The organism is Caldimonas caldifontis (genome assembly GCF_002930615.1).
Classification (GTDB): domain Bacteria; phylum Pseudomonadota; class Gammaproteobacteria; order Burkholderiales; family Burkholderiaceae_C; genus Caldimonas; species Caldimonas caldifontis.
The window spans coordinates 1-230,686 of the sequence record NZ_PSNX01000010.1; the positions used below are offsets into that span (position 1 = coordinate 1).

The window sequence follows — 230,686 nt, forward strand, 5'->3', positions numbered from 1 at the left end:
TGCGGATTCCCGTGTGAAAGTAGGACATCGTCAGGCTATTAACCCCCAAACCCCCACCCCCGACAAGGCGGTGGGGGTTCGTTTTTGGGGTTCGGAACCTCTTCTGGCCGGGACGTTCAGACAGCGGTGATCTTCTGGAGGCACGTGACGATGTCTTGGTGGCGCTGTGGCTTGGTGGGATTGTTTTTCTTTGGGGCGCTGCCGGCATCCTGGGCCCAGATGCCCGGCACGCTGCCTGCACCGGTGGCCCAGGTCGAAGGCGTGCAGGAGTATCGGCTCGACAATGGCCTGCAGATCCTGCTGGTGCCCGACGCGAGCAAGCCCACGACCACGGTGAACCTCACGGTTCGAGTGGGATCGCGTCACGAATCCTATGGCGAGACGGGGATGGCCCATCTGCTGGAGCATCTGCTTTTCAAAGGCAGTGCCAGGCACCCAGACGCCTGGGCGGAATTCAGCCGCAGGGGCCTTCGAGCCAACGGATCGACGTGGTATGACCGCACCAATTACTTTGCAAGTTTTGCTGCAGACGACGATAACCTGCGTTGGTATCTCGACTGGCTTGCCGATGCGATGGTGAATGCCTCGCTGGAGCGCAGTGCGCTGGACGCCGAGATGACGGTGGTGCGCAATGAGATGGAGATGGGTGAGAACGACGCCGGACGTGTCCTGCTCGAGCGGGGCCTGTCGACCATGTACCTCTGGCACAACTACGGCAACAGCACGATCGGCGCACGCAGCGACGTGGAGAACGTCGACATCGAGGCCCTGAGGCGCTTCTACCGCACGCACTATCGTCCGGACAACGCGACGCTGATCGTTTCGGGTCTGTTTGAGACGCAGAGGGTTCTGGACTGGGTCCAGACCTACTTTGCGCCCCTCCCGCGACCAGGTGCGCCGTTACCGGTGCCCGTCACGCTGGATCCGGTTCAGGACGGCGAACGCGAGGCAGTTCTTCGGCGCCCTGGGGGCGTACCGCTGATCTATGCGATGTACCACGTCCCGCCGGGGCCGCACCCGGACCACGCGGCCTTCCGGGCGCTTGCCCTGATTCTGGGAGACAGCCCGGGGGGGCGCTTGCATCGCGAACTGGTCGAGTCTTCCGTGGCCGCTGCTGCCTTTGCCTTCACCCAGGGGTTGGCTGACCCGGGCTATGCCTTGTTCGGGCTGCAACTGGCTGCCGACGGTGATGTAACGCGGGCGCAAGAGGCGCTTCTGCGTGTGGTCGAGGGGCTGGAGCACGCGCCCATCACTCAGGCGGAGCTCGACCGAGCGAAGGCCCGTTGGCTCAAGCAATGGGAACTGTCCTTTGCCGATGCGCAGCGTGTCGGTGTCGCGCTGTCGGAGTCGATCGCTCAAGGGGACTGGCGCCTGCACTTTCTCACACGAGACCGCATCCGCGATCTGCGTCTTGAAGATGTGCAGCGGGTGGCACAGGCCTACTTGGTCCGAGACAACCGCACGGTGGCCCGCTACGTGCCGGAGGCAACTCCGCGCCGGGCGCCGGAGCCGCAGCGCGTGGATGTGGCGGCCCAGCTGGCGGGCTATGTGGGGGATGTGCGGCAAGGCGTGATCGAGACATTCGAGCCCACGCCCGCCAACATCGACGCGAACACGGTCGTGCACCAGGTGGGTGAGGGGCTGCAGGTGGCCCTGCTGCCGAAACCGACGCGGGGGCAGCTGGTCCATGCGCGGCTGGACTTGCGCTTCGGATCGGTTACGAGCCTGCAGGGCCAGGGCGAGGCTGCCAGCATGGTTGCAGCTTTGCTGGACAAGGGCACCCGGCGCCTGTCACGCCAGGCCCTGTCGGACGAACTCGATCGCTTGCGTGCGGATGTCTCGGTGCAGTCCGTCGCAGGGGGGGTCAGTGTGTCGATGAGGACCTCGCGGGACCAGCTCCCCGGCCTGCTGGCTGTCGTGGCCCAGATGCTGCGAGAACCGGCCCTGGAGGCGGCGGCGTTCGACGAGGTTCGGCGTCAGTGGCTGGCCGGGCTGCAGGAGGCTCTGCGCTCGCCGGAGGACCGCGTGGACAATGCTGTGGAGGGGCGTCTGAGCCCGTACCCACCGGGCGATGTTCGTCATGTGGCGGATCTGGACCGGCAGCGTCAGTCGGTGCAGGCCTTGTCCCTGCAACAGGTCAGGGCCTTCCACAAGCGCTTCTATGGTGCGTCCCATGCTCAGTTTGCTGCTGTGGGAGACATGGATACACAGGCCGTGCTCGACGCCCTGGAACAGCATTTCCGGGGTTGGCGCAGCGCGGAGGTGTACGAGCGCATTCCCCGGCCATTCGCCGAGGTCCTACCGGCGGAACTCAGGTTCACCACCCCGGACCAGCGCAATGCTTATCTGCGTGCCAGCCAGCCCTTGCCCATGTCCGATGCCCATCCCGACTATGCCGCGTTCCTGGTGGCGAACTATCTGCTGGGCCAGAGCGGCAGTTCGCGACTGTGGAGCCGTGTTCGCGAGCGGGAAGGCCTGTCGTACGGCATCCAGTCCTATGTGGAGTGGAATGCCTGGGAACCCAATTCGACCTGGACCGTGTCTGCCATCTTTGCTCCTGAAAACCTGATGCGTGTGCGACAGGCTGTCGAGGAGGAGGTGACAAAGGCCCTGTTGGAGGGCTTCACCGCAGAGGAAGTGGAGGCCGCGCGCAAAGGGCTGCTGGCGCTGCGACGACTGGGGCGGGCCCAGGATGCTCAGCTGGCGGCAGCCTTGTCGGAGAATCTGCGGCTGGGGCGTCGTTTCGAGGTGTCGCAGGCGGTGGACGAACGGATTGCGCGCCTGACCCCGCAGGAGGTGCATGCCGCGCTGCGCAACCATCTGCGCCCGGACCGCTGGGTCTGGGCCGTTGGCGGCGACTTCAAGGAGGCGGTGCGCTGACGTCGCGGAACGGGTTGCGCTCGCGCAGTTCGTCGACGTAGGCGGCGATGCCGCGCCCCTCTCGCTGGAGGAAATGCGCCACTGCGTCCGAAAAGGCAGGGTGGCGCAACCAGTGGGCCGACCATGTCGTGACAGGCAGGAGCCCGCGGGCCATCTTGTGTTCGCCCTGCGCTCCACCTTCGAAGCGCTGGTAGCCCTGATCGATGCACCATTGCAGGGGCTGGTAGTAGCAGGCCTCGAAATGCAGGCAGGGCACAGGCTCCACACATCCCCAGTAGCGACCGTAGGCGATGCGCTGTCCGGGGTCGATACCGACGAGCGAACTCGCGATGCGCTCGGTCCCTCGGTAGGCCAGAAACATCAGCCAGTGCTGCGACAGGTGCTGCGCCATCTCGTCGAAGAAGGCCCGTGTGAGGTAGGGCGTCGAGCGGTGGGCATGGTACGTTGCCACATAGCAGCGGTAGAAGAAGTCCCAGTCGTCAGCGGTGATCTGCGAACCCTGACGAGTCTCGAAGCGGATGCCTGCCTCGGCGACCCTGCGGCGCTCCTGAGCGATCTTCTTGCGCTTTTCGCGCTGAAGCTGCGCCAGAAAATCGCCAAAGCTGCCATATGGGTCGGGGGTGCGGTTGTGCCAGTGGAACTGAACGGTGCGGCGCAGCAGCCACCCCTGCGATTCGGCTGCGGCGCGATCGGCATCGCACAGGAAGAGCAGGTGCGCAGACGAAACCAGGCCTTCGGCAAGCAACTCGCGCAGCCCCTGCAGCAGGGCAAGGCGCGCACCCTCGTCCAGCGCGAGCAGTCGGGGGCCGGGGACGGGCGTGAAGGGAATTGCGCCAGTGAGCTTGGGGTAGTAGGGCAGCCCGTGGCGCTCGTGGGCATCGGCCCAGGCCCAGTCGAAGACATACTCGCCATAGGAGTGTGACTTCAGGTAGAGCGGCAGGGCCCCCTGCAGGCGGTCGCCTTGCCAGGCGGTCAGGAACTGCGGCAGCCAGCCCGTGTCGGCGGTGGCGCTGCCTGACCGGTGCAAGGCCTGGAGGTAGGCGTGCCGAAGGAAGAAGGGCGCACCGCCGTTGGCATCCAGCAGGTGGTCCCAGTCCGCGGAGGCGATCTGTGCGGGGTCGTCATGGACCCGGATGACATAATCGACCGACCTCTTCTCCACTTTCATATGTCAGCCCAAGCCGTGGTCAAGGTTGCCGTTGCGCAGTTCAACCCTTCTGTTGGCGATCTCGCCGGCAACGTATCGCGCATCGAGGCCTGGGCCCGCCGGGCGCACGCCCAGGGGGTGCGCCTGCTGATCACGCCGGAACTGTCGCTGTGTGGCTATCCCCCCGAGGACCTGCTGCTGCGCCCGGCCTTCCTGCAGGCCTGCGAGGAGGCGCTGGCGGCGTGTGCGGCTCGTCTGGCCGACCTGGAGGGTTTGCATGTGGTGGTGGGTCATCCGCGTTCGTGGACAGGATCGGGCGATCTTAGGACCAGGTCGGTGATCGTGCCGCAACGGGTGAATGCAGCCTCGGTGCTGGCGGGGGGAAAGGTGCGGGCCACCTACGCCAAGCGCGAACTGCCGAACTACCAGGTCTTTGACGAACGGCGCTACTTCGTGTCGGGCCGCGAGCTCGGCCAAGGGCCGGTGGTCTTCGAGGTCGACGGCATCCGCTTTGGTCTGAACATCTGTGAGGATGCCTGGTTCGTCGAGCCGGCGCGCAGCGCGCGCGAGGCAGGGGCGCAGGTGCTCGTCGTGCTCAATGCCTCGCCCTACCACCTGGGCAAGGTGGCGGAGCGCGAGGAGCGCATGGCGGAGAGAGCGCGCGAATGCGGGCTGCCGCTCATCTACGCGCATCAGGTGGGTGGTCAGGATGAGGTGGTCTTCGATGGCGCGTCCTTTGCCCTCAATGCGGACGGTGCGGTGACGGCTCGTGCGCCGATGTTCGAGGAACACCTCATGGTGCTGGACGTGTCGCCCCAGCGGGTGCAGGGCGAGCTGCATCCCCTGCCGCCAACGGAGGCCCAGGTCTGGGCGGCCCTCGTCACAGGGGTGCGTGACTACGTGGGCAAGAACGGTTTCCCCGGGGCCATCATCGGCCTGAGCGGGGGGATCGACTCGGCTTTGGTGCTCGCCGTGGCGGTCGATGCGCTGGGGGCAGAGCGGGTGCGCACGGTGATGATGCCGTCGCCCTACACGGCCGACATCTCCTGGCTGGATGCGCGCGACATGGCGCAGCGCCTGGGCGTGCGCTACGACGAGTTCTCGATCACGCCGATGTTCGAGGCTTTCAAGGCGACGTTGGCCGGGGAGTTTGCGGGCCTTCCCGAGGACGCGACCGAGGAGAACATCCAGGCGCGTGTGCGCGGGACGCTGCTGATGGCCCTGTCGAACAAGCACGGCAGCATCGTGCTGACCACCGGCAACAAGAGCGAGATGGCCACCGGCTACTGCACGCTCTATGGCGACATGGCCGGCGGCTTTGCGGTGATCAAGGATGTGGCCAAGACCCTGGTCTATCGGTTGGCGCGCTGGAAGAACGAGCAACCGACACGTCGTGCCGACGGCAGCACCGGCCCTGTGATTCCCGAGCGCATCATCACGAGGCCGCCATCAGCCGAGCTGCGGCCCGACCAGACCGACCAGGACAGCCTGCCCCCCTATGAGGTGCTGGATGCGATCATGCAGCGCTACATGGAGGACGACCAGAGCATCGAGGACATCGTGGCGGCGGGCTACGCGCGGGAAGACGTCGAACGCGTGACGCGGCTGCTGAAGATCAACGAGTACAAACGCCGCCAGGCGCCGGTGGGGATCCGCATCACGCACCGCGCGTTCGGACGCGACTGGCGCTATCCGATCACCTCGAAGTTCCGCGCTTAAACTACCCGCATCGAGATTGACATTCCCACGGAGCCGCACATGAAGCAGATCACTGCCGTCATCAAACCGTTCAAGCTCGAGGAGGTGCGTGAAGCACTTGCCGATGTGGGCGTGACCGGCCTGACCGTCACCGAGGTCAAGGGCTTCGGCCGTCAGAAGGGCCATACCGAGCTCTACCGTGGTGCTGAGTACGTGGTGGACTTCCTGCCCAAGGTGAAGATCGAGGTGGTGGTGAAGGATGAGGACGTGGACCGCTGCATCGAGGCGGTCATCAAGGCGGCCAAGACCGGCAAGATCGGCGACGGCAAGATTTTTGTGACCCCGGTGGAGCAGGTGGTGCGCATCCGCACGGGAGAAACGGACGACGCCGCCATCTGAGGCTGCGGACGGCACGTTCATGCTGCGAGAGGCCCACTTCGGTGGGCTTCTTGCATCTTCACGCGGTCAGATCTTCCGGTAGTCGTCGGGTGCGGTGGCCTGCTGTGCCTGGGTGCGCAAAGCTTCCAGCAGGGCGGCCGGATCGGTGCTCACCTGCAGGACCCCATGCTGCGCGGGGCTGAGGAAGCCCTGCGCCACGGTATGGCCCAGAAAGCCGAGCAGGCCGTCGTAGTAGCCCTGGACATTGAGCAGGCCCACGGGCTTGTCGTGGTAGCCGAGCTGGCGCCAGGTCCAGACCTCGAACAGCTCCTCGAAGGTGCCGATGCCGCCGGGCAGGGCGAGGAAGGCATCGGCACGCTCGGCCATCAGGCGTTTGCGCTCGTGCATGGTCTGCACCACGTGCAATTCTGTGAGGCCGGGGTGGCCCACTTCGCGGTCCATCAGGGTCTGCGGGATCACGCCGACCACCTCGCCCCCCTCGGCCAGGACGGCGTCCGCGACCACCCCCATCAGGCCGACGCGGCCGCCTCCGTAGACAAGCCGCCCACCTTGGCGGGCCAGGCACCGGCCGACCGCGTCTGCAGCCCGTACGTAGGCAGGGTGCTTGCCGTCACGCGAGCCGCAATAGACACACAGCGAAAAAGAGGGCATGAGTCGAACGGTCGAAGGGATCAGGACAGAGGGAGCAGGCGAGCGCAGAGGGCTGCGACCCAGATCCCGCCGCACAGCAGCAGCGAAAGCAGCACGGCCGCACTGGCCAGGTCCTTGGCGCGCTTGGACAGGTCATGCATCTCGAAGGACACGCGGTCGATGGCTGCCTCGATGCCGGAGTTCAGCAGTTCGACGATCAGCACCAGCATGACGGAACCGGCCAGGAGCGCCACCTCGACCCAGCTCCGACCCAGCCAGAACGCGAACGGCACCATCACGACTGCGAGCCAGAACTCCTGACGGAAGGCGCTTTCGCTCTGATACGCCACTCGCAGGCCGTCGATGGAGTAGCGCAGGGCATGGGCTATGCGGGTCAGACCTGTGCGGCCCTTGTGTGGATTGGTCATGGAACGATTGTGCCTGCCCGAGGCGGCGCGTGAATGTCAGTGCTTCGGCTGCGCTGCGGGTGGCACGGTCACCAGGCGCGTGCCGCAGACCGCGTCATGCCAGAACTGCCGGTCGCGGCGCAGGAGGGCAAGGCTGGCATAGCCCACGATCCAGCCCGTCACCGAACCGAACACGGCCCATCCGTTGCCGGCGACACCCAGGACATGGGCCAGCGCGAGGCCCGGTATCACCCAGACCCAGGCGGTCACGAAGCGCAGCAGCGCTCGCCCGCGGCCGGGCAGGCGTCCGTCGCGGCCCTCGAGTCGGATGCGCCACGTCTGCATGGGCAGGGTCTGACCACTGCGTGTCCAGCACCACACGAAGTACCAGGCCAGGATGACGACAATGAACGCGCCCAGCCCCACACGGCCTTGCAAGGCATGGCGCTGTCCCAGCAGGATGCCGTACAGCAGGCCCGCGATCATGACGATCCCGAAGAGCAGGACCGCTTCGTAGGTCAGGCAGGCCAGCCGGCGCCGAAGGGTCGGGGCGGTGGTCAGCGGTGCCGGGGGAGGGGAAGTGACGGTGGAGGACAAGTTCGGGCGTCTTTCACGGCGCCGCCGGCTTGGGTGCACGCGCAGAGGGCATCACGGGGCGCATGGCAGCCGCACCTTGCGGGCCTGCCACCGGCAGCAGCGTCTGAGGGTCGATGAGTCGGGACGAAGTCGCGATTTTCGGCAATCCGGGCTGCTGATGCCAAGTGGGCTGAGCGCGCTGGGTGACGGGGACCGTCGTGACCCCGGGGCGGACCTGCTGGGTCGTGGGAGACGCGGGCACCGACACGGGCTGACGTGCCCCAGGCGAGGCTTTCACGTCGAATCGCTGTGCCTGGGCCGCCAGCGCCTGGCGTTCCTCCGGAGGCAGGGCTTTGTAGGACTCCCAGCGATCCACCCGCTGGGAAGCCGGCAGGTCCTTGGCCGTACCGAAGTTGATGCGCGCCAGTGTGCGCTGCTGGGGAGACAGCGCCACCCATTCGCCCATACGTTCATGCACCCGACGGCGCTCGTCCTCGTTCAGGGAAGGAAAGCGCTGGGCGACTTCCAGCCATTTGCGCTTGCGAGGGCCATCGAGCGTGTCCCAGACCCCCTTGAGGGGGCTGAGGGCTTGCCGTTGGGGGGGGGCGAGCTGGCTCCAGCGAGGTCCCTCCTGGGACGCTGCGGTCAGCCGGGCCGGCTCGGCTCCACCGGCCGGGGGCGGTTGCGCGCACACGCTGCCGGCCAGAACCGGGCCGAGCACCCCGAGGGACGCCAGACGCAGCAGGAGGGGGCGCAAGCACGGCGGACGAACCATCATTCTCGCGGGGTTCTCAGGAACTCTAGGAAGCCGGGGTCGGCATAGGCGGCCGGAGGCAGATCGTCGGCCAGCAGCATGGCGTCGATTTCGGCGGCCAGCTGGATCTGGCGCTCCGTTTCCCAGTGGTCAATGAGCAGCAGGCCGCCCAGCAAGGCCAGCAAGGGCAGCAGCCCTCCCAAGGCAGCCCACCATCTGCGCTCGCCGCCCTGGCCGGCAGGACCACGACCGAGCGCTGCGGCCCCGGAGGCGCTGACGACCCAGTTGGTCGTTGCAGCGGTCACGCGCCTGCGCGCGACCGCCTGCGCCCGCGCAAAACGCAGGCGCTCGGTGATGTCCGGCGGCAATGGGGCGTCGGACAGGTGGGCTGCCAGCAAGAGGCCCACCCGGGCCTCCAGGACCTCGGTTTCAGCAGACTGCAAGGGCGAATGGTTCATGGCGTGATCCCCTTGAGCTTGAGCGCGCGCGCAAGGGCGTGCACGGCTCGGGAACAATGGGTCTTGACGCTGCCCTCAGAGCAGCCCATGAGGGACGCGGTCTCGGCGACATCGAATTCTTCCCAGTAACGCATCAGAAAGGCCTCCCGTTGACGGGGCGGGAGCTTCTGCACCTCGCTGTCGATGATCTGGAGCAGCTGGCTGCGCGACAGGGCTTCTGCAGCACTTTCCGTGCCTTCCGTGCTTTGCAGCGCCTCCAGGGTGTCAAGCAGATCCACGGGCTCTTCGCCGTCATGCCCCTCGAAGTCCGAGAACGACTGCATCACGGCGCCGCGCACCTTCTGCCGCCGGAACCAGTCGGTGGTGGCATTGGACAGGATGCGCTGGAAGAGCAGGGGCAGTTCAGACGCCGGCCGGTCGCCGTACCTTTCCGCCAGACGGATCATGGCGTCCTGCACGATGTCCAGGGCCGCATCCGCATCCCGAACGGCATAGACGACCCGCTTGAAGGCGCGCTTGTCAACGCTCCTGAGGAAGTCGCTGAGTTCTTGTTCTGTCGCCAAGGGAAAGGAGTCGCGTCGTGGGCGTGCGAGAGCGTAACGTCAAATTATCGCATCGCCCTGACATGGGGTGCGCGGGCAATGTCATAATGCTGCCCTGCACAACATTGGGTCTCGACTCGGACGCCCGACCCGGGCGCCTCGTTCATGACCGCGCAGGCTCCACACCCGCCTCACGAGGGCGAGGAGAGGGGCACCGATCGTTTTTCGTCAGAGAAATTCAGAAAGGTTCGACATATGGACATGTCTGCCGCGGAACACAAGCGTGCCGCTGCCACCGATGGCACGCCGCCCCCGCACTCCTCCACGCAAGAGCTCAACGGTTCCGACATCCTGGTGCGCTGCCTCCAGGCCGAGGGCGTCAAGTACATCTGGGGCTACCCGGGTGGCGCGGTGCTCTACATTTACGACGCCCTGTACAAGCAGGAGACCATTCAACACGTGCTGGTGCGCCACGAGCAGGCTGCCGTGCACGCGGCCGACGGATATGCTCGCGCCACCGGCGAGGTGGGCGTGGCGCTCGTCACCTCCGGCCCGGGCGTGACCAATGCCATCACCGGCATCGCCACGGCCTACATGGACTCCATCCCCATGGTGATCATCACCGGACAGGTGCCCACGCCGGCCATCGGCCTGGACGCCTTCCAGGAATGCGACACCGTGGGCATCACCCGGCCCATCGTCAAGCACAACTTCCTCGTGAAGGACGTCAAGGATCTGGCCGTGACGATGAAGAAGGCCTTTCACATCGCTCGCACGGGCCGTCCCGGGCCGGTGGTGGTGGACGTGCCCAAGGACGTGTCGCTCAAGACCACCGAATTCCACTACCCCGACGGCGTGGAAATGCGCTCGTACAACCCGGTGCGCAAGGGCCATGGCGGGCAGATCCGCAAGGCCGTCCAGCTGCTGATGCAGGCCAAGCGGCCCTACATCTACACAGGCGGTGGTGTCATCCTGGGCAATGCCTCGGCCGAGTTGCGCGAGCTGGTCGATCTGCTGGGCTATCCCTGCACCAACACGCTGATGGGCCTGGGCGCCTTCCCGGCCACGGACCCGCGCTTCCTGGGCATGCTGGGCATGCACGGCACCTACGAAGCCAACATGACCATGCAGAACTGCGACGTGCTGCTGGCCGTGGGGGCCCGCTTCGATGACCGCGTGATCGGCAACCCGAAGCATTTCGCGTCGGTGGAGCGCAAGATCATCCACGTCGACATCGACCCGTCGTCCATCTCGAAGCGGGTGAAGGTCGACATCCCCATCGTGGGCGACGTGAAGGACGTGCTGCAGGAGCTCATCGCCCAGATCCGCGAGGCTCAGGCCCGACCCGATGCCCAGGCGCTGTCGGCCTGGTGGGGGCAGATCAACGAGTGGCGCAAGCGCGAGTGCCTGAAATACAAGCACTCGGATGAGGTCATCAAGCCCCAGTACGTGGTCGAGACGCTGTGGGAGATGACCCGCGACCGCGAGACCTACATCACCTCCGACGTGGGCCAGCATCAGATGTGGGCGGCCCAGTTCTATCGCTTCGACGAGCCGCGTCGCTGGATCAACTCCGGTGGCCTGGGCACCATGGGGGTGGGCCTGCCTTACGCCATGGGCATCAAGCTGGCCAAGCCCGAAGCCGACGTGTTCTGCATCACCGGCGAAGGTTCCATCCAGATGTGCATCCAGGAGCTGTCCACCTGCCAGCAGTACCAGACGCCGGTCAAGGTGATCTCGCTCAACAACCGCTACCTGGGCATGGTGCGCCAGTGGCAGCAGCTCGACTACGGCGGCCGCTACTCGCACAGCTACATGGACGCGCTGCCCGATTTCGTCAAGCTCGCCGAGGCCTATGGGCACGTGGGCCTGAAGATCGAGAAGCCGTCCGAAGTGGAGCCGGCGCTGCGCGAGATGATGCGCCTGAAGGATCGCACCGTCTTCCTGGACGTGCGCACCGACCCGACCGAGAACGTCTGGCCCATGGTCCAGGCAGGCAAGGGCATCACGGAGATGCTGCTGGGATCCGAAGATCTGTGACCCGCGCGCGGGCCGGCAAGGGCGTCACGTTGCCGCGTGGCGTCAGGCGCCGGCCGGACGCGGCGAACGGTTTCGGAACGACAATCACCCTCTCGAAGGACGTGGCCAAGGGCCGCCGGTTACCGCCGTCGGCCTGAAGAGCGCGAACAACGACCCATGAAACACATCATTGCAGTCCTGCTGGAGAACGAGGCCGGGGCCCTCTCCCGCGTGGTGGGCCTCTTTTCGGCCCGTGGCTACAACATCGAAAGCCTCACCGTGGCGCCGACGGAAGACCCGTCGCTGTCGCGCATGACGATCGTCACCACCGGCTCCGACGAGGTGATCGAACAGATCACCAAGCACCTGAACCGCCTGATCGAGGTCGTGAAGGTGGTGGACCTCACCGAAGGCAGCTTCACCGAGCGCGAGCTCATGCTGATCAAGGTGCGCGCGGTGGGCAAAGAGCGCGAGGAGATGAAGCGCATGGCGGACATCTTCCGCGGCCGCATCGTCGATGTCACCGAGAAAACCTACACCATTGAACTGACTGGCGACGCGAGCAAGCTCGATGCCTTCATCGAGGCCATCGAACGCACCGCCATCCTCGAAACCGTGCGCACCGGCACCAGCGGCATCGGCCGCGGCGAGCGGATCCTGCGCGTCTGATCCCCGAACCCAACTTATTCCAACCGGACAACCTGGAGAACACCATGAAGGTCTACTACGACAAGGACGCTGACCTGAGCCTGATCAAGGGCAAGAACGTCACCATCGTCGGCTACGGCTCGCAAGGCCATGCCCATGCCCAGAACCTCAACGACAGCGGGGTCAAGGTGACCGTGGGCCTGCGCCGTGGTGGCGCGTCCTGGGCCAAGGCCGAGAAGGCGGGCCTGAAAGTGGCCGAGGTGGCCGACGCCGTGCAGGGCGCCGATGTCGTGATGATCCTGCTGCCCGACGAGCAGATCGCCAGCGTGTACGCCAAGGATGTGGAGCCCAACATCAAGGAAGGCGCCTCGCTGGCCTTCGCCCATGGCTTCAATGTGCACTACGGTCAGGTGGTGCCCCGCGCCGACCTCGACGTGTGGATGGTGGCCCCGAAGGCTCCGGGCCACACCGTGCGCTCGACCTACACCCAGGGCGGCGGTGTTCCCCACCTGATTGCCGTGCACGCGGACAAGAGCGGCAAGGCGCGTGACCTGGCCCTGAGCTATGCCGCAGCCAATGGCGGTGGCAAAGCCGGCATCATCGAGACCAACTTCCGTGAGGAGACCGAGACCGACCTCTTCGGCGAGCAGGCCGTGTTGTGCGGCGGCACCGTCGAGCTGATCAAGGCCGGATTCGAGACCCTGGTGGAAGCTGGCTACGCACCCGAGATGGCTTATTTCGAGTGCCTGCACGAACTCAAGCTCATCGTGGACCTGATCTACGAGGGCGGCATTGCGAACATGAACTACTCGATCTCGAACAACGCCGAGTATGGTGAGTACGTCACCGGCCCGCGCGTGGTGACCGAGCAGACCAAGGAAGCGATGCGCCAGTGCCTGAAGGACATCCAGACGGGCGAGTACGCCAAGAGCTTCATCCTGGAGAACAAGGCCGGTGCCCCGACCCTGTTGTCGCGCCGTCGCATCACGGCCGAGCACCAGATCGAGGTGGTGGGCGAGCAGCTGCGGGCCATGATGCCCTGGATCAAGAAGAACCGCCTGGTCGACCAGTCCAAGAACTGATCCGCGTTGCGCCGCCGCACAGAGCCGCGAGGGCTTCCTCGCGGCTTTTTTGTTGCTCGCCTGTTGTATCCTCCCGCCCATGAACTATCCCCATCCCTTTCTCGCCAAGGAAGGCTGGCCTTTCATCGCCATCGCCTTCTTTGTCGCAGTGTTTGCCTCCTTCTTCCTGCCGGGCTTCCTGGCCTTGCTGTGCTGGCTGGCCCTGGCCTTTGTGGTTCAGTTCTTCCGTGACCCGCCGCGGGCCATCCCGGCCGACGTGGGTGCGGTACTCTCCCCGGCGGACGGGCGTATCGTCAAGGTCGAGAAAGTGCGCGACCCGTATGCCGACCGCGATGCGCTCCTGATCAGCGTGTTCATGAACGTCTTCAATGTGCATTCAAACCGCATCAGCATCGATGGCCGGGTCAGCAAGGTTCAGTACTTCCCGGGCTTGTTCATCAATGCCGACCTGGACAAGGCTTCCACGGAGAACGAGCGCAATGCCGTCGTGATCGAGTCGGGGGCCCACACCGTGACCCTGGTGCAGGTGGCTGGCCTGATCGCACGGCGCATCCTGTGCTACGTGAAGCCCGGCGACGAGGTGGCCAAAGGCCAGCGCTACGGCTTCATCCGCTTTGGCTCCCGCGTGGATGTGTACCTGCCGGTCGAGGCCACGCCGCGCGTGGCCCCCGGCGACAAGGTCTCGGCCACCTCCACCATCCTGGCCGTGCTGCCCCAGCAATGAACGAGACGCCCGACCCTGTCGATATGCCGCATGAGGACGTGGTGCGCCCGCGTCGCAAGGGCATCTACATCCTGCCCAATCTGTTCACGCTGGCCGCGCTGTTCGGGGGCTTCTACGCCATCGTGATGGCGATGAACCAGCGCTTTGAGCTGGCCGCCATCGGCATCTTCTGCGCCATGGTGCTCGACAGCCTGGATGGGCGCGTGGCGCGGATGACGAATACCCAGAGTACCTTCGGTGAGCAGATGGACAGCCTCTCGGACATGGTGTCCTTCGGCGCGGCGCCGGCGCTCATCATGTACGAATGGGCTCTGCAGGGCCTGGGCAAGCTGGGCTGGATCGCGGCCTTCGTGTACTGCGCCGGGGCGGCACTGCGCCTGGCGCGGTTCAACACCAACATCACAGTGGTGGACAAGCGGTTCTTCCAGGGCTTGCCGAGCCCGGCGGCGGCCGCCCTGGTCGTGGGATTCATCTGGGTGATGGATGATCTGGGCTACCGGGGCGCCTCGCGCATCGACTGGCTGACCTGGAGTGCGTTTGCGCTGACCCTCTATGCCGGGCTCACGATGGTCACCAACGTACCCTTCTACAGCTTCAAGGACGTGAGCTTCAGGCGCAGCGTGCCCTTCATCGTGGTGGTGGCCATCGCGCTGGCCTTTGCGCTGATTGCCTACCACCCGCCGGCGGTGCTGTTCGCACTGTTCGTGGTCTATGGTTTTTCGGGTTACGGCGTCTATGCTTTCCGCAAGGCCAAGGGCAAGCCGGTGAGCGTGATCGCCGTGTCCACCGACGAGCCCGACGAGCAGGGCCTGCACCGCTGACGGTGTCGTGGCCTGCGGGCCTTATCGCTTATCGTTTGATCCCCTCCCTGCACGGAGCCGACCATGGCAGACAAGCTGATCATCTTCGACACCACCTTGCGCGATGGCGAGCAGTCTCCCGGCGCGTCGATGACCAAGGACGAGAAGCTGCGCATCGCGCGCCAGCTCGAACGGCTGCGCGTGGATGTCATCGAAGCAGGTTTTGCGGCCTCATCGAACGGTGATTTCGAGGCCGTGAAGGCGATTGCCGACACGATCAAGGGCTCGACGGTGTGTTCACTGGCCCGCGCGAACGATCGTGACATCGGCCGTGCTGCCGAAGCCCTGAAGGGCGCGGCTTCGTCGCGCATCCACACCTTCATTGCGACCAGCCCGTTGCACATGGAGAAGAAGCTGCGCATGACACCCGAACAGGTGTTCGAGCAGGCCAAGCTGGCGGTGAAGTTCGCCCGCAATCTGTGCGGCGATGTGGAGTTCTCGCCCGAGGACGGCTACCGCTCCGAGCTCGATTTCCTGTGCCGTGTGCTGGAGGCCGTGATCGACGAAGGGGCGACCACGATCAACATTCCCGACACCGTGGGCTATGCCGTGCCGGAGCTGTACGGCAACTTCATCAAGACGCTGCGCGAGCGGATACCCAATTCCGACAAGGCGGTCTGGTCGGTGCATTGCCACAACGACCTGGGCATGGCAGTCGCCAATTCCCTGGCCGGCGTGCAGATCGGTGGCGCACGGCAGGTGGAGTGCACCATCAACGGGTTGGGCGAGCGTGCAGGCAACTGCTCGCTGGAAGAAGTGGTGATGGCCGTGCGCACCCGGCGCGACTACTTTGGCCTGGAACTGGGCATCGACACCAGCCAGATCGTGCCGGCCTCGCGCCTGGTGTCGCAGACCACGGGCTTCGTGGTGCAGCCCAACAAGGCGGTGGTGGGCGCCAATGCCTTTGCGCACGCCTCCGGCATCCACCAGGACGGCGTGCTCAAGGCGCGTGACACCTACGAGATCATGCGTGCGGAGGATGTGGGCTGGTCGGCCAACAAGATCGTGCTCGGCAAGCTGTCAGGCCGCAATGCCTTCAAGCAGCGCCTGCAGGAGCTGGGCATCGAGCTGGACTCGGAGGCCGAGGTCAATGCCGCCTTTGCGAAGTTCAAGGATCTGGCGGATCGCAAGAGCGAGATCTTCGACGAAGACATCATCGCGCTGGTCGGTGATGAGAGCGTCACCAGCGAGCAGGAGCACTATCGGCTGCTGGCGCTCTCGCAACGTTCGGAAATGGGCGAACGCCCGCACGCGCGCGTCGCGTTTGCGGCCGGCGGCCAGGAATTCCACGGCGAAAGCGACGGCAACGGCCCGGTGGATGCCAGCCTCAAGGCCATCGAAGCCCATGTGCAAAGTGGTGCCGAAATGCTGCTCTATTCGGTCAATGCCATCACCTCGGGAAGCACAGAATCGCAGGGTGAAGTGACGATCCGTCTGCAGCATGGCGGGCGGGTGGTCAACGGCGTGGGGGCGGATCCGGACATCGTGGTGGCTTCGGCCAAGGCCTATCTGGCCGCCCTGAACAAATTGCACAGCAAGGGCGAGCGGGTCGCGGCTCAGGGGTGAAACCGTCACAAAGTTGCACTTTCAGGGCTCACTTGAGAAATAGTGCGTAAGTTTTTGATCTTGCGTATGTTTTTCTGATCTCCTACACTCGCCGTCAAGCGACTGCGGGAGTAGGGCAGTGACAAGAGCGGTTTTCTGGAGCTTAGGGCGAGGTTTGGCGCTGGCGCTGGCCCTCGCCTGGGGGGCGGCCACCATGGCGCCTGCGGTGGCGCAGGACGGTGCCAAGCGCAGTGCCCAGGCATCCAACAAGCGACCCGCGGCCGACAAACCGGTGCGCAAGTCCGCCCAGCCAGCGCCGGTCAAACGCAGCGCGGCGACATCGCCTTCTCGCCCTCAGGCCCGTTCGCAGGCCGCGGCCTCACCTCGCAAACAGTCGGCCACCGTTCAGCGTGCGGTGGCGGCTGCACCGGCGCGTGTGTCCTACGGCCAGGCGTTCGGCCTGCACGCGGTCGAGGACCCGCTGGACCTGAAATCCAGTGTCGCTCTGGTGCTCGACCAGGAAACCGAAGAAGTCCTCTTCGCCAAGAACTCCCAGGCGGTGCTGCCCATTGCGTCGCTGACCAAGCTCATGACCGCGCTGGTGGTCATCGAGGCCGATCAGCCGCTGCAGGAGATGCTCACGATCACCCGCGAGGACATCGACACCGAGAAGGGCAGCAGTTCCCGCCTGGCGGTGGGGACGCGGCTGAGCCGCGAGGAAATGCTGCATCTGGCGCTGATGTCGTCCGAGAACCGGGCGGCCAATGCCCTGGGGCGTCACTACCCGGGCGGTTTGCGGCCTTTTGTGGCGGCGATGAACCGCAAGGCTCGCGAACTGGGCATGAACGACACGCGCTTCGTCGAGCCAACCGGCCTGTCCAGCCGCAACCAGTCCTCGGCGCGCGATCTGGCGGTGCTGGTCAAGGCCACGTATGGCGTGCCGCTCATCCGTGAGTTGTCGACCTCCCATGAGTACCAGGTCGTGGTGGGGAAACGCCAGCTGCAGTACCGCAACACGAACGGTCTGGTGTTCAATCCCAACTGGGAGATTGGCCTTCAGAAGACGGGCTACATCTCGGAAGCCGGGCGGTGTCTGGTGATGCAGGCGGAACTGGCCGGCCGCAAGCTGATCATGGTCTTCCTGGATTCAGCGGGCCGCTTCTCGCGCCTGGGTGATGCCGAGCGGGTGCGCAGCTGGCTGCTCGATCACGGCCTGGCCAGCCCGCTTCCCGCGGAAGATGACGTGGACGTGCCTCGCGTGACGTCCTGAGCCTGCACTGCCACCGGGGGCTTCAGCCCCGGTAGCCGAGCGCGGAGGAAATCTGCGCCGCGGTGGCTTGCAGCCGCTCCAGCCAGGCTTCCTCCAGCCGATCGGCCGGTGCCGAGATCGACAGTCCGGCAACCAGCTTGCCCTGGTCGTCGCGGATGCCGGCCGCCATGCAGCGCACGCCCAGTTCGAGTTCCTCGTTGTCGCGTGCGCAGCCGTATTGACGCACTCTTGCCAGCTCACGCTCCAGAGTCCCCAGGTCGGTGATGCTGTTGCGCGTATGGCCGGCCAGGCCGGTCCGGGTGGCGTAGGCGCGCACGCGCTGGGCATCATCCTGTGCGAGGAACAGCTTACCAACCGAGGTGAGGTGCAACGGGGCCCGTCCTCCGACCGCGCGCACGACCTGCATGCCGGAGCGTTCACTGTAGGTCCGCTCGATGTAGACGATCTCGTCGCCCTGGCGAACGGACAGGTTGACCGGCTGGTGCGTGAGCTTGTGCAATTCGCGCATCGGGCCCAGGGCGGCATCGCGCACATCGAGCCGGGCTTTGACCAGGTTACCCAGTTCGAGGAGGCGCATCCCCAGCCGGTAGCTGCCGGCCTCCGGACGATCGACGAATCGGCCAACGGCCAGATCGTTGAGGATGCGGTGGGCGGTGGAGGGGTGCAACCCTGTCTGCGCGCTGATTTCCTTGAGCGACACAGGATCCTGGTGGGAGGCCAGCACATCGAGCAGCGAGAACATGCGCTCGAGGACCTGGATGGTGGGGGCGTGTCCTTCGGACTTCTTCATGCGCTTGATTTTCACCCGAAACGGGGTGTTTTTGCATGGCGAAATCAGCGCTGCGAGGCGAGCCGGCGCCTCAGTCGCTGGGCTGCTGCCACGCCGGAGCGCACGGCGCCTTCCAGCGTGGCCGGGTAGGGGCCGGCGATGTAGTCGCCGGCCGCTTCGAGCGCAGGCGCCACGGAAGCCGCGGGCCGACGCAGGGCGGGTTCGCACAGGAAGGTGGCGCGGCGCTCGACAATGGTGCGCACCAGGCGCAGTGGCGGGCGCAGGAAGCGCGAGAGTTCGGTCTCGGCCTGCGCCATGACGGCCTCGGCGGTGGCCTCCAGACCCCGGGTGACCCAGGAGGACGCACCACTGACCACGAAAGCCAGCAGACCCGTGGGGCCACCCAGCAGCCCGCGGTCAAAGACGTACTGAGCCGGCGCCATGTCGGTGCTGCGCAGGGCGAGCATGGGCAGGGGCAGGCGCGCGCCTGGCGCATGGGCGTAGACCGTCACGATGGGCTCGAAACGCAGGGCTTGCGCGCACTCGGCCCACTCCGGTGCATGGGCATGGGCGAGTCGCGCGGCCTCGGTGGGGGAGCAAGCCAGGATGACGGCATCATGGGCCTGGCCATTCACCGACCAGCGCCCATCGGGCAGCGCCTGCAGGTCAGAGACCCTCGAGCCACGACGCACCGTGGCGCCCGCGTGCTCCAGCCAGTCCGCGGCGGTCTCGGGGAAGAGGCGGCCCAGGTCGGTGCGGGGCAGCAACAGGTCGCTGCTGCCGGGGCCGGCGCTCAAGGTGTCGTGCAGGACGCGAAGAAAAACCTCTGCGCTGGCCTGGGTGGTGGGGGTGTTCAGGGCTGCCACGCACAAGGGGTCGATGAGCTCGTGACGCACTCGCTGTGGCAGGCCGGCACACAGCTGTGCCACGGTGAGCATCGGGTCGCACCGGAAGCGGCGCCATGCCCAGCCGGTGGCCGCCGAGAGCAGGGCGGCACGCTCGCGCAGGCCCCAGCCGGGGTAGCCGACGATGGCCTTGATCAGGGCCGGAACGGGGTGCCCTGCCTGCAGTTGCAGCCCCGTTCCATCGGCGTAGGCGAGCTGCAGCGGCAGGCGCAGAAGGTCGAGGGTGGTGCGCACACCCACCTGGCGCATCAGCCGCAGGCATTCCGTGTAGGCACCGATGAGGATGTGCTGGCCGTTGTCCAGGGCCACGCCTTCGATGTCCACCCGGCGCGCCCGCCCCCCGAGCTGGGTTGCCATCTCGAAGAGGGTGACCTCGAAGCCTTCATCGACGGCCTGGACCGCGGCAGCGCAGCCGGCCCAGCCCCCGCCGACGACCGCGAGTGTGCGCGGCATGGTCACCAGCCCCGCCAGTGGGTGCGCCAAGCGATCCACAGCTTGCGCAACGGGGTGAGCGCGATGCGCTGATGCAGGACCTGGAAGCCCGTGGACTCGACTTCGCGCAGGAGCGTGCGGTAGATGTTGGCCATCATGAGCCCAGGCTTTTGCGCGACGCGGTCCGCCTGCGGGAGGCTGGCCAGCGCCTCGTCATAGCAACGGTGCGCACGTTCGGCCTGGAATCGCATGAGGGCGGTGAAGCGCTCGCTGTAGACGCGATTCAGGATTTCATGAGCCTTGACGTCGAACTGCTGCAGCTCGTTGATGGGCAGGTAGATGCGGCCACGACGTGCGTCGTCACCCACGTCCCGGATGATGTTGGTGAGCTGCATGGCCAGGCCGAGCTGGTGTGCGTAGCGGATCGTGGCGGGGTCGGTCCGGCCGAAGATGCCGCTGGCCACCTCGCCCACCACGCCGGCCACCAGATGGCAATAGCGCTGCAGGGCGGGGTAGTCGAGGTAGCGAGTCTGGTCCAGGTCCATCTGGCAGCCATCGATCACGGCCTGGAGATGCTCGGCGCGGATGTCGAAGGCCGCTGCGTGCGGCACGAGCGCCTGCAAGGCTGGATGGCTGGGCTGGCCAGCGAATGCGGCGGCCACTTCCTTGCGCCACCAGGCCAGCTTCGCCTGGGCCACGCTCGGATCCGTCACTTCGTCCACAACATCGTCCACCTCCCGGCAAAAGGCGTAGAAGGCGGTGATGGCCGCCCGGCGGTCGGGCGGGAGAAAGAGGAAGGCGTAGTAGAAGCTCGACCCGCTGGCCGCGGCCTTGTCCTGAACGTATTGTTGTGGGGTCATGGGCTGGTGTCACATGCGCGCAGCGTGCCACAGCAACGCCGGGGCATCGAGCCGGCGCAGCACGGGGCGGGCGTGCAGGGTCGCATAGTCAAGGCGGCGGATTTTCTCAAGGATGCGAAGTCCTCCTTGCACGACCAGCCGCAACTCCCAGCCGAATCGACCGCGCACGCGGTGCACCAGCGGTGCACCTTCGAGCATCAGGGCTTGCGACCACTCGACCATCTCTTGCATGAGGGCCTGGGTATCGGGAGTTTCGTGGCGGGCCAGCAGCGACGCCGGGGGAACACGATGGCGGGCGCAGTCCTCGAGCGGGATGTAGAGGCGCCCGCGGGTGGTGTCAATGCTCAGGTCCTGCCAGAAGTTGATGAGTTGCAGGGCGGAGCAGATGGCATCGGACTGACGCAGCGAAGTCTCATCGGCCACGCCAAGCAGATGCAGGAGCAACCGTCCGATCGGGTTGGCCGAGCGTCGGCAGTAGTCGAGCAGTTCGGCGCGATCAACGTAACGGTGCTTTTCCACATCCTGTTCGAAGGCGCTCAACAGGTCCTCAAGCAGGGGCACCGGCCAGTGGTGGCGGGCGAGGGCCTCGCCCAGGGGCCCGAAGACATGAGGCCAACGTGCCGACGCAGGCTGCCCGGCCACCGTGGCCGCCAGGTCGCGCCGGTAGTCGGCCAGGTCGGCCAGGCGTTGCTGCGGGCTGCGGCGGCCCTCGTCGGCCAGGTCGTCGGCCGTCCGGGCATACCAGTACAGGGCCGCCACGGCGGGGCGCAATGCCGCGGGGCACAGCCACGACGCGACAGGGAAGTTCTCATAGTGGTCCACGCTCACGGCCGGGATTGTCCACGCTCTTGGGCGGTGAGGGGCCGACGTCGCGGGATCTTGACATCGCACAAATCAGTCTCTAGAGTACTGACCGGTCAGTCAGTATTGGCTGGCGCTCAACACGCGGCCGCAATGCGCTCGGTGCCCTGCGCGACGGCCTTCGATTCCCTGCACCAGAGCTTCCCGATGTCCACGCCTCCTCTACGAACTTCCATCGCGCTCGTTGCAGTCCTGGCGCTGCTGGCGGCCTGTTCCAAGTCGCCCTCACCGCAGGAGCCGGTCCGCGCCGTGCGCACGCTCACCCTGGCACCGCAGCCCGCAGCTGCACAGCAGGAGTACGCTGCCGAGGTGCGGGCCCGCACCGAATCGCGGCTGGGGTTCCGCGTTGCGGGCAAGATGGTCCAGCGACGGGTGAACCTGGGTGACACGGTGCGAGCCGGTCAGGTGCTGGCCGTGCTGGATGCTCAGGACCTGCGGCTGGGCGAGCAGGCGGCGCACGCCGCCGTGTCGGCTGCTCAGGCCAACCTCGACCAGGCCGAGGCGGACTTCAAGCGGTTTACCGAGCTGCGGGCCCAGGGCTTCATCAGTTCGGCCGAACTGGAGCGTCGCGAGACGGCCTTGAAGGCCGCCCGGGCGCAATGGGCCCAGGCCCGAGCGCAGGCGAACGTGCAGGGCAACCAAGCGGCCTATGCCAGCCTGGTGGCGGATGTGGCTGGTGTCATCACCGGCATCGACGCCGAACCCGGGATGGTGCTCGGTGCGGGGACGCCGGTGCTGCGTCTGGCGCATGACGGCCCTCGCGATGCGGTGTTTGCCGTGCCCGAGGATCGGCGCGAAGTCATGCGAACCCTGGCAGCCTCGGCAACGCCGGTGCGGGTGCGCCTGTGGGGACAGGAGGGGGCCAGCATCGAGGCCCGCATTCGAGAGGTGGCTGCTGCGGCTGACCCGGTCACGCGCACCTACGCCGTCAAGGCCGATCTGGGCGGCGCCGCGGCACCCCTCGGACGCACGGCCACGGTGATCATCGAGCTGCCCGCACAGACGGGTGTGGCAAGGCTGCCGCTCTCGGCGCTGCGCGAGCATCAAGGTCAGACCCAGGTGTGGGTGCTCGATCCCGACAGCATGACGGTGAACCTGCGCCCCGTGGAGGTGGTCGGGGCGCAAGGCAATGAGGTGGTCATCGGTAGCGGCCTGGCGCCGGGTCAGACGGTCGTGACGGCCGGGGTGCACGTCCTCAACCCGGGGCAGCGCGTCAGGATCTACAACGAGGGTCAGCCCCCCACCGCTTCGAACCCTGCGTCCGGCGCATTGGCTGCGACATCGCCTTCCACTCCCTGAGCCCCGCGAGGTCTTCCGTGAGTTCACTTCCTCTGCCGGCCTCGGGTGAGCGCCGCTTCAACATCTCGCGCTGGGCGCTCGAGCATTCCGCGCTGACACGCTACCTGCTGGTGGTGCTGATGGTTCTGGGCTTTGCGGCCTACTTTCAGCTCGGGCAGGACGAAGATCCGCCGTTCGCCTTCCGGGCCATGGTGGTGCGGGCCTACTGGCCCGGGGCCACGGCACAGCAGATCGCCGATCAGGTCACCGACAAGATCGAGCGCACGCTGCAGGAGGTGCCGTATGCGGACATCATCCGCAGCTACTCCAAGCCGGGCGAGACGCTCATCATCTTCCAGGTGGCCGACTCTTCACCGCCCGAGCAGCTGCAGGAGATCTGGTATCAGACGCGCAAGAAGGTCAACGACATGCGCGGCAGCCTGCCGCAGGGCGTCATCGGCCCCGTCTTCAACGACGAATTCGGGGACGTGTACGGCGCGATCTACGCCTTGTCATCCGACGGCTTCAGCCCGCGCGAACTGAAGGAGCACGCCGATCGCGTGCGGCAGCAGTTGTTGCGCGTGCCAGATGTGGCCAAGGTCGAGATCTTTGGTGCGCAGGACGAGAAGATCTACATCGAGATCTCGCAGGCCCGACTGGCACAGCTGGGTCTGGACTTCAGCCAGGTCATTGCCCAGCTCGGTCAGCAAAACGCGATCGAATCGGCCGGGGTCGTGCATCTGCCGACCGATCAGGTGCAGCTGCGCGTGGGTGGGCAGTTCAACTCCGAGGAGGAACTGCGCGCCTTCCCCATCCGGGCGGCCGGCAACACACTGCGACTGGGCGACATTGCGCAGGTGCGCCGCGGTTATGTCGATCCGCCGCAGGTCAAGGTGCGCCACCAGGGGCAGGAGGTGCTGGCCCTGGGCGTCTCGATGGCCAAGGGCGGTGACATCATTCGCCTCGGGAAGGAATTGCGAACTGCCGTGGAGCAGATCCGTGCCGAGCTGCCGGTGGGCATCGAGATGACCCAGTTCCAGGATCAGTCCACGGTGGTGTCTCGATCGGTCAATGAATTCATCAAGGTGCTGATCGAGGCCGTCGTGATCGTGCTCGCGGTGAGCTTCATCAGCCTGGGGTTGCACACCCGGCCGCTGCGTCTGGACTGGCGCCCCGGCATGGTGGTGGGCATCACCATCCCGCTCGTGCTGGCCATCACCTTCGTGACCATGTTCTATTGGGGCGTGGGCCTGCACAAGATCTCGCTGGGTTCGCTCATCATCGCGCTGGGTCTGCTGGTGGACGACGCCATCATCGCGGTCGAGATGATGGTGCGCAAGCTGGAAGAAGGCTACGACAAGCTGCGTGCGGCCACGGCGGCCTATGAAATCACCGCCATGCCCATGCTCACCGGCACGCTGATCACCGCTGTGGGCTTCCTGCCCATTGGCATGGCGAAGTCAGCGGTCGGCGAGTACACCTTCGCCATCTTCGCCGTCACGGCCGCGGCGCTGGTGATCTCGTGGGTTGTCTCGGTGTACTTCGTGCCGTATCTCGGCACCGTGCTCCTCAGGACGCGCCCCCATGCCGGCGACCAGCCTCACGAACTCTTCGACACGCCTTTCTACAACCGCTTCCGGCGCGTGGTCGACTGGTGTGTGCGTCATCGCTGGATCACCATCGGTCTGACCGGCCTGTCCCTGGTGCTCGGTGTCGTGGGCATGGGCCGGGTGCAGCAGCAGTTCTTTCCGGACTCGAACCGTCTTGAGGTGCTGGTCGATCTCTGGCTTCCCGAGGGTGCCTCGTATGCGGCCACCGAGGATGTGGCGCGACGTGTCGAGGCGCGGTTGATGAAGGAGGAGGGCGTGGCCAGCGTCAGTACCTGGGTGGGCAGCGGGGTGCCGCGTTTCGCTCTGGTGCTCGACCAGATCTTCCCTCAGTCGAATGTCAGCCAGATGATCGTGATGCCCAGGGACATCACCTCACGTGAGGCGCTGCGCCGCCGGCTCCCGGCCCTGCTGGCCGAGGAGTTCCCCGAAGTGCGGGGCCGCGTCAAGCTGCTTCCCAACGGCCCCCCGGTGCCCTACCCGGTGCAGTTTCGGGTCATTGGCTCCGAGCCGGCCCAGGTTCGTCGCATTGCCGACGAGGTCAAAGCCGTCATGCTGGCCAATCCCAACCTGCGCGGCGTGAACGACAACTGGAACGAGTCCGTGAAGGTGCTGCGCCTGGACATCGACCAGACGCGCGCCCGCGCCCTGGGCGTGACCAGCCAGGCCATCGCCCAGGCCCTGCGCACGGCACAGACGGGCAACACCATCGGACAGTACCGCGACGGCGACAAGCTCATCGACATCGTTCTGCGCACACCGGCCGAAGAACGCTCGGCGCTGACCGATCTGCAGAACGCCTATGTGCCCACCGCCAGCGGCCGCAGCATCCCGCTCACCCAGGTGGCCCGGCCCGAGTTCGTCTGGGAGCCCGGCGTGCTGTGGCGCGAGGGCCGCGACTACGCCGTGACCGTGCAGGGGGATGTCGTGGAGGGGCTCCAACCGGCCACGGTGAGCTTTCAGATCAACCCCGAGCTCGACAGGATCCGCGCACAGCTTCCGGTCGGCTATCGCATCGACATGGCCGGAACGGTGGAGGAGAGCAGCAAGGGCACGGGCTCGATCGCTGCCGGCGTGCCCGCCATGCTCTTCATCACCTTCACGCTGCTGATGCTGCAACTGCACAGCTTCAGCCGCGCGGTGCTGGTCTTCCTGACGGCGCCGCTGGGCATCGCCGGGGTGGCCGCCGCGCTGCTGATCCTCGACCGACCGTTCGGCTTCGTGGCCCTGCTGGGGGTGATCGCGCTCATGGGCATGATCATGCGCAACTCGGTCATCCTGATCGACCAGATCGAGCAGGATCGCGCCCGGGGCGTGCCCGACTGGCAGGCGGTGGTGGAGGCAGCGGTGCGCCGGCTGCGGCCCATCCTGCTCACGGCCGCAGCCGCGGTGCTTGCGATGATTCCGCTGTCGCGCAGCATCTTCTGGGGTCCGATGGCTGTGGCCATCATGGGCGGCCTCATCGTGGCCACCGTGCTGACCCTGCTGGCTTTGCCGGCGATGTACGCCGCCTGGTTCAGGGTGAAAGAGCCCGGGGCGGTGGCGCCGGGTTAAAATCCCTGGTTTCCTGGAACACCCATAGGAACACCTGAAGGGGAGCAGGCCGCTCCCCTTTTGATTTGCGCGGGTGGCGAAATTGGTAGACGCACCAGGTTTAGGTCCTGACGCCAGCGATGGTGTGGGGGTTCGAGTCCCCCCCCGCGCACCACATTCAAACGAGAGAGATCACCATGGCCGTGACTGTTGAAACCCTCGACAAACTGGAACGCAAGATCACGCTGACGCTGTCGGCCGACGTCATCAAGAACGAGGTCGAATCCCGCCTCAAGCGCCTGGCTCGCACCGTGAAGGCCGATGGCTTCCGTCCCGGCAAGGTGCCCATGAGCATCGTCGCCCAGCGTTACGGTTTTTCCGTCCAGTACGAGGTGATGAACGACAAGGTCGGCGAAGCCTTCGCCAAGGCAGCCAACGAAGCCCAGCTGAAGGTGGCCGGAGCCCCGCGCATCACCGAAAAGGAAGGCGCTCCCGAGGGCGAACTGGCGTTCGACGCCACCTTCGAGGTTTACCCGGACGTCAAGATCGGCGATTTGGCAGGCACCGAAGTGGAGCGTGTTTCCACCGAAGTCACCGAGGCGGCCATTGACAAGACCGTCGACATCCTGCGCAAGCAGCGTCGCACGTTCCATCAGCGACCCGCCGCCGAGGCAGCCGCCGACGGTGACCGCGTCACCATCGACTTCGAGGGCAAGATCGATGGCGTCCCCTTCGAGGGTGGCAAGGCCGAAGGCTTCCAGTTCCTGCTCGGCGAGGGCCGCATGCTCGAAGCCTTCGAGAAGGCCGTGCGTGGCATGAAGGCCGGAGAGTCCAAGACCTTCCCGCTGAAGTTCCCCGACGACTACCACGGCAAGGACGTGGCCGGTAAGGAGGCCGACTTCCTGGTGACCCTGAAGAAGGTGGAGGCACAGCAACTGCCCGAGGTGAACGACGATTTCGCCAAGTCACTGGGCATTGCCGACGGCTCGGTGGACGCCTTGCGCGCCGACATCAAGAAGAACCTCGAGCGCGAGGTCAAGTTCCGCGTGCTGGCCCGCAACAAGGGCGCTGTGATGGACGCCCTGCTCAAGGTGGCGGAGCTCGATGTGCCCAAGTCTCTGGTGCAAGGCGAAGTCGAGCGCATGACCGAAGCGGCCCGCGCTGACCTCAAGGCCCGTGGCGTCAAGGATGCGGACAAGGCGCCGATCCCGGCCGAGATGTTCCAGCCCCAGGCCGAGCGCCGTGTTCGTCTGGGTCTGGTGGTGGCCGAGCTGGTCAAGACGAATGACCTCAAGGCCCAGCCCGACCAGATCAAGGCCCACATCGAAGAAATGGCCCAGAGCTACGAGAAACCCGAGGAGGTGGTGCGCTGGTACTACAGTGACATGCAACGCTTGGCCGAGGTCGAGGCGGTGGTGCTGGAGAACAACGTCACCGACTTCGTGCTGGCCCGCGCCAAGGTGGTGGACAAGGCCCTGCCGTTCGATGAACTGATGGGCGCCTGAGCTCGTCTGGTGCCTGCCACTCTCGGGGCGCTTCGCCGGTGGTGGCGGGCGCCCCGTTTCATTGTCCGGCCGCCCTCCGGCGAGGGCTTGGCCAAGCGGCCATAATCACCGTTGCATTGCAACGTCGTCTGCCTATCCTCCGCTTCGCAAGGATCGCCTTCATGAGCTCCCTGGACATCCAGAACCTGGGCATGGTGCCCATCGTCATCGAACAATCCGGCCGCGGCGAGCGCGCCTACGACATCTACAGCCGCCTGCTGCGCGAGCGGGTGGTCTTCCTCGTGGGGCCGGTGAACGACCAGACCGCCAACCTGGTGGTCGCCCAGCTGCTGTTCCTGGAGAGCGAAAACCCCGACAAGGACATCTCGCTCTACATCAACTCCCCGGGGGGCAGTGTGAGCGCGGGCATGTCCATCTTCGACACCATGCAGTTCATCAAGCCTGACGTGTCGACCCTGTGCATGGGCATGGCCGCCAGCATGGGAGCCTTCCTTCTGGCGGCGGGCGCCAAGGGCAAGCGCTTCGCGCTGCCCAATTCCAAGATCATGATCCACCAGCCTCTGGGGGGCGCCCAGGGACAGGCCACCGACATCGAGATCCATGCGCGCGAGATCCTCAAGACCCGCGAGCAACTCAACCGCATCCTGGCCGAGCGCACGGGTCAGAGCCTGGAGAAGATCCAGGCCGACACCGAGCGCGACTACTTCATGAGTGCCCCGGACGCCCAGGCCTACGGCCTGATCGACCGGGTGCTCGAGCGGCGCGAACAGAGCTGAACGCCGGGTGGGCCGCCCGTGGCGGTCGGTCTGAAAAACAGGACAGCAAACGGGGCCTTTCTACCCTCCCGGGCCCCGTTTTCTTTTGACTTATCATCCCAACGAAGCACCCCCAGTCGAGTCCCGAACCATGCCCGAGAAAAAAGGCTCTTCCAGCGAGAAAGTCTTGTACTGCTCCTTCTGCGGCAAGAGCCAGCACGAGGTGAAGAAGCTCATTGCCGGGCCGTCGGTCTTCATCTGCGACGAGTGCATCGACCTGTGCAACGACATCATTCGTGACGAAGTGCCGGCCGAGACCCCGGAAAACCGGTCCTCGCGCTCGGACCTGCCCACCCCGTCGGAAATCAAGGCCAGCCTGGACCAGTACGTGATCGGCCAGGACGCTGCCAAGCGCACGCTGTCGGTGGCCGTGTACAACCACTACAAGCGCCTGAAGCACATGGGTGCCCACGCCGGCAAGAAGGACGAGGTCGAGCTGGCCAAGAGCAACATCCTGCTCATCGGCCCGACCGGCTCGGGCAAGACCCTGCTGGCCCAGACCCTGGCGCGCCTGCTCAACGTCCCGTTCGTGATCGCCGATGCCACGACCCTGACCGAAGCCGGCTACGTGGGCGAGGACGTCGAGAACATCATTCAGAAGCTGCTGCAGAACTGCAACTACGAAGTCGAGCGCGCCCAGCGAGGCATCGTCTACATCGACGAGATCGACAAGATCTCGCGCAAGGCGGACAACCCCTCCATCACCCGAGACGTGTCGGGCGAGGGGGTCCAGCAGGCCCTGCTCAAGCTCATCGAAGGCACGATGGCCTCGGTGCCGCCCCAGGGTGGGCGCAAGCACCCGAACCAGGACTTCCTGCAGATCGACACGACCAACATCCTGTTCATCTGCGGCGGTGCCTTCGATGGCTTGGAAAAGGTGATCCAGAACCGCTCGGAGAAGTCTGGCATCGGGTTTGGCGCCAGCGTGAGGAGCAAGACCGAGCGCAAGCTGTCGGAGGTCTTCCGTGATGTCGAGCCCGAGGATCTCATCAAGTTCGGCCTGATTCCCGAACTGGTGGGCCGTCTGCCGGTGGTGGCCACTCTGGGTGAGCTCACCGAGGACGCCCTGGTGCAGATCCTGACCGAGCCCAAGAATGCGCTGGTGAAGCAGTACCAGAAGCTGTTCTCCATGGATGGCGTCGAGCTGGAAATCCGGCCATCCGCGCTCAACTCCATTGCTCGCAAGGCGCTGGCTCGCAAGACCGGCGCCCGAGGCCTGCGCTCCATCATGGAGCAGGCCCTGATCGACACGATGTTCGACCTGCCCGCCCTGGACGGCGTGGCCAAGGTGGTGGTGGATGAGCACACCATCGAGGAAGGTTCCAAGCCCCTGCTGGTCTATCGAGAGCAGGCCAAGGCGAGCGCCTGAAGGAGCGGGACCCACCCGACGGGTCCCGGTCTTGCAATTGAACTCTCGAGCCCCACATCCGGCTTGAGAAAGAGAGGTCTGAGATGTCTGGACATCCCGTTTTGCCCGCCGATCCCATCGAGCTGCCCCTGCTGCCGTTGCGTGACGTCGTGGTCTTCCCCCACATGGTCATCCCGCTGTTCGTGGGCCGGCCCAAGTCCATCAAGGCACTGGAATCGGCCATGGAGGCGGGCCGCCAGATCATGCTGGTGGCCCAGAAAGCCGCCGGCAAGGATGAGCCGCGCGCCGACGACATGTTCGAGGTGGGGTGTGTGTCGAGCATCCTGCAGATGCTCAAATTGCCGGACGGCACCGTGAAGGTGCTGGTCGAAGGTCTGCAACGCGCCACCACCGACAAGATCGACGACAGTGGCGAGCACTTCGTCGCCGTGGTGCGGCCGGTGCCCCCGGAGGCCGACTCCTCTCCCGAGATCGAGGCCCTGCGCCGCGCTGTGACCCAGCAGTTCGACCAGTACGTCAAGCTCAACAAGAAGATCCCGCCCGAGATCCTCACATCCATCGCAGGCATCGATGACGCCGGTCGTCTGGCCGACACCATCGCCGCCCACCTGCCGCTCAAGCTCGAGAACAAGCAGTCGGTGCTCGACCTGTTCTCGGTGTCCAGGCGCCTGGAGCGTCTGCTCGAGCAGCTCGAGCACGAAGTCGACATCCTGCAGGTGGAAAAGCGCATCCGCGGCCGCGTCAAGCGCCAGATGGAGAAAAGCCAGCGCGAGTACTACCTGAACGAGCAGGTCAAGGCCATCCAGAAGGAACTGGGCGAAGGCGAGGAGGGTGCTGACCTCGAAGAACTCGAGAAGAAGATCGCTGCCGCCCGCATGAGCAAGGAAGCCCGCAAGAAGGCCGAGGGCGAGCTCAAGAAACTCAAGCTGATGTCGCCCATGTCGGCCGAAGCGACCGTGGTGCGCAACTACATCGACACCCTGGTCAACCTGCCCTGGAGCAAGAAGAGCAAGGTCAAGCACGACCTCGTACATGCCGAGGAGGTCCTCAACGAAGATCACTACGGCCTGGAGAAGGTCAAGGAACGCATCCTCGAATACCTCGCAGTGCAGCAGCGGGTGGACAAGGTCAAGGCCCCCATCCTGTGCCTGGTGGGGCCTCCGGGCGTGGGCAAGACCTCGCTGGGCCAGTCGGTGGCGCGCGCCACGGGCCGCAAGTTCGTGCGCATGGCCCTGGGGGGCGTGCGTGACGAGGCCGAGATCCGTGGGCACCGGCGTACCTACATCGGCTCCATGCCGGGCAAGGTGCTGCAGAGTCTGAGCAAGGTCGGTGTGCGCAACCCGCTGTTTCTGCTCGATGAGATCGACAAGCTGGGCATGGACTTCCGCGGCGATCCGTCCTCGGCGCTGCTGGAGGTGCTCGACCCCGAGCAGAACCACACCTTCAGCGACCACTATGTCGAGGTCGATTTCGACCTGTCCGACGTGATGTTCGTGGCCACCTCGAACTCGCTGAACATCCCGCCGGCCTTGCTCGACCGGATGGAAGTGATCCGCCTGTCGGGGTATACCGAAGACGAGAAGGTCAACATCGCCCAACGTTATCTGCTACCCAAGCAGTGCAAGAACAACGGCGTGAAGGAAGAAGAGCTCGAGGTGACCGAATCGGCCATCCGAGGCATCATCCGCTACTACACCCGTGAGGCCGGCGTTCGCTCGCTCGAACGCGAGATCTCCAAGATCTGCCGCAAGGTGGTCAAGGGCCAGGCCCTGAAGAAGTACGACGGCAAGGTCGTCGTCACTGAGGACAACCTCAACGAATTCCTCGGTGTGCGCAAGTTCCAGTATGGCCGTGCCGAGCAGGAAAATCAGGTCGGACAGGTCGTGGGCTTGGCCTGGACCGAAGTCGGCGGCGACCTGCTCACCATCGAGGCGGCGGTGATGCCGGGCAAGGGCAACATCATCCGCACCGGCCAGCTGGGCGACGTGATGAAGGAGTCCGTCGAGGCGGCGCGTTCGGTGGTGCGCTCGCGTGCGCGGCGCCTGGGCATCAAGGATGAGATGTTCGACAAGCGCGACATCCACATCCACGTGCCCGATGGCGCCACGCCCAAGGATGGCCCGAGCGCTGGCATCGCGATGACCACGGCCATGGTGTCCGCGCTGACGGGCATCCCGGTGCGTGCCGACGTTGCCATGACGGGCGAGATCACCTTGCGCGGCGAAGTGACGGCCATTGGTGGCTTGAAGGAGAAGTTGCTGGCAGCTCACCGTGGTGGCATCAAGACGGTGCTGATTCCCGAGGAGAACGTCAAGGACCTGCAGGAGATCCCCGAGAACGTGAAGGATCAGCTCGAAATCGTGCCCGTGAAATGGATCGACAAGGTGCTCGAGACGGCGCTGGTGTCCAAGCCTGAGGCCCTCCCCGAAGAGGAGGCGGTGAAGGTCGAGACGGCGAAGGAAGCGCCAGCCGCTGGCAGTTCCGACGTGCTCACCCACTGAGGACGCCGATCTGTCAGCATCTGCCAAAGAGGGCTTGCACTACAGAAAAAATCTGGCATATAATGCGAGCTTCCGCGAAACGCTGAATGTTCTGAAAAACAGGCGGCGAATCAAGGAGCAATGCGGGAGTAGCTCAGTTGGTAGAGCGCAACCTTGCCAAGGTTGAGGTCGCGAGTTCGAGACTCGTCTCCCGCTCCAGATGCTGAAAGGGAAGCTTCTCAGATCTCCTCGATCCAGGCAGCTTCCCTTTTTCATTGGTAGCATTCGTTGCCGATGATCTGGCCCGGCGCAAGCCGCCGGACCCACCCCACAAGGCGGGGTAGCAAAGTGGTTATGCAGCGGCCTGCAAAGCCGTCCACGCCGGTTCGATTCCGGCCTCCGCCTCCATCCTCTTCCTTCTCTCTTCCTCTGTCGGCTCGGCCGCGCTGAGCTCGCCTCGCGCCCCCGCGCTTGAGGGTTCCGACGCAATTTGTAGCGTCTTGCGCCGCTGCCCTTCAGTATCCTGCGCGTCTCTGTGGAACAACCCCTGACCCTGCGCATGGACGCCTCCTTGCTCGCCCCCCTGTCTGAGACCCATCCTTGTGGCGACGATCTTTCGTTTTCTGGGCACTTCGACGCCATCCGGGAGATGCGACGTGAGGATGATCCCAGCCTCGATCAGGGGGCCTGGGTCACCACCTTGAAGGTGGCCGACTGGCCGGGCGTCGAGGCGCTGTGCGCGCAGTTGCTGCGCGAGCGCAGCAAGGATCTCAGGCTGGCGATGTGGTGGACCGAGGCGGCCGCCATGCAGCGCGGCTATGCCGGCTTGGCGGACGGGCTGGCGCTGTGTGCGTCGATGTGTGAGTTGCACTGGGAACACCTTCACCCCTTGCCTGAAGACGGTGATGCGTCCCAGCGCATCGGCAACCTGGCGTGGTTGCTCAACCGGGTGGTGGCGCTGTCGGCATCCTTGCCAATCAATGCGGCCCGTCACACGCTGCGAGACTTGGCCGCAGCGCGCCAGCTTCAGCAGCAGATGGAGCGGCGCCCCGAAGAGGCATCCCAAGCGGCCGAGGGGCGTCTGACGCTGGAGCAGGTGCAGCGCGCAGTGCGCGAGACGCCCGCAGAGCAACTTCTGGGTGCGGTGTCGTCGATACGTCGCTGTCTGGAGCAACTCGAGGTGCTGCAGCGGATCTGCGACGCCCAGCTGGGCGACGAAGGCCCCAGCTTTGCGGCTGCCCGCGAGGCTTTGGACGCCGCGGCAGACGACATGACGCGTCTGTGCCGCAGCGTGGGGCTCCACGGCGAGACCGCTGAGCAGGAGAAGGTCGAGGAGGCTGTTGCGACGGCTGCCCCGCCCAAGGCTGCGGCGCCTGCTGCGCATGGGCTGCACAGCCGGGAGCAGGCCCTGCAGCAGTTGCGCGAGGTGGCGGCGTTCTTCCGACGGACCGAACCTCACAGTCCCGTCGCTTACCTGGCCGACAAGGCTGCGCGTTGGGGCAACATGCCGCTGCATCAGTGGCTGCAGACGGTGCTGAAAGACCCCGGCGCCCTGGCGCATGTGGATGAGCTGCTTGGCGTGGAACGGGAGCACCCCGGCAGCTGAGCGGCTGGCCGGGGTCCGGAGGAGGGACGCGCCTCGAGAGGGCCGTCCTCTGGTGTCAACGGCGCGGCGGGATCAGCACACGGTCGATCACGTGCACGACGCCGTTCGTGGCGCTCACGTCGGCCTGGACCACCATGGCCTCCTCGACGGTCACGTAGGTGCCCGCCTTGGACAGGTTCAGTTCGGCGCCTTGCACCGTCTTGGCCTTGCCGGTCTTGACATCGGCGGCCATCACCTTGCCCGGCACGACGTGGTAGCGCAGCACGGCGGCCAGTTGATCCTTGTCCTTGGCCAGAGCGTCGAGCGTCGCCTTGGGCAAGGCCTGGAAGGCTTCGTTGGTCGGCGCAAACACGGTGAAGGGGCCCGGGCCGCGCAGGGTGTCGGCGAGGCCGGCGTCGTTGATCAGCTTGTTCAGGGTGGACAGCTGCGGCGTGGCTGCTGCAGTGTCGGCGATGGTTTTGGGCGCCGGCGAGGTGGCGCAGCCCGTGATCACCGCCAGGGACAGGGCGCTGGCGGCCAGCAACCAGGTACGTTTTTTCATGGAATCTCCTAAGAGGTTGTGTGCCCAGCCCCTGTGGGGCCGACAGCGCCGGGGAGCTTAGGCCGGCTTTGTGACGGTCCCGTGACCTTTCGGTGACAGTGGGCTGCGTGTGCGAAGCGGGTGAGGCTTGTGACATGCATGTCACGGTGATGTCACAAAGCCCGCCTACAGTGCGGCGCATTCCCGAGGCTGCGGTCTCCCTTCAAACCCTTGCTGAAAGGTGCTTTCATGAAGTTCTCCCTGTTCCGATCTGCCCTGGCCGTGACGGCCCTGGTGAGCGTGGCCACCGTGGCGCATGCCCAGGACGTGACCGGCGCGGGCGCCACCTTCCCGGCGCCGATCTACGCGAAGTGGGCCGACGCCTACAACAAGGCCACCGGCGCACGCATCAACTACCAGTCGGTCGGTTCGGGGGCTGGTATCCGGCAGATCACGGCCAAGACGGTGGACTTCGGCGCTTCGGACATGCCGCTCAAGGACGAAGACCTTGCGAAGAACGGCATGATCCAGTTCCCCACCGTGATCGGTGGCGTGGTGCCGGTGGTGAACATCCGTGGTATCCAGCCGGGCCAGATCCGCATGACGGGCCAGGTTCTGGGCGATATTTACCTGGGCAAGATCACCCGCTGGAATGATCCGGCGCTCACCTCGCTGAACCCGGGGGTGCCGCTGCCTGACACCCAGATCGCCGTGGTGCGCCGTGCTGACGGTTCGGGCACCACCTTCATCTTCACCAACTACCTCTCGAAAGTGAATGAAGAGTGGAAGACCCGCGTGGGTGAAGGCACGGCCGTGAACTGGCCGACGGGTGCCGGTGGCAAAGGCAATGAAGGTGTGTCGGCTTTCGTGCAGCGTCTGCCCAACTCGATTGGCTACGTCGAATATGCCTACGCCAAGCAGAACAAGATGTCGCATGTCCTGATGCGCAACAAGGATGGCGTGTACGTGGCGCCGGACGAGGCCAACTTCAAGGCGGCGGCTGCTGGAGCCCAGTGGGACAAGAGCTTCTACCAGATTCTGACGGAGCAGCCCGGCAAGGACACATGGCCCATCACCGGTGCCACCTTCATCCTGATGCACAAAGTGCAGGACAAGCCTCAGCAGGCGGTCAATGCTCTGAAGTTCTTCGACTGGGCCTACAGAAACGGCGATGCCATGGCCTCGGAGCTCGAGTACGTGGCGCTGCCCGAGTCGGTCAAGAACCTGGTGCGCAAGCAGTGGGCCGCCGAGCTGAAGGACGCCTCCGGCAAGGCCGTGTTCGCCAACTGAGCTGATGCAACTCCACGGCGCCGGGGCCCGATGCCGGCGGCGTCGTGAAGATCGACGTTTCGACGGGGGCCAGTGGGCCCCCTTTGCGCGAGAGCCGGAGGACCCGTGGCCGCTACACTTCCCGCTTCCCCCTACGATCAGACCAAGAAGATGGACAAGACCCATCCCGCGGGCGAACCTCCGCCGGTGCGACGCACCTCTCCCTGGGTGGACAAGGTGTTTTCCGTCCTGACGCACGGCGCGGCGATCACCACCCTCGGTCTGCTGGCCGGCATCATCGTCTCGCTCATCATCGGTGCCGCGCCGGCGATCGAAAAGTACGGCATCAGCTTCCTCTGGCGCAGCGAGTGGGACCCGGTCGAGGAGAACTTCGGCGGCCTGGTGATGATCTACGGCACGCTGATGACCTCCTTCATCGCGCTGGTCATCGCTGTGCCGGTGAGCTTCGGCATCGCGCTGTTCCTGACCGAGCTGTCGCCGAAGTGGCTGAAGCGCCCCCTGGGCACGGCCATCGAATTGCTGGCGGCGGTGCCTTCCATCGTTTACGGCATGTGGGGCCTGCTGGTCTTTGGCCCCATCCTGGCTACCTACGTGCAGCAGCCCTTGCAGGGGGCCTTTGGTGACGTGCCCTATCTGGGGGCGCTGTTCTCCGGTCCGCCGGTGGGCATCGGCATCCTGTCGGCCGGGATCATCCTGGCCATCATGATCATTCCGTTCATTGCGGCAGTGATGCGCGATGTGTTCGAGGTCACCCCGGCGCTGCTGAAGGAATCGGCCTATGGCCTGGGATCGACGACCTGGGAGGTGGTCTGGAAGGTGGTGCTGCCTTACACCAAGACGGGTGTGATCGGCGGCATCATGCTCGGCCTCGGGCGGGCGCTGGGCGAGACCATGGCGGTCACCTTCGTGATCGGCAACTTCAACCAGCTCAGCTCGCTGTCTCTGTTCGAGGCAGCCAACAGCATCACCTCGGCCCTGGCCAACGAGTTTGCGGAGGCCTCCGAGGGCCTGCACCAGGCCTCGCTCATCTACCTGGGTCTGGTGCTGTTCTTCATCACCTTCGTCGTGCTGGCGCTGTCGAAAGTCCTGCTGATGCAGCTGAAGAAGGGTGAAGGAGTGCGTTCATGAGTCTGGCAAGCTTCGATGCCGGCCGTCTGGCCATGCACCGCCGGCGCAAGATGGTCAACGCCATCGCGCTGACGCTGTCACTCGCCGCGATGGCCTTCGGCCTGGTCTGGCTGATCTGGATCCTGTTCGAGACCGTCCGGCTGGGCATCGGCGGCCTGGCGCTGTCGGTGTTCACTGAGATGACGCCGCCGCCGCTCGCGCAGACCGGGGGGCTGGCCAATGCCATCTTCGGCTCCATCGTCATGGTGTCCCTGGCCACGGCCCTGGGCACGCCCGTCGGCGTGCTGGCGGGCATCTATCTGGCCGAGTACGGCCAGCGCGGCTGGCTGGGAGCCGTCACCCGGTTCATCAACGACATCCTGCTCTCGGCGCCATCGATCGTCATCGGCCTGTTCATCTATGCGGTGGTGGTGGCCCAGGTGAAGTCGTTCTCGGCGATCGCGGGCATCCTGGCGCTGGCGCTGATCGTGATCCCCGTGGTGATCCGCACCACCGAGAACATGCTTGTGCTGATCCCCAACTCGCTGCGTGAAGCGGCGTATGCCCTGGGTACGCCGAAGTGGAAGGTCATCATGAGCGTCACGCTCAAGGCCTCCCGTGCGGGCGTGATCACGGGGGTGCTGCTCGCGCTGGCCCGCATCGCAGGCGAGACGGCGCCGCTGCTCTTCACCGCACTGTCGAACCAGTTCTGGACGTCGGACCTCACGCAGCCGATGGCGAGCCTGCCCGTGACGATCTTCAAGTTTGCGATGAGCCCCTACGAGAACTGGCAGAAGCTGGCGTGGACGGGCGTCTTCCTCATCACGCTGGGTGTGCTTGCGCTGAACATCCTGGCGCGCGTGCTCTTCCGCAACAAACACTGAAACCGAGAGGCTCCCCATGGACGCGAAAGTCGATGTGCCCGTGACCGAGAAGATCAAGCTCTCGGTGCGCAACCTGAACTTTTATTACGGCAAGTTCCATGCGCTGAAGAACATCAACCTCGAGATTCCCGAGAAGAAGGTGACGGCGTTCATCGGGCCCTCGGGCTGCGGCAAGTCCACTTTGCTGCGCACCTTCAATCGCATGTTCGAGCTCTATCCCGAACAGCGTGCGGAAGGGCAGATCCTGCTGGACGGGGAGGACATCCTGAAGTCCAAGCTGGACGTCTCGCTGATCCGGGCCAAGATCGGCATGGTGTTCCAGAAACCCACGCCTTTTCCGATGTCGATCTACGACAACATTGCCTTTGGCGTGCGTTTGTTCGAGAACCTGCCCCGGGTGGAGATGGATGAACGCGTGGAGTGGGCGCTCAAGAAGGCCGCGCTGTGGAATGAAGTCAAGGACAAACTGGAGCAAAGCGGTTCGGGCCTGTCCGGTGGCCAGCAGCAGCGTCTATGCATCGCCCGTGGGATCGCCATCAAGCCGGAGGTGTTGCTGCTTGACGAGCCCTGCTCGGCGCTGGACCCTATCTCCACCGGCAAGATCGAGGAGCTCATCCATGAGCTCAAGAATGACTACACGGTGATGATCGTGACCCACAACATGCAGCAGGCAGCCCGCTGCTCAGACTACACCGCCTACATGTACCTGGGCGATCTCATCGAATTCGGGGCCACTTCGGAGATCTTCATGAAGCCGAAGCAGAAGGACACCGAGGACTACATCACCGGCCGCTTCGGCTGAGCCGAACCCGACGGAGCACACCATGACTGAAAAGCATCTGTCCACCCAGTTTGACGCCGAACTTTCGGGCATCTCGACCCGGGTCCTGGAGATGGGCGGCCTGGTGGAGTCGCAGGTGGCCCAGGCCGTGTATGCCTTGGCCAACTTCAGTGGTGACACGGCCACCCAGGTTTTGTCCCTGGAGGAGCGAGTGAACCAGATGGAAGTGGAGATCGATCGTGATCTGTCCACGATCATCGCCCGACGCCAGCCCACGGCACGCGACTTGCGGCTGCTGATCGCCATCTCGAAGACCATCGGCAACCTGGAGCGTGTGGGTGACGAGGCCGCCCGCATTGCCCGCACCGTGCAGCGCCTGATCAACACGGGCGTGTTCAGCCGCCTGCGCCTGCCGGTGAGTGACGTGTCCTTCGAAGCGTCTCTGGCCACGGCTCAGTTGCGCAAGACGCTCGATGCATTCGCGCGCCTGGATGTGAACCAGGCCCTGGAAGTCATCAAGCAGGACAACCAGATCGACCAGGAATTCGATGGCCTGATGCGCAAGCTCATCACCTACATGATGGAAGACCCGCGCACCATCTCGGCGAGCATCGACCTGGTGTTCGTGGCCAAGGCCATCGAGCGGGTCGGCGACCACGCCAAGAACCTGGCCGAGCAGATCATCTACATCGTCAAGGGCACGGACGTGCGCCACGTGCCGATGGAAAGTGTCGAATCGGCCGTGCGCTGAAGAAGGGGAGGGTCCATGAGTCGAGTGCTGGTGGTCGAGGACGAGAGTGCGATCGCGGAGCTGATCTCGCTGAACCTGCGTCACGCGGGCTATGAGGTGACGGTGGCGGTCGATTCCACCCAGGCCGTCGCCGAGGTGGACCGTGTGCTCCCCGACCTGATCCTGCTGGACTGGATGCTGCCGGGCCACAGCGGCCTGAGCTTGGCCAAGCGCTGGCGCGGTGAGGCGAGGACCAAGGACGTCCCCATCATCATGCTGACCGCCCGAGGGGACGAGCCCGACCGGGTGGCGGGCCTGGATGCTGGCGCCGATGACTACCTGACCAAGCCGTTTTCCACCAATGAGCTGATGGCGCGTATCCGCGCCGTGCTGCGTCGCAAGGCCCCCGAGGCGCTGGACAGTGCGGTGGAAGTGGGCGGATTGCGCCTCGATCCAGGCACGCGGCGTGTGTCAAAGGGGCAGCAGGAGGTGAAGGTGGGTCCAACGGAGTTCCGCCTGCTGCACTTCTTCATGACGCACCCCGAGCGCGTGCACAGTCGGGCCCAGCTGCTCGACCGTGTCTGGGGCGACCACGTCTTCATCGAGGAGCGCACGGTGGATGTCCATGTGAAGCGGCTGCGCGAGGCGCTGGCACCGGTGCAGTGCTCCCAGATGATCGAGACCGTCCGCGGGGCGGGGTATCGGCTGACGCAGACGCAGCCCACCACGGCGTGACGCGCCCATTTTCATGAACTGGCTATTTCCCCGGGCACTGGCCGGCGTGGCGCTGGTGATGTCCGGTGCCCTGCTGGGCTATCTGGCAGGGCTGACCGTCGATTCTCCGGCGGCGCTCGGCTTGCTTGGGGCGGCCCTGGCCGCGGCCCTGCTGATCCTGCTGGACACCCTGCGCGGCCATCGACTGCTCGCGTGGCTGAGGGGCGCGCAGCACACACCTGCGCCTCGCGACGCAGGGTTGTGGGGGGAGGTGGGCTATCGGGTCGAACGCTCCTTGCGTCTGCGAGAACAACAGGCCTCACAGGAGAAGATGAGGCTGACGCAGTTCCTGTCGGCCATCGAGGCCTCTCCCAATGGCGTGATGATGCTCGACCCCGAGGACCATATCGAATGGTGCAACCGGGTGGCGGCCGAGCACTTCGGGCTCGATCCGCAGCGTGACCTTCATCAGCGGGTGACCAACCTGGTGCGGGCGCCCGCCTTCGTGAGCTACCTCCAGGCGGGTCAGTTTGCCGCGCCGGTGACATTTGCGGGGGCACGCGGTGGCGTGACGCTGTCGGTCAATGTGCGTGAGTATGGCGAAGGCATGCGCCTGGTGCTCTCTCAGGACATCACCGAGCGCGAGCGGTCCGACCTCATGCGACGCGACTTCGTGGCCAATGTCTCGCACGAGATCCGCACACCGCTGACCGTGCTGGCCGGTTTCATCGAAACCCTGACCAACCTGCCCCTGACCGAGGTCGAGCGCAAGCGGGTGCTCATGCTGATGGCGCAGCAGACCGAGCGCATGCAGACCCTGGTCAGCGACCTGCTGACGCTGGCGCGCCTGGAGGGGGGGCCGCGTCCACCCACCGACGTGTGGTGCGACGTGTCGAAGCTGATGTTGCAGATGGAACAGGATGCGCAGACCCTGTCCAAGGGCCGGCATGAGATCGTCTTCCAGATGGAGCGACCCGCGCGTCTGGCGGGTGTGGAAAGCGAGTACTTCAGCGCACTGAGCAACCTGGTGAGCAACGCCATCCGCTACACGCCCGAAGGGGGGCGCATCGATGTGTGCTGGCGCGTGCGGCCCGATGGGAGCGGCGAGTTCCTGGTGAAGGACACCGGCATCGGGATCGAGAAGGAACATCTGCCTCGCCTGCCCGAGCGCTTCTACCGCGTGGACGGCAGCCGGTCGCGCGAGACGGGGGGCACGGGCCTCGGTCTGTCAATCGTGAAGCATGTGATGCAGCGCCACGGTGGCGAGCTCGATGTCCAGAGTGAACCGGGCAAAGGGTCTCAGTTCAGGCTGGTGCTGCCGGCTCTGCGCGTGAGCCCGGGGGAGCTGGGCGGCAGCCGTGCGGCCACTCCCACCCCCGAGGCACCGGTCACGCCGGGCTGAGCGTACGCCCCACGCGGCGATACATCAGGGCCAGCAAGCTGGCCACCAGCGCCAGCGCAGCCAGGTTGGCGGCCCAGAAGCCCCGCGCCCCCTGCAGGGCCTCGGGCACACCGCCCGTGACGTTGAAGCCCAGGAGCCAGCCTCCCGCCAGGCCGATGCCCCACAGCGACACGACATAGGCCAGGGCTGGTGCCAGGGCGATGCGGAAGGAGCGCAGCGCGAAGGCCGTGGTGATCTGGCTCGCATCGAAGATCTGGTACACGGCAATGAAAAGGAAGAGCTGCAGCGCCACGGCGCGCACGGCCGGATCGGGGCTGTAGAAGCCGACGATGGCGCTGCGCAGCAGCCACAGCACGAGACCCAGGGCAACGGACAGGCCGGCCGCCAGGCGGATGCCGTGCCAGCCGGCCTGGAACGCCTCTCGCGGATGCCCGGCCCCACGCAACTGCGCCACCCGTGCACCGGTGGCCACGGCGATCGACAGCGGCAGCATGTAGGCCACCGAGGCCAGGTTGGCCACCACCTGGTGACCGGCCAGCGCCGTGGTGCCGAAATGTGAAATGAACACCGCCATCAGCGCGAAGGCCGTCACCTCCACGAAGTAGCTGGCTCCGGCGGGCAGTCCCAGGCGCAGCAGCTCCTTCTGGTCGGCCCAGCGGGGGGCGGTCCATCCGCTCCACAGGGCGAAAGGGCGGTAAAGCGGATGCCGCGCGAGCAGGGCCCCACCCACGGCCAGCTGCAAGGCCAGCACGATTACCGTGGCCACGGCACATCCCGGGGCGCCAAACGCTGGCAGCCCGGCGCCGCCAAAGACGAACCAGGCGTTCAGCGGCACCTTCAGCGCCAGTCCGCCGAGTTGCAGTACTGTCACGAGCAGGGGCCGCGAAATGCCCTGGTTGAGGCCGCTGTAGCAGCGAAACAGCAGCGCCAGCGGCAAGCCCCATCCCAGCCAGTGCAGGTAGTCGCGGGTGCGCTGGGCCACCTCCGGGGCCACGTCGGTCAGGGCCAGCAGGGGCCCCGGGAAGAACAGCAGTGCCATCCCAGGCAGCGACAGGAAGGCCGCCAGCCAGACCCCTTGCTGGAAGACCTGGCCGACCTCGGCGGGGGCATTGCTGCCGCGGTGGTGACCGACCAGGGGAATGAGGGCCTGGACCACACCGGTCAGGCCGATGAAGACGCAGATATAGATGGCCGCACCGATCGACAGCGCGGCCAGATCCTCGGGGGAGGCTCGGCCTGCCATCAGCGTATCGACCACGCCGAAACCGATGGTGGCGAGCTGGCCCAGCAGGATGGAGCCCGCGTCGCGGGCGATGGACCGCCAATGGGCCATCAGCGCGCCTCGGTGGCAGACGTTGCCGGGTCACGCCGGAAGACGTAGGTCTGTTCCTGGCGGTCGGTGGGGCGACGCTCGGCGGCGATCTGAACCCAGCCTTGCGGGGGCTGAGGTGGCGTGTTGCGGGTCCCGATCAGCAGCAGATGGTCGCACGAGGGCTTGCCGGGGTCGCCCAGCCCTTGATGCAGCGTGAAGCCCCCCAAGGCCTCCAGGGCGGCCAACTGGTGGCGGGGCAGACCGCTGGCCCGCACGCAAGCGCCGGCGGGCAGATGCTGGGCGAGCCGTTCCACCAGGGGGCGGTCACTGCGGGCGTAGTTCAGCAGGGGCAGCCACAGCGTGAGCATCAGCAGCCAGATCAGTGTCACTCCCCCCGCAGGGAGCACCAGACTGCGCCAAAGCGCCTCGCGATGGCGACCGGTGCGCCAGCGCACCAGCCAGCCCCAGGCCAGGGTGGCCGCCAGGCCAAGACCGAATGCCAGCCAAGAGAACTGGGCCTCGAAACCTGGCGCCAGTTTGGCGATGTTCGCGGCTGGTTTGGCCGGCAGGCCGGTGTGCATCGCCGCGTACATCACCCACACGAAGAGCGCGATGGCGGTGAAGAAGCACACCGAGAACCAGTCGATGGCCGACGCCATGGGGCGGCGCAGGGTGGGCAGGGCGAAGGCCGACAGCACGGCCAGGGCGGGCAGCCCCAGCAGCAACGCGCGGTCGGAGCCGTTCATCGCCACGCAGCCGACCACCGCGATGCCTGCTGCGGCCAGGGGCCAGGCGATGTGGCGGTGCAGCAGGTGATGGCGCCAGCGCCACAGGGTCCAGCCGGCCAGCAGCCAGGCGGGCCACGTGAACCACAGCAGCAGGCGCGCCACCTGGGCAGGCGAGGGCCAGTCCAGCACATGCCAGCGCCAGGTGCCCAGGGCGGTGGCCAGCAGGACTGCCAGCACGGCGGAGGCGAGGATCCAGGGCGCAAACGCCCGCGTGCTGTCGTAGTGGGACCGCAGGCAGACGACCCCCCCTGCCATGCCCAGGGCGAGGGCGATGCTGGCAGCGCCGCTGCCGGCCATCAGCGGCAGGGCGGCGAGCATGGCCACGCGCGGCTGCCAGCCCCGATAGGTGCTGGCAGAGACGGCATACAGGGCCAGGCTGGCACCGGCGAGTTGCACCAGTTCGGGAGTGATCTCGTGGCCCAGTTGCAGCAGGCCCAGGCAGGCCAGCAGGGCGAGCACGGCACCGTCGGCCACGGCGCGTGCATAGTCCACCGGATGGGCCTCACCGCCAAACGCAAACGCCACCGGCTGGGCCGCCTCAGTGCGCGCGAGGTGATAGCAGCTGTACCAGGTGAGAGCCAGTGAGGCCGCCAGCAGCAGCGCAAAGGGCACCCGCGCGGCCAGCTCCGGGCCCAACCAGCCGCCCAGCGCCTGGATGAAGAGTGCACCGAGCCAATAAGGTAGCAAGCCACCGTCCGAGGGCACTCCGGCGATGAGAGGGTGCCACCAGTCACCCCCACGGGCCAGCCCGTGCATGTAGCCATAGGCCGTGACGTCTGCATTGCGCCAGGGGTCGCGACCGAAGTGACCCGGCAGCACATAGGCTGCGCACAGCAGCAGCAGGGCCACGCGTGGCAGTCGCCGCGCCGCGCGCTGGGTGACGATGGCAGGGGTGGGGTGGTTCAAGGGGCGAACGGGGGCACACGTGACTCGGGCGCCATCATGCAGGAATTCGAGGCGGCCGGGGTGGAATGTCGGTGTCGTCTGGAAACAAACAAGGCAGCCGGTTGCCCAGGCTGCCTTGTCGGGAGATGCTCGGCGCGGGCAAGATGCCACGCCGGGGGGGGTTACTTCTTGAGGCCGACGCGCGCAAACTTGTTGCGGAACTTCTCGACGCGGCCACCCAGCGAGTCCACGCTCTTTTGCGTGCCGGTGTAGAAGGGGTGCGTCTCGCTGGTGGTTTCCAGCTTGAACAGCGGCAGTTCGCGGCCGTCGTCCATCTTGATGGTTTCCTTGGTCGGAGCGCACGAGCGCGTCACGAACTGGAAGCCGTTGGACAGGTCCACGAAGCACACTTCGCGGTAGTTGGGGTGAATGCCTTCTTTCATGCCGGATCCTCTCGTCGCAGGTGGGCCGGGAGCCACGCCGAACCCCTCGGCGCACTTTCCGGAATGCGGAAAACCTGCAATTATAGCCTTAATCAGCCGCCTCGACGCATCATGTCGAAGAAGTCGTGATTGTTCTTGGTGGACTTCATCTTGTCGAGGATGAACTCCATCGCCTCGATCTCGTCCATCGGGTAGAGCAGCTTGCGCAGGATCCAGGTCTTCTGAAGGATCTCGGGCTTGAGCAGCAGCTCTTCGCGGCGGGTGCCCGACTTGTTCAGCAGGATGGACGGATAGACGCGCTTTTCGGCCATGCGGCGATCCAGATGGATTTCGCAGTTGCCGGTGCCCTTGAACTCTTCGTAGATCACTTCGTCCATGCGGCTGCCGGTGTCGATGAGCGCCGTGCCGATGATGGTGAGCGAGCCGCCTTCCTCGATGTTGCGGGCTGCGCCGAAGAAGCGCTTGGGCCGTTGCAGGGCGTTGGCATCCACGCCGCCGGTGAGCACCTTGCCGGACGAGGGCAGGACGTTGTTGTAGGCGCGCGCCAGACGGGTGATGGAGTCCAGCAGGATCACCACGTCCTTCTTCAGCTCGACCAGGCGTTTGGCCCGCTCGATGACCATCTCGGCCACCTGCACGTGGCGGGCGGCGGGCTCGTCGAAGGTGGAGCTGATGACCTCGCCGCGCACGGTGCGCTGCATCTCGGTCACTTCCTCGGGGCGCTCGTCCACGAGCAGCACGATGAGATAGACGTCGGGATGGTTGGCCACGATGGCATGGGCCAGGTGCTGCATCATCACCGTTTTGCCGCTCTTGGGCGGGGCCACCAGCAGGGCACGTTGGCCTTTGCCGATGGGGGCGATGAGGTCGATGATGCGGCTGGTGATGTTTTCGTCCGACTTGATCTCCCGCTCGAGCTTGAACTGCTCTTTCGGGAAGAGCGGCGTCAAGTTCTCGAACATGATCTTGTGCTTGTTCTCCTCGGGGGTGAGGCCGTTGACACGGTCCACCTTCACCAGAGCGAAATAGCGTTCACCGTCCTTGGGCGTGCGCACCTCGCCCTCGATCATGTCGCCGGTGTGCAGGTTGAAGCGACGGATCTGGCTGGGCGAGAGGTAGATGTCGTCCGTGCTGGCCAGGTAGCTGGTCTCGGGCGAGCGCAGGAAGCCGAAGCCGTCGGGCAGCACCTCCAGCACGCCATCGCCGAAGACCTGCTCGCCCTGCTTGGCGCGCTTCTTCATGATCGCGAACATCAGCTCCTGCTTGCGCATGCGGCCGGTGTTCTCGATCTCCAGCGACTCGGCCATCTTGATGAGCTCCGAGACGTGCAGGACTTTGAGTTCTGAAAGATGCATGGGTGGGAACCCTGGTCGGTGTGGTGTCGAAACTGGGAGAGAGCCTGGAACCCGTCGAGGCGGCGACGCATGCCGGCCTGGCATGCGAACCTGTCAGCCGGGACCGGGCGTGTCATCCGCCGCAGCGGCGAACGCGGTGTCAGGGAAGGATGGTGAGCCGAAACTGGGCGCCGTCGATCGGGCGCAGCGGCGTGTTCAGCGACCTATTGCCCGTTGGACTGCGGCGGGCTTGTGGCTCCGGCCGCAACCAACATTTGCGCTGATTATAGATGCCCGTCGACGAAGGCCGTCAACTGGGCTTTGGACAGGGCGCCGACCTTGGTGCCGGCGAGCTGGCCGCCCTTGAAGATCATCAGCGTGGGGATGCCACGGATGCCGAACTTGGCGGGCACCTCGCGGTTCTCGTCCACGTTCATCTTGGCGATCTGCAGCCGGCCGTCGTAGTCCTTGGCCACCTCGTCCAGGATGGGGGCGATCATCTTGCACGGACCACACCACTCGGCCCAGTAGTCCACCAGCACAGGCTTGTCGGCCTGCAGCACGTCGGCGTCGAAGGACGCGTCCGAGATGTGTTTGATCAGCTCGCTGCTCATTGCTTGTTCCTCATAGGTGTCGGGCCCGCAGCTCGACAAGGCACAATGATTTTGACACAAAGCCCGCCGGCCCTTGCCCGGGCAGGGAGTCCGCTTCTTGCCGGGCTGCCCCGGGGCCGGCCCGACGGACGCATGAATCCGAATCCGACCCTCGCCACAGAGCGCCGCCACCTGCCGCACCAACCCGATCCCTGGGGGGCGGTTGCCGCAGAGCTTCAGGCCTTCGCACAGCGTGCGGAGGTGACGCCACGAGACCTCTGGGTCATTCTGCCGTTCGCGCAGCACTTGCCGCTGGCACGCGAGGCCTGGTCTCGTCAGGTGGGTGTGGGTTGGATGCCACGTTTTGAGACCACCGACACCCTGACCGCCGCGCTCCAGCCGCGCGAGCCGAGTGCTGCGCAGGCGCCGACGGGGGACCCCGTGGTGGACCGGCTCATGGCCGCGCTGCTGCTGTCGCGCCAGAGCTGGGCGCAGAGCGTTCGGCGCCAGGATCCGGCGGTCTTTCAGCATTGGGTTCGCCTGCTGGTGGAGACGACCCATCAGCTCATGGACGCGGCGTCGGGCCATGCACCCGCTCGGCGCGAGCACTGGTGGGCCGAGGTCCAGGCCCGCCTCGGCGCCCGCGCCGGGGCCCTGGTGGCCGCAGGTGACGTGGAAGGCGCGTTGTCCCATGTGGCCTGCGCCTGGGCGCAGCTGCGGCAGGCGGCCCCGACCGACGCGCTGTTTGCGGCCCGCCCGGCGGCCTGGGCCGTTGTGCAGGCGGGGGGTGCCGATCCGGTCATGGAGGCCGTGGTGGCGCAGAGCAAGAGACCGGCCTTGTGGCTGGACCTGGATCCTGTGCTCGCGTTCCCGCTGGCCCCGTCGGGCGCCTTGCCCTCGCTCACGGTCTGCCAGGACGCCGAGGATGAGGCCCAGGTTGCGGCGGCCCGGGTGATCCGCCACGTGGCCGATGGTGAGGTGCCGGTGGCGCTGGTCGCCCAGGACCGGGGACTGGTGCGGCGCATCCGGGCCTTGCTCGACCGGGAGCGTGTGCGCGTGCATGACGAGACCGGCTGGAAGCTGTCGACCACGCGGGCGGGTGCTTGCGTGATGGGTTTGCTGCGGCTCGGTGGCGCACGCGCGGCCACGGAAGATCTGCTGGACTGGCTCAAGGGTGGTTTTGTCGATGTCCCGCAGGCCGCGCAGGCGCTGCCACTTTTCGAAGCGACCTTGCGGCGCGCCCAGGTGGCCTGGGTTGGGGAGGGGTGGGCGCCGCCACCGTCGTGGCCGGCCCCGGTCGGGGCGCTGTGGGCGTTCTGGCGAGACACCAGCCAGCCACTTTCCAGGCTTTCTCGTGGCAGCCTTGCACAGTGGCAGCAAGCCCTGCGTGAGTCTCTGCAGCGATGCGGGGCCTGGGCGCGATTGCAGCAAGACCCCGCAGGCCTGCAACTGCTGCAGGCGTTGCGCCTGGACGGCCCGGGGGCCCTGGGGCCCTACGCCGAGCAGTCGTCCGCGGTGGACTTCGACCGCGCCGACCATCTGGCCTGGGTGGACGAGGTGCTCGAATCGTCCTCCTTCCGGCCTGCCGCGATGGAGCCGGTGGAGGTGGTGATCGCGCCGCTGTCACGCTGCATGCTGCGCCCTTTTGCCGCGGTGGTCCTGCCGGGCTGTGACCACAGCCACCTGGGGGCACCGGCGCGCGTGGGCGGCTGCCTGAGCGAGGCCGAGCGGCGAGACCTGGGGTTGCCCACCCGAGACCAAGCCTGGCAAGAGGAGCGCCTTGCGCTGGCCCATGTGCTCACCCATCCGCGGCTGAGTCTTTCATGGCGGCGCAGCCACCAGGGCCAGCCGTTGCAGATGTCGGCGCTGCTGGAGCCGCTGCAGCTGGCCTTGCGGCGTGCGGGGCGCTCGTGGACGCCGGCGATCCAGGCACGTTGGCCGGACATGGTAGACCACCAGCCGGTCGGGCCCACGGCGCCGTCGGCGCCTGACCTGCTGCCCGAGCGCCTGAGCGCCACCGGTTATGAAGCCCTGCGGGCCTGTCCTTACCGTTTCTTCGCCTTGCGCATGCTGGGCCTGGAGGAGGTGGAGACGCTGGACGACGAGCCGGACCGCCGCGATCAGGGGACGTGGTTGCATGCCGTGCTGCACGCCTTCCACCAGGATCGCAAGCGGGGCGGTCGGGATGTGCAGGGCGATGTACAGCGGCTGCTTGCCATCGGGCGCGAACGGCGCGAGGCGCAGGGCCTCGACGAAGCCGCTTTCCTGACCGAATGGCTGCAGTTCGAACGCCTCGCGCCCGCGTACGTCAGGTGGTTGCATGAGCAGGAGGCCGAGGGGTGGGGCTTCGACAGGGGCGAATGGCCCGTGGCGGTGCCGGGCCCCGCGGAGGTGGAGTTGCGCGGTGTGCTCGACCGTGTGGATCGCGGGGAGCACGGCGCCGCAGCCGGTCAGGTGCGGCTGATCGACTACAAGACCTCGTCGGCTGACAGCCTGAAGTCTCGCGTGCGCCTGGGGCGGGGACTGGAGGACACGCAGCTGGCTTTCTATGCGGCCTTGTGGGAAGGCTCGCCGGAGGCGGCCCGTGCCGGGGGCGAGCACCTGCAGGCCGGCTACCTGGCGCTGGAGGTGCCGGTTCAGTGGATCGAGCACAAGGCCGTGAGTGACAGCGCTGCAGCCTTGCGCAAGGGCCTGGCCGAGGACTTGCGTCGCCTGGGCGAAGGCGCGGGGCTGCCGCCCCTGGGAGAAGGACCGGCCTGCGCGCATTGCGCGGCCGATGGACTGTGTCGCAAGGACCACTGGGCGGAGCCGCCCAGGGAAGGTGAGGTATGAGGATCAGTGGCCCAGGGCCCCAGGCGGCCTACCGGATCGACGGGCGGCTGGTCGGGCGCGACGAGTTCTATGCGCAGGCCTGTGATCCTCGTCGCAGCGTGGTGGTGGAGGCTTGCGCCGGCGCTGGCAAGACCTGGATGCTGGTGTCGCGCATCCTGAGGGCTCTGCTGGACGGGGTCCCGGCACGCGAGATCCTGGCCATCACCTTCACGAAGAAGGCGGCTGCCGAGATGCGTGGGCGTCTGATGGAATGGCTGGGCGATCTGGCGCTGGCCGATGAGGGGGCAAGGGTGCAGGCCCTGGTGGACCGGGGCCTGAGCCCCGAGGACGCGCGGGCGCGGGCGGGGGACCTGGCGGGTCTGTATGAACGCCTGCTGGCATCGGGCGAGCAGGTGGAGGTGCGGACCTTCCATGCGTGGTTTGCCCAGCTCATGCGGGCGGCCCCGCTGCAATGGCTGGAACGACTGGGGCTGGCCCCCGAAGCACAGTTGCTCGAAGACACGTCCGAACTGCAGGGGCCTGCCTGGCGCGAGTGGCTCGACAGGGTGCATGCCGATCCTGCATTGCGAGAGGACCTCGCAGCCCTGATGCGTGAGCACTCGGGCAGTCGGGTGCGCGAGTGGTTGCTGGGGCTGATCGACAAGCGTGTCGAGTTCGCCCTTGCCGATGCGGCAGGCAGCCTCGCCGCCAGCGTGCCGTCCGCCGCGCAATGGCGTCCCGCCTTCGCCGGCCTGGATCATCCGGCGCAGCGACTGCGGCACCCGGCCGTGACCGACACCCTGCGTGCCGTGGCGCGGTCGCTGGGGGCGCAGGACAAGGGCACCGCGCGCAAGGCCGCGCAAGCCCTCGAGGAAGCACTGTCGCTTGAGGACGATGCTGCCGCCCTGGCGGCCGCCCGTTCGGCCCTGCTCACCACCAATGGCAGTGTGCGCAAGCACCTCGAGGCCCCTGGCCTGGAGGAAGCCGCAGCCTGGCTGGACGAGATTCAGCAGGGCATGGCCCAGGAGACGGCGCACAGGGAGCATCAGCGTCTGACGCGGCTGGGCAGGGTGTTGCTGGAGGTCTACGAAGCCATCAAGCGCCGTCGCGGGCTGGCCGACATGGCTGATCTGGAGCGCTGCGCACTGGCACTGCTCGGCAACGACAGCCTGGCCGCCTGGATGCAGGAGCGGCTGGACGCGCGCGTGAGCCAGGTGCTGATCGATGAGTTCCAGGACACCAATCCGCTGCAGTGGCAGGCCTTGTCGCACTGGTTGTCGTCCTATGCCGGCGCCAGTGGCGGTGCGAGCGGACAGCGTCCACCCGGCGTGTTCATCGTGGGCGATCCCAAGCAGAGCATCTATCGCTTCCGCCGGGCCGAACCCCGAGTGTTCGAAGCTGCCAAGGACCTGGTGGTGCGAGGCCTGGGAGGCTCGGTCCTGGCATGCGACCACACCCGGCGCAATGCCGCCGGGGTGATCGACGCGGTGAATGCGGTCTTCCTGGCAGCACAGGCCGAAGCGGCCTATTCGGGTTTTCGGGCCCATACCACCGAACGCCACGATGATGTCGTGCGAGGCGGAATATGGGCCCTGCCGCGCGTCGAACGGCCTGAACGCGGGGCCCGGGAAGCTGGTGAGCCCGGCTGGCGCGACAGCCTGTCGCAGCCTCGCCACGAGGCGCAGGAGCCGTGGCGTGCCCAGGAGGCGCGCCTGGTGGCCGATGCGATCGTCCAACTGGTGCGTGGGGACGGCGTGGCGCCGGCGGACATCCAGGTGCTGGCGCGGCGGCGAGCGCCGCTGGCGGGGGTGGCCCAGGCGCTGCGGGAAAGGCACATCCCCTGCGCCAGTCCGGAAGACCATGCCCTGCTGGATGCGCTCGAGGTGCGCGACCTCGTGGCCCTGCTCGATGCGCTGGTCTCGCCGGGGCATGCCCTTTCATTGGCCCAGGCCTTGCGCTCGCCGATCTTCGATGCGACCGACGAAGACCTCGTGGGGTTGGCCCAGCGGGCGCGGGAACTGGGCAGCTGGTGGGCCGCCCTCACTCATGAGGGCCCAGGAGGGTGGCCGAGCGAGCCGCTGCGTCGGGCAGCGCGTCTGTTGCCGGCCTGGGCCGAGGCGGCTCGCCATCTCCCCCCGCATGATCTGCTCGATCGCATCTACGCCGACGGAGACGTGCTGGCGCGGTACGCACGCCGTGTGCCACCCGAGCTGCGTGAATCGGTGCGTCTGCACCTGGAGGCGCTGCTGGCGTGGTCGCTGGAGCTGGACGGTGGGCGCTATGCCTCCCCCCACCAGTTCGTGCATGCGCTGCGGCGGCGGTCCCCTCGCGTGTCTCTGGGCAGCGTGCCGGACGCAGTGCAACTGCTGACGGTCCACGCCGCCAAAGGGCTGGAGGCGCGTGTGGTCTTCGTGATCGACACTGACCCGGATCGGCGCAGCAGCGCCGACCGCCATGACAGTGCCACCGTGCTGGTGGACTGGGTCGCCGACGAGGCACATCCGCGCTGCTTTGCTTTCGTGGCGTCAGAGCGGAACGTGGCACCCAGCCTGGAGGCAGCGATGGCCATCGAACGTGCCGAACGGGCGCGCGAGGCGATGAACGGCCTGTACGTTGCGATGACGCGCGCCCGCGAACGCCTGATCGTGAGTGCGAGCGCGCCGCACAACGGCCAGAACGGGCCGAGCTGGTGGTCCCGCCTTTCGGCGGTGAGTGAAGCCTGGGTGCAGCGCCAGGAGGCGTCCCCGGCTGCACAGGCCGCGCCCGGTGCGGTCGAGGTCTGGCGCCTGCCGAGCCTTCAGCGGCCCGCCGTTTCGCCTGGTCCTGTCCTTGCCCCCGAACGTGGGGCGGGGGCTCGTCTGGGGGAGGTGGTGCATCGCTGCCTCGAATGGCTGGCGGGCCCGGAAGGGCCGGCCTTCGAGCGCATCGACGAGCTGGCACGCGCGGCGGCTGAAGCGCACAGCGCAGACGACGCGATGGCACGGGCGGCCGCCCAGATCGTGCGACGCATGGCGAGCGATCCGACGATCGGCGCCTTGCTGGGGGCCGAACCCGTGGCCTGGGCTGGTAACGAGGTGCCGGTCGTCACCGACGGCCGGCCGGGGCGCATCGACCGGCTGGTGCTGCAGCACACCGCCGATGGCGAGCAGTGGTGGGTGCTCGACTACAAGATCGAGACCCATCCCGACACCGACCCCGCCCTGGTGGCCCAGCTGGAACGCTATCGCCACGCCATCCGCCGCGCCGATCCGCAGCGTCTGGTGAGGGCCGCCTTCATCACCGGGGACGGACGACTGATCGAAGTGATCGACAGCGCGAAATAAGCCCGCTTCGACAGGCCCTGTTCGGCGGTTTCGAAGCTTGTCTTGGGTGTCCAATGGCGGAACATCCGTTTCCCGCGTGCCGGCATGCCGTCTCCTGCTCCCCTCCGTCCGCCGGCCCGTACCCTGGGCCGCTACGAACTGCGTCAACTGCTGGGTCAAGGGGGGCAAAGCGCCGTCTGGCGAGCCTTCGATCCGCGGCTGGACCGGGAGGTTGCGCTCAAGCTTCACCGTGCGCAGGCGTCCGATGGCGAGGCACTCACACAGTGGCTGCACGAGGCACGTGCCGTTGCCAGGCTGAGCCATCCGAACATCGTGCCGCTTTTCGAGGCGGATGTGCATGACCAGCACCCCTACCTCGTCTTCGAACTGGTGGAAGGTCCCACGCTCTCGCAACGCCTGCGCGAGCAGGGGGCTCTGGCCCCGGCCGAGGCGGTACGTGTGCTGCTGGGCGTGCTCGACGGGGTCGTCCACGCCCACCAGTCAGGCGTCATCCATCGGGACCTCAAGCCCTCCAACATCCTCATCGATGCGGCAGGACGCGCGCGCGTGATGGACTTCGGCATTGCGGTCAACCAGCGACACGGCATGGCCGACGCGGCCCTGGTCGGGACACCTGGCTACATGGCGCCAGAACTCACCCAGGGTCGCCCGGCCACCGTGCAGGCCGATGTCTTTGCCGCGGGGCTGGTGCTGTACGAAATGCTCGCAGGTCGGCCTGCGGTGCGCGAGAGCGACCCCTACAAGGCCTTGCACCGTCTGGCCCACGAGGATGTGAGCCTGCCGGCCGAGCTGCCCCACCCGGTGGATGATGGCCTGCGTGCCGTGGTGCACCGCGCGACCGCGCGCGACACGGCAGTGCGGTATGCAAACGCCGCCGAGATGGCCAAGGCCCTGCAGGCCTGGCTCGCGCCGCAGGCCGAGGGCAGCGAGGCCAGCCGCAACAGCACGCTCGAGTTCCTGTTGCGCCGCATGCGCCACAAGACCGACTTCCCGGCGCTCACCGACGCGGTCGGGCGCATCCAGCGCATCGCAGCCTCCGAGCACGAGAGCCTGAACAGCCTGGCCAATGAAATCCTGAAGGACGTGGCGCTCACCAACAAGCTCCTGCGCATCGTCAACTCGGCGCACTTCCGAACGGCGGGTGGCGGCACGATCAGCACCGTCTCGCGCGCGGCTGCGCTGGTGGGCTTCGCGGGAATCCGCAATCTGGCACTGTCCCTGGTGGTGCTGGAGCACATGCAGGACAAGGCCCAGGCCGGCAGCCTGCGGGAGGAGTTCCTGCGCTCACTGATGGCCGGCAACGTGGCCCGTGAGCTGGCCGCTGGCGCACGGGATGCCGAAGAGGCGTTCATTTCGGCGTTGTTCCAGAACCTGGGCCGCACGCTGGCCCAGTTCTACTTTCCCGAGGAGGCCGCTCAGGTGCGTCAGCTCATGCAGCCCGATGGCTCCGATGCCTTGACGGAGGAACAGGCTGCCGTCAGGATCCTGGGCATCCGCTACGAGGAGCTGGGCGTGGGGGTGGCCAGGCATTGGGGGCTGCCCGAGGCCCTTCAGCGCAGCATGCGCAAGCTGCCGACCGAAGGGCCCCTGAAGAAGCCGGAGGGCCCCCTGGACCGCGTGCGCATGGTGGCCTGCGCCGCCAACGAGCTGGCCGATGCCGTGCTGCACCACCCCCGCGCCCGGCACGAGGAGGCGCTCAAGGCGGTGGCCGCGCGCTATGCTGCGCCGCTGGGCCTGGCCGACAAGGATTTCCTCGGGGCCGTGCAGCGCTCGCGTGAACGGATGGCCGAGCTCGTGCCGGCGATGGACATCCAGGTGACACCCGGCAGCCGCAGCGAGCGGCTGATGAAGACGCAGGCCGCCACCCAGGCGGCACCCTCCGACGCCCTGAGCGCTCACGACCTGGACACCGTGGTGCTGGCCCGCGAGGGTGGGGCCACGACAACGGCGACGGCGCCGCCCGAGCAGGCTGCGCAGGGGCTGGCCGCCGGCATCCAGGACATCAGCAATGCTCTGGTGGAGGGCTTCAAGCTCAATGAAGTGCTGCGCATGGTTCTGGAGTCGATGTACCGCTCGCTGGGATTCCAACGCGTACTGTTCTGCCTGCGCGATCCTCGCAGCGGCGCGATGACGGGCCGCTTCGGTCTGGGCGCCGATGCGCAGCAGGTGGCCGGGCTGTTCCGCATCGACCTCGCACCCTCGGCGACTGATCTGTTTGCGCTGGTCTGCAAGAAGGGCGCCGACACGCTGATCTCGGATGCGACCGTGCCCAACATCGCCGAGCGGCTGCCCGGGTGGTACCGGCGTGAGGTGGGCGCCCCGACCTTTCTGCTGCTGCCCATGAGCCTGCGCAATGCTCCCCTGGGGCTCATCTATGCGGACCGGGCGGCAGCAGGCGAGATTGCCATCGGCGAGCGGGAACTGTCGCTGCTGCGCACCCTGCGCAATCAGGCCGTGATGGCATTCAAGCAGGCCACCCCCTGAGCTTGGCGCTTGTCCGGCAAGGCCGTTCGAGGAGAAGGCGGGCAAACACCTGTCAGTTCGCTGTGGCCATCCACCGTTGCGCGTGATGAAATCGAGGGGCCCATCCCAAGACGGCAGGCCGTGGTAGCCACGCCCTGTCCGTGAACTTTCGCACATCTTGTCCCGCCTGCCATCGTGAGTTCCGCTGAAGACGCCACCAGCACCGCGACGCTCGGGCGCTATCGGTTGATGCGCCTGATGACGAGCGACCTTGACACGGCCTGGTGGCAGGCCCGCGAGGTCAGCAGTGAGCGCGAATGGCTGCTGCAGGTCTGGCAGCAGCCACCGATCCCGGCCCTCACGCCGGTGACCTGGCGCGAGGCCACCCAGGCCTTGCGGGCGCTGCACCACCCCAACATCCTTCAGGCCGTGGAGGCCGTGATCGAAGACGGTCGCGCCGTCCTGGTGTGCGCGCCGCTCTCGGGTGTGGTTCTGTCCCAATGGCTGGCCGATCACGAATCCATGCCGGTGCGGCAAGCCGTGCTCGTGGCCATTGGCATGCTCGACGCCTTGGCCCACCTCCACGAAAGCGGTCTCGTCCACGGCCACATCCGACCCGATGCCCTGTGGCTCGACATCACCGGCCGGTCCCTGCTGGGCGGCTTCGAACCTGCAGGCCGAACAGTGGATCTGCAGCGACTGGCCACGGCGAGGGGGGTGTATGTGGCCCCCGAGGTGGCGGCCGGTCTGCGGGCGGATGCGCGCAGCGACGTGCACGGGGTGGGACTGGTGCTCTATGAGCTGATCACCGGTCGCCCGGCCGTGTCGGACCCCCAGCCGCGGCGCGCCCTGGAACGACTGCAGACCGAGGAAATCCAGGTGCCTGCGCCGCTGCTGCGCGGCCCGGGTGAGGAGGGCCTGCGCAGCCTGCTGCTGCGAACCTTGTCGCGCGATCCGCTGCAGCGGCCAGCCAGTGCTCAGGCGCTGCGGCAGGCCCTGCAGGACTGGCTGACGCCCGCGCTGCTCGACGGCAGCGGCGACACGCTGGCACAACGCACGCTCAACACCCTGCTGGCGAGGCTGGCGTCGCATGGCGATCTGCCGGTGCAGGCCGAGGCCGTAAGACGCGTGCGCCGGCTGGCGGCGGCTGACCGTGTCAATCTCGACGAGATCGCACGCGCGGTGCTCGACGACGTGGCCCTGACACACAAGCTGCTGCGCATGACCAATGCCGCCTATTTCAGCTCGGTGGGAGGCGGGAGCATCACCACCGTCTCGCGCAGCATTGCACTGCTGGGTTTCGAGGCCATCCGGGACCTGGCCGGGACCTTGCCGCAACTCGAAGACCTGCGCGACAGCACCCAGCGCGAGGCGCTGGCCGACGAGTATGCGCGTTGCCGCGTGGCCGGCCGAACGGCCGCCCGCCTGTGCCCCACCCAGGCAGAGGAGGAGGAGAGCTACATCGCGGCACTGATGCAGAACCTCGGCCGCGTGCTGGTGCAGCATCACCTCCCTGATGAAGCCGCGCAGGTGCGTCAGCTCGCCCGCAGCAAGGGGCAGAGCGAGGATCAGGCCGCGCGCGCGATGCTGGGGCTTTCCTTCGAGGACCTGGGAGTGGCCGTTGGCCGCACGTGGGGCCTGCCCGATGAACTGCTGCGCGTGATGCGTCCGCCGGCGGCGGGCACCCCGGTCCGGGCACCCGAACGTCGCGGGGATTGGTTCCGCCTGCTGGGGGGAGTGGGCAACGTCGTGGCTGCCACGCGCACCCGCGATGCAGGTCGCGACCTGGCGCCACAGCAGGCACAGGCCATCGAGCATTACGCGGCTGCGCTGGGCCTGCAGGCCCAGCAGGTCTGGGAGGCTGCCGGGGCCACACCGCCACCCGCTGCAGCAGGACGGGGCTCGGACGGTGTGGCGCCCCCGGGCTCCAAGCCGGGTCCTATCCCTGCGGCGGCGCCGTCCCCGGTTCACCCTCTGTCCCAAGCCATTCTTGATCTGCGGACGGCCTTGATCCGGCAGGAAGGCCGAGAGGCCTGCCTCGACATCGCCGGCGAAGCGGTGTTGAACCATCTGGGTTGCCGCCATGTCGCGCTGTTGGTTCTTGAGCCTGCCAGTGGCCTCTTCCTCGCCCGTCAGGTGTGGGGCGACGACGGGCAGACGCTGCGTGCGCACTTCCGCTTTCCGGGCAACGACCCGGCCGACGCTTTCAGCGCCCTGTGCGCCAAGGGCGCGGATGCACTGATCCGTGATGCGACCGTGCCGGGTCTGGCAGCCAAGCTGCCGGCGTGGTTCCGCACCCACGTGGCAGCCCCGGCCTTCATGCTCCTGCCCATCAGCGACGGGCAGCGCACGGCGGCCGCACTCTATGCCGACCATGCGCAACCCGACGGCTTCCGGCTCTCCGACCGTGACCTGTCGCTGCTGCGCAGCCTGCGCGATGAACTGCGCAAACTCTTCACCACGCCCGAGCGCCGCAAGGCTTGAACACTCCCGCGGGGGAGACCTGTCCCGTACACTCGCCCCCCGGAGCCCCGGTGGCGAAACTGGTAGACGCAGCGGACTTAAAATCCGCCGCCGCCGAAACGCGGCGTGCCGGTTCGATTCCGGCCCGGGGCACCACATCGGCATTCCACCGTCACGCTCCTGAGCCGGGGCTCTGGCATCATGCCCGCCACAGAGCACAAGGAGACTCCATGGTGGCCGTGTTCCCCCAGCAAGCCCTGAACGAGGGCGTGCGCAAGCGCGAGGTGTTCGGGTGGGCGATGTACGACTTCGCCAACTCGGGCTACACCACGGTCGTCCTCACGGCCGTCTTCAACGCCTACTTCGTGGGCGTGGTGGCCGACGGTGCCGAATGGGCCACGCTGGCCTGGACGGCCTCGCTGTCGGCCTCCTGCCTGCTGGTGATGCTCACGATGCCCACGATCGGCGCCTATGCCGACCTGCGTGCGGCGAAGAAGCGGCTGCTGGCCTTCACCACGGCGGGTTGTGTGATCACCACGCTGGCCCTCGCACTGGTAAGCCGCGGTGACGTGGCGCTGGCGGTGGTGGCCATCATCCTGTCGAACAGCTTCTACGCCTATGGCGAATCCCTGATCGCCTCCTTCCTCCCTGAACTCGCCAAGCAGGATGCGCTGGGCCGCGTCTCGGGCTGGGGCTGGAGCTTCGGCTACTTCGGCGGCATGCTTTCGCTGGGCCTGAGCCTGGCCTATGTGCTGTGGGCGCAGGGACAGGGCCTGCCGGCCACGCATTTCGTGCCGGTGACGATGGTGATCACCGCGGTGGTCTATGGCGGCGCTGCGCTCGTCACCTTCGCGCTGCTGAAGGAGCGAGCGGTGCCACAACCGCAGGCCCTGCAGGAGGGCGGGCTGAAGGCCTCCATCCAGCGCCTCCTGGAGACCTGGCACCGTGCGCGTCAGTACCGCGACTTCACCTGGTTGCTGGCGTGCACCACCAGCTACCAGGCCGGCATCGCCGTGGTGATCGCGCTCGCGGCGGTCTACGCCGAGCAGGTGCTGGGCTTTGCGCAGCAGCAGACCATGGCACTCGTCTTCCTTGTCAACATCGCCTCGGCCGTGGGGGCCTTCGGCTTTGGCTACCTGCAGGACCGGATGGGCCACAAGGGCTCGCTGGCCCTCACACTGGTGGGCTGGATTGCGATGGTGGTGCTCGCCTACCTGGCCACCTCGGCCCCGCTGTTCTGGGTGGCTGCCGTGATCGCCGGCCTGTGCATGGGCTCCAGCCAGTCGGCCGGGCGCGCGCTGGCCGGCCTCTTTGCACCCCCGAAGCACCTGGCCGAGTTCTTCGGCTTGTGGACCTTCGCGGTGCGGCTGGCCGCCATCGTCGGCCCCATCACCTATGGCCTCGTCACCTGGTGGACGGCGGGCAACCATCGTCTGGCCATCGTCTCGACCGGGTTGTTCTTCGTCATGGGGCTGTTGCTGCTCAAACCCGTGAACATCGAACGCGGTCGCGCTGCGGCGCGCGGGGGCTGACCGGCGTGGCTCAGACGGGCAGGCGGGCCACGTGCCAGTCGAGGGCGGGCAGATGCCGCTGTGCGAACTGCTGGAGCGTGCGGGTGTCGCCGCTGGTGTAGGCCTGTACGGGCAGGCACCCGGACTCGTCGGCCAGAGCGTTGGGATCCGACAGCACACGGGCCGTCTGTGCGGCCACGGCTTGCGCCGTGTCGATGAGGTGCACTGCAGGCCCCAGTGCCTCCTGGATCAGCGGCGCCACCCAGGGATAGTGCGTGCAGCCCAGCACCACGGTGTCCACCGCCTGCGCCCGCAGGGGCGCCGTGTAGCGAGCCACCAGCGCACGCACGGCGGGAGCCTCGGGATCGCCGCTTTCGATGGCCTGGGCGAGGCCGGGGCAGGGCACGCACACCACCTCGGCCTCGCCTTTCCAGCGGGACAACAGCGCTTCAAAGCGCGGGCTGCGCAGCGTGGCCTCGGTGGCCATCACGCCCACCCGGGCCCGGGCACTGTGCTGCAAGGCGGGCTTGAGGCCGGGTTCCATGCCCACGAACGACAGATCGCGATGCCGTGCCCGCAGGGCGTCGATGGCCACGGCGGTGGCGGTGTTGCAGGCCAGGACCACCACGCGGGCGCCCTGGTCACGCAGGAAGCGGGTGATGCGGTCGCTGCGGTCCAGGACATGCGTCGCGCTGCGTTCGCCATAGGGCGCATGGCCGCTGTCGGCCGCGTAAAGCCAGCGCACGCCCGCAAGCGTGCTCGACAGCACGCGCAGCACCGACAGGCCGCCGAGGCCGGAGTCGAACACACCGACGCAATGGCGCTCCCCGTCACGCGGGATGAATGGAGCCAGGGAGGCGGTACGGGGCGTCATAGGGCGAGTGCAGTCTAACGCCGCGGGTTCTGGAGACCCATCTCTAGGTGCGGGCACTGGACGGCCCCCCGGGGGCATCCGCTAGAATGCAAAAAATCGAACGACCGTTCTATTTTGCGCGCGACAAAAGCTCAGGGTTAACCCGAATCGGCTTGTCGCCCGGACAACACGCCGGCTGTGCACCGCAACATAGAATGGGATGTTACGTTTACGTCAATCCAAAGGAGAGCGTCGCATGAAGGCACTGGTCGCAGTCAAGCGCGTCGTGGACTACAACGTCAAGGTACGTGTGAAGTCCGACGGCACGGGGGTGGACATCGCCAACGTCAAGATGAGCATGAACCCCTTCGACGAGATTGCGGTGGAAGAGGCCACCCGTCTGAAGGAGAAGGGGGTGGTCAGCGAGATCGTGGCCGTCTCCTGCGGGGTGGCGCAGTGCCAGGAGACCCTGCGCACGGCCATGGCCATCGGGGCCGACCGTGCGATCCTGGTCGAGACCGATGCCGAGTTGCAACCCCTGGCCGTGGCCAAGCTGCTCAAGGCGGTGGTGGACAAGGAGCAACCCCAGCTCATCATCCTGGGCAAGCAGGCCATCGACGATGACTGCAACCAGACCGGCCAGATGCTGGCCGCGCTGCTGGACCGCCCCCAGGGCACCTTCGCCAGCAAGGTCGAGGTGGCCGACGGCGTGGCCGTGGTTACCCGCGAGGTGGACGGCGGCCTGGAGACCGTCAAGCTGCAGCTGCCGGCCATCGTCACCACCGACCTGCGCCTGAACGAGCCGCGCTACGTCACCCTGCCCAACATCATGAAGGCCAAGAAGAAGCCCCTGGACGTGCTCAAGCCGGCCGACCTGGGGGTGGATGTGGCCCCGCGCCTGAAGACGCTCAAGGTGGCCGAGCCCCCGAAGCGCGGCGCCGGCGTCAAGGTGCCCGACGTGGCCACCCTGGTCAGCAAGCTCAAGAACGAAGCCAAGGTCATCTGAGGAGCCCCGTCATGTCCATTCTCGTCATTGCAGAACACGACCACGGCAGCCTCAAGGGCGCCACCCATCACACCGTGACCGCCGCGCTCGCCTGCGGCGGTGAGGTGCACGTCCTGGTGGCTGGCCACAACGCCGGCGAGGCTGCCAAACAGGCTGCCCAGATTCCCGGCGTGGCCAAGGTGCTGCACGCTGACTCTGCCGCGCTGGCCGAGCAACTGGCCGAAAACGTCGCTGCGCAGGTGCTGGCCGTGGCTGGCAGCTACAGCCACATCCTCTTCCCCGCCACCGCCCACGGCAAGAACACGGCCCCGCGCGTGGCCGCGAAGCTCGACGTGGCGCAGATCTCCGACATCACCAAGGTGGTGAGTGCCGACACCTTCGAGCGCCCGATCTACGCCGGCAATGCGATTGCCACCGTGCAGAGCGCGGACAAGGTGAAGGTCATCACCGTGCGTACCACCGGCTTTGATGCTGCGGCCACCAGCGGCGGCAGTGCGGCTGTGGAGAGCATCGCAGCTGTCGATGACGCCGGCAGCTCCAGCTTCGTGGGCCGCGAGGTCACCAAGAGCGACCGGCCTGAGCTCACCGCTGCCAAGATCATCGTCTCGGGCGGTCGGGCGCTGGGCTCCAGCGACAAGTTCAACGAAGTGCTCACCCCGCTGGCCGACAAGCTCGGCGCGGCGCTGGGGGCCAGCCGTGCGGCGGTCGATGCGGGCTATGCGCCCAACGACTGGCAGGTGGGCCAGACGGGCAAGATCGTGGCGCCGCAGCTCTACATTGCCGCGGGCATCAGCGGGGCGATCCAGCACCTGGCGGGCATGAAGGACTCCAAGGTGATCGTGGCGATCAACAAGGACCCCGAAGCCCCGATCTTCTCGGTGGCCGACTACGGCCTGGAGGCCGACCTCTTCGAGGCCGTGCCGGAGCTGGTCAAGAGCCTGTGAGCCCCATGGGCCGTGCGCGCCAGACGCGCCGGCCCCAGCGACCCGTGCGCCCGATGCACAGGCCACGGGTCTTTTTTCCGCCCGACGTCAAAGTTGTCCGTTGAGTGACAAGCGAGGAGTTGCCGTGAGTTACCAAGCCCCTGTGAAAGACATGCTGTTCTGCATGAAGGAGCTGGCCGGTCTGGCCGACGTGGCCCGGTTGCCGGGGTTCGAGGAGGCCGGCGAGGAAACCGCCCAGGCGGTCCTCGAGGAGTGTGCCAAGCTCAACGAGGGGGTCGTGGCCCCGCTCAACGTCGAAGGCGACCGCAACCCCAGCTTCTGGAAGGACGGTCAGGTCACCACGACGCCCGGCTTCAAGGAAGCCTTCCGCCAGTTCGCCGAGGGCGGCTGGCAAGGCCTGCAGCACCCCACCGACTTTGGCGGCCAGGGCCTGCCCAAGACCATCGGTGCGGCCTGCATCGAGATGATCAACAGCGCGAACCTGAGCTTCGCCCTGTGTCCGCTGCTCACCGACGGCGCCATCGAGGCTTTGCTCACTGCGGGCACGCCTGAGCAGCAGCAGACCTACATCCCCAGGATGATCTCGGGCGAGTGGACCGGCACGATGAACCTCACCGAACCCCAGGCGGGCTCAGACCTGGCCTTGGTGCGCACGCGTGCCGAGCCCCAACCTGACGGGAGCTACAGGATCTTCGGCACCAAGATCTTCATCACCTACGGCGAGCACGACATGGCCGAGAACATCGTCCACCTCGTGCTGGCACGCGTCAACGGCGCACCCGAGGGTGTCAAGGGCATCTCGCTCTTCATCGTGCCCAAGTTCATGGTCAAGCCCGACGGCTCGCTGGGGGACCGCAATGACGTGCATTGCGTGAGCATCGAGCACAAGCTGGGCATCAAGGCCAGCCCGACGGCAGTGCTGCAGTTCGGCGACCATGGCGGCGCCGTGGGCTACCTGGTGGGCCAGGAGAACCGCGGCCTGGAGTACATGTTCATCATGATGAATGCGGCCCGCTATGCCGTGGGCATCCAGGGCATTGCCGTGGCCGAGCGCGCCTACCAGCAGGCCGTGGCTTACGCGAAGGAGCGCATTCAGTCGCGTCCGGTCGATGGTTCGATGCCGGGCCGCGCTCCCATCATTCACCACCCCGACGTGCGCCGCATGCTGATGACCATGCGCGCCTACACCGAGGGCTGCCGGGCGATGGCCATCACGGCGGCGGCGGCCTATGACGCCGCTCACGCGCACCCCGACGCCGAGGTGCGCAAGCAGAACCAGGCCTTCTACGAGTTCATGGTGCCGCTGGTCAAGGGCTACAGCACCGAGATGAGCCTGGAGGTGACCAGCCTGGGCGTGCAGGTGCACGGCGGCATGGGCTTCATCGAAGAGACCGGGGCGGCCCAGCACTACCGTGACTCGAAGATCCTCACCATCTACGAAGGAACCACGGCGATCCAGGCCAACGACCTGGTGGGCCGCAAGACGGCGCGGGACGGCGGGCAGACGGCCAAGGCCATCGCGGGTCAGATCGAGGCCACGGAGGCGGCACTGGCCCGCCGCGACAGCGTGGCGGCGCGGGCCATGCTCAAGCGCCTGAAGGCCGCTCGCGAGGCCTTCGTGCAGGTGGTCGACTTCATGGTCGGCCAGGCCAAGGGCAACCCCAACGCGGCCTTTGCCGGCAGCGTGCCCTACCTGATGCTCGCCGGTAACCTGATCGCCGGCTGGCAGCTTGCCCGCGCGTTGCTGGTGGCCGAGGACAAGCTGGCCGCTGGCGAGGACACGGCGTTCATGCAGGCCAAGATCGCCACCGCCCGCTTCTATGCCGAGCACATCCTGGCCAAGGTGCCGGGCCAACGCGACGCCATCGTCGAAGGTGCCGACAGCGTGACCGCCCTGGCGCCCGACGCCTTCTGAAGACCGCCCACGGTACGGCGCCCTGTCGCCCACGCGACGGCGCCACCCGGGCTCGGACGGCACACTGACCGTTCGCTCCCTTCCCGCTGTGCCACGAGGAGACCTCCGTGCCTTTGCCCACCGTGCTGCAAAACCTGTCGTTGCCCGTCATCGGCTCGCCACTGTTCATCATCAGCAACCCCAAGCTCGTGATCGAGCAGTGCAAGGCGGGCGTCATCGGTTCCATGCCGGCGCTCAATGCGCGTCCGGCCTCGCAGCTCGACGAATGGCTGGCCGAGATCACCGAGACGCTGGCCGCCCACAACCGCCAGAACCCCGACCGCCCCGCCGCGCCGTTCGCGATCAACCAGATCGTGCACAAGAGCAACGACCGGCTTGAACACGACATGGCCTTGTGCGCCAAGTACAAGGTGCCGGTGGTCATCACCTCGCTGGGCGCGCGCACCGACGTCAACGACGCCGTGCACAGCTGGGGCGGTGTGGTGCTGCACGACATCATCAACAACACCTTTGCGCACAAAGCCATCGACAAGGGCGCCGACGGCCTGATCGCCGTGGCTGCGGGTGCGGGCGGGCATGCCGGCACCACCAGCCCCTTCGCGCTGGTGCAGGAAATCCGCGAATGGTTTGACGGCCCTCTGGCCTTGTCGGGCTCGATCGCCAACGGCCGGGCCATTCTGGCGGCCCGTGCAATGGGGGCCGACTTCGCCTACATCGGCTCGGCCTTCATCGCCACCGACGAAGCGCGGGCCGTGGACGACTACAAGCGCATGATCACCGAGAGCACCAGCCAGGACATCGTGTATTCGAATCTCTTCACTGGCGTGCACGGCAACTACCTGCGCGGCTCCATTGTGAAAGCCGGACTCGACCCTGAAGCCTTGCCGGAAAGCGACCCCAGCAAGATGAACTTCGGCGGCGGCGAAGGTGCCAAGAAGGCCTGGAAGGACATCTGGGGCGCAGGCCAGGGCGTGGGCGCGGTGAAGGAAGTCGTGCCGGCCCGTGTGCTCATCGAGCGCCTGCGCAGCGAGTACCTCGCTGCCAAGGCACAGTTGTGTCAGGCATGAATCTCGCACCCCAGGGGCGATGCTGAATATGCACCGGTCGCCCCCTATTGCAGGGCAGCGGATGCCGGATATACTGTATAAATACACAGTATTCTGGCAATCCCGTGGCAGCGCCCCCCTCTCAACCCATCGCCTTCAAGGGTCGTGGAACAGGCTGGCGGATGGCCCACCGCTTCAACTCCACCGAGCGCGACTGGGTCGATGACGGGTGGGGCGATGCGGCCGACCCCGCCGGTGCCGAGACCCTGCCTCCTCGCACCGAGGTGAGGGAAGAGTGCGTGCGCTCGCTGCTCAGCCCGAACGACTCCCCCGACATCCCCTTCGAGTGGTCGATCAACCCGTACCGGGGCTGCGAGCATGGCTGCATCTACTGCTACGCCCGGCCGACGCACAGCTACCTGAACCTCTCGCCCGGGCTGGACTTCGAGACCAAGCTGGTGGCCAAGGTGAATGCCGCCGAGGTGCTCGTGCGCGAACTGGCTCGGCCTGGGCACCGGGTCAGCCCGATCAACATCGGCTCGGCCACGGATGCCTACCAGCCCATCGAGCGCCGGTTGGGTCTGACCCGCTCCGTGCTGGAGGTGCTGCATCGTTGCCGGCATCCCTACACCATCGTCACCAAGTCCTCGGGCGTCGAACGCGATCTTGACCTGATCGCCGCCGATGCCGCCGAGCGGCGCGCGATGGTCTTCGTGAGCGTGACGACGATGGATGCGGCCTTGTCTCGCCGCCTCGAACCACGCGCAGCGGCACCACACCGGCGGCTTCAGACGGTGCGCACCCTGGCCGAGGCCGGCGTCCCGGTGGGGGTGAACGTGGCACCCATCATCCCTTTTCTGAACGAGCCCGAGATCGAGCGCCTGATCGAGGCGGCGGCCGAAGCCGGGGCGACCTCCATTCACTACACCGTGCTGCGGCTGCCCTGGGAGGTGAACCCGCTGTTCCAGCAGTGGCTGGAACAGCACGTGCCCGAGCGGGCCAGGCGCATCATGGCCCGGGTGCGCGATCTGCGTGGCGGTGCGGACTACCGGTCGGCGTTCGGCCAGCGCATGAAGGGGGAGGGCTTGTGGGCCGAGCTCATCGCACAGCGTGTGGACAAGGCCTGCGCCCGGGCGGGGGTGTCGCGCCGTGCGCCGCCCTTGGATGCGGCCGCTTTCCGCCCCCCGGGCGACGAGCGCCAGGCGGAGTTGTTCTGAAGCAGCAACTCAGAACCGGATCTTGAGGTTCAGGCCCAGAGCCCACAGGCCGCGGCGAGGGTCGGTGGCGAGTTCGCGTTCGCGGAAATGGCCCACGGAGATTTCTCCAAGCAGCCAGACGTCGTGCAGGGGCTGTTCCCAGCTCAGCCGCAAGCCGTACTCTTCGATGTTGACACCACCCCCTTCGCGACCGCGAAAAATGGCTTCCGTGGACAGCAGCCGCTGGTCGCCAAAGAAGCGGTACAAGCCGAGGTTGCTTGACCACTCGAAGCGTTTGCTGCGCTGTGTGATGGTGGCAGCATTGAGCCAGCGACCGACCAGTGTGGGACTGAAGTCGTGGTCATACGAGAGGACCGTGGTGGACCCGAAGCGGTCGTCGCGGGTCAGGAACACCGTTTCCCGGAAGTCCAGGGTGTCCGCCGGTCCGAATCGCCATGCATGCTGATAGCGCACTTGCGCGTAGGGTTTGGGGCCTCCGCGCAGGCCGACGCGAAAATCGAAACCCCCTGTGCCCTGGACGCCCAAGCCTGCGAAGAACGCATCGTCACGCCGGTCCCGGCGTTGCAGATGCTGCTCGCGCGACAGTGCGTTGGGTTGGTCCGTGACCACCTCGCGAGGATTGTCCCGGCCGATGAAGAGCTGGGCTCCCAGGCGCTCGATGTTGGGCAGGCGGAAGCTGGCATTGAATCGAGCGCCCAGGTCGGGTGACTTGCGTTCGCGCAGCAGCAGGCGCAGATCGAAGCGGCCGTTTCGAACGGCGCCGCCTTCCTCGAACGGGCGATCACCGAACCAGCTGTCCACGCCCCGTGCCAGCCACTCGGCCGTGGCTCTGAGCGACTCGCGTGTTGTGACGGCCGCGTCCACGAGGGGTGTTTGCGCCACGGCAGGCTCCTCGTCCTCAGGAGCGGCGATTCCAGCGGGGATCAGGGCGACCAGGAACCCGGCGGCCAGCAGGCGCCGCATTGTCGGAGCAGCACAGCGGTGAGTGAAGCACGCGAGTCGTGGCATGGCGGCTCTGGCAGGGGAGCCGCCTGACTATAGGCCATGGTGCTCGGCGAGGGTGCAAGTGAATGTCAGCGTCGGACCACGCGGATCTTGCCCACCATGCCCGCCTCGAAATGGCCCGGCAGCAGGCAGGCGAACTCGAACTCGCCCACTCGATTGAAGTGCCAGATCATCTCGGCCGTCTTGCCCGGCGCCACATGGGCCATGTAAGGCTCGTCATGCTCCATGTCCGGGAACTTCTTCATCAGTTCGGCGTGCTCTTCGAGTTCCTTGCGGGTGCCCAGTACGAACTCATGCATCACCTGGCCGCTGTTGTGGTGGATGAAGCGGATGGTCTCGCCTTGCCGCACCTCGATCTCGCTCGGGGTGAAACGCATGTTGTCGGTCATCTTCACCTCGATCGTGCGTTTCACGGCCCTGGCCTCGCCGGCAATGCCCCAGGGCTTCTGCTCCATCACCACGGGGCCACTGTGGCCGCCGTGATGGCGATCGCCGTGAGCGATGGTCGCGGCAGGAGCCAGCAGCAGGCCTGCGAGGGTGAAGGCGAGGGCAGATTTCGTCATCGGTGGGCTCCTTGAAAAGTCCGTGCGTCAGTGGGCGTGGCCCTTGCCCTGCGGCTTCACGGCGCGGGCGGGGGGCGTCTCGGGCGAAGGCGGGCTGGCGCGCACGGCACTGGGCGGCGCGCCTGTCCACTCGTAGGCCACGGTGCCCGGCGGATGCCTGAAGGGACCGGGGTCGCTGTAGTCGCCGGGTTTCTGATCGCGACGCACCTTGAACACCGTGAACATGCCACCCATCTCCAGCGAGCCGTACTGTCCCTGGCCGGTCATCATCGGCGCGGTGTTGTCGGGCAGGGGCATCTCCATCTCGCCCATGTCGGCCATGCCACGCTCGCCCATGAGCATGTAGTCGGGCACCACCTTCTGGATCTTGCCCACCAGGCCGCGGTGGTCCACACCGATCATCGTGGGCACGTCATGCCCCATCGCGTTCATGGTGTGATGGCTCTTGTGGCAGTGCATGGCCCAGTCGCCTTCCTCGTCGGCGATCAGTTCGATCTGACGCATCTGGCCCACGGCGATGTCGGTGGTGACCTCGTACCAGCGCGTGCCCGGCGGCGTGGGGCCGCCGTCGGTGCCGGTCACCTGGAACTCGTGGCCGTGCAGGTGGATGGGATGGTTGGTCATCGTGAGGTTGCCCACGCGGATGCGCACGCGATCGTTCAGGCGGACGTTGAGCGTGTCGATGGCCGGGAACACACGGCTGTTGAAGCACCAGATGTTGAAGTCGAGCATCGTGTTGATGCGCGGTGTCTTGCTGCCCGGCTCCACGTCGAAGGCGTTGAGCAGGAAGCAGAAGTCGCGGTCGACCTCGCTGATGTGCGGATGTTTCGCGCGTGGGTGGGTGACCCAGAAGCCCATCATGCCCATGGCCATCTGCACCATCTCGTCGGCATGCGGGTGGTACATGAAGGTGCCCGGGCGGCGAGCCTCGAATTCATAGACGAAGGTCTTGCCCACCGGGATGGGGGGCTGGTTCAGCCCGGTCACGCCATCCATGCCGTTGGGCAGTCGCTGGCCATGCCAGTGGATGCTGGTGTGTTCGGGCAGCCGGTTGGTCACGAAGATGCGCACCTTGTCGCCCTCGACCACCTCGATGGTGGGGCCCGGGCTCTGGCCGTTGTAGCCCCACATGTTCACGTGAAAGCCGGGCGACACCTCGCGCACCACGGGTTCTGCGACGAGGTGGAATTCCTTGACGCCGTTGTTCATGCGCCAGGGCAAGGTCCAGCCGTTGAGCGTGACCACCGGGTTGTAGGGGCGGCCGTTCGGAGGCGTCAGCGGCGGGGCGGTCTGGGCAGAGGACTGGAGGACCGGTTCAGGCAGGGTGGCCAGTGCCGAGCGCGCCACGGCCAGCCCGGCCACCGCGCCTGCAGCGCCTGCAAAGAAGCGGCGTCGGGAAGAGGAAGCTTGCATGATGTCGTCGGAAAGGGGGTCAGTGGGCGGGGGCAGCACTGGCGGCGGCACCGCCGCCGCCCAGAGACACGAAGCTCGCAGGTTCGCCGCCCTGAAGCACCCATTGAAGATCGGCCTCGGCGAGCCAGAAGTCGCGCTGGGCATTCACGGTTTCGGCCGCGGCCGCGAAGCGCTGACGGGTTTCCGACAGCACGTCCCAGACGCTCTTGAGCATGCCGTTGTAGCGCAGCACGGCCTCCTCGGCCATCAGCTCGCGCGTCTTGAGGATCTCGTCGCGGTAGCCCGCGGCCAGGACATGACTCGCTCGATACGCTTCGTAGGCCATGCGGGTGCGCGGGGCCGCGCGCATCGCCTCCGCTCGCTGCAGCTGCGCACGCAGGCGCTGCAGGTGGGCGTCCACCGCGTCGGGGCCGATCAGTGCGTCAGGCAGGGCCGGCAGGCTGTCGGGCAGGGCCACGTGGTCGTGCCGGCCGGTGAGGCCCAGCACGCGGATCAGCTCCCGTTCGGCCAGGGCCTGGGCGTATTCCGCCCTTTGCAAGGCCATGCGCGCCTCGCTGAGGGCCAGCGAGGCCGGTGCTCCCTGCAGACGACTCCAGTTGCCCACCTGCACCATGCGCCGGCCCAGTTCGTGTGCCGTTTCGGCGGCGATGAGGCTCTCGCGATGGAAGCCGACGCCCTGGCGCGCCGCGACAGCCTGGATCCATGCCTGGCGCGCTTCGCGGGCCACCGCCAGCAATTCGCCGAGGCCTTGCACCCGCCGGTGCATCGACGGGTCCACCATCATCCAACGACCCTGGGCGACCGCCTCGGTCAGCGCGGGCCCCAGCTGGGCCTGCACCCCGGCCAGCGAAAGGTGAGCCGTCCAGGCCCGGCGCACCGCGTCGGCAGCGGTCTGCAAGGACAGGGACGCCGCTGGCGCTGGCGGTTCGGGCGTTTCCTTCAGGTTGGCCTGCTCCCAGCGCAGCACGTCGATGTGCCCACGCTGGAACTGCCCGACGGTGTCGTTGGCCTCGCGCCAGTCGAGTGGGGGGGCGTCCTCTGCGCCCAATGCGGGTGCTGCGACGCCCGCCAGCCCACTCCAGAGGGCAGCGGCGAGAAACGGTCGTTTGAGGTAGAGCATGCCTGCCATGATGTGCGTCAAGGGAAGGGCCGCATTCTTCGCCGAGTCCCCCCACGGGAAGCTGTCGGCAAGATGACAAATCTGTCAGGTATGGCGCAGCCCTCGGCAGGGCAGGCACACTTGCGGGTGTTCCACTGACCAGCGGCCGTGAAGATCCTGATCGTCGAAGATGAGCCCAAGACGGGTGACTACCTGCGCCAGGGCCTGCGTGAGGCAGGTTTCGCCGTGGACCTTGCCACCGACGGGGCCGATGGTCTGCACCTGGCCACGACCACCGACCCTGATCTGGTCATCCTGGACGTGATGCTTCCACGCATGGATGGCTGGGCCGTGCTGCGCGAACTGCGCTCGCAGGGCTGGGAGCGGCCCGTGCTCTTCCTGACGGCCCGGGACCAGGTCGAGGAGCGCGTACGGGGTCTTGAGCTGGGCGCAGACGACTACCTCGTCAAGCCGTTCTCCTTCGCCGAATTGCTGGCCCGCGTGCGCACCATCCTGCGACGGGGCCGTTCCGGCCTGGAGGCCACGACGCTGCGCGTGGCCGACCTCGAACTCGACTTGCTGCGACGCCGCGTCACCCGCAGCGGGCGCCGCATCGATCTCACGGCCAAGGAGTTCGGCCTGCTGGAGCTGCTGATGCGGCGCAGCGGGGAGGTGCTGCCACGTTCGCTGATCGCCTCGCAGGTGTGGGACATGAATTTCGACAGCGATACCAACGTGATCGAGGTGGCCGTGCGGCGCCTGCGTGCCAAGGTGGACGAAGGCTTCGAGCCGCGGCTCATCCACACCGTGCGTGGCATGGGCTACGTCCTTGAGGTGCCCGAGGCGGTCGCATGAGGCGTCGCCTCACGCTGACCGCCCGCCTGACGCTGCTCTACACGCTGGTGTCGCTGGCGGTGCTGCTGGGCCTGGGGCTCTTCGTGCTCAGGGTCACGAACGCGCATTTCGTGGAACTCGATGAAGAGCTGCTGCGTGACAAGTCGCGCCTGATCGCGCAGCTGGTCGCCGACAGTCGCTCGACGGACGAGCTGGCCCGCCACCTGGACCACCTGCTCTCCAGCCACGAGGGCTTGCACGCCGAACTCCATGCCGGCGACCGCACCGTGTACGACCGGGATGCGCTGGGGCTGGCGCAGGCGGTGCAGCGGCTGGAGGGGGCGGTGCCGCTCGTCGAGTGGACCCAGGCCGGGCGCACCTTCCGGGCCCTGGTGGTCCCGCTGGAGGCGCCGGCTGCACTCGGCGGCTCACAGCCCCTCGTCCTCACGCTGGCGCTGGACATCCACCACCACCAGCACTTCATGCAGGCACTGACCCGTTCGCTGGCGGTCTACCTGGGGGTGGCCGCGCTGGCGAGCGGGTTGCTGGGCTGGTGGTCGGCGCGCCGCGGGCTGGCACCCTTGCGTGAGATGAAGGCGCGTGCCCAGCGCGTGACCGCGCGCCAGCTCGACCAGCGCATGCCGGTGCAGGACGTGCCGGTGGAACTGGCCGACCTCGCCCTGGGGCTGAATACCATGCTCGATCGCTTGCAGCAGGACTTCGAGCGCCTGTCGCAGTTCTCAGGCGACCTGGCCCATGAGTTGCGCACGCCCATCAGCAACCTGCTCACGCAGACCCAGGTTTCGCTCGCACAGCAACGCGATGCCGCGGTCTACCGCGAGGTGCTGGCTTCGAACGCCGAAGAACTCCAGCGCCTGGCGCGCATGGTCTCGGACATGCTCTTCCTGGCCAAGGCGGATCATGGTCTGGCATTGCCGAGGCCGGAGCGCATCGTCCTGTCTGACGAGGTGCGGGCTCTGTTCGATTTCTATGAGGCGCTGGCTGAGGAGAAGGGGCTGCGCCTCGCGCTGGAGGGGCAGGCCGAGGTGGTGGGCGACCGGCTGATGGTGCGCCGCGCGGTGAGCAACCTCCTGTCCAATGCTCTGCGCCATGCGACACCGGGCACGGCGGTGCGCGTGACGCTGGGTGGGGCAGGGGAGGAGACCGTGCTGAGCGTGCACAACGAGGGGCCGTGTATCGACCCGCGTGACCTGCCTCGCCTCTTCGACCGCTTCTATCGGGTGGACAAGTCGCGCACCCACGCCGACACCGAGGGCACGGGCCTGGGCCTGGCGATCACTCAGGCGATCATGCGGGCCCATGCAGGCCGGGCGGTGGCCCACTCGCGGGACGGCCAGACCACGCTGTCGCTGCATTTCCCCTGAGGGCTGGCCCCGGGGACACCGATCACTTGAACAGGTCTCTCACGCGGTCGGTCCAGCTTTTGGCATTGGGCGAGTGGCGTTCGCCCCCCTTCTTGAGCGACTCGTCGAGTTCCTTCACCAGCTTGCGCTGGTGCTCGGTGAGCTTGACCGGCGTCTCGATCTGGATGTGGCAGTACAGGTCGCCCGGGTAGGCCGAGCGCACGCCCTTGATGCCCTTGCCGCGCAGGCGGAAGGTCTTGCCGTGCTGTGTGCCCTCGGGCAGTTCGATCTCGGCACGGCCTGACAGCGTGGGCACCTCGATGGCGCCGCCCAGGATGGCCGTGGTCATGCCCACCGGCACCGTGCAGTGCAGGTCGTCGCCATCACGCTCGAAGATGTCGTGCTTCTTGATGCGGATCTCGATGTAGAGATCACCGGCCGGCCCGCCATTGGTGCCCGGCTCGCCGTTGCCGGCCGAGCGGATGCGCATGCCTTCATCGATGCCGGCGGGGATCTTCACCTCCAGCGTCTTCGACTTCTTGAGCTTGCCCTGGCCGCCGCAGGTGGTGCAGGGCTCGGGGATCACCTTGCCCGTGCCGTGACAGTGGGGGCAGGTCTGCTGGATGCTGAAGAAACCCTGGCGCAGGTGGACCGTGCCCGAGCCCTGGCACGTGCCGCAGGTCTTCGCGCTGGTGCCGGGCTTGGCGCCGGTGCCGTGGCAGGTGTCGCACTCCTCCCAACTGGGAATGCGGATCTGCGCCTCCTTGCCATGCGCGGCCTCTTCGAGAGAGATTTCCATGGCGTAGGACAGGTCGCTGCCGCGATAGACCTGTGGGCCGCCGCCGCGACGGCCCCCGCCGGCCGCACCGAAGATGTCGCCGAAGATGTCGCCGAAGGCCTCGGCAAAACCGCCGAAACCCTCGGGGCCGGCGCCGCGAAAGCCGGCACCGCCCATGTTGGGGTCCACCCCGGCGTGGCCGTACTGGTCATAGGCGGCCCGCTTCTTGGGGTCGGAGAGCATCTCGTAGGCCTCCTTGGCCTCCTTGAAATGTTCCTCGGCCTCTTTGGCTTTCTCACCCTGGTTGCGGTCCGGGTGGTATTTCATGGCCAGCTTGCGATAGGCCTTCTTGATCTCGTCGTCCGACGCGTTCTTTGCGACGCCGAGGACGTCGTAGTAGTCACGCTTTGCCATGTTCTAGGTCACCTTCCAAAACGCAAATCCCCCGTGCGCAGTGTGGGCTGCCCACGGGGGTGGCTCACGGTCGTGGGCAAGCGTCGATTACTTCTTGTCCTTCACTTCGGTGAACTCGGCGTCCACCACGTTGTCGTCGGCCGGCTTGGTCGAAGCCTGGGCACCCGGCTTCGGGTCGGCCTGTGCTGCGCCGGCGGCCGCCTGGGCAGCCTGCATCTCGGCATAGACCTTCTCACCCAGCTTCTGGCTGGCGGTCATCAGCGCTTCGCTCTTGGCCTCGATGGCTGCCTTGTCCTCACCCTTGAGGGCTTCCTCGGCGTCCTTGATCGCAGCCTCGATGGCTTCCTTCTCCGACGCTTCGAGCTTCTCACCATGCTCGGCGAGCGATTTCTTCACGCTGTGCACCAGTGCATCGGCCTGGTTGCGGGCCTGCACGAGCTCCAGCTTGCGCTTGTCCTCGGCCGCGTTGAGCTCGGCATCCTTCACCATCTTCTGAATCTCTTCCTCGGTCAGACCCGAGTTCGCCTTGATGGTGATCTTGTTCTCCTTGCCGGTGGCCTTATCCTTCGCGCCCACGTGCAGGATGCCATTGGCGTCGATGTCGAAGGTCACTTCGATCTGGGGCACGCCGCGCGGGGCGGGAGGGATGCCTTCGAGATTGAACTCACCCAGCAGCTTGTTGCCGGAGGCCATCTCGCGCTCGCCCTGGAAAACCTTGATCGTCACGGCAGGCTGGTTGTCGTCAGCGGTGGAGAAGACCTGCGAGAACTTGGTCGGGATGGTCGTGTTCTTGCTGATCATCTTCGTCATGACGCCGCCCAGGGTCTCGATGCCCAGCGACAGCGGGGTCACGTCGAGCAGCAGCACGTCCTTGCGCTCACCGCCGAGCACCTGGCCCTGGATGGCCGCGCCCACGGCCACGGCCTCGTCGGGGTTCACGTCCTTGCGCGGATCCTTGCCGAAGAACTCCTTGACCTTCTCCTGCACCTTGGGCATGCGGGTCATGCCGCCCACCAGGATCACGTCGTCGATCTCGCCCACCTTCACGCCCGCATCCTTGATGGCCGTGCGGCAGGGTTCGATGGTGCGCTCGATCAGTTCTTCCACCAAGGCTTCGAGCTTGGCACGCGTGAGCTTGATGTTCAGGTGCTTCGGGCCCGAGGCATCGGCGGTGATGTAAGGCAGGTTGATGTCGGTCTGCGAGCTGTTCGACAGCTCGATCTTGGCCTTTTCGGCGGCTTCCTTCAGCCGCTGCAGGGCCAGCACGTCCTTGCTCAGGTCAACGCCTTGCTCCTTCTTGAACTCGGCGATGATGTAGTCGATGATGCGCTGGTCGAAGTCTTCGCCGCCCAGGAAGGTGTCGCCGTTGGTGGAGAGCACCTCGAACTGCTTCTCGCCGTCCACATCAGCGATCTCGATGATGGAAATGTCGAAGGTGCCGCCGCCCAGGTCATAGACGGCGATCTTGCGGTCGCCCTTGGCGGTCTTGTCCAGGCCGAAGGCCAGTGCGGCCGCAGTCGGCTCGTTGATGATGCGCTTGACTTCCAGGCCGGCAATGCGGCCGGCGTCCTTCGTGGCCTGGCGCTGGCTGTCGTTGAAGTAGGCCGGCACGGTGATCACGGCCTCGGTGACGGGTTCACCCAGGTAATCCTCGGCGGTCTTCTTCATCTTGCGCAGCACCTCGGCGCTGACCTGCGGCGGAGCGAGCTTCTTGCCGCGCACCTCCACCCAGGCATCGCCATTGTCAGCCTGCACAATCGAGTAGGGCATCAGGTCGATGTCCTTCTGAACTTCCTTCTCGGTGAACTTGCGGCCAATCAGGCGCTTCACCGCGTACAGCGTGTTCTTCGGGTTGGTGACGGCCTGGCGCTTGGCCGAGGCGCCGACCAGCACCTCGCCGTCTTCCTGATAGGCGATGATGGACGGCGTGGTGCGCGCACCCTCGCTGTTCTCGATGACCTTGGCGGTATTGCCTTCCATGATGGCCACGCACGAGTTGGTGGTGCCCAGGTCGATGCCGATGATCTTGCCCATGTTCAATGCTCCTGAATGCTGAAATCCGGTTGTCTGTTACTTGTGGATAAGTGCTCTGTATTTCAAGGGTGGAGGGTCCAGCCTCACTGAGGAGCCGAGACGGTCACCAGGGCCGGGCGCAGCACTCGGTCGGCGATCACGTAGCCCTTCTGCAGCACAGCCACGATGGTGTTGGGCTCTTGCTCTGCCGGCACCACGCTGATGGCCTGATGGTGGTGGGGATCAAACTTGTCACCGGCGGCCGGATTCACCTCCACCACCTTGTTCCGCTCCAGGGCCTGCGCCAGCTGGCGCAGCGTGGCGTGCACGCCTTCGCGCATCTGTTCCGGCGTGGCGTTTTCCACCGCCAGGGCGGCCTCCAGGCTGTCCTTGACGGGCAGCAGGCTGTCGGCGAAGCCCTCGATGGCGAACTTGCGTGTCTTGGCGATTTCCTCCTCGGCCCGACGGCGGGTGTTCTCCACCTCGGCCTTGGCCCTCAGATAGGCGTCGGAGACCTCGGCGTGCTTGGCTTCCAGTTCGGCCAGCTTCTGTTCGACGGCCACCAGTTCGGCGGGCTCAGCGGCCAGTTCGGCGGGCGCTGGTTGAGTCTGCTCAGGGTTCTGTGCTTCTGCCATGACGTCATGTTCCCAAAGAATGCCGGCCACTTGGGGATGCATCCTGGGGTTTCAAGAGGATGGAAGGCCCAATGGGCCACGGGGGTGTGAATTGTGAGGCAAATCACGGATGAGCTGACCCCGGAATCTGGGGGACTGTCTCAATATCGGGCACACTGCGGGGTGTTGCAAGCGGCTGCAGCCCCGGTGAGGAGTGGGGCTGTGGCGGTCCACAAGAACATCGAAGCACCCCCAGGGTGAAGTCCGGCCCGCCTTTGGAACCCAAGCCCGTCATCGATCCGAGCGATCCACCAGCTGCGCTCACCGGCCCCCGTCGCGCTGACCTGGCGCTGCGCACGGCCCTGGTCCTCGTCACGCCGGTGGTGCGCTGGCTTTTGCGGCGCGGCGTTCAGTATGGGGCGCTGGCCACGGCGCTCAAGCGCGTGTTCGTGAAGGTCGCCGCCGAAGAATTGGAGCGCACCGGGCGCCGCACCACCGATTCGGCCGTGAGTGTGCTCAGCGGCGTGCACCGCAAGGACGTGCGGGCCTTCTACCAGCTGGGCCGCGCCCTTCAGCGCGACAAGAGCCTCTCACCGGCGTCCCTGGTCTTCACCCGCTGGGCGACCGATGCCCAGTGGCGCGACCCCATCAGCGGCCAGCCGCTGCGGCTGCCGCGGCTGGGCCCGGCCCCGTCTTTCGAGGCCCTGGCCCGCGAGGTCTCGACCGATGTGCACCCGCGCACCCTGCTGGACGAGTTGCTCCGTCTGGAGCTGGTTCGGCTCGTGGACGACGAGGTGCAGCTGGCGGCCGACAGTTTCGTCCCTTCGGCCGACGAAGCGGCGATGGCCGAGCTGTTTGCCGCCAACGGCGCAGACCACCTCTCGGCGGCCGTGCACAACCTCACCACATCCGGGCCCAAGATGCTCGAGCAGAGCGTTTTTGCCACCGGTCTGTCGCGGGCGTCGGCCGAGGAGCTGGGAGTGCTGGCGCGCCGGCTCTGGGCCGAGGCCTTTGCCCGCATGGCGGAGGAGGCGAGCCGCCGTCACCAGGCCGACCAGCCCGCCTTCCCGGCATACCGCATGCGCTTTGGCATTTACTACTACACCGAGCCCATGAGCCCGGAACGTCGGGAACCCCCGGGTTCCACGGAGAGGTCGGAGTGAATCGTTCGTTCAGGCTTTCTTGGCTGGGAGTTCTGCTGCCTGCATTGGGCGCAGCGCTGGCCAGCTGTGGTGGCGATGGGGTGGGGTCGGGCGGAACCGGCGCGCCGGTGAGTGTGAGCTCGGCCACTGTGAACGGCTTTGGCAGCGTCGTGGCCGACGGATCCGTGTATGGCACCGATGGGGCCACGGTGCGTGAGGAGACCCGGCCCGGCGTGTTCAGTGACACCGTGCTCGAGCTGGGGCAGGGGCTCACCTTGCGCTACCAGGGGCCCGAGGGTGCCGAGCAGGCGATCCGCGTGGATGTGGAACCCGCGCTGGTGGGGGCGGTGTCCGCAACCCCGTCTGCAGGGACCTTCGCGGTGCGCTCGCAGACGGTGCGGATCAACACGGATCCCGATCAGGGCCCGGTGACGTTCTTCGAAGGATTCCATGGGCTGAGCGGGCTGTCGGCCGGAGAGCAGGTGCGTGTGTACGGGGTCTTGCGCAGGAACGGCAGCAGCCAGGAGATCCGGGCCAGCCGGATCGAGAAGCTGCCGGCGGTGCCGGCGGCAGACCGGGTGGTGGGGGTGGTCAGCGCGCTCGACACCACAGGCGGGGCCCTGCGCTTTTCGTTGGGCAGCCTCCTGGTCGATGCCACGCAGGCGACCGTGCTGGATGGCCCGGTGGCCAACGGCCTTCGTGTGGCGGTGTGGTTCTCGCCAGGCACCGACCAGGTGCAAGGCGTGCGGGTGCTGCGCCTCAACGAGCCGGGCAGCATCTCGACCCCCGGGCGTATCGGCGGTGTGGTGGGCCAGTTGGACGAGTCCGCCCAGACTTTCGAGCTGGCGGGTGTGTTGGTGCGCTATGCCGGGGCACAGGTCACTCCGCAGGGGCCGCAGTTCCAGCTCGGTGATGGCGTCTTCGTACGGGTGCGCGGCAGCCACCTTCAGGATGGGAGCTTCCTCGCCACGCGGGTGCAGGTGCGCAAGCGGGCCGACCCCGGCTTCGTGGAGGTGGAGCTGACCGGCCCGGTGGAAGATTGGAGCTCGCTGGGCCGCTTCCAGGTGCGTGGGACTCCGGTCAATGCCCAGGGTGCCGGCTTCCGCGGGAACTGCGGGCATCCCTCAAACCCGGCCCTGACCGTGGGGCAGCGGGTGCGCATCGAGGGGGGGGTGCAGACCGGCGCCCAGGGCTCCTACGTTCAGGCGGCGATCGTGCACTGCCTGAACACGCCCTGACGGGTACGGCAACTCAGCCGAGGTCGTCCAGCGAGGCGCTCCAGCGCCGCCAGTCGGCCAGTTGCCGGCGGTCGCGCTTGGTCGGGCGTCCCTGCTCGATGGCCTGGGCGGGGTCGGCCAGATAGCGGCGGTTGCGCGCCGCCTCTTCGCGCGCCCGAATGCTCTCAACGGTCTCTTCGTAAAGCTGCTGGGCCACGGGGGCCGGGCCGCGTACGTCGCTCAGGCCGCGGACCACCACCACGCGCGTGATGCCCGACTGCTGGATGCTCAGTCGGTCCCCGATGCGCACGTCGCGGGCCGGCTTGGCTGGCTGCTCATTGACCTTCACCCGCCCTTTGTCCACCTCGTCGGTGGCCAGGCTGCGCGTCTTGAAGAAGCGCGCGGCCCACAGCCATTTGTCCAGGCGCACGGTGTCCATGGGATGTCAGTTCGTGGCGCCAAGCGCCCGCGCCCGCTCGCGCTGCCGCTCCAGGGCCCCCACGTCCGGCGTCTCCCGCGTGGGCCATCCCGCCAGATGCTGCTCGGACAAGGCGCTCAGTGCGGCAATCCACTCATGCTGATCGTTCAGGCAGGGGATGTAGTGGAAGTCCTTGCCGCCTGCTCCCAGGAAGGCTTGCCTGCCCTCCATGGCGATCTCCTCCAGGGTTTCGATGCAGTCGCTCACGAAGCCGGGGCAGGCCACGTCCACGCGCTCCACGCCCGATCGACCCAGCTCGATCAGCGTGGGCTCGGTGTAGGGCTGCAGCCAGGGAGCCTTGCCAAACCGGCTCTGGAAGGTGATCACCCACTGGTCCGGGCGCAGTCCCAGGCGGTCGGCCAGCAGCCGGGCGGTCTTGTGGCATTCGCAGTGGTAGGGGTCACCGAGCGTCAGGGTGCGCTGGGGCACGCCATGGAAGCTCAACAGCAGGCGGTCCGGTCGGCCGTGGTCCATCCAGTACTGGCTGATGCGGCGAGCCAGCGCATCGATGTACATCGGGTGGTCGTGATAGTGGTTCACGAAGCGCAGTTCGGGCAGTGTGCGGACCCGGCGGGCCCAGTCACCCACGGCATCGATCACACTGGCAGTGGTGGTCCCGGAGTACTGCGGATAGAGCGGCAGCACCAGCACGCGGGTGGCGCCGGCCGCCTTCAGCGCGTCGAGTTGCGCGGCGACCGACGGCTGACCGTAACGCATCGCGGCTGCCACCTTCACCCGGTGCCCCCGTTCACCCAGATAGCCCTGAAGCAGCTTGGCCTGCTTGTCGGTCCACACCCGCAGCGGGGATCCCTCAGCGGTCCAGATGCTGGCGTACTTGGCCGCCGACTTGGCAGGGCGCACACGCAGGATGATGCCGTGCAGGATGATCTTCCACAGCCAGCGAGGGATCTCCACCACACGGGGATCACTGAGGAACTGGGCCAGATAGCGGCGCAGGGCGGGCGCCGTCGGTGCGTCCGGCGTGCCAAGGTTGCACAGCAGCACGCCGGTGAGGGGGGGCTGTCCGTGGCGGTAGGCGGGTTCTTGGGCAAAGCTCATGCGGGTGGCGGGCTCCTTCGGGCCCGATTATTCCCGACGGCCGATGGCCCCGCGCGGTGGGGGGCTCAGGCGCGGGCCGTCGGCCGCGGGGCCACACGCTGCACGTCGGCCAGGACCTTGTCCAGCGAGATCGGTTTGGTCCAGTAGCCCACGAAGCCGGCCGCGCGTGCACGCTCGATGTCGTCAGGCATCGCATCTGCCGAACACATGAAGGCCGGCGTATCCTGCAGGCCGTGCAGGTGGCGCAGGTCCTGGAGAACCTCGAATCCGCTCTTGCCGGGCAAGTGTGCATCAAGCACGAGGATGTCGGGACGCCAGCCCTGCACGAGGGACAGGGCCTGGGGCCCGTCTTCTGCCACGCGCAGCTCGACGTGGGCACACAGCTTCATGGCCTCCTCGAAGAGCAAGGCGTTGATGGGGTTGTCCTCGACGTAGAGCATGCGCACCAGGCCCGCTTCCCGGGGCAGGCTCGGCGGCTCGGTCCGTGGGGGCTGCCCTGGCAACGGGGGCGCGGTGAGTGGGGTGTCGGCCCGCGGCAGTTCCACGCTGACGGTGGTGCCCACGCCGGGGGTGCTGCTGACGGTGATGCTGCCACCCATTTCCTCGATGAAGCGTTTGGCGATCAGCAAGCCCAGGCCCGTGCCTTCGACGGACGACGTCTCACGCCCCAGGCGCTCGAAGGGCTGGAACAGGCGCTCGAGCTGATGCGGCTCGAGCCCGGCGCCGGTATCTTCGATGTCCAGGCGCAGGTGCCGCCCTGTGGCCACGCCACAGCGAAGCACGACGCGACCCGGCGACCGGTTGTACTTGATGGCGTTGGAGACGAGGTTGATGAGCACCTGTCGTGTGCGCTGGACATCGGCCAGGATGTTCCAGTGGCCGTCGATGCGGTTGTCGATGTGGACCTGCGCTTGCCGGGCCAGGGGGGCGAGCAGCTCCAGGGCTTCACCGACCACGGTGCCCAGATGGAGCGTTTCAGGCGAGAAGGCGAGCTGGCCGGCCTCCACGCGTTGCAGGTCCAGCACATCGTTGATGAGCGCGAGCAGATGGCGGCCCGCCTGCAGCATGTGGGCCGCATAGTCCTGCACCTGAGCGGGGTTGGCACTGTTGGCACTCATCCCCAGCAATTGCGCGAAGCCGATCATGGCGTTCAGCGGGGTGCGGATCTCGTGGCTCATGCGCGAGAGGAACTCGGTCTTGGCCTGGCTGGCCAGTTCCGCTGCCTGCTTGTCGCGCAAGGCCTGCTCGGCCTGCTTCAGCCGGGTGATGTCTGAGTAGGTCCCCACCAGGCGAAGGGCGCGACCATCCGGTGAGCGGCTCATGGCCTTGCCACGTTCGAACACCCACAGGTAGTGGCCGTCGCGGTGACGCATGCGGTGCTCGGACTGGTAGTCCTCGGTGTGTCCCTTCAAATGCGCAATCAGCGCACGCCGCACGCGCGGCAGGTCATCGGGGTGGATGCGTTGCACCCACTCCCGGGGGTGATTGCTCAGCGCATCGTCTCCGTGACCGAGGTTGGCCCGCCAGCTGTGCGAGTAGTACACCTCGTTGCTGCGAACATCCCAATCCCACACACCGTCTCCGCTGCCTTCGAGCGCAAACTTCCATCGTTGCTCACTCTGGGCCAGCGCCTGCTCGGCCTGGCGCTGGCGGGTGATGTCCCGGAAGGTGATCACGGCTGACATGGACGCCTCTTCGGGGGCCAGCCGCAGGGGCTGGGCGCTCACGCCCAGCCAGCGCGCCTCTCCTTGTGCTGTCCTGAGGGCGTAGACCTGTTCAGGCACGGGCTCACCCGCCTCCAGGGCCCGGTGGACGGGATGGGCAGCGCTTGGCAACGGGCTCAGGTCTTCGCGCAGCAGGTCCAGGCCCGGACGCATCATGAGCTGATCCATGGGCAGGTCGAGAATGCGGCAGGCCGCCGGGTTGACGGCCACCACCACACGCTCGCGGGTGAGCACCATCAGCCCATCGCTGATGGCCAGGGTCACCGAGCGGTAGAGCGCTTCGCTCAGGCGCAACCTTTCGGCGGCAATGCTGCGCTCGGTGATGTCCATGCCCACGCGAACGGTCCCGCCGCTTGCGATGGCTTCTTCGGTCAGCATGATCCGGCGGTCGCGGTAGCGCAGCTCCCGGGGGGCAGCGCCGCGGGCTGGGGCCGTCGTGAGCCAATCGAGGAAGCTGTCCTCCTGGCCCGCAGCATCCGGGTAGTCGCCGGCCTGCAATCCCAGGCGCACGGCGTCCCGCCAGTTCGCACCATGGGGGTCGGTCAGATGCCGTCCCGGACCCTCGCGCCAGCTTCGGTTGGCATGCACGATGCGGTCGCTGGCATCGGTGATGACGATGATCGCGCCGACGCTGTCAATGGCGTCCTGCAGCAATCCTTGAGCTTGGCGGGCCTGTTGCTGAATGCGAAGTTCCTCGGTCACCACCCGGGTGGCACCGCGGTAGCCTCGAAAGGCGCCGGCAGAGTCGAAGACCGGGGTACCCGACACCGAGACCGCGAGCCGTCCCCGCGGCGTCTCGCGCTCCATCACCAGGTGGCTGAACGGCTCCCGCGCTTCCCGGGCCCGCACGTAGGTGGCGTGACTGCCGGCGTGCTCCGGATCACTGCTGGGTGCGAACAGGTCGCGCGCGCGCAGGCCGATTTCGTCGCTGGGTCGCAGCCCGGTGTGCTTTTCGATGCCGGCGGACACCCAGGTGATGCAACCGTTGTGGTCGCTTTCCCAGAGCCAGTCGCTGCCGGCCAGGCTGGCTGTGCGCACCCGGGCCTCCTGCAGCCGCGAGCGCTGCTCCCGGAGGCGGGACTGGAGCATGTCTTCGAGCATCCGCCCGAGTCGCAGCAGACCGTCACGGCCAGCATCGGTCAACGGGCGCGGCTGCAGGTCATACACGCACAGCGTGGCGACCACTTCCCCTTCGACACGCAGCGGCAGGCTGGCAAAGAAGCGCAGCCGGTAAGCGTCCACGACAAAAGGATGGTCGGCATAGCGCGGGTCCAAGGTCAGATCCTCGACCACGCTCAGACCCTCGATGTGCAAGGTGTGGTTGCACAAGGCCAGGTACCGGGGCACTTCCTGGATCGAGGCCCCGACGATCGCTTTGTACCAGTGCCGGTCCCGGTCCATGAAGCCCAGCAGTGCCAGGGGGCAGTCCGTGACACCGGCCGCCAGCTGCACGGCCGCATCGAAACTCGGCTCGGCAGCCGTGTCCATGATGCGCAACTCGTGCAGGCGCTCCAGGCGGCGGTTCTCGTCGGGGGCAGGGCGGGACATGGTGTCCGGAACAGCGGGGCGGTGAGGGGTAGGCAATGAGTCCGCTGCGCACTATAGGGGAAGGTGTGTGGCATTCCGCAGGGTGGGCCCTCGGGATTGTCCGAGGTTTGCGGCAGAAGTTGACGAATGCGCTACCGTGTCGGTCTTGTCCTGCTTCCACGCCAATCCCGTGACCCCTGTGGCCCTGACGCTCGACCTCGACGACACCCTGTGGCCGATCTGGCCGGCCATCGAGCGGGCTGAGGTGCACTTGCATGGCTGGCTGGCGCAGCGCGCGCCGGCCACCGCGGCCCGTTTCGACACTGCCGGCCTGCGAGCGCTGCGCGACGAGGTGGCGCGCACCCACCCCCACTGGGCCCACGACCTCAGCGCCGTGCGCCTGGAGAGCCTGCGGCGCGCGCTGGCCGCCGCGGGCGACGATGTCCGGCTGGCCGAGCCGGCCTTCGAGACCTTCCTGCAGTGGCGGCACCGGGTAGACCTCTATGAAGACGTGGTGCCGGCGCTCGAGCGCCTGGCCTCGCGCTTCCCGCTGGTGGCCCTGACGAACGGCAATGCCGATCTGCGCGCCATCGGGCTGGCGCCCTGGTTTCGCAGCGTGGTGAGTGCACGGGGGTTCGGGCGAGGCAAGCCGCATGCCGACATCTTCATGGAGGCCTGCCGTCAGGCGCAGGCGCCGCCGGCGCAGGTGCTGCACGTGGGCGATGACCTCCTGCTGGACGTGGAGGCGGCGCTGGCGGCTGGCCTGCAGGCGGCCTGGGTGGCGCGTCCGGACATCCACGCGGATGTGGACCGTGCACCGCCGGGGACCCACCATGTGGTGAGGAGCCTGGGCGAACTGGCGGACCGGCTGGGCGTCTGAGCAACCGACGCCGGCGCCGCTCAAGGGGTGGCGTAGCTGAAGATCTCGAAGTGCAGGCAGGCGGCCCGAGGGTCATCGGGCGGGGCGCCCAGGCCGATCACGCCGCGGCCGTGCAGCATGCAGCGACCACGGCGCAGCACGACCGTCTCGGGCTCGTTGGCAAAGCGCACGAAGCTGCCGTTGCTGCTCTGGTCGTCGAGGTGGAAGTTGCCGCCGTGCCATTCGATGCGCGCATGCAGGCGCGAGACGCGGGTGTCATCGATGCACAGTGTCGATTCGGGACTGCGGCCCAGCACGACGGGGGTCTGCTGTGGGGTGAAGGTCTGGTGGGTGCCGCCCACGGTCAGCCGGAGGCATTCGGCCGACGGTGTGTCGGTGAAGTCCGAGAACAGGGTCGAGACCGGGGCGTCGTCGGCCCAGGTTTCCAGCATGAAGACCTTGCACGGCTCCGCGCGGCCGCGCAGGTGCAGTCGGTCAAGGCAACGGAAGCGCTGGCGATCGAGCCGGCTGAGTTGGGCATGCACGGCGTCGGTGATCAGCACCTCGTTGTCGCCGGCATGCTCCAGCAGCCGGGCGGCGACGTTGACGGCGTCTCCGAAGCAATCGCTGTCCACCTCGATGATTTCGCCATGGGCCAGGGCCACGCGCAGCTTGAGAGAGGCAGCACCGGTTTCGGCGTCTGCCATGATGCGGGCGATGGCGTCCTGCATCTCGCAGGCAGCGCGCGCACTGCGAACCGGTTTGTCGAAGATGGCCATGAGGCCGTCGCCCAGCGTCTTGACGACGGCGCCGTGCTGGGAGCGCACCACCTGGGTGAGAACCCCGACGGTGCGGGTGATGATCTCGGCGGCCTGGGTGTTGCCCAGGGATTCGTAGAGCGACGTGCTGCCGCGCAGGTCGGCAAACAGGACGGTTCGCTCGCGGGATGAGGCCATCTGCACAGTGTGAAAAAACTCACGCGCAGTGTAGCCGCAGCCTGAGGGCAGCCGACATGAAAACGGCTCGGGACTGACCCCGAGCCGTTGCTTTCATGCCAAAACCTTTCACATCGCAAACTTTTGCACCGGCCCGGTGCAGGTGGTGCGATGTTTCAGAGGTTGTCGAGGTAGGTCCTGAGTTTGTCCGAGCGGCTGGGGTGCTTGAGCTTGCGGATGGCCTTGGCCTCGATCTGGCGGATGCGCTCGCGCGTCACGTCAAACTGCTTGCCCACCTCCTCCAGGGTGTGGTCGGTGCTCATCTCGATGCCGAAGCGCATGCGCAGCACCTTGGCCTCGCGGGGGGTGAGGCTGTCGAGGATGTCCTTGACCACGTCGCGCAGGCCGGCCTGCATGGCCGCATCCACCGGGGCGGTGTTGTTGGTGTCCTCGATGAAGTCGCCCAGGTGGGAGTCGTCGTCGTCGCCGATGGGGGTTTCCATCGAGATAGGCTCCTTGGCGATCTTCATGATCTTGCGGATCTTGTCCTCGGGCATCTCCATCTTCTCGGCCAGCGTCGGCGCATCGGGTTCGAAACCGAACTCCTGCAGGTGCTGGCGCGAGATGCGGTTCATCTTGTTGATCGTCTCGATCATGTGCACCGGGATGCGGATGGTGCGGGCCTGGTCGGCGATCGAGCGCGTGATGGCCTGACGGATCCACCAGGTGGCGTAGGTCGAGAACTTGTAGCCGCGACGGTATTCGAACTTGTCCACCGCCTTCATCAGGCCGATGTTGCCTTCCTGGATGAGGTCAAGGAACTGCAGGCCTCGGTTGGTGTACTTCTTCGCGATGGAAATCACCAGGCGCAGGTTGGCCTCGATCATCTCGCGCTTGGCTTCGCGGGAGGCGGCTTCGCCTTCGTTCATGCGCTTGTTGATCTCCTTGAGATCTTCCAGCGGAACGACGGCGCGGGCCTGGATGTCGATGAGCTTTTGCTGCAGTTCCTGGATGGCCGGCAGGTTGCGCACGAGCACGCTGCTGTAGGGTTTGCCGGCCGCGGCTTCCTTCTCGGCCCACTTGAGGTTGAGCACGTTGGCGGGGAAGACCTTGATGAAGTGCTCCTGCGGCATGCCGCACTTGTCCACGGCGATCTTGCGGATCTCACGCTCATAGCGGCGCACGTCGTCCACCTGCGAGCGCAGGATGTCGCACAGCTTCTCGATGGTCTTGACCGTGAAGCGGATGGTCATCAACTCGTCGGAAATCGCCTGCTGGGCCTTGTTGTAGGAGGCCGACTTGTACCCGTCTTTCTCATAGGCGCGGCGCATCTTGTCGAAATCGGCGCGCAGCCGGGCGAATTTCTCCAGCGCAGCGGACTTGAGCTCCTCGAGCTTCTTGGTCAGCGCCTTGGAGCCGCCGTTGCCGTCGTCGTCGTCTTCCTCGTCGAATTCATCAAAGTCTTCCTCGGCGACGTAGTCGTCGGCCTCATCGTCCGAGACAAAGCCGTCCACCACCTCGGAGATCTGCATCTCGCCGGCGGCGATCTTCTCGCCCAGCGAGAGGATCTCGGCAATGGTCGTGGGCGAGGCCGAGATGGCCAGCATCATGGCCTGCAGTCCACCTTCGATGCGCTTGGCGATCTCGATCTCGCCCTCACGGGTGAGCAGTTCGACCGTGCCCATTTCGCGCATGTACATGCGCACCGGGTCGGTGGTGCGGCCGAATTCGCTGTCCACGGTGGACAGGGCAGCCTCTGCCTCCTCCTCGGCTTCTTCTTCGGTCGCGGTGGTGGTCGTGCCTCCGGCGATCAGCAGGGTGGCAGCATCGGGGGCTTGCTCATAGACGGCAATGCCCATGTCGTTGAGCATGGACACGATGGCGTCCATGATCTCGGCCTCCACCAGCTTTTCGGGCAGGTGATCGTTGATCTCCGCGTGGGTCAGGAACCCCCGCGTCTTGCCCATCTTGATGAGGGTCTTGAGCTCGGTGCGACGCTTGTTGACCTCTTCTTCGGTCAGCATGGTCTCGTCCAGCCCGAACTCACGCATCAGCGCGCGCTCCTTGGCGCGGCTGACCTTCATGCGCAGCGGCTTGGCCTTGGGCTTGTCGTCTTCCTCGCCGGCGGCTTCGACCTCGGGCTCCACTTCACCTTCGAGGTCGGCATCGATGTCGGAGAAATCCTCATCGGCATCCAGGGCCGGGCGCCCCTTCTTGGCCGATGCGGTCTCCGCCTTCGGCTTGCGTCCACGCTTGCCCTTGGGAGCGGCATCGACCTCGGCGGCGGCGGCCTTGGACGTACGGGTGCCGGCGGTCTTGGTCGCAGCCTTGGACGCGGCGGCCTTCGCCGGCGCCTCCTTCACGGCAGCGGCTGCCTTGGAAGCTTTCTTCTTCTCGGCGGGTTCAGCGGCTGCGGCCTTGGTGGCGGCCTTGGGGCTGGCACTCTTCTTGGCGGTCATGCGTTTCCTCGAATGGTCTGGGACGAAGGGTTCCGGTCCATGCATGCGTCTGAGCCCCCCGCGCAGCAGGCAGGAACAGTCATTTCAGATGCACGAACGAAACATGTCGGCGCTGCAATGCGGCACATGCGGCCGGCAGTCGCCGACTCAAGGGGCAAGCTCGCGTGAACCTGGATGAATTGCAGCCCTTGCGGGAAAGGGGTGGCCGTTGTGCGTAACCCGTGTCGCGGGTGGCCGGGGTCCGGAGGTGCTGCTGTCACTCTTGCCGCTTCAGTAACCTTTCATTATCGCTTACAGAGCGCCTTCCGTCAAACCTCACCCCGGCTGCGCCAGCGCCCGCAGCCGCTGGATGCGCTCATTGACTTCGCGCAGCCGATGCAGCGCCAGGGGGTCGGCGCCGACGTGGCGGGCCAGTTGATGCGATTCGCGCGTCAATCGCTCGATCCAGAGCTGGTCGATGGAGCGGCGCAGGTCATCGAAACGGACCACGTCGGCGACGGCCAACCCGCTGATCGCGCGCCGCGCCGCCTCGAGCAGCGGGTGGTCGGCCAGGGCGCTTTCCAGCGCCGGCCAGGGCGCCGGGCCATGCTCGGCCAGGAAGCGTTCCATCCACGCGCACAGCTCCCCATGCGGGGGCGGGAGTTCGTGCAGGAACTGGTGGTCTTCGGCCGACAGGCGGTCCCACCATTCGCTGTGCTGCAGCAGCAGCCGCAGCGCGTTGTCGGCGGGGCCGGGCGGTGGTGTGCGGGGGCCGGCAGGGCGGGGCGGTTCGTCGCGCCCCCGCCATCCTCTTCGCCGCGGGGCATCGCCGGCGTGGCTGCGCGGGCCTTTGCCCGTCGCCGGGGGGCGTCCTTGCCAGAGGTCGAGCAGGTCGGGCGCGTTCAGGCCGCCAGCCTGGGCGAGGTCGGCGAGGATCTGCTGCTTGAGCACGCCGTCGGGCAGCTGGTTCCACAGCGGCTTGGCCGCCGCCAGCAGGTGGGCCCGACCTTCGGCCGTGCTGAGATCCAGGCCTTGGCGGGCGGTATCGAGCAACTGGCGCGACAGGGGCACCGCATCGGCCACGCACAGCGCGAAGGCGTCGCGACCATGTTCGCGGATGTAGGAATCCGGGTCGTGCTCGGGCGGCAGGAACAGGAACTTGATCGTGCGGGTGTCGCTGGCGTGCGGCAGGGCCGCTTCGAGGGCCCGCACGGCCGCGCGGCGGCCGGCGGCATCGCCGTCGAAGCTGAAGACGAGGGTGTCGGTGAAGCGCAGCAGCTTGTGCACGTGTTCGGCGGTGCAGGCGGTGCCCAGGGTGGCCACGGCATTGGGGAAGCCCAGCTGCGCGAGCGCCACCACGTCCATGTAGCCCTCGACCACCAGGGCGTAGCCGAGCTGGCGCAGGGCCTGGCGAGCTTCGTACAGGCCGTAGAGTTCGCGGCCCTTCACGAAGACCGGGGTCTCCGGGGAATTCAGGTACTTGGGCTCGCCCTGGTCGATCACACGCCCGCCGAAGCCGATGACCTCGCCGCGCACGTTGCGGATGGGGAACATCACCCGGTCGCGGAAGCGGTCATAGCGCCGGGCGTCTTCGCCGTCATCCTGGACGATGACGAGGCCGGCTTCGGCCAGCAGGGGGTCGTCGTAGTGAGGAAAGGCGCTGGCCAGGCTGCGCCAGCCTTCGGGGGCATAGCCCAGCGCGAACCGTGCCGCGATGTCGCCGGTGAGCCCGCGGCGCTTGAGGTAGTCGATGGCGCGCGGGCTGGCCTTGAGCTGCTTGCGGTAGTGTGCAGCGGCGCGCTCCAGCACCTCGGTCAGGGTGCCCTGGCGCTCGCGCTGCTGCTGCGCCTGCGCCCGTTCCTCGGGCGTGCTGTCGTCCTCGGGCACGGCCAGGCCCACCTGCTGGGCGAGGTCGCGCACGGCGTCGATGAAGCCCAGCCCCCCGTGCTCCATGAGGAAGTCGATGGCGTTGCCATGCACGCCGCAGCCAAAGCAGTGATAGGTCTGGCGTGAGGGGCTGACGATGAAACTCGGTGTTTTCTCGCCGTGGAAGGGGCACAGACCCTTGAAGTTGATGCCGGCCTTCTTGAGTTGGACGTAACGGCCCACGATCTCGACGATGTCGATGCGGGCGAGCAGGTCCTGTTTGAAGCCGGGTGGGATCACGTGCGGAGTCTAACCCCGGGGCCTGTCACGCTGGATCCTGGGGCTCGGCTTCGTCGATGGAGCGACTGAATGTAGTCGAAATACTTTTGATGTAGTACAGAGGTCAGGCCGCGGATACAGGCGCGACTCGGCATGATTTTTCTGCGGGTCAATCCTAGTTTGTAAGAGATTGGTAACAACTAGACTCCGGTCCACGGGTGCGTGATCCATGGAGGAGTGATGCAGAAAAGTCGACGTGATGTAGTCAAACTACTTTCCGCGGTGGCCGGCGTGCCGGTCCTGAGCTGGCACACACGGGCGGGTGCGTGGACCGCCGGGCAGCTGACGGTCTGGGTGAATGCCGACAAGGGGCACGAAGGCTTGCGCCGGGTGGCCGAGGCCTATGCCCAGCGCAGCGGCCGCAAGGTGGTGGTGCAGCACTTCGAGCAGGCGGTCGATCGCTTCGAGGCGGTCATGAAGGAGGGAGGGCAGGGCGGACCGGACATCTGGATCTGGCCCCACGACCGCATCGGCGACTGGATCCAGCGCGGCTGGATCGCGCCGGTGCAGCCGAGCGAACCTGTGCGCAGCGACATCGTGCAGGTGGCCTGGGATGGCTTCACGCAAGGCGGCAAGATCTGGGGCTACCCGCTGTCGGTGGAGGCGGTGGCCCTGGTCTACAACAAGGCGCTGGTGGCCCAGCCGCCGGCCAGTTTCGAGGAGGTGCTCGCCCTGCACGAGAAGCTCAAGCCCAAGGGCATCCGCGCCCTGGGCTGGGAGACGGGCAGTCCGTACTTCACCTGGCCGCTGATGGCCGCCGGCGGGGCCTATGTCTTCCAGCGGCGCATCGACGGCAGCTACGAGCCGCGGGACACCGGCATCAACCATCCCGGCGCGGTGCGGGCGGGCCAGTACCTCCAGCAGCTGATGGCCGCCGGCGTGATTCCCCAGGGCGGCTTGAGCTATTCGGAGGCCGAGGCCGACATGCAGGACGGCCAGCAGGCCATGTGGATCACGGGCCCGTGGGCGTGGGAAGGGCTGAAGTCGAACGGCATCGACTTCGGCGTCGCGCCGCTGCCCACGCTGGGGGGGCGTCCGGCGCGACCCTTCGTGGGTGTGCTCGGTGCCATGGTGGTGGAGGGCTCGCCGCACCGGGCCCAGGCGATCGACTTCATCGAGAACCACCTGCTCAAGCCCGAGAGTCTGCAGCGCATCAACGCCGACAAGCCGCTGGGCGTGCCCGCGTCGCGTCGCATGTTCTGGAGCCAGTATGCCGATGCGCGCGTGCGCGCCTCCATGGAGGCCATCTACGCGGGGCGTCCGATGCCCAGCAACAGCGAGATGACCTGGTTCTGGCAGCACCTGTCCGCTGCGCTGCGTGAGATCAACAGCGGCACCCGTGGGCCACGTGAGGCGCTGGATGCGGCTGCGGCTCAGATCCGTGCGCTGGCGTCGCAAGGGCGGCCGGTGGCAAGCCGCTGAGCCGGTCAATCGCCGCGAACCGCCCCCTCGCGGCGCGGGTCGGCGCCACCCAGCCAGCCGCGCGGGTGGCGTTGCAGCGCCTGGGCTCCGCTGGTCATGGGGGCCTCTCGAACGGTGTGCCCGCGCTGCCGCAGGGTCTCGAGGGTCGCACTCGGAAAACGATCCTCTTCCAGCAGCAGGGGTCCGCCGGTGGTGCCGAAGTTGGGCAGGTCGAGCGCCTGCTGGGCATCCAGCCCCCAGGCCAGGGTGCCCAGCAGGGCCTTGGCCGTGTAGTGGATGATGAGTGCCCCGCCCGGCGAGCCGACGTTGAGCACGAGTTCGCCGCTGTTGCGATCGAAGACCAGCGTGGGACTCATGGACGAGCGGGGGCGCTTGCCGGGCTCGACGCGGTTGGCCACGGGGCGTCCTTCGGCATCGGTGGGCACGAAGGCGAAGTCGGTGAGCTGGTTGTTGAGCAGGAAGCCGCCGGGCAGGCCAGTGCCGCCGTCGACGAGCTGCCGCGCACCGAAGGCATCCTCGATCGTCGTGGTCAGGGCCACCGCACGGCCTTCGCGGTCGATGACCGAGAGGTGCGAGGTTCCGTGCTCGGGCGCGTCGGGTTGCGGCGCCCAGGCGCTGGGCTGGCCATCCGGGCGGCCGGGCAGGGCCCGCTCCATGGCCCGCTCGCCGATGAGCCGGGCACGCTCGGCCAGGTAGGCGGGTGCCAGCAGGCTGCGCCAGGTGCCCGCGGGCGGCGCCGCGAAGTCGGGGTCGGCCACGTACTGGGCGCGGTCGGCAAAGGCCAGCCGGGAGGCTTCGGTGTAGGTGTGCAGGAAGGCCGGGGTGGGTCGCCCCGCGAGCAGGGGCGAACCCGTGGGCGCGGCGTGTTCGAGCAGGCCGAGGATCTGAGCCACGGCCAGGTGCCCGGAGGACGGTGGCGGGAAGCCGCACAGGCGCCAGGTGCGCCACTCGCTGCACAAGGCGTCGCGGCGGCGGGGCTGGTAGGCTGCCAGATCGGCCTCGCTCAGGCGCCCGGGCCGCGCGGGGTGGCTGCGCACCTTGGCCACGATGCTGCTGGCGATCGGCCCGCGATAGAAGGCCTTTGCACCGTCGCGGGCCAGTGTGCGCAGGACGGCCGCCAGGGCCGGGTTGCGCAGACGGTGTCCGACCGGATGCGGTTCGCCGTTGGGGTGATAGAAGTAGGCAGCCGCAGCCGGGTCGAGGCGCAGGTACGCGTCGGCCTTCAGCAGCGCATGCAGCCGGGGGCTGACCGGGAAGCCGTCTTCGGCCAGGGCGATGGCGGGTTCGAACAGGCGCGCCCAGGGCAGCCGGCCGTGGGCGCGGTGGGTGGCTTCGAGCAGGCGCATCACGCCGGGCGTGCCCACCGACAGGCCACCCACCACGGCGTCGCGAAACGGCAGCGGCCGGCCCTGGGCGTCGAGGAAGAGCCGTTCGTCGGCAGCAGCCGGCGCGGTTTCGCGGCCGTCCCAGGCATCGAGCCGTCGGCCATCCCAATGCAGGAGGAAGGCGCCCCCGCCGATGCCGCTGGACTGCGGCTCGACGAGCGTGAGCACGAGTTGCGCGGCGATGGCCGCATCCACCGCGGTGCCGCCCTCGCGCAGCATGCGCCAGCCGGCGTCGGTGGCCAGCGGGTGGGCGGTGGCGATGGCCTGGCGGCGGGCCAGGACGGCCTCGCGCGCGGTCGTGCCGGTGGCGGCCTCGGGCTGGTCGGGGCGCGCGATGTCCGGCGCCGGCGGGCCTGCGCAGCCCAGCAGCAAGGCCGGTAGCAAGGCCAGGAGGGCGGCAAGACCGGCTCGGCGCATGGCGGGGCTCAGCGCGGCGCCAGTCGGATGGCGCCGTCCAGGCGGATCACCTCGCCGTTGAGCATCTCGTTGGTGACGATCTGGTGCACCAGCTTGGCATAGTCCTCGGGCGTGCCCAGGCGGCTGGGGAAGGGCACGCTCGCGGCCAGCGCTTCCTGCACCTCCTTGGGCATGCCGAAGAGCATGGGGGTGCCGAAGATGCCGGGGGCGATGGTCATGTTGCGGATGCCATTGCGCGACAGGTCGCGGGCGATGGGCAGGGTCATGCCGACCACGCCCCCCTTGGAGGCGGCGTAGGCCGCCTGGCCGATCTGGCCGTCGTAGGCCGCCACCGACGCGGTGGAGATCATCACGCCACGCTCGCCGGTGGGCTCCGGGTCGTTTCGGCACATGGCTTCGGCCGCCAGGCGGATCATGTTGAAGCTGCCGATCAGGTTGACCGTGATGGTCTTGGTGAAGACGGCCAGCGGGTGCGCACCTTCCTTGCCGACAGTCTTGACTGCCGGGGCGATGCCTGCGCAGTTCACGAGACCCATCAGCTTGCCGAGCGACACGGCCTGGGCGACCACCGCCTTGCCGTCGTCTTCGCTGGCAACGTCGCACTTCACGAACACGCCGCCGATGTCCTTGGCCACGGCCGCACCCTTGTCGGCCTGGAGGTCGGCGATGACCACCTTGCCGCCCTCGCGCGCCAGCATGCGGGCCGTGCCTTCGCCCAGGCCGGATGCGCCGCCGGTGACGATGAAGACCTTGCCTTGGATGTCCATATGTGTGCTCCTTGCGTCCCGTGAAGGGATGTGACGTTGACGTAAACGTCAATTGTGACCCAAGCCCCGGATAAACCCGATCAGGGTTGTCCCGGCGGCTCACTTGCTTGACGTTCAAATACTTGAGATCTAAATTAATTGCATCCCAACCACGGAGTTCGTGGGCATGAAGATCGTGTGCATCGGGGGCGGCCCGGCTGGCCTGTACTTCGCGTTGCTGATGAAGCGCGCCGATCCGTCCCACGACATCACCGTGGTCGAGCGCAACCGCCCCTACGACACCTTCGGCTGGGGCGTGGTGTTCTCCGACCAGACCCTGGGCCATCTGCAGCGGGCCGACCCGGAGACGGCCGGGCAGATCCTCGACGCCTTCAACCACTGGGACGACATCGACGTTCACATCCGCGGTCGAACGATCCGCTCGGGCGGCCACGGCTTCTGCGGCATCGGGCGCAAGCGCCTGCTCAACATCCTGCAGGCGCGCTGTGAGGCCCTGGGCGTGAAGCTGGTGTTCGAGACGGAGGTCGGCAGCGATGAGGACTTCCCCGACGCCGATCTCATCATCGCCAGCGACGGCCTGAACAGCCGCATCCGCAGCAAGTACGCCGCAACCTTCCAGCCCGACGTGGACACGCGCCGCTGCCGCTTCGTGTGGCTGGGCACGCACAAACTCTTCGAGGCCTTCACCTTCGCCTTCGAGGAGACCGAGCACGGGTGGTTCCAGGCCCATGCCTACCGCTATGACACCGACACCTCCACCTTCATCGTCGAGACGCCCGAGGAGGTGTGGCTCAAGGCGGGCCTGGACACGATGGACAAGGAGGCGTCCATCGCCTTTTGCGAGCGGCTCTTCGCCAGATATCTCGACGGCCACAAGCTGATGTCCAACGCCGCCCACCTGCGCGGGTCGGCCCAGTGGATCAAGTTTCCCCGCGTGGTGTGCAGGACCTGGGTGCACCACAACGGGCGTGCCCCGGTGGTCCTGATGGGCGATGCGGCCCACACGGCCCACTTTTCGATCGGCTCGGGCACCAAGCTGGCGCTGGAAGACGCGATCGAACTGTCACGCTGCCTGCAGCGCCGCCCCGGCGACCTCGCCGGCGCGCTGAAGGACTACGAAGCCGTGCGCAGCGTCGAGGTGCTGCGCATCCAGAACGCGGCGCGCAACTCGACCGAATGGTTCGAGAACGTCTCGCGCTACGTGCACCTGCCGCCCGAGCAGTTCGCCTACTCGCTGCTCACGCGCAGCCAGCGCATCAGCCACGAGAACCTGCGCCTGCGCGACAAGACCTATGTCGAGCACTTCGAGGACTGGCTGGCCGCCGGCGCCGGCGTGCGGCGCGAGCCTCACCAAGCGCCGGTGCCGCCGATGTTCACGCCCTTCACGGTGCGCGGCGTGACGCTGAAGAACCGCGTCGTCGTCTCGCCCATGGCGCAGTACTCTGCCACCGACGGCGTGCCGGGCGACTACCATCTGGTGCACCTGGGCGCCCGCGCCATGGGCGGCGCCGGCCTGGTGTTCGCCGAGATGACCTGCGTCTCGCCCGAGGCCCGCATCACGCCGGGATGCCCGGGCCTGTGGAACGACATCCAGCGCGAGGCCTGGAAGCGCATCGTCGACTATGTGCACACGCACACCGATGCCAGGATCGGGATGCAGCTGGGCCACGCCGGCGCCAAGGGCTCGACCAACGCGCCGTGGCAGGACGACGGGGCCGACCGGCCGCTGCGTCAGGGCAACTGGCGGCTCATCTCGGCCTCTGCCGTGCCCTACCTCGACGATGGCGCGGTGCCGCGGGCGATGACGCGGGCCGACATGGACCGTGTGCGCGATGACTTCGTCGCTGCGGCCCGACGCGCGGCCGACGCGGGCTTCGACTGGCTGGAGCTGCATTGCGCCCACGGCTACTTGCTGTCGAGTTTCCTGTCCCCACTGACCAACCTGCGCACCGACGACTATGGCGGTGCGCTCTCGAACCGCCTGCGCTATCCGCTCGAGGTGTTTGCCGCCGTGCGCGAGGTCTGGCCCCAGGACCGCCCGATGTCGGTGCGCATTTCGGCACATGACTGGGTGGAAGGCGGTCTCACACCCGACGATGCCGTGCTCATCGGCCGCGCCTTCAAGGCCGCGGGGGCCGACCTGATCGACTGTTCCTCGGGGCAGGTGAGTCCGCATCAGAAGCCTGTGTACGGCCGCATGTACCAGACCCCCTTCGCCGACCGCGTGCGCAACGAAGCGGGCATCGCCACCATCGCCGTGGGGGCGATCACCGACGCCGACCAGGTCAACAGCATCATCGCCGCCGGCCGCGCCGACCTGTGCGCCATCGCACGCCCGCACCTGGCCAACCCGTCATGGACGCTGATGGAGGCGGCCAGGCTCGGTTATGCCGACGTCGCCTGGCCGGTGCAGTACCTCTCGGCCAAGAGCCAGCTCGAGCGCAACCTCGAACGCGAGCGGGCGGCGTCGGGCGGGCTGGCCGCTGCCGAGCAGGCCAACCGCGCGCTGGGGGTGTGAGGATGGCGTTGTCACGTCATGCCGTTGTCACCGGGGCCGGCCGCGGCATCGGTGCCGCCATCGCTCGCGCGTTGGCGCGGCAGGGGCATCGGGTCACGCTGATGGGGCGCACCGCACCGGCGCTGGAGTCCTTGCAGGCGGACCTCCCCGGCGAAGGGCATGGCGTGGCGTTGCTGGATGTGACGGATGCGTCCTCAGTGGCCCAGGCCTTTGCGCGGGCCCGCGAAGCGCTGGGCCCGGTTTCGATCCTTGTCAACAACGCGGGCCAGGCCGAGAGCGCCCCGTTTGCGAAGACGGACGCCGCGCTGTGGCAACGCATGCTGGCCGTCAACCTCACGGGCACTTACCTGTGCACCCAGGCGGCGCTGCCCGACCTGCTGGGCGCAGGCTGGGGGCGCATCGTCAACGTGGCCAGCACGGCCGGCCTGCGCGGCTATGCCTACGTCACGGCCTACACCGCGGCCAAGCACGGTGTGGTGGGCCTGACGCGCGCCCTGGCGCTGGAGCTGGCGAAGAAGGGCGTCACGGTGAATGCGGTGTGCCCGGGCTACACCGAGACCGACCTGCTGCGCCAGAGCATCGAGGGCATCGTGGCCAAGACCGGCCGCAGCGAGGCCCAGGCGCGCGCCGAGCTGGCCGCGGGCAATCCCCAGGGGCGGCTCGTGCAGCCCGAGGAGGTCGCCGATGCGGTGGCCTGGCTGTGCCGCGAGGAAGCCGCAGCGATCACCGGTCAGGCGATCTCGGTCAGCGGCGGGGAGGTCATGTGAAGCGCGCAGCCTTCATGCCCGGCCTGGACGAACACAGCATCGGCCTGGAAGCGCGCGCGTCGTCCGAGGACCACATGGCGCTCAAGCTCTGGCTGCGCCTGCTGGCCTGCAGCACGCAGATCGAGACGGAGATCCGCAAGCGCCTGCGTGCGCGCTTTGGCATCACGCTGTCACGCTTCGACTACCTGGCCCAGCTGCACCGGCACCCGGAGGGGCTGCGCATGAACGCCCTGTCGCGCTACCTGATGGTGACCGGCGGCAGCATCACCGGCCTCACCGACGAGCTGGAAAAGGAAGGCCTGGTGTCGCGTGAACCGTCGCCCGACGACCGCCGGGCCTTCCTGCTGCGGCTCACGGCCGAAGGCCGCCGGGTGTTTGAACGCATCGCGGCTGAGCACGAGGCCTGGGTCATCGAATTCTTCTCCGACCTGCGCGTGGCCGAGCGCAAGACGCTGTACGAACTGCTCGGCCAGTTGCGCGTGCACATGGCGCAGCGCCAGGCCGAACCCACCTCTCCGTCCCCTTCCAGCGAGGCTGCATGAGCACTTCCACCCCTCCCTCTGGCCTGGACCCCGCCCTGGCCGCCGGCAACCGGCGTGCACTCGCCGGATACGCCGCCCGCCACTTCCTGTGGCACTGCGAGGGCGGCGTGGCCCACATCACCCTGAGCCGCCCCGCGCGCAAGAACCCGCTCACTTTCGACTCCTACGCCGAGCTGCGCGACCTTTTTCGCGCGCTGCAGCACGCGGTGGACGTGAAGGCCGTGGTGCTGTCGGGCGCGGGCGGCAACTTCTGCTCGGGCGGCGACGTGCACGAGATCATCGGCCCGCTGGTGCAGCTCAAGGCCCCCGAGCTGCTGATGTTCACACGCATGACCGGCGACCTGGTCAAGGCCATGCGTGCCTGCCCACAACCCATCGTCGCCGCGATCGATGGCGTGTGCGCGGGGGCGGGTGCCATCCTGGCGATGGCCAGCGACCTGCGCCTGGGCACCGCGCGTGCGAAAACAGCCTTCCTCTTCAACCGTGTGGGCCTGGCCGGCTGCGACATGGGGGCCTGCGCGATGCTGCCGCGCATCATCGGCCAGGGGCGGGCGAGCGAGCTGCTCTACACCGGCCGATCGATGGGAGGCGAGGAGGGCCTGCAATGGGGCTTCTTCAATCGCCTGTGTGCTCCCGAGGCCGTGGTGGACGAGGCCCTGCAGCTGGCCCGCGAGATCGCCGCTGGCCCGAGCTTCGCCAACGGCATCACCAAGACCATGCTGCACCAGGAATGGAACATGGGCGTGGACCAGGCCATCGAGGCCGAGGCCCAGGCCCAGGCGATCTGCATGCTCACCGAAGACTTCCGCCGCGCCTACGAGGCTTTCGTGGCGAAGCAGCGTCCAGTGTTCCAGGGGAACTGAGATGGCCGACACTGCCTTCCTCGACTGGCCCTTCTTCGAGCCGCGTCACCGGGACCTCGCCCATGGGCTCGAGGCCTGGGCACGCGAGCATGTGCCCCAGGCCCATGGTCATGATGTCGATGCCGAGTGCCGCGCCCTGGTGCGTGCGCTGGGGCAGGGCGGTTGGCTGCGCCATGCGGTGGCTGGCACCGCCCATGGGGGGGTGGCCGAGGCCATCGACACCCGTGCGATCTGCCTGATGCGCGAGACCCTGGCGCGCCACTCCGGGCTCGCCGACTTCGCGTTTGCGATGCAGGGCCTGGGCTCAGGCGCCATCAGCCTGGGGGGCAGCGCCGAGCAGCGTGCCGCCTGGCTGCCGCGCGTGGCACGGGGGGAAGCGATCGCGGCCTTTGCCTTGTCCGAACCCGAGGCGGGGTCGGATGTGGCGGCGATGGCCTGCGCCGCGCGAGAGGACGGGGGCGACTATGTCCTTGACGGCGAAAAGACCTGGATCTCGAACGGCGGGATTGCCGACGTTTACGTGGTGTTTGCGCGCACGGGCGAGGCCCCCGGGGCACGGGGCATTTCGGCCTTCATCGTCGAGGCGGGCACGCCGGGTTTCGAGATTGCCGAGCGCATCGAGGTGATCGCCCCCCATCCGCTGGCGCGCCTGCGCTTCGCGGGCTGCCGCGTGCCGGCCGCTCATCGCATCGGTCCGGCTGGCGAGGGCTTCAAGCTGGCCATGCGCACACTCGACGTCTTCCGCACCTCGGTGGCGGCAGCGGCCCTGGGCTTCGCCCGCCGTGCCCTGGACGAAGCCCTGCTGCGGGCCACCACACGCCGGATGTTTGGTCAGCACCTGGCCGACTTCCAGCTCACCCAGGCCAAGCTGGCCCAGATGGCCACCACGGTGGACAGCGCGGCCTTGCTCACCTACCGCGCCGCCTGGCAGCGCGACCAGGGCCGCAACGTCACCCGCGAGGCGGCCATGGCCAAGCTGTGCGCGACCGAGGGGGCCCAGCAGGTCATCGATGCGGCCGTGCAGATCTTCGGCGGTCTGGGCGTGGTGAGCGACATGCCGGTCGAGCGCCTGTACCGCGAGATCCGTGCGCTGCGCATCTACGAAGGGGCCACCGAGGTGCAGCAACTCATCATCGCCCGGGAACTGCTCAAGGACGTGAAGGAAAGGGGGCAGCCATGACGACGAGATCCGCACACGTGGACAGCTTCGCCCGAGACCGCCTGCCGCCGCCGGAGCTTCTGCCCGAGTTCCTTTTCGAACGGCCCGAGCTGCAGTTCCCGGATCGCCTGAACTGCGCGAGCGAACTGCTCGATCGCTGGGTGACGCAAGGGCAGGGGGGACGTCTGTGCCTGCAGGCCCCGGGCGGCTTGCGCTGGACCTATGCCGAGCTTCAGGACAAGGCCAACCGCATCGCCCATGTGCTGGTGAAGGACATGGGCCTGGTGCCGGGCAACCGCGTGCTGCTGCGCGCGCCCAACAACCCCATGATGGCCGCCTGCTGGTTCGCGGTGATGAAGGCAGGGGGCATTGCCGTGGCCACCATGCCGCTGCTGCGGGCCAAGGAACTGGGCCAGATCATCGACAAGGCCCAGGTCACCCATGCGCTGTGCGACGCGAGGCTTCGGGATGAACTCGCCGCGGCAGCCACCCAGCACCCGGTGCTGGGGCAGATCGTCTGTTTCAACGACGACAGCCCCGAGGGCCTCGAAGGCCGGATGGATCGTCACTCCGGCCGGTTCGACAATGTCGACACCGCCGCCGACGACACCTGCCTGATCGCCTTCACCTCCGGCACCACCGGGGTGCCCAAGGGCACGATGCACTTCCATCGTGACGTCATGGCCATCTGCGCCTGCTGGCCGCCGCATGTGCTCAAGGCCAGCCCGGACGACATCTTCATCGGCAGCCCGCCGCTGGCCTTCACCTTCGGCCTGGGCGGCCTGCTGCTCTTCCCGATGAGCATCGGGGCGTCCACCGTGCTGCTGGAAAAGGCTGGCCCGCCGATGCTGCTGGAGGCCATTCCGCAGTTCGGCGCGACCGTGCTGTTCACGGCACCCACCTCCTACCGTGCGATGGCGGTGCAGGCTGGTGAGCGCCGCATCGCTGCCGCCCAGGGGGGCAGCTTGCGCAAATGCGTCTCGGCCGGAGAGGCCCTGCCGGCGGCCACGCGGGCGCTGTGGAAGGAGCACACCGGCATCGAGATGATCGACGGCATCGGCGCCACCGAGATGCTGCACATCTTCATCTCGGCCGACGAGGCCCACGCCCGGCCTGGAGCGACCGGCACCGTGGTGCCGGGTTACCGCGCCTGCGTGCTCGATGAGGACGGCCGCCCGGTGCCGCCGGGGACGGTCGGTCGCCTGGCGGTGAAAGGGCCGACCGGCTGCCGCTACCTGGCCGACGATCGTCAGCGCCAGTACGTACGGCAGGGATGGAACCTCACCGGTGACGCCTATGTGCTGGATGAGGATGGCTACTTCCACTACCAGTCCCGCACCGACGATCTGATCGTCTCGGCGGGCTACAACATTGCGGCCGTGGAGGTGGAGGATTGCCTGCTGCAGCACCCGGCCGTGGCCGAGTGTGCGGTGATCGGTGTGCCGGACGAGGAGCGTGGCCAGATCGTGAAGGCCTTCGTGGTGCTGCGCGAGGGCCATGGGCCGGGAGACACCATGGTGCGCGAGCTCCAGGACTTCGCCAAACGCACCGTGGCGCCGTACAAATACCCGCGGGCGATCGAGTTTCGCGAGCAGTTGCCTCGCACCGAAACCGGCAAGCTGCAGCGCTTCAAGCTGCGCTCGGTGTGAACCCGCTCACAGCCCCTGGCATTCCTCGTGCATGCTTCGCCCCCAGACCGATCGACCACCCTTTCTGAAGGAGAGACTGATGCGCCTGTCCCAACGCTCCGTGTTCGCCGCCGCCCTGGTGGCCAGCGCCTTGACCTTGCCGGCCGTGGCGGCCGACAAGGTCAAGGTGGGTTTCCTCAGCACGCTCTCCGGTCCCGGCGCCGGCCTGGGCGTGGACATCCGTGACGGCTTCAACCTCGCGCTCAAGCACACCGGCGGCAAGCTGGGGGGCCTGCCGGCCGAGGTCATCATTGCCGACGACCAGCAAAGCCCGGACGCGGCCAAGCAGACCACCGAGCGTCTGCTCAAGCGCGACCGGGTGGACTTCATGACCGGAGTGGTCTTCTCCAACGTGATGCTGGCCGTGGGCCAACCCATCTTCGAGAGCCAGACCTACTACATCAGCGCCAACGCCGGCCCCTCGCAGTACGCCGGCGAGCAGTGCAACCCGTATTTCTTCAACGTGGCCTGGCAGAACGACAACCTGCACGAAGCCGTGGGCAAGACCGTGGCCGACAAGGGCTTCAAGCGCATCGCCCTGCTGGCGCCGAACTACCCGGCCGGCAAGGATGCGCTGACGGGCTTCAAGCGTTTCTACCAGGGCGGCGAGATCGTCTCGGAGATCTACACCCGCCTGGGCCAGCTCGACTACGCCCCCGAACTCGCGCAGGTGCGCGCGGCCAAGCCCGATGCGATGTACATCTTCCTGCCCGGCGGCATGGGCATCAACTTCATCAAGCAGTACGTGGCCTCGGGCATGTCCAAGGACACCACGCTCTTCGGTCCGGGCTTCTCGGCCGACGAGGACGTCATCCGCGCCGTGGGCGACGCCATGCTGGGCATGTTCAACACCTCGCAGTGGGCACACGACCTCGACAACCCGCAGAACAAACGCTTCGTGGCCGATTTCCAGAAGGAGTACGGTCGTCTGCCGTCGCTCTATGCCTCCCAGGGCTACGACGCCGCCATGCTGATCGACGCCGCGGTGCGCGACGTGAAGGGCAAGATCGAGGACAAGGCCGCGTTGGGCAAGGCCTTGAGGGCCGCCAACTTCAAGTCGGTGCGCGGCGCCTTCAAGTTCAACACCAACCAGTACCCCATCCAGGACTACTACCTGCGCATCGTGCACAAGGATTCGCAGGGCCGTGTGACCAACCGCACCCTGGGCACGGTGTTCAAGAACCATGCCGATGCCTATGTCGGCGCCTGCAAGATGAAGTGATCGCAAAGGCGCGACCGTGACCCTGACGCTCATCCTCGAGCAGGCCCTCAACGGCCTGCAGTTCGGACTCATGCTCTTCCTGCTGGCGGCCGGCCTCACGCTGGTCTTTGGCATCATGGACATGATCAACCTGGCCCATGGCTCGCTCTACATGGTGGGGGCCTACCTCACCGCAGCGGTGGCGCAGGCGTCGGGGTCCTTCGCGGCGGGGCTGGCCGCCGGCATCGTCGGCACGGCCCTCTTCGGCATGGCGCTGGAGTTCACCATCCTGCGCCGGCTCTACCAGCGCGACCACCTTTCGCAGGTGCTGGGCACCTTCGGCATCCTGCTCATGTGCAACGAGGGTGTGCGCATGATCTGGGGGCCGCAGCCCATCCTGCTCAACCCGCCGTCCGCACTGGCCGGCCCGGTGGAGTTGTGGGAGGGCTTCTACTATCCCGCCTACCGGCTGCTCATCATCGCCGTGGGGCTGCTCGTGGCGCTGGGGCTCTTCCTGCTCATCACCCGCACGCGGGTGGGCATGCAGGTGCGCGCCGGTGCGTCCAATCGCGAGATGGCCCTGGCCATGGGTTCGGACGTGCGCAAGCTCTTCACGGCGGTCTTCGGTGTGGGTGCGGCCCTGTGCGCCGTGGCCGGTGGCCTGCTCGGTCCGCTGGTGGCCGTGCAGGTGGGCATGGGCGAGAACATCCTGATCCTGGCCTTCGTGGTCATCGTGATCGGCGGCATCGGCTCGGTGCGCGGTGCCCTGATGGGCTCGCTGCTGGTGGGTGTGGTCGACACCGTCGGCCGCACCTTCGTCCCGGTGGCCCTGGGCGGGCTGCTGGGCCCGGCGGTCGCCTCCGGTGTCGGGCCGGCGCTCGCCTCCATCCTGATCTACGTCCTGATGGCCGTGGTGCTGTTCTGGAAGCCCGAGGGGCTGTTCCCGGCGCGAGGCTGAACACCCCATGAGCGAACCGATGCAAAGCACCACCACCACCCCGCTCGCGGCTGCCACCGTGCAGCCGCCCGCATCCTCGACACCGCCATCCGGCCTGCTCGACCACCCCCTGCACTTGCGCTGGGCCTTGCCGCTGCTGGCGCTGCTCATCGCCTTCCCGCTGGTGGCCCAGGCCCTGGACGAGGCCTTCTACATCAGCCTGGGCAGCCGCATCCTCATCCTCGCTCTGGCGGCGACCAGCCTCAACCTCATCCTGGGTTTCGGCGGCATGGTGAGCTTCGGGCACGCGGCTTTCGTCGGCATCGGCGCCTACACGGTGGGCATTGCCATGGCCCACGGAGTGGTGTCCGGCTGGGTCACGTGGCCCCTGGCCGTGGCGATGGGCGGGCTCTTTGCTCTGGGCATCGGTGCGATCAGTCTGCGCACACGCGGCGTCTACTTCATCATGATCACGCTGGCCTTCGCCCAGATGCTGTTCTACGTGATGATCTCGCTGCGCGACTACGGCGGCGAGGACGGCCTGCCACTGCCCCAGCGGTCCTCGCTGGGCCTGGGCCTGAACCTGCGCGACGATGTGCACTTCTATTACGTGGTGCTGCTGCTCTTCGTGGCCTGCTTCCTCTTCATCTGGCGCGTGCTCAATGCCCGTTTCGGCCATGTGCTGCAGGCCCAGCGCGAGAACGAGACGCGCATGGCCGCCATCGGCTTTCCGGTGTATCGCTACAAGCTGCTGGCCTTTGGCCTGGCCGGTGCCATCGCCGGCCTGTCAGGGGCGCTGATGGCCAACCAGAGCGGCATCGTGAGCCCGGCGCTCATGAGCTGGCAGCAGTCCGGGGCGCTGATGATCATGGTCATCCTCGGGGGCGTGGGGCACCTGTACGGCGGCTTCATCGGCGCAGTGGTGTTCCTGATGCTCGAGGAGATCGCGCTCGGCTACACCATTCACTGGCAGTTCGGCGTGGGTGCGGTGCTGCTGGCGGTCGTGCTGGTGGCGCCGCGCGGCCTGATGGGCCTGTTGGGAGACCTGACGGCGCGGAGGCGCTCATGAACCCGGCACCCCTGCTGCGGCTTCACGGCGTGGTCAAGCGCTTCGGCGGCCTGACGGCCACCGACCATGCCACGTTTGATGTCCTGACCGGCGAGGTTCACGCCCTGATCGGGCCCAATGGGGCGGGGAAGACCACGCTGATCCACCAGATCTCGGGCGCGCTGGCGCCGGACGCCGGCCGCATTGAATTCGATGGCCGTGACGTGACCGGCTTGCCGATGCACGCGCGCGTGCTGGGCGGGCTGGCGCGCTCCTACCAGATCACCAGCATCTTCCGCCGCCTGAGCGTGCTCGACAACCTGGCGCTGGCCGTGCAGGCGCGCAGCGGCAGCAGCCTGCGCCTGTGGGCGCGCGCGCGCGAGGAGAGGGCACGCTATGAGCAGGCGGCCGCCGTGGCCCAGCGCGTGGGCCTGGGGGCAAGGCTCGGTGCGCTGGCCGGTGCCCTGGCGCATGGGGAGCAGCGCCAGCTGGAAGTGGGGCTCGCGCTGGCCACGCAGCCGAAGCTGCTGCTGCTCGACGAACCCATGGCCGGCATGGGGCCCGAGGAGTCCGAACAGATGGTGCACCTGCTGCAGTCCCTGCGCGGCGAACTGACCCTGCTGCTGGTGGAGCACGACATGGATGCGGTCTTCCGTCTGGCCGACCGCATTTCCACCCTGGTGTCGGGGCGGATCATCGCCAGTGGCTCACCCCAGACCATCCGCGAACACCCGGAAGTGAAGCGGGCCTACCTGGGCGACGAGATGGAGGAGGTGAGCGCATGACGGCCTTGCTGGAAGTGCGTGGGCTGGAGACGGCCTATGGCAGCAGCCAGGTGCTCTTCGGCATCGACCTGGACATCCGCGCCGCAGAGGTGGCCACCCTGCTGGGCCGCAACGGCATGGGCAAGACGACCACCGTGCGATCCGTCCTCGGCCTGACCCGTCCGCGCGGCGGGGAGGTGCGCTTCCTGGGTGAGCGCATCGACGGCCGCGACCCTGACCGCATCGCCCGCATGGGCCTGGCCGTGGTGCCCGAGGGCCGCCAGATCTTCCCCAACCTCTCGGTGCAGGAGAACCTGCTGGCGTTTGCCGGCAACCGCAGTGCGTCGAGCGACCCCTGGACGCTGGAACGCGTCTACGAGCTTTTCCCTCGCCTGAAGGAGCGTGCGGCCAACATGGGCAACCAGCTCTCGGGTGGCGAGCAGCAGATGCTGGCCATCGGCCGTGCACTGATGACCAACCCGCGGCTGCTGGTGCTCGACGAGGCGACCGAGGGCCTCGCTCCCCTGATCCGTGAGGAGATCTGGCGTTGCCTGAATGCCTTGCGCGGTCAGGGCCAGACCATCCTGGTCATCGACAAGTACGTGCAGCGCCTGGTGCGCCTGGCCGACCGCCACACCATCATCGAACGGGGGCGCGTGGTCTGGCAGGGCGATTCGGCCCAACTGGGCGCCGACCCGTCGTTGTGGCACCGCTACATCGGGGTGTGAGGGTCGCCGCCATGTCGCAGGTTGCCGAGCGCCACGCCTTCGAGCGCCCACAGTCCATCCGCTTCTCGCACTGCGATCCCGCCGGCCTCGTCTTCTTTCCCCATTACCTCGTGATGTTCAACCAGCTCGTCGAGGACTGGTTCACCGAGGGCCTGGGCCTGCCTTACGCCGAGATCCTGGGCCCGCGTCGCGTCGGACTGCCCACGGTGAGCCTGGCCTGTGACTTCACGGCTCCAAGCCGCATGGGCGAGGTGGTCACCCTCGGCCTGTCGCTGGAACGCATCGGCGGGGCTTCGATCGGCCTGCGCCTGGGTGTGCGTTGCGGTGACGAAGCCCGGGTGAAGGCTCGCCAGGTGCTGGTCACCACCTCGCTGGACACCCATCGCGCCCTGCCCATCCCCGAGGACATGCGGCGCGCCTTGCTCGACTTCGGGCAGACACAACACGGAGACACAGCATGAAGATCCTGCAACCCCCCGGCTGGCCGCGCCCCAAGGGGTATTCGAACGGCGTGGCCGTGCGCGGCGAAATGGTGTTCGTGGCCGGCATGATCGGCTGGGACGCCGAGGGCCGCTTTCCGGCCGATGACATGGCCGGGCAGGCCCGTCAGGCGCTGGCCAACATCGTCGCCGTGCTGGACGAGGCCGGTGCGAGGCCCGAACACATCGTGCGCATGACCTGGTACGTGACGAACAAGCGCGAATACCTGGCGCAGCAGCGGGAAATCGGCCAAGCCTTCAAGGAGCTGATCGGCAGCTACAACGCTGCGATGACAGCCATCGAGGTCTCGGCCCTCATCGAGGACCGTGCCAAGGTCGAGATCGAGGTGACGGCCGTGATTCCCACAGCCTGAGCCTTCCTCAGGCCAGGGCCGCGAGGGCGCGCGCGGTGATGTCCTCGACCGAGCCGATGCCGGCGATCTTGCGGTACTTCGGGGCCTGGGGGTCGCCAGTGGCAGCCCATTGGGAGTAGTAATCGACCAGCGGACGTGTCTGGTTCTGGTAGACCTCCAGGCGCTTGCGCACGGTCTCTTCCTTGTCGTCGTCACGCTGGATGAGGTCCTCGCCGGTCACATCGTCCTTGCCGGCCACCTTGGGCGGGTTGTACTTCACGTGGTAGGTGCGGCCCGAGGCCACGTGCACACGCCGCCCGCTCATGCGCTCGATGATGGCCTCGTCGGGCACATCAATCTCAAGCACGTAATCGAGCTTCACACCGGCAGCCTTCATCGCGTCAGCCTGGGGGATGGTGCGGGGGAAACCGTCGAAAAGGAAGCCCTTGGCGCAGTCGGGCTGCGCGATGCGCTCCTTGACCAGGCCGATGATGATGTCGTCGCTGACCAGGCCGCCCGCATCCATGACCTTCTTGGCCTCGAGGCCCAGCGGGGTGCCGGCTTTCACAGCCGCACGCAGCATGTCGCCGGTGGAAATCTGTGGAATGCCGAACTTCTGGCAGATGAAAGCGGCTTGCGTGCCTTTGCCTGCGCCGGGCGCGCCCAAGAGTATCAATCGCATGGGGGTCCTCTGAAAATGCCGTGCCGGGCGCGAGACACCCGGCACCAATTGCGGGCGAGGATATCACGCGGTACCCTGCGTGAACCTGACGCAGATGACAGGGGTTTCCCCCGTCAGGAAACGGCTTTGGTCAGCGTGCCAGCAGGGCCCGCACGCGCTCCAGGTCTTCCGGCGTGTCGACGCCTGGGCCGGGGGCGGTGTCGCTGACATGCACGGCGATGCGTTCACCGTGCCAGAGCACGCGCAGCTGCTCCAACGATTCGATCTGCTCCAGGGGGCTCGCGGGCAGCGAGGGAAAGCGCCGCAGGAAGCCGGCGTGATAGCCATAGATGCCGATGTGTCGCAGCGGCGCGGGCTGGCTGAGCGTGTGCACGCCTTGCGCATAGCCATCGCGCCACCACGGCAGGGGAGCCCGCGAGAAATACAGGGCCCGCCCTGCGGCATCACACACGAGCTTCACCACGTTGGGGTTCAGGAACTCGGTTGGCGATCTCATCTCGTGGGCGGCCGTGCTCATCACGCAGTCCTCTCGCACGAGCAAGGCGGCAGCGGTCGCGTCGATCAGGGCAGGGTCGATCAGGGGCTCATCCCCCTGCACGTTCACCACCACATCGTGCCCGTCCAGGCCGAGCGTCTCGCAGGCCTCGGCCAGTCGGTCACTGCCGGTGGGGTGGTCGCTGCGGGTGAGCAGGGCCTCGACGCCATGCGCGTCGCAGGCGCGGACAATCTCGGGGTGGTCGGCCGCCACCACCACCCGATGGGCCTCGCTGGCCTGGGCGCGGCGGGCCACCCTTACCACCATCGGCAGGCCGGCGATGTCGGCCAGCGGCTTGTTCGGCAGGCGGGTGGAGGCGAGCCGCGCAGGAATCAGCACCGTGAAGCTCACGCGGCCTCCGTGCCACTCGGGCTGGGGGCGGGCGCATCGAGCGAGCGAGCCTCGCCTTCCAGCATGACCGGGATGCCGTCCCGGATGGGGTAGGCAAGCCGGTCGGCCTTGCAGATCAGTTCACGCGCATCGCGGTCGTGCTCCAGCGGGCCTTTGCACACCGGGCAGACCAGCAGTTCCATCAGTCGGGTATCCATCAATGGCTTTCCTGCGCCGGCCGGGCGGCGCGAGCGGCCCGCAGCAGACGCTGCACGGCCAGGTGATATTCGGGGTCGGGCTCAAAGTCTAGCGTGACCACATGCAGCCGAGGGTCCTGGGCGAGACGATCGCCTGGACGCAGCTTGACGGCATCCTTTTCGGTCAGCAACACCCATGGCGCCGGATGGCCCGCCCAGGGGGCTTCGGTGTAGCGGTGGTGGTCATCCAGTGCGCAGGGATCGACTTGCAGGCCGTGGGCGCGGAGCATGCCGAAGAAGCGCGCCGGATGGGCGATGCCGGCCACCGCAAGCACCGGCTCGCCCGCCAGGTGGCCCGCCAGATCGTCGAGGCCTTGCCCGTCGCGGGACCCTGACCACCACGCCTGCAGCGGCACGGCTTGGCCGAGCTGTCGCCGCGCCAGCACCCCGCGTCGCGCGGTGGATGGCATCGGCGCGTTGTAGAGCACCAGATCGGCGTGCCGGTCCGGCCGGTCACGCAAAGGCCCCGCCGGCAGCCACCAGCCGTTGCCGATGCCCCGTTCGTCGAACACCAGCACCTCGATGTCACGCGCAAGCCGGGCATGCTGCAGGCCGTCATCGCACACGATCACCGTGGTCTCGGGGTGTTGCCTCAGGAGGTGCCAGCCGGCGGCCACGCGGTCGCGGCCCACCACCACCGGAGCGCCGGTGCGCAGGTGCATGAGCAGCGGCTCGTCACCCACCGCCGCCGCTTCACTGTCGGCATGGACGTCTCGCACGCCGTCGTCGCGTCGCCCATAGCCGCGCGAGACGAGGCCGGGTCGTTCGCCGGCCGCCTGCAGTGCGCGAACGGTGGCGATGGCGGTCGGGGTCTTGCCGGCACCGCCGGCAATGATGTTGCCGATCACGATGACCGGCCGGGGCAGGTGGTGCACCCGGCGCAGGCCCAGGGCAAACATGGTCTGGTGGGCGCGTGCGAGGGTGGCGTAAAGCAACGACAGCGGGGTCAAGGCCCAGGCGAGCGGGCCGCGGGCCATCCAGGCCGCCTGCACCTGTGCAGCCAGGCGTTGGGCGGCACTCATCGGCCTGAGCACCGGTTCAACGGCCGCGCACGGGCTCGCTCAGCCGGGTCGCGAAGGTGAGCTGGTTCAGCCCGGCGCGGCGGGACGCGTCCATGACGTTGACCACGCTCTGGTGGGCGGCATTGGCATCGGCCGAGATCACCACCACCGCCTCGGTCCCGCCTGCGGCAGACCGCAGCTCGGCCGCCAGGAGGTCGACGGCACGGCCGTCGATCGGGCGGCGGTTGATCGCATAGTTGCCTTCGGCCGAGATCGAGACGATGACCTCCTTGGGGTGATCGCGCGGGGCTTCCGCATCGGCCACCGGCAGGTTCACCTGCAGCTCGGCGAACTTGGAGTAGGTGGTGGTGAGCATCAGGAAGATGAGGATCACCAGCAGCACGTCGATGAAAGGGATGAGCGCGATCTCCGGCTCTTCCGTGCGGCGATGGCTGAAGTTCATCTTCTTCACGCGCGGCCTCGCATCAGCGTTGGGCGGTGAAGCGCATCAGGTGCGGCACCATGCGCTCGGCAGCCTGTTCGAAGTCGAGCAGGTACTCGTCCACCCGGCCCCGGAAGTAGCGATAGAACATCAGCGAGGGGATGGCGATGATCAGGGCGAAGGCCGTGTTGTACAAGGCGATCGAAATGCCGTGCGCCAGCTGCTGCGGATTGCCTCCGGTGCTGCCTCCTTGTGACGCGAAGATCTCGATCATGCCGATCACGGTGCCCAGCAAGCCCAGCAGCGGTGCTGCGGCAGCAATGGTGCCCAGGGTGTTGAGATAGCGCTCCATCCGGTGTGCGGCCGCCCGACCGGCCGTCTCGAAGGCGATGCGCAGGTTGGACTCGCTGATCCGCGGCTCCTGGATCACGCTGCGCAAGCCGGCTGCCAGCACCTGCCCCAGGAGCGAGTTGGCAGCCAGCTTGTTGACCACGTCAGGCGCCGGGAGGCTGGCGCGCGTCACCGACAGGACCTCGTCCAGCAGCTTCGGCGGCGCGATGCGGGCCACGCGCAGGCTGGAAAAGCGTTCGATGATCAAGGCCAGGGCGACAATGGAACACGCGATGAGCGGCCAGATCGGCCAGCCGGCGGCTTGTATGATCGAAAACAACGAGCATCCTCCTCGAAGAAGCTGGGGCCTGGGGCCCGACGGGGGGTGATTATGAACCCAAGCCTCGACCTGACCCACCTGGCTGCGGCAAGGTGCTGCGCATTCACGACGCTGCCTGCCCAAGGCTCCAGGCATCCACCATTCCTGTGGATAACTTTGTGGGAAACCCGGGCACGTCGCTCGGGAGGGCGCGAAAATGCTGGGGTCTGGACAGATTGCCACATCGATGGGCACTGAAAAAACAATGAAAATCAACCACTTGCAACGATATGACAAGGCTATGACGGTGATATCACCCCGCAAGGCCTTGTCTGGCGCGGCTGTGGAGTTTTAACCACGCATCAGACTTGGGATTCCAGCGCATGCCTTTCGTTGCTGCCAGCCCCGAGGCCGCGGGCGCCGGGCCTCGCGGCCCCTGGCGCGTGGCGGCTCTGCTGCGTGCCGTGGCCGACCAGCTCCAGGCCCGCTTCGGGGCCGTCTCCGTGCAGGGAGAACTGTCCAGCTTCACGAGGGCCCCCAGCGGGCACTGCTACTTCGCCCTGAAGGACGATGCGTCGGCCGAGCTGGCGCTGATCCGGGGGGCGATGTTCCGTCGCGCGGCGGCCTTGCTCGACTTTGAGCCCCGCGAAGGCCAGCTCGTCGAGATCCGCGGGCGGCTGGCCGTCTACGACGCGCGCGGCGATCTGCAACTCGTCGCCGAGGCCATGCGGCCAGCCGGGCAGGGTGCCCTGTATGAGCAGTTCCTGAGACTCAAAGCGCGCCTGGAGGCCGAGGGCCTGTTCGACCCCGCGCGAAAGAAGCCCCTGCCGCGTCATGTCTTCCGGGTGGGCCTGATCACCTCGCTCCAGGCGGCGGCTTTGCACGATGTGCTGACGGCCCTGAAGCGGCGGGCGCCGCATCTGGCGGTGGTGATCTACCCGGCGGCTGTGCAGGGCGAGGCCGCACCGCGCGAGCTGGTGCAGGCCCTGGCCCTGGCTGGGCAGCGGCGCGAGGTCGAGGCGCTCATCCTGTGCCGCGGCGGCGGCTCGCTGGAAGACCTGTGGGCCTTCAACGACGAGGCGCTGGCGCGCGCGATCGCTGCGAGCCCGCTGCCGGTGATCAGCGCCGTGGGTCACGAGACCGACTTCACCATCGCCGACTTCGTGGCCGATCTGCGCGCGCCCACGCCCACCGCGGCGGCCGAGCTGGTCACGCCGGCGCGCGACGACAGCCTGGCGGTGCTGGCCTCGCTGGCGCATCGCTTGCGCGCGGCGCAGGCGCGTCGGCTCGACGCCGCGGCGCAGCGGCTGGACCAGGCCGCGCTACGCCTGGCACGGCCGGCACAGGTGCTCGCGCAGCGCCGGCGCCAGCTGGCGCTGCTGGGGCAGCGGCTGGCCTGGGCGCCCAGCCAGCAGGTGCGCGCCGCGCGTGATCGCCAGACGGTCCTCGCGCATCGCCTGATGCGCGCCACCCAGGTGCACTGCCAGCGCGCCGATCAGCAGCTTTCGGCCTGGCAAGCGCGACTGGTGGCGCTGGACCCGCACCGCGTCTTGCAACGGGGATACGCCTATCTCACCGACGCACATGGTCAGGCGCTGCTGTCGGCTGCCGAGGTCCAGGTGGGCGACACCGTGCAAGCCGTGATGGCCGATGGGACGCTGGTGACCGAGGTGCTGGAACGCAAGGACTGACCCTGGCCCCGACACGGTCCGTACAGGTGTCACGGCAAGGCCTTTTCTGAGTGCCTACAATCGAAGCCAACCGTTCTCCGACAACGCTTCTCACAAACAGAGGAAAGGACCACACGATGGAACACACCCTGCCGGCGCTGCCCTACGCGATCGACGCCCTGGCCCCGCACATCAGCAAGGAAACGCTGGAGTTCCACCATGGCAAGCACCATAACGCCTACGTGGTGAACCTGAACAATCTGATCAAGGGCACCGAGTTCGAAGCCATGTCGCTCGAGGACATCATCAGGAAGTCCAGCGGTGGCGTGTTCAACAATGCGGCACAGGTCTGGAACCACACCTTCTTCTGGCACAGCATGAAGCCCCAGGGTGGCGGCGAGCCCAAGGGCAAGCTGGCCGAGGCGATCAACGCCAAGTGGGGCAGCTTCGCAGCCTTCAAGGAAGCCTTCACGAAATCGGCCGTGGGCAATTTCGGCTCCGGCTGGACCTGGCTGGTGAAGAAGCCCGACGGCAGCGTGGACATCGTCAACACCAGCAATGCCGGCACGCCGCTGACCACCGCCGACAAGGCGCTGCTCACCATCGACGTGTGGGAGCATGCCTATTACATCGACTTCCGCAACCTGCGCCCGAAGTTCGTCGAGACCTTCCTCGGCTCGCTGGCCAACTGGGACTTCGCCGAAGCCAACTTCGCCTGATCCATCACGGGCAAGCCGCAATGCAAGCCGGCCTGCGGGCCGGCTTGTGCCTTTGGGCAAGGCACAATCACGGCACCCCGTAGCGCGCCTTCGTGGCGCAAGCTTGCCTTATGAGAATCCTGCTCGTCGAAGACGATCCGGCCCTGTCCCTGGGCGTGGCGCGTGCGCTTCAGCGCGAGGGCTGGCATGTGGACACGCTCAGCGATGGCGCGGCCGCCTGCGCCGAGGGCCTGATCGACCAGTACGACCTGGCCGTGCTCGACCTCGGCCTGCCGCGGCGCGATGGGATGGATGTGCTGCGCACCTGGCGCGGTCGCGGTGCGCACCTGCCGGTGCTCATCCTCAGCGCGCGCGACGAGCTGTCCGACCGGCTCCAGGGGCTGGATGGTGGCGCGGACGACTACCTCGTCAAACCCTTCGACGTGCCCGAGCTCGTGGCCCGCATCCGTGCGCTGCAGCGCCGCGCCGCAGGCCGTGTGGACGACCGCCTGGTGCTGGGCGATCTGGAGCTGGACGTGCGCCACCGCGAACTGCGTCATCGTGGACAGCGCGTGCACCTCAGCCCGCGCGAGCAGGCCCTCACCGAACTGCTGATGGCGCGCGCCGGCCGTGTCGTTCCCAAGGAGCACATCGTCTCCACGCTCTCCAGCTGGGAAACCGACTTCAGCGAAAACTCGGTGGAGGTCTACATCCACCGCCTGCGCAAGCGCTTTGCCGACCTGGGCGTGGTGATCCGCACGGTGCGCGGCTTCGGCTATCTCATGGAAGCCGCCTCCACCGGTTCGCAGGACGCCGATTGAGGGTCTCGGTGCGCACGGCCAACCCCAGCCTGCGCCGTCAATTGCTGGGCCCGCTGATGTGGGTCTGGGTGGCGGTGGCGCTCATCGCTGCCTGGGGCGCCTATCGGCTCGCCCAGTTCGCCGGCGACACCGCCTACGACCAGACCTTGCAGGACGAGACCGGAGCCATCGCAACCCAGGTGTACTGGACCGATCGGGGCCCGCTCCTCGAGCTGAGCATCCAGGCGCAGCAGCTGCTGGCCCGCGACAGTGAGGACCGCAATGCCTTCATGGTGATCGACACCATGGGCCAGATCCTGGCAGGCACGGCCAACCTGCCCATGCCCGAGGATTACAAGGCGAGCTTCGAGGCGCCCCAGCTCTTCGACGCCACCTATCTGGGCGAGCCGGTGCGCGGCGCCATCTACTCGATCCGCTCACCGATGCTCGACCAGGAGGTCTCCATCGTGGTGGTCGAGACCCGCCGCCGCCGCCAGGAGCTCGAACGCGAGATCCAGTTGGCGGTGCTGCTGCCCACGGTGGCGCTGGGCCTGCTCACGTTTGCGTTGCTGCACTGGGGCATCCGGCGTGGCGTGGCCCCGCTGCGGCGGGTGGCCACGGCGGTGGAGGCTCGCGACCCCCAGGATCTTCAGCCCTTGCCGCTGGAAGGCGTGCCGGCCGAAGCCGTGCCCCTCATCGAGCGCATCAACATGCTGCTCGCCAACGTGGAGCGCGCCGTGGCGCTGCAGCGCCGCTTCGTGGCCGATGCAGCCCATCAGCTGCGCACGCCGGTGGCTGGTGTGCGCGTGCTGGCTCAGGAATTGCAGCAGGAACTGAAGGATTCCGGCGGAGAGGTCACGCCCGGGCTGCTGCGCGAACTCGTGTCCAGCAGCGAACGCATGGGCCGGCTGGTGTCCCAGCTGCTCAACCTGGCGCGCTCAGAAGCGGCCCTTCGTGGGATGGGTGCCGAATTGCAGCCCGTGGACATCGTGCCCATCGTGCGCGAAGCTGCCGAGCCGCTGGCGCTGCGGGCCAGCCGCCTGGGGCGGCATGTGGCCCTGCACGCCCCGATGCAGCCCTGCCGGGCCCGTGCCCACCCGGTGTGGCTGGGCGAGGCGGTGGCCAATCTGCTGGACAACGCGCTGCGTCACGGCGGCCCGGAGATACACCTCACCGTGGAGCCTGTCGAGGGCGGGGTGAGGATCGAGGTCCGGGACAATGGCGAGGGCATTCCCGCCGATCAGCGTGCCCTGGTCTTCGAGCCCTTCTGGCGGGGTGAGCGGGCCGACACACGCAGCACTGACGGGGCCGGCCTGGGCTTGGCGATCGTCAAAGAGGTGGTGCAGGGCATGGGCGGTCGCATCGCGTTGCGCAGCCGCCCCGACTGCGACGGCACCTCGTTCGAGGTGTGGCTGCCGGCCTGAACCCGGTCGTCCTCAGCGCAAGGAGGCGATGGGGCCGCCCTGGATGTGCATTCCAGGCTTGATGCCCCGCTTGGCAAACCAGCCCTGGTTCATCTCGAGGGCCAGGCGCACCGGCTCGTCGGAGCAATGCGAGTTCAGCGTCTGGGGCTGCATGTCCGCGATGTTGACGATGCGGCCATCGTCCGCCAGGAAGGCGATGGACAGCGGGATGAGGGTGTTCTTCATCCAGAAGCACTGCGTGCCCGCTGTCTCGAAGACGAACAGCATGCCTTCATGAGCGGCCATCTCCTTGCGATGCATCAAGCCCACCGCCCGTTGCTCAGGTGTGCGCGCCACCTCGGCCGAGATCGCATGGAAACCGGCACGCAGGGTCACGGCCGGAAGCTTCTGGGCTGACTCCTGCGCCTGTGCCAGACCGACGAGTGCGATCAGGCCCGCAAGGCACAGGACGAGCCACGACCCGACGCGCGCGGGGGAGGAGGGCAGGGTTGGCAACTTGATCTGGATCATGATGAAATGAGCAGGACGGCAGTAGATTCTCGTCGTCCGCGCGGCCGGTGTCGACCTGCGGGCTTTTTTCCGACCCGAGATGTCCAGCACAGCCCCCCCTGATCGCCCACCGCCTGCCGTGTGCGCCTCCTCCGACGACGAGGCGGTGGCCTGGGATGATCCGCAGGAGCTGGCACGTTTCACCCAGCTGGTGCCCTCGGAAGACGCGCGCGTCTCGACGGCGCATTCGGTGCTCGTCATCGAGGGGATGCACTGCGCCGCCTGCTCGGTGAACATCGAACAGGCCCTGATGCGCGTCCCCGGCGTGCTGGAAGCCGACGTCAACCCCGCTTCCCGCCGCGCCAGGATCCTGTGGGATCCGGATCGCGTCAGGGCCTCCCGTATCGCCCAGGCCGTGGCCGAGGCGGGCTACCGTGCCTACCCAGCGCTATCGGTGCAAGCCGAGGCCGACCGCCGGCGTGAGCAGCGCCTGGCCTTGTGGCGACTTTTCGTGGCCGGCTTCTGCATGATGCAGGTGATGATGTACGCCGTGCCGACCTATGGCGTGTCGCCGAGCGGCAGCGAGGACATGAGCAGCGACATCTGGCGGCTGCTGCAATGGGCAAGCTGGCTGCTCAGCATCCCCGTGCTCCTGTTCTCGGCCGGGCCCTTCCTGCAAGGCGCCTGGCGTGACCTGCGGGCACGGCGCATCGGCATGGATGTGCCGGTGGCCCTGGGTATCGTGGTGACCTTCATTGCGAGCACGGGCGCCACCTTCGATCCCGGCGGACTCTTTGGTGAGGAGGTCTATTTCGATTCGCTCACGATGTTCGTCTTCTTCCTTCTGGGCGGACGCTATCTCGTGCTGCGGTCCCACGGTGCCACGGCCGGGGCGCTGGAATCGCTCATGCAGCGACTGCCCGAGACGGTGGAGCGCGAGACACCCCAGGGCACGCTGGAGACGCTGCCGGTGTCGCGCCTGCAGGTGGGTGACCGCGTACGGGTGCGTGCGGGGCAGGCCTTCCCTGCCGACGGTCGCATCGAGGCGGGCACCGTGTGGGTGGATGAGGCCCTGTTGACCGGCGAGTCCACGCCGGTGGAGCGAGGCCCTGGCCAGTGCGTGGTGGCGGGCAGCTTCAATCTGTCCGCGCCGACCTGGGTGCGCGTGGAACGGGTGGGCCAGGACACGCGCTATGCCCAGATCGTCGAACTCATGCAGCGGGCCGCGACCGACCGTCCCCCCTTTGTCCAGGCGGTGGATCGCATTGCGGCGCCATTCCTGTGGGCCGTGCTGGCGGCCGCGGCCCTGTGTGCCCTGGCCTGGGTCTTCATCGATCCGAGCCGCAGCGTCTGGGTGGCGGTGGCCGTGCTCATCGTGACCTGTCCCTGTGCATTGTCGCTGGCGACGCCTTCGGCACTCCTCAGTGCGGCCGGATACCTGGCCCGGCGTGGGGTGCTGGTCCAGCGGCTGCAGGCGCTGGAGGCCCTGGCACGGGCCCGGGTCTTCGTGTTCGACAAGACGGGCACGCTCACCGAAGACCGGCTTGCGCTGCAGCGGTGCGAGCCTCTTTCGACCGAGTTGTCCGCCGAGCAGGCGCTGGGCCGTGCCGCGACGCTCGCGCAAGCCTCCCTCCACCCGGTATCCCGGGCGCTGGTGGAGGCCTTCGGCTCCAGTGAGCGGCTGACCGAGCTGTCTGATGTCAAGGAACTCGCCGGATCGGGCCTGGAGGGGGTCGATGCGCAAGGCCGCTGCTGGCGCCTGGGCACCCTCGGCCATGTGCTGGGCCCAGGCGGTCAGGTGGCCCATGAGGCGACGGACGGGCTCCCGTCCGGCCCCCAGGCCTGGCTGGGCGTCAATGGCCACGTGGTCGCCCGTTTCGAACTGACCGAGCAGGTCCGCCCGGACGCGCGTGCCGCGATCGCGGCCTTGCGCGCCGAGGGGCTGGAGACGATCCTTCTGTCCGGCGATCGCCCGGAAGCCGCCGAGGCCTTGGCCCGCGCGCTGGGCATGGATCGCTGGTACGGCGGGGCGGGCCCGGAGGACAAGCTGACGGTGGTGCGCGCTGCGCAGGGCCGAGGCCTCCAGGTGGCCATGGTGGGTGACGGCGTGAACGATGGGCCCGTCCTCGCGCAAGCGGACGTTTCGCTGGCCATGGGGCAGGGCGCCGCACTGGCCCGTGCGCAGGCCGACTTCACCCTGATGAGCGGCCGGCTGGGCGACGTGGTGGAGGCCTGGTCGCTGGCCCGCCGCACGGTTGGCATCATCCGTCAGAACCTGGCCTGGGCGGCAGCCTACAACGCGACCGGCATCCCCCTGGCGGCCATCGGCTGGATGCCTCCGTGGCTGGCGGGCCTGGGGATGGCGGCCAGTTCGGTCCTCGTCATTGCCAATGCCTGGCGGCTGACACGCCCGCAAGGAGCGGTCGGCCGCGCCGTGCCCCCCGGTGTGGCGCCGGCTGCATCCCTGGGGCCCTGAGGGAGCACCATGGACATCCTTTTCCTTCTCGTCCCGCTGTCGGTCGTGCTGGTGCTGGCCATTCTTGGCCTGTTCGCCTGGGCATTGCACAGCGGACAGTTCGACAACGTGGAGCGCGAGGGCGAGCGCATCCTCTGGGATGACGCCCCCCCTGCCACGAAGGTGGTTGATGCCGATCAAGCTGCTGCAACGACCCGTCCGGAACAATAACCCTACTGACTTCTAGGAGAGAGGCCTCATGTCTTCGTCATCCACGTTCGCCGCGGCCCGTGCGGTGAACTACAACGACACGGTGGTGCGGCAGTTTTCGATTGCCGCCGTCGTGTGGGGCGTGGTCGGGATGCTGGTAGGGGTGTGGATCGCTGCCCAGCTGGCCTGGCCCGAACTGAATTTCGGCATCCCCTGGCTGAGCTACGGCCGTCTGCGGCCGCTGCACACCAATGCCGTGATCTTCGCCTTCGGTGGCTGCGCGCTCTTTGCGACGAGCTACTACGTGGTGCAGCGCACCTGCCAGGTCCGGCTCATCTCCGACAAGCTGGCCGCCTTCACCTTCTGGGGCTGGCAGGCCGTGATCGTCGCCGCGGCCGTTTCGCTCCCCCTGGGCTACACCAGCGGCAAGGAATACGCCGAGCTCGAGTGGCCCATCGACATCCTGATCACCCTGGTCTGGGTGGCGTACGCGGTGGTGTTCTTCGGCACGGTCGGCATCCGCAAGGTGCGCCACATCTATGTGGCGAACTGGTTCTTCGGCGCCTTCATCCTGGCCGTTGCGCTGCTGCATCTGGTCAACAGCGCCGCCATGCCGGTGAGCTTCATGAAGAGCTACTCGGCCTACTCGGGTGTGCAGGATGCCATGGTGCAGTGGTGGTATGGCCACAATGCGGTCGGCTTTTTCCTGACGGCCGGCTTCCTGGGGATGATGTACTACTTCATCCCGAAGCAGGCCGAGCGCCCGGTGTACAGCTATCGCCTGTCCATCGTGCACTTCTGGGCCCTGATCTTCACCTACATGTGGGCGGGCCCCCACCACCTGCACTACACCGCGCTGCCCGACTGGGCGCAAAGCGTGGGCATGCTGTTCTCGCTCATCCTGCTCGCACCCAGCTGGGGCGGCATGATCAACGGCATCATGACCCTCTCGGGTGCCTGGCACAAGCTGCGTGACGACCCCATCCTGAAGTTCCTGATCGTGTCCCTGTCGTTCTATGGCATGAGCACCTTCGAGGGTCCGATGATGTCGATCAAGACCGTCAACGCCCTGAGCCACTACACCGACTGGACGGTCGGCCACGTGCACTCCGGCGCCCTGGGCTGGGTGGGCCTGATCACGATGGGCTCGCTGTACTACCTGGTGCCGCGCCTGTTCGGGCAGAAGCAGATGTACAGCGTGCGGGCCATCGAGCTCCACTTCTGGATCGCCACCATCGGCATCGTGCTCTACATCGCCGCCATGTGGATCGCCGGCGTGATGCAGGGCCTGATGTGGCGCGCCATCAACACCGACGGCACGCTCACCTACAGCTTCGTCGAAAGCGTGAAGGCCACCTACCCCTTCTACGTCATTCGCCTGCTCGGCGGCCTGCTCTACCTCGGCGGCATGTGCCTGATGGCCTGGAACGTGGCGAAGACGGCGCTCAATGGTCGTCCGACCGACGTCGCCATCCCGGCGATGAAGCCCGCGGCGGCCTGAGGCCTGGACCGAAGAGAACGAGGAATCATCATGGCTGACCACAACAAGAAGCCCGGCTTCTTCACCCACGAGAAGATCGAGACCAACAACTTCCTGATGATCGTGCTGATCATCCTGGTGGTGTCGGTCGGCGGTCTGGTCGAAATCGTGCCGTTGTTCTTCCAGCGGTCCACGACCCAGGCCGTCGAGGGCCTGAAGCCCTACACCCCGCTGCAACTGGTGGGCCGCGACGTCTACATCCGCGAGGGCTGCTACAACTGCCACTCGCAGATGGTGCGCCCGTTCCGCGCCGAGACGCTGCGCTACGGCCCTTACTCCACGGCCGGTGAGTTCGTCTACGACCATCCCTTCCAGTGGGGCAGCAAGCGCACGGGGCCCGATCTGCACCGCGTGGGTGGGCGCTACAGCGACGAATGGCACCGCATCCACCTGATCAACCCGCGCGACCTGGTGCCCGAGTCGAACATGCCGGCCTACCCCTGGCTGGACAAGACGGCGCTCGACCCCCAGGACGCCATGCCCCGCATGCGTGCCCTGCGCCGTCTGGGGGTGCCCTACAGCGACGAGGAGATTGCCAAGTCACCCGACGAACTCAAGGGCAAGACCGAGATGGATGCCGTGATCGCCTACCTGCAGGTGCTGGGCACGGCCAACAAGTAAGGAGCACGCCATGAACATCGATGTGACCGACCTGCGCATCATCGTCACGGTGGTGTCGCTGCTGATCTTCCTCGGCATCTGCGGCTGGGCCTATGCCCGTCGCAACCGGGAGCGCTTCGACGAAGCCGCCCAGCTGCCCTTCCAATCCGAATAGCCCAGAGCCGGGGACCCAACATGAGTGATTTCTTCAACGACGGCTGGTCGATCTTCATCGCCGTCACCACCATCGTCAGCATCGCTGCGTGCCTGCTGCTGCTGCTGGTGGCGGCCCGCCGCAAGGTCATGGCCAACGACAACACCACGGGCCACGTCTGGGACGAGGACCTGAAGGAACTGAACAATCCGCTGCCACGCTGGTGGATGGGTCTGTTCGTCATCACCATCGTGTTTTCTGCGGTCTACCTGACCTTCTACCCGGGGTTGGGCAGCTACCAGGGCAAGTGGGGCTGGTCGCAGGCTGGCCAGTACGAAAATGAAATGGCGAAGGCCCAGGCCCAGCTCGAGCCTTTGTATGCGCAGTTCACGGCCAAGACTGCCGAAGAGCTGGTGGGCGATGCCCAGGCGATGGGGATCGGTGAACGCCTGTATGTGAACTGGTGCGCGCAGTGCCACGGATCGGACGCGCGCGGCAGCCGGGGCTTCCCGAACCTCACCGACGGCGACTGGCTCTGGGGCGGGTCGCACGACGCCATCAAGACGACGATCGCCGAAGGCCGCACGGGTGTGATGCCCCCCATGGGCGAGGCCGTGGGCGGTGGTGAGAACGTCCGCAATGTGGCCCACTACGTCATGAGCCTTTCGGGCAGCCCGCATGACCCGATCGCCGCCCAGCTGGGACGGGCCAAGTTCGGTGTGTGCGCCGCCTGCCACGGTGCCGACGGCAAGGGCAACACGACCATGGGGGCCCCCAACCTGACCGACCGCATCTGGCTGCATGGCTGGGGTGAGCAGGCCATCGTGAGCATCATCAACAACGGCAAGACGAACGTGATGCCTGCGCATGCCGACAAGCTCACCGAGCCGCAGATCCATGTGCTGGCGGCCTATGTGTGGGGGCTGTCGCGCAACACGACGGCACAGTCCCGCTGACCCTCTCATCCACGGCTTCCCACCTTGAGCAGCACCGAGCCACGGGTCATTCCCATCCAGCCCGCTTCCGAGGACGACGGCGACGCGGCCGTCCAGATGGTCTCGCTGTACCAGAAGCAGCAGAAGATCTACGCGCGCGCCGTCCATGGGTGGTTCGCTGCCTGGCGATGGGCCCTGGTGTGGGCCACCCAGCTGGTCTTCTATGGGCTGCCCTGGCTGGAATGGAACGAGCGCCAGGCGGTGCTGTTTGATCTGGCCGCCCGGCGCTTCTACATCTTCGGCCTTGTCCTGTACCCGCAGGACTTCATCTATCTGACGGCGCTGCTCATCATCAGCGCCTATGCGCTCTTCCTGTTCACCGCCGTGGGTGGGCGCCTGTGGTGTGGCTATTAGTGGGTCGAGCGCAAGATCGAGGGAGACCGCGCGGCCCGCATGAAGCTCGACCAGGGGCCCTGGACCTTCGAGAAGCTCTGGCGCAAGGCAGCCAAGCAGTCGGTCTGGATCGCCATCGGGCTGTGGACAGGCTTCACCTTCGTGGGTTACTTCACCCCCATCAAGGAACTGGGGGCTTCCGTTCTCACGCTCGGGCTGGGGCCCTGGGAATGGTTCTGGGTGCTCTTCTACGGCTTCGCTACCTATGGCAACGCCGGCTACATGCGCGAGCAGGTGTGCAAATACATGTGCCCCTACGCGCGCTTCCAGAGCGCGATGTTCGACCGGGATACCATGATCATCACCTACGATGAATCCCGAGGCGAACCGCGAGGCTCACGCTCACGTAAGGCGGATCCTGCCCAACTCGGTCTGGGTCACTGCATCGATTGCACCTTGTGTGTCCAGGTCTGTCCGACGGGCATCGACATCCGCAAGGGTCTCCAGTACGAGTGCATCGGCTGCGCCGCCTGCATCGATGTGTGCAACGGCGTCATGGACAAGATGAACTACCCCCGGGGTCTCATCCGCTACTCCACCGAAAACGGCATGGCCCAGGGGTGGAACCGTGGTCAGATGTTCAGGCGCGTGCTGCGGCCCCGGGTGCTCATCTACACGCTGATCCTGGGGCTCATCAGCGCGGCCTTCCTGGTCAGTCTGATGCTGCGCAGCCCCTTCAAGGTGGATGTCATTCGCGACCGCGGCGCGTTGGCGCGCATCGTTGAGGATGGGCGCATCGAGAATGTCTATCGACTGCAGATCATGAACACCCTGGAGCAGCCACAGCGCTATGAGGTGAGCGTCTCGGGGCTGGAGGGGCTGACCATTGCGTCCGACCCGGTGATCGAGGTGGACAGTGCTGCGGCGCGTTGGCTGCCTGTGCGGGTGCAGTTGCCGCCGGAGGTGGCCGAGCCGTTGCGCGGCCAGTCCAGCCCGATCGAGTTCCGCATCGACCGGCAGCCGCTCGGCGACGAGCCCGTGCGCAGTGTCCACGAGAAATCCACCTTCCTGGTGCCGCGTTGAACGGCCCTCATGAGGAGACCACGATGAGCAGCATCGCATCCGCCCCCCCGCGCGTCAGCCGGCCGGCATTGCCCTGGTGGCGAGAACCCATGATGTGGCTGGTGGTGGGGGGGCCCTTGCTGGTGATCCTGGCCTGCGCGGTGACCATCACGCTGGCCATCAAGCACCCCGATCCGGTGCTTGCCGGCGGGGATGCGTCCGCTTCGGCCATTTCGCAGGGGGAGGGAGGGTTGACCCGCATGCCAGCCCACCAGGCGCGCAACCACACCGCCACGCCGGCGACAGACCTGCCGCGCGACGACACCAAGTGAGCGAGCCCGTGAAGAAGCTCCCCTGGATGGCCATCCTGTGGCCAGCCTTCCTGATGGCCGGTGTGGTGGAGATGGTGGTGTTCGCCATGGTGGACCCGCAGGACCTGCACTGGGTCGGCGGAGCGCCGGTCACCCTGTCCGATTCGGCGATCTATTCGCTCGCCTTCTTTTTCTTCTGGGCTGCGTTCGTTGCAGCCGGCATCATGATGGCCGCGCTGATCCGCCCGCCTGCGACGGATCAGCCGTGAAGATGCATTGAGCGCCTCAGCAGGAGGCGCTGTTGACCAGACGCTGCAGGCCTTCCTGATCGAGGATGCGGATCTGGCGCTGCTTGACCTCCAGCAGGCCATCGTCCTGGAACTTCGAGAACGTGCGGCTCACGGTCTCCAGCTTGAGTCCGAGGTAGCTGCCGATCTCCTCGCGCGTCATGCGCAGGATCAGCGAGGACGGTGAAAAGCCCCGGGCCTGCAGACGCTGCGTCAGGTTGAGCAGGAAGGCGGCGAGCCGTTCCTCGGCGCGCATGCTGCCCAGCAGCAGCATCACGCCATGATCGCGCACGATCTCGCGGCTCATGATCTTGTGGAAAGAACTCTGCAACTCCGTGAACTCGCGTGACAGGTTCTCGAGCTGGGAATAGTGGATGACGCAGACCTGGGAATCCTCCAAGGCCACCGCGTCACAGGTGTGACGGTCCTGGCTGATGGCATCCAACCCCAGCAGTTCGCCCGCCATCTGGAAGCCCGTCACCTGGTCCCGGCCGTCTTCGGACGACACGCGGGTCTTGAAGAAACCGGTCCGCACGGCGTACAGAGAATGGAAGGGGTCTCCTGCGTGAAACAGCGCTTCGCCGCGCTTGACCGTGCGACGGGACGCGACCAGTTCGTCGAGCCGCTCCAGGTTGGGCTTGGATAACCCCACCGGCAGGCACAGCTCCCGCAGGTTGCAGCTCGAACAGGCGACCTTGAGGGTGTCGAGTTTGATCATGCGCGCAGTCCTCTCCTTGACTTCGATTATGGACCGGGTTGCGCCGGCTGGCACAGCCTTTGGTGCGGTGGCCATCGAGCCAGCCCAGTCCCCGGCTTCACAAAGGTCTTGTGCAGGATTGAGCGACATGTTTGATGCTCCTCAGTGAACGCGTCCCATTGTTCAGCAGCGGCCGCGGAGGGCTCTTGAGGCAGATCAAGTCGGTCCTTCCTGGGTCTGGCACATTGCCCACCATGATGGTCGACACCTCCCTGCCCATAGCCCCCGATGTCCTGCGCCGCTTCGACGTGCCAGGGCCCCGGTACACCTCCTACCCGACGGCCGATCGCTTTGTGGAGGCTTTCGGACCGGCACAGCTCGTGCAGGCGCTGGAGCAGCGTGCTGGCGGTGCGGGAGCCGTGGGAGGCCGCGCTGCGCCGCTGTCGCTGTATGTGCACGTTCCGTTCTGTGAATCGGTGTGCTACTACTGCGCCTGCAACAAGATCATCACCCGCCATCATGAACGAGCCACCGAGTACCTGGACGCGCTGGAGCGGGAGGTCGAGCTCTACATCGGCGTCCTGGGCCGCGAGCAGCCGGTGAGCCAGCTCCACCTGGGCGGTGGCACCCCCACCTTCCTCAGTGACGGGGAACTTGCGCGCCTCGTGGGCTCACTGCGCCGGGCCTTCCGGCTGGTGCCAGGCGGTGAATACAGCATCGAGGTCGATCCGAGAACGGTATCCGCCGAACGGCTGTCCTTCCTGGCGGGCCTGGGGTTCAATCGCATCAGCCTGGGCGTGCAGGATTTCGATCCCGAGGTCCAGAAGGCCGTCCATCGCATCCAGTCCTTCGAGAGCGTGGCGGGCCTGATCGAGCAGGCCCGCAGGCTCGGAATCGAGTCCGTGAACGCCGATCTCATCTACGGCCTCCCGCGCCAGACACCTGGATCTTTCGCTCGCACCCTCGACCTCATCAGCCAGCTTCGGCCTGATCGCATCGCGTTGTACGGCTACGCCCACCTGCCTACCCGCTTCAAGCCTCAGCGACGCATCCATGCCGACGAACTGCCCAGTGGCGCAGACAAGCTGGCGATGCTTTCGGGGGCCATCGCGCGCTTCGCATCGGCCGGCTACGACTACATCGGGATGGACCACTTCGCGCTGCACACCGACGCCCTGGCCGTGGCCAAGCGCCAGGGTCGCCTGCATCGCAACTTCCAGGGTTACAGCACGCAGCCCGACTCCGACCTGATCGCGCTGGGGGTGTCTGCCATCGGTCGCATCGGCAGCACCTACAGCCAGAATGCGAAGACGCTGCCCGAGTACTACGATGCCTTGCGCCAGGGCCAGTTTCCGGTGGTGCGCGGCCTGGCCCTGAGTCGCGACGATCTGGTGCGGCGGGCCGTGATCATGGCGCTGATGTGCCAGGGCCATGTGAGCTTCGAATCCATCGAGCTGTCCTACCTCATCGACTTCCGCCACTACTTTGCGGCAGAACTGGGCCTGCTTCAGGACATGGCGGCGCAGGGCTTGGTGCGTATCGAAACGGATGGACTCACGGTGTCGCCCGCAGGATGGTATGTGGTGCGTGGCATTGCGATGGTCTTTGACAAGTACCTTCAGGCTGAGCGCAACCGCGAGAGGTTTTCGCGCATCATCTGAGCATGATCACCGCAGTCCTGCTCAGCGCCGCGCTGATGGGGCTGGCTGGCAGCGTGCATTGCATGGCGATGTGCGGCGCAGCCACGCTGGCCATCGGCCGTGATGGTCCCAGCTTGTGGGCCTTCCAGGCCGGCCGGCTGGCCGGCTACGCGACCGCCGGGGCCTTGGCCGCGGGAGCCGTTCAGGCCCTGCAGTGGGGGGCGCAGCAAGTGACGGTGCTGCAACCCTTCTGGGCCATGGTCCACGTGGCGGTGATCGTGCTCGGACTGGCGCTGGTCTGGCTCGGGCGTCAGCCTCGATGGCTGGACGCGCTCGCACATCAGGTCTGGCAGCGCCTGCGCCATGCCAGCCTGGGCTGGCCCCAGGTGCCGGGTCGCTTCGCGGCAGCGGGTGCCGGCCTGTTGTGGACCTTCCTGCCGTGCGGTCTGCTGTACTCGGCTCTGATGGTGGCCGCCCTGGGGTCCACGCCTTGGGATGGGGCGTTGGCGATGGCGGTCTTCGCCGCCAGTTCAGCCGTGGGCCTGCAAGTCATGCCGTGGGTCTGGCGGCGGTTGAAAGGGCAGGGCGCGGCAGTGCGGGGCGCCTGGGCCGTGCGTGCCGCGGGGGCCGTCCTGGCCGCCACGTCCGGCTGGGCGCTCTGGCACGGCCTGTGGGCCCAGTTCGGGGCACCGGTATGCCGATGAGACTGTGCGAAAGACGCGCGTCGAAGGCCTGGGGCGCTGCTTTAGAATCAACGGTCTAGAACAATTCCTCTAACCCCGAGTTTCCATTCGGTTTTGCGCGGAGCTTGCGACATGTACCAGCACATCAAGGTGCCCGAGGGTGGGCAGAAGATCACCGTCAACAAGGACTTCTCGCTCAATGTGCCCGACAACCCCATCATTCCCTACATCGAAGGGGATGGCACCGGATTCGACATCACGCCTGTGATGATCAAGGTGGTCGATGCCGCGGTGGCGAAGTCCTACGGTGGCAAGCGCAAGATCCACTGGATGGAAATCTATGCCGGTGAGAAGTCCACCAAGGTCTATGGTCCTGACGTGTGGCTGCCCGAAGAAACCCTGCAGGTGCTCAAGGATTACGTGGTGTCCATCAAGGGCCCGCTGACCACCCCGGTGGGCGGTGGCATCCGCTCGCTCAACGTGGCCCTGCGCCAGGAACTCGACCTCTACGTCTGCCTGCGCCCGGTGCGCTACTTCAAGGGCGTGCCCTCGCCGGTCAAGGAGCCTGAAAAGACGGACATGGTCATCTTCCGCGAGAACTCGGAAGACATTTACGCTGGCATCGAGTTCGAAGCCCAGAGCGACAAGGCCAAGAAGCTCATCAAGTTCCTGCAGGACGAGTTCGGTGTCAAGAAGATCCGCTTTCCCGAGACCTCCGGCATCGGTGTGAAGCCTGTGTCTCGCGAAGGCACGGAGCGCCTGGTGCGCAAGGCCATCCAGTACGCCATCGACAATGACAAACCCTCGGTGACGTTGGTTCACAAGGGCAACATCATGAAGTTCACCGAGGGCGGCTTCCGCGACTGGGGTTACGCCCTGGCGCAGAAGGAGTTCGGTGCCGAACTGATCGACGGCGGGCCGTGGTGCAAGTTCAAGAACCCGAAGACGGGCAAGGACATCGTCATCAAGGACGCCATCGCCGACGCCTTCTTGCAGCAAATCCTGCTCCGTCCGGCCGAGTACTCCGTGATTGCCACCCTCAATCTGAACGGCGACTACATTTCCGATGCGCTCGCAGCCCAGGTGGGCGGCATCGGCATTGCGCCGGGTGCCAACCTGTCTGACTCGGTGGCCATGTTCGAAGCCACTCACGGTACGGCGCCCAAGTACGCTGGCAAGGATTACGTCAACCCGGGTTCCGAGATCCTCTCGGCTGAAATGATGCTGCGCCACATGGGCTGGACTGAAGCAGCCGACCTCATCATCAGTTCGATGGAAAAGGCCATCCTGAGCAAAAAAGTCACCTACGACTTTGCCCGCCTGCTCGATGGTGCCACCCAGGTGAGCTGCTCCGGCTTTGGCCAGGTCATGATCGACCACATGTGATCCAGCCCGTCGCTCAGGCCTGAGCTCGCGGCCCCCGACCCGCATGCGCGGGGCGGGGGCCGCGTCCATTTTGTCTCACCAGATTCCGCCTGGGAGGCGGCATGTGGGGCGCGGGGCGCGCCGAGGGCAAACCAGCGGGCCGACCCGCCAGCACCGGTCAGTCGGCGTGGGAGACGCCTCGTGGGGAACCGTGGGCCGAGGCATCCTGCCCGGCGCGCGAGGCCAGCGAGGTGAGGCCCGGCATCAGGTTGTGGTGCGATTCCAGAGGCTGGATGTTCTGGGCCAGCATCCCCTTGGGGCCCTGCACCAGGTCGAATGCCACCCGGGCGCCTTGCTTGAGGGTGCGAAAACCCTCCATCTGAATGGCGGAAAAGTGGGCAAAAACGTCCGCGCCGCCACCTTCAGGCTCGATGAACCCGAAACCCTTGGCGTCGTTGAACCACTTGACGATACCGGTCCCCATGGACTCCCCCTCGATTTGGTACTTATGTCAGGGAATTGTCAGATTGCCGTTCCGGCCTTGTCAAGAACCAGGGGGGACGGGTTTGTCTCGAAATGTGAGCAAGGCCCACAGAGCGCGCGCGGCGGGGACGGTGGAATCGGCTAGAGGCCAACAGGGTGGCGCCGACTCGATAGAATGAATCCATGCCCGAAAACGCATCGAATCCCCCCCCGTCGCAGCCGCCCGGTGGCCCGTTGGCACCGGACGATGGCCAGGGTTCGGTTGTCGCGGAGCGCCAGGCGTCCAGGGTCGAGCCGCCTCGCATGTACCAGGTGGTCATGCTCAATGACGACTTCACCCCGATGGAGTTTGTCGTGATGGTGTTGCAGGAATTCTTTCACCGCGACCTGGAAACGGCCACGCACATCATGCTCAAGATCCACCACGAGGGTCGGGGGGTGTGCGGGGTTTACACCAAGGATGTGGCCGCAACAAAAGTGGAAATGGTCCTTGCCGCCGCGCGCCGCGCGGGGCATCCTTTGCAGTGCATTATGGAGGCCACATGATTGCCCAGGAACTTGAAGTCAGCCTGCACATGGCGTTCGTCGAGGCGCGCCAGCAGCGCCACGAGTTCATCACGGTGGAGCACCTCCTGCTGGCCCTGCTCGACAACCCTTCGGCTGCCGAGGTGCTGCGTGCCTGCTCCGCCAACATCGATGATCTGCGCAAGAGCCTGACGCATTTCATCAAGGAGAACACGCCCACCGTGGGCGGCACCGACGAGGTGGACACGCAGCCCACGCTGGGTTTCCAGCGCGTGATCCAGCGTGCGATCATGCATGTGCAGTCCACCGGCAGCGGCAAGAAGGAAGTGACCGGTGCCAATGTGTTGGTGGCCATCTTTGGCGAAAAGGATTCCCACGCGGTCTATTACCTGCACCAGCAGGGGGTGACGCGCCTGGACGTGGTGAACTACATCGCCCACGGCATCAAGAAGTCCGACCCGCCCGAGCCGGCCAAGCCCAGCGAGGGCCAGGCGGGCAGCGGCGAGGGTGAGAAGGAGGAGGGCGAGGGCAAGGGCTCTCCCCTGGAGCAGTTCACCCAGAACCTGAACCAGCTGGCCCGTGACGGCAAGATCGACCCGCTGATCGGCCGCGAACATGAGGTCGAGCGCGTCATCCAGGTGCTGTGCCGTCGCCGCAAGAACAATCCGCTGCTGGTGGGCGAGGCCGGTGTGGGCAAGACGGCCATTGCCGAAGGCCTGGCCTGGCGCATCACCGAAGGTGATGTGCCCGAGGTGCTGTCCGATTCCACCGTGTACGCGCTGGACATGGGGGCACTCCTGGCAGGCACCAAGTACCGCGGTGACTTCGAGCAACGACTCAAGGGGGTGCTCAAGGCGCTGAAGGACCAACCCAACGCGGTGCTCTTCATCGACGAAATCCACACCCTGATCGGTGCCGGCGCGGCTTCGGGGGGCACGCTGGATGCCAGCAACCTGCTCAAGCCCGCGCTCAGCTCGGGGGGGCTGAAGTGCATCGGCGCCACCACCTTCAGCGAGTACCGCGGCATCTTCGAGAAGGACGCGGCCCTGTCGCGGCGCTTCCAGAAGATCGACGTGGTCGAGCCCTCGGTCGAGCAGACCATCGAGATCCTCAAGGGCCTGAAGTCTCGCTTCGAGGAGCACCACAGCGTGAAGTACGCGCTGGGGGCGCTGCAGGCAGCGGCCGAGCTCTCGGCCAAGTTCATCAACGACCGGCATCTGCCTGACAAGGCCATCGATGTCATCGATGAGGCGGGGGCAGCCCAGCGCATCCTGCCCAAGAGCAAGCAGAAGAAGACCATCACGCGCGCCGAGGTCGAAGAGATCGTGGCCAAGATCGCCCGGATTCCGCCGGCCAGCGTGAGCAACGACGACCGCTCCAAGCTTAAGAACCTGGATCGTGACCTCAAGAGCGTGGTCTTCGGCCAGGACGCGGCCATCGACGCGCTGGCGGCGGCCATCAAGATGGCCCGCTCAGGTCTGGGCAAGCCCGACAAGCCCATCGGCTCCTTCCTGTTCAGCGGGCCCACCGGCGTGGGCAAGACCGAGGTGGCCAAGCAGCTGGCCTACATCCTGGGCATCGAGCTGATCCGCTTCGACATGTCGGAGTACATGGAGCGTCATGCGGTGAGCCGCCTCATCGGCGCACCGCCGGGCTATGTGGGCTTCGACCAGGGCGGCCTGCTGACCGAGGCGGTCACCAAGAAGCCGCATGCCGTGCTGCTGCTCGACGAGATCGAGAAGGCCCACCCGGACGTCTTCAACGTGCTGTTGCAGGTCATGGACCACGGCACGCTGACCGACAACAACGGACGCAAGGCCGACTTCCGCAACGTCATCATCATCATGACGACCAACGCGGGGGCCGAGACCATGAACAAGGCCGTGATCGGCTTCACCAACACCCGCGAGGCGGGTGACGAGATGGCCGACATCAAGCGCCTGTTCACGCCGGAGTTCCGCAACCGCCTGGACGCGATCGTCAGCTTCCGGGCGCTGGACGAGGAGATCATCCTGCGGGTGGTCGACAAGTTCCTGCTCCAGCTCGAAAGCCAGCTGGCCGAGAAGAAGGTCGAGGTCACCTTCACCGATGCCTTGCGCAAGCACCTGGCCAAGAAGGGCTTCGATCCGCTCATGGGCGCACGGCCGATGCAACGTCTCATCCAGGACACCATCCGTCGCGCCCTGGCCGACGAGCTGCTGTTCGGCCGGCTGGTGGATGGCGGCCGGCTGGTGGTGGATCTCGACGACAAGGGGGAGGTCGTGCTGGACATCCAGCCGAACCGCAAGAGCGACAAGCCCAAGGCCGAGCCTGCCACGGCCTGAGCGGCCCCCGGAACCCGCCACCAACAACTACAGCACCAACGGGCCCTTCGGGGCCCGTTGGCTCGTTCAGCCCCCGCGGGTGGCGGGATCCTGGCGGAAGTAGCCGGCGAACAGGGTGTACAGCGTGGGGTGGTGCTGCCTGAAGGCAGCGGGCGCCACGAAGAAGGCCTCGGCTGCCACGGGGAAGAACTCCTCCAGACCCTGAGCACCATAGGGATCGAGAAAGGTGTCGAGCCCCTCGTCCACGTCGCGGCAGAAGCTGTCGTAGGCCGCTTGCAGGGTGGCCATCCAGGTCTCGGCGGCGGCCCGGTCGGGCAGGGGCGGCAGCCCGTCGGCTGCGCCGTTGGCCATGTCGAGTTTGTGCACGAACTCGTGGATCACCACGTTGTAGCCCAACTCGGCCAGGTCACCCGCGTCGGCCACGTCGGCCCAGGACAGCATCACCGGACCTCCTTCCATGGCTTCGCCGGCAAGCACTTCATCGTAGTGGTGAACCACACCGTCTTCGTCGGTGACCACCCGGCGGGCCACCACCTCGGCCGGGTGGACCACGATACCGACGAAGTCGTCATAGGCCTGCAGACCCAGGTGCAGGATGGGCAGGCAGGCCTGGGCAGCGATGGCCACGGCCATCTCGTCGGTGACCACCAGGCCGTTGGCCCCCGTGAACTCCTTCCGGTCGAGAAAGAGGGTGGCCAGGCGCCGCAGGGCCTCGCGATCTTCGGTGCGATGCTGGGCGAGGAAGGGGTGGCGGGCGAGCGTGAGTTCCCACAAGGCGTCCGGGATCGCCCGGCGCGAAAGGGCCCGCGCTTCGCGGCGCTGCTGCCAGCGTTGCCACCAGCTGGGCATGGTTCTCAGGAACCCTCGGGCGGGCTTGCGGGCACACGCCGCAGTCCCTCGGTACTGAGCCGGATCACCTCGCCTCGAGTGACCGGGCCGGGGGTGTCGAAATCCCAGTCCGACAGCACATGGCGCTGCGCCCCCTGGGGCAGCGCATGATCGGCCGGGCGGTGGGTGTGGCCGTGGATCAACACAGGGCTGTTGGCCGTGGCGAGCCAGGTCAGCACGGCCTGGGTGTCGAGGTCGCCATAGCCTTCGACACCCTGCTCGCGCTTGCGTGCCTCGCTGGCGGCCCGCATGCGCGCGGCCAGCTCGCGCCGTTGGGCGAGCGGCTGGGCCAGGAAGGCCTGCTGCCAGGCCGGGTCGCGCACCTGACGGCGAAAGGCCTGGTAGTCGGTGTCGTCGAGGCACAGGGCGTCGCCATGGCTGAGCAGCCATCGTTGCCCGAACGCCACCAGCACGGTGGGGTCGGCCAGGGCCTGGACGCCACAGCGTGCGAGGAAGTCCGGGCCGACCAGGAAATCGCGGTTGCCAGCCATGAAGTACAGCGTCTTGCTGCGGGCGGCCTCGCGCAGGATGGCCTCGCACCGGGCTTCGAAGCTGCCAGGTTCGGCAGCATCGTCACCGATCCAGACCTCGAAGACGTCGCCCAGCAGGATCAGGGCCTGCGCAGGGCTGGACGTCAGGTGCTGCGCCCAGGCCGCCGTGGTGCGGGGCAGCCCGGCCTGCAGGTGCAGGTCGGACAGCAGGTCGATGGCGGTCCAGCGCGACGGGGCGTGGAGTTCCGGCACCACCTGTGGCAGCGAGGCAGCGTGCGGCGCGACGGTGTCCGTCAAGCGCTCAGACCTCGACGGCCTTCTCGATCACGACGTCGTCCAGCGGTACGTCGTCATGGAAGCCACGGCGTCCGGTCTTGACGCCCTTGATCTTGTCGACCACTTCGGTGCCTGCCACCACCTTGCCGAAGACGGCATAGCCCCAGCCCTGGGGGGTCTGGGACTTGAAGTTCAGGAAGTCGTTGTTGGCCACGTTGATGAAGAACTGCGCCGTGGCCGAATGCGGGTCGGACGTGCGGGCCATTGCCAACGTGTAGGTGTCGTTCTTCAGGCCGTTGCTCGCTTCGTTCTGGATGGGGGCGTCGGTGGGTTTCTGCTTCATGCCGGCCTCGAAGCCGCCGCCCTGGATCATGAAGCCATTGATGACGCGGTGAAACACCGTGCCGTCGTAATGACCCTTGCGCACGTAATTCAGGAAGTTTTCGGCAGACAGCGGGGCCTTCTCGGCATCGAGCTCGATGCGGATGACACCGTGGTTGGTGTGCAGTTCAACAGCCATGATTCATTTCTCCACAGTGGCTTGACGGATGATCACCGGTTCGACCGGGACGTTCTGGTGGGGGCCCTTGCTGGTGGTGCGCACGGCCTTGATCTTGTCGACCACGTCCATGCCCGAAACCACGCGCCCGAAGACCGCATAGCCCTGACGGTCGGGTGCGTTGGGGGCGTCGAGGAAGGTATTGTCCTTGAGGTTGATGAAGAACTGGGCGGTGGCCGAGTTCGGGTCCATGGTGCGCGCCATCGCGATGGTGCCGCGCTGATTGCTCAGACCGTTGCGGGCCTCCAGGGGGATCGGTGCCTGCGTGGGCTTCTGGTTCATGTCGGGGGTGAAGCCACCACCCTGGATCATGAAGCCGTCGATGACGCGATGGAAGATGGTGCCGTCGTAGTGCTTGGCGTTCACATAGGCCAGGAAGTTCTCGACCGTCCGGGGCGCCTTGGCCGCGTCCAGCTGGACGACGATGTCTCCCTGCGTGGTGGACAGTCGCACGGTCTGCGACCAGGCGGGCGTGCTCAAGGCGGCGGCCAGCCCCAGGGTGGCGATCCAGGCGAAACGGCGTTGCGTCATCTTGCGAGGCTCCTGTGCATTTGGAAGATGTGCATTGTCGCGCGAGGCTGGAGGCACGTCACGGCTCTGCGTGCAAACCTCGGCGGTCAGCGGGGGCGGGGCGAGAAGAGTTCGCGCACCAGGGCCAGCTTCGCCGGCAGACCTGCATGCCCGGGCTGCTGCTCGAGCGCACGGGCGTAGGACTGGGCCGCCAGCTTGGCGTAGACATCGCCCAGGTTCTCGTGCGTCACGGGATTGAGCGGCTGCAGCCGCAGGGCCATCTCCAGCGCTTGCCGTGCCTTGTCGTACTGGTCCTGGCGGGAATAGACCACCGCGAGGTTGTTGAAGACCTCGGGAAGGTCGGGGCGCTCGGCCACCAGTTGCAGGAACTGCGCCTCGGCTTCGCTCAGCTTGTTCTGTTCCGTCAGCACCACCCCGCGCAGGAACCGCCACTGCAAGTCCTGTGGGCTGGCCTTGAGGCCCCGATCGACCGTCGCCAGGGCATCCGCCGTGCGACCCTCGCGCAGCAACTGCTGAACCGTGGCCGGGTCGTTGGCCCAGGCGGCGTCCAGCGGCAGGGCCAGCAGACAGACCAAGGCCCACCGATGAAGCCAGCGGGGACGGCGGAGGCGGGGGCCGGGGGCGCTCATGCAGCAGCGGTCTCGGGACGGGCAGGGCTATACTCGTTCGATTCTATCGTGGTGCCCCGCCCGTGCGGACCGCTGGGCGCCCGGCCCGACTTCACGGCATCCATGACGCTTTCCATCTACAACACGCTCACGCGCCGGCAGGAGCCCTTCTCTCCCATCGATCCTGGCCATGTCCGCATGTATGTGTGCGGCATGACCATCTACGACTACTGCCATGTCGGCCATGCGCGCATGATGATGGCCTTCGACGTGGTGCAGCGCTGGCTCAAGGTGCTGGGCTACCGCGTCACGTATGTGCGCAACATCACCGACATCGACGACAAGATCATCAAACGGGCCGTGGAGCGGGGCATCACCATCGGCGAGCTGACTCGCGAGATGACCGCTGCGATGCACGAGGACATCGGCCAGCTCGGCATCGAGCCGCCCACCCACGAGCCGCGTGCCACTGACTACGTGCACGAGATGATCGACCTGATCGGCCGCCTGGAGGCCAAAGGCCTGGCCTATCGCGCCCCCGGCGGCGACGTGAACTTTGCGGTCAGGCGCTTTCCGGGCTATGGCAAGCTCTCGGGCAAGTCGCTGGATCAGCTGCGCGCGGGCGAGCGCGTGGCGGTGGCCGATGGCAAGGAGGACCCCCTGGACTTCGTGCTGTGGAAGTCGGCCAAGGACGCCGAGCCAGAGGAAGCGAAGTGGGACGCCCCTTTCGGCAAGGGCCGCCCCGGCTGGCACATCGAATGCTCAGCCATGAGCTGCGCTTTGCTGGGCGAGCACTTCGACATCCACGGCGGGGGCATGGACCTGCAGTTCCCCCATCACGAGAACGAGATTGCCCAGAGTGAGGGTGCCACGGGCCGCACCTTCGTCAATGTGTGGATGCACAACGGCTTTCTCAACGTCGACAATGAGAAGATGTCGAAGTCGCTGGGCAACTTCTTCACGATCCGGGACGTGCTCAAGCGCTTCGATGGCGAAACGGTGCGTTTCTTCATGCTGCGCACCCATTACCGCAGCCCCTTCAACTTCAGCGACGCCAACCTGGAGGACGCACGCCACGCATTGCGTCGGCTCTACACCGCGCTGGACAGCGTGGCGCCGGCAGACGTGACCGTCGACTGGAACGAGCCTCACGCGGCGCGCTTCCGTGCGGCGATGAACGACGACTTCAACACCCCGGAGGCTGTGGCCGTGCTCTTCGACCTGGCCAGCGAGACCAACCGTACCGGCTCGGCGCAGGTGGCGGGGCTGCTCAAGGCCCTGGGCGGCACGCTTGGCATGTTGCAGGGATCCCCCAGGGCCTACCTGCAGGGTGGGGCCGGGCTGGACGAGGCCGCCATCCAGGCGCAGATCGAAGCGCGTGCGGCGGCCAAGAAGGCGAAGAACTTCGCCGAGGCGGACCGCATCCGCGATGCGCTGGCGGCCCAGGGCATCGTGCTGAAGGACACGCCGCAAGGCACCACCTGGGTGAAGGCCTGAACGCCATGGCTCGTGTGGTCACGCCCGATTACTGGGACGACGCCTGCAAGTACCTCAGCAAGCGCGACCGGGTGATGCGCAAGCTCATCCCGCAGTTCGGCGAGGCGCGGCTGCAGAGCCGGGGGGACGCGTTCACCACGCTGGCACGTTCCATCGTGGGTCAGCAGATTTCGGTGAAGGCCGCTCAGGCGGTGTGGGATCGCTTCGCGGCGCTCACCGACGGGCCACCGACCCGCATCGCGCCGGCCGCCGTGCTGGCCCTGGGGGTGGACGACCTGCGGGGGGCCGGCCTGTCGGCCCGCAAGGTGGAGTACCTGCGCGACCTGGCCACCCATTTCGACGAGGGCGCGGTGCATGTGCGCCAGTGGGCCAGCATGGACGACGAGGCGATCATCGAGGAACTGGTGGCCATCCGCGGCATCGGCCGCTGGACGGCCGAGATGTTCCTGATCTTCCACCTCATGCGACCCAACGTCATGCCTTATGACGACCTGGGCCTGCTCAAGGGCATCAGCCAGAACTATTTCAGCGGCGAGCCCGTGTCGCGCGCCGAGGCCCGTGAGGTGGGCGACGCCTGGGCCCCGTTCCGCTCGGTGGCGACATGGTACATTTGGCGCAGCCTGGACCCACTGCCCGTGGAGTACTAGGATTCGTTCGTTTCGCGCACATCAAGAACCACAGCGAGACGCTTCGTCCAACGTCGGGATCACCGGGATGAGCAAACGACATTTCCTCGAGTTCGAGCAACCCATTGCCGAACTCGAATCCAAAATCGATGAGCTGCGTTACGTGCAAAGCGAATCGGCGGTGGACATCTCCGAAGAGATCGACCGCCTGAGCAAGAAGAGCCTGCAACTCACGAAAGACATCTACGCCAGCCTCACGCCCTGGCAGGTCACGCAGATTGCGCGACACCCCCAGCGCCCCTACACGCTGGACTACGTGAACGAAATCTTCACCGAGTTCCAGGAACTCCACGGCGACCGCCACTTCGCGGACGATCAGTCCATCGTCGGGGGGTTGGCTCGTTTCAACGGCCAGCCCTGCATGGTCATCGGTCATCAGAAGGGCCGTGACACGAAGGAGCGTGCGCTGCGCAACTTCGGAATGTCGCGCCCGGAGGGTTACCGCAAGGCGCTGCGTCTGATGAAGCTGGCCGAAAAGTTCGGCTTGCCGGTTTTCACTTTCGTCGATACACCTGGCGCCTATCCCGGCATCGGTGCTGAGGAGCGAGGCCAGTCGGAAGCGATTGGCCGCAATATCTTCGAGATGGCCCAGCTCGAAGTGCCCATCATCGCCACCATCATCGGCGAGGGGGGGTCGGGCGGGGCCCTGGCCATCAGCGTGGGCGACCAGGTGCTGATGCTTCAGTACTCCGTGTACTCGGTCATCTCGCCTGAGGGTTGCGCCTCCATTCTCTGGAAGACGGCTGACCGTGCTGCCGATGCGGCCGAAGCCCTGGGCATCACGGCGCATCGCCTCAAGGCTCTGGGTCTGGTGGACAAGATCGTCAGCGAGCCCGTGGGAGGGGCTCATCGCGATACCAAACAGATGGCGGCTTACCTCAAACGGGCGCTCAACGATGCCCTGCGTCAGGTCAGCGATCTCAAGCCGAAGGAGCTGCTGAACCGCCGCTACGAGCGGCTGCAGAGCTACGGCCGCTTCACCGACACCAAAGCGCACTGATGAAACCTGCGGCTGCCGCGCCTGGCGTGGTGGCGGTCGCCTACAGCGGGGGCCGTGATTCCACGGCCCTTTTGTTTGCCACCTTGCGGGTGGCCCACGCGTTGGGCCTGCGGGTGGTGGCGCTGCACATCCACCATGGGCTCCAGGCGAAGGCTGACGACTGGCTGAGGCATTGCCGGAAGCAGTGTGATGCATGGAAACGCCAAGGCTGGCCGGTGACTCTGGCCTGGACTCGCCTGCACCTCCATCTCACCGCTGGTGACAGTGTGGAGGCGGTGGCCCGCCGCGCGCGCTACCAGGCCCTGCGCCGCCTGGCCCTGGAACACGGTGCCCACACCGTGCTGCTCGGGCACCATCGCACCGATCAGGCTGAGACGTTTTTGCTGCAAGCCTTGCGCGGAGGTGGTGTGGCAGGCCTGGCGGGCATGCCTGTGACGGCGACTCGCGAGGGAGTGGCGTGGCTGCGGCCCTGGCGTAACCGACCGCGCAGTGACATCGAAGCCTACGTGGTTCAGCACGGGCTCGCCTACGTCGACGACGAGAGCAACGCTGACGATCGCTTTGCCCGCAACCTGCTTCGCCAGCAGGTCTGGCCCGCATTGGTGGGGGCCTTCCCCCAGGCAGAAGCGGCCTTGGCCGACGCGGCCGCTTGGGCGGGTGAAGCCTCGGCCTGCCTGGAAGCGTTGGCCACGCTCGATCTGGCTTCTCTTGACGATGGGCTGGGCCTGGATGTGCAGGCCTGTCGGCGTCTGGGCACGGCCAGAGGCCGTAATGCCTTGCGCGTGTGGATCCGCCGGATGAGCGGCCATCGTCCATCGGCCAGCCTCCTGGAGCGACTCTGGCAGGAATCAGCCGGCGTATCCGCACGGCGCTGGGATTGGGCCAAGGGAGAACTGCGCTTGTATCGTGGTCGCCTGTCTTGGGTGGGGCGGGTCGTTGCGGCCGCCTCTGAGGCGCGTGCCCTGCCGGCAACCCACCTGAGCCTGAAGGGGGGTGGCATCGTGGCCGTTCCGGGTTGGGGGGGCGCACTGAGGGTCGAGCGCGTGCGAGAGGGCGGTGTGGCCTGGGAGCGTCTTAGACGCGTTGAGCTGCGTGGGCGTCAGGGCGGGGAGCAGTTCCAATCCGGCCACGGACGTCCGCCGCGTGCGCTGAAAAAGCAGTTCCAGGCTGCGGCGGTGCCAGCCTGGCAACGACAGGGCCCGCTCGTCTATGACGCGGCCGGACATCTTCTCTTCGTGCCCGGACTGGGCATGGACGCGCGTGCCTGGGCCACACCCGGTCGTCCCCAGTGGCGCCTGCTCTGGGAGCCGCTCGCCTGACGCCTGTATCGGCCACAGTGAGTCCACGGGCTCTCGTCGCAGGAGGGTGCTTGGCAGTGATGCGGGTCAACCCGGATGCGCAGCCGCTACAATGTGAGGTTTGTTTGCGACCGCGGCGCAACACCCTGCCGATCACCCCTTCCGCGCACGACTTCCATGGCACTCATCGTTCACAAATACGGCGGCACGTCGATGGGCTCGACCGAGCGCATCCGCAACGTCGCCAAGCGCGTCGCCAAATGGCACCGTGCCGGCCACCAGATGGTGGTCGTGCCTTCTGCCATGAGCGGCGAAACCAATCGTCTGCTGGGCCTGGCCAAGGAACTGGCACCGTCCAGCCACACCACCGCCTACGCCCGCGAACTCGACATGATCGCCGCCACCGGCGAGCAGGTCTCCGTGGGTCTGCTGGCCATCGCGTTGCAGGCTGAGGGCCTGGAGGCCATCAGCTACACCGGCTGGCAGGTGCCGGTGCGCACCGACTCCTCCTACACCAAGGCGCGCATCGAGAGCATCGACGACCAGCGCGTGCGCGCCGACCTCGACGCCGGCAAGGTGGTGATCATCACCGGCTTCCAGGGCATTGACGGTCTGGGACACATCACCACGCTGGGCCGGGGCGGCTCGGACACCTCGGCCGTGGCCATCGCCGCGGCGATGAAGGCGGCCGAATGCCTGATCTATACCGACGTGGATGGCGTCTACACCACCGACCCGCGCATCGTGCCCGAGGCACGTCGCCTGCACACCATCAGCTTCGAGGAAATGCTCGAGATGGCCAGCCTGGGCTCGAAGGTGCTGCAGATCCGTTCGGTCGAGTTCGCCGGCAAGTACCGCGTGCCGCTGCGCGTGCTGTCGAGCTTCACCCCCTGGGACATCCCCCTCGACGAGGAAGCCAAGTCGGGCACGCTGATCACCTTTGAGGAAGACGAGAACATGGAACAAGCCGTTGTGTCGGGCATTGCCTTCAACCGCGACGAGGCCAAGATCACCGTGATGGGCGTGCCGGACAAGCCGGGCATCGCTTACCAGATCCTCGGTGCCGTCGCCGACGCCAACATCGATGTGGATGTGATCCTGCAGAACGTCTCGCACGACGGGAAGACCGATTTCTCCTTCACGGTGCATCGCAATGACTACGCCAAGACCATCGACCTGCTGAAGGAAAAGGTCGTGCCCCATCTGGGCGCCAATGAGGTGGTGGGTGACGCGAAGATCTGCAAGGTGTCCATCGTGGGCATCGGCATGCGCTCGCACGCCGGCGTGGCCAGCCGCATGTTCCGTGTGCTCTCGGAAGAGGGCATCAACATCCAGATGATCACCACCAGCGAGATCAAGACCAGCGTGGTGATCGACGAGAAGTACATGGAGCTGGCCGTGCGCGCGCTGCACAAGGCCTTCGACCTGGACCAGGACGCCGCCTGAGTGGAAAAGCCCGTGCGAAGGGGGGCATTCATGGTTAGAATGCGGCCCTTCGCAGATTTCCGGTTGGAGACGTGACCGAGAGGCCGAAGGTGCTCCCCTGCTAAGGGAGTATGTGGGCAAAACCTGCATCGAGGGTTCGAATCCCTCCGTCTCCGCCAACGAACAAGCCACCCCTCGGGGTGGCTTTTTCGTTGGGCCTCTCGGTGGGCTCAGTACAGCTTGCGCTCGGCCACCGGCGGCGGGCTCCATTGGTAGAGCCAGGTTTCCGTGAGCGGCTGACCGGCGTTTTCCAGGTAGAGGCGGATGGTGATGGGCTCGGTGTCTTCGGGGGGCACGAGGTCGAACATCGCGCGATAGCCCCGGATGGAGTGCAATGGACGGGCCGAGACGATCTCGACGCGCCCGCGGCTGGGGGTGATGACGGCCTTGACGTTGGCGTCGCGTCCCAGCAGCGAGAGGTCGCCGCCGGCAAAGTCCACGGCAAAGCGCCAGGAGAAGTACTTGCGCGGCTGGCCGATCACGCCACCCAGGCCGGTCCGCGTGGCCACGCAGTGCGCGAGCCTGGGTTTGGCCGGCGGGTGGGCCCCCCAGTGCAACCGATAGCTGTAGAGGAGTTCCTCGCCCGCCTGCGGTTTGCGCTCGGGGTTCCAGAAGGCGACGATGTTGTCGAAGGTTTCGTCGACGGTGGGAATCTCGACCAGTTGCACCGAGCCCTTGCCCCAGTCGCCCTTGGGTTCCACCCACAGGCTGGGGCGGCGCTCGTAGAACACGCCGTCGTCCTGGTAGTTTTCGAAGTCCCGGTCGCGTTGGAGCAGGCCAAAGCCTCGTGGCTGCTGGTCCTGAAAGGCATTGAAGGCGAGCTTCACCGGGTTGGTGAGCGGACGCCAGATCCATTCGCCGTTGCCCGTCCACAGGGCCAGGCCATCGCTGTCGTGGATTTCCGGGCGCCAGTCGTAGCCCATGCGGCGATCGTTCTCGCCCACCTGGTACATGCTGGTCAGGGGAGCGACGCCCAGTCGCTCAATGGTCTTGCGTGGGTAGAGGCTTGCGTCGATGTCCATCACCAGCGTGTCGCCCGGGGTGATGAGGAAGCGGTAGGCGCCGGCGACGCTGGGCGAGTCGAGCAAGGCATGAACGACCACGGTGCTCGATTGCGGGTCAGGGCGTTCCAGCCAGAATGCAGTGAAGTCGGGGAACTCTTCCGGGTAGGGCATGGCCGTGTCGATGGCCAGGCCTCTGGCAGACAGTCCGTACTGCCACTCACCGCCGACCGCCCGGAAGTAGCTCGCACCGAGGAAGGCGCAGATGTCGCGCTCGAGGTCGGTATGGAAGTTGAGACGAAAGCCGGCGAAGCCGAGGTCGTCGGGCAGCGCTGTACGGGCCAGCCCGCTCTTGCTGTGATCGAACATCGCAGGCCGGTAGGCGATCTCGCGAGCCTGTCCGTTGACCACCTCGTGGATACGCACCGGCGACTTGAAGAACAGGCCGAGGTGGAAGAACTGGGCCTGGAAGCGCAGACGCTCGTTGCGCCACAGGGCCTGGTCCGGCCGGAAACGGATGGATTGATACTGATCCCAGTCCAAGGCCTCGACCGCGGGGGGGAGCTGGCGCGAGGGGGCTTGGTACGGTCGCTCGGACAGCCAGCGGGCGTGACCCTTGAGCCAGGCGTGATCGAAAGCCTGGGCTTCACCGCGCCGGGCTGTGACGCTGAGGGCCGCGGGGGCGGCCAGCCAGGGAAGAAGGCCGAGAATCTGGACCAGTTGACGTCGCTGCATGCAGTGTGGAGTGGTTGAAAGCCGGGACAGGCGCAGTGTGAGGCCGGGAAGGGGTCAGGGACGTCAGGCCGCGCAGCGCTCGCACTGTAGGACAATTCCGACACCTGCATAGTGTGAAGAAGTGCACATTGCAAGCGCCATCATGCCCCGGGTTGAGGGGTTGTAGGGTCAAGTGATGTGCTTTCCCATGCGATACAGCAGCATGGCGCACGGAGTCCGGCCCCCGATGCGTGATCAACCGCCCTTGGTGGCCCGCTGCCGGTGTCCCGGGCCCAGCGTGCAGGAGCATGTTCCATGACCAGTGTATTTGCCGTGTTGGATGACCAGGAAGACGCCAGCGGCGCCTTTCACCTCCCTGTATTCGGGCTCTACGCGGATATGGAATTGGGGCAGGGCTCGGTCTGCCTGCCCGATGATTTCCTGGGCCTGGAGGCCGCAATGCAGGCGGCCATCCTCCAGGACTGGCAACGTGCGCTGGAAGCCGCGCGCCGCCGGGCGCTCATGAAGATGTTCGCGGATATCAGCGCCACCATGCCGGGCGAGTCCCTGCAGGTGCGCTGGCACCGGATGCGTCAGGAATGCTCTCGCCTGGGCGTGGAGTGCCCGGCCGAGCTGCCGGTGCCGCTGTCCGTCTCGTGACGGCGGGCCTTCCCAGTGAGGTGCAAATGAGACAGTTCGGGTTATGACGGCAGGGTGAGTCTTGGCAGACGTCAATCTCACGAGGTGAAACGATACACTCGGCGACGTGGTGGTGATCAAAATGGCTGACGCCCTGGGCGTCCAGATCGACCGTGACCTTGCAGAGCGGGTTGCCGATGAGCAACTGCGCATGGTCTGGATGCATGCGTCCGTCGGAACTCTGATCGCCACCGCCTTTGCAGTGTTCATGGCCCTGCACATGCCGGCCAGCGTGCCACCGCTGCTGGTGCAGACCTGGCTGGTGATGAAACTGCTGGTGGCCATCCCGCGCATCGTCCAGTCTCAGATCTACAAGCGGCAGGGCTATCCGGGGGGGGCGGCGTGGCGTAGCAGCACGTACTGGCTGCTGGGGCTCGACGGCGCAGTCTGGGGGCTGGCGGGGGCCTGGCTGATGCAGGCCGACAACCAGCTCGCCTCGCTGATTGCCGCGAGCCTGGCGTGCATGGCCGCAGTGGCCACTTTCGGCCTGCAGGTGCGGGTGCTTGCCACGGCGGCTTATGTCGTGCCCATGCTCGGCCCCACGGCACTGTCTCTGCTGTGGCGTGGCGACGAGTTCGGTTTCCTGGGGGGGGTGGGTCTGATCCTCATGCTGGGCTTGCTGCTGGCCACCGCCTTCCGTTCCGAAAAACGACTGGCCGAGGTGTTCCTGCTGCGGCTTCATGCCAGTCGCATCGCCCAGGAGAAGGTTGAGGCGCTGGAACTCGCCAAGCGCGAAAGCTCGGTCAAGAGCCAGTTCCTGGCGACGATGAGTCATGAACTGCGCACACCGCTGCACGGCATTCTGGGCCTGGCCCGTCTGATCCATGTCGATGCGAAGGATCCGGCCATGCAGCGGCGTGTCGAGCTCATCGAGAGTTCCGGCACCCACCTGCTGTCCTTGATCAACGATCTTCTCGACATTGCGCGCATCGAGTCGGGGCAGCTGAAGATCCAGCGATCTGTCTTCGACCTTGCGGCCGAGCTGGAGCGGGTGGCCGGCGTGTATGCCGTGCGCTCGGAGGACAAGGGGCTGGTCTTCACCACCGATCTTCGCCTGCCGCGACCGTGCTGGGTGGAAGGTGATCCGGCGCGCACGCGCCAGGTGCTGCACAACCTGCTGGGCAATGCCGTCAAGTTCACGCAGAAAGGCTGGATCGGCCTGTCCGCCCACCGCGAGCCGGGTGACGATCACGTGGTCTTTGAGGTTCGAGACACGGGGGTCGGGATCCCACATGCCGATCAGGCCCACATCTTCGAGGCCTTCCGACAGGCAGCCTCCGGACCGTCGCGCCCGCTGGAGGGGACGGGCCTGGGGCTGACCATCGCCCGCGAGATTGCCCATGCGCTGGGGGGCGACATCAGTTGCCAGAGCACGGTGGGGGTGGGGTCGCTGTTCCGCTTCACAGCCCGCCTGCCCGAGGCGGAGGCCCCGGATGTTCAGACGGCGGTGTCGTCCGGCGTTTCGTCCGCGGTGCATGCCGCGGTGGCTTCGCAACTCAGGGCAGACGTGGGATATCGTCAGCCGCATGTGCTGCTGGTAGAGGACAACGATCTCAATGCGCTCGTCGCATCGGCCTTCCTGGAGCGGTGCGGTCTGGAGGTGGAGCACGTGCACGACGGGCGGGAGGCCGTTCGTCATGCCCTGCGCGAGGTGGGGCGGCCGGACCTCATTCTGATGGATTGCCTGATGCCGACCCTGGACAGCTTTGAGGCCACCCGGGAGATCCGTCACCAGGAGCAGGCCCTGGGGCTGGCCCGGGTGCCCGTCATTGCGCTCACCGCCACGGCCACCGAGGAAGACCGGCGGCGCTGCATGTCGGCAGGGATGGATGATTTCCTGGCCAAACCCTTCAGTGATGCCGATCTGATGGCGCTGATGAGCGTGTGGCTGCGCCCGGGCGCGACCGTCTCGGGGTCCTCGACCTCCAGCGGCGGCACCGGTTCGCCGCAACCACTAGGCGGCAAGGGCTTCCTGCCGACCTGATGCCATTGCGGCGAAGGCTGGCTCGAAGAGCCGGATGTCCGGATGGACGGTGCCGACCATGAACGCGTACAACGGATGATTGGCCTCATGCCAGCGACGCTCGGCCGCCCGCACGTCGAAGCTGAGCACCCAATGATCGATGTGGCCCGCGTAGGTCAGCGGGACGGGTGCCCCGTCGTCGCGAAGGTTGTCGAACCCCAAGCGACGGTACTGGCGGACCAAGGCGGGGCTGCGGGCGCCGATCACCATCCAGCGCACCTGGTTGGCGATGCAATAGAGGTAGCTGGCCTTCATCAGCGCGAGCTTGATCAGCGGGTCGCAACGCCCGGGTGCTACTGCGAGGCGGGTGATCTCGGCCCTTGCATCGGAGCGCATGGATTCAGGGATCTCGACGCTGCTTTCGATGAGCAAGGGGCCATCGCTGTTGATCTGCACACGGGCGGTGCCAACCGGTTGCCCGGTCTGCTTGTCCCAGCACACGAAAACGGCGGTGGCCGGTGACACGTCCAGGGCGTCTGGCTGCATGAGGGCTGTGCCCCATTCGGGAACGTGGTGACCGTAAGAGGCAGATCGAACCTGGCATGCGGCCAGCAGGTCTTCCCTGGAGTGGGCGATCCGGACGGTGAAGCTCAAGGAGGCTGTGGGCATGGCGGCAGGGCAGCTGAGTTGATCAAGGATTCCAACCCGTGATGGACAGCGGATTGGAGCGACCTATGTAACTTACCCTGTTTGCGCGGGTTCGGGGATGCCGGATGCCCGAAATGTGCAGTCCATGTGTGTCTGTCGATCGACAGTTTGCGCGCCACGCTCGTCCGTCCGCCTGCCACCCGAGACAAAAAAGCCGGCCCTTTGGCCGGCTTGGAGAAAGGACATCGTGAGTTGGAACTCAGATGGCGAAATCGCTGAGTTGTTTGCCGCCAGCCAGCGCCGCCTCGACCCACTTGGGCTGTCGGCCTCGTCCGGTCCAGGTGTCGCCGGTGGCCGGGTTGCGATACTTCGGGGCCACCTTGCTGCCTTTCGTCGAACCCGATCTGCCCGGTGCCGATTTGCCAGCGAGATCGGCCACGGTGATGCCGTATTGGGTCATCAGTGCTTTGATCTGGGCAATTGCATCGGCAAGTTCCTGTTTGCGCGCATTTTCGATCTTGCGCTCCAGTTCGGCTTTTTGGGCGAGAAGTTCCTGGTACGTGGACATGCAATGGACCTTGGAGGGTGACGACGTGGCCTGAATATAGCCCGATTCAAACCCAGAGGGAAGTCTCAGGGTTATGTGACGATTTTTCGAGGTGTTACCGGCGTCGATGAGCAGCAAAGCATGGAGACAAAAGAAAAGCCCGCCATCGCAGGGCTGGCGGGCCTGGGTTCGGAGAGGGTGGGTTTACTTGTAGCCCACGCGGTCCAGCATCTGCTGAACCCTGGCGGTGTTCGCGCCGACCGTGGCGATGGGCACCAGTTCGGTCTTGAACTCACCGAGGGCGTCCAGGGCCGGATTGCCCGCCTTCACGCCGGCCACGGCAGGATATTCATTGTTGCCATTCGCGAAGTAGATCTGGGCCTGATCGCTGGCCAGGTATTCGAGGAAGAGTCGCGCGGCATCGCGGTTCTTGGCATGTCGAGCCATGGCGCCTCCGGCCACGTTGATGTGGGTTCCCCAAGTCTGTTGGTTGGGAAACACGACGCCCACCTTGCGCACGACCTCCTGATCCTCGGGACGGGTGGAGCGCATCAGTCGGGCGAAATAGTAGCTGTTGCTGATGGCGACGCCACATTCGCCGCTGGCCACGGCCCGGATCTGATCCGTGTCGCCGCCTTTTGGCTCCCGTGCCATATTGGACACCACGGCTTTGGCCCATGCTTCCGTCTTTTCCGGCCCCAGATGCTCCATCAGAGATCCGAAAAGCGACAGGTTATAGGGATGTGAACCGGAACGGGTGCAGACCTTGCCTTTCAGCGCTGGGTCGGCAAGCTTTTCATAGGTGTCCACCGCGTCAGCGGAGACCGTTGCCTTGTTGTAGACGATGACGCGGGCGCGTGTGGAAAAACCGAACCACGAAGAGCCCTGTCCGTTGTCAGCCCCGCGCAGTTTGGCCGGGATGCGTTGCTCCAGCACCGGGGATTTGACCGGAGAGAACAGCCCGTCGGCCTCGGCGCGCCAGAGTCGTGCGGCATCGACCAGCAACACCACGTCGGCCGGGCTGGCCGCTCCCTCGCTCTTCAGTCGCGCCAGGATGCCGGCGTCGTCGGCCTCGACCCGGTTGATGCGGATACCGGTGGCCTGCGTGAAATTGCTGTAGAGCGCCTCATCGGTCTGATAGTGGCGGGCGGAATAGAGGTTGAGCACTTTGGCGTCCTGGGCCAGAACCGGGAAGCTCAGGGCGGCCACGAGGGCGCAGGCGGGAAGAGAGAGACGTCGGATGGTCATGGGTTCTCCTTGGGAACGGAGACCATTCTAGACAAAAACACGAATGATTCTCAAACAGATTTGAATTCTGTTGATCTGGATCCAGGGGCATCCGTCATCGATCGGTGCGGCGAGGTGTGGAATTGGTCCTTGTCGCAGCGTTCGGACGTCCCCAAGATGCGCGCATGCAAAACGATGCTCAGTCTTCGTCACCTCGTCCCATGGCCTTGCTGGTGGCCTGTGAGGGGATCGAGCGACACTACCTGCGAGGGCGCCTGAGCTTGCGGGGGGTCGATTGTGCGGACGTCGATGAAGGGGCCGAGGCCATCGAGTACTGCGCCGACCGTCCCGTGAGCCTGGTGGTGGTGGATGCGGATCACCTTGGCCCCGAGGCCATGCGTCTGCTTCGCCAGCTTCGCATGCCCCACGCCTGTCGCGCGGCACCGCAGGTGGCGTTGATGGGCCGGCTCTCAGGCGGACCCCGCTGGCGGGCGGCCTGGGCCAAGGCCCAGGTGCTGGCCAAGCCGTTGGATCCTCGGTCGCTGGATGCCTGGATCGTCCGCAGCCTGGGGCCCGCGCTGAGTGCGCCGCCCCCGCGGGTGCTGTTCGAGGCGACCGCGGCTCGCTGAGCGCCAGCTCAGGCGGAGGGAGGCACGTAGCCGGCGGGCTGATCGGCGCCTTCGCCGAAGAAGTAGCGCTCCATCTGGCGGGCGAGGTACTGACGGGCGCGCGCGTCGGCCAGGTTCAGGCGGTTCTCGTTCACGAGCATGGTTTGATGCTTGAGCCAGCCGGCCCAGGCTTCCTTGCTGACGTTGTCGTAAATGCGCTTGCCCAGTTCGCCCGGGTAGGGAGCGAAATCGAGGCCCTCGGCCTCCTTCTTGAGATGAACGCAATGAACGGTGCGGGCCATGGGGTTGCCTTGTCTCTTCGGGTGAATGTCGGGTGTGATTGTCGCGCGCTGGCCGGACCCGTCGGGTCGATGACCCGACGGACCTTGCGCGTTTTCAGCGCAGGCGCTTGACCAGAACCTTGGAGCGGCGGTCCCAGTTGTACTTGCGCTTGCGGGCCTCGGGCAGCCAGTCGGGGTCGACCTCGCTGAAGCCGCGCTTGATGAACCAGTGCATCGTACGGGTGGTGAGCACGAAAAGGGTGTCCAGGCCCATGGCCCGGGCACGCTGTTCGATGCGCTTGAGGATGCGTTCGCCATCACCCTGGCTTTGCACCTGGGGCGAGACGGTGAGCGCCGCCATCTCGGCCGTGTGGGCCTCGGGGTAGGGGTAGAGCGCCGCGCAGCCGAAGATCACGCCGTCGTGCTCGATCACGGTGTAGTGGCCGATGTCGCGCTCGATCTCGGTGCGGTCGCGCTTGACCAGGGTGCCGTCTTTCTCGAAGGGTTCGATGAGCTGCAGGATGCCGCCAATGTCGTCCACGGTGGCTTCGCGCAGGCTTTCGAGTTTTTCGTCCACCACCATGGTGCCGATCCCGTCGTGGGTGTAGACCTCCAGCAGCACGGCGCCATCGACGGCGAAGGGCAGGATGTGCGAGCGTTCCACACCGCCCAGGCAGGCCTTCACGCAATGCTGCAGGTAGAAGGCCGTGTCGGTGGGCTGTGCGGGACTCGGCAGCTGGGCCAGCAGGCGCTGGGCATCGGCGAGGGCGAGTTCGGTATCGATGGCACTGTCCGGGTCGTTCTGGTCCTCGCGGATACCCGGCACTTCCGTCATGAAGATCAGTTTGTCGGCCTGCAGGGCCACCGCCGTGCTCGTGGCCACGTCTTCCATCGTGAGGTTGAAGGCCTCGCCGGTGGGAGAGAAACCGAAGGGCGAAAGAAGCACCAGCGCGCCGGTTTCAAGGGCACGCTGGATGGCCCCGGCGTCCACGCGGCGCACCACGCCGCTGTGCATGAAGTCGATGCCGTCGACAATGCCCACCGGGCGGGCCGTGAGGAAGTTGCCCGACATCACCCGCACCGTGGCATTGGCCATGGGTGTGTTCGGCAGGCCCTGCGAGAAGGCGGCCTCGATCTCGAAGCGCAGCTGGCCGGCCGCCTCCTGCGCGCAGTCCAGGGCCACCGGGTCGGTGATGCGGATGCCGTGCGAGAAGCGCGACTCGTGCCCCTTCGCGCGCAACTGTTCGTTCACCTGGGGACGAAAGCCGTGCACCAGCACGAGCTTGATGCCCATGGCCTGCAGGATGGCCAGATCCTGCGCAAAGGCATTGAGCTTGCCTGCCGCGATGGCCTCGCCGGCCAGGCCTACCACGAAGGTCTTGCCCTTGTAGGCATGGATGTAGGGCGCCACCGAGCGGAACCACGGGACGAAGGTGTGGGGAAAGACAAGGCTCATCGAGGTCGGTCTGGGCGGGTTCTGCGCACGCGGTGTGCAGCGCTTTGAAATAATGACGGATTTTGCACGAGCTGATGACATCCGGCCCACCGCCGCGCCGCGAGGCACCGGCCCATCCGATCCCGTCGATCACCTTCCCCGATTCGCTGCCGGTTTCTGCTCGGCGCGAGGAGATCCAGCGTGCACTCGATGCGCACCAGGTGGTCATCGTCTGTGGCGAAACCGGCTCGGGCAAGACCACCCAGTTGCCCAAGATCGCGCTGGCCCTGGGAAGGGGGCGGGGGGCGGGCGGGGCAGGGTTGATCGGCCACACCCAACCCCGGCGCATCGCGGCCTCCAGTGTGGCCAGGCGCATCGCCCAGGAGCTGAACTCTCCATTGGGCGAGGTGGTGGGCTACAAGGTGCGCTTTCAGGACCGGCTCTCTGCGGGCGCCTCGGTCAAACTGATGACCGACGGCATCCTGCTGGCCGAGACCCAGACCGACCCGTTGCTCAAGGCCTACGACACGCTGATCATCGACGAGGCCCACGAGCGCAGCCTCAACATCGACTTCCTGCTGGGCTACCTGCGCCAGATCCTGCCGCGCCGGCCCGACCTGAAGATCATCGTGACCTCGGCCACGATCGATGCCGAGCGCTTCGCCCAGCACTTCGCCAGCCGCCACGGGCCGGCGCCGGTGATCCAGGTGTCGGGGCGGCTGTACCCGGTGGAGCAGCGCTGGCGGCCCTTTGAAGAGAGCCGCGACTTTGACCTGAACGACGCCATTGCCGACGCAGTGGACGAACTCTGGCGCGAAGGCTCGGGCGACATCCTGGTCTTCCTGCCCGGCGAGCGCGAGATCCGCGAAGCCGCGGATCATCTGCGCAAGCACCTGTCGCACCATCCCGCGCACCGGCAGGCCGAGATCCTGCCGCTTTTTGCGCGTCTGTCACAGGCCGAGCAGGACCGGGTGTTCGAGGCCGGGGGCGGCCGGCGCATCGTGCTGGCCACCAACGTGGCCGAGACCTCGCTGACGGTGCCGGGCATCCGCTACGTGGTGGACACCGGGCTGGCGCGCGTGAAGCGCTACAGCTATCGCAACAAGGTGGAGCAGTTGCAGGTGGAGCCGGTGAGCCAGGCCGCAGCCAACCAGCGTGCCGGGCGCTGCGGTCGCGTGGCCAATGGCGTGTGCATCCGCCTGTATGACGAAAAAGACTTTGCCGGCCGGCCGCGCTTCACCGACCCGGAGATCCTGCGCTCTTCGCTGGCCGGGGTGATCCTGCGGATGAAGGCCCTGGGCCTGGGGCAGGTCGAGGACTTCCCTTTCCTGGAGCCGCCGCCGCGCAAGGCGATTGCCGACGGCTATGCCTTGCTGGGCGAGCTCAACGCGGTGGACGAGGCCAACGAGCTCACACCCATCGGAAAGGAACTGTCGAAGCTGCCACTGGACCCGCGGGTGGGCCGCATGATCCTGGAAGCGCGAGAGCGCCAGTCGCTCAGCGAGGTTCTGGTGATCGCCTCGGCGCTGAGCGTGCAGGACGTGCGCGACCGCCCGCTGGAACATCAGCAGGCGGCCGACGAGAAGCACCGGAAGTTCGACGACGAGAAGTCGGAGTTCATGGGCTACCTGAAGCTCTGGAAATGGATCGAGGAAGGTCGGGGCCACGCCGGGCCCGGTACCGCCTCGCACAAACTGAGCAACCGCCAGCAGGAGCAGCGCTTGCGCGACAACTTCGTCAACCCGCGCCGCGTGCGCGAGTGGCGCGACGTTCACAGCCAGCTGCACACCGTGGTGGCCGAGCACGGCTGGAAGCTCAACACCAGCCCCGCCACCTACGAACAGATCCACCTGGCCATGCTGGCCGGCCTGCTGGGCAACGTGGGCTGCAAGAGCGACGACGAGGACTGGTACCTCGGTGCGCGCGGCATCAAGTTCTGGCGTCACCCGGGTGCTCACCTGAGCAAGAAGCCCGGTCGCTGGCTGGTGGCGGCCGAACTGGTCGAGACCACCCGGCTCTTCGGGCGCGGGCTGGCAGCCATCGAGCCGCAGTGGATCCCCTGGATCGCCGGCCATCTGCTCAAAATTCAGTGGCTGGACCCACACTGGGAAAAGAAGGCGGCCGAGGTGGTGGCCCTGGAGCGGGCCACGCTCTACGGCATCGTGGTCTACAACAACCGGCGGGTGAACTTCGGCAAGCTCGACCCGGGGGTTGCTCGTGAGATCTTCATCCGCGAGGCGCTGGTGGGCGGGGAATGGGAGACGAAGCTGCCCTTCCTCGCGCACAACCGCAAGCTCATCCGCCAGGTGGAAGAGCTGGAACACAAGTCGCGCCGGCAGGACGTGCTGGTCGATGACGAGCTGATCTACGCCTTCTACGACCAGCAGCTTCCACCCGATGTCTACAGCGGCTTCACCTTCGAGCGCTGGTACCGGCAGGAAAGCCAGCGGCAGCCCAAGCTGCTGATGCTCACCAAGGAAGAGCTGATGCGCCACGAAGCGGCGGGCATCACGACCTCTGCCTTCCCCAGGACACTGAGGCTGGGCGGTGTGGACTGTGCCGCCACCTACCTGCACGAACCCGGCGACGCCCGGGACGGCGTGACGGTGACCGTGCCGATCTATGCCCTGAACCAGGTCAGCGAAGAGCGTTGCGAATGGCTGGTGCCGGGCATGCTGAAGGACAAGGTCCTGGCCCTGCTGAAGAGCCTGCACCAGAAGCCGCGCGCGAGGCTGGTGCCGCTGCCCGAGTTTGCGCAGGCCTTCATCGACGCGCAGGAGTTCGCGCAGGGTTCGCTGCTGGAGGCCTTGCTCAAGGCCGTGCGCGACAAGACCCAGCTCGACGTCAAGCGCGGCGACTTCAAGCTGGAGATGCTTTCACCCCATCTCTTCATGAACTTCCGCGTGGTGGACGAGCATGGCCGCCAGCTGGGCCTGGGCCGCAACCTGGCGAGCCTGAAGGCCGAGCTTGGTGCTCAGGCGCGCGGGGCCTTCCAGGCCCTGGCGGCCCTGAAGCTCGCCGAGGCACCTGTTGCCGCAGCGACACCACCCACACCCACCGTGTCGGGCAAGGACAAGCCGGCGGCAGCAGGGGCGCCCTCTGTGGCGTCATCGGCCCGCCACACCGCCTGGACCTTCGGTGAGCTGCCCGAGCTGATGGAAGTTCAACGCGGCGCGCAGAGCCTGATCGGTTTTCCGGCGCTGATCGACAAGGGGTCGCATGTCGAGATCGAGGTCTTCGACGAACCCGAGGTGGCCGCAGCGAAGCACCGCGCCGGCCTGCGCCGACTGGTGGCGCTGCAGATCAAGGAGCCCCTGAAGTACCTGGAGAAGAACATCCCGGACCTTCAGAAGATGGCGGTCGCCTACATGAGCCTGGGCACGGCCGACGAGCTGCGCGACCAGATCATCGAGGTGGCGCTGGACCGCGCCTTCCTGCAGGAGCCTCTGCCGCAGGACGAGCGTGCGTTCAAGGCCCGCATCGAGGAGGGGCGCACGCGGCTGAACCTGATTGCGCAGGAGGTGGCGCGCCTGGCGGGCACGATCCTGACCGAATACCAGGCGGCCGCGCGCAAGCTCAAGGACAGCAAGCCTCCCAAGGACGTGGCGGATGACATCGCGGCGCAACTGCAGCGGCTGATGCCCAAGCGCTTCATCGCCTCGACCCCGTATGCGCAACTCCAGCACTTCGCGCGCTACCTCAAAGCCATCGTGATGCGGCTGGACAAGCTCAGGAGCGACCCGTCGCGCGATGCGGCAAGGCTGGCGGAGCTGCGGCCTCTCGAGCAACGCTACCAGCGCCGTCTGGCTGAATTGAAGGGGCAGGGCGACACCCGGCTGGAGGAGTTCCGCTGGTTGCTTGAGGAATTGCGAGTGAGCCTCTTTGCACAGGAGCTGCGCACGCCGCAGCCGGTGTCAGTGAAGCGCCTGGAGAAGACCTGGGCGCAGGTGGTGAGCTGACCTGATTGGGTGGCGCCTCAGGGCGTGCGCGGTTTCACCGCCCCGCAGTCGGCGGCCTGCCAGGTCGAGCGGCTTTCGGTCTGGAATTCATGCAAGGCCTGGGCGCCTCCCTTCAGGCCCAGGGTCTCGGCCCCTGCGACGCGGCCTTTGCCGCGCAGGACCATGTGCGTGGCGCGATCGCCTGAGAGGGTCCACTGGCCCTGCAGGTCGCCGCTGAAACCATCGGGGTTGGTGCACTGCCCGGTGAAACTCAGGCGCGAGCCGCCGGCCATCACGGGCTGGAAGCGGCAGCCCGGCATGCTCTCTTCCAGACGGGCGAGCAGCGCCTGGGGGCGCGTGATCAGGGCCACCTCGTCCGGTGTCAGGCATTCCGGCCGGGTCTTCTGCTGGGCGCGCTGGCGCAGCGCTTGCTCGACCAGCGCGCGTTGTTCGGGGGGCAGCTTCTGCAAGCCCTCCACCTGGGCCAGCATCACCGCCTCGGCCACGTCCTTGCCGTCCACCAGCGTGATCGACTCCGACATCCACAGGCCCGGCCGCGGTTGGGGGGACAAGGCCTGAGAGGCCGACGCCAGCGGCATCAGGCCCAGCAGGGCGGCAAGAGGGAGGACGGCGAGTCGGCTGGCGGGCATCTTCTGGGGCTCCGGAGGCGGATGAGGGAACGCACGCGGAAGTATAGGAAGAGGGAAGAGGCCCCCGGATGGGTGGACCGTCGTCCGGCTGAGCGAACGCTCTGCAACAATGGACGCAAGAAGCTACAGGGGGACAGGATGACGGGACGAGGGCGCATCGTCGTGGCGGTGGTGGCCGGCCTGCTGGCGCTGGCCGGTGCTGGCATGGCCTGGTGGTATGTCGCTGGGCGTGACACCGGAGCCTCCGCAGGCGGCGGGTCGGGAGACCCGGACACGGCCTTTGCCGCGCTGGAATGCAAGCCGCGCCTGCTGGACGATCGGCTGGCGCTGGCCGTGGTGTTCTCCCAGCCCCTGGATGGTGCGCAGAACCTCGGCGAACGCCTGCGCGTCACCGACCTGGGCCCGCAGGGCGCCGCCGCGTCGGCCGCTGCACCCCAGGACGGGGCCATCGTGCGGGGCAGCTGGACGCTGGGCGAGAACCCCCGCATCGCCTACTTCCCCTACGTCCAGCCGCAGCGGCGCTTCCGCATCGAGGTGTCGGCTGAGCTGCAGTCGGTCGATGGCAAGCCGCTGGGGCAGGCGCATCAATGCGAGGTCACGAGCGAGGCCATGCCGCCGTCGTGGTACTTCGCCAGCCGCGGGGTGGTGCTGCCGGCGCGCCAGAACGGTGGCCTGCCCATCGTCACGGTGAACCAGCCCGAAGTCGACGTGCAGTTCCTCAAGGTGGACGAGGCCGAGCTGCCGCGCTTCTTCGAGCGGGTGCTGGGCACCCGCCGCGACGAGGACGAGTACGACTATGGCAGAAGCGGCACCCTGCAGGGTCGCGTCAGTGCCTGGGAGCTCGACCGCCTGCGCGAAAGCACGCGCAGTGTCTACCTGGGGCGCTTCCGCACGGACGACGCGCCCAACCGCCGGCATGTGAGCTTCCTCCCGGTCGAGTCGATCCCCCAGTTGCAGGACCCCGGCGTGTACATCGCGGTGATGGGTCAGCCCGGACGCTTCGGCGAGGACTACCAGGTCACCTACTTCTACGTCAGCGACATCGGCCTGCATGCGCGGCGCTACACCGGGCGCATGGAGGTCTTCGCGACATCCCTGCGCACGGGATCGGCCCTGGGCGGCATCGAGGTGGAGATCCTCGACACCCATGCCCGCCGGGTGGCGCAGGCCACGGCCGACCGAGAGGGGCGGGCGTCGTTTCCCAACCTGCCAGAGGCGGCCCGCCTGGTGGTGGCACGCCAGGGAGGCGAACTCAGTGTGGTGGCCCTGCAGGCCCCGGGGCTGGACCTGTCGGAATTCGACGTGGGCGGCCATCTGGCGCGGCCGGCCAAGTTGTTCGCCTATGCGGGGCGCGACCTCTACCGCCCGGGCGAGCGCTTCACGCTCTCGGTGCTGGCTCGTGACCCGGATGGCCGGCTGCTTCCCCCTGCGCCGCTGCAGGCTGTCCTCAAGCGGCCCGACGGGCGCACCGTGCAGACCATGACCTGGCGTCCTGACGATGGTCGGCCCGGCTACTTCCAGCACGAGCTGAGCCTGCCGGCCGACGCGCCCACGGGCCGCTGGCTGCTGGAGCTGCGCACCGATCCGTCATCGCGGCAGCCCGACACCGCCTGGGGCTTCCAGGTGGAGGAGTTCCTGCCCGAGCGCATGAAGCTGGACCTGCGCAACGCCTCGACCACGCTGATGCGCGACCAGCCCTTCACCGTGGACGTCCAGGGCGACTACCTCTTCGGTGCGCCGGCGGCCGGCAATCGCCTGCTGGTGGCCAGCAGCATCGAGCGAGCGCGCCTGGCCTTGCCCCAGGCCTGGCCCGGCTTCGTGTTCGGCGACACCGACGATGACCGCGTGCGCAAGCGCGAGGAGCTGCCGGAGGTGGCCCTCGACGAGCGCGGTCGTGCCCAGGTGAGTCTGCCGGTCTCCGTCGATGCCGCGCAGTCCCCGCTGCGGGTGAGGGGCAGTTTCAGCCTGCTCGAATCGGGCGGCCGCCCGGTGGTGCGCTCCATCGAGCGTACGGTGTGGCCGGCGGCCCAGCTGCTGGCCGTGCGTCCGCTGTTCGACCGCGACGTGGCGCCCGAAGGCGGCCGCGCCGGCTTCGAGCTGATCCGTGTGGACGCGCAAGGGGTATTCGTGCCGCTGCCGCAGGCGGCCTTGCGGCTGGTGCGCGAGGATCGCCAGTACCACTGGCGCTTCGACGACCAGCGCGGCTGGCATTCTGGCTACACCACCAGCGACGAACTGGTCGACACCCGCAGCGTGGCGCTGACCGAACGCACGACGGTGGACCTGCCTGTGCGCTGGGGCCGCTACCGTCTGGAGGTGGACGACCCGCAGACCGGCCTCACGCTGCGCTACCGCTTCTATGCGGGCTGGAACGCGCAGGATGCCGAAACCCTGGGCAACCGGCCCGACCGTGTGTTGCTCAAGCTGGCGCAGGCCCCGTTGCGCGCCGGGCAGACAGCCGAGCTGCACATCACCCCACCGCACGACGGCACGGCCCTGGTGACGGTGGAGGGGGACCGGCTGCTGTGGAGCCGGCGCATCGAGGTCACCACCCAGGGCGCGGTGGTGCAGATCCCCATCGAGGAGGGCTGGGCCCGCCACGACCTCTATGCCACCGTGACGGCCTTCCGGCCCGGCAGCCAGGGCGACCGTGTCACGCCGGCCCGGGCGGTGGGCCTGATCCACCTGCCGCTGGCCCGCGACGACCGTGCGGTGAAGGTGTCGATCACGGCACCGGCCAAGGTCGAACCCGAAAAGCGCATGCTCGTGAAGGTGCGCGCCGAAGGCCTGCAGGGCGCACGTGGCATCGTCACGGTCTCGGCCGTGGACGTGGGCATCCTCAACATCACGCGCTATGCCAGCCCGGCGCCGCTGGACTTCTTCTTCGGCAAGCACCGCTACACGCCCGAGATGCTCGACCTCTACGGCAAGCTGATCGAGAAGATGGACGGGACCGCCGCGCGCCTGGCCTACGGCGGCGACAGCAGCGTGCGTGACACGCAGAGCCTGCCGCGCAAGGTGAAGCTGGTGGACCTCTTCAGCGGGCCGGTGGCCCTGGATGAACGTGGCCAGGCCGAGATCCCGCTCGACGTTCCCGACTTCAACGGCACGCTGCGGCTGATGGCGGTGGTGTCGGCAGCCGAGCGCTTCGGCAGCACCGAGGCCGAGACGGTCTCGGCTGCCCCCGTGGTGGCGGAGCTGTCCACCCCGCGCTTCATCTCGCCGGGCGATGCGGCCACGCTGGCCCTGGACGTGACCAACCTCAGTGGCGCTGCCCAGACCGTGACGGTGAAGCTGGTGGCCGATGCGCCGGTGCGCATCGTCGATGGTGGCGAGCGCACCCTGCAACTCAACCACCAGCAGCGCCAGACGGTGCGGTTCGCGGCGGAGGCCACGGACGCCTACGGCCTGGGCCGGTTGCGCCTGGAAGTGCGCACCGCCAGCGGTGTGCGCATCGAGCGCGAGTCCTTCCTGCAGGTGCAGCCGCCGGTGGCGCTGGAGCGCGAGGTGCGGCGCGTGCGCCTGGAACCCGGGCAGAGTCTGGCCCTGGACCCGGCCTGGGTGGCCCGCTACTTCCCTGGCTCGGCCACGGTGGGCCTGTCGGTGTCCAACCGGCCGCCGCTCAACATCAGCCGCCTGGTCGAAGGCCTGCTGGCTTATCCCTACGGCTGCCTGGAACAGACCACCTCCAGTGCCTACCCCCACGTCTTCATCGACGAGGCCGGCGCCAAGGCGGTGGGCCTGGCGCCGCGCACCCGCGAAGAACGTGCACGGGCCATCGACGTGGCACTGGGCCGCATTGCCGGGCTGCAACGTGCCAACGGCGGCTACACCTTGTGGGGTGACGGGCCTTACGAGACCTGGCTCACGGCCTATGTGCAGGGCTTCCTGCAGGACGCGCGGGCCGAAGGCTTCGAGGTGCCGGAGTCGCTCTACCGCGATGGACAGGCCTGGCTGCTGCAGCAGCTTCAGCAGGCGCCCAACCGCTTCCCCACCTTGCCGGCGTCGGCCAAACCCGACGCGCAGGGGCGCTACGACGCGCGCGAGTACCAGCTCCTGCGCGACAGCCACCAGCGCTTTGCCGAACTGGCCCACGTGGCCTATGTGCTGGCGCGCGACCAACGCGCGCCGCTGGCCACGCTGCGCTACCTGCACGATCAGGTGCGCGACCGCGCCCGTTCACCGCTGCCCCTGGTGCATCTGAGCATCGCGCTGCGGCTGATGGGCGATGAGGCGCGCGCCGACGTGGCCCTGAACGACGCCCTGCAAAGACCTTACGGCATCCACCGTGGGGCTGGCGGCTACGAGTGGCTGGGCGACTATGGCTCCGAGCTGCGCGACCTGGCGATGTCCTATGCCTTGCTGGCCCGCCATGCGGTGGCCCACCCGCGGCGCGAGAACCTCGTCTTTGATCTCGCCCGGCTGCTGCCCGTGCGCTCCTACCTGTCCACACAGGAGCGCCTGGCGCTGTTCCTGGCCGCGCGGGCCGCCGGTGGGGCAGACGCTAGCGAATGGCGCGCCGAGCTGCGCCAGGGCGAGGCCGTGCAGACGCTCAGTTCGCGCAGCACCGAGCAGCGCAGCCTGGAGGCGCGCCGTCTTGCGCAGGGGGTGTCCCTCACCAATCGCCACAGCGATGCCTTGTTCATCGAGGTCGAGACCGAGGGCTACCCTCGGCAGGCGCCCGCACCGAAGTCCGACGTGATCGAGCTGCAGCGCCAGTGGTTCGACCTCAAGGGCCAGCCCCTGGCGGACGGCCAGCCGCTGCGCGTGGGCGACATGCTCATCGCCCGCGTGCAGGTGCGTGCCCGCCAACGCATCGAGGACGGCCTGGTGGTCGATCGCATCCCCGCCGGCTTCGAGGTGGAGAACCTGAACCTCTCGCAGGGCACGCAGGCGCAGGAGCTGACGGTGGGAGGTGTCAACGTGGCCCAGGCCATGGCCGACGCGCGCATCAAGCACCGCGAATTCCGCGATGACCGCTATGTGGCGGCGGCGCGCCTGGACGGCAACCTGCTCAATGTCTTCTACCTGCTGCGCGTGGTCAGCCCCGGACGCTACGTCGTGCCCGCGCCCTTTGCGGAAGACATGTACCGGCCGGAACTGCGCGGCATGGGCACGGCCCCACCGCCGGTGAACATCGTCGATCCGCATCGCTGAGGACCGGCATGTCGTCCCCCGGTGCAGCTTCCTCCCGGTGCTGGCGGCGCCTGCGCTGGGGGGTGGCTGCGCTGCTCGCACTGGGGCTGGGGCTCGACCAATGGTTCCCGCCGCCCATCCCGGCGCCGCAACCCGGTACGGTGGTGCTGGCACGCGACGGCACGCCACTGCGCACCTACCCGGACCGCGACGGTCTGTGGCGTCAGCCGGTGGGCGTGGACGAGGTGTCACCGCTGTACCTGCAGGCCCTGCTCGGCTATGAAGACCGCTGGTTCTTCTGGCACCCGGGTGTGAACCCCTGGGCCTTGCTGCGCGCAGCCTGGCAGTGGGCGACGACCGGGCAGGTGGTCTCTGGAGGCTCCACGCTCACGATGCAGGTGGCGCGCCTGATCGACCCGCCTGCGGGCGGCAGCCGCAGCGTGGGGGCGAAAGCCCGACAGATCGTGCGCGCCGTGCAACTCGAACTGCGCCTGAGCAAGCGCGAGATCCTCACGCTCTACCTGCACCATGCGCCCATGGGCGGCATCGTCGAAGGGGTGGAGATGGCCAGCCGGCTCTACCTGGGCAAGTCCAGCCACCACCTGAGCCACGCCGAGGCGGCCCTGCTGGCGGCCTTGCCCCAGGCGCCCTCGCGTCTGCGGCCCGACCGTGCACCGCAGGCGGCCCAGGCCGCGCGGGACAAGGTGCTGGCACGCCTGGCCGGGCAGGGGGTGTGGTCGCTGGACGTGGTGGCCGATGCCCGCCTGGAGCGGGTGGCGGTGCTGCCCTTGCGGGCACAGTGGATCGCCCCGCTGGCGGCCGAACGTCTGCGCCAGCAGGCCCGGCGCGTGGCAGGCGCCCCCGAGGTGGCCTCAACGCTCGACGTCGAACTGCAAGCCACCGTCGAGCGCCTGCTGCTCGACCGCAGCACCGGCCTGCCGCCCAAGGTGTCGATGGCCGTGCTCGTGATGCACAACGACACGCTGGAGGTGCTGGCCTATGCCGGCTCGGCCGACTTCAGCGACGCCGAGCGCGCAGCGCATGTGGACATGGTGCGTGGCGTGCGTTCGCCCGGCTCCACCCTCAAGCCCTTCCTCTACGCCCTGGCCCTGGACGAAGGTCTGGTGCATTCGGAAAGCCTGCTGGTGGATGCGCCCCAGTCCTTCGGCGGCTACGCGCCCGGCAACTTCCAGGCGGCCTTCAGTGGGCCGGTGAGCGTGTCCGAAGCCCTGCAGCGCTCGCTCAACGTGCCGGCCGTCGACCTGCTCGACCGGCTTGGCCCCGCCCATTTCGCCTCGGTGCTGCGCGCGGGCGGCCTGCAACTGCGCCTGCCGCGGGGGGCCGACCCCAACCTCAGCCTCATCCTGGGCGGTGCCGGCACCACGCTGGAAGAGCTGGTGGGTGCCTACCGCGCCCTGGCCCGCTCGGGGCTGAGTGGCCGGCCACGCCTGCAACCCGACGCCCCCATGGTCCAGGCCCGCCTGATGAGTGAAGGCGCGGCCTTCATCGTGCGCGACATCCTGGAAGCTGGTGGCCACCCGGACCGCCCGGGCATCGAAGCTCAGCGCGGCCTGGCCTGGAAGACCGGCACGAGCTTCGGCTTCCGCGACGCCTGGGCCGTGGGTGTCACCGACACGCACACCGTGGGTGTGTGGGTGGGCCGGCCCGATGGCACGCCCAACCCGGGCTTCTTCGGCGCCAACGTGGCCGCGCCGCTGCTGCACGATCTGGTCGCCGCGTTGGGCACTGCGCCGCCTGTGCCGCGCCAGCCACCTCCCGGTGTCGCGCGTGTCACCGTCTGCTGGCCGCTGGGCCTGCGGGCCGAATCGACCGACCCGGCCCACTGCCTGCAGCGCCGCACGGGCTGGATGCTGGACGGTGCCGCCCCGCCGACCTTGCCCGACCGGGGCCGCAGCAGCGGCCTGCTGCGGGCCGGTGGCTGTCTGGATGCCTCGGGTGGTCGAGGCACGGTCCGGGCCCTCTGGCCTGTGGCCCTGGCACCTTGGGTGGTCCAGACCGACTGCGAGGCCCCGGGCACCGCCCTGCGCATCCAGGGGCTGGAGCCTGGCGCCGTGCTGCGGCCGTCGCCCGGTCAGTCCGTCGTGCGGGTCGAACTCTCGGCCCAGGGTGTGGCGGGTTCGAGCGACCCCTTGCACTGGCTCCTGAACGGCGTGCATCACCGCCGCACGGCCGCTGGCACGCCCTGGACGCTGGAATTGCGCCACAACGGCCGCCATCGCATCACGGTGATGGATGCCCTCGGACGCCACCATCACGTCGATGTGGCGGTGTCCGGACTACAATGTGCCACTTCGGGGTGTAGCGCAGCCTGGTAGCGCAACTGCTTTGGGAGCAGTGGGTCGCACGTTCGAATCGTGTCACCCCGACCATCTTTCCCTTGCCTCAATTTTCGGCAATCCAGCCCCAGGCCCGATGGATACGACGTCTGGCGGCACCGTCCCCGGCGTGTGCACAGAGCTATCCACAGGATCTGTGGACGGCGCAGGGCTTCAGTGGGCGAAACGCGCCAGCGCGTCGCCGGTGACGCGACAGATGCGCCAGTCGGGCATCACGGTGGCCCCCATGGCTTCGTAGAAGCGGATCGCGGGTTCGTTCCAGTCGAGCACGCTCCACTCGAAGCGCCCGCAGCCTCGTTCCACGGCCAGGCGGCCCAGATGCTGCAGCAGCGCCTTGCCGATGCCATGGCCGCGGTATTCCGGCAGCACGAAGAGGTCTTCCAGATAAAGCCCGGGCTGGCACAGGAAGGTCGAGAAGTTGGTGAAGAAGAGGGCGAAGCCCGCCGTGCGCACCGAGCCAGCTTCGTCCACCTCGGCCACCACGGCCTCGGCTGCTGGGCGGGGCCCAAAGAGCTGCGCCTGGAGTTTCTCGGGCGTGATACGCAACAGGTGCGTGAGCTTCTCGTACTCGGCCAGCGCGATGATCAGGCGGACGATGTCGTCCACGTCGCGAGGCTCGGCGGGGCGCAAGATGGCCATGGCATTGGCGTGCAGTTGGCCTGCCCGGAGGGACTCGAACCCCCGACCTGCTGCTTAGAAGGCAGCTGCTCTATCCAGTTGAGCTACGGGCAGAAAAGAAGGATTCTACGTGCCCGGTGTTCTGTCTCAGTGGTCGTACACGGTGTCGAAGGAGCGGAAGCCCTTGACCTCGATCGGGTTGCCCGACGGGTCGCGGAAGAACATGGTCCATTGCTCGCCGGGTTCGCCCTCGAAGCGCACCTGGGGTTCCAGCACGAAGGAGGTGCCTGCGGCACGCAGGCGTTCGGCAAGGGCCTGCCAGTCGGGCAGCTCCAGCACCACTCCGAGGTGGGGCATGGGCACGAGATGTTGGCCGACGTGGCCGGTGTTGGTGGTGGCGAAGGGCTCGCCCAGGTGCAGCGAGATCTGATGGCCGAAGAAGTCGAAGTCAACCCAGGTGTCGGTGGAGCGGCCTTCGCGGCAGCCCAGCACGCCGCCGTAGAAGCGGCGCGCGGCGTCGAGGTCGTGCACGTGGTAGGCGAGATGGAAGAGGCTGCGCATGGTGTGTGGCCGATGAAGTTGAGGAAGGATGGCTCAGGGCCGTCCCAGGAAGAAGTAGGCCGCCCGGCGTCCGCCATCGGCATGCCCATAGGCGAGATAGACCGGACCCAGGGGCGAGTCGAAGGCAAAGTAGATCGAGCCGCCTCGTCGCAACGAGGTACGGCTGGATCCGAACGCTGATTCTCCGATGCGGCCCGCTTCCAGCGAAATGCCGAGGTAGGCCCCGTCGAAAAGATCGGCCTGGGCGAGGCGGTAGTTGTAGTTGATGCGCGCGTAGCCGACCTCGGTGCCCGTGAGCTCCCCGGTCTGGTAGCCCGAAAGGCGCTGGAAGCCGCCGAGGCTGAACAGTTCGTAGTCGGGTAGCGCGGTGTCGCCCAGCGCGCGGCCCGCAAAGCCCGACAGCAGGACCGTGTGGGCGCCCAGGGTGAGCGGCTTGGTGGCGGAGGCGTAGGCCTTGGTGTATCGGTCCTTGGCTCCCAGCCGGGGGTGGGAGGCGTAGATCGAAAGGTCGACGGCATAGCCTTCACGTGGGAAGCGCGAATTGTCGAGCGTGTCCAGGCCAAGCTGCAGTCGGGCGGCCCCCATCTGCGCCTTGGGTAGATCGGTGACGCCAGCGAGCACATTGGTGTCTTCGCTCAGGCGCAGGCGGCCGCGGAACAATCCCAGTCGCAGCTCGCCCGCGGTCCCCAGCGTGAGGCCGACATCACCACCCACACCACTGAGCGTGCGGCGCAGGCGCACGAGACGCTGCTGGCCGTCGCTGGAGAAGATGTCGAGTGGGTCACGCTGCAGTAGCGCGTGGCCAGAGACGAAAAATGTCTGCCGGGTGTCGAGCGGCTGGTACCACTCGGTGCGCACGAGGTCGTTGCGGCCTACCTGGACGTCAGTGCGCCATTCGGCGCCCAGGGCATTCAGCCACGTCGATCGATGCGTACCGAGCAAGTTGAAGTAGGCGTTGCCTTTGAAGTCCGACGACAGTGCCAGACCAAACCGCAGGTAGTTGGGCCCCCAAGGCTTTTCCGCGACCTCGGTGACCAGCACGTTGCGGCCATCCTCTTCGATGAGCGCGTAGTTCACACTCTCGAAGTCGCCGCGCGCGAAGATGCGCTTCATGTCTGCGTCGAGCCGGCGGCTGTCGAAGGCATCGCCTTCTTGCGTGAGCATGCTCGCTCGCACCACGTCAGGATTGACCTTGTCGGTGCCGCTGACGCGGATTTCGTCGATCCGGGTGGCCATGCGCCGTTCACCCTGGAATCGGGCGATCATCAGCGATTCATAGACTGGCGGCGGCAAGCTCAGACGGGACAAGGCCTCGCGTGCGGCGCGCGCTGCCTCCTCGCCCCGCTGCGCCGCCTCTGAAAGCCGGTCGAAGTTGGCCGAGCTGATGTTGCCCAGGTCCGGCGTGATGAGAATGTCCCTGTCTTTCAGTTCGGACAGCGACTGTCGGACATTGGCCTGCGTGAGGATGCCGATCACCTGCTCGGTGACCGACAGAATGGACGAGATCTCCTCCCGCTTCAGCAGGGGGGTGCCCACGTTCACGGCGATCACCACGTCGGCCCCGAGCTGGCGCGCCAGGTCGACGGGCAGGTTGCGGGTGAGCCCGCCATCGACGAGCAAGCGGCCATCGATCTCGACCGGCGTCACGGCACCGGGCACAGCCATGCTGGCACGCACGGCCTGGGTCAGACTGCCTTCGGACAGCACCACCATCTCGCCGGTGGCCAGATCGGTGGCCACGGCCCGGAAGGGCACGGGCAGACGGTCGAACTCGGTGTGCGCCTGGCGCCGCGTGAGCCGGCGCAGCACGGCTTCGAGCGAGACGCCCGCAACGGCCCCCTTGGGCAGGGCCAGGCCGTCAGCCCGCACACCGACCTCAGGACCGATGAAGTTGGTGCCATCGTCCACCTTGTGCCGATAGGGCTCGTCCGCCCGACGGGAGTCGCGGAAGAGGGCGCCGGTGCTCAGGCCCTTCATCTCTTCCTCGATGGCCGGCAAGGGCAGGCCGCTGGCGTAGGCCGCTCCCACGATCGATCCCGCGCTCGTGCCGACAATCACGTCCACGGGCACCCGAAGCTCTTCCAGCACGCGCAGGACCCCGATGTGGGCACCGCCTCGGGCGCCACCGCCGGAGAGCACGAGCCCGATGCGCGCTCGCGCATTGTCGGCAGCAGGGCTCTCGGCCAGCTGTGCCCAACCCGCCCAGGGCCACAGCAACGCGGCGGCCGCCAGCCAGGCGGCCGGACGCAGGACGGGGCGCATCAGTGGCGTCGGTACTGTTCCGAGCCGAACAGCACCTCGCGGGCCTTGTCGTCGGTGATGGGCTTGCGGCGGTCGGCCAGCACTTCTACGCCGCGCTGCACGGCCGGGCGGGCCGCGATTTCGTCGAACCATCCCTTGAGGTGCGGGTAGTCGTTCCAGTCGATGCCCTGGTTCTTCCAGGACCGCAGCCAGGGGAAGATGGCCATGTCGGCGATGCCGTACTCCGGGCCGCCGATGTAGCGGCTGTTGGCCAGGCGCTTGTCCATCACGCCGTAGAGACGTCGGGCCTCGTTGGTGTAACGGTCGATCGCGTAGTCGATCTTCTGAGGTGCGTAGATGCGGAAGTGGTGCGCCTGACCCAGCATCGGGCCCACGCCGCCCATCTGGAACATCAGCCACTGCAGCACCTCGTACTTGCCGCGGGTGTCGGCCGGCAGGAAGCGTCCGGTCTTGCCGGCCAGATAAAGCAGGATGGCGCCCGACTCGAACAGCGAGATCGGTTGGCCGTCCGGGCCGTCGGGATCGATGATCGCGGGGATCTTGTTGTTGGGGCTGATGGCCAGGAAGTCGGGCTGGAACTGGTCGCCGGCGCCGATGTCCACCGGCACCACCTTGTAAGGCAGCCCGCATTCCTCCAGCATGATGTGGACCTTGTGGCCATTGGGTGTGGCCCAGGAATGCACCTCGATCATGGACAGACCTCCGTCGGCTGGGATTGCGGGGATATTGCGTGATTGCGTGCCGCCAATCTAGCCGATCCTCAGCGCCTGTGCCGTCCTGCCCATGAAAAACGCCCGCGCGCAGGCGGGCGTCCCATCAGCGCGAGGGGCATCAGGCAGCGTGGCGCCCCAGTTCCCACTTCGCGATGGCGTTGCGGTGCACCTCGTCCGGGCCGTCAGCGAAGCGCAGCGTGCGGGCGTGGGCATAGAAGTTGGCCAAGGGGAAGTCCTGGCACATGCCGGCCCCGCCGTGCACCTGCATGGCCCAGTCGATCACCTGGCAGGCCATGCTGGGCGCCACCACCTTGATCATCGCGATCTCCAGCTTGGCGGTCTTGTTGCCCGCCACGTCCATCATCCACGCAGCCTTCATCGTCAGCAGGCGGGCCTGCTCGATCATGCAGCGGGCCTCGGCGATGCGCTCCTGGGTGACCGTCTGCTGGGCGATGGTCTTGCCGAAGGCCACGCGCGAGGAGGCGCGCTTGCACATCAGTTCCAACGAGCGCTCGGCCAGGCCGATCAGGCGCATGCAGTGGTGGATGCGGCCGGGGCCCAGGCGACCCTGGGCAATCTCGAAGCCGCGGCCTTCGCCCAGCAGGATGTTGCTGGCCGGCACGCGAACGTTCTCGAACAGCACCTCCATGTGGCCGTGCGGGGCGTCGTCGTAGCCCATCACGTGCAGGGGGCGCAGCACCTTGACGCCCGGGGTGTCGGCGGGCACGAGGATCATCGACTGCTGGCTGTGCTTGGGCGCGGTCGGATCGGTTTTGCCCATGAAGATGTAGATCTTGCAGCGCGGATCGCCGGCCCCCGACGTCCACCACTTGCGGCCATTGATGATGTAGTCGTCGCCCTGGCGCTCGATGCGCGACTCGATGTTGGTGGCATCCGACGAGGCCACGGCTGGCTCGGTCATCGCAAAGGCGCTGCGGATCTTGCCGTCGAGCAGGGGTTCGAGCCACTGCTTCTTGTGCTCGGCCGTGCCGTAGCGCACGATGGTTTCCATGTTGCCGGTGTCGGGCGCCGAGCAGTTGAAGACCTCGCTCGACCAGGGCACCCGGCCCATGATCTCGGCCAGCGGCGCGTATTCCTGGTTCAGCAGACCGGCGCCGTATTCGCTTTCCGGCAGGAAGAGGTTCCACAGCCCGGCAGCACGTGCCTTCACCTTCAGGTCCTCGATCACCTGCAGGGGCTTCCAGCGGTTGCCGGCGGCCGTGTTGGCGGCCTGCTCCTCGTCGTAGCGGGCCTCAGCCGGATAGATGTGCTCGGCCATGAAGGCCTGCAGCTTGTCCTGCAGTGCCCGCGTCCTGGGGGTGTATTCGAAGTCCATGGTGTCTCCGTCGGGTGTGGGTGGGAAGGGCTGGTCAGCTGCGCGTGGCGAAGCGCCAGCCCATTTCGGCCAGAGGTCGTGCGCCGGCACCGGCCTGTCGGGCCTGCGCGCTGGAAGCCGTGCCGTCCTCCACCCGCTTGGCGATGCCCTGCAGGATGCCGGCGATACGGAACAGGTTGTAGGCGAGGTAGAAGTTCCAGTCCGCCATCACCGCGTCGGGGTCGGCGCGGCCGGTGCGCTCGCAGTAGCGGCGCACATACTCGCGTTCATTGGGGATGCCCAGCGAGGCCAGGTCCAGCCCGCCGATGCCACGGAAGGCCCCTGGCGGGATGTGCCAGGACATGCAGTGGTAGCTGAAGTCGGCCAGGGGGTGGCCGATGGTGGACAGCTCCCAGTCGAGCACCGCCAGCACGCGTGGCTCGCTGGGGTGGAAGATGAGGTTGTCCAACCGGTAGTCGCCGTGCACGATGGAGACCTGCGACTCGTCGCGTGCGCTGTCGGGGATGTGGGCCGGCAGCCATTCGATGAGCCGGTCCATCGCCTCGATGGGCTGCGTGATGGAGGCCTGGTACTGCTTGGTCCAGCGCGCGATCTGGCGCTCGAAGTAGTTGCCGGGCTTGCCGTAGTCGGCCAGCCCGCGTTCGCGGAAGTCCACGCTGTGCAGCGCGGCGATCACACGGTTCATCTCGTCGTAGATGGCGCCTCGCTCGGCGGGGTTCAACGAGGGAAGCGACTGCTCCCACAGCACGCGGCCTTCCACGTACTCCATGATGTAGAAGGCGCGGCCGATGACCGATTCGTCATCGCACAGCACATGCATCCGGGCCACCGGCACGGCGGTGCCGTGCAGGGCTTTCATGACGGTGAACTCACGTTCGATGGCATGGGCAGAGGGCAGCAGCCGGGCCACCGGGCCCGGCTTGGCGCGCATCACATAACTGCACGAGGGGGTGGTGAGCTTGTACGTGGGGTTGGACTGGCCTCCCTTGAACTGCTCGACCGACAGCGGGCCTTCGAAGCCGGGCAGATGCTGGCGCAGATAGGCTTCGAGCGCCGCGGTGTCGAAGCGGTGCTGTTCGGCAACGGGGCGGGTTCCGGTCTGGGCTTCCATCAGGCGTTCCTGTTGTAGGTCAACGTGAGCCGGGCGCCTGCCGAAGCGCAGCCCGCTAGTGTTCGGCAATGGCCATCAGCTTGTCGCGCGAGAGCACGATCAGCCGCGTAGGCTCGATGCGCACAGCCCCTTCGCGCTCCAGGGCCTTGAGTTCCTGGTTGACCCGCTGGCGCGAGGCGCCCAGCAGCTGGGCCAGGTCTTCCTGTGCCAGCTGCAGGCCGATGCGGATTTCCTGTTCGCCCTGCGGCACGCCGTAGGTGCGTGCCAGCAGCAGCAGCTGCTTGGCCAGGCGTGCGGCCAGGGGCAGGGTGTTGAGGTCTTCCACCACATTGAACATCAGGCGCAGCCTGCGGCAGTTCAGGCGCAGCAGGGCCTCGTAGAGCTCGGTATGCTGCGCGAGCAGCTCCTTGAAGTCGGGCTTGCGCACGACCAGCAACGTGGTGTCGCCATGCGCATGCGCATCGTGCGTGCGTGGCAGGCCATCGAAGAGAGCGATGTCGCCGAACCACACGCCCGGCTCCACGTAGGTGAGCGTGACTTGCTTGCCCGACAGCGACACCGAACTCACGCGCACGGCTCCCTTGGCCACACCGATCCATTCGCTGGCAGGCTCGCCGCGTGAGGACATCAGCGCGCCGTCGCTGAGACGACGCACCGAGGCGCGTGACAGGATGGCTTGGCGCAGCGCAGGAGAAAGCTTGGAAAACCAAGGGCCGGACTCGATGGTGTTGCGTTCGGCGATTGTAAGAATGGGGGTCTGCATGTTTTGTCGCTGACGTGACAGAACGGCTGTCGGGGCTCCACGTATTGTCCACCCACATGTCAACCAGGAGACAGATGATGCAGCAATCTCTCTCGATCGACGAGATCCCTTCACTGAAAGGACGTGTGAGCGAAGACGAATGGCGCACCCGTGTCGATCTGGCCGCCGCCTACCGGCTGGTGGCGCTGTTCGGCTGGGACGATCTCGTCTTCACGCACATCACCGCACGTGTGCCGGGCACCGAAGACCAGTTCCTGATCAACCCTTATGGCCTGATGTTCGAGGAGATCACGGCCTCGAGTCTGGTGCGCATCGATCTGGCGGGCAAGAAGCTGGACGACACGCCTTTCGAGATCAACCCGGCGGGTTTCACCATCCACAGTGCCATCCACGCGGTTCGCCACGACGCGCATTGCGTGCTGCACACCCACACGCTCAATGGCATTGCCGTCTCGGCACAGAAGCATGGCGTGCTGCCGCTGTCCCAGCAGTCGATCTTCGTGCTGGGCAGTCTGGGCTATCACGACTATGAAGGGGTGGCGCTGCGCGACGACGAGAAGCCGCGCCTCGTGCGCGACCTGGGCGACAAGACTTACCTGATGCTGCGCAACCATGGTCTGTTGACCGTGGGGCCGACGGTGGCCGACGCCTTCCTGGCCATGTACCTCTTCGAGACCGTGTGCAACATCCAGGTCCGCGCGCTCGCCGGCGGGTCGGAACTCATCACGGTGGACCCTGCCATCATCGAAACCTCGGGCCACCAGGCCCGGCAGGTGACGCGAGGGCAGGGCGCCGGGGCGCTGACCTGGCCCGGCTTGTTGCGACGCCTGGACCGGCGCAGCCCTGGCTACGCTCGCTGATCACGCACCGGGACCGAGCCGCAGGTACTGCGAGAGGAGCTTTTCCATCGTCGTGTGACGCTCGTGCTCGTGCAGCCACTGGGTGGGCGCCAGGTTCACGGCGCGCACGACGAGGTCGTCCGTGCCCACGTCGATGATGTTGATGCAAGCAGGTGCCTGTTCGAAGCGGCCCAGGTAGCAGCGCTGCCCGGCCAGGGCGTAGGACAGCAGGCCGCGATTGACGGCACCGTGCAGCACCAGCAGAGCCTGGTCCCACGCAGGGTCGGCCAGCACTGACTGGAAAGCCGGCAGGATGCGGTCGAGCATCTCGCCGATCGACTCACCCCCCAGGAAGCGCGCGGACTCGTCCACCACACCCTGGAAGGCGCCGAGGAAGGCCTCACGGAGGTGGTCGCGCGGCAGGTCGGCCAGACGTCCGGGGCGGATCTCCTGCAGCGCCTCGTTCACTTCCAGCGGCTGACGCTGGCCCGCGGTGGCCAGCACACGCTCGGCGGTCTCCACCGTGCGTGGCAGGCCGCTCACCCACACCCGGTCAAAGCGCACACCCGCCTGACGGAATACGGCGCCGGCCGCATCCGCCTGCGCCCGCCCGGTGGCATTGAGCGGCACCGTGTCCGGGTGAACCGGGGTGCCGTCCGGCAGGAAGTAGTCCACGGAGCCATGACGCATCAGGTACAGGCGCCGACGGCGGGGCAAGGTGAGTGTCATGGCCGGCCCCCTGGCGAGGCCGCTTCAGCGAAAGCGGGCGGGGCGCTTCTCGAGGAAGGCAGCGATGCCTTCTCGGGCATTGGGGTGGTGCAGGTTGTCGACAAAGCTGTCTCGTTCGGCGTCGAGTTGCTGGGGCAGGGTGCGTGCCGGCCAGTGATTCAGCAACTCCTTCGAGCTGGCCAGGGCGTTGGGCGCCAGTTCGGACAGGCGCGCAGCCATGGCCAGAGCTTCGGCCAGGGCGCGACCCTTGTCTGTCACTCTGTTGACAAGGCCGAACTGGTGCAACCGCTCGGCCGAGATCGGTTCGCTCAGCCAGAGCAGTTCGGTGGCCAGTGGGCGCGGCAGCATCTGCATGAGTTGCCAGCTTGCGCCTCCGTCGGGGCTGAGGGCGATGCGGCTGTAGGCCAGCGTGAAGCGTGCGTCGCGGCCGGCGACCAGCAGGTCGCAGGCCAGGGCCAGCGAACACCCGCCCCCGGCCGCCACGGTCTCGACGGCGGCGATCACGGGCTTGGGGAAAGTGCGGATCGCCTCGATCCAGCGGTGAAAGCGCTCCAGCCGCGACGTCTGCACCTCGGGCCCGAGCTGGGCGTTGCGCTGCAACTGCTGCAGGTTGCCGCCCGCGCAGAAGGCGTCCCCTGCACCGGTGATCACGACGGCGCGGATCTCGTCGGACGACTCGGCCACGTTCAGTGCTTCCACGCCCGCGGCCATGATCTCCTCGGACAAGGCATTGCGCGTCTCGGGTGCGCTCAAGGTGAGCACCAGGGTGCGGTCGATGCGTTCGGTCAGGAGTTCACTGGACATGGCTGCTCATCGGGCCTGAGGACTGAAGCGATTGTGCATGACCCCGCCACACATCAGCGGAACCACGCACGGGAACATGAGGGCCTTCATGCTAGAGTCATTTCACCTGCGTGACACGCACCGCATGAAGAGCCTCCGCCCCTCCCGCCGAAAAAGTCTTTTGACGCCCTGGTTGTCCCTGGCCCTGTGTGGAGTCAGCGGGGGGGCATGGGGCCTCGGCTTCGGAGGAGCCAGCAGCCAGGCCACCCTGGGTCAGCCCCTGGACTTTGCTGTCCAGGTTCGGGTGGAGCCTGGTGAGCGGGGGGAGGCCGAGTGTGTCAGCGCCGAGGTGAGCTTCGGTGATGCGCGGCTGGGCCGAAGTCAGGTTCGTGCGCAATGGGATCCTCCGTCGCCGGGGCTGGAGCAGACCCTGAGGGTGCGTACCGCGGGTCCGGTGAGCGAACCCATCATCACCATCGATGTGACAGTGGGCTGCAAGTCCCGCCTGCAGCGGCAGTTCATTGCGCTGGCTGACCCTCCAAGCCTGGTGATGCCAGCTCCGCCGCCAGCTGCACAGGCGCCGGCGCCTGCCGTGGCCGCCTCACCGGCCGCGCGTCCAGCAGACCAAAGCAGCGCTCCTCCCTCCCGAACGGACAGGGGCAAGGCGGTGCGCTCCCCGACCCCCAGCGCGACCGACGCGGCGGCGCCAGCGCGTCGGCGGACGTCGCCCAGGACTGCCGACGCCCCTTCACGCCCGGCCGCCGAGCAACCGCGCCTGCGGCTCGATCCGCTCGACGCAGAACTCTTCAGCGCACCGTCGCTGCGCATCGCCGGCAGCCTGGGCAGCACAGAGCCGGCTTCCCCCGAACAGCAGCAGGCCGCCGCTGCCCTGTGGAAAGCCCTGAACACCACGCCGGAGCAGGCCGCACGCGACAGCGAACGGATGCGCCAGCTGGAAGAAAGCCTGGCCGCGCTGCGTCAGGAGTCGGCAGCCACGCGCCAGGCCCTGGAAGCATTGCAGGCCAACCTGCGCGAGGCACAACAGCAGCGCTACGCCAATCCGCTGGTGTATGTGCTGCTGGCGCTGTGCCTGGTGCTGGCGACCGCCCTGGTGTGGGTTGCGCGGCAGCGAGCCAGCGCATCGGGAACGTGGTGGCGCGCGTCGGCCGTGGGCAGCCTCCCGGTGGATCTGGCCTCGGCGCCCGCGCCCCATGAGCCGTCCAGGAAGGTCGACACAGCGCCCCCGCAGGTGGCGGAACCCCCACCGGCGGCCGTCCCTGAAGCGGCACCGGCAGCCCCAGTGGGGGCGCCGTCTGTCAAGCCGCCGTCGTCCCCGGTGGCCCCTGCGCAAAAGGCATCGGCGGCTTCGGGGCCAGCGGTCGGCACCCTGGCCGAGGCCGCAGATGCGCCTGAGAAGGTTGCAGTCGAGGAATTGATCGACCTGGAGCAGCAGGCCGAGTTCTTCATGGCCTTGGGTCAGGATGAATCGGCCATCGAGCTGCTGCAGGGGCACGTCAGGGAACATCGCGACCCGAGCCCTCTGCCCTTCCTGAAGCTGCTCGACATCCACAAACGCCGCGGGGATCGCGAGGCATACGACGATGTGCGCCGGCAGTTCAATCAGCGCTTCAATGCCTATGCGCCGTCATGGGAGGAGGATTTGTCCGAGGGACGGTCTCTGGAAGACTACCCCACGGTGATCTCCCGGCTGCAGCGCCTATGGGATTCTCCGGTGCGTTCCCTGGAAGTCCTGCAGGGTTCACTGCTGAGGGGCGATGGCGACGCCAAGGCCTTCGATCTGCCGGCCTATCGGGAATTGCTGGTGCTCTACGGCATTGCGCGTGACCGGGTTCAGCTCGACTCGACCGGTGCGGAGGTCGATCTGCTGCTTCCGCTGGACGAGCCCGAAGACCCCTACGCGACCCGGCTGGAGCCCACGCTGGGAGTGCAGGGCGCTTCCTCCTTCGAGGCGCCCTCGGTGCCTGAAGAGGACAAAGTCGATGTGCACCTCGACCTGGGCCCCGGTGGACCCGACCGTGACCTGTCGCCTGCCCCCAAGCCGTCCGATGCGGTGCCCAGCAACCTGATCGAGTTCACGCCGGACGAACCTGTGCACGGTCTGGAGCCCGGCAAGGACCGGCAGGCCTGAAGCCCCTCAGAGGCGAGACAGTCTTTCCAGCGCAAGACCGAGCGTCTCGTCGCGCTTGGCAAAGCAAAAGCGTGCAAGACGGCGGTCGGTGCCGTCGCTGTAGAAGACCGACAGCGGAATGGCGGCCACGCCCACGTCGGTGGTCAGCCAGCGACAGAAGTCCACCTCTCCCAGCGGGCTGATGGCGCTGTAGTCCACGCACTGGAAGTAGCTGCCCTGGCTGGGGAGCAGGCGAAAGCGCGTGCCCGACAGGCCGGCGCGGAAGAGGTCGCGCTTGCGCTGGTAGAACGCCGGCAGTTCCAGGTAGGGCGCCGGGTCAGCCATGTAGGCCGCCAGGGCGTGCTGCATGGGCGTGTTCACGGTGAACACGTTGAACTGGTGCACCTTGCGGAACTCGGCCATCAGAGCGGCCGGTGCAGCCACATAGCCCACCTTCCAGCCGGTGACGTGATAGGTCTTGCCGAAGCTCGAGACGATGAAGCTGCGCTCGGCAAGGTCTGCGTGCCGCGCCACACTCTCGTGTTGCTGCCCATCGAAGATCATGTGTTCGTAGACCTCGTCGCTGATCACCACGATGTTGGTCGGCCGCAGCAGGTCAGCCAGCGCGCGCATGTCGTCGGCAGTCCAGACCGTGGCGCTGGGGTTGTGCGGGGTGTTCAGGATGAGGGCGCGCGTTCTCGGCGTGATCGCCTGCGCAATGCGTGCAAAGTCAGGGCGGAAGTCGCCTGCCTCGGCGCTTCGCCCCAGCGGCACGAACACCGCCTTGCCGCCGGCCAGCTCGATGTTGGGTTCATAGCTGTCGTAGCACGGTTCGAGCACGATCACTTCGTCGCCAGGGTGCACCACGGCCAGGATGGCCGTGAGGATGGCCTGGGTGGCACCGGCGGTGACCGTGATCTCGCGACCCGGGTCGTAGCGACGGCCGTACAGTGCCTCGATCTTGGCGGCAATGGCCTCGCGCAGGGCAGGCACTCCGGCCATGGGCGGGTACTGGTTGTGGCCGGCACGCAGGGCTGCGTTCACCGCGTCGAGCAGGCGGGGGTCGCAGTCGAAGTCGGGGAACCCCTGACCCAGGTTGACGGCGTCATGGTCCTGCGCCAGGGCCGACATCACGGTGAAGATGGTGGTGCCCACCTTGGGCAGGCGGGTGGTGAGTTGGGGGACAGCGTTCATGGGCAGGCTCAGAGGTCGTAGGAGCTGGACTCGCCGCCCATGGCCCGCATGATGAGGTTGCGGTTCAGGCGTTCCGAGGTCAGCTCGGCAAAGGCATAGACGAAACTGCGCAGGTAGGCGCCCCGCTTGAAGGCGATGCGCGCCAGGTTCTGGCCGAACAGATGACCGGCGGGCCGCCACACCAGGTCGCCTGCGGGCGCAGCAAAGGTCGGGTCGTCTCGCACGGCCATCTCGGCCACGATGCCCACACCCAGGCCCAGGCGCACATAGGTCTTGATCACGTCGGAGTCGATGGCCTCCAGCACGATGTTGGGCTTGAGCTTGCGCAGTGCAAAGGCCTGGTCGATCTTGGTGCGACCGGTGAACGAGGGGTGGTAGGAGATGAGCGGCTCGCCAGCCAGGTCGTCCAGCGACAGCCGTTCGACGCTGGCCAGGCGATGCTGGGCCGGCAGCACCACCACGTGCGACCACTCGTAGCACGGCAGGGTCACCAGGTCCTCGAAGCCCGCCAGCGACTCGGTGGCCAGACCCACCTCGGCGGTTTCCTGCAGCAGCATCTGGGCCACCTGCTCCGGCGTGCCCTGGTGCAGACTGACACTCACCTTGGGAAATCGCTTGCGCAGCTGTGCGACCGGTGCCGGCAGCACGTAGCGTGCCTGCGTGTGGGTGGTGGCGATCGACAGGGTGCCGGTGTCCTGCTTCGAGAACTCTTCGCCGATGCGCTTGAGGTTGCCCACCTCACGCATGATGACCTCGATGGACTTGAGGACTTCCTGGCCGGGCTCCGTCACCCGTTTCAGACGTTTGCCATGCCGCGCGAAGATGTCGACGCCCAGCTCTTCCTCCAGCTCGAGAATGGCCTTGGACACACCCGGTTGCGAGGTGTAGAGCGCCTTTGCGGTTTCCGTGAGGTTCAGGTTGCGCCGCACGGCTTCCTGGACAAAGCGGAACTGGTGCAGGTTCATATTTCAAGACCATCTGAAGATGTCTTGAATTATGTCACTGAAGAATGAAACCGGCTTAGCCGGTGCGCCCCATGCGCGCCACCACCGCCGCCATGGCCGCGATCACTTCCGGATCCTCGCCGATGGCTGGCTGCAGGGTCCAGCGCACATCCGGGTGCTGCTTCTCCAGCGCTTGCATGAGGTGCGGCAGGTCCTTGCGGACGTGGCCGCCGGCGCCCAGGAACAGGGGCACGACCTGGACCTCGGCACATCCTTGGGCGGCCAACTGCTGCGCAGCCTCGGGAAGAGACGGGGGCATGAACTCGAGGAAGGCCAGCGCCACCCGGGTGTCCGGGCGCAACTGCTCCACATGGGTGCGAACCGCCTGGAAAGGCTGAGCCCAGGCCGGGTCGCGAGCGCCATGGGCGAAGAGGATGATGCCGTGGGGACGCAACATGAGCCTCAGCGGTGGCGCACCAGCCAGTTGAAGGCCAGCAGCGACAGCAGGAAATACACGGCACTGGGGGTGGCCGCCGCGACCCACGGGGTCCAGTCCTGCAACAGCCCGATGTGGGTGAAGACGTTGTTCAGCAACACGAAGCTGATCCCGAGCATGATGCCACCGAAGACCTTCAGGCTGATGCCCCCTGAACGGCTGTGCAGGTAGGCGAAGGGCAGGGCGAGCATGACCATCACCAGGCAGGCGAAGGGGTAGAGCACCTTCTTCCAGAACTGGATTTCGTAGCGTTGGGCAGCCTGCTCATTGTCAGACAGGTGCGTCATGTAGCGAAAGAGGTCGAGCGCGGACATCTCGCTGGGGGGACGCACGGCGGCCACCACCACGTTGCGGGTGAGCGTGCTGCGCCATTCAAAGCGGTCCAGCTGCTCTTCAATCACCTCCAGGTCGCCTCCTTTGGCCTGAGGCCGCCAATGGCTGCGTTGCACGCTGCTAAGCTGCCACAGGCCATCGTCGCCCACCACCGCGGAGTCTGCTTGCAGCTGACCGATGAGCCGGGCGTCGGCATCGAATTCGTAGAGCCGGACGTTGCGCAGGCGACCGTCCGGCCCGGCTGCAGTCACTTGGACGGAATAGCTGCGTTCGCCCTCGGGGGTGATTTGACGGTCTTTCAGCCAGGTGCCTGCCTGCCCATAGACGGTACCGCCTCGCGCAGCGGTCCGCACGGCATGCGCTTCGCGGTCGAAAGCCGGGGAGAGGTAGTCGCCCAGGACGAAGGTGGCAGCAGCAAACGCAAGGCCCAGGCCGAGCAACAGCGTGAGTGCGCGCTGCGGCCCCAGGCCGCTGACGCGCAGGATCGTGAATTCCGACGATTGGGCCATGCGTGCCAGGGCGTAGATGGTGCCGATCAGCACGGCAATGGGCATGAGCACGTACAGATGGCCCGGCAGCAGCAGCAGGCAATAGAGCAGGGCCTGGTGCAGTTGGTACCCTCCTCGGCCCACACGCTCAAGCTCATCGACCACGTCGATGAAGAAGAACAGGGCCAGAAAAGCGATGGCCACGAAGGCAATCGCACCCAGCACGTCGGTGTAAAGCAGGCGGCGGACCGTCTTCATGGAGCAGTTCGGGGTCGGGCCGGACGCGGCCAGGGCAGCCAGCCGGCCCAGCCGCGCTCTCGCCAGCGAAGCAGCGCCAAGGCCAGCAAGGCGGTGCCACCATGGATCAGGAGCAGTGCGGCCACCGGCGTGAGGCGACCGGTGCCCACCCAGGCCTGGGACAGGTTCAGCAGGTTGTAGTACACGATGAATGCCAGCAGCGCAGCCATCAGGTTCCAGCTCGTACCCCGCCGCGGCGAGGTGGCTGACAGGGCCACCCCGAGGAGCAGCAGATTGAAGGCCGTCAGGGGCAGCCCAACCCGCCAGGTGAGCTCTCCGAGGTGACGGGGTTGCGGATCCAGCAGCAGCGACAGGCTGGACAGGGCTCGCGCAGGCGGGGTGACCTCCTGGGTGCGCACCTTTTCATCGATCAGCAGCCGGTAGCTGTCGAACTGCGCAATACGTCGTTCGCCCGTGCGCTGGTTGTGGTCGGCCTGCTGGCCGGCCTCCAGCACGAGGTAGCGGTCCTCGCCCTCCACCTCGATCCTGCCGATGCTGGCCGTCGTCACGGACTCACGCTCGTCGTTGCGCGTAAGAACAAAGACATTGCGGCCCACGCGACCCTCATCGGTGTTGCGCTCGATGAAGAACACGCGACGACCGTCACTCGAACTCTGGAACTGGCCAGGCGTCACGCGGGAGAGGTCGGAGCGCTGCTCATACAGCGTGCGCAAGTCCCGGATGCTCTGGTTCGCCCAGGGCCATACCAACAAGGCGAGCACCGCGATCACGGCCAGCACGGGGGCGCCCAGGCGCAGCACCGGCTTGACGAAGCGGCTGAGCGGCACGCCGCTGGCGAACCAGACGGCCATTTCACTGTCGCGGTACATGCGCGAGAGTGTGCTCACCGTGGCCACGAACAGGGACAGTGCCAGGACAGTGGGCAGGTAGCCCAGCACGGTGTAGCCCATCAGCAGCACCACATGCTGAGGGGACACCGCACCGCTGGCCGCCTGGCCCAGGGTACGGATGAGCATCATGGTGAGCACGATGGTCAGCAGCACCACGAGGGTGGCGCCGAAGCTGCGGCCCAGCTCTTTGCGAACGGAGGAATCGAATAACATCGAAGCACTGAATGAACGGCGACATTATGGACTTTCGAGCGCTTTCTTCCGCGGCCACCCTGTGGGCCGAAACCCCTTGCGATGCCCTGGTGATCATCCTCAACGCCAACATGGCCGACCAAGGGCTGCCTCCTGCCCTTGCTGGGCTGCTGGACGACGCCATCAAGGCGGGTGATCTGGCGCTGAAGGCGGGGCGTGTGCTGTATGCGCACCGTCCGGCGGGCGTTCGGGCGCCGCGCCTGGTCTGGTCGGTGGCGGCCAACGATTCGGCCAAGAGCCTGCGCGCGGCGGCTCAGGGGGCCTTCCAGGCGCTCAAGTCCGGTGGGGCCCGCCACGTCGTCGTGGCGCGTTGCGGGGCCAAGGGCTTGGAGTCGGCGCATGCCCAGGCGCTGGTGGGCGCGGTGCAAGACGCCGCCTATGTGTACCGGCACACCAAGCCCAGCGCTCCGCCCGCGCCGGCCCTTGCCCGGGTCAGCGTGCTGGTGGACAAGGCAGAGCTCAAGGGAGTGCAGCAGGCCCTCATCCAGGCGTCGGCCATTGCCGAGGGCGTTGCCTTGGCTCGCGAGTGCGCCAATCGGCCGGGCAACCATTGCACCCCCACCCATCTGGCCCAGGAAGCCCGCAAGCTGGCGCGCGAGCACGGGCTCAAGGTCGAGGTCCTCGACCGCAAGGCCGTGGAAAAGCTGGGCATGGGGGCTTTCCTCGCCGTCGCCCAAGGCTCGGAACAGCCCCTGCGCTTCATCGTGCTGCGCTACGAGGGGGGCCGCAAGGGCGAGGCGCCGCACGTCCTGGTGGGCAAAGGCATCACCTTCGACACCGGGGGCATCTCCATCAAGCCGGCGGGTGAGATGGACGAAATGAAGTTCGACATGGGCGGCGCCGCCAGCGTGCTGGGCACCCTGCGGGCCGTTGCCCAGCTGAAGCCGCGCCTCAACGTCGTCGGGGTGATCCCCGCATGCGAGAACATGCCTGACGGTCGTGCGGTCAAGCCGGGGGACGTGGTGACCAGTCTGTCGGGCCAGACCATCGAGATCCTCAACACCGATGCGGAAGGCCGTCTCATCCTGTGTGATGCGTTGACCTATGTCGAACGCTTCAAGCCGGCATCGGTCATCGACATTGCCACCCTCACCGGTGCCTGCGTGATCGCGCTGGGTCATCATCACACCGGATTGTTCACGGCCGATGATGAAATGGCCCAGGCCTTGCTTGCCAGCGGGCAGGAATCGCTCGACCCGTGCTGGCGCATGCCGTTGGACGACGAGTACGAGGAGGCGCTCAAGAGCAACTTCGCCGACATGGGCAATGTGGGCGGCCGAGCAGGAGGGGCCATCACGGCCGCCATGTTCCTGCGCAAGTTCACGGGCAAGTACCGCTGGGCGCACCTCGACATCGCTGGCACCGCCTGGAAGAGTGGCGCTGCCAAGGGGGCCACGGGCCGCCCCGTGGGCCTGCTCACGCGCTACCTGCTGCGCCAGGCCGATTGAGTCAGGGTGAGGCCGTGACGGCCATTGCATTCCACTTCAACATACCCGACAAGCTGGGCTATGCCTGCCGGCTGCTGCGCAAGGCGGTGCGGCAAGGTGTGCCGGTGGGGGTGGTGGGGGGCGAGCGCCAGCTCGCTGAACTCGATCGGGCCCTGTGGAGCTTCGACCCTGTCGATTTCGTGCCGCACGCCAGCATCGCGGACGGATCGCCCCGGGTGCCTTCGCGGGTGGCAACGCGCACGCGCCTGTGGCTGGCCCGGCGTGCCCACGACTTGCCGCACCGATCGGTGCTGGTGAACATCGGGGTGGAGGTGCCCGATGGTCATGAGGCCTTCGAGCGCCTCATTGAACTGGTTGCCAGTGACGAGGACGACCGCCTTGCAGGGCGGCAGCGCTGGAAGCACTACCAGGGTGCGGGCCACCCGATCGAGCGCCACGAGGTCGGGCTCTCCGGCTGAGGCCTCTTGCTTTGAGCTGGCCCGCCACTTGCTTCAAGCGTGACGGCCACGCAACATCAATCAGGGGCAACGCCATGGAGTTTTTCACGCGGATTGATATACAGTTTGCGATTCAAGCTCCGGGGCGGCCTGGCCGCGCCCTCAACCCAGTTCGCTGAATCTCTTTCAAGGACATCTATGAAGAAGCTGACACTCCTGGCATCCGCGGTCGCTCTGGCCGGTTTGGCCGCATGTGGAAAAAAGGAAGAGGCACCCGCTGCCGCGGCGCCTGCTGCGGCGCCTGCGGTCAGTGAGGAAGTTGTTCGCCTCGGGCACGTGGGTCCCACCAGCGGTGCCATCGCCCACCTGGGCAAGGACAACGAGATGGGTGCACGTCTGGCGGTTGACGAACTCAACGCCCAGGGGCTGGTCATCGGTGGCAAGAAGATCCGCTTCGAACTGCTGGCCGAAGACGATGCTGCCGATCCGAAGCAAGGCACCGCGGCTGCTCAGAAGCTGGTGGACTCCGGCGTCAAGGGTGTGATCGGTCACCTGAACTCCGGCACGACCATCCCGGCCTCGAAGATCTACAACGACGCGGGCATCCCGCAGATCTCTCCCTCGGCTACCAACCCCCGCTACACCCGTCAGGGCTTCAACACCGCCTTCCGTGTGGTGGCTGACGACGTTCACCTGGGTGGCACGCTGGGCCGCTATGCCGTGGAAACCCTGAAAGGCAAGGCGATCGCCGTGATCGACGATCGCACCGCCTATGGTCAAGGCGTGGCGGACGAGTTCGAGAAGGCCGTCAAGGCTGCCGGTGGTAACGTCGTGGCGCGCGAGTTCACGCATGACAAGGCCACCGACTTCACCGCCATCTTGACCACGGTGAAGGGCAAGAACCCCGACGTGGTGTTCTACGGTGGCATGGATGCCGTGGCCGGCCCGATGCTGCGCCAGATGAAGTCCCTGGGCATCAATGCCAAGTTCATGGGCGGCGATGGCATCTGCACGGGCGAACTGCCCAAGCTGGCTGCCGGCAGCATGGCGGACGATCAGGTCTACTGTGCCGAGGCGGGTGGCGTCGAAGGCGAGCAGAAGGCGGGCATGGACGCCTTCAAGGACAAGTTCAAGCAGAAGTTCAACATCGACGTGCAGCTGTACGCTCCGTACGTGTATGACGCGACCCTGACCCTGGTGGAAGCCATGAAGAAGGCCGACTCCGTCGATCCCGCCAAGTACCTGCCTGAACTGGCCAAGATCGAATACAAGGGCGTGACCGGTACGATCGCCTTCGACGAGAAGGGCGACATCAAGAACGGTGCCCTGACCCTGTTCACCTACAAGGGTGGCCAGCGCGAGCAACTCGCCGTGATCCGCTGATCATCGGGGTCCTTGGCCCCATGAAAAAAGGCGTCCTTCGGGACGCCTTTTTCTTTGCCCGGCCTTCGCGGCCGGGGAGTCCGCTCAGATCTTGGCGGTGCTGATGTAGCTGTCGTAGCGCCACTCCGAGAAGCGGCTCCACAGGATCTGGTCGCGCTGGAAGGCGCGCATGTCCTGGTGGATCTTCTTGAACTCGGCCGACTTGGCCTCGTGCTCGGCAAACACCTCCATGGCCGTCCTGAAGCCCGCGTCCATCACGGCCTTCGGGAAGGCCACGAGCTTGGTTCCGGAGGCGACCAGTCGCTTGAGCGCTGCCGGGTTCTCGGCATCGTACTTGGCGGTCATGTCACGCGCAGCCACGGCGCCAGCGGCACGGACGATGGCCTTGTTCTCGGCTGACAGGGCGTCAAAGGCCTTCTTGTTGATGAAGAAGGCGAGTTCGGCGCCACCCTCCCACCACCCTGGGTAATAGTAGAAGGGGGCCACCTTGTTGAAGCCCAGCTTCTCGTCGTCGTAGGGGCCGACGAACTCGGTGGCATCGAGTGTGCCCTTTTCGAGCGCCTGGTAGACCTCGCCGGCCGGCATGTTCTGGGCCACCACACCCAGCTTGGCCATCGACTCGCCGAACAGGCCGCCACCCATGCGCATCTTCAGACCTTTCAGGTCGGCGACGGTCTTGATTTCCTTGCGATACCAGCCACCCATCTGAGTGCCGGTATTGCCTGCGCTCATCGAGACGATGTTGAACTTGGCATAGAACTCGTCCATCAGCTTGCGGCCGTTGCCATGCTCCATCCATGCGTCCATGTGACGCGCGGTCAGTCCGAAAGGCACGGCGCAACCGAAAGCGAAGATCGAATCCTTGCCAGTGAAGTAGTAGGGCGCCGTCTGCGCCATTTCGATGGTGCTGTTCTGGAGCGCGTCGACCACGCCGAAGGCGGGCACGAGCTCGCCGGCAGCATGCAGCGACACTTCGAAACGACCACCAGACAGGGCCTTGACCGTCTCGGCAAACTTCTCTGCCGACCCGAAGATGGTGGGCAGGGACTTGGGAAAGCTCGAAGCCAGGCGCCAGCGAACGGCGGTTTGAGCATGAACGGCCGGGGCAACACCCGCGGCCAGGACACCGGCGATGCCGGCGTTTGCAATCAGGGAACGGCGATCCAACTTCACGAAAACTACTCCTCGGTACTCTGAAAGAAAACGGTGCAGCATCGCCACCAAGGCGGGCCGCACCTGTAACCGAGTATGCCAGTCGGGTGCCAGGACGACCGGGCGCCGCCGAATACCGGTGTACGGCAGTGCGGTTCCGGAAAAGCAAAACCCCGCAGAGCGAGGCTACATGCGGGGTTCTGGCGGAGAGGGCGGGATTCGAACCCGCGGTGGGCTATTAACCCACACACGCTTTCCAGGCGTGCGACTTAAACCACTCATCCACCTCTCCAGGGTGTTTGTGGGGCCCACCGGCCGAAGCGCGAGATTGTAGCAAGTTTGGCGATGCTTGCGAACACGGTCGAGCGAAGTGGGCCGGCCGATCAGCGGCCGGAGGGGGTGGCCCCCTTCATCAGCGTCATCGCGGTGCCGATCAGCGCAGAGACCTCGGTCATGTTGCCGGGCACGATCATGGTGTTGTTCTTCTGCGCCAGCTGGGCATAGGCTTCCACGGCCTTCTCGGCCACCTTGAGGTTGACGGCCTCAGTGCCGCCAGGCTGCTGGATCGCCGAGGCGATCTTGCGAATGGCTTCAGCGGTGGCGTCGGCCACGGCGACGATGGCAGCCGCCTGACCCTGTGCGATGTTGATTTCGGCCTGGCGTTCGCCTTCCGACTTGTTGATGAAGGCCTGGCGCTCGCCCTCGGCAATGTTGATCTGCTCCTGCTTGCGACCTTCCGAAGCGGCGATGAGGGCGCGCTTCTCGCGCTCGGCCGTGATCTGAGCCTGCATGGCGCGCAGGATCTCGTTGGGTGGTGTCAGGTCCTTGATCTCGTAGCGCAGCACCTTCACGCCCCAGTTCAGCGCGGCTTCGTCCAGCGCATTGACGACCGCAACGTTGATCGCCTCGCGCTCCTCAAAGGTTTTGTCCAGCTCCATCTTGCCGATCACCGAGCGCAGCGTGGTCTGGGCAAGCTGGGTGATGGCAATGATGTAGTTGGACGAGCCGTAGCTGGCCCGCATGGGGTCGGTGACCTGAAAGTACAGGATGCCATCCACCGCCAGTTGAGTGTTGTCTTTCGTGATGCAGACCTGGCTGGGCACATCCAGGGGAATTTCCTTCAGCGAGTGCTTGTAGGCCACACGGTCGATGAAGGGTACCAGGATGTTCAGACCCGGGTTGAGCACCGCATGGAAGCGGCCCAGGCGTTCAACCACCCAGGCGTTCTGCTGGGGAACGACCTTGAGCGAGCGAATGATGAACACCAGCACGATGGCGGCGATGACGAGGGCGACGATCTGAAAGTCCATGGGTCCTCCTGAGGTGAAAGCGGCTCAGCGGTCGATCAGCAGGCGGGTGCCTTCGACGGCCTTGATGACGAACGCGCCAGGTTCGGGCGTGTCCGAGCCCGCATAGCGAGCGGTCCAGGTGGCGCCGCGGTAGTGCACGCGGGCGGTGCGGTCGGCCTGCCACTGTTCCACCGTGACACGTTCGCCGACGTCGAGCTGGTTGAGGTCGGCCCGACCTCGGCTGGACAAGGCGGCGGCCTTGCCCCGTCGCCAGCGCCATCCGGCCACGGCGCCGCCTCCGACCAGTGCGGCGGCCACCAGTTGTCCGGCCAGCCCGGCACCTGCATGCGCCGCCAAGGCGCCTGCCGACAGGCCCAGGGCAAGCATCAACAGGTAGAAGGTGCCCGAGAGCAGTTCGGCGATCACGGCCAGGCCGGCCAGGATCCACCACCAGGTTGAAGCTTCGAAATCCATCGGTACGGGACTCCTTGGTGTCAATGGACCGACGGCAGTGTACGTTCAGTGCGGCCCGGATGGCCGAAGGCCTTATCTTCCAGGTGTGGCGCGTGCGGAACAGGACGGACCCGTCATCGCCTCAGGGTGCCTGAAGCCCTACACTTCGCGGTTTCCGTTCTGACTTGAGCCCAGGGGGCCGCCATGCTGCGCTTTCACTTTCCCGTCGTGATCATTGATGAGGATTTTCGCTCCGAGAATGCCTCGGGCCTGGGCATCCGCGCTCTGGCCGGTGCCATTGAGAAAGAGGGCTTCGAGGTCCTGGGGGTGACGAGCTACGGTGATCTGTCGCAGTTCGCCCAGCAACAAAGTCGTGCCAGCGCCTTCATTCTGTCGATCGATGATGAGGAGTTCGGCACGGGCTCCAGCGAGGAGGTGGACGTGGCGCTCAAGGGCCTGCGAGCCTTCGTCAGCGAGATTCGCTTCAAGAACGCCGAGATTCCGATCTACCTCTACGGCGAGACACGCACCTCCCAGCACATTCCGAACGACGTGCTGAAGGAACTGCACGGCTTCATCCACATGTTCGAGGACACCCCGGAGTTCGTGGCACGCCACATCATCCGCGAGGCCAAGAGCTACCTCGATTCGCTGGCGCCGCCGTTCTTCCGCGCGCTGGTGGGCTACGCCCAGGACGGCTCCTATTCCTGGCACTGCCCGGGGCACTCCGGCGGCGTGGCCTTCCTGAAGAGCCCCATCGGTCAGATGTTCCACCAGTTCTTCGGCGAGAACATGCTGCGTGCCGACGTGTGCAACGCCGTGGAAGAGCTGGGGCAGCTGCTGGATCACACCGGCCCGGTGGCGGCATCGGAGCGCAATGCGGCGCGCATCTTCAACGCTGACCATTGCTTCTTTGTCACGAATGGCACCTCCACGTCCAACAAGATGGTGTGGCACCACACGGTGGCCCCGGGGGACGTGGTGGTGGTGGACCGCAACTGCCACAAGTCCATCCTGCACGCGATCACGATGACCGGCGCTGTGCCGGTGTTCCTGACGCCCACGCGCAACCACTACGGCATCATCGGCCCCATCCCGCAGAGCGAGTTCACCCGCGAGGCCATCCAGAAGAAGATCGCCGCCAACCCCTTGCTCAAGGGCGTGGACCCGAAGAAGGTGAAGCCGCGCGTGCTCACGATCACGCAGAGCACCTACGACGGCGTGCTCTACAACACCGAGAGCATCAAGTCGATGCTCGATGGCTACATCGACACGCTGCATTTCGATGAGGCCTGGCTGCCGCACGCGGCTTTCCACGACTTCTACGCCGGCATGCACGCCATGGGCAAGGGGCGGGTGAAGACCAAGGAGTCGCTGGTGTTTGCCACGCAGTCCACGCACAAGCTGCTGGCCGGTCTGAGCCAGGCCTCACAAATCCTCGTGCAGGACTCGCAGACCCGCAAGCTGGATCGGGCCCTGTTCAACGAAGCCTACCTGATGCACAGCTCCACCTCGCCGCAGTACGCGATCATTGCGTCGTGCGACGTGGCGGCGGCCATGATGGAGCCGCCCGGCGGCACGGCCCTCGTGGCCGAGAGCATCCTGGAAGCGCTCGACTTCCGCCGTGCGATGCGCAAGGTGGAGAAGGAGTTCGGCAAGGACTGGTGGTTCAAGGTCTGGGGACCCGACAAGCTGGTCGATTCGGGCATCGGTGAGCGCGAGGACTGGCTCATCAAGGGGTCGGCCAAGTGGCACGGCTTCGGCAAGCTCGCCGAAGGCTTCAACATGCTCGACCCGATCAAGTCGACCATCGTCACCCCGGGCCTGGACCTCAATGGCAAGTTCGCAAAGACCGGTATCCCGGCCTCGATCGTCACCAAGTACCTGGCCGAACACGGCGTGGTGGTCGAGAAGACCGGGCTCTACTCTTTCTTCATCATGTTCACCATCGGCATCACCAAGGGCCGCTGGAACACGATGCTGACGGCCCTGCAGCAGTTCAAGGACGACTACGACAAGAACCAGCCGATGTGGCGCATCCTGCCGGAGTTCTGTGCACAGCACCCGCGCTACGAGCGCATGGGCCTGCGGGACCTCTGCCAGGGCATTCACGAGATGTACGCCCGCAACGACATCGCGCGCCTGACCACCGAGATGTATCTGTCCGACTTGCACCCGGCGATGAAGCCCAGCGACGCCTACGCCCGCATCGCCCACCGCGAGACCGAGCGGGTCGAGATCGACAAGCTGGAAGGGCGGATCACGACCTCGCTGCTGACGCCCTACCCCCCGGGGATCCCGCTGCTGATCCCGGGTGAGCGCTTCAACCGCAAGATCTGCGACTACTTGCGCTTCACGCGCGAGTTCAATGCGGCCTTCCCCGGCTTCGACACCGACGTGCACGGCCTGGTGGAAGAGGAGGATGCGACCGGAACGCGCCGCTACTACGTGGATTGCGTGCGCTGACGGCGGGGCCGTCAGAGCACGTGGGAGATCAGCATGCCCGGCGGATGGTCGCCGGGCGTCTCGCCCGGTTGCGCTGAACGAGGCACGCTGCTGCCGGCCTCACGGCGCATCGCCACGCCCACGGCCATCATGTCGACCACCAGCAGGTGCAGGATGCGCGAGATCATCGCCAGGAAGGTGGCACTGTCCTCGTTGTGATCCACCGGGATGCACACGGTGGCCTTCTTGGCCAGCGGTGACTTGCTGGCCGTGATGGCCAGCACCGCAGCGCCTCGGTCACGCGCCAGTGTGGCGGCACGCACCAGCTCCGGTGGCTGACCCGAACTGGAGATGAAGACGGCGACGTCCTGGGGGCCGAGCAACTCGGCGGCCATCGACTGCATCGAGGCATCGGTGTGGGCCACGGAAGGGATGCGGAAGCGGAAGAGCTTGTGCTGGGCGTCGAGCGCCACCACCGTGGAGTTGCCCATCGCGTAGAACTCGACGCGCTTGGCTTCGCGCAGCAGTTCGATGGCCTCGTCCACCGCCTCGACGTTGAGCGACTCGCGGAACTGCACGATGGCAGAGATCGTGTTGTCCAGCACCTTGGCGCATAGGTCGGGGGTGGCGTCCTGCCGGCGCACCTGCGTCCGCTGCACGGGAATGTTGCCGGTCAGGCCGGAGGCGAGCTTGAGCTTGAAGTCGGCCAGCCCCTGGAAGCCCAGTGAGCGGCAGAAGCGGATCACCGTGGGCTGACTCACCTCGGCCATCTGGGCGATCACGGCAATGGCATCGTTCAGCACCGTGCGCGGGTTGTCGAGCACGAAATCAGCCACCCGTCGCTCGGCCGGCGTGAGGCTGGGGCGGGCGGCCCGCACACGCTCCATCAGCGGATTGCCCCCTTCGTGGGCCGGCACATGCTCGGCCAGCAGCGAGGACACGCCATGGAAGGCCGGGTTCTCTGCCGTGAGGACATAGGTGGGGATGCGCGCCACGTAGCCGGAGAAGCGGCCCTTGGCCTCGAAGCGTTCCCGGAAGCCCGAGCGCAGGAAGAACTCGCCCAGACGCGGCACGATGCCGCCACCGATGTACAGGCCGCCAGTGGCCCCGAGCGTGAGCGCCAGGTTGGACGCCACGGTGCCGAGCATGTTGCAGAAGGTCTCGACGGCTTCCACGCACCAGGGGCAGAGGTTCTGGATGGCGCGTTGGACGATGTCGGTGGTGCTCAGGCGGGCGGGCAGGTCGGTGCGCCCGTCAGTCAGCGCCTGGTAGATGATCTCGATGCCGGGGCCCGACACCAGCCGTTCGGCGGATACGTGGGTGAGCGACTTCCAGGCGTACTGGAGCACCTTGAGCTCACGCTCGTCGGCCGGCGAAAAGCTGACGTGGCCCCCTTCGGTGGCGAGCGTGGCCCAGCGGTCGCCCACAGGGACGAGGCCCGAGACACCCAGGCCGGTACCCGGCCCCAGCAGGCCGATCACCCCATTGGCCTGGGGTTCGCCGCCACCGACCTGTTCACGCCCTTGTTCACCCACCCGGGGCAGCGACATTGCCAGTGCGGTGAAGTTGTTCACCACCAGCAGGGTGGACAGGCCCAGCAGGCGCTGGGCCCCGGCAATGGAGAAGGCCCAGTCGCGATTGGTCATGCGCACCCAGTCGCCTTCGATGGGATTGGCGATGGCCACGGCCGCATGGCGAGGCTTCGTCCCCGGCGGCAGGCTGTCCAGATAGGCCTGGACGACCTCCACGAAACCCGGGTAGTCGGCGCAGGGGAGCACCGTCACGTAGTCGAATCGCCCAGGCTGATGCTCCAGGCAGAAGCGTGCGTAGGTCGCCCCGATGTCGGCGAGCAGGCGGGGGTCGGGATAGGGCGGCGTGAATCCTGGCACGTTAGCGCTCCCCACGGACCCGAGCATGGGGGTGGTCAGGACGGAGGCGGCGGCGTCTGGGGTGGGCAGGGGCATGGGCTGATCTCTCCATGCGCACTGTACCCAAGATTGCCCGCCACCGATCGGCAGGGGCGGCGCCAAGACCCTGGAGCTGCATGCCTGGCCTTTCAGCGCGAGACAGCCGGTGCACGCTCGAGCAGCACGACCCGTCCTGCCTCGAGGCGCACCTGACCCGAAGCCACGCTGACGAGCTGGCCGGTGTAGGCATCGCGCAATCGTTCGCCCTCCTTGAAGACCGAGCCGACAGGGATCGTTGCCGGACCCGGCGTGGGCAGTGCCACCACCACGCGGTCGCCACTGGGCGCGTCGATGCGGCTGAACACATAGGGCGAGGCCTGCAGTTGCTCGTGCACGCCGCGAGCCAGTGCAACATGGCGAGCGCGGAACGTGCCCAGCCTGCGCCAGTGACTCAGAAGGTCCTGGTCGATGCTGTCCCAGTTCATGAACGAACGGGTGGACTGCTGGGGATCGCTGCGCGGGCGGTGGCCTTCGGGACGGCCGGTTTCGTCGCCATAGAAGATCTGGACTCCACCGGGCACCAGCATCAGGGCTGTGCCGGCTTCATACAGGCGCTTGCGGCTGAAGAGCTCCGTGTCGTGCGAGGAGATGTAGGCGAGATTGTTGAAATCCGGCCGGCCCGCATAGACGCGCGCGTACTGGGCGAAGATCGGTTCGGGCTCGTTGAATCGCCGCCCCTGCTGCTGGAAGTTGAAATCGATCATCGCGTCGAAGCCGGCATCGTGCAGCGCGGTACGCTGCGGCCCATGTCCCCAGTACTCGCCCACCATCCAGAAGGGCTCGTCGTCGATCTTCTGCTGGGGGTTCTTCGCCTTCCATTCGGCCAAGGCCTTGGTGGCCTCGCGCTTGAGTTCGGCCCACGCTTCGGGTTCGACGTGCTTGACGGTGTCGGCGCGGAAGCCGTCGATGCCGTACTCGCGGACCCAGTCAGTCAGCCACTTGATGAGATAGCCACGCACGGTGGTGTCCGGCAGGTCGACAGCCCGGGTGCCCGGCTTGTTGCGCAGGAAGGTCGGCAGCTTGACGGCCTGCTGGCTCTCGGTCCGGAAGTCGGGCAGGTAGGCCAGCTGCATGGTGCGGTCATCACGTCCGCCGTCGATGTAGCCCGGAAGACCGGCGCGGACCCAGTCGCGCCCCCACCATTCGCCGAAGGCAAAGTTGTTGTAGTCGATGTAGCTGTGGTAGTTGCGCAAGGTGGCGTTCTCGTGCCCCGGCCACAGCACCTTGGGGACAAGCTCGGAGGCGGTGCGGATGTCGAGGTAGCCGGGATGGTTCATCACCACGTCGAAAAGCACGCGGATGCCCTGCGCGTGAGCCGTGCGCACCATCTCGCGCAGTTCATCGGGCGTACCCATGTTCTGGTCGAGCACGGTGTAGTCGAGCGCGTAGTAGCCGTGGTAGGCGTAGTGCTTGAACTCCTTGTCGCCGCCGACCACCCATCCGCGGATCTGCTCGTACGGGGCGGTGATCCACAGGGCGTTGACACCGAGCGACTTGAAGTAGCCCTCCTTGAGTTTGACCGTCAATCCCTTGAGATCACCGCCCTGGAAGGTGCCCACGTCGTCACGCGCGTTGGCTTCGCGCTGGCGGCCGTAGCTGTTGTCGTTGCCCGGGTTGCCGTTGAAGAAGCGATCGGTGATGACGAAGTAGACGATCGGGTTGTCGGCGAACCGGCCCGGCACGCTGTCCGGGATGGCCGTGCTGGCCTGCATGGCCGGCGTAGCGGTGGCCTGGGGCTTCGTCGACGGAGTAGAGGTGCCGCAGGCGGCCATCAGAGGCGCGAGCAGCAGAGCCAGGTGGTGGGGCTTCATGGCACGAGAGAGACGAAAGGGTGGGCACCGCTCCACGCCAAGGCGCGGAGCGGGTCGATCGCGAGCGCGAGCGGAAGACCTCAGCTCACTTGCAGGGCTTGGCTTCGCGGGCCTTCTTCGCATCAGCCAGGGAGGTATAGATCGCGCGGTCGCCGTTGTTCACCCAGATCTGCTTGTGCGCGTTGCCATCGAAAGCCATGTCGCGGCCACCTTGGTCCTTGGTGTCGCCCTTGTGGATGATGTAGTTGACACGACCTTTGACGTAGTCGTCGAGCTTGGTGTGCCAGTACACGCCAAAGTCGTCCTGGCCCGTGGGCATCATGGGCTTTTGCCATTCGATGCCTGGCAGAGGAATGCCGCCGTCCTTCCAAAGGTGCACCCCCCAACCGTCGTAGTTGTTGTCGCAGCGGTTGTAGTGAATGGACACGAAGCCCGCCGGAGGAGCGGAGCTCTGAGCGATGGCGCTACCCAGGGTGAGCGCGGTCAGCGCGGCGGCGGCCGCCTTGGCGAAGATGTGTGCAGGCGTCATGGCGATGTCTCCTTGCGGTGGTTGAAGGGCGGTTGGGGAAGAGGGTGCAATCTCAGCCCTTGATGCCGCCGGCCGTCAGGCCGGAGACCATCCATTTCTGGGCGAGGATGAAGACGACAGTGATGGGCAGGCCCGACAGGATGGCCGCTGCCGCAAAGTCGCCCCAAAGGTAGCGTTGTTCGTACAGAAAAAGTTTGGAGCCGACGGCCAGGGTGAGTTGGTCCTGCCCCTGCAGCAGCACGGAGGCCACCGGGTACTCGATGATGGCGTGGATGAACGCAAGCAGGAAGACCACCAGCAGGATGGGGACCGCCATCGGCAGCAACACGAGGCGAAAGGCTTGCCAGGGCGAGGCCCCATCGACCTTGGCCGCTTCCTCGATCTCACCGGGGATGGTGTCGAAGTAGCCTTTGATGGTCCAGGTGAACAGTCCGATGCCTCCCGCGTAGGCCAGCAGCAGCGAGGCATGACTATTGATCCCGAAGAAGGGAAACACGTTGCCGATGCGATCGAAGATGGCATAGATGGCCACCAGGGCCAGCACGGCCGGGAACATCTGGATCAGCAGTAGGGCCGACAGGGCCTGCGACTTGCCGCGGAACTTCATGCGTGAGAAGGCATAGGCGGCGGTGGTGGACAGCAGCAAGGTGATGATCCCCGACAGGGTGGCCACCTTCACCGAGTTCCACAGCCAGCGCAGCACGGGGAAGGGCGGTTCGACCATCCGCCCATCCGGCCCCTCATAGGACATCCCGAGCGCCAGCTTCCAGTGCTCGAGGCTGATCTGATCGGGAATGAGGCTGCCCGCGGCAAAATTTCCAGGCCGCAGTGAGATCGACAGGATCATCAGGAACGGGAAGATGATCACGGCGATCAGGCAGATCAGAAATGCGTGGGCTGCGAGCACACGCCAGCGATGGGATTTGTCGAGAACGATGGCCATGGTGGTTGCTCCGGGGCCTCAGCGGGCTTCGTCCTTGGTGATGCGCGTGGCGCGCAGGTTGATCCATGACAGCAGCGCCACCATCGCGAAGATGACGGTGGAGATGGCAGCCGCCAAGCCGAAGTTCTGCCCCGAGTCCTCGAAGGCGATGCGGTAGGTGTAGGACACCAGGATGTCCGTGGTGCCTGCCGGAATCTGGGTGTCCAGGAAATCAGGGCGCCCGCCGGTGAGGAGGTTGATCAGGACGAAGTTGTTGAAGTTGAAAGCGAAGGACGCGATCATCAGCGGGGCCAGCGGCTTGATGACCAGCGGCAGCGTGATGCGGAAGAAGTTCGTCAGCGGCCCGGCACCGGCCACCGCCGAGGCCTCGTAAAGATCGGACGGGATGGCCTTGAGCAGGCCCATGCACAGCACCATCATGTAGGGGTAACCCAGCCAGGTGTTCACGATCAGCAGCATGGTCTTGGCCAGGAAGGGGTCCGAGAACCAGGCGGGCTTGATGCCGAAGAGGCCGTTCAGGATCAGGTTGATCTCGCCGAAGTTGTTGTTGAACAGGCCTTTGAACACGAGGATCGAGATGAACCCGGGCACCGCATAGGGCAGGAAGAGCAGCGTCTGATAGACGCCGCGGAAGCGCAGGGCCTCCCAGCTCAGGAGCACGGCCAGGACCATGCCGACCGACGTGGCGAAGAGTACCGTCAGCGCGGCGAACACCACCGTCCAGAGGAAGATGCGCACGAAGGGTTCACGGAAGGCTTCATCGGTGAAGATGCGCTTGAAGTGCGCGGCGCCGATCCCGACCTGGAAACCTGGAGCCATGTTTTCGCCTGCCTCGTTCTGGTAGAACCCCAGCTCGAAGTTCGGGCGCAGCACCGAGCCATCCTGCCTGTTGGTCAGGCTCCCGTCGGGATTGAGCGCGTAGAGCTTCTGGACCGGCGCAAACTGACGCAGGCCGCTCATGCGCACCAGACCACCATCAGGCATGGTCACCGTGAGCGCACGCAAGCGAGGTTGCAAGCGGATGAGCTCCCGCAGTTCCACGGGTGCCAAGCCGTCCGGGTCCTGGCGCGCGGCTTGGGTGACCACCGGCTCGGGCGTCGGGTCCTCCAGATCGAGCTCAGGGCTGAGGAAGAGTTCACCCGTCTCAGCGTCCTCGAAGCGGCCTACGAAGATGTTGCCGTCGCTCAGCAAGGCAAAGTTGTAGCTGCGGCCCTCGGCCTGGTAGGTCTCATCCAGGAAGTAGCTGGTCGCGCGCTCGAAGGTGAGCAGGTTGCGTGAGCTGTAGTTGGTGAAGCCGATGGCCACCGTGTACAGCATCGGGAAGACCACGAAGATCACCACGGCGGCGATGCCGGGGAACAGGTACCGATAGGCGTAGAGCCTTTGGGAGGAATAGACCCAGGCCGCCAGGGCCGTCACCGTCAGCACGGTGCCGGCCAGCAGGGTTTCACCGGCCGCATGGATGAGGGTGACGAGGTAGAGCGCCCCCAAGGCCAGGACGATGCCAATGGCCGGGGGAGCCCAACGCTGCAGGACGGAAATCTGAGTCATAGAAAGTTCGGATGCGGCCCTTGCGGGCCGCGGGACAGATCACTTGGCGCTGATGCGCTTGGCCGCTGCGTCCAGGGCCTCCTTGGGGGTCTGGCGGCCCTCGGTCATGTTCTGCAGGGCAGACGCCATGGATGACCAGAAGCGGCCCATCTCCGGGATGTTGGGCATGGGTGCGCCATCCTGAGCGCTGGCCATGGTGGCCTGGATGTGGGGGTCGCTCTTGAGCTGGTTGAAGAACGCCTTCGATGCGGGCGTACCCAGCGGCACATCGTCGTTGATGGCCTTCAATCCGGCCACGCTGAGCATGTGGTTCTCGATGAACTCCACGGCAATGTCCCGGTTGGGTGAGGACTTGTTCACCATCGCCCCCATCACGCCCACGAAGGGGGCCGCCTTCTTGCCCGCCACGGTGGGGATCTTGGCGACACCGAAGTTGATCTTGGACTTCTTCAGGTTGTCCCAGGCCCAGGGGCCGTTGATCATCATCGCAACCTTGCCCTGGTTCACGGCGGCCTCCATGTCGGCGTAGCCGGCGCCCTTGGGCATCACGCCGTCTTTGATCATCGTGGCGATCAGTTCAGCCCCTTTGAGGGCACCAGCGTTGTTCACGCCCGTGTCGTTCGGGTCATAGGTGCCGTCAGCCTTCTGCTTGAAGGCATAGCCGCCGTTGGCTGCCAGCAGGGGCCAGGTGAAGTAGGTGTTGTTGTAGTCCCAGAGGATGGCCTTCTTGCCTTGGGCGCTGAGCTTCTTGTCCAGTGCAATCACCTCTTCGAAACTCTTGGGCGGGGTGGGCACCAGGTCCTTGTTGTAGATGAGGGCCACCGCTTCGATCGAGATCGGGTAGCCCCAGGTGCGACCCCCGATGTTGAAGGCCTTCCAGGCCAACGGGTCGATGTCGTCGACGATCTTCTTCGACGGGGTCACCGGCTGCAGCAGGCCACCCTGGATCCACTCGCCCACGCGGTCGTGCGCCCAGATCCAGATGTCGGGGCCCTTGCCGGCCGCCGCAGCCTGCTGGAACTTGCCCGGGGCATCTTCCGGATGCTCCACGGTCACCTTCACGCCGGTCTTCTTCTCGAATTCGTCACCGACCTTCTGCAGGCCGTTGTAGCCCTTGTCGCCGTTGATCCAGATCAGCAGCTTGCCGGGTTCGACGGCATAGGCCGATCCAGCGAAGCCGGCCGACAGGGCCAGCGTGGCGGCCGCAGCCACCAGCTTGATGCGTTGACGTTGAATGTTCATGGCTTGCTCCTTTGGTTTGGGCCTGGTCGGGCGCTTGGGTATGTCCGATGACACGGTTGGGGAAAGGTGGAAAACGGAGCCGTTCAGCGCGGGCGAGGCAGCGCCCGGCCTTCGGCATCAAAGACATGGCATCGCTGTGGCGGTAGGCCCAGGCGGGCGGTGTCACCAGCGGCCAGCGGGTTGTCAGGCGAAGCCCGGACGATCACCGGCGCCTGTGCGCCAGGGACGTCGATGTAGAGATAAGTGACATCTCCCAGATGCTCGGCAGCATGGACGGTGCCACGCAGTTCATTGTCTGGAGACGCGGACTGCGAGTCGATGTGTTCAGGGCGCACGCCCAGGGTGACAGCGGCACCGCCGGGCAATGCCGTGGCGTCCACGTCGGCCCGCAGAAGACGACCATCGGCCAGCCGCAGAAGCGCCTCTGTGCTTGCGGCGGATTCGAGCGTGGCGGAGATGAAGTTCATCTTCGGCGACCCGATGAACCCGGCCACGAACAGGTTGGCCGGGTGGTGGTAGAGCTCCATCGGTGTGCCCACCTGCTCGATGCGACCGGCATGGAACACCACGATGCGGTTGGCCAGGGTCATGGCCTCGACCTGGTCGTGGGTCACATAAACCATCGTGGTCTTGAGCTCGCGGTGCAGCCGGGCCAGTTCCACGCGCATCTGGACACGCAGCGCGGCATCCAGGTTGGACAGCGGCTCGTCGAACAGGAAGACGCCAGGCTTGCGCACGATGGCGCGACCGATCGCTACACGCTGACGTTGCCCCCCCGAGAGCGCCTTGGGCTTGCGCTCCAGCAGATGCTCGATCTGCAGGATCTGCGCCGCGCGCTGCACGGCGGCTGTCTGCTCATCCTTCTTCATGCCAGCCAGACGCAGGCCGAAAGCCATGTTCTCGGCCACCGTCATGTGTGGATACAGCGCATAGCTCTGGAAGACCATCGCGATGCCACGCTTGGCCGGTGGGACCTCGTTGACGAGCTGTCCGCCGATGTAGAGCTCGCCGCTGGTGATGTCCTCCAGGCCGGCGATGCAGCGCAGCATGGTGGACTTGCCGCACCCGGAAGGGCCGACGAAGACGATGAATTCGCCGTCATGGATGTCGAGATCGATGCCGTGCAGCGTCTCGATCTCGCCGTAGGACTTGCGCAGTGCCTTGAGTTGAAGATGGGCCATGGGTCGGTTCGGTGTCAGGCTCGGAACATCACGCCATCTTGCCGAAATAGGCACCGTAGGCGGGCAGGGTGAAACGCTGAGCCTCGCGCCGGGCCCCCTCGAAGCCATGCCCGTCGACGGCAATGGTCTGCGGGGCGTGCGGCAGTTCCAGGCTCACGGCGTCCTGGCCCAGGTTGAAGAGGGCGAGCAGGGTATCGCCGTGCCCGGCATTGGCCGGCGTGCGGATCAGGGCCAGCACGGGCTCGGGCGCATCCAGGAAGCGGATGTCTCCATCGACGAGGCAACGCTGGGTTTTCCTCCACGCGATGAAGCGGCGCAAGGCATTGAGCGGCGAACCGGGGTCGGCCTCGTTGACATCCACGGCTCTGGCCCGATGCTCCGGCGGGACGGGTAGCCAGGGTTCGACGTCCCGGCCAGCACTGAAGCCCCCATGCGGCTGGGTGCTGGACCACGGCATGGGCGTGCGGCAGCCGTCGCGCCCCTTGAACTCGGGCCAGAAGTTGATGCCGTAGGGGTCCTGCAGCTTCTCGAAGGGGATGTCGGCTTCGGTCAGCGCCAGTTCGTCCCCCTGCCACCAGCACACACTGCCGCGCAGGCTCATCAGCATCGCACCGGCCACCTTGATGTAGTCGGGCGTGGCGTTCGGCCCCCCCCAACGGGTCATCACGCGGGCGACGTCGTGGTTGCCGAAGGACCAGCAGGCCCAGCCGTCCTTCATCTGGGCTTCGAGTTCTTCCACCTGCTGGCGGATGTAGGCGGCACTTCGTTCGGCGGTCAGCAGGTTGAAGCTGTAGGCCATGTGCAGCTTGTCACCGTCGGCCGTGTAGGCGGCCATGGTCTTGAGAGAGTCGTCGTCGCCGATCTCGCCCACGCTGGCGGCACCGTATTCGTTCAGCAGCGCGCGGATGCGCTGGAGATAGGGCAGGTTTTCCGGCTGGGTCTTGTCGTACAGGTGGCGCTGCATCCCATAGGGATTGGTTTCCATCACCGTCTTGGTGTCGCGGTTCGCGGCCGGCGGGTTGTCGCGCAGCTGGCGGTCGTGGAAATGGAAGATGCAGGCATCGAAGCGGAAACCATCCACACCCCGCTCCAGCCAGAAGCGGATGTCATCCAGCACCTGCTGCTGCACCTCGGGGTTGTGGAAGTTCAGATCCGGCTGGCTGGTCAGGAAGTTGTGCAGGTAGAACTGGCGCCGGCGCGAGTCCCACTGCCAGGCCGAGCCGCCGAAGACGCTCAGCCAGTTGTTGGGCGGCGTGCCGTCTGGCTTGGGGTCGGCCCAGACATACCAGTCAGCCTTCGGGTTGTCGCGGCTGGAGCGGCTTTCGACGAACCAGGGGTGCTGATCGGAGGTGTGGGACAGCACCTGGTCGATCATCACCTTGAGGTTGAGCTCATGCGCCCGGGCGACCAGGCGGTCGAAATCGGCCAGGTTGCCGAACATCGGATCGACGTCGCGGTAGTCGGCGATGTCGTAGCCGAAGTCCTTCATCGGCGAGCGAAAGAACGGTGAGATCCAGATGGCATCGACCCCGAGACTGGCCACATAGGGCAGGCGCTCGATGATGCCGGGCAGATCGCCGATGCCGTCGCCGTTGCTGTCGGCGAAGCTGCGCGGATAGATCTGGTAGATGATGCCGCCGCGCCACCAGGGGGCGGTCGAAAGATCAGAAAAGCTCACGCTGAACGGTTCCGTGTGTGCGTTGGTTGTCCTGTGCAAGGCCATGGGCACGCCACCAGTGCGTTGGCCATGCCCATGGCCTTGCAGGCGGCCTTGCGGCCGCCGCGGGGTTTACCACCAGGTCTCGACCTGGAGGCCGTAGGTCATGCCGCTGGTCTTGCTGCCGAAGACACCATTCGTCCCGGCATCGCCGTTGGCGGCGTTCCAGTTCGCATAGGTGGCAAACGCGCGCACGACGGGGCGGGCCCAGAAGCCACCGGACAGCGAGAACTGGGGCGCCACCGTGAGCTTGGTCAGCTTGGGCTTGTCACCGCCATCGGTCTTGCCCTGGTCATGGCCCAGTTCCACCGCGAGGCTGAAGTTGTCGGTGAAGTTGTACTGGGGACGGATGCCGAAGCTCGCCCAGGTGTTCTTGCCACTGCCGAAGTCGGCGTAGCCGTAGCTGGCCGTGGCCATGCCCGAGAAGCCGGTACCCGGGAAGTTGAAATAGATCTGGTCGTGCAGCCGCAGGGAATCGCCGCTGGCTTCGTTGCCGCCGGCGTAGGTGGGCAGCCATTCAAAACCGGCGCCCAGCTTCTTGCCATAGACCAGCGCCAGCTTGTTGAAGCCGCCCAGGAAGCCGCCTTGGGTGTGTTGCAGGAAAACCTGATAGCCGTTGCCCGTGTCGGCCGTGCCGGCGGTGCTGCCTTTCAGGAACACCAGTTCGCCTTCAAACGTGCCACCGGGATTGACAGCAATGTCATGGAAGCGCATGGAGTAGCGCTTGCCCACGACGTCCGCCTCAGGATGGGCATTTCCGCCGTTCTGGTGGTAGGCGAAGCTCAGCTTCATGGGGCCGGCCTTGATGTCTTCGATGCCGCCGCCGGGACCGGAGTTGTTCCAGTAGAAGTAGTCGTTGATGTGGATGTCGTGGCGGTTGTAGTACCGCTTGCCCACCCACAGCTTCGCCTCCTCGAAGGCACCGTCCGGGAAGAAGCCGCCGATCTGCACGTAGTTCTGGCGGCTGGCAATGTCGAAGTTTTCGTCGCTGATGCTTTCGTAGTCCTGGGAGTTCTTCTCCTGCAGGGCCAGCATCAGGTTGTACTTGCCCCAGGCGCCATCGGCCTTGCCGAAGGGCACCATCACGGCGGCTTCACCGTAGCTGTCACACTCGTTGCCCAGACGGTACTTGGCGCGGATCGGCCAGGCGCCGCTGAAGCACTGCAGGTTGCCGCCCTCGCTGGTGGTGCCCACCTGGGTCCGCACGTAGCCGTGGAACTCGATGCCCTGGGCGAATGTGGCCGGGGCCGCGAACGCCCCCGCCACGGCTGCGGCGGCTGCCAGCAGCTTGAACTTGTGTTGCATGGTTGAACTCCTCATCGTTGGTTGCTTGGGTGAGTCATGCTGCTGGCGGCCAGGGGCCGCTTCACAGCGGTTGGGGAAAAGCGGGGTGAGCGATCGAACGAAAAAGGGGCGGCGCCCGGCAGGGCGCCGCGAACTCGCTCGCTCAGGAAACGGGGTGCCCCGGCCAGGCCTCGCGCAGCGGGCACGATGTTGCTCTGGTCGATAAGACACTGTAGGTTCACTACAAATCTCAATGTAGTTTGGTAACAGGCGCAACTCTAGTAATGAAACTACTTGGAATGAACAAGGGATAACCCTTGCTTGCTCAAATCTGGAGGGGATTGCAACTCCGTGTCACAGCGATGGCGGGATCGGCGGTCTGGATCGATGGATGGACAACTTGGCGCGACTCGCCTAGCATTGTGTGTAGTTTGCCTACATGTTGGGCGACAGACGAACAAGCATCGATAAGGACTGTGACTGTGGACGACACCTACCCCCGCCTTGTCGGGGACATCGGAGGTACGAACGCGCGGTTGGCCTGGGTGAAGGGGGCGGGTTGCGCGCCTGAGGGCGTGCGCACCTATGCCTGCGCCCACTACCCCTCGCTCGCCGACGTGATTCGTGCTTACCTGAATGAGCAGGGGCACCGATCGCCACCCTGGGCGGCGATCGGGATTGCCAACCCGGTCGTTGGCGACTGGGTTCAGATGACCAACCATCATTGGGCCTTCTCGATCGAAGGCATGCGTCACAGCCTGGGGCTGAAGCGTTTGCTGGTGCTGAACGATTTCACGGCGCTCGCTATGTCATTGCCGTCTCTGGGGGGCGCGGACATCCGCCAGGTGGGGCCTGGGCATGCCGTCGCCAAAGCCCCTCGCGCCTTGCTTGGTGCAGGAACGGGTCTGGGCGTGTCGGGCTTGCTCTCGTCGGACAGTGGGCGCCTTGTGCCGGTGAATGGCGAAGGCGGGCATGTGACCCTGGCCGCAACCAATGACCGGGAGGCCGAATTGCTGGCTTGGCTGCGTCGACGGTTTGGGCATGTGTCTGCAGAGAGGGCGCTCTCGGGGCCTGGTCTGGTCAACTTGCATGACGCGCTGCGCGAGATCGATGGACTGGCTCCTTCCGGGCACACTCCCGCCGAGGTGACCGAGGCGGCCCTCAGCGGCCGGGAGGCCCGGGCCGAGGAGGCTCTGAATCTTTTCTGCAGCTTCCTGGGGAATGTGGCGGGCAATCTGGCGCTGACCCTCGGGGCACGCGGCGGGGTTTACATCGGAGGGGGCATCGTGCCTCGGCTGGGTGACTGGTTCGATCGCTCCCCCTTCCGAGCTCGCTTCGAGGACAAGGGCCGTTTCAGGGCCTACCTGAGCGACATTCCGACCCTGGTGGTGCAGGCGCCGTACCCGGCGCTGCTGGGTGCTGCACGCGCCCTGGACGAGCTGATCTGACGAAGGAGACACATCATGCAGGCAAGAATCACAACGACCCCGACGTTTCGTGTCGGGGCGTTCGCGCGCAGGGTCGCGGTGGCATTCCTTTGTCTGGGTGTCATGGGCATGCCCTCGCTGGCGTGGTCTGGTGGGGATGCCTCGCCTCGGCAACGCGAGTGGCGCATCCAGGAGCTCTCATGGGTGAAGCTGGTCCCGGCCGAGGCGGCCGCAGAGAAGGGAAATGCGCACCCAGTGTCGGCGTCTGCCGAAGCGGTGCGTCGCGCCCTGGGCAGCGTGAGCACGGTGTTTCGCGGGCGCACTGAAACGCTGTTCAGCAATGACGAGCTCGACGATCTGGTCGGTCCGATCGTGGCGGCGCTGGCCGCGGCAGCGCCGGGCAATGATGTGGAGATGCTCAGCACGACCAGGCGTCATGGCAATTTCATGAGCACACCCTACGGCGTGACTGCCAGACTGTTCGTGACCGACGCGGGTCTGAACATGATCGTTCACGATGCCCGCCTGGATTTCTACCATGCCTACCGGGCCACCAAGGTGCTGCCCGCGTTCCAGTACGGCTCGCGGCGTGCTGCGGGGGGCGTGGCCCTGAGCTCGACCCAGGGGCAGGCGGTTCGCCCGGACTGGCTGGTCTTTCCGCTCCAGGCCTCCGTGCCGGCTGTGACCGTCCCAGCCGGGGCTGGCGCAGCGCCCGCTGCGGCGGCAACCCTGCCGACACCGGCGAGCGTGGTGCCGGCGCGTCGCGATGATCGGTTCTACGAGGAGCAGGAACAGCGCTTGCGTGGGTTGCAGCGACTGCGCGACCAGAACCTGATCACTGAAGAGGAATTCCAGCGCAAGCGGCGCGAGATTCTGCAGCTTCTGTAGCGGGCAAGGGGCCTTGGGGCCCCTCTCTCGCTTGCGGGCTGCGTCGCGTCAGCTGTCCAGGGAGCCGGGCGGGACACCGCCCATCACCTGGCTGAAGCCGGCATCGACGTACGTGATTTCGGCGGTGACGCCTGCGGCAAGGTCGGACAGGAGGAAGGCCGCCACGTTGCCCACGTCTTCGATGGTGACGTTGCGCCGCAGCGGTGCGTTCGATTCGACGATGTCCAGGATCTTGCTGAAGCCCTTGATGCCCGAGGCCGCCAAGGTCTTGATCGGCCCGGCAGAGATGCCGTTGACGCGGATGCCTTTGGCACCCAGGTGGGTGGCCAGGTAACGCACACTGGCTTCGAGCGACGCCTTGGCCAAGCCCATGGTGTTGTAGCTGGGGACGGCGCGTACGGCGCCCAGGTAGCTCAGGGTCAGCAAGGCGGCGTTCGGGCTGAGTCGAGGCAGGGCTGCCTTGGCCATGGCCGGAAAGCTGTAGGCGGAAATGTCGTGGGCGATGCGGAAGGCCTCCCGGGACAGCCCGTCGAGGAATTCGCCGGCAATGGCCTCTCGTGGGGCAAAGCCGATCGAATGAACAAAGCCGTCAAACGTGGGCCAGCTCTGGCCGAGCTGTTCAAAAAGCGCTTGGATCTGCGCGTCGTCGCCGACATCGCAGTCGAAAACCAAGGAGGAGTCGAACTCGCTGGCAAACTCGGTGATGCGGTCCTTGAAGCGCTCACCCACATAGCTGAAGGCCAGTTCAGCCCCTTCCCGGCGGCAGGCCTTGGCGATGCCATAGGCGATCGAGCGATTGGACAGCAGGCCGGTGATCAGAAAGCGCTTGCCGGCGAGAAATCCCATGGTGTCTCCGTGAGGGTCAAAGACCGATATTCTGGCACGCGCTCCCCGCGCTCGCCAGTCGCTTCGGGCGCGGGGCCATGGCGTCAGGCCCTCGCAGGAGCGGACGGGCCCGCGACTTGCTAGGCCCCGCCACTCAGGGTATAATTCGACTTTCGCTAAGTCATTGTGGGCCATTGTGAATAATGGGCGGAGACATCCAGCCCTTTTTTTTTGCTTGGCCGCCTTTGCGTTGCCTTTGCGGCAAGCGCTCTTCAAATCGAACAGGGAAGGGCGGGAATGCCGGAAAAAAGGGGCAGTGGGGCCGCTGGGCGCCGATGACGAACGCGGGAATTTTCAGGGTCTGCGGGAGCTGGGCGCGTCAATGGGTTTGGGTTGGCAGGTTTTGATTGAGAACACCGTCACGGGGTTGGGGTATGACTTCGTGGAGTGCGAGCGCAGCGCTGGCGGCTTGCTGCGTGTGTTCATCGATCGCGTTGCCAACGATCCGCGTGGTGAGTTCATCACCGTGGATGACTGCGAGAAGGTCACCCGCCAGCTGCAGTATGCGCTGGAAGTCGAGGACGTCGATTACCAGCGGCTTGAGGTCTCGTCGCCTGGCCTGGACCGGCTGTTGCGCAGGCCGGCTGATTTCGAGCGTTTCGCCGGCCACGAAATCGAGATCACCCTGAAGCAGGCCTTTCAGAATCGCAAGAAGTACCGTGGCGTGCTGGAGCCCCAGGGTGACGGCTGGCGGCTGGTCTTGCAGGACGGAAAGCAGGAACAGGCTTTGGATTTTTCGCTGGACGAGGTCAGGGAGGCCCGCCTGGTGCCGGTGATCGACTTCAAGGGTCGACGCCGTGGCACGGCGCAGCCGCCTTCCTCGAAGGGCGCACAAGAAGACGGAGGTCAGGAATCATGAACCGCGAATTGTTGATGCTGGTGGACGCGATCTCGCGCGAGAAGAATGTGGAGCGCGACGTCGTGTTCGGCGCGGTCGAGGCCGCCCTCGCCTCAGCCACCAAGAAGCTCTACGAAGGCGAAGTTGACATCCGCGTGGTCATCGACCGCGAGACGGGCGAGTACGAGACCTTCCGTCGCTGGCATGTGGTGCCGGATGAGGCCGGGCTGCAGTTGCCCGACGCCGAGATTCTGCTCTTCGAAGCAAAGGAGCAGATCAGTGACATCGAGGTGGGTGACTACATCGAGGAGTCGGTGGAGTCCGTGCCGATCGGGCGCATCGGCGCGCAGGCTGCCAAGCAGGTCATCCTGCAGAAGATCCGCGATGCCGAACGCGAGCAGCTGCTCAACGATTTCCTGTCACGGGGCGACAAGATCTTCGTGGGCACGGTCAAGCGTCTGGACAAGGGCGACCTCATCGTTGAATCGGGTCGTGTCGAGGGGCGTCTGAAGCGCAGCGAGATGATCCCCAAGGAAAACCTGCGTACCGGGGACCGTGTGCGGGCGGTGATCCACGAGGTGGACCCGAGCCTGCGCGGCCCGCAGATCATCCTGTCGCGCAGTTCACCGCAGTTCATGATCGAGCTCTTCCGCCAGGAAGTGCCCGAGATCGAGCAGGGGCTGCTGGAGATCAAGAGCTGCGCACGCGACCCGGGGTCGCGTGCGAAGATCGCCGTGCTGTCTCACGACAAGCGCGTCGATCCGATCGGCACCTGCGTGGGGGTTCGTGGCTCGCGCGTCAATGCCGTGACCAACGAGTTGGCTGGCGAACGGGTGGATATCGTGCTGTGGTCGGAGGATCCGGCCCAGTTCGTGATCGGCGCGCTGGCGCCGGCCAACGTCGTCTCCATCGTCGTGGACGAGGAGCGTCATGCCATGGATGTGGTCGTGGACGAGGAGAACCTCGCCATCGCCATCGGGCGCGGTGGCCAGAACGTGCGTCTGGCGTCCGAGCTCACGGGCTGGCGCATCAACATCATGACCGCCGAGGAATCCCAGGCCAAGCAGGCCGAGGAAACCACCGCGATCCGGCGCCTCTTCGTTGAGAAGCTCGATGTCGATGAGGAAGTGGCCGACATCCTGATCGAGGAAGGCTTCACCAGTCTTGAAGAGGTGGCCTACGTCCCGCTGCAGGAGATGCTGGAGATCGAATCTTTCGACGAGGACACCGTCAATGAGCTGCGTGACCGCGCGAAGGATGCGCTGCTCACGATGGAGATCGCCCGTGAGGAGAAGGTCGAGGAGGTGTCTCAGGACCTGCGAGACCTCGAGGGCCTGAATGCAGAATTGATCGCCAAGCTGGCAGATGCCGGCATCCACACCCGCGATGACCTCGCCGACCTGGCTGTGGATGAGCTGACCGAAATGACCGGTGTCGATGAGGCACAGGCCAAGGCGCTCATCATGAAGGCCCGAGAACACTGGTTCACGGCCTGAGGCGCTGAACTGACGTTCCGTTCGCCCAGCCACTGCAAGCTCGTCAAGGATTACACACAATGGCCGTTACCACAGTCGCACAGTTCGCCTCCGAGCTGAACCGCCCCGCGGCGACGCTGCTCGAGCAGTTGAAGTCAGCAGGGGTGGCCAAAACGTCTCCCGACGACTCGCTGACCGAGTCTGACAAGGAGCGCCTGCTGGACTATCTGCGCAACGCGCATGGCACCGCCGGCAGTGAGCGCAAGAAGATCACGCTGACGAAGAAGTCGACCACCGAGATCAAACAGGCCGACTCTTCGGGCAAGGCGCGGACTATCCAGGTCGAGGTTCGCAAGAAGCGTGTCTTCGTCAAGCGTGACGACAACACTTCCCCGGTGGAGGAGGTCGCCGCGGCCAAGCCTGTGGTCGACGAGGCCGAGCTTCGCCGCCGCGAAGAAGAAGCCAGCCGTCAGGCTGAACTCCTGCGTCGGCAGGAAGAGGAGCTGGCTGAAAAGCGTCGCCAGCGCGAAGAGGCCGAGGCCCGTGCCCGCGAAGAGGCGGAAGCCCGCGCCCGCGAGGCCGCGCAGCGCGAGGCCGAAGAGAAGGCGCGTGCTGCCGAGGCCCGCCAGGCCGAGCTGGCAGCTGCCGCCGCGGCTGGCGAGGTTGCACCCGAACCTCCGGCACCTGCGCCCGCGCCCGAACCTGCCGAGCCGCCGAAGCCGGCGGTGCGGGTGATCAAGGCCGTGGATGTGGAAGCCGAAGAGAAGCAGCGCCTGGGCGATCTGGAAAAGCGCCGCAAGGCAGCCGAAGCCGAAGCGGCGGCCATTCGGGCCATGATGGCCGCGCCCAAGCGTGGCGTGATGACGGCCAAGAAGCCCGAAGACGAGAAGCCGAAGGCAGAAGCTGGTAAGGAGGGTATCAAAGGCACCATCCACAAGCCCAAGGCCGCACCTGCTGCACCAGGTGCAGCGGCGGCTGCGCCTGGTGCAGCCAAGCCGGGCGACAAGAAGTCGGTCAAGTCCGAAAAGCTTTCGTCCAGCTGGGCAGACGATGCCGCGAAGAAGCGCGCTTTGAAAACGCGCGGTGATACCGCTGCGGGTGCCCGCGGTGGTTGGCGCGCCCCGACCAAGGGTGGTCGTCGTGGAGACCGGGGTGACTCCGGGTCGAGCTTTGTGGCGCCTTCCGAGCCGCAAGTCTATGAAGTGCATGTACCCGAGACCATCAGCGTGGCCGACCTGGCCCACAAGATGTCGGTCAAGGCTTCCGAAGTCATCAAGCAGCTGATGAAGCTGGGCCAGATGGTGACGATCAATCAGCAGCTGGACCAGGAGACGGCCATGATCGTGGTCGAGGAGATGGGCCACAAGGCCTTTGCCGCCAAGCTGGATGATCCCGAAGCTTTCCTGGAGGAAAGCGATGCGGCGCAGGAAGCCGAGCTGCTCACACGGGCCCCCGTCGTCACGGTCATGGGCCACGTGGATCACGGCAAGACTTCGCTGCTCGACTACATCCGCCGTTCGCGGGTGGCGGCTGGCGAAGCGGGCGGCATCACTCAGCACATCGGCGCCTATCACGTGGATACGCCGCGCGGCACGATCACCTTCCTGGACACCCCGGGCCATGAAGCGTTCACGGCCATGCGTGCCCGGGGCGCCAAGGCGACCGACATCGTGATCCTGGTGGTGGCGGCCGACGACGGCGTGATGCCCCAGACGAAGGAAGCCATCCACCACGCGAAGGCCGCCGGTGTTCCCATCGTTGTGGCTGTCAACAAGATCGACAAGCCCGATGCCAACCCCGAGCGTGTGAAGCAGGAGTTGGTGGCTGAGGAAGTGGTGCCCGAGGAATATGGCGGTGACGCACCGTTCTGTCCTGTATCCGCCAAGACGGGCGAGGGCATCGACGCGCTGCTCGAGAACGTTCTGCTGCAAGCGGAGGTGCTGGAACTCAAGGCTCCGGTCGATGCGCCGGCCAAGGGCCTGGTCATTGAAGCTCAGCTCGACAAGGGCCGAGGCCCGGTGGCCACGGTGCTGGTGCAGTCCGGCACACTCAAGCGCGGCGATGTGGTGCTGGCCGGTGCCAGCTACGGCCGTGTGCGAGCCATGCTCGATGAGGATGGCAAGCCGACTCAGGAGGCAGGGCCGTCCATTCCGGTCGAGATCCAGGGCCTCACCGAGGTGCCTCAGGCGGGTGACGAGTTCATGGTCCTCGCCGATGAGCGGCGCGCTCGCGAGATTGCCACCTTCCGTCAGGGCAAGTACCGTGATGTGAAGCTGGCCAAGCAGCAAGCCGCCAAGCTCGAGAACATGTTCGAGCAGATGGGACAGGGCGATGTGAAGACGCTGCCGCTGATCATCAAGGCCGACGTGCAGGGTTCCCAGGAGGCACTGGCGTCTTCGCTGCTCAAGCTGTCGACCGACGAGGTCAAGGTGCAGATCGTGCATGCCGCCGTGGGTGGCATCAGCGAGAGCGACGTCAACCTGGCACTGGCCTCCAAGGCGGTGGTGATCGGCTTCAATACCCGGGCCGATGCTGGTGCGCGCAAGCTGGCCGAGCACAACGGCGTGGACATTCGCTACTACAACATCATCTACGACGCTGTGGATGAGATCAAGGCGGCGATGTCCGGCATGCTGACGCCGGATCAGAAGGAAGAAGTCATCGGCACGGCCGAGATCCGTCAGGTCTTCCGCGTCTCGAAGGTGGGCGCGATCGGCGGCTGCATGGTGCTGTCCGGCGTGATCCGCCGCAACGCGCGCCTGCGCCTGCTGCGCGACAACGTCGTGATCTTCACCGGCGAGCTCGATTCCCTCAAGCGCTTCAAGGACGATGTCCGCGAGGTCAAGGAAGGCTTCGAGTGCGGTCTGAACATCAAGAACTACAACGACATCCAGGAAGGTGACCACCTGGAGTTCTTCGAGATCAAGGAAGTGGCACGTACGCTCTGACCGGCGGAGGCGCTCACGCGCTCGGACCCCGCCGATCGAAAGATGGGCGGGGTTTGTGTTTGTAGCCCCAACCAGGAGTCCTTCACCATGCGACACAAGCGATCCATTCCCAACCGTTCCCACCGGGTGGCCGACCAGATCCAGCGCGATGTGGCTGAGCTCATCCGCGAGCTGAAGGACCCGCGCATCGGCATGGTCACGCTCAATGCGGTGGAGGTGACGCCCGACTACGCGCACGCGAAGATCTATTTCTCGCTGCTGGTGGGCGATCCGCAGGAAAGTGAACTTGCGTTGAACGAGGCTGCCGGATACGTCCGCAACGCCTTGTTCAAGCGCTTGCAGATCCACACGGTGCCCACATTGCACTTCGTGTTCGATCGCACCACGGAACGTGCGGCCGACATGAATGCCTTGATTGCCCAGGCCAACGCCACGCGAGCCAAGGACTGATCCGCCATGCTGGCTGCCGCCGCATCTGCCTCAACCCGCCCGCGCGTCGTGCGCCGAGCGGTACACGGCGTCTTGCTGCTCGACAAACCCTTGGGGTTGAGCAGCAACGACGCCTTGCAGAAGGTCAAGCGGCTGCTGCGCGCGGAAAAGGCCGGACACACCGGCACGCTCGATCCCATGGCCACGGGCCTGCTGCCCCTGTGCTTCGGCGCGGCGACCAAGTTTTCACAGGTCAGTCTCGACGCAGACAAGGCCTATCGCGCCGTGTTGCGTCTCGGTCAACGCACGACCACCGCAGACGCCGAAGGCGAGCTCATCCAGGAGCGAGCGGTGTCGGTTGATCGCGCGAAGATCGACGAGGTGGCGGCGCGCTTCGTGGGCGAGATCGACCAGGTGCCTCCCATGCATTCGGCGCTCAAGCGCGGCGGTAAGCCCCTTTACGAGTACGCCCGCGCAGGGATCGAGATCGAGCGGCCGGCCCGGCGGGTGCGGATTCATCGCCTGGACATCCTGCGCTGGCAGGATGAACAGCTGGAAATCGAAGTGTCTTGCAGCAAGGGCACCTATGTACGCACCCTGGCCGAAGACTTCGGCGAGGCGCTGGGCTGTGGCGCCCACCTGGTGGCCCTGCGTCGCACCGCCAGCGGGCCGCTGCGGGTGGAGCAGTCTCTGACGCTGGAGTCTCTGGCGCAGATGGACGAAGCGCAGCGCGACGCACGCTTGCTGCCCCCGGACGCCTTGGTGGCTGATTGGGCGCCAGTGCGGCTGTCGGCTGCCGAGGCGGCACGATTTCTGAGCGGCTTGCGGCGCCGGGTCGATCTGCCCGATGCGGCCCAGGTGCGCGTCTATGGCCCTGAGCCGGGTGCCTTCCTCGGCAGTGGCCACATCGTGCGCGGCGAACTGATCCCGACCCGGCTGCTCAGTCCAGCCGAAGTCCAGTCGCTTCTGAACACTCCTGTCATTCCCTGACCTGTTTTCGGGTCTACCTACTCAACGAGATCATGAGCAAGCCCATCCGCAACATCGCCATCATCGCGCACGTCGACCATGGCAAGACGACCATGGTCGACCAACTGCTGCGTCAGTCTGGCACCTTTGCCGACCACGAAAAAGTGGTTGACACGGTCATGGACAGCAATGCCATCGAACGTGAGCGAGGCATCACGATCCTGGCCAAGAACTGTGCGGTGAGCTGGAAGGGCACCCACATCAATATCGTGGACACTCCCGGCCACGCTGACTTCGGGGGGGAGGTGGAGCGCGCGCTGTCGATGGTGGACGGTGTGGTGCTGCTCATCGACGCGCAGGAAGGCCCGATGCCCCAGACGCGCTTTGTCACCAAGAAGGCGCTGGCCCTGGGTCTGAAGCCCATTGTCGTGGTGAACAAGGTTGACAAGCCCGGTGCCAACTGTGACAAGGTCATCAACGCCGCCTTCGACCTGTTCGACAAGCTGGGCGCGACCGATGAGCAGCTCGATTTTCCGGTGGTCTATGCATCGGGCATCAATGGCTGGTCCTCGTTGCAAGAAGGGGCGCCGGGTGAGCAGTGGGGGCCTGACATGTCGGCCCTCTTCGAGACCATCCTCAAGCACGTTCCACCTCATGAGGGGGATGCTTCCGCTCCATTGCAGCTGCAGATCTCGGCGCTGGACTACTCCACCTTCGTGGGCCGCATCGGTGTGGGCCGAGTCAATTCGGGCACGATCCGCCCAGGGATGGATGTGGTGGTGATGGCAGGGCCTGACTCGACCCCCGTCAAAGGACGGATCAACCAGGTGCTCACCTTCCAGGGGCTGGATCGCTTCCAGGTGACCGAAGCCGGCCCGGGTGACATCGTGCTGATCAACGGTATCGCCGACATCGGGATCGGCGAAACCGTGACCGACCCGCAGAATCCGCGGCCGCTGCCCATGCTCAAGATCGACGAGCCCACGCTCACGATGAACTTCTGCGTCAACACCAGCCCACTGGCCGGCAAGGAAGGCAAATTCGTCACCAGTCGCCAGATCTGGGATCGCCTGCAGAAGGAGCTTCAGTCCAATGTGGCGCTGCGTGTGAGGGAGACCGATGAGGACGGCGTGTTCGAGGTGTCGGGCCGGGGAGAGCTGCATCTCACCATCCTGCTGGAGAACATGCGACGTGAAGGCTACGAACTGGCCGTTTCCAAGCCGCGTGTCGTTTTCAAGGACATCGGGGGGGTGAAGCATGAGCCCATCGAACTGGTCACCGTGGACATCGAGGAGGCTCACCAAGGGGGCGTGATGCAGGCCTTGGGCGAGCGCAAGGCCGAACTGGTGAACATGGAGCCTGACGGCCGGGGCCGCGTGCGATTGGAGTACCGCATCCCGGCGCGAGGCCTCATCGGCTTTTCCAACGAGTTTCTGAACCTCACTCGTGGCTCAGGCCTGATCAGCAACATCTTCGATGGCTACGAACCCCACAAGGGTGATATCGGCGGCCGCAAGAACGGTGTGCTGATCTCGATGGATGATGGCGAGATCATCACCTACGCGCTGGGCAAGCTCGACGATCGAGGCCGCATGTTCGTGAAGGCGGGCGACCCGGTTTATGAAGGCATGATCGTGGGCATCCACAGCCGCGACAACGATCTGGTGGTCAACGCCACGCGCACCAAGCAGCTCACCAACTTCCGTGTCTCCGGCAAGGAAGATGCGATCAAGATCACGCCGCCGATCGACCTCACGCTGGAGTATGGCGTGGAGTTCATCGAGGATGACGAGCTGGTCGAGATCACCCCCAAATCCATCCGCCTGCGCAAGCGCTTCCTGAAGGAGCACGAGCGCAAGCGCGCCCAGCGTGAAGCGGCTTGACGCCCTCGGCTCGCTGAGCCACGGCCGTGCCGTGGCGCTGATGGTGCTGGTGACGCTCCTGTGGAGCATCGCCGGTGTCGTCACGCGTCATCTGGAGGCCGCACGGTCCTTTGAGGTGACCTTCTGGCGCAGCTTCTTCAACGCCGCCTTCATGGTCGTGGCGCTGGCGCTGTGGAAGGGGAAGGGACTGTGGGCGGAGCTGCGCGATGGAGGCTGGCCGCTGTGGATGTCGGGCGTGATGTGGTCGATCATGTACACCTGCTTCATGGTGGCGATCACGCTGACCACGGTGGCCAACGTGCTGGTGACCATGGCCCTTGGGCCGCTGATGACCGCCTTGCTGGCACGCCTTGCGCTCGGGCATCGGCTGCCTGCGCGCACCTGGGCGGCCATCGCTGCAGCCGGCGTGGGCATCGCCTGGATGTACGGCCGCGAGCTGGCCGGCGCCGAACTGCGCCACCTGGTGGGCACCTTCGTGGCGCTGGGCGTGCCCGTGGCCGCAGCCATCAACTGGACGGTGATCCAGCGCACCACCCACCAGCCGAGCTACGGCCGTCGCCGCGACATGTTGCCGGCAGTGCTCATTGGGGCCGTGATTTCGGCGGCTGTGACACTGCCCCTGGCCTGGCCTTTGCAGGCCTCCGTCCATGACCTGGGGCTGCTGGCCACGCTCGGTGTGTTCCAGCTTGCCGTGCCCTGCCTGATCGCCGTGCAGCTGGCTCGGGTGTTGCCGGCGCCCGAGGTGGCCTTGCTGGCCCTGCTGGAGGTGATCTTCGGCGTGGCCTGGGCCTGGCTGGGTGCGAACGAAGTGCCATCGCCGCATGTGCTCCAGGGTGGCGTTCTGGTGCTGGGCGCCCTGGTGCTCAATGAAGCGCTGGGCCTGCGGCGATCGAAGGCCGTGGCACCCACGGCTGCAGCCATTGACCCCTCATGACAAGGAGACTGACGATGATGTCTGCGACCCTTCCTGCTTTGAGCGGTGACGGCCTGGTGGTGGCCGAGCGTCGCGGCAGCCTGGGACTGATCACGCTGAACCGCCCCCAGGCCCTCAATGCCCTGTCGCTGTCGATGATCCGCGATCTCACCACGCTGCTGCTGGCGTGGCGTGACGATGCTGCCGTGCAAGCGGTGTTGGTGCGCGGCGCCACGCAGGAAGGCAAGGGCGTGGCGTTCTGCGCCGGCGGTGACATCCGCTTCTTCCATCAGGCGGCATTGGCCGGCGATCCGAGGCTGGAGGACTTCTTCACCGAGGAGTACACCCTCAACCACCTGATCCACGGCTACCCCAAGCCCTACATCGCCCTGATGGACGGCATCGTCATGGGCGGCGGCATGGGGATCAGCCAGGGCGCGGCGCTGCGCATCGTCACCGAGCGCACGAAGATGGCCATGCCCGAGACGAACATTGGGCTCTTCCCGGATGTGGGGGGGGGCTGGTTCCTGTCTCGATGCCCGGGCCGTGTCGGGGAGTTTCTGGCGCTCACGGGCCAGGTGATCGCCGCTGGCGATGCCGTGACCTGGGGGCTGGCGGACGGCTACCTGCCCAGCCAGGCCCTGGACAGCCTTGTCGAGGCGCTGTCGGTCGATGCGGACGCGGTCAGCCTGCTGGCACTGGCCCGCTCACGGCTGCAAGGCGTGCCGCCGCCGGTCCTGCAGGAACACAAGCCTTTCATCGACCACTGCTTTGCCGCAGCCGACGTCGCGGGCATCGTGGCGGCCCTCGAGGCCGCGATCGGCAACACCTGGGCGCAGGAGACCGCGGCCACACTGCGCAAGCGCTCACCGCTCATGCTGGCCGTGACGCTGGAGCAGGTGCGCCGTGCCCGCCGCATGACGCTGGCCGAGGACCTGCGCATGGAGCGCGACCTCGTACGCCACTGCTTTCATCTGCGGTCTGGCGCCGATAGCGAAACGGTCGAGGGCATCCGGGCGCTGGCCGTGGACAAGGATCACGCGCCCCGGTGGAAGCCTGCGCGGATCGACGAGGTGACGGCTGAGATGGTGCAAGCCTTTTTTGTGAGTCCGTGGCCGGCCCACGCCCATCCATTGCGCAACTTGCGTTGAGCGCTGATGCATTCTGTGCCTGATCGCAGCCTCTGGCGCCTGTCCGTCGCTCCGATGATGGACTGGACGGACCGGCATTGCCGCTATTTCCACCGGCTCATCACCCGACATACCCGTCTGTACACCGAGATGGTGACCACGGGTGCGTTGCTGCACGGCGACGTGGCGCGGCACCTGGACTACAACGCTGAGGAGCATCCGCTGGCGTTGCAGCTTGGCGGCAGCGAACCGGAGGATCTGGCCGCCTGCGCACGGCTTGCACAGCGATGGGGCTATGACGAGGTCAACCTGAACTGCGGCTGCCCCAGTGAACGGGTGCAGCGCGGCGCCTTCGGGGCCTGTCTGATGAACGAGGCCGCGCTGGTGGCCGACAGCGTGAAGGCCATGCGCGATGCGGTGGACCTGCCGGTGACGGTGAAGCATCGCATCGGCGTGGACCGGGTGGAAAGCTATGAGTTCGTCCGCGACTTCGTGGGCACGGTGGCCCAGGCCGGCTGCGAGGTCTTCATCGTGCATGCGCGCAACGCCTGGCTGCAGGGCTTGAGCCCGAAGGAAAACCGTGAGATCCCGCCGCTGCGCTACGAGATCGTGCACCGCCTCAAGCGCGAGTTTCCCCAGCTGACCATCGCCATCAATGGCGGCCTGAAGGACGATGAGGCCGTCGCGGCCCAGCTGGAAGTTCTGGACGGTGTGATGGTCGGCCGCGAGGCCTATCACAACCCGTATGTGATGGCCGGATGGGACAGCCGCTTCTTCGGCGACGAACGTTCCGTGCCAGGCCGAAGCGAGGTGGAGGCCGCGATGGTCGCCTACTGCGAGCGCCAGCAGGCCGAGCATGGCGTGCCGTGGCCGCACATCGTGCGCCACATGCTGGGCCTGTACAACGGCCTGGCCGGCGCACGCAAGTGGCGCCAGGTGTGGTCGGATCACCGCCTCAAGGCCTTGCCTGCCGCCGAGGTGATGAAGCGGGCCCGGGAGGCCATGGCGGCCAGTGCGGCGTTGGCGCGCGAGGGGGCCAGCGCGTCGTCGTGAGCGTGTGCCTCAGGCGGCTGGCCGGCGTGCCGGCCAGGTGGCGAGGAGCACACCGCCCAGCGCCAGGCCGAAGGCCAAGGCATGCAGGGGGGTGAACCGTTCCCCCAGTGCCACCACCCCGACCAAAGCTGCACTGACCGGCAGGAAGACCGTGAAGATGCCCGCCGACGAGGCTGGCACGTGCCGCAGGCCGGTCATCCATAGCCACACCGTGATCATGCTGGCGGCCAGCGAATAGAACACCAGCAGCAGCCAATGGCCCGCGGCCACGGAGCCGAAGTCGAACTGCGCGGCCAGAACCACCCCGAAGGGCGTGACCAACGCCCAGCCCCAGAGGTTGACCAGGGCGCTGATGCGCTTGGCCGAGACGTTGCCGGTGAGCTTCTTGCCAATCACCACATAGAGGGCTTCGCAGCACACGGCGGCGAAGAGCAAGGCATTGCCTAGCAGGGCGCTAGAGCCGCGGGTCGCGCCCTGGGCGTCTGTGGCCTTGCCGATGGAGAGCAGGGCGATGCCACTGACCGCCAGCACGATGGCCGCCTGCACGCGGGGAGCGATGCGCTCACCCAGCAGCAACCACGACAGCACGGCCACCACCGCCGGGATGGAGGCCATGATGACCCCCGCCGCCAGGGCTGAGGTGAGCGACACGCCATAGAGCATGCACACCGAGAAAAGGAAGTTGCCGAAGAAGGATTCCCAGAACAACAGCCGTCGGTCGGCAGGGCTCAGCGGCTTTTCGCCCGGCTGGCGCCTGACCCAGCCGGCCATCGCCACGGCGCCGATGCCGAATCGCAGCCACGCCAGCAGCAGCACCGGAAACACCAGCACCAGGACCTTGGACAGCGCGACGTAGCTGCCCACCAGGCCCATGCTCAGCGCCAGCGCGCCATACGATGCCAGGGGGACGACACGGGTCAAGTGTCGATCCTCAGCCAGGTGGTCTTGAGTTCGGTGTACTTGTCGAAGGCATGCAGCGACTTGTCACGCCCGTTGCCCGATTGCTTGTAGCCGCCGAAGGGCACGGTGATGTCGTCCTCGTCGTATTGATTGACGTGCACGGTGCCGGCGCGCAGGGCCCGCGCCACGCGATGGGCGCGGTCGATGTGGTGGCTCCAGACGCTGGCCTGCAGGCCGTAGGTGGAGTCGTTGGCCAGGGCCACGGCCTGGGCTTCGTCCCGGAAGCGGATCACGCTGAGCACCGGGCCGAAAATCTCCTCGCGGGCGATGCGCATGTCGTTTCGCACGCCATCGAAGAGGGTGGGCTCCACATAGTGGCCCCCGGTGTCTGCGCGCACCTGCCGGCCGCCCGTCACGAGGCGGGCGCCTTCCTCTTGGCCGGACGCGATGAAGCCCAGCACCGTGCGCAACTGGCCTTCGTCGACGAGGGCGCCCATTTCGGTGGTCTCGTCCAGAGGATCGCCCGGCTGGAAGGTGGGTGCGAGGGCCTGGACGCGGGCGACGAACTCGTCGGCAATGGTGTCCTGCACCAGCAGGCGTGAAGGGGCGTTGCAGGACTCCCCCTGGTTGAAGAACATGCTCGCCGCGGCCGTCTTCGCGGCACGATCGAGGTCCTGGAAGTCATCGAAGACGATGAAGGCCGATTTGCCGCCCAGTTCGTTGTACACGCGCTTCAGGTTGGAGCGGCCCGCGTACTCCAGCATGCGCCGGCCCACGCGCGTCGAGCCGGTGAAGCCGATGGCATCGACGCCAGGGTGCAGGGCCAGGGCTTCGCCGGCTTCATGGCCGTACCCTGGGACGACGTTGAAGACACCTGGTGGCAGTCCGGCCTCCAGGGCGAGTTCGGCCAGGCGCAGGGCCGTGTAGGGTGATTTCTCGGAGGGTTTGAGCACCACGCTGTTGCCGGTGGCCAGGGCGGGCCCGAGCTTCCAGGCGGCCATGATCATCGGATAGTTCCAGGGCACGATGGCACCGATCACGCCCATGGGCTCTCGCGTGATGAGTGCCAGCGCCTGGGGCCCCGTGGGGGCGATTTCGTCGTAGACCTTGTCGATGGCTTCCGCGTACCAGGCGATGCAGCGCGCGGCGGCGGGCACATCCACCGAGGTGCTGTAGCGGATGGGCTTGCCCATGTCGAGGGTTTCGAGCAGGGCCAGTTCGTCCTTCGAGGCCAGGATCTTCTCGGCAAAGCGTTGCAGCACCCGCTTGCGGGCGGCGGGGGGCTGGCGCGACCAGCGGCCCTCCTCGAAAGCCTGGCGGGCCGCGGCAACGGCCACCTCCACGTCGGCCTGGCGACCGCGGGCCACCGCGCCCAGCCGCCGGCCGTCGATGGGGGAGTGCTTCTCGAAGGTCTCGCCGTCCGCCGCCTCGACACGCCGTCCCTGGATCAGGGCTCGGCCATCGAAGCTGACGTTGGCAGCACGCTGGTGCCAGGGGGTGCGACTCATGGACAGGCTCAGAAGTTCAGCACCACGGCGGTCGAGAGCATGTGGGCGCGCTTGCGGTAGCGGTCCTGGATCTCGTCATAGAAGTTGTACCCGTTCGAGCCGTCGAAGCGGTACTCGAGCTTGAAGGTGGTGTTCAAGCTGTAAAGATACTTCAGGCCGAAGGTCATCGCATAGCGGTTGGCACCCTTGTCCGGGTCGATGACGCTGCCGTCGGAGGCCAGCTTGGGGCCGAAGCCGTTGCGGCCATCGAACTCACCGCCACTCAGCGGCGAGCCGTAGATCCCGCCGCCATTCTTCTCGTTGTGGATGTAATCGGCGCGGAAGATCCCCTGCAGGGTGGGTGTGAAGTTATAGGCCATCAGACCCGAGAGGCCCCACCACTGGGCGCGACCGTCGTTGGAGGCTGCGGCATCTGCCGAGCCCAGCGCCACCTGGCCCTGCCAGGTCCAGTTGCCGCGGATGTAGTAAGCGTCGAACTGGAAGAGGTTGATCGTTTCCCCGGCTTCCTTGCCATGGACGCCGGCGAAGCCGAAGCCGTCGAATTCACCCTTCGAGTAGTCGATGCGATAGACCAGGGCACCATGCCGTGCGTCGCGGTCGTAGCGGTTGGCGTTGACGTTGGCGATGCCGATGCGGTTCCACCACTTGCCCCGCGTGATGTCGATGGCGGCACCCGTGTAGTAGCTGGGCAGGGTGAAGTCGAACAGCAGGTTGTGGCTGATCAGCGGATGCTGGTGGGAGAAGGGGTATTCATAGCCCGACCAGTCAGGGATCACACCGGCCCAGAAGCGGGTCTGGTTGTCGGTGATGGGGACCGAGACCGACGCTTCATGGATCCAGCTGCCGACGTTGAAGCCGGACGAACCACTCTTGTGCGGCAGCAGGGTCAGACGCCAGATGGACTGGTCTTCGGTTTCCTTGACGATGTCGATGACCGCCTGGCCGAAATAGGAGTTGTCAAAGGCGTAGGCATCCCGACCGTAGCTGTTGCCCACGCCGTCGAAGTTGTTCAGGAAGGCAAAACTTTCCCCATAGCGATCGGTCCACAGGAAGGTCGGATCCATCATGCCGCTGATGCGCAGGCCCTTGAAGCCCGAGGCTTCCTGGTTGTCCTCCAGGGCCTCGGTCTTGGCGCGGATGCGGTTGAACTCGACCTGCTGGTCCGGCGTCATGCCGGCCGACGGGGCGGGTGCCGGCGCGGCTTCGGCCGCCTTGAGCTTGCGCTCGAGCTCCTGCACGCGTTGCTGCAGGGCCCGCAGTTCGTCGAGCAGCTCCTTGTTGGACTGCGCATGGCCGGCCAAGGGGAAGGCGGCCATCAGGGCCAGGCTCAGGGTCGTGATCTTCCAGGTCGTTGTCATGGTGGCTCCTCGAAAAATCCGTCGAAAACAGCGCTTGCATACCCTTGTTAGCCCGCGCGTGCGGCGGCTGCGAGCTCCAGGCTGCGCCGCCGTTCGGCTCGGGCGATCAGATAGCTGGCCAGGATCACGCCGATGGAGACGATGACGATGATCACCGTGGCCATGGCATTGACACTCGGGTTCAGGCCCAGGCGGGCACGCGAGAAGATCACGAGCGGCATCGTGGTCGAGCCCGGGCCGCTCAGGAAGGCTGAGAGCACCACGTCGTCGAGCGACAGCGTGAAGGTGAGCAGCCACGCCGAAACCATCGACTGGGCGATCATCGGCAGTGTCACCAGAAAGAAGAGTTGCGAGGGCCGCGCCCCGAGGTCCATGGCGGCTTCCTCGAGCTGGGGATTGAGGTCGCGCAGGCGGGCCTGGATCACCACGGTGGCGTAGGCCACGCCGACGAGCGTGTGTCCGATCCAGATCGTGAACATGCCCCGGTCGGGGAAGCCCAGCACGCGCTGCACCGACACCAGCATGAGAAGCAGCGACAGGCCGACGATGACCTCGGGCATCACCAGCGGGGCGTTGACCATGCCCGAGAAGAGCGTGCGGCCGGCAAAGCGCGTGTACTTCACCAGGGTGAAGGCCGCCAGCAACCCCAGCACCACCGAGGCGCAGGCGGTGAAGAAGGCAATGCGCAGTGACAGCCACAGCCCGGCCATCATCTCCCGGTCTTCCAGCAAGGCCGCATACCACTTGAGCGTGAAGCCGGCCCAGGTGGTGGGCACCGGGGAGTCATTGAAGGAGAACACCACCAGGGCGACGATAGGCACGTAAAGGAACAGCAGACCGGCGGCCAGCCAGCCGACGTGCACCCAGGGTGCGGCACGGGTCTGAAGGCGCGCGCTCATCGGCCGGCCTCCCGCGCCTGGGCCTGGTAGCGGTGGAACAGGGCCAGGGGCACCAGGATGAGCAGGATCATCACGACAGCCAGCGTCGAGGCCATGGGCCAGTCGTTGTTGCTGAAGAACTCGTCCCACAGCACCCGCCCGATCATCAGCGTCTGCGGCCCGCCCAGCAGTTCAGGGATCACGAACTCGCCCACGCAGGGAATGAACACCAGCATGGAGCCGGCGATGATGCCGGCGCGCGACATCGGCACCGTGATGCGCCAGAAGGCCTGCCAGGGTGTGGCGCCCAGGTCGGCGGCCGCTTCCAGCAGGCGCAGATCGAGCTTCGAGAGCGTGCCGTACAGCGGCAGGATCATGAAGGGCAGGTAGGTGTAGGTCATGCCCAGCACGAGCGAGAAGGGCGTGTGCATGAACTTGTCCGGAACCGTGAGCAGCCCCAGGGCGTAGAGCAGGTCGCCAACCCCGGTGCTCACCAGCAGTTCGGCCGCCCACCCGCCGTCGCTCAACAGGCCCTTCCAGGCGTACACGCGCAGCAGGAAGGAGGTCCAGAAGGGCAGCATCACCAGCATGAGCAGCGCCGGCTGGAGGGTGGCACGGCTGCGGGCCATGAAGTAGGCAAATGGATAACCGATGAACAGGCACAGCACCGTGGTCGCCGCGGCGTACTTCAGCGAGGCCACGTAGGTGCTGAAATACAGCTCATCGGCCAGGATGTAGGCGTAGTTGCTCAGCTTGACCGTGAGCTGGAGCACCCCGTCACTCCAGCTCAGGATGTCCTTCACCGAAACCGTCTCCATCTCGGAGACGCTGATCTTCACGACGATGAAGAAGGGAAGCAGGAAGAAGGCCAGCAGCCACAGGTAGGGAATGCCGATCACCACGGACCGGCCGCGGAGCCAGCGCCGTTGGGTCGCGGCGATGACGGCGATTGCCTTCATTGCGTGAGCACCACCTGGGCGGTGTCGGGCCAGCTGGCCCAGGCCGTATCGCCCCAGGTCAGCGCTTCGCTGCGCCAGCGCTCGGTGTTGCTCTGGCTGATCTTGAGCACGGGCCCCTGGGCCGGCTGGAGGTGGTAGACAGTGAAGCTGCCGAAGTAGGACAAATCCTTGATGGTGCCTTGCAGGCGATTGTGAGGGCCGGGAGGGGTGTCGCGGGAGATGCGGATCTTCTCCGGCCTGACGGCCACCGTGACGGCCATCCCTTCGGTGCCGGTGATGCCGTGGCCGACGTAGTGGCTGCAATGGCCGCAATCGATCACGACATGATCGGGGTGGTCTTGAACCAAGGTGCCGTCCATGAGATTCACGTTGCCGATGAAGTCGGCCACGAAGCGGCTCGCAGGGGTCTCGTAGATATCGCTCGGCTCACCCACCTGCAGGATGCGGCCCTCGCTCATCACCGCAATGCGCGAGGCCATGGTCATGGCCTCTTCCTGGTCGTGCGTCACCATCACGCAGGTCACACCCACTTCTTCGATGATGTTCACCAGCTCGATCTGCGTCTCTTCGCGCAGCTTCTTGTCGAGCGCCCCGAGCGGTTCGTCGAGCAAGAGGAGCTGCGGGCGCTTGGCCAGGCTACGGGCCAGCGCCACGCGTTGTTGCTGCCCACCGGAGAGCTGGTGGGGCTTGCGTTTGGCGTAGGCCTCCAACTGCACGAGCTTGAGCATCGCAGCCACACGCTCGTCGATCTCGGCCCTGGGCAGGCGATCGCGCTTGAGACCGAACGCGATGTTCTCCCACACGCTCAGATGGGGAAAGAGCGCATAAGACTGGAACATCATGTTGATGGGGCGCTCGTAGGGCGGCAGGCCGGCCAGGTCCTGGCCGTCGAGCACGATGCGCCCGGAGCTGGGTGTCTCGAAGCCCGCCAGCATGCGCAGCAGCGTGGTCTTGCCACAGCCGGAAGAGCCCAGCAGCGCGAAGATCTCGCCCTTGGCGATGTCCAGGCTCACGTGGTTGACGGCTCGTTGTCCGCCGAAATCCTTGACCACATCCTGGATCTGCAGGAAGCTGGGGTTGCGGACCCCTGCTGCCTGCACGGACGGTGCAGGGGTGTCGATGAGGGCTGCCATGTCGGGCGTGATCCGGCTCAGCGGCCCGTCTTGAAGGCCGTGAAGATGCGCGTGGTCTGGCGACGCAGGTCGTTGTTGATCGCGTCCGGGGCGGCCATCTTGGCCAGGTCCTGGGCCGACAGGAAGACTGAAGGGTTGCTGGCAACTTCCGGGCGCACGAACTTCTTCGAGTCGATGTTCGGGTTGGCGTAGAAGACCTTGTTCGTCAGGCTGGCGTGCACCTCGGGACGCAGGATGTAGTTGATGAACTTGTAGGCGTTGGCCACGTTCGGGGCGTCGCTGGGGATGACCATCACGTCGAAGAAGAGCACACCGCCTGTGGCCGGGATGGTGGCCTCGATGTTCTGGCCCGTCTTGCCGTCAATCGCCCGCTGGCGCGCGATGTTGATGTCACCCGACCATCCCAGGGCGAGACAGATGGAACCGCTGGCCATGTCGTTGATGTAGCCGGAGGAGCTGAAGAGGGTCACGTGGGGTCGGATGCTGCGCAGCAGGTTGGCCGCTTCGTTGTAGTCGGCCAGGTTCTTGCTGTAGGCCGGCTTGCCGAGGTAATGCAGCGCCGCGGGAATGACTTCCGAAGCCGAGTCGAGCACCGAGACCCCGCAGGATTTCAGGCGCGAGACATATTCGGGCTTGAAGAGCAGGTCCCAGGAGTTGGCGGGCATGGGCAGGTCACCGAGGGCGGCCTTCACCTTGTCGACGTTGATGCCCACCGTGGTGTATCCCCAAAGCCAGTTCACCATGTACTGGTTGCCGGGGTCGAGCTTGGCCAGCTGCGCCTGCACCGCCGGGTCGAGGTGCTTCAGATTCGGGATCTGGGACTTGTCGAGCTTGGTGAGCAGGCCGCCGTCCATCTGCAGCTTGGCCCAGTTCGACGACGGCACGACGATGTCGTAGCCGGTGCGACCCGCCACCAGCTTGGCATGCACGATCTCGTTGTTGTCGAAGTTGTCGTAGCGCACCCGGATGCCGAACTCCTTCTCGAAGTTGGCGATCGTGTCGGGGGCGATGTAGTCCGACCAGTTGTAGATGTTCAGGACCTTGGAGTCCTGCGCCAGGGCTCCTCCCGCGCCGGACAGGACTGCCGCTGCGCCCAGCGCACCGAGGGCGCCGGCAAGACGGCGGGGAAGGGAGCGAAAAGGCTGCAATTTCATCGTCGAGTCTCCAGGTCTGACAACAAAAACGAATCCGGTACACATCCAGGCCCTCAGGCCATCCATCCTTCGCGACGCGCCTGCTCCAGGGTCAGGTCGAGGCACCGCCGGATCAGGGAGCCCATCTCATCGATCTGCGCGGTGGTCATCACCAGCGGCGGGGCCATGATCATGCGGTTGCCCACGGCGCGCATGATCAGCCCATTGCCGAAGCAGTGCCCGCGACAGACCATGCCGATGCCCACCTCGTCCGGGAAGAGCTCGCCGGTGACCTTGTTCTTGACCAGCAGCAAGGCGCCCATCAGGCCGCAGGTTTCGGCATCGCCCACCAGGGGGTGATCCTTCAGTGTTTCGAAAAGCTTTGCAAGATGTGGGCCGGCGGTGTCGCGTACATGCTGCACCAGGCCGAGTTCGCGGATCAGCCGGATGTTGGCAACCCCGACTGCACAGGCCGTCGGATGCCCCGAGTAGGTGTAGCCGTGCTCGAACTCGCCGCCTTGCTCGATCATCACCGTGGCCACACGGTCGCCCACCATCACGCCGCCCAGGGGGATGTAGCCGCTGGTGACGCCCTTGGCGAAGGTCATGAGATCGGGACGGACCCCGAAGCGTTCGCAGCCGAACCAGTGGCCGGTGCGGCCGAAGCCGCAGATGACCTCGTCGCTCACCAGCAGGATGCCGTACTGGTCGCAGATCCGCTGGATCTCGGGCCAGTAGGTTTCCGGGGGGATGATCACGCCGCCGGCGCCTTGGACCGGCTCGCCGATGAAGGCCGCCACCTTGTCCGGCCCCACCTCCAGGATCTTGTCCTCGAGCCAGCGGGCGGCCACCCGGCCGAAATCGTCACGGCTCATGGAGCGTCCCAGCGCATACCAGTAGGGCTGCTCGATGTGGACGATGCCCGGGATGGGCAAGCCGCCCTGGGCGTGCATGGCCGCCATGCCTCCCAGGGAGGCGCCCGCCATGGTGGAGCCATGGTAGGCGTTCTTGCGGCTGATGATCACCTGCCGCTGCGGCTGGCCCAGCACGTCCCAGTAGCGGCGCACCATGCGAACGACGGTGTCGTTGCCTTCCGAGCCCGAGCCGGTGAAGAAGACATGGTTGAACTGCGGGGGCGTGACTTCGCACAGGAGTTCGGCCAGCTCGATGGGCGGCGGCGTGGCGGTCTGGAAGAAAGCGTTGTAGAAGGGCAGTTCCCGAAGCTGTCGGGTGGCCGCGTCGATCAGGGCCTGCTGGCCGTAACCGACGTTCACGCACCACAAGCCGCTCATCGCGTCGAGGATCTTGTGGCCCTCGCTGTCCCACAGATAGATGTTGTCGGCGCGGGTGATGATGCGAGACCCCTTGCGGGCCAGGCTCTGGAAATCGGTGAAGGGGTGCAGGAAATGGGCGGCGTCGGCACGCTGCCAGTCGGCGGTACTGCGCGTGGTCCGGGACGTGACGGTGTTCATGTGGGCTCCTGAAGAACGAGGGGGCAGTCAGACATGCAGCAGCAGGTGCTCGCGCTCCCAGGGGGAGATCACCTTCATGAACTCCTCGTGTTCGATCTCTTTGATTTCGGTGTAGACGGTGATGAAATCCTTGCCCAGCACGTCGTGCAGCTCGCCTTCGGCCTTCAGTGCCGCCAGCGCTTCACCCAGGCTGCGAGGCAAGGCGTAGGCTCCCAGATAGGCATCCCCCTTGCATTCGGGGGTGGGTTCGATGCGGTGCTTGAGCCCCAGGTAACCGCAAGCCAGGGTGGCTGCCAGGGCCACGTAGGGATTGGCATCGGCGCCGATCACCCGGTTCTCGATACGTCGCGCAGCAGGGGTGGCCACCGGCGAGCGGATGCCCACCGTGCGGTTGTCGGTGCCCCACTGGATGTTGATCGGCGCTGCCGTGGAGCGGGCCAGGCGGCGGTAGGAGTTGACATAGGGTGCGAACAGCGCCATCGCCGCCGGGATGTAGCGCTGCAGGCCGCCGATGTACCAGAAGAAGGCCTTCGAGGGGCTGCCATCGTCATTGCTGAAGATGTTGCGCCGTGTGTGGCGGTCGACGATGCTCTGGTGCACATGCATCGCGCTGCCAGGCTCGTTGGCCATCGGCTTGGCCATGAAGGTGGCGTACATCTCGTGGCGAAGCGCCGCTTCGCGGATGGTGCGCTTGAAGAAGAACACCTCGTCGGCGAGCTGCATGGGGTGGTTGTGCAGGAAGTTGATCTCCATCTGCCCGGCACCGACCTCATGGATCAAGGTATCGACGTTGAGCTCCATCTGTTCGCAGTAGGCATAGATGTCCTCGAACAGCGGGTCGAACTCGTTGACCGCGTCGATGGAATACACCTGACGCGAAGTCTCCGCCCGGCCGCTGCGCCCGCGCGGTGGACGCAGCGGCTGGTTGGAGTCGGTGCTGCGCTCGATCAGGTAGAACTCCAGCTCGGGGGCTACCACGGGATCCCAGCCTTCGGCGGCGTAAAGATCACACACACGTCGCAGCACGGAGCGTGGCGCGTAGGGCACCAGCTGGCCATGCCTGTCGAAGCAGTCGTGGATGACCTGAGCCGTTGGGTCGACTGCCCAGGGCACGATGCGCACGGTGGCGGGATCCGGGCGCAGGTGCATGTCCCGGTCGGTGGGGGTGATGACGTCGTAGTAAGGGCCTTCCTCCGGAAACTCGCCGGTCACCCCGATCGCGACGATCGCCTCAGGCAGGCGCATGCCGCGATCCTCGGTGAACTTTTCTCGCGGGAGAATCTTGCCGCGCGCGACCCCGGTGAGGTCGGGCACGAGGCACTCGATCTCGGTGACCCGCCGTTCGTTGAGCCACTGTTCCAGGTCGCTGAAGTTGAAGCTCTCTCTGACCACCATGATGTCCTCTTGCGTTGAGCCGCAGCGGCGGCTGCGATGTGGGTTGTCGGGCCGTGTGGCCGGTCCGTCTCGGGAACGCGGGAGGATGGGGTCTCAGGTGCCTCGATCCTCCAGACCGTCACGGATGCGGTCGCGGTAGGCCTGACAGGCCTGGCCAAAGGCCTTGAAGAGCTTGACGGAGACCGGGTTGACGTCGGCCTGCCATTCGGGATGCCATTGCACGCACAGATTGAAAGCTGGCGCCGCTGTCACGGTGAAGGCCTCCACCAGACCATCGGGAGCGGTGGCCTCGACACGCAGGCCGGTCGCCAGCCGCTTGATGCCTTGGCCATGGACGCTGTTGACGTCGAACTCCCCCGGTCCGAGGATCTGCTCCAGCAGGCCTCCAGCCTCGACACGAACGGGATGGGCCAGCCCATACTGGACCTCCACGGGCGCTTCCGCGCGGGCGCGATGATCTGCCAGGCCTGGCTGTTCATGAACAGCCTGGTGCAGACTGCCGCCCAGGGCCACGTTCACCTCCTGGAAGCCGCGGCAAATCCCGAACATCGGAATGCCTCGCGCCAATGCCCGTCGGACCATCGGCAAAGTCCAGTCGTCGCGCACTGGATCCAGCGGAAGCGAAGGATCATGCACCGATTCGCCGAAGTGGCGGGGGTGCACGTTCGATGCAGAGCCGGTCAACAAGAATCCGTCGGCCAGATCCAGGAGTTCGTCCACTTCGGCCGCCTGCGCGGCAGGCACCACGAGCGGGATGCAGCCCGCCAGACGAACGGCATCGATGTACTTCTTGCCCGCCACATGAAAGGGATGGTGTCCAAGCATCCGGTTGCAGGCAGGAACCAGCACGACGGGACGCGGCCGGTTCGAGGACGAGGTCTTGGTGCTCATTGGGCTTGCTGCGCTGGGTTCTTAACCCGGTCTTGCGACGCGGCGCACTGGGCTTACTGGTGCAAACAGGAGAAAAAGGAAAACACGACTTCCTCGTGCAAGCAGTGTGCCAAAGCAATGGCCGAAGTCAACGCAGTTCGCCTCGGGGACTACCCGCGTCTGATCGCTTGAGGGGCGCATCAGAGAGCATCCTTCAACCGGTAGTAGGCCATGCCCAACACCAGCGCCGGCATGCGCAGCCAGCGTCCACCCGGAAAGGGTCGGTGGCGCAGGCGTGCAAAGGTATCGAAGCGTGCCGCATCACCCGTCATGGCTTCGGCCACCAGACGGCCGGCCAGGCCGGTGAGTGCGAGGCCATGGCCCGAGAATCCCTGCAGGTAATAGATGCTCTGACCTTGGGCGGGCAGGCGGCCGAAATCGGGCGCACGGTTCATCGAGATGTCGACGAAGCCACCCCATGCAAACTCCACGGGGATGTCGCGCAGCGCAGGGAAGGTGCGCGCCATCCGCTGCTGCAAGCCGCTGGCCAGGTCTCGGGGCGTGCGGGTGCTGTAGCTGACGCGTCCCCCATAGAGCATGCGCTCATCGGCAGTCGGACGGAAGTAGTCAAGCACGAAGTTGGTGTCGCACACGGCCGATCGTGAGGGGATGAGCTTGCGCACCGTCTCGGAGCCCAACGGCCGCGAACACACGATATAGGTGCCGACCGGCATGATGCGTGCCTCGAGTTGGGGCGCCAGGCCTTGCAGGTAGACATTGCCCGCCAGGAGGACCTGCGACGCTCGCACACGCCCCTTCGGTGTTTGCAGCACAGGACGAGCGCCTGCGGACCATCGCTCCACCGGTGTGTTCTCATGAAGGCGAACACCCAATCGGGCGGCCGCGTCGGCCAGACCCAGCGTGTACTTCAGGGGATGGAGGTGACCCGAGAGGGCGTCATGCACCCCACTGTGAAAGCGTGGGCTGTCGATCCAGTCCGGCAACTCGGCCGGACCGATCCAGCGCGTGTCGAACCCATAGACCTTGGCCATATGCTCATGCCATCGGCGCAAGGCCCGCGACTTGCGTTCGCCTTCGGCGACAGCCAGGTAGCCGGCCTGCCAGTCGCAGTCGATGCCGAAGCGTTCACAGCGCGAGTGAATGAGGCCCAGCGCCTCCAGCGTCATGGCCCAGACCCGTCGGGCCTCATCCAGGCCGAGCTGGGACTCAATTTCGGCCTGGTCGCAGGCCAGCCCCGCAAGCGCCTGGCCGCCGTTGCGCCCCGAGGCTCCCCAACCCACTTCCCGCGCCTCGAGCAGGGCCACGGTACGTCCGCGGTCCGCCAGTTCGATCGCAGCGGACAGTCCGGCAAGCCCGCCACCCACGACGGCCACGTCCACGTCGAGATCATGGTCCAGTGCCGCAAAGCGCTGCACACGCGGTGCCGTGGCCGCGTAATAGGAGTCGCGCGCAAGATCCTGATCGATGCGCAGCAGGCTCATGCAGCGTGGGCTCGGCGGCTCCGCGGTTCAGCGCACGCGCCGGATGGCGTCAGCCACCGTACTGACGATCCGATCGATGTGCGACTTCTCGATGATCAGCGGCGGTGACAGCGCGATGGTGTCACCGGTGGTGCGGATCAGCACCCCGTGCTCCCAGCAGTCGAGGAAGACCTCGAAGGCCCGCTTGGCCGGCTCCTCCGGGCGCGAGGCGAGTTCAATGCCGCCCACCAGCCCGATGTTGCGCACGTCGATCACATGCGGCAGGCCTTTGAGTGAGTGCACGGCATCGGCAAAGTACGCCTGCATCTCGGAAGCCCGCGTGAGCAGGCCATCGTCTGCGTAGGTGTCCAAGGTGCCCAGGGCCGCCGCACAAGCCAGAGGGTGAGCGGAATACGTATAGCCGTGAAAGAACTCGATCAGGTGCTCGGGACCTTGCATGAACGCGTCGTGGATTGCCTGTTTCACGAACACGGCACCCATGGGGACGCAGCCATTCGTGATGCCCTTCGCCACGGTCATCAGGTCAGGCGTCACGCCGAAGGTCTGCGCCGCAAAGGGCTGGCCGGTACGGCCGAAACCGGTGATCACTTCGTCGAAGATCAGCAGGATGCCGTGCTTGTCGCAGATCTCACGCAGACGCTGCAGGTAGCCTTGCGGTGGGATCAGCACGCCGGTCGAGCCCGCGACGGGCTCGACGATCACCGCGGCGATGGTCGAGGCGTCGTGCAGCGCGATCAGGCGTTCCAGGTCGTCAGCGAACTCTGCGCCGTGAGCCGGTTGGCCGCGCGAGTAGGCATTGCGGGCCGGGTCGTGGGTGTGGCGGATGTGGTCCACCCCTGCGAGCAAGGTGCCGAACATCTTGCGGTTGGCCACCATGCCGCCCACCGAGATGCCGCCGAAGTTCACGCCGTGGTAGCCGCGCTCGCGCCCGATCAGCCGGGTGCGCTGACCTTCGCCCCGGACACGGTGGTAGGCGATGGCCATCTTCAGCGCTGTCTCCACAGACTCCGAGCCGGAGTTGGTGTAGAAGACCTTGTTCATCCCAGGCGGGGTGATCTTCACGAGTCGCTCGGCCAGTTCGAAGGCCTTGGGGTGTCCCATCTGGAAGGGAGGGGCGTAGTCGAGCTCGGCCGCCTGCTGCTGGATCGCCTGAACGATCTTCGGGCGTGCATGACCGGCATTCACACACCACAGCCCGGCCACGCCATCGAGCACCTGGCGACCCTCGGGCGTCCAGAAATACATCCCGTCGGCCCGCGCCAGCAGGCGAGGGGCCTTCTTGAACTGGCGGTTGGCCGTGAACGGCATCCAGTAGGCGTCGAGGTCCTGGTACATCGCGGGTCTCCTGTGGGCGCGGGCCGGCCCATGCCTTCCCAGCATGGTTCACCCCCGCGCGAAGTCAAGCGCCAGTCTAGGCGGGGGCGTGCGCAATAGGCTTGCGCAATGGGGGTGGGGAAGCCCTGGCCTTTCGCATAAGATGCGAACATTCATCCGTTATGCACAATCCCATGCGCCCCTTGCTGCCTTCTGTGCAACTCGATGCGATCGACCGCGCCATTCTGGAGGTCCTGCAGGAGGATGCACGCCTGACGAACGTCGAACTGGCCGAGCGGGTGCACCTGTCGCCGTCGGCCTGCCTGCGCCGGGTCCGTCAACTGGAAGAAGCCGGCGTGATTGCGCAGTACGTGGCGTTGCTCAACCCCAAGAGCGTGGGGCAGCCCGGCACCTCCTTCACCATCGTCAACGTCGAGCGGACCACGCCCGACACCCTGCGCAGCTTCGAGCAGGCCGTGCGCGACGAGCCGCAGATCCTCGACTGCTTCTACGTGGCAGGCAGCAACGACTACCTGCTGCGCTTCACTTACCGCGATGCCGAGGACCTCGAACGCTTCCACGCGGACGTGCTGGCGCGTCTGCCAGGTGTCGTGCGATCGAACTCGATGCTGGTGCTGCGCACCGTCAAGAAGACGACGGCGCTGCCGTTGTGACGCCGGCGCTGCGGGCCATGCGGCCGCACAGGTAGGTCCAGACGAAGGCTGCGGCGGCCTGGCTCGTCAGTTCTGCGTGGTCGTAGGGTGGCGCCACTTCCACGCAGTCCATGCCCACGAAAGGCAGGTCGGCCAGTTCCTCCAGCAAAGTCAGGACCTGGGTGCTCGTGAGCCCCCCCGGCTCGGGCGTGCCCGTGCCCGGCGCGAAGCTGGGGTCGAGGCAGTCGATGTCCAGCGTGAGATACATCGGTGGCCGACCAGACGCCTGCCAGCGCTCGCGGATGGCCTGGACGACCGGAGCCATGCCGGCCGGGCCATCCCGTCCACGCAGGTCCCGGGCCGTGAAGATCTGCCCACCGCGATCGCGAACGTACTCGCGCGCGGCCCGCTCCCCCGACGAGCGGATGCCGATCTGCGTGACACATTCCGGCACCACCAGACCTTGCTGAAAGGCTTCATGCACCCAGGTGCCGTGCCCGCTGGGCTCGCCGAAGTGGTCCTCCCAGGTGTCGCAGTGGGCATCGAAGTGCACCACCGCCAGGGGCTGTCCCAGCCATTCGCGGTAGGCCTGCAGCAAGGGCAGGGTGATGGAGTGATCGCCGCCCAGCCACACCATGTGGTGCTGGCGGATGAGCGTCTTCACGAGAGGTGCCATCGCGTAGCGCATGTCTGCCAGCGATGTGTTGGGCAGCGGCAGGTCGCCACGATCGGTGAGCTGGTTTTGCGGCGCCACATCGAAATGAGGATGGATGCCGTCGCACAGCATGTGGCTGGCTTCCCGGATGGCACGCGGGCCGAAGCGAGCGCCCGGTCGGTTGGTGACGGCGCCGTCCCAGGCAATGCCCCCGATCCCGTAGGGACGGGCCAGCTCGTTGCGGGCGGACTTCAGGAAGCTGCTGTCGGACAGGAAGGCAAAGGCTGTCATGGAAAAGTGCGGAAGCAGGGCGTGACGTCCACTCTAGACCAAGGCACTTTTTGCATCACGCAATTTTGTTTTCTTGATGTGAAAAGTGCTGATGCGGCGGCGCGCCATTTTTTTTCATTGTGGTAGAGATAATTTTATATCGCAAAAAGTATCGCATAAGATGTTGATTTTATTGAGTTTGATGAAGAGTCTTATATAAGACACAAGTGTTGGCGAAGGGCTGCTGTCTCCCTATGCTTGAGTCCATTGCAACCCTTCATCTCTCTCTTGCAGAACGGAGCCTCTCATGACCAAGCTGACCCGTGAACAACAAGCCGCCGCACTCGAAAAGGAATGGGCTGAAAACCCCCGCTGGAAAGGCATCAAGCGTGGCTACTCTGCCGCCGATGTGGTGCGCCTGCGGGGTTCGGTGCAGATCGA

193 protein-coding genes, 8 tRNA genes and 2 pseudogenes (1 of these 203 cut by a window edge) are annotated in these 230,686 nt (G+C 66.5%); 107 read left to right on the plus strand and 96 right to left on the minus strand.

The annotated features are described in order from the left end of the window. The first annotated feature begins 174 nt into the window (after positions 1–174). Positions 175–2,880, plus strand: coding sequence for a M16 family metallopeptidase (locus tag C1704_RS11130; RefSeq protein WP_245876470.1), 2,706 nt, complete (start codon positions 175–177; stop codon positions 2,878–2,880). Here the strand turns inward: C1704_RS11130 and C1704_RS11135 are convergent. Continuing rightward, positions 2,861–4,048, minus strand: coding sequence for a GNAT family N-acetyltransferase (locus C1704_RS11135; protein WP_104302810.1), 1,188 nt, complete (start codon positions 4,046–4,048; stop codon positions 2,861–2,863). The two genes, C1704_RS11130 and C1704_RS11135, sit on opposite strands and share 20 nt — an antisense overlap. On the opposite strand from C1704_RS11135, the gene C1704_RS11140 reads away from it, so the two are divergent. Together C1704_RS11140 and C1704_RS11145 are read left to right on the plus strand one after the other, a co-directional pair. Beyond that, positions 4,049–5,746: an NAD+ synthase gene (locus C1704_RS11140; protein WP_104302811.1), complete on the plus strand. Its 1,698-nt coding sequence runs from the start codon at positions 4,049–4,051 to the stop codon at positions 5,744–5,746. Between the two features lie 39 nt (positions 5,747–5,785). Then, positions 5,786–6,124 (plus strand): P-II family nitrogen regulator, encoded by a 339-nt coding sequence (locus C1704_RS11145; protein WP_104302812.1) that lies wholly within the window; start codon positions 5,786–5,788, stop codon positions 6,122–6,124. Between the two features lie 66 nt (positions 6,125–6,190). Here the strand turns inward: C1704_RS11145 and C1704_RS11150 are convergent, their stop codons facing one another. From C1704_RS11150 to C1704_RS11175, 6 genes are read right to left on the minus strand one after another with little or no spacing between them, the layout of a single operon-like run. Further along, complete coding sequence (locus C1704_RS11150) at positions 6,191–6,775, minus strand: LOG family protein (RefSeq protein WP_104302813.1); 585 nt, start codon at positions 6,773–6,775, stop codon at positions 6,191–6,193. A gap of 20 nt (positions 6,776–6,795) precedes the next feature. After that, on the minus strand, positions 6,796–7,182 hold the full coding sequence (locus C1704_RS11155; protein WP_104302814.1) for a diacylglycerol kinase: 387 nt from the start codon (positions 7,180–7,182) through the stop codon (positions 6,796–6,798). A 36-nt stretch (positions 7,183–7,218) separates the two neighbouring features. Next, positions 7,219–7,758, minus strand: a complete 540-nt coding sequence (locus tag C1704_RS11160; RefSeq protein WP_170064683.1) for an RDD family protein — start codon at positions 7,756–7,758, stop codon at positions 7,219–7,221. A 13-nt stretch (positions 7,759–7,771) separates the two neighbouring features. Continuing rightward, positions 7,772–8,494 (minus strand): DUF3106 domain-containing protein, encoded by a 723-nt coding sequence (locus C1704_RS11165; protein ID WP_170064684.1) that lies wholly within the window; start codon positions 8,492–8,494, stop codon positions 7,772–7,774. Between the two features lie 17 nt (positions 8,495–8,511). Further along, entirely contained in the window at positions 8,512–8,949 is a 438-nt protein-coding gene (locus C1704_RS11170; RefSeq protein WP_104302816.1) for a DUF3619 family protein, read from the minus strand. Continuing rightward, positions 8,946–9,512, minus strand: coding sequence for an RNA polymerase sigma factor (locus C1704_RS11175; RefSeq protein ID WP_104302817.1), 567 nt, complete (start codon positions 9,510–9,512; stop codon positions 8,946–8,948). Before C1704_RS11175 ends, C1704_RS11170 begins: the two co-directional genes overlap by 4 nt. Positions 9,513–9,746: 234 nt before the next feature. On the opposite strand from C1704_RS11175, the gene C1704_RS11180 reads away from it, so the two are divergent. The 7 genes from C1704_RS11180 to pbpG all read left to right on the plus strand — a co-directional run bounded on the left by C1704_RS11180 (position 9,747) and on the right by pbpG (position 17,639). Then, complete coding sequence (locus C1704_RS11180; RefSeq protein WP_104302818.1) at positions 9,747–11,531, plus strand: acetolactate synthase 3 catalytic subunit; 1,785 nt, start codon at positions 9,747–9,749, stop codon at positions 11,529–11,531. 156 nt (positions 11,532–11,687) lie between these two features. Beyond that, complete coding sequence (gene ilvN / locus C1704_RS11185) at positions 11,688–12,179, plus strand: acetolactate synthase small subunit (RefSeq protein ID WP_104302819.1); 492 nt, start codon at positions 11,688–11,690, stop codon at positions 12,177–12,179. A gap of 44 nt (positions 12,180–12,223) precedes the next feature. Beyond that, complete coding sequence (gene ilvC / locus C1704_RS11190; protein WP_104302820.1) at positions 12,224–13,240, plus strand: ketol-acid reductoisomerase; 1,017 nt, start codon at positions 12,224–12,226, stop codon at positions 13,238–13,240. Between the two features lie 79 nt (positions 13,241–13,319). Continuing rightward, positions 13,320–13,964 (plus strand): phosphatidylserine decarboxylase, encoded by a 645-nt coding sequence (locus C1704_RS11195; protein WP_104302821.1) that lies wholly within the window; start codon positions 13,320–13,322, stop codon positions 13,962–13,964. Then, positions 13,961–14,785, plus strand: a complete 825-nt coding sequence (gene pssA / locus C1704_RS11200) for a CDP-diacylglycerol--serine O-phosphatidyltransferase (RefSeq protein WP_211286926.1) — start codon at positions 13,961–13,963, stop codon at positions 14,783–14,785. Before C1704_RS11195 ends, pssA begins: the two co-directional genes overlap by 4 nt. Positions 14,786–14,848: 63 nt before the next feature. After that, on the plus strand, positions 14,849–16,390 hold the full coding sequence (locus C1704_RS11205; RefSeq protein WP_104302823.1) for a 2-isopropylmalate synthase: 1,542 nt from the start codon (positions 14,849–14,851) through the stop codon (positions 16,388–16,390). A gap of 193 nt (positions 16,391–16,583) precedes the next feature. Beyond that, positions 16,584–17,639, plus strand: coding sequence for a D-alanyl-D-alanine endopeptidase (gene pbpG, locus C1704_RS11210; protein ID WP_104302992.1), 1,056 nt, complete (start codon positions 16,584–16,586; stop codon positions 17,637–17,639). A 22-nt stretch (positions 17,640–17,661) separates the two neighbouring features. Here pbpG and C1704_RS11215 read toward each other — a convergent pair whose 3' ends face one another. The 4 genes from C1704_RS11215 to hpnC are packed head-to-tail and all read right to left on the minus strand — an operon-like array spanning position 17,662 to position 21,433. Continuing rightward, entirely contained in the window at positions 17,662–18,429 is a 768-nt protein-coding gene (locus C1704_RS11215; RefSeq protein ID WP_104302824.1) for an IclR family transcriptional regulator, read from the minus strand. A 44-nt stretch (positions 18,430–18,473) separates the two neighbouring features. After that, positions 18,474–19,766: a hydroxysqualene dehydroxylase HpnE gene (gene hpnE / locus C1704_RS11220; RefSeq protein ID WP_104302993.1), complete on the minus strand. Its 1,293-nt coding sequence runs from the start codon at positions 19,764–19,766 to the stop codon at positions 18,474–18,476. Positions 19,767–19,768: 2 nt separating this feature from the next. Beyond that, positions 19,769–20,605: a presqualene diphosphate synthase HpnD gene (gene hpnD / locus C1704_RS11225; protein ID WP_104302825.1), complete on the minus strand. Its 837-nt coding sequence runs from the start codon at positions 20,603–20,605 to the stop codon at positions 19,769–19,771. 9 nt (positions 20,606–20,614) lie between these two features. Beyond that, positions 20,615–21,433: a squalene synthase HpnC gene (hpnC, locus tag C1704_RS11230; protein WP_104302826.1), complete on the minus strand. Its 819-nt coding sequence runs from the start codon at positions 21,431–21,433 to the stop codon at positions 20,615–20,617. A 180-nt stretch (positions 21,434–21,613) separates the two neighbouring features. On the opposite strand from hpnC, the gene C1704_RS11235 reads away from it, so the two are divergent. The 10 genes from C1704_RS11235 to tssA all read left to right on the plus strand — a co-directional run bounded on the left by C1704_RS11235 (position 21,614) and on the right by tssA (position 33,659). Further along, on the plus strand, positions 21,614–22,765 hold the full coding sequence (locus C1704_RS11235; RefSeq protein WP_170064685.1) for an efflux RND transporter periplasmic adaptor subunit: 1,152 nt from the start codon (positions 21,614–21,616) through the stop codon (positions 22,763–22,765). 17 nt (positions 22,766–22,782) lie between these two features. Then, positions 22,783–25,905 (plus strand): efflux RND transporter permease subunit, encoded by a 3,123-nt coding sequence (locus C1704_RS11240; RefSeq protein ID WP_272867984.1) that lies wholly within the window; start codon positions 22,783–22,785, stop codon positions 25,903–25,905. 67 nt (positions 25,906–25,972) lie between these two features. Further along, positions 25,973–26,059, plus strand: a tRNA-Leu gene (locus C1704_RS11245). A gap of 22 nt (positions 26,060–26,081) precedes the next feature. Beyond that, positions 26,082–27,389, plus strand: coding sequence for a trigger factor (gene tig, locus C1704_RS11250; RefSeq protein ID WP_104302827.1), 1,308 nt, complete (start codon positions 26,082–26,084; stop codon positions 27,387–27,389). A 161-nt stretch (positions 27,390–27,550) separates the two neighbouring features. Then, positions 27,551–28,165: an ATP-dependent Clp endopeptidase proteolytic subunit ClpP gene (clpP, locus tag C1704_RS11255; RefSeq protein WP_104302828.1), complete on the plus strand. Its 615-nt coding sequence runs from the start codon at positions 27,551–27,553 to the stop codon at positions 28,163–28,165. A 130-nt stretch (positions 28,166–28,295) separates the two neighbouring features. Beyond that, positions 28,296–29,573 carry an ATP-dependent Clp protease ATP-binding subunit ClpX gene (gene clpX, locus C1704_RS11260; RefSeq protein WP_104302829.1) on the plus strand — a complete coding sequence of 426 codons (1,278 nt, stop codon included), beginning with the start codon at positions 28,296–28,298 and terminating at the stop codon, positions 29,571–29,573. Positions 29,574–29,656: 83 nt separating this feature from the next. Next, positions 29,657–32,074 carry an endopeptidase La gene (gene lon, locus C1704_RS11265; protein ID WP_104302830.1) on the plus strand — a complete coding sequence of 806 codons (2,418 nt, stop codon included), beginning with the start codon at positions 29,657–29,659 and terminating at the stop codon, positions 32,072–32,074. Between the two features lie 122 nt (positions 32,075–32,196). Next, positions 32,197–32,272: transfer RNA gene (locus C1704_RS11270), tRNA-Gly, on the plus strand. Between the two features lie 115 nt (positions 32,273–32,387). After that, positions 32,388–32,461: transfer RNA gene (locus C1704_RS11275), tRNA-Cys, on the plus strand. Positions 32,462–32,612: 151 nt separating this feature from the next. Then, positions 32,613–33,659, plus strand: coding sequence for a type VI secretion system protein TssA (gene tssA, locus C1704_RS11280; protein WP_104302831.1), 1,047 nt, complete (start codon positions 32,613–32,615; stop codon positions 33,657–33,659). A gap of 55 nt (positions 33,660–33,714) precedes the next feature. Here tssA and C1704_RS11285 read toward each other — a convergent pair whose 3' ends face one another. Beyond that, positions 33,715–34,200 carry a fasciclin domain-containing protein gene (locus tag C1704_RS11285; RefSeq protein WP_104302832.1) on the minus strand — a complete coding sequence of 162 codons (486 nt, stop codon included), beginning with the start codon at positions 34,198–34,200 and terminating at the stop codon, positions 33,715–33,717. A gap of 228 nt (positions 34,201–34,428) precedes the next feature. Between C1704_RS11285 and pstS the strand changes: the two genes are divergently transcribed. From pstS to phoR, 7 genes are all read left to right on the plus strand, one after another. After that, positions 34,429–35,469 (plus strand): phosphate ABC transporter substrate-binding protein PstS, encoded by a 1,041-nt coding sequence (gene pstS / locus C1704_RS11290; protein WP_104302833.1) that lies wholly within the window; start codon positions 34,429–34,431, stop codon positions 35,467–35,469. A gap of 150 nt (positions 35,470–35,619) precedes the next feature. Then, the gene (gene pstC, locus C1704_RS11295) at positions 35,620–36,597 is read left to right on the plus strand and encodes a phosphate ABC transporter permease PstC (RefSeq protein WP_104302834.1); all 978 of its coding nucleotides are present in this window, start codon (positions 35,620–35,622) and stop codon (positions 36,595–36,597) included. After that, positions 36,594–37,460: a phosphate ABC transporter permease PstA gene (gene pstA / locus C1704_RS11300; RefSeq protein WP_104302835.1), complete on the plus strand. Its 867-nt coding sequence runs from the start codon at positions 36,594–36,596 to the stop codon at positions 37,458–37,460. The genes pstC and pstA overlap by 4 nt, the downstream gene beginning before the upstream one ends. Positions 37,461–37,476: 16 nt before the next feature. Then, positions 37,477–38,262: a phosphate ABC transporter ATP-binding protein PstB gene (pstB, locus tag C1704_RS11305; protein ID WP_104302836.1), complete on the plus strand. Its 786-nt coding sequence runs from the start codon at positions 37,477–37,479 to the stop codon at positions 38,260–38,262. Positions 38,263–38,284: 22 nt separating this feature from the next. Next, positions 38,285–38,992, plus strand: coding sequence for a phosphate signaling complex protein PhoU (phoU, locus tag C1704_RS11310; protein WP_104302837.1), 708 nt, complete (start codon positions 38,285–38,287; stop codon positions 38,990–38,992). Positions 38,993–39,007: 15 nt separating this feature from the next. Continuing rightward, positions 39,008–39,706, plus strand: coding sequence for a phosphate regulon transcriptional regulator PhoB (gene phoB, locus C1704_RS11315; protein ID WP_104302838.1), 699 nt, complete (start codon positions 39,008–39,010; stop codon positions 39,704–39,706). A 13-nt stretch (positions 39,707–39,719) separates the two neighbouring features. Beyond that, complete coding sequence (gene phoR, locus C1704_RS11320) at positions 39,720–41,087, plus strand: phosphate regulon sensor histidine kinase PhoR (RefSeq protein WP_104302839.1); 1,368 nt, start codon at positions 39,720–39,722, stop codon at positions 41,085–41,087. Here phoR and C1704_RS11325 read toward each other — a convergent pair. From C1704_RS11325 to trxA, 5 genes are all read right to left on the minus strand, one after another. Beyond that, a complete protein-coding gene (locus C1704_RS11325) occupies positions 41,074–42,420 on the minus strand; it encodes an MATE family efflux transporter (RefSeq protein WP_104302840.1) in 1,347 nt (448 codons plus the stop codon). The genes phoR and C1704_RS11325 overlap by 14 nt on opposite strands. Next, positions 42,420–44,093, minus strand: coding sequence for a hypothetical protein (locus tag C1704_RS11330; protein ID WP_104302841.1), 1,674 nt, complete (start codon positions 44,091–44,093; stop codon positions 42,420–42,422). Before C1704_RS11330 ends, C1704_RS11325 begins: the two co-directional genes overlap by 1 nt. A 161-nt stretch (positions 44,094–44,254) precedes the next feature. Further along, on the minus strand, positions 44,255–44,515 hold the full coding sequence (locus C1704_RS11335) for a type B 50S ribosomal protein L31 (protein WP_104302842.1): 261 nt from the start codon (positions 44,513–44,515) through the stop codon (positions 44,255–44,257). Between the two features lie 92 nt (positions 44,516–44,607). Continuing rightward, positions 44,608–45,870, minus strand: a complete 1,263-nt coding sequence (gene rho / locus C1704_RS11340; RefSeq protein WP_104302843.1) for a transcription termination factor Rho — start codon at positions 45,868–45,870, stop codon at positions 44,608–44,610. Positions 45,871–46,133: 263 nt separating this feature from the next. Next, the gene (gene trxA, locus C1704_RS11345) at positions 46,134–46,463 is read right to left on the minus strand and encodes a thioredoxin TrxA (protein ID WP_104302844.1); all 330 of its coding nucleotides are present in this window, start codon (positions 46,461–46,463) and stop codon (positions 46,134–46,136) included. A gap of 132 nt (positions 46,464–46,595) precedes the next feature. On the opposite strand from trxA, the gene C1704_RS11350 reads away from it, so the two are divergent. The 6 genes from C1704_RS11350 to C1704_RS11375 all read left to right on the plus strand — a co-directional run bounded on the left by C1704_RS11350 (position 46,596) and on the right by C1704_RS11375 (position 59,034). Further along, positions 46,596–49,274 carry a PD-(D/E)XK nuclease family protein gene (locus C1704_RS11350; RefSeq protein ID WP_104302845.1) on the plus strand — a complete coding sequence of 893 codons (2,679 nt, stop codon included), beginning with the start codon at positions 46,596–46,598 and terminating at the stop codon, positions 49,272–49,274. Continuing rightward, positions 49,271–52,576, plus strand: a complete 3,306-nt coding sequence (locus tag C1704_RS11355) for a UvrD-helicase domain-containing protein (protein WP_104302846.1) — start codon at positions 49,271–49,273, stop codon at positions 52,574–52,576. The genes C1704_RS11350 and C1704_RS11355 overlap by 4 nt, the downstream gene beginning before the upstream one ends. Before the next feature lie 84 nt (positions 52,577–52,660). Next, a complete protein-coding gene (locus C1704_RS11360) occupies positions 52,661–55,060 on the plus strand; it encodes a serine/threonine protein kinase (protein WP_104302847.1) in 2,400 nt (799 codons plus the stop codon). 174 nt (positions 55,061–55,234) lie between these two features. Beyond that, complete coding sequence (locus C1704_RS11365; RefSeq protein ID WP_146076073.1) at positions 55,235–57,523, plus strand: HDOD domain-containing protein; 2,289 nt, start codon at positions 55,235–55,237, stop codon at positions 57,521–57,523. A 44-nt stretch (positions 57,524–57,567) separates the two neighbouring features. After that, positions 57,568–57,658: transfer RNA gene (locus C1704_RS11370), tRNA-Leu, on the plus strand. Positions 57,659–57,732: 74 nt separating this feature from the next. Then, on the plus strand, positions 57,733–59,034 hold the full coding sequence (locus C1704_RS11375) for an MFS transporter (protein ID WP_211286927.1): 1,302 nt from the start codon (positions 57,733–57,735) through the stop codon (positions 59,032–59,034). A gap of 10 nt (positions 59,035–59,044) precedes the next feature. Here the strand turns inward: C1704_RS11375 and murI are convergent, their stop codons facing one another. After that, positions 59,045–59,887 (minus strand): glutamate racemase, encoded by an 843-nt coding sequence (gene murI / locus C1704_RS11380; protein WP_104302849.1) that lies wholly within the window; start codon positions 59,885–59,887, stop codon positions 59,045–59,047. 235 nt (positions 59,888–60,122) lie between these two features. Between murI and C1704_RS11385 the strand changes: the two genes are divergently transcribed. The 5 genes from C1704_RS11385 to C1704_RS11405 all read left to right on the plus strand — a co-directional run bounded on the left by C1704_RS11385 (position 60,123) and on the right by C1704_RS11405 (position 65,994). Next, a complete protein-coding gene (locus C1704_RS11385) occupies positions 60,123–60,872 on the plus strand; it encodes an electron transfer flavoprotein subunit beta/FixA family protein (protein ID WP_104302850.1) in 750 nt (249 codons plus the stop codon). 11 nt (positions 60,873–60,883) lie between these two features. Continuing rightward, the gene (locus C1704_RS11390; protein ID WP_104302851.1) at positions 60,884–61,816 is read left to right on the plus strand and encodes an electron transfer flavoprotein subunit alpha/FixB family protein; all 933 of its coding nucleotides are present in this window, start codon (positions 60,884–60,886) and stop codon (positions 61,814–61,816) included. A gap of 124 nt (positions 61,817–61,940) precedes the next feature. Then, positions 61,941–63,731: an acyl-CoA dehydrogenase gene (locus C1704_RS11395; RefSeq protein ID WP_104302852.1), complete on the plus strand. Its 1,791-nt coding sequence runs from the start codon at positions 61,941–61,943 to the stop codon at positions 63,729–63,731. A gap of 107 nt (positions 63,732–63,838) precedes the next feature. Beyond that, positions 63,839–64,798, plus strand: coding sequence for an NAD(P)H-dependent flavin oxidoreductase (locus tag C1704_RS11400; RefSeq protein WP_104302853.1), 960 nt, complete (start codon positions 63,839–63,841; stop codon positions 64,796–64,798). A gap of 77 nt (positions 64,799–64,875) precedes the next feature. After that, positions 64,876–65,994 (plus strand): PA0069 family radical SAM protein, encoded by a 1,119-nt coding sequence (locus C1704_RS11405; protein ID WP_419186797.1) that lies wholly within the window; start codon positions 64,876–64,878, stop codon positions 65,992–65,994. A 9-nt stretch (positions 65,995–66,003) separates the two neighbouring features. On the opposite strand, the gene C1704_RS11410 is transcribed toward C1704_RS11405, so the two are convergent. The 4 genes from C1704_RS11410 to C1704_RS11425 form a co-directional block, all read right to left on the minus strand. Then, positions 66,004–66,876: a hypothetical protein gene (locus C1704_RS11410; RefSeq protein WP_146076074.1), complete on the minus strand. Its 873-nt coding sequence runs from the start codon at positions 66,874–66,876 to the stop codon at positions 66,004–66,006. A gap of 191 nt (positions 66,877–67,067) precedes the next feature. After that, positions 67,068–67,562, minus strand: a complete 495-nt coding sequence (locus tag C1704_RS11415; RefSeq protein WP_104302856.1) for a cupredoxin domain-containing protein — start codon at positions 67,560–67,562, stop codon at positions 67,068–67,070. A gap of 27 nt (positions 67,563–67,589) precedes the next feature. Further along, entirely contained in the window at positions 67,590–68,975 is a 1,386-nt protein-coding gene (locus C1704_RS11420) for a multicopper oxidase family protein (protein ID WP_104302997.1), read from the minus strand. A gap of 19 nt (positions 68,976–68,994) precedes the next feature. Further along, on the minus strand, positions 68,995–70,104 hold the full coding sequence (locus tag C1704_RS11425; RefSeq protein WP_146076075.1) for a TolC family protein: 1,110 nt from the start codon (positions 70,102–70,104) through the stop codon (positions 68,995–68,997). Between the two features lie 138 nt (positions 70,105–70,242). Between C1704_RS11425 and C1704_RS11430 the strand changes: the two genes are divergently transcribed. Both C1704_RS11430 and C1704_RS11435 read left to right on the plus strand, forming a co-directional pair. After that, positions 70,243–70,929: a heavy metal response regulator transcription factor gene (locus C1704_RS11430; RefSeq protein WP_104302858.1), complete on the plus strand. Its 687-nt coding sequence runs from the start codon at positions 70,243–70,245 to the stop codon at positions 70,927–70,929. Continuing rightward, on the plus strand, positions 70,926–72,293 hold the full coding sequence (locus C1704_RS11435) for a heavy metal sensor histidine kinase (RefSeq protein ID WP_104302859.1): 1,368 nt from the start codon (positions 70,926–70,928) through the stop codon (positions 72,291–72,293). Before C1704_RS11430 ends, C1704_RS11435 begins: the two co-directional genes overlap by 4 nt. 22 nt (positions 72,294–72,315) lie before the next feature. Here the strand turns inward: C1704_RS11435 and dnaJ are convergent, their stop codons facing one another. From dnaJ to grpE, 3 genes are all read right to left on the minus strand, one after another. Next, complete coding sequence (gene dnaJ / locus C1704_RS11440) at positions 72,316–73,464, minus strand: molecular chaperone DnaJ (protein WP_104302860.1); 1,149 nt, start codon at positions 73,462–73,464, stop codon at positions 72,316–72,318. A gap of 87 nt (positions 73,465–73,551) precedes the next feature. Beyond that, positions 73,552–75,498 carry a molecular chaperone DnaK gene (dnaK, locus tag C1704_RS11445; RefSeq protein WP_104302861.1) on the minus strand — a complete coding sequence of 649 codons (1,947 nt, stop codon included), beginning with the start codon at positions 75,496–75,498 and terminating at the stop codon, positions 73,552–73,554. Positions 75,499–75,581: 83 nt separating this feature from the next. Next, the gene (grpE, locus tag C1704_RS11450; protein ID WP_104302998.1) at positions 75,582–76,112 is read right to left on the minus strand and encodes a nucleotide exchange factor GrpE; all 531 of its coding nucleotides are present in this window, start codon (positions 76,110–76,112) and stop codon (positions 75,582–75,584) included. Between the two features lie 254 nt (positions 76,113–76,366). Between grpE and C1704_RS11455 the strand changes: the two genes are divergently transcribed. Then, positions 76,367–77,254 (plus strand): DUF6502 family protein, encoded by an 888-nt coding sequence (locus C1704_RS11455; RefSeq protein ID WP_104302862.1) that lies wholly within the window; start codon positions 76,367–76,369, stop codon positions 77,252–77,254. 107 nt (positions 77,255–77,361) lie between these two features. Then, positions 77,362–78,471, plus strand: coding sequence for a DUF5666 domain-containing protein (locus C1704_RS11460; RefSeq protein ID WP_104302863.1), 1,110 nt, complete (start codon positions 77,362–77,364; stop codon positions 78,469–78,471). A gap of 13 nt (positions 78,472–78,484) precedes the next feature. On the opposite strand, the gene C1704_RS11465 is transcribed toward C1704_RS11460, so the two are convergent. From C1704_RS11465 to C1704_RS11475, 3 genes are all read right to left on the minus strand, one after another. Next, on the minus strand, positions 78,485–78,889 hold the full coding sequence (locus tag C1704_RS11465) for an RNA-binding S4 domain-containing protein (RefSeq protein WP_104302864.1): 405 nt from the start codon (positions 78,887–78,889) through the stop codon (positions 78,485–78,487). Between the two features lie 6 nt (positions 78,890–78,895). Then, positions 78,896–79,987, minus strand: coding sequence for a ferrochelatase (hemH, locus tag C1704_RS11470; protein WP_104302865.1), 1,092 nt, complete (start codon positions 79,985–79,987; stop codon positions 78,896–78,898). 65 nt (positions 79,988–80,052) lie between these two features. Further along, on the minus strand, positions 80,053–83,259 hold the full coding sequence (locus tag C1704_RS11475; protein WP_104302866.1) for a PAS domain S-box protein: 3,207 nt from the start codon (positions 83,257–83,259) through the stop codon (positions 80,053–80,055). A gap of 136 nt (positions 83,260–83,395) precedes the next feature. Between C1704_RS11475 and C1704_RS11480 the strand changes: the two genes are divergently transcribed. After that, a complete protein-coding gene (locus C1704_RS11480) occupies positions 83,396–84,118 on the plus strand; it encodes an HAD family hydrolase (protein ID WP_245876459.1) in 723 nt (240 codons plus the stop codon). A 20-nt stretch (positions 84,119–84,138) separates the two neighbouring features. On the opposite strand, the gene C1704_RS11485 is transcribed toward C1704_RS11480, so the two are convergent. The 3 genes from C1704_RS11485 to dnaG all read right to left on the minus strand — a co-directional run bounded on the left by C1704_RS11485 (position 84,139) and on the right by dnaG (position 89,636). After that, positions 84,139–85,053 carry an adenylate/guanylate cyclase domain-containing protein gene (locus C1704_RS11485; RefSeq protein ID WP_104302867.1) on the minus strand — a complete coding sequence of 305 codons (915 nt, stop codon included), beginning with the start codon at positions 85,051–85,053 and terminating at the stop codon, positions 84,139–84,141. 155 nt (positions 85,054–85,208) lie between these two features. Continuing rightward, a complete protein-coding gene (gene rpoD, locus C1704_RS11490) occupies positions 85,209–87,491 on the minus strand; it encodes an RNA polymerase sigma factor RpoD (RefSeq protein WP_104302868.1) in 2,283 nt (760 codons plus the stop codon). A gap of 315 nt (positions 87,492–87,806) precedes the next feature. Then, complete coding sequence (dnaG, locus tag C1704_RS11495; protein WP_104302869.1) at positions 87,807–89,636, minus strand: DNA primase; 1,830 nt, start codon at positions 89,634–89,636, stop codon at positions 87,807–87,809. Positions 89,637–89,855: 219 nt separating this feature from the next. On the opposite strand from dnaG, the gene malE (C1704_RS11500) reads away from it, so the two are divergent. After that, positions 89,856–91,097 (plus strand): maltose/maltodextrin ABC transporter substrate-binding protein MalE, encoded by a 1,242-nt coding sequence (gene malE / locus C1704_RS11500; protein WP_104302870.1) that lies wholly within the window; start codon positions 89,856–89,858, stop codon positions 91,095–91,097. Between the two features lie 5 nt (positions 91,098–91,102). On the opposite strand, the gene C1704_RS11505 is transcribed toward malE (C1704_RS11500), so the two are convergent. Beyond that, a complete protein-coding gene (locus C1704_RS11505) occupies positions 91,103–92,899 on the minus strand; it encodes a gamma-glutamyltransferase family protein (protein ID WP_104302871.1) in 1,797 nt (598 codons plus the stop codon). Positions 92,900–92,907: 8 nt separating this feature from the next. Beyond that, positions 92,908–93,666 (minus strand): 3-hydroxyacyl-CoA dehydrogenase, encoded by a 759-nt coding sequence (locus C1704_RS11510; protein ID WP_104302872.1) that lies wholly within the window; start codon positions 93,664–93,666, stop codon positions 92,908–92,910. A 166-nt stretch (positions 93,667–93,832) separates the two neighbouring features. Here C1704_RS11510 and C1704_RS11515 point away from each other — a divergent pair, with 166 nt between their 5' ends. From C1704_RS11515 to C1704_RS11575, 13 genes are all read left to right on the plus strand, one after another. Beyond that, positions 93,833–96,184 carry a bifunctional salicylyl-CoA 5-hydroxylase/oxidoreductase gene (locus C1704_RS11515; protein ID WP_104302873.1) on the plus strand — a complete coding sequence of 784 codons (2,352 nt, stop codon included), beginning with the start codon at positions 93,833–93,835 and terminating at the stop codon, positions 96,182–96,184. 2 nt (positions 96,185–96,186) lie between these two features. Further along, entirely contained in the window at positions 96,187–96,951 is a 765-nt protein-coding gene (locus C1704_RS11520) for an SDR family NAD(P)-dependent oxidoreductase (RefSeq protein WP_104302874.1), read from the plus strand. Between the two features lie 14 nt (positions 96,952–96,965). Then, positions 96,966–97,493, plus strand: coding sequence for a MarR family winged helix-turn-helix transcriptional regulator (locus C1704_RS11525; protein ID WP_104303000.1), 528 nt, complete (start codon positions 96,966–96,968; stop codon positions 97,491–97,493). Beyond that, entirely contained in the window at positions 97,490–98,356 is an 867-nt protein-coding gene (locus tag C1704_RS11530) for an enoyl-CoA hydratase family protein (RefSeq protein WP_104302875.1), read from the plus strand. The genes C1704_RS11525 and C1704_RS11530 overlap by 4 nt, the downstream gene beginning before the upstream one ends. Before the next feature lies 1 nt (position 98,357). Continuing rightward, complete coding sequence (locus tag C1704_RS11535; RefSeq protein ID WP_104302876.1) at positions 98,358–99,536, plus strand: acyl-CoA dehydrogenase family protein; 1,179 nt, start codon at positions 98,358–98,360, stop codon at positions 99,534–99,536. After that, a complete protein-coding gene (locus C1704_RS11540) occupies positions 99,533–101,164 on the plus strand; it encodes an AMP-binding protein (RefSeq protein WP_104302877.1) in 1,632 nt (543 codons plus the stop codon). The genes C1704_RS11535 and C1704_RS11540 overlap by 4 nt, the downstream gene beginning before the upstream one ends. A gap of 79 nt (positions 101,165–101,243) precedes the next feature. Continuing rightward, on the plus strand, positions 101,244–102,425 hold the full coding sequence (locus C1704_RS11545) for an ABC transporter substrate-binding protein (RefSeq protein WP_104302878.1): 1,182 nt from the start codon (positions 101,244–101,246) through the stop codon (positions 102,423–102,425). Between the two features lie 16 nt (positions 102,426–102,441). After that, complete coding sequence (locus C1704_RS11550) at positions 102,442–103,362, plus strand: branched-chain amino acid ABC transporter permease (RefSeq protein WP_104302879.1); 921 nt, start codon at positions 102,442–102,444, stop codon at positions 103,360–103,362. A gap of 7 nt (positions 103,363–103,369) precedes the next feature. Continuing rightward, entirely contained in the window at positions 103,370–104,410 is a 1,041-nt protein-coding gene (locus tag C1704_RS11555) for a branched-chain amino acid ABC transporter permease (RefSeq protein ID WP_104302880.1), read from the plus strand. Continuing rightward, positions 104,407–105,174, plus strand: a complete 768-nt coding sequence (locus C1704_RS11560; RefSeq protein ID WP_104302881.1) for an ABC transporter ATP-binding protein — start codon at positions 104,407–104,409, stop codon at positions 105,172–105,174. The genes C1704_RS11555 and C1704_RS11560 overlap by 4 nt, the downstream gene beginning before the upstream one ends. After that, positions 105,171–105,881, plus strand: coding sequence for an ABC transporter ATP-binding protein (locus C1704_RS11565; protein WP_104302882.1), 711 nt, complete (start codon positions 105,171–105,173; stop codon positions 105,879–105,881). The genes C1704_RS11560 and C1704_RS11565 overlap by 4 nt, the downstream gene beginning before the upstream one ends. Before the next feature lie 11 nt (positions 105,882–105,892). After that, positions 105,893–106,342: an acyl-CoA thioesterase gene (locus C1704_RS11570; protein ID WP_104302883.1), complete on the plus strand. Its 450-nt coding sequence runs from the start codon at positions 105,893–105,895 to the stop codon at positions 106,340–106,342. Continuing rightward, the gene (locus C1704_RS11575) at positions 106,339–106,734 is read left to right on the plus strand and encodes a RidA family protein (RefSeq protein ID WP_104302884.1); all 396 of its coding nucleotides are present in this window, start codon (positions 106,339–106,341) and stop codon (positions 106,732–106,734) included. Before C1704_RS11570 ends, C1704_RS11575 begins: the two co-directional genes overlap by 4 nt. Positions 106,735–106,741: 7 nt before the next feature. Here the strand turns inward: C1704_RS11575 and adk are convergent, their stop codons facing one another. The 6 genes from adk to C1704_RS11605 form a co-directional block, all read right to left on the minus strand. Continuing rightward, the gene (gene adk, locus C1704_RS11580) at positions 106,742–107,395 is read right to left on the minus strand and encodes an adenylate kinase (protein ID WP_104302885.1); all 654 of its coding nucleotides are present in this window, start codon (positions 107,393–107,395) and stop codon (positions 106,742–106,744) included. Between the two features lie 130 nt (positions 107,396–107,525). Then, positions 107,526–108,281 carry a 3-deoxy-manno-octulosonate cytidylyltransferase gene (gene kdsB / locus C1704_RS11585; RefSeq protein WP_104302886.1) on the minus strand — a complete coding sequence of 252 codons (756 nt, stop codon included), beginning with the start codon at positions 108,279–108,281 and terminating at the stop codon, positions 107,526–107,528. After that, positions 108,278–108,478, minus strand: a complete 201-nt coding sequence (locus C1704_RS11590) for a Trm112 family protein (RefSeq protein ID WP_104302887.1) — start codon at positions 108,476–108,478, stop codon at positions 108,278–108,280. The genes kdsB and C1704_RS11590 overlap by 4 nt, the downstream gene beginning before the upstream one ends. Continuing rightward, entirely contained in the window at positions 108,478–109,539 is a 1,062-nt protein-coding gene (gene lpxK, locus C1704_RS11595; protein ID WP_104302888.1) for a tetraacyldisaccharide 4'-kinase, read from the minus strand. The genes C1704_RS11590 and lpxK overlap by 1 nt, the downstream gene beginning before the upstream one ends. 16 nt (positions 109,540–109,555) lie before the next feature. Beyond that, a complete protein-coding gene (locus tag C1704_RS11600; protein ID WP_104303001.1) occupies positions 109,556–109,981 on the minus strand; it encodes an ExbD/TolR family protein in 426 nt (141 codons plus the stop codon). Positions 109,982–110,003: 22 nt separating this feature from the next. Beyond that, positions 110,004–110,630, minus strand: a complete 627-nt coding sequence (locus C1704_RS11605; protein ID WP_104302889.1) for a MotA/TolQ/ExbB proton channel family protein — start codon at positions 110,628–110,630, stop codon at positions 110,004–110,006. Positions 110,631–110,992: 362 nt separating this feature from the next. Here C1704_RS11605 and xseA point away from each other — a divergent pair, with 362 nt between their 5' ends. From xseA to C1704_RS11625, 4 genes are all read left to right on the plus strand, one after another. After that, a complete protein-coding gene (gene xseA, locus C1704_RS11610) occupies positions 110,993–112,300 on the plus strand; it encodes an exodeoxyribonuclease VII large subunit (RefSeq protein WP_104302890.1) in 1,308 nt (435 codons plus the stop codon). Between the two features lie 116 nt (positions 112,301–112,416). After that, on the plus strand, positions 112,417–112,998 hold the full coding sequence (locus C1704_RS11615; RefSeq protein ID WP_104302891.1) for a superoxide dismutase: 582 nt from the start codon (positions 112,417–112,419) through the stop codon (positions 112,996–112,998). A 110-nt stretch (positions 112,999–113,108) separates the two neighbouring features. After that, entirely contained in the window at positions 113,109–113,798 is a 690-nt protein-coding gene (locus C1704_RS11620; RefSeq protein ID WP_104302892.1) for a response regulator, read from the plus strand. Then, a complete protein-coding gene (locus tag C1704_RS11625; protein WP_146076076.1) occupies positions 113,795–115,201 on the plus strand; it encodes a sensor histidine kinase in 1,407 nt (468 codons plus the stop codon). Before C1704_RS11620 ends, C1704_RS11625 begins: the two co-directional genes overlap by 4 nt. A gap of 12 nt (positions 115,202–115,213) precedes the next feature. On the opposite strand, the gene C1704_RS11630 is transcribed toward C1704_RS11625, so the two are convergent. Continuing rightward, complete coding sequence (locus tag C1704_RS11630) at positions 115,214–115,711, minus strand: DUF192 domain-containing protein (RefSeq protein ID WP_104302894.1); 498 nt, start codon at positions 115,709–115,711, stop codon at positions 115,214–115,216. 79 nt (positions 115,712–115,790) lie between these two features. On the opposite strand from C1704_RS11630, the gene C1704_RS11635 reads away from it, so the two are divergent. The 9 genes and pseudogenes from C1704_RS11635 to C1704_RS11675 all read left to right on the plus strand — a co-directional run bounded on the left by C1704_RS11635 (position 115,791) and on the right by C1704_RS11675 (position 123,619). After that, a complete protein-coding gene (locus C1704_RS11635) occupies positions 115,791–118,166 on the plus strand; it encodes a heavy metal translocating P-type ATPase (protein ID WP_104302895.1) in 2,376 nt (791 codons plus the stop codon). 9 nt (positions 118,167–118,175) lie between these two features. Then, positions 118,176–118,376 carry a cbb3-type cytochrome oxidase assembly protein CcoS gene (gene ccoS, locus C1704_RS11640; protein ID WP_104302896.1) on the plus strand — a complete coding sequence of 67 codons (201 nt, stop codon included), beginning with the start codon at positions 118,176–118,178 and terminating at the stop codon, positions 118,374–118,376. Positions 118,377–118,404: 28 nt separating this feature from the next. Further along, positions 118,405–119,856, plus strand: coding sequence for a cytochrome-c oxidase, cbb3-type subunit I (gene ccoN / locus C1704_RS11645; protein ID WP_104302897.1), 1,452 nt, complete (start codon positions 118,405–118,407; stop codon positions 119,854–119,856). 30 nt (positions 119,857–119,886) lie between these two features. Continuing rightward, a complete protein-coding gene (gene ccoO, locus C1704_RS11650) occupies positions 119,887–120,516 on the plus strand; it encodes a cytochrome-c oxidase, cbb3-type subunit II (RefSeq protein WP_104302898.1) in 630 nt (209 codons plus the stop codon). Between the two features lie 16 nt (positions 120,517–120,532). Then, entirely contained in the window at positions 120,533–120,670 is a 138-nt protein-coding gene (locus C1704_RS11655) for a cbb3-type cytochrome oxidase subunit 3 (protein WP_104303002.1), read from the plus strand. A gap of 20 nt (positions 120,671–120,690) precedes the next feature. Beyond that, positions 120,691–121,605 (plus strand): cytochrome-c oxidase, cbb3-type subunit III, encoded by a 915-nt coding sequence (ccoP, locus tag C1704_RS11660; RefSeq protein WP_104302899.1) that lies wholly within the window; start codon positions 120,691–120,693, stop codon positions 121,603–121,605. Between the two features lie 96 nt (positions 121,606–121,701). Further along, positions 121,702–123,060, plus strand: a pseudogene (gene ccoG / locus C1704_RS11665) (cytochrome c oxidase accessory protein CcoG). A gap of 23 nt (positions 123,061–123,083) precedes the next feature. Further along, complete coding sequence (locus C1704_RS11670; RefSeq protein ID WP_245876460.1) at positions 123,084–123,371, plus strand: hypothetical protein; 288 nt, start codon at positions 123,084–123,086, stop codon at positions 123,369–123,371. Between the two features lie 26 nt (positions 123,372–123,397). Beyond that, a complete protein-coding gene (locus tag C1704_RS11675; protein WP_104303003.1) occupies positions 123,398–123,619 on the plus strand; it encodes a hypothetical protein in 222 nt (73 codons plus the stop codon). Between the two features lie 16 nt (positions 123,620–123,635). Here C1704_RS11675 and fnr read toward each other — a convergent pair whose 3' ends face one another. Then, positions 123,636–124,430, minus strand: a complete 795-nt coding sequence (gene fnr / locus C1704_RS11680) for a fumarate/nitrate reduction transcriptional regulator Fnr (RefSeq protein WP_104302901.1) — start codon at positions 124,428–124,430, stop codon at positions 123,636–123,638. 158 nt (positions 124,431–124,588) lie between these two features. Between fnr and hemN the strand changes: the two genes are divergently transcribed. The 3 genes from hemN to icd all read left to right on the plus strand — a co-directional run bounded on the left by hemN (position 124,589) and on the right by icd (position 128,043). Continuing rightward, positions 124,589–125,995: an oxygen-independent coproporphyrinogen III oxidase gene (hemN, locus tag C1704_RS11685; RefSeq protein ID WP_104303004.1), complete on the plus strand. Its 1,407-nt coding sequence runs from the start codon at positions 124,589–124,591 to the stop codon at positions 125,993–125,995. 2 nt (positions 125,996–125,997) lie between these two features. Continuing rightward, the gene (locus C1704_RS11690; protein WP_104302902.1) at positions 125,998–126,678 is read left to right on the plus strand and encodes a sulfite exporter TauE/SafE family protein; all 681 of its coding nucleotides are present in this window, start codon (positions 125,998–126,000) and stop codon (positions 126,676–126,678) included. 111 nt (positions 126,679–126,789) lie between these two features. Next, positions 126,790–128,043, plus strand: a complete 1,254-nt coding sequence (gene icd / locus C1704_RS11695) for an NADP-dependent isocitrate dehydrogenase (RefSeq protein WP_104302903.1) — start codon at positions 126,790–126,792, stop codon at positions 128,041–128,043. Between the two features lie 268 nt (positions 128,044–128,311). Here the strand turns inward: icd and C1704_RS11700 are convergent. After that, positions 128,312–128,506: pseudogene (locus tag C1704_RS11700) on the minus strand (cold-shock protein); the annotation flags it as partial. Positions 128,507–128,688: 182 nt separating this feature from the next. Between C1704_RS11700 and clpS the strand changes: the two are divergent. Together clpS and clpA are read left to right on the plus strand one after the other, a co-directional pair. After that, positions 128,689–129,051, plus strand: a complete 363-nt coding sequence (gene clpS, locus C1704_RS11705; protein ID WP_104302904.1) for an ATP-dependent Clp protease adapter ClpS — start codon at positions 128,689–128,691, stop codon at positions 129,049–129,051. Next, positions 129,048–131,354: an ATP-dependent Clp protease ATP-binding subunit ClpA gene (gene clpA / locus C1704_RS11710; protein WP_104302905.1), complete on the plus strand. Its 2,307-nt coding sequence runs from the start codon at positions 129,048–129,050 to the stop codon at positions 131,352–131,354. Before clpS ends, clpA begins: the two co-directional genes overlap by 4 nt. 66 nt (positions 131,355–131,420) lie before the next feature. Here the strand turns inward: clpA and C1704_RS11715 are convergent, their stop codons facing one another. The 5 genes from C1704_RS11715 to C1704_RS11735 form a co-directional block, all read right to left on the minus strand. Continuing rightward, the gene (locus tag C1704_RS11715; RefSeq protein ID WP_104302906.1) at positions 131,421–132,203 is read right to left on the minus strand and encodes a M90 family metallopeptidase; all 783 of its coding nucleotides are present in this window, start codon (positions 132,201–132,203) and stop codon (positions 131,421–131,423) included. 5 nt (positions 132,204–132,208) lie between these two features. Then, positions 132,209–133,030 (minus strand): UDP-2,3-diacylglucosamine diphosphatase, encoded by an 822-nt coding sequence (locus tag C1704_RS11720; protein ID WP_245876462.1) that lies wholly within the window; start codon positions 133,028–133,030, stop codon positions 132,209–132,211. A gap of 4 nt (positions 133,031–133,034) precedes the next feature. Further along, entirely contained in the window at positions 133,035–133,529 is a 495-nt protein-coding gene (locus C1704_RS11725; protein WP_104302907.1) for a peptidylprolyl isomerase, read from the minus strand. Positions 133,530–133,532: 3 nt separating this feature from the next. Then, positions 133,533–134,099: a peptidylprolyl isomerase gene (locus tag C1704_RS11730; RefSeq protein WP_104302908.1), complete on the minus strand. Its 567-nt coding sequence runs from the start codon at positions 134,097–134,099 to the stop codon at positions 133,533–133,535. Positions 134,100–134,185: 86 nt separating this feature from the next. Continuing rightward, positions 134,186–134,674, minus strand: coding sequence for a tetratricopeptide repeat protein (locus tag C1704_RS11735; protein WP_245876463.1), 489 nt, complete (start codon positions 134,672–134,674; stop codon positions 134,186–134,188). A 156-nt stretch (positions 134,675–134,830) separates the two neighbouring features. Between C1704_RS11735 and cysS the strand changes: the two genes are divergently transcribed. From cysS to C1704_RS11765, 6 genes are all read left to right on the plus strand, one after another. Continuing rightward, positions 134,831–136,204: a cysteine--tRNA ligase gene (gene cysS, locus C1704_RS11740; protein ID WP_104302910.1), complete on the plus strand. Its 1,374-nt coding sequence runs from the start codon at positions 134,831–134,833 to the stop codon at positions 136,202–136,204. Positions 136,205–136,209: 5 nt separating this feature from the next. Then, positions 136,210–136,851 (plus strand): DNA-3-methyladenine glycosylase family protein, encoded by a 642-nt coding sequence (locus C1704_RS11745; protein WP_104302911.1) that lies wholly within the window; start codon positions 136,210–136,212, stop codon positions 136,849–136,851. Between the two features lie 67 nt (positions 136,852–136,918). Continuing rightward, positions 136,919–137,890 (plus strand): acetyl-CoA carboxylase carboxyltransferase subunit alpha, encoded by a 972-nt coding sequence (locus tag C1704_RS11750; protein ID WP_104302912.1) that lies wholly within the window; start codon positions 136,919–136,921, stop codon positions 137,888–137,890. Next, the gene (gene tilS, locus C1704_RS11755; protein WP_104302913.1) at positions 137,890–139,209 is read left to right on the plus strand and encodes a tRNA lysidine(34) synthetase TilS; all 1,320 of its coding nucleotides are present in this window, start codon (positions 137,890–137,892) and stop codon (positions 139,207–139,209) included. Before C1704_RS11750 ends, tilS begins: the two co-directional genes overlap by 1 nt. Before the next feature lie 156 nt (positions 139,210–139,365). Next, positions 139,366–140,634 (plus strand): aspartate kinase, encoded by a 1,269-nt coding sequence (locus tag C1704_RS11760; RefSeq protein ID WP_104302914.1) that lies wholly within the window; start codon positions 139,366–139,368, stop codon positions 140,632–140,634. 65 nt (positions 140,635–140,699) lie between these two features. After that, positions 140,700–140,792 (plus strand) — tRNA-Ser (locus tag C1704_RS11765). A gap of 51 nt (positions 140,793–140,843) precedes the next feature. Here C1704_RS11765 and C1704_RS11770 read toward each other — a convergent pair. Beyond that, positions 140,844–142,409 carry an OpgD/OpgG family glucan biosynthesis protein gene (locus C1704_RS11770; protein WP_104302915.1) on the minus strand — a complete coding sequence of 522 codons (1,566 nt, stop codon included), beginning with the start codon at positions 142,407–142,409 and terminating at the stop codon, positions 140,844–140,846. Between the two features lie 294 nt (positions 142,410–142,703). Between C1704_RS11770 and C1704_RS11775 the strand changes: the two genes are divergently transcribed. Together C1704_RS11775 and C1704_RS11780 are read left to right on the plus strand one after the other, a co-directional pair. Beyond that, on the plus strand, positions 142,704–143,048 hold the full coding sequence (locus C1704_RS11775; protein WP_104302916.1) for a hypothetical protein: 345 nt from the start codon (positions 142,704–142,706) through the stop codon (positions 143,046–143,048). A 121-nt stretch (positions 143,049–143,169) separates the two neighbouring features. Next, positions 143,170–145,071: an ATP-binding protein gene (locus tag C1704_RS11780; protein ID WP_146076077.1), complete on the plus strand. Its 1,902-nt coding sequence runs from the start codon at positions 143,170–143,172 to the stop codon at positions 145,069–145,071. On the opposite strand, the gene C1704_RS11785 is transcribed toward C1704_RS11780, so the two are convergent. The 3 genes from C1704_RS11785 to C1704_RS11795 all read right to left on the minus strand — a co-directional run bounded on the left by C1704_RS11785 (position 145,042) and on the right by C1704_RS11795 (position 147,493). Next, a complete protein-coding gene (locus C1704_RS11785) occupies positions 145,042–145,704 on the minus strand; it encodes an N-acyl amino acid synthase FeeM domain-containing protein (RefSeq protein WP_245876464.1) in 663 nt (220 codons plus the stop codon). The two genes, C1704_RS11780 and C1704_RS11785, sit on opposite strands and share 30 nt — an antisense overlap. Positions 145,705–145,957: 253 nt before the next feature. After that, a complete protein-coding gene (locus tag C1704_RS11790) occupies positions 145,958–146,266 on the minus strand; it encodes an H-NS histone family protein (RefSeq protein WP_104302919.1) in 309 nt (102 codons plus the stop codon). A 183-nt stretch (positions 146,267–146,449) separates the two neighbouring features. Beyond that, positions 146,450–147,493, minus strand: a complete 1,044-nt coding sequence (locus C1704_RS11795; protein WP_104302920.1) for an extracellular solute-binding protein — start codon at positions 147,491–147,493, stop codon at positions 146,450–146,452. Between the two features lie 164 nt (positions 147,494–147,657). Here C1704_RS11795 and C1704_RS11800 point away from each other — a divergent pair, with 164 nt between their 5' ends. After that, positions 147,658–148,101, plus strand: a complete 444-nt coding sequence (locus C1704_RS11800) for a response regulator (RefSeq protein ID WP_146076078.1) — start codon at positions 147,658–147,660, stop codon at positions 148,099–148,101. 8 nt (positions 148,102–148,109) lie between these two features. Here C1704_RS11800 and C1704_RS11805 read toward each other — a convergent pair whose 3' ends face one another. After that, the gene (locus tag C1704_RS11805; RefSeq protein WP_104302922.1) at positions 148,110–148,382 is read right to left on the minus strand and encodes an oxidative damage protection protein; all 273 of its coding nucleotides are present in this window, start codon (positions 148,380–148,382) and stop codon (positions 148,110–148,112) included. A gap of 94 nt (positions 148,383–148,476) precedes the next feature. Continuing rightward, the gene (argA, locus tag C1704_RS11810; protein WP_104302923.1) at positions 148,477–149,817 is read right to left on the minus strand and encodes an amino-acid N-acetyltransferase; all 1,341 of its coding nucleotides are present in this window, start codon (positions 149,815–149,817) and stop codon (positions 148,477–148,479) included. Between the two features lie 74 nt (positions 149,818–149,891). Between argA and hrpA the strand changes: the two genes are divergently transcribed. Further along, positions 149,892–153,755, plus strand: a complete 3,864-nt coding sequence (hrpA, locus tag C1704_RS11815; protein WP_104303006.1) for an ATP-dependent RNA helicase HrpA — start codon at positions 149,892–149,894, stop codon at positions 153,753–153,755. Between the two features lie 17 nt (positions 153,756–153,772). Here hrpA and C1704_RS11820 read toward each other — a convergent pair whose 3' ends face one another. Beyond that, a complete protein-coding gene (locus tag C1704_RS11820; RefSeq protein WP_104302924.1) occupies positions 153,773–154,384 on the minus strand; it encodes a DUF3617 domain-containing protein in 612 nt (203 codons plus the stop codon). A 138-nt stretch (positions 154,385–154,522) separates the two neighbouring features. Between C1704_RS11820 and C1704_RS11825 the strand changes: the two genes are divergently transcribed. From C1704_RS11825 to C1704_RS11835, 3 genes are all read left to right on the plus strand, one after another. Beyond that, the gene (locus C1704_RS11825) at positions 154,523–159,541 is read left to right on the plus strand and encodes an alpha-2-macroglobulin family protein (RefSeq protein WP_104302925.1); all 5,019 of its coding nucleotides are present in this window, start codon (positions 154,523–154,525) and stop codon (positions 159,539–159,541) included. Between the two features lie 8 nt (positions 159,542–159,549). Further along, positions 159,550–161,856: a penicillin-binding protein 1C gene (gene pbpC, locus C1704_RS11830; RefSeq protein WP_104302926.1), complete on the plus strand. Its 2,307-nt coding sequence runs from the start codon at positions 159,550–159,552 to the stop codon at positions 161,854–161,856. After that, positions 161,834–161,910 (plus strand) — tRNA-Pro (locus C1704_RS11835). The genes pbpC and C1704_RS11835 overlap by 23 nt, the downstream gene beginning before the upstream one ends. Before the next feature lie 120 nt (positions 161,911–162,030). Here the strand turns inward: C1704_RS11835 and C1704_RS11840 are convergent. From C1704_RS11840 to C1704_RS11875, 8 genes are all read right to left on the minus strand, one after another. After that, complete coding sequence (locus tag C1704_RS11840) at positions 162,031–162,516, minus strand: GNAT family N-acetyltransferase (RefSeq protein ID WP_104302927.1); 486 nt, start codon at positions 162,514–162,516, stop codon at positions 162,031–162,033. A gap of 16 nt (positions 162,517–162,532) precedes the next feature. Beyond that, positions 162,533–162,609, minus strand: a tRNA-Arg gene (locus tag C1704_RS11845). A 33-nt stretch (positions 162,610–162,642) separates the two neighbouring features. Beyond that, on the minus strand, positions 162,643–163,056 hold the full coding sequence (locus C1704_RS11850) for a VOC family protein (protein ID WP_104302928.1): 414 nt from the start codon (positions 163,054–163,056) through the stop codon (positions 162,643–162,645). Positions 163,057–163,089: 33 nt separating this feature from the next. Next, positions 163,090–165,318 carry a patatin-like phospholipase family protein gene (locus C1704_RS11855; RefSeq protein ID WP_104302929.1) on the minus strand — a complete coding sequence of 743 codons (2,229 nt, stop codon included), beginning with the start codon at positions 165,316–165,318 and terminating at the stop codon, positions 163,090–163,092. Next, positions 165,318–166,010 carry a glutathione S-transferase N-terminal domain-containing protein gene (locus C1704_RS11860; RefSeq protein ID WP_104302930.1) on the minus strand — a complete coding sequence of 231 codons (693 nt, stop codon included), beginning with the start codon at positions 166,008–166,010 and terminating at the stop codon, positions 165,318–165,320. Before C1704_RS11860 ends, C1704_RS11855 begins: the two co-directional genes overlap by 1 nt. 139 nt (positions 166,011–166,149) lie before the next feature. Next, positions 166,150–167,367 (minus strand): acyl-CoA dehydrogenase family protein, encoded by a 1,218-nt coding sequence (locus C1704_RS11865; RefSeq protein ID WP_104302931.1) that lies wholly within the window; start codon positions 167,365–167,367, stop codon positions 166,150–166,152. A gap of 34 nt (positions 167,368–167,401) precedes the next feature. Further along, positions 167,402–168,478 carry a phosphotransferase family protein gene (locus C1704_RS11870; protein WP_104302932.1) on the minus strand — a complete coding sequence of 359 codons (1,077 nt, stop codon included), beginning with the start codon at positions 168,476–168,478 and terminating at the stop codon, positions 167,402–167,404. A gap of 55 nt (positions 168,479–168,533) precedes the next feature. Continuing rightward, complete coding sequence (locus C1704_RS11875; RefSeq protein WP_104302933.1) at positions 168,534–169,241, minus strand: Crp/Fnr family transcriptional regulator; 708 nt, start codon at positions 169,239–169,241, stop codon at positions 168,534–168,536. 74 nt (positions 169,242–169,315) lie between these two features. Here C1704_RS11875 and C1704_RS11880 point away from each other — a divergent pair, with 74 nt between their 5' ends. Further along, positions 169,316–170,101: a class II aldolase/adducin family protein gene (locus tag C1704_RS11880; RefSeq protein WP_245876465.1), complete on the plus strand. Its 786-nt coding sequence runs from the start codon at positions 169,316–169,318 to the stop codon at positions 170,099–170,101. On the opposite strand, the gene C1704_RS11885 is transcribed toward C1704_RS11880, so the two are convergent. Together C1704_RS11885 and C1704_RS11890 are read right to left on the minus strand one after the other, a co-directional pair. Then, positions 170,102–170,809 (minus strand): histidine phosphatase family protein, encoded by a 708-nt coding sequence (locus C1704_RS11885; protein ID WP_104302934.1) that lies wholly within the window; start codon positions 170,807–170,809, stop codon positions 170,102–170,104. A 24-nt stretch (positions 170,810–170,833) separates the two neighbouring features. Further along, positions 170,834–171,613, minus strand: coding sequence for an oxepin-CoA hydrolase, alternative type (locus C1704_RS11890; protein ID WP_104302935.1), 780 nt, complete (start codon positions 171,611–171,613; stop codon positions 170,834–170,836). Positions 171,614–172,259: 646 nt separating this feature from the next. On the opposite strand from C1704_RS11890, the gene C1704_RS11895 reads away from it, so the two are divergent. Next, positions 172,260–173,741 carry a hypothetical protein gene (locus C1704_RS11895; RefSeq protein WP_146076079.1) on the plus strand — a complete coding sequence of 494 codons (1,482 nt, stop codon included), beginning with the start codon at positions 172,260–172,262 and terminating at the stop codon, positions 173,739–173,741. 6 nt (positions 173,742–173,747) lie between these two features. Here C1704_RS11895 and C1704_RS11900 read toward each other — a convergent pair whose 3' ends face one another. Genes C1704_RS11900 through lptF form a run of 5 tightly spaced genes read right to left on the minus strand, consistent with a single transcriptional unit; the run spans position 173,748 to position 178,536 of the window. Continuing rightward, the gene (locus C1704_RS11900) at positions 173,748–174,914 is read right to left on the minus strand and encodes a pyridoxal phosphate-dependent aminotransferase (RefSeq protein WP_104302937.1); all 1,167 of its coding nucleotides are present in this window, start codon (positions 174,912–174,914) and stop codon (positions 173,748–173,750) included. 8 nt (positions 174,915–174,922) lie between these two features. Then, complete coding sequence (locus C1704_RS11905; protein WP_104302938.1) at positions 174,923–175,879, minus strand: CysB family HTH-type transcriptional regulator; 957 nt, start codon at positions 175,877–175,879, stop codon at positions 174,923–174,925. A gap of 55 nt (positions 175,880–175,934) precedes the next feature. Next, positions 175,935–176,315, minus strand: a complete 381-nt coding sequence (locus C1704_RS11910) for a sirohydrochlorin chelatase (protein WP_104302939.1) — start codon at positions 176,313–176,315, stop codon at positions 175,935–175,937. A 5-nt stretch (positions 176,316–176,320) separates the two neighbouring features. Further along, positions 176,321–177,433, minus strand: coding sequence for an LPS export ABC transporter permease LptG (gene lptG / locus C1704_RS11915; protein ID WP_104302940.1), 1,113 nt, complete (start codon positions 177,431–177,433; stop codon positions 176,321–176,323). Continuing rightward, the gene (gene lptF / locus C1704_RS11920) at positions 177,430–178,536 is read right to left on the minus strand and encodes an LPS export ABC transporter permease LptF (protein ID WP_104302941.1); all 1,107 of its coding nucleotides are present in this window, start codon (positions 178,534–178,536) and stop codon (positions 177,430–177,432) included. The genes lptG and lptF overlap by 4 nt, the downstream gene beginning before the upstream one ends. A 26-nt stretch (positions 178,537–178,562) precedes the next feature. Between lptF and C1704_RS11925 the strand changes: the two genes are divergently transcribed. The 3 genes from C1704_RS11925 (at position 178,563) to C1704_RS11935 (ending at position 181,843) form a co-directional block, all read left to right on the plus strand. Next, on the plus strand, positions 178,563–180,023 hold the full coding sequence (locus C1704_RS11925) for a leucyl aminopeptidase (protein ID WP_104302942.1): 1,461 nt from the start codon (positions 178,563–178,565) through the stop codon (positions 180,021–180,023). 14 nt (positions 180,024–180,037) lie between these two features. Continuing rightward, positions 180,038–180,481, plus strand: coding sequence for a DNA polymerase III subunit chi (locus C1704_RS11930; RefSeq protein ID WP_104302943.1), 444 nt, complete (start codon positions 180,038–180,040; stop codon positions 180,479–180,481). 177 nt (positions 180,482–180,658) lie between these two features. Next, positions 180,659–181,843: a branched-chain amino acid ABC transporter substrate-binding protein gene (locus tag C1704_RS11935; protein WP_104302944.1), complete on the plus strand. Its 1,185-nt coding sequence runs from the start codon at positions 180,659–180,661 to the stop codon at positions 181,841–181,843. Positions 181,844–181,927: 84 nt separating this feature from the next. On the opposite strand, the gene C1704_RS11940 is transcribed toward C1704_RS11935, so the two are convergent. The 4 genes from C1704_RS11940 to C1704_RS11955 all read right to left on the minus strand — a co-directional run bounded on the left by C1704_RS11940 (position 181,928) and on the right by C1704_RS11955 (position 184,758). Beyond that, on the minus strand, positions 181,928–183,010 hold the full coding sequence (locus tag C1704_RS11940; protein ID WP_104303008.1) for a TRAP transporter substrate-binding protein: 1,083 nt from the start codon (positions 183,008–183,010) through the stop codon (positions 181,928–181,930). Between the two features lie 186 nt (positions 183,011–183,196). Beyond that, positions 183,197–183,287, minus strand: a tRNA-Ser gene (locus C1704_RS11945). 91 nt (positions 183,288–183,378) lie between these two features. Then, entirely contained in the window at positions 183,379–184,305 is a 927-nt protein-coding gene (locus C1704_RS11950) for an SPFH domain-containing protein (RefSeq protein WP_104302945.1), read from the minus strand. A gap of 24 nt (positions 184,306–184,329) precedes the next feature. Next, positions 184,330–184,758, minus strand: a complete 429-nt coding sequence (locus C1704_RS11955; protein WP_104302946.1) for an NfeD family protein — start codon at positions 184,756–184,758, stop codon at positions 184,330–184,332. A 183-nt stretch (positions 184,759–184,941) separates the two neighbouring features. On the opposite strand from C1704_RS11955, the gene C1704_RS11960 reads away from it, so the two are divergent. Continuing rightward, positions 184,942–187,203 carry an arginine/lysine/ornithine decarboxylase gene (locus tag C1704_RS11960; RefSeq protein WP_211286928.1) on the plus strand — a complete coding sequence of 754 codons (2,262 nt, stop codon included), beginning with the start codon at positions 184,942–184,944 and terminating at the stop codon, positions 187,201–187,203. Positions 187,204–187,214: 11 nt separating this feature from the next. On the opposite strand, the gene C1704_RS11965 is transcribed toward C1704_RS11960, so the two are convergent. The 9 genes from C1704_RS11965 to C1704_RS12005 all read right to left on the minus strand — a co-directional run bounded on the left by C1704_RS11965 (position 187,215) and on the right by C1704_RS12005 (position 199,428). Beyond that, a complete protein-coding gene (locus C1704_RS11965) occupies positions 187,215–189,098 on the minus strand; it encodes a glucokinase (RefSeq protein WP_170064690.1) in 1,884 nt (627 codons plus the stop codon). A gap of 140 nt (positions 189,099–189,238) precedes the next feature. Next, positions 189,239–190,960, minus strand: coding sequence for an alpha-amylase family glycosyl hydrolase (locus tag C1704_RS11970; RefSeq protein WP_104302948.1), 1,722 nt, complete (start codon positions 190,958–190,960; stop codon positions 189,239–189,241). A gap of 85 nt (positions 190,961–191,045) precedes the next feature. Further along, entirely contained in the window at positions 191,046–191,489 is a 444-nt protein-coding gene (locus tag C1704_RS11975) for a pullulanase-associated domain-containing protein (protein WP_104302949.1), read from the minus strand. A 52-nt stretch (positions 191,490–191,541) separates the two neighbouring features. Further along, positions 191,542–192,432, minus strand: a complete 891-nt coding sequence (gene malG / locus C1704_RS11980; RefSeq protein WP_104302950.1) for a maltose ABC transporter permease MalG — start codon at positions 192,430–192,432, stop codon at positions 191,542–191,544. 18 nt (positions 192,433–192,450) lie between these two features. Then, positions 192,451–193,983, minus strand: a complete 1,533-nt coding sequence (malF, locus tag C1704_RS11985) for a maltose ABC transporter permease MalF (RefSeq protein WP_104302951.1) — start codon at positions 193,981–193,983, stop codon at positions 192,451–192,453. 39 nt (positions 193,984–194,022) lie between these two features. Next, the gene (gene malE / locus C1704_RS11990; protein WP_104302952.1) at positions 194,023–195,225 is read right to left on the minus strand and encodes a maltose/maltodextrin ABC transporter substrate-binding protein MalE; all 1,203 of its coding nucleotides are present in this window, start codon (positions 195,223–195,225) and stop codon (positions 194,023–194,025) included. A gap of 83 nt (positions 195,226–195,308) precedes the next feature. Next, on the minus strand, positions 195,309–196,406 hold the full coding sequence (locus C1704_RS11995; protein WP_104302953.1) for an ABC transporter ATP-binding protein: 1,098 nt from the start codon (positions 196,404–196,406) through the stop codon (positions 195,309–195,311). Between the two features lie 28 nt (positions 196,407–196,434). Next, on the minus strand, positions 196,435–198,084 hold the full coding sequence (locus tag C1704_RS12000; protein WP_245876466.1) for an alpha-glucosidase family protein: 1,650 nt from the start codon (positions 198,082–198,084) through the stop codon (positions 196,435–196,437). A gap of 111 nt (positions 198,085–198,195) precedes the next feature. Next, complete coding sequence (locus C1704_RS12005; RefSeq protein WP_170064689.1) at positions 198,196–199,428, minus strand: maltoporin; 1,233 nt, start codon at positions 199,426–199,428, stop codon at positions 198,196–198,198. A 455-nt stretch (positions 199,429–199,883) separates the two neighbouring features. Between C1704_RS12005 and C1704_RS12010 the strand changes: the two genes are divergently transcribed. Continuing rightward, positions 199,884–200,855: a glucokinase gene (locus C1704_RS12010; protein WP_245876467.1), complete on the plus strand. Its 972-nt coding sequence runs from the start codon at positions 199,884–199,886 to the stop codon at positions 200,853–200,855. A gap of 183 nt (positions 200,856–201,038) precedes the next feature. Next, positions 201,039–201,722 (plus strand): SHOCT domain-containing protein, encoded by a 684-nt coding sequence (locus C1704_RS17475; protein ID WP_146076080.1) that lies wholly within the window; start codon positions 201,039–201,041, stop codon positions 201,720–201,722. 48 nt (positions 201,723–201,770) lie between these two features. Here C1704_RS17475 and fabI read toward each other — a convergent pair whose 3' ends face one another. Continuing rightward, positions 201,771–202,568 carry an enoyl-ACP reductase FabI gene (gene fabI / locus C1704_RS12025; protein WP_104302959.1) on the minus strand — a complete coding sequence of 266 codons (798 nt, stop codon included), beginning with the start codon at positions 202,566–202,568 and terminating at the stop codon, positions 201,771–201,773. A gap of 367 nt (positions 202,569–202,935) precedes the next feature. Between fabI and rimP the strand changes: the two genes are divergently transcribed. From rimP to dusA, 9 genes are all read left to right on the plus strand, one after another. Continuing rightward, positions 202,936–203,466 (plus strand): ribosome maturation factor RimP, encoded by a 531-nt coding sequence (gene rimP, locus C1704_RS12030; RefSeq protein WP_104303010.1) that lies wholly within the window; start codon positions 202,936–202,938, stop codon positions 203,464–203,466. Next, positions 203,463–204,941 (plus strand): transcription termination factor NusA, encoded by a 1,479-nt coding sequence (gene nusA / locus C1704_RS12035; protein WP_104302960.1) that lies wholly within the window; start codon positions 203,463–203,465, stop codon positions 204,939–204,941. Before rimP ends, nusA begins: the two co-directional genes overlap by 4 nt. 59 nt (positions 204,942–205,000) lie before the next feature. Continuing rightward, the gene (gene infB / locus C1704_RS12040; protein WP_104302961.1) at positions 205,001–207,868 is read left to right on the plus strand and encodes a translation initiation factor IF-2; all 2,868 of its coding nucleotides are present in this window, start codon (positions 205,001–205,003) and stop codon (positions 207,866–207,868) included. 87 nt (positions 207,869–207,955) lie between these two features. Then, positions 207,956–208,318, plus strand: a complete 363-nt coding sequence (rbfA, locus tag C1704_RS12045; protein WP_104302962.1) for a 30S ribosome-binding factor RbfA — start codon at positions 207,956–207,958, stop codon at positions 208,316–208,318. A 6-nt stretch (positions 208,319–208,324) separates the two neighbouring features. Beyond that, positions 208,325–209,287, plus strand: a complete 963-nt coding sequence (gene truB, locus C1704_RS12050; protein WP_104302963.1) for a tRNA pseudouridine(55) synthase TruB — start codon at positions 208,325–208,327, stop codon at positions 209,285–209,287. A gap of 32 nt (positions 209,288–209,319) precedes the next feature. Beyond that, on the plus strand, positions 209,320–211,149 hold the full coding sequence (gene typA, locus C1704_RS12055) for a translational GTPase TypA (RefSeq protein ID WP_104302964.1): 1,830 nt from the start codon (positions 209,320–209,322) through the stop codon (positions 211,147–211,149). A 40-nt stretch (positions 211,150–211,189) separates the two neighbouring features. Next, complete coding sequence (locus C1704_RS12060) at positions 211,190–212,083, plus strand: DMT family transporter (RefSeq protein WP_104303011.1); 894 nt, start codon at positions 211,190–211,192, stop codon at positions 212,081–212,083. 17 nt (positions 212,084–212,100) lie between these two features. Further along, positions 212,101–213,213, plus strand: coding sequence for an enoyl-CoA hydratase/isomerase family protein (locus tag C1704_RS12065; protein ID WP_104303012.1), 1,113 nt, complete (start codon positions 212,101–212,103; stop codon positions 213,211–213,213). 6 nt (positions 213,214–213,219) lie between these two features. Continuing rightward, entirely contained in the window at positions 213,220–214,245 is a 1,026-nt protein-coding gene (dusA, locus tag C1704_RS12070) for a tRNA dihydrouridine(20/20a) synthase DusA (RefSeq protein WP_104302965.1), read from the plus strand. A gap of 9 nt (positions 214,246–214,254) precedes the next feature. Here the strand turns inward: dusA and C1704_RS12075 are convergent, their stop codons facing one another. The 12 genes from C1704_RS12075 to aptA form a co-directional block, all read right to left on the minus strand. After that, positions 214,255–215,118 (minus strand): DMT family transporter, encoded by an 864-nt coding sequence (locus C1704_RS12075; RefSeq protein WP_104303013.1) that lies wholly within the window; start codon positions 215,116–215,118, stop codon positions 214,255–214,257. Between the two features lie 44 nt (positions 215,119–215,162). Beyond that, positions 215,163–216,653: an aldehyde dehydrogenase gene (locus tag C1704_RS12080; RefSeq protein ID WP_104302966.1), complete on the minus strand. Its 1,491-nt coding sequence runs from the start codon at positions 216,651–216,653 to the stop codon at positions 215,163–215,165. A gap of 8 nt (positions 216,654–216,661) precedes the next feature. Beyond that, positions 216,662–218,011, minus strand: a complete 1,350-nt coding sequence (locus C1704_RS12085) for a DUF3138 family protein (RefSeq protein ID WP_104302967.1) — start codon at positions 218,009–218,011, stop codon at positions 216,662–216,664. A 47-nt stretch (positions 218,012–218,058) separates the two neighbouring features. Beyond that, on the minus strand, positions 218,059–218,910 hold the full coding sequence (locus tag C1704_RS12090) for an ABC transporter permease subunit (RefSeq protein WP_104302968.1): 852 nt from the start codon (positions 218,908–218,910) through the stop codon (positions 218,059–218,061). Beyond that, positions 218,907–219,848, minus strand: coding sequence for an ABC transporter permease (locus C1704_RS12095; RefSeq protein ID WP_104302969.1), 942 nt, complete (start codon positions 219,846–219,848; stop codon positions 218,907–218,909). The genes C1704_RS12090 and C1704_RS12095 overlap by 4 nt, the downstream gene beginning before the upstream one ends. Then, positions 219,845–220,981: an ABC transporter ATP-binding protein gene (locus C1704_RS12100; protein WP_104302970.1), complete on the minus strand. Its 1,137-nt coding sequence runs from the start codon at positions 220,979–220,981 to the stop codon at positions 219,845–219,847. Before C1704_RS12100 ends, C1704_RS12095 begins: the two co-directional genes overlap by 4 nt. Positions 220,982–220,998: 17 nt before the next feature. Continuing rightward, positions 220,999–222,135, minus strand: a complete 1,137-nt coding sequence (locus C1704_RS12105; RefSeq protein ID WP_104302971.1) for a polyamine ABC transporter substrate-binding protein — start codon at positions 222,133–222,135, stop codon at positions 220,999–221,001. 53 nt (positions 222,136–222,188) lie between these two features. Then, positions 222,189–223,586, minus strand: a complete 1,398-nt coding sequence (locus C1704_RS12110) for an aspartate aminotransferase family protein (protein WP_104302972.1) — start codon at positions 223,584–223,586, stop codon at positions 222,189–222,191. A gap of 27 nt (positions 223,587–223,613) precedes the next feature. Next, entirely contained in the window at positions 223,614–224,981 is a 1,368-nt protein-coding gene (locus tag C1704_RS12115; RefSeq protein WP_104302973.1) for a glutamine synthetase family protein, read from the minus strand. Positions 224,982–225,074: 93 nt separating this feature from the next. Then, entirely contained in the window at positions 225,075–225,872 is a 798-nt protein-coding gene (locus C1704_RS12120) for a gamma-glutamyl-gamma-aminobutyrate hydrolase family protein (RefSeq protein WP_104302974.1), read from the minus strand. Between the two features lie 179 nt (positions 225,873–226,051). Continuing rightward, complete coding sequence (locus C1704_RS12125; RefSeq protein ID WP_104302975.1) at positions 226,052–227,353, minus strand: NAD(P)/FAD-dependent oxidoreductase; 1,302 nt, start codon at positions 227,351–227,353, stop codon at positions 226,052–226,054. Between the two features lie 27 nt (positions 227,354–227,380). Continuing rightward, positions 227,381–228,688 (minus strand): omega-aminotransferase AptA, encoded by a 1,308-nt coding sequence (gene aptA, locus C1704_RS12130; protein ID WP_104302976.1) that lies wholly within the window; start codon positions 228,686–228,688, stop codon positions 227,381–227,383. Positions 228,689–228,861: 173 nt separating this feature from the next. Between aptA and C1704_RS12135 the strand changes: the two genes are divergently transcribed. Beyond that, positions 228,862–229,341, plus strand: a complete 480-nt coding sequence (locus C1704_RS12135; protein WP_104302977.1) for an Lrp/AsnC family transcriptional regulator — start codon at positions 228,862–228,864, stop codon at positions 229,339–229,341. Here C1704_RS12135 and speB read toward each other — a convergent pair. After that, entirely contained in the window at positions 229,313–230,266 is a 954-nt protein-coding gene (speB, locus tag C1704_RS12140; protein ID WP_104302978.1) for an agmatinase, read from the minus strand. The genes C1704_RS12135 and speB overlap by 29 nt on opposite strands. Before the next feature lie 295 nt (positions 230,267–230,561). On the opposite strand from speB, the gene aceA reads away from it, so the two are divergent. Further along, positions 230,562–230,686, plus strand: partial view of an isocitrate lyase gene (aceA, locus tag C1704_RS12145; RefSeq protein WP_104303014.1) — the 5' portion only. Its footprint extends 1,165 nt past the window's final position; the window shows 125 of its 1,290 coding nt (coding positions 1–125); the start codon lies at positions 230,562–230,564; its stop codon lies beyond the right edge, outside the window.

What these genes read in the sequence shown, in the direction of transcription:
- C1704_RS11600 (WP_104303001.1), bottom strand. Translation starts at nt 109,981, where the DNA reads ATGAACTTCAGCCATCGCCGCACGGAAGAGCCGGAGATCGCGCTCATC.
- clpX (WP_104302829.1), top strand. Translation starts at nt 28,296, where the DNA reads ATGCCCGAGAAAAAAGGCTCTTCCAGCGAGAAAGTCTTGTACTGCTCC.
- hemH (WP_104302865.1), bottom strand. Translation starts at nt 79,987, where the DNA reads ATGAGCTTTGCCCAAGAACCCGCCTACCGCCACGGACAGCCCCCCCTC.
- C1704_RS11390 (WP_104302851.1), top strand. Translation starts at nt 60,884, where the DNA reads ATGTCCATTCTCGTCATTGCAGAACACGACCACGGCAGCCTCAAGGGC.
- C1704_RS11865 (WP_104302931.1), bottom strand. Translation starts at nt 167,367, where the DNA reads ATGGACTTCGAATACACCCCCAGGACGCGGGCACTGCAGGACAAGCTG.
- C1704_RS11195 (WP_104302821.1), top strand. Translation starts at nt 13,320, where the DNA reads ATGAACTATCCCCATCCCTTTCTCGCCAAGGAAGGCTGGCCTTTCATC.
- C1704_RS11960 (WP_211286928.1), top strand. Translation starts at nt 184,942, where the DNA reads ATGCTGCGCTTTCACTTTCCCGTCGTGATCATTGATGAGGATTTTCGC.
- C1704_RS11780 (WP_146076077.1), top strand. Translation starts at nt 143,170, where the DNA reads ATGGCTGACGCCCTGGGCGTCCAGATCGACCGTGACCTTGCAGAGCGG.
- C1704_RS11935 (WP_104302944.1), top strand. Translation starts at nt 180,659, where the DNA reads ATGAAGAAGCTGACACTCCTGGCATCCGCGGTCGCTCTGGCCGGTTTG.
- C1704_RS11715 (WP_104302906.1), bottom strand. Translation starts at nt 132,203, where the DNA reads ATGCCCAGCTGGTGGCAACGCTGGCAGCAGCGCCGCGAAGCGCGGGCC.
- pstA (WP_104302835.1), top strand. Translation starts at nt 36,594, where the DNA reads ATGAGTCTGGCAAGCTTCGATGCCGGCCGTCTGGCCATGCACCGCCGG.
- C1704_RS11510 (WP_104302872.1), bottom strand. Translation starts at nt 93,666, where the DNA reads ATGGACATCCAAGGCAAGGTCTTCATCGTCACCGGCGGCGCATCCGGC.
- C1704_RS11760 (WP_104302914.1), top strand. Translation starts at nt 139,366, where the DNA reads ATGGCACTCATCGTTCACAAATACGGCGGCACGTCGATGGGCTCGACC.
- ccoO (WP_104302898.1), top strand. Translation starts at nt 119,887, where the DNA reads ATGGCTGACCACAACAAGAAGCCCGGCTTCTTCACCCACGAGAAGATC.
- ccoN (WP_104302897.1), top strand. Translation starts at nt 118,405, where the DNA reads ATGTCTTCGTCATCCACGTTCGCCGCGGCCCGTGCGGTGAACTACAAC.
- clpS (WP_104302904.1), top strand. Translation starts at nt 128,689, where the DNA reads ATGCCCGAAAACGCATCGAATCCCCCCCCGTCGCAGCCGCCCGGTGGC.
- ccoP (WP_104302899.1), top strand. Translation starts at nt 120,691, where the DNA reads ATGAGTGATTTCTTCAACGACGGCTGGTCGATCTTCATCGCCGTCACC.
- C1704_RS11530 (WP_104302875.1), top strand. Translation starts at nt 97,490, where the DNA reads ATGAGCACTTCCACCCCTCCCTCTGGCCTGGACCCCGCCCTGGCCGCC.
- C1704_RS11350 (WP_104302845.1), top strand. Translation starts at nt 46,596, where the DNA reads ATGAATCCGAATCCGACCCTCGCCACAGAGCGCCGCCACCTGCCGCAC.
- truB (WP_104302963.1), top strand. Translation starts at nt 208,325, where the DNA reads ATGCTGGCTGCCGCCGCATCTGCCTCAACCCGCCCGCGCGTCGTGCGC.
- C1704_RS11325 (WP_104302840.1), bottom strand. Translation starts at nt 42,420, where the DNA reads ATGGCCCATTGGCGGTCCATCGCCCGCGACGCGGGCTCCATCCTGCTG.
- C1704_RS11180 (WP_104302818.1), top strand. Translation starts at nt 9,747, where the DNA reads ATGGACATGTCTGCCGCGGAACACAAGCGTGCCGCTGCCACCGATGGC.
- C1704_RS11570 (WP_104302883.1), top strand. Translation starts at nt 105,893, where the DNA reads ATGTCGCAGGTTGCCGAGCGCCACGCCTTCGAGCGCCCACAGTCCATC.
- C1704_RS11385 (WP_104302850.1), top strand. Translation starts at nt 60,123, where the DNA reads ATGAAGGCACTGGTCGCAGTCAAGCGCGTCGTGGACTACAACGTCAAG.
- xseA (WP_104302890.1), top strand. Translation starts at nt 110,993, where the DNA reads ATGCCTTTCGTTGCTGCCAGCCCCGAGGCCGCGGGCGCCGGGCCTCGC.
- C1704_RS11855 (WP_104302929.1), bottom strand. Translation starts at nt 165,318, where the DNA reads ATGCGCCCCGTCCTGCGTCCGGCCGCCTGGCTGGCGGCCGCCGCGTTG.
- C1704_RS12110 (WP_104302972.1), bottom strand. Translation starts at nt 223,586, where the DNA reads ATGAACACCGTCACGTCCCGGACCACGCGCAGTACCGCCGACTGGCAG.
- C1704_RS11905 (WP_104302938.1), bottom strand. Translation starts at nt 175,879, where the DNA reads ATGAACCTGCACCAGTTCCGCTTTGTCCAGGAAGCCGTGCGGCGCAAC.
- C1704_RS11670 (WP_245876460.1), top strand. Translation starts at nt 123,084, where the DNA reads ATGAGCAGCATCGCATCCGCCCCCCCGCGCGTCAGCCGGCCGGCATTG.
- C1704_RS11215 (WP_104302824.1), bottom strand. Translation starts at nt 18,429, where the DNA reads ATGAAGAAGTCCGAAGGACACGCCCCCACCATCCAGGTCCTCGAGCGC.
- C1704_RS11135 (WP_104302810.1), bottom strand. Translation starts at nt 4,048, where the DNA reads ATGAAAGTGGAGAAGAGGTCGGTCGATTATGTCATCCGGGTCCATGAC.
- C1704_RS12085 (WP_104302967.1), bottom strand. Translation starts at nt 218,011, where the DNA reads ATGACAACGACCTGGAAGATCACGACCCTGAGCCTGGCCCTGATGGCC.
- C1704_RS11730 (WP_104302908.1), bottom strand. Translation starts at nt 134,099, where the DNA reads ATGACGCAACGCCGTTTCGCCTGGATCGCCACCCTGGGGCTGGCCGCC.
- pstC (WP_104302834.1), top strand. Translation starts at nt 35,620, where the DNA reads ATGGACAAGACCCATCCCGCGGGCGAACCTCCGCCGGTGCGACGCACC.
- C1704_RS11910 (WP_104302939.1), bottom strand. Translation starts at nt 176,315, where the DNA reads ATGTTGCGTCCCCACGGCATCATCCTCTTCGCCCATGGCGCTCGCGAC.
- argA (WP_104302923.1), bottom strand. Translation starts at nt 149,817, where the DNA reads ATGAGCCTTGTCTTTCCCCACACCTTCGTCCCGTGGTTCCGCTCGGTG.
- C1704_RS12080 (WP_104302966.1), bottom strand. Translation starts at nt 216,653, where the DNA reads ATGAGTCGCACCCCCTGGCACCAGCGTGCTGCCAACGTCAGCTTCGAT.
- C1704_RS11975 (WP_104302949.1), bottom strand. Translation starts at nt 191,489, where the DNA reads ATGACGCCTGCACACATCTTCGCCAAGGCGGCCGCCGCCGCGCTGACC.
- C1704_RS11235 (WP_170064685.1), top strand. Translation starts at nt 21,614, where the DNA reads ATGTCCACGCCTCCTCTACGAACTTCCATCGCGCTCGTTGCAGTCCTG.
- rho (WP_104302843.1), bottom strand. Translation starts at nt 45,870, where the DNA reads ATGCATCTTTCAGAACTCAAAGTCCTGCACGTCTCGGAGCTCATCAAG.
- C1704_RS11790 (WP_104302919.1), bottom strand. Translation starts at nt 146,266, where the DNA reads ATGTCCACGTACCAGGAACTTCTCGCCCAAAAAGCCGAACTGGAGCGC.
- C1704_RS12100 (WP_104302970.1), bottom strand. Translation starts at nt 220,981, where the DNA reads ATGGCAGCCCTCATCGACACCCCTGCACCGTCCGTGCAGGCAGCAGGG.
- rpoD (WP_104302868.1), bottom strand. Translation starts at nt 87,491, where the DNA reads ATGACCGCCAAGAAGAGTGCCAGCCCCAAGGCCGCCACCAAGGCCGCA.
- C1704_RS11515 (WP_104302873.1), top strand. Translation starts at nt 93,833, where the DNA reads ATGAAGATCGTGTGCATCGGGGGCGGCCCGGCTGGCCTGTACTTCGCG.
- C1704_RS11420 (WP_104302997.1), bottom strand. Translation starts at nt 68,975, where the DNA reads ATGCAAGCTTCCTCTTCCCGACGCCGCTTCTTTGCAGGCGCTGCAGGC.
- C1704_RS11875 (WP_104302933.1), bottom strand. Translation starts at nt 169,241, where the DNA reads ATGCAGACCCCCATTCTTACAATCGCCGAACGCAACACCATCGAGTCC.
- C1704_RS12065 (WP_104303012.1), top strand. Translation starts at nt 212,101, where the DNA reads ATGTCTGCGACCCTTCCTGCTTTGAGCGGTGACGGCCTGGTGGTGGCC.
- icd (WP_104302903.1), top strand. Translation starts at nt 126,790, where the DNA reads ATGTACCAGCACATCAAGGTGCCCGAGGGTGGGCAGAAGATCACCGTC.
- pssA (WP_211286926.1), top strand. Translation starts at nt 13,961, where the DNA reads ATGAACGAGACGCCCGACCCTGTCGATATGCCGCATGAGGACGTGGTG.
- hpnE (WP_104302993.1), bottom strand. Translation starts at nt 19,766, where the DNA reads ATGCCGCGCACACTCGCGGTCGTCGGCGGGGGCTGGGCCGGCTGCGCT.
- C1704_RS11745 (WP_104302911.1), top strand. Translation starts at nt 136,210, where the DNA reads ATGGCTCGTGTGGTCACGCCCGATTACTGGGACGACGCCTGCAAGTAC.
- C1704_RS11375 (WP_211286927.1), top strand. Translation starts at nt 57,733, where the DNA reads ATGGTGGCCGTGTTCCCCCAGCAAGCCCTGAACGAGGGCGTGCGCAAG.
- C1704_RS11355 (WP_104302846.1), top strand. Translation starts at nt 49,271, where the DNA reads ATGAGGATCAGTGGCCCAGGGCCCCAGGCGGCCTACCGGATCGACGGG.
- C1704_RS11575 (WP_104302884.1), top strand. Translation starts at nt 106,339, where the DNA reads ATGAAGATCCTGCAACCCCCCGGCTGGCCGCGCCCCAAGGGGTATTCG.
- C1704_RS11795 (WP_104302920.1), bottom strand. Translation starts at nt 147,493, where the DNA reads ATGACCATCCGACGTCTCTCTCTTCCCGCCTGCGCCCTCGTGGCCGCC.
- C1704_RS12135 (WP_104302977.1), top strand. Translation starts at nt 228,862, where the DNA reads ATGCGCCCCTTGCTGCCTTCTGTGCAACTCGATGCGATCGACCGCGCC.
- C1704_RS11770 (WP_104302915.1), bottom strand. Translation starts at nt 142,409, where the DNA reads ATGCAGCGACGTCAACTGGTCCAGATTCTCGGCCTTCTTCCCTGGCTG.
- malE (WP_104302870.1), top strand. Translation starts at nt 89,856, where the DNA reads ATGCAGAAAAGTCGACGTGATGTAGTCAAACTACTTTCCGCGGTGGCC.
- C1704_RS11995 (WP_104302953.1), bottom strand. Translation starts at nt 196,406, where the DNA reads ATGGCCCATCTTCAACTCAAGGCACTGCGCAAGTCCTACGGCGAGATC.
- C1704_RS12115 (WP_104302973.1), bottom strand. Translation starts at nt 224,981, where the DNA reads ATGGTGGTCAGAGAGAGCTTCAACTTCAGCGACCTGGAACAGTGGCTC.
- C1704_RS11820 (WP_104302924.1), bottom strand. Translation starts at nt 154,384, where the DNA reads ATGCCCGCCAGCCGACTCGCCGTCCTCCCTCTTGCCGCCCTGCTGGGC.
- infB (WP_104302961.1), top strand. Translation starts at nt 205,001, where the DNA reads ATGGCCGTTACCACAGTCGCACAGTTCGCCTCCGAGCTGAACCGCCCC.
- ilvN (WP_104302819.1), top strand. Translation starts at nt 11,688, where the DNA reads ATGAAACACATCATTGCAGTCCTGCTGGAGAACGAGGCCGGGGCCCTC.
- C1704_RS11590 (WP_104302887.1), bottom strand. Translation starts at nt 108,478, where the DNA reads ATGGATACCCGACTGATGGAACTGCTGGTCTGCCCGGTGTGCAAAGGC.
- C1704_RS11750 (WP_104302912.1), top strand. Translation starts at nt 136,919, where the DNA reads ATGAGCAAACGACATTTCCTCGAGTTCGAGCAACCCATTGCCGAACTC.
- C1704_RS12005 (WP_170064689.1), bottom strand. Translation starts at nt 199,428, where the DNA reads ATGCAACACAAGTTCAAGCTGCTGGCAGCCGCCGCAGCCGTGGCGGGG.
- pbpG (WP_104302992.1), top strand. Translation starts at nt 16,584, where the DNA reads ATGGCGCCTGCGGTGGCGCAGGACGGTGCCAAGCGCAGTGCCCAGGCA.
- C1704_RS12120 (WP_104302974.1), bottom strand. Translation starts at nt 225,872, where the DNA reads ATGAGCACCAAGACCTCGTCCTCGAACCGGCCGCGTCCCGTCGTGCTG.
- C1704_RS11970 (WP_104302948.1), bottom strand. Translation starts at nt 190,960, where the DNA reads ATGAAGCCCCACCACCTGGCTCTGCTGCTCGCGCCTCTGATGGCCGCC.
- lpxK (WP_104302888.1), bottom strand. Translation starts at nt 109,539, where the DNA reads ATGAGTGCCGCCCAACGCCTGGCTGCACAGGTGCAGGCGGCCTGGATG.
- cysS (WP_104302910.1), top strand. Translation starts at nt 134,831, where the DNA reads ATGACGCTTTCCATCTACAACACGCTCACGCGCCGGCAGGAGCCCTTC.
- C1704_RS11630 (WP_104302894.1), bottom strand. Translation starts at nt 115,711, where the DNA reads ATGATCCAGATCAAGTTGCCAACCCTGCCCTCCTCCCCCGCGCGCGTC.
- C1704_RS11880 (WP_245876465.1), top strand. Translation starts at nt 169,316, where the DNA reads ATGATGCAGCAATCTCTCTCGATCGACGAGATCCCTTCACTGAAAGGA.
- C1704_RS11155 (WP_104302814.1), bottom strand. Translation starts at nt 7,182, where the DNA reads ATGACCAATCCACACAAGGGCCGCACAGGTCTGACCCGCATAGCCCAT.
- C1704_RS11565 (WP_104302882.1), top strand. Translation starts at nt 105,171, where the DNA reads ATGACGGCCTTGCTGGAAGTGCGTGGGCTGGAGACGGCCTATGGCAGC.
- phoR (WP_104302839.1), top strand. Translation starts at nt 39,720, where the DNA reads ATGAACTGGCTATTTCCCCGGGCACTGGCCGGCGTGGCGCTGGTGATG.
- C1704_RS11540 (WP_104302877.1), top strand. Translation starts at nt 99,533, where the DNA reads ATGACGACGAGATCCGCACACGTGGACAGCTTCGCCCGAGACCGCCTG.
- tssA (WP_104302831.1), top strand. Translation starts at nt 32,613, where the DNA reads ATGGACGCCTCCTTGCTCGCCCCCCTGTCTGAGACCCATCCTTGTGGC.
- C1704_RS12105 (WP_104302971.1), bottom strand. Translation starts at nt 222,135, where the DNA reads ATGAAATTGCAGCCTTTTCGCTCCCTTCCCCGCCGTCTTGCCGGCGCC.
- C1704_RS11485 (WP_104302867.1), bottom strand. Translation starts at nt 85,053, where the DNA reads ATGGCCTCATCCCGCGAGCGAACCGTCCTGTTTGCCGACCTGCGCGGC.
- C1704_RS11560 (WP_104302881.1), top strand. Translation starts at nt 104,407, where the DNA reads ATGAACCCGGCACCCCTGCTGCGGCTTCACGGCGTGGTCAAGCGCTTC.
- murI (WP_104302849.1), bottom strand. Translation starts at nt 59,887, where the DNA reads ATGACGCCCCGTACCGCCTCCCTGGCTCCATTCATCCCGCGTGACGGG.
- C1704_RS11840 (WP_104302927.1), bottom strand. Translation starts at nt 162,516, where the DNA reads ATGGCCATCTTGCGCCCCGCCGAGCCTCGCGACGTGGACGACATCGTC.
- ccoS (WP_104302896.1), top strand. Translation starts at nt 118,176, where the DNA reads ATGGACATCCTTTTCCTTCTCGTCCCGCTGTCGGTCGTGCTGGTGCTG.
- hrpA (WP_104303006.1), top strand. Translation starts at nt 149,892, where the DNA reads ATGACATCCGGCCCACCGCCGCGCCGCGAGGCACCGGCCCATCCGATC.
- C1704_RS11675 (WP_104303003.1), top strand. Translation starts at nt 123,398, where the DNA reads ATGGCCATCCTGTGGCCAGCCTTCCTGATGGCCGGTGTGGTGGAGATG.
- C1704_RS12125 (WP_104302975.1), bottom strand. Translation starts at nt 227,353, where the DNA reads ATGAGCCTGCTGCGCATCGATCAGGATCTTGCGCGCGACTCCTATTAC.
- C1704_RS11415 (WP_104302856.1), bottom strand. Translation starts at nt 67,562, where the DNA reads ATGACGAAATCTGCCCTCGCCTTCACCCTCGCAGGCCTGCTGCTGGCT.
- clpP (WP_104302828.1), top strand. Translation starts at nt 27,551, where the DNA reads ATGAGCTCCCTGGACATCCAGAACCTGGGCATGGTGCCCATCGTCATC.
- malE (WP_104302952.1), bottom strand. Translation starts at nt 195,225, where the DNA reads ATGAACATTCAACGTCAACGCATCAAGCTGGTGGCTGCGGCCGCCACG.
- malG (WP_104302950.1), bottom strand. Translation starts at nt 192,432, where the DNA reads ATGGCCATCGTTCTCGACAAATCCCATCGCTGGCGTGTGCTCGCAGCC.
- C1704_RS11950 (WP_104302945.1), bottom strand. Translation starts at nt 184,305, where the DNA reads ATGGACTTTCAGATCGTCGCCCTCGTCATCGCCGCCATCGTGCTGGTG.
- lptG (WP_104302940.1), bottom strand. Translation starts at nt 177,433, where the DNA reads ATGAAGACGGTCCGCCGCCTGCTTTACACCGACGTGCTGGGTGCGATT.
- C1704_RS11805 (WP_104302922.1), bottom strand. Translation starts at nt 148,382, where the DNA reads ATGGCCCGCACCGTTCATTGCGTTCATCTCAAGAAGGAGGCCGAGGGC.
- C1704_RS11205 (WP_104302823.1), top strand. Translation starts at nt 14,849, where the DNA reads ATGGCAGACAAGCTGATCATCTTCGACACCACCTTGCGCGATGGCGAG.
- nusA (WP_104302960.1), top strand. Translation starts at nt 203,463, where the DNA reads ATGAACCGCGAATTGTTGATGCTGGTGGACGCGATCTCGCGCGAGAAG.
- aptA (WP_104302976.1), bottom strand. Translation starts at nt 228,688, where the DNA reads ATGTACCAGGACCTCGACGCCTACTGGATGCCGTTCACGGCCAACCGC.
- C1704_RS12090 (WP_104302968.1), bottom strand. Translation starts at nt 218,910, where the DNA reads ATGAGCGCGCGCCTTCAGACCCGTGCCGCACCCTGGGTGCACGTCGGC.
- fnr (WP_104302901.1), bottom strand. Translation starts at nt 124,430, where the DNA reads ATGGCCACCGCACCAAAGGCTGTGCCAGCCGGCGCAACCCGGTCCATA.
- hpnD (WP_104302825.1), bottom strand. Translation starts at nt 20,605, where the DNA reads ATGACCCCACAACAATACGTTCAGGACAAGGCCGCGGCCAGCGGGTCG.
- C1704_RS11825 (WP_104302925.1), top strand. Translation starts at nt 154,523, where the DNA reads ATGACGGGACGAGGGCGCATCGTCGTGGCGGTGGTGGCCGGCCTGCTG.
- C1704_RS11505 (WP_104302871.1), bottom strand. Translation starts at nt 92,899, where the DNA reads ATGCGCCGAGCCGGTCTTGCCGCCCTCCTGGCCTTGCTACCGGCCTTG.
- trxA (WP_104302844.1), bottom strand. Translation starts at nt 46,463, where the DNA reads ATGAGCAGCGAGCTGATCAAACACATCTCGGACGCGTCCTTCGACGCC.
- C1704_RS11775 (WP_104302916.1), top strand. Translation starts at nt 142,704, where the DNA reads ATGACCAGTGTATTTGCCGTGTTGGATGACCAGGAAGACGCCAGCGGC.
- C1704_RS11335 (WP_104302842.1), bottom strand. Translation starts at nt 44,515, where the DNA reads ATGAAAGAAGGCATTCACCCCAACTACCGCGAAGTGTGCTTCGTGGAC.
- dnaK (WP_104302861.1), bottom strand. Translation starts at nt 75,498, where the DNA reads ATGGGCAAGATCATCGGCATCGACCTGGGCACCACCAACTCGTGCGTG.
- C1704_RS11145 (WP_104302812.1), top strand. Translation starts at nt 5,786, where the DNA reads ATGAAGCAGATCACTGCCGTCATCAAACCGTTCAAGCTCGAGGAGGTG.
- C1704_RS12060 (WP_104303011.1), top strand. Translation starts at nt 211,190, where the DNA reads ATGGTGCTGGTGACGCTCCTGTGGAGCATCGCCGGTGTCGTCACGCGT.
- C1704_RS11870 (WP_104302932.1), bottom strand. Translation starts at nt 168,478, where the DNA reads ATGGAAGCCCAGACCGGAACCCGCCCCGTTGCCGAACAGCACCGCTTC.
- dusA (WP_104302965.1), top strand. Translation starts at nt 213,220, where the DNA reads ATGCATTCTGTGCCTGATCGCAGCCTCTGGCGCCTGTCCGTCGCTCCG.
- malF (WP_104302951.1), bottom strand. Translation starts at nt 193,983, where the DNA reads ATGACTCAGATTTCCGTCCTGCAGCGTTGGGCTCCCCCGGCCATTGGC.
- C1704_RS11850 (WP_104302928.1), bottom strand. Translation starts at nt 163,056, where the DNA reads ATGCGCAGCCTCTTCCATCTCGCCTACCACGTGCACGACCTCGACGCC.
- C1704_RS11435 (WP_104302859.1), top strand. Translation starts at nt 70,926, where the DNA reads ATGAGGCGTCGCCTCACGCTGACCGCCCGCCTGACGCTGCTCTACACG.
- rbfA (WP_104302962.1), top strand. Translation starts at nt 207,956, where the DNA reads ATGCGACACAAGCGATCCATTCCCAACCGTTCCCACCGGGTGGCCGAC.
- phoU (WP_104302837.1), top strand. Translation starts at nt 38,285, where the DNA reads ATGACTGAAAAGCATCTGTCCACCCAGTTTGACGCCGAACTTTCGGGC.
- C1704_RS11150 (WP_104302813.1), bottom strand. Translation starts at nt 6,775, where the DNA reads ATGCCCTCTTTTTCGCTGTGTGTCTATTGCGGCTCGCGTGACGGCAAG.
- lon (WP_104302830.1), top strand. Translation starts at nt 29,657, where the DNA reads ATGTCTGGACATCCCGTTTTGCCCGCCGATCCCATCGAGCTGCCCCTG.
- ilvC (WP_104302820.1), top strand. Translation starts at nt 12,224, where the DNA reads ATGAAGGTCTACTACGACAAGGACGCTGACCTGAGCCTGATCAAGGGC.
- speB (WP_104302978.1), bottom strand. Translation starts at nt 230,266, where the DNA reads ATGACAGCCTTTGCCTTCCTGTCCGACAGCAGCTTCCTGAAGTCCGCC.
- C1704_RS11885 (WP_104302934.1), bottom strand. Translation starts at nt 170,809, where the DNA reads ATGACACTCACCTTGCCCCGCCGTCGGCGCCTGTACCTGATGCGTCAT.
- C1704_RS11285 (WP_104302832.1), bottom strand. Translation starts at nt 34,200, where the DNA reads ATGAAAAAACGTACCTGGTTGCTGGCCGCCAGCGCCCTGTCCCTGGCG.
- C1704_RS11475 (WP_104302866.1), bottom strand. Translation starts at nt 83,259, where the DNA reads ATGTCCCGCCCTGCCCCCGACGAGAACCGCCGCCTGGAGCGCCTGCAC.
- grpE (WP_104302998.1), bottom strand. Translation starts at nt 76,112, where the DNA reads ATGGCAGAAGCACAGAACCCTGAGCAGACTCAACCAGCGCCCGCCGAA.
- dnaJ (WP_104302860.1), bottom strand. Translation starts at nt 73,464, where the DNA reads ATGGCAAAGCGTGACTACTACGACGTCCTCGGCGTCGCAAAGAACGCG.
- C1704_RS11535 (WP_104302876.1), top strand. Translation starts at nt 98,358, where the DNA reads ATGGCCGACACTGCCTTCCTCGACTGGCCCTTCTTCGAGCCGCGTCAC.
- C1704_RS11955 (WP_104302946.1), bottom strand. Translation starts at nt 184,758, where the DNA reads ATGGATTTCGAAGCTTCAACCTGGTGGTGGATCCTGGCCGGCCTGGCC.
- phoB (WP_104302838.1), top strand. Translation starts at nt 39,008, where the DNA reads ATGAGTCGAGTGCTGGTGGTCGAGGACGAGAGTGCGATCGCGGAGCTG.
- C1704_RS11360 (WP_104302847.1), top strand. Translation starts at nt 52,661, where the DNA reads ATGCCGTCTCCTGCTCCCCTCCGTCCGCCGGCCCGTACCCTGGGCCGC.
- pbpC (WP_104302926.1), top strand. Translation starts at nt 159,550, where the DNA reads ATGTCGTCCCCCGGTGCAGCTTCCTCCCGGTGCTGGCGGCGCCTGCGC.
- adk (WP_104302885.1), bottom strand. Translation starts at nt 107,395, where the DNA reads ATGCGATTGATACTCTTGGGCGCGCCCGGCGCAGGCAAAGGCACGCAA.
- C1704_RS11140 (WP_104302811.1), top strand. Translation starts at nt 4,049, where the DNA reads ATGTCAGCCCAAGCCGTGGTCAAGGTTGCCGTTGCGCAGTTCAACCCT.
- lptF (WP_104302941.1), bottom strand. Translation starts at nt 178,536, where the DNA reads ATGTTATTCGATTCCTCCGTTCGCAAAGAGCTGGGCCGCAGCTTCGGC.
- C1704_RS11465 (WP_104302864.1), bottom strand. Translation starts at nt 78,889, where the DNA reads ATGGACACCGTGCGCCTGGACAAATGGCTGTGGGCCGCGCGCTTCTTC.
- C1704_RS11900 (WP_104302937.1), bottom strand. Translation starts at nt 174,914, where the DNA reads ATGAACGCTGTCCCCCAACTCACCACCCGCCTGCCCAAGGTGGGCACC.
- C1704_RS11860 (WP_104302930.1), bottom strand. Translation starts at nt 166,010, where the DNA reads ATGATCGAGGTGCATTCCTGGGCCACACCCAATGGCCACAAGGTCCAC.
- C1704_RS11555 (WP_104302880.1), top strand. Translation starts at nt 103,370, where the DNA reads ATGAGCGAACCGATGCAAAGCACCACCACCACCCCGCTCGCGGCTGCC.
- C1704_RS11890 (WP_104302935.1), bottom strand. Translation starts at nt 171,613, where the DNA reads ATGTCCAGTGAACTCCTGACCGAACGCATCGACCGCACCCTGGTGCTC.
- C1704_RS11620 (WP_104302892.1), top strand. Translation starts at nt 113,109, where the DNA reads ATGAGAATCCTGCTCGTCGAAGACGATCCGGCCCTGTCCCTGGGCGTG.
- C1704_RS11615 (WP_104302891.1), top strand. Translation starts at nt 112,417, where the DNA reads ATGGAACACACCCTGCCGGCGCTGCCCTACGCGATCGACGCCCTGGCC.
- pstB (WP_104302836.1), top strand. Translation starts at nt 37,477, where the DNA reads ATGGACGCGAAAGTCGATGTGCCCGTGACCGAGAAGATCAAGCTCTCG.
- C1704_RS11635 (WP_104302895.1), top strand. Translation starts at nt 115,791, where the DNA reads ATGTCCAGCACAGCCCCCCCTGATCGCCCACCGCCTGCCGTGTGCGCC.
- C1704_RS11690 (WP_104302902.1), top strand. Translation starts at nt 125,998, where the DNA reads ATGATCACCGCAGTCCTGCTCAGCGCCGCGCTGATGGGGCTGGCTGGC.
- C1704_RS11520 (WP_104302874.1), top strand. Translation starts at nt 96,187, where the DNA reads ATGGCGTTGTCACGTCATGCCGTTGTCACCGGGGCCGGCCGCGGCATC.
- hemN (WP_104303004.1), top strand. Translation starts at nt 124,589, where the DNA reads ATGATGGTCGACACCTCCCTGCCCATAGCCCCCGATGTCCTGCGCCGC.
- C1704_RS11965 (WP_170064690.1), bottom strand. Translation starts at nt 189,098, where the DNA reads ATGCTCGGGTCCGTGGGGAGCGCTAACGTGCCAGGATTCACGCCGCCC.
- C1704_RS11425 (WP_146076075.1), bottom strand. Translation starts at nt 70,104, where the DNA reads ATGGCAGGCATGCTCTACCTCAAACGACCGTTTCTCGCCGCTGCCCTC.
- C1704_RS11525 (WP_104303000.1), top strand. Translation starts at nt 96,966, where the DNA reads ATGCCCGGCCTGGACGAACACAGCATCGGCCTGGAAGCGCGCGCGTCG.
- pstS (WP_104302833.1), top strand. Translation starts at nt 34,429, where the DNA reads ATGAAGTTCTCCCTGTTCCGATCTGCCCTGGCCGTGACGGCCCTGGTG.
- tig (WP_104302827.1), top strand. Translation starts at nt 26,082, where the DNA reads ATGGCCGTGACTGTTGAAACCCTCGACAAACTGGAACGCAAGATCACG.
- C1704_RS11545 (WP_104302878.1), top strand. Translation starts at nt 101,244, where the DNA reads ATGCGCCTGTCCCAACGCTCCGTGTTCGCCGCCGCCCTGGTGGCCAGC.
- C1704_RS12075 (WP_104303013.1), bottom strand. Translation starts at nt 215,118, where the DNA reads ATGGGCCTGGTGGGCAGCTACGTCGCGCTGTCCAAGGTCCTGGTGCTG.
- typA (WP_104302964.1), top strand. Translation starts at nt 209,320, where the DNA reads ATGAGCAAGCCCATCCGCAACATCGCCATCATCGCGCACGTCGACCAT.
- tilS (WP_104302913.1), top strand. Translation starts at nt 137,890, where the DNA reads ATGAAACCTGCGGCTGCCGCGCCTGGCGTGGTGGCGGTCGCCTACAGC.
- fabI (WP_104302959.1), bottom strand. Translation starts at nt 202,568, where the DNA reads ATGGGATTTCTCGCCGGCAAGCGCTTTCTGATCACCGGCCTGCTGTCC.
- C1704_RS11725 (WP_104302907.1), bottom strand. Translation starts at nt 133,529, where the DNA reads ATGGCTGTTGAACTGCACACCAACCACGGTGTCATCCGCATCGAGCTC.
- C1704_RS11170 (WP_104302816.1), bottom strand. Translation starts at nt 8,949, where the DNA reads ATGAACCATTCGCCCTTGCAGTCTGCTGAAACCGAGGTCCTGGAGGCC.
- C1704_RS11800 (WP_146076078.1), top strand. Translation starts at nt 147,658, where the DNA reads ATGCAAAACGATGCTCAGTCTTCGTCACCTCGTCCCATGGCCTTGCTG.
- clpA (WP_104302905.1), top strand. Translation starts at nt 129,048, where the DNA reads ATGATTGCCCAGGAACTTGAAGTCAGCCTGCACATGGCGTTCGTCGAG.
- C1704_RS12095 (WP_104302969.1), bottom strand. Translation starts at nt 219,848, where the DNA reads ATGAAGGCAATCGCCGTCATCGCCGCGACCCAACGGCGCTGGCTCCGC.
- C1704_RS11925 (WP_104302942.1), top strand. Translation starts at nt 178,563, where the DNA reads ATGGACTTTCGAGCGCTTTCTTCCGCGGCCACCCTGTGGGCCGAAACC.